This is a genomic window from Thalassospira lucentensis (genome assembly GCF_011806425.1).
GTDB classification, from domain to species: domain Bacteria; phylum Pseudomonadota; class Alphaproteobacteria; order Rhodospirillales; family Thalassospiraceae; genus Thalassospira; species Thalassospira lucentensis_B.
This window is the reverse complement of sequence record NZ_JAATOV010000003.1, coordinates 288,357-519,042: the sequence shown is the minus strand read 5'-3', so window position 1 is coordinate 519,042 and position 230,686 is coordinate 288,357. Positions and strand designations below refer to the sequence as shown.

The following is a 230,686-nucleotide window of genomic DNA, read 5'->3' as shown; positions in this document are numbered from 1 at the left end:
TTATTGGTGGCATGGACATTCCGTTGATCCGTAAATTTGCTTGTGGTTACAAACAGGGCGTTAAATACGCCGACAGCGACGCCGAAGTGTTCGAAAACATGACCGGTTCAACCGGTGCGGCGTGGAATGACCCGGTTAAGGGTGGTGAACTTGCAAAATCGCAGTTCGACCGTGGTGCAGACGTGATCTATCATGCAGCCGGTGGTACGGGCGTTGGTGTCCTGCAAGCAGCCGCAGATGCGGGCAAGCTCGGCATTGGTGTTGACTCAAACCAGAATGCCCTGCATCCGGGCTCGGTCCTGACCTCGATGGTTAAGGGGGTTGACGTTGCTGTTTATGATTCGTTCAAAGCCGCCGCAGACGGCAGCTGGAAACCAGGCGTCACCGTTCTTGGTCTGGCCGAAGGTGGTGTTGACTGGGCGCTTGATGAAAACAACGAAAAGCTCATCACCGATGAAATGAAAGCAGCCGTTGCGAAGGCCAAAGAAGAAATCGCTTCGGGTTCGCTTAAAGTACACGATTACATGAGCGACAGTTCCTGCCCGATGTAAGGCAGCAACGACTAAAACCGGGGATTTGTAGTGTCGGATACGATGCATCAAATGCACGGCGCCGGGGAAACCGGTGCCGTGCAGCCCGCAATTGAACTGCGCGGTATAGACAAGCGGTTCGGTGCGGTACATGCCAATAAGGAAATCGACCTTAAGGTCGAAAAGGGAACAATCCACGGTATCGTGGGGGAGAATGGCGCAGGCAAGTCAACACTGATGAGTATCCTGTACGGCTTTTATCAAGCCGATGCAGGCACCATTCATGTGGATGGCAAGCTGTGCGATATCAAAGGGTCCGAAGATGCCATTGCCGTTGGGATTGGCATGGTTCATCAGCACTTCATGCTGGTCGAGACCTTTTCTGTTCTGGAAAACGTCATTCTGGGTGTCGAAGGCGGCGCTGTGCTGCGCGATGGCGTGGATAAGGCGCGCGTCGAACTCAAACGGCTTGAACGTGAATACGCGCTCGACATTGATCCCGATGCGATTGTCGGTGATCTGTCTGTTGGGCTGCAACAACGTGTTGAAATTTTAAAGGCACTGTATCGTGGTGCTGAAATTCTGATCTTGGATGAACCAACCGGGGTTTTAACGCCCCAAGAAGCGGACCATTTGTTCCGCATTCTAAATACCCTAAAAGAACAGGGCAAAACGGTTGTTTTGATCACCCATAAATTGCGCGAAATCATGGCTGCAACGGACAATGTGTCTGTCATGCGCCAGGGCGCAATGGTCGCTGATCGCAAAACGGCTCAGACCAGCCCCGAAGAATTATCCGAACTGATGGTGGGCCGCAAAGTATTGCTGCGCCTTGAAAAGGGCGCGGCCAATCCGGGGGCGACTGTGCTTGCGGTCAACAACCTGTGTGTTGATAACGCCCAAGGCATCCATAAGGTTAAAAACGCGACCTTTACCGTGCGTGCCGGTGAAATCGTCGGTGTCGCGGGTGTTTCGGGCAATGGTCAAAGCGAACTTCTTGAGGCACTGGGCGGTATCCGCGCCGTCTGCGAAGGAAGTGTGACCCTTAACGATCAGGATGTCACACCGGGTAAGGGCGTCGATGCCGCCGAATTGCGTCGCCGCGGTGTCGCCCACGTCCCCGAAGATCGCCATCGCATGGCAATGGTCACGGGGTTCTCCGCCAAGGAAGCCGCCATCTTGGGTTATGAAAATGATCCGGCCTATCAAAAGGGACCACTGTTGGATTGGCACGCCATTTCCGATGCGACCGCGCATATGATGTCCGAATTTGATGTGCGCCCGGATAATCCCGATCTTAAGGCCGCGAATTTTTCCGGCGGTAATCAGCAAAAGCTGGTTCTCGCACGTGAAATCATGCGTGATCCGGAACTTCTTTTGGTGGGGCAACCCACCCGCGGTGTCGATATCGGTGCCATTGAATTTATTCACAAACGCATTGTCGCCATGCGGGACGCTGGCAAGGCTGTCCTTTTGGTGTCTGTGGAGCTTGACGAAATCATGTCGCTTGCCGACCGAATTTTGGTGATGTGCGATGGTGCCATCATCGGCGAAGTTTCTGCTGCTGAGGCAAATGAACGTGTTCTTGGTCTTATGATGGCCGGGGTTGATCCCAACGAAGCCAAAGCAAAAGCAGCGGAGGGGCAGGCATGAGCAATACCGTCGAACTTCCCCGCTGGATCGATGTTGGTGCTTTGCCGCTTTTGAACCTGTTGCTTGCGCTTTTGGTTTCGGCCCTTGTGGTGCTGGCGATTGGGGAAAACCCGATCAAGGTCGTCGAAATTTTGCTTTATGGCGCGTTTGGCTATGACGAGGCATGGGGCTATACCCTTTATTACACCACCAACTTCATCTTTACCGGGCTGTCCTTTGCCGTCGCATTCCATTGCGGTCTGTTTAACATTGGCGCAGAGGGACAAGCATACATTGGTGGCCTTGGCGTGACGCTGGCCGCACTTTATCTCGATTTCTTGCCGTTTCCGCTGATGCTGGTGGTTGGCATAATGGCGGCGGCGATCTTTGGCGCGGCATGGGCCTATATCCCGGCCTATTTGCAGGCGCGCCGTGGATCACACATCGTGATCACGACCATCATGTTCAATTTCATTGCGTCGTCTTTGATGGTCTATTTGCTGGTAAACGTCCTGCGCCCACAGGGTTCCATGACGCCGGAAAGCGAACGCATTTCCGAAAATCTGACCTTGCCGTTTATCCATGATATGGCTGCGTCCTTTGGCATTGATATGGCGTCAAGCCCGCTGAACCTGTCATTTGTATATGCCATCGCCGCCAGTGTGCTTGTCTGGCTGTTTATCTGGCATACGCGCTGGGGCTATGCGATCCGAACGGTTGGGGCCAATGCGGTGGCGGCAACCTATGCCGGGATTGATCCGGGCCGGTACATCATCATTGCGATGATGATTTCCGGGGCCTTGGCATCGTTTATGGCACTTAATGAGGTCATGGGTGTTCAGCACCGTTTGCTGATCGATTTTACCGCCGGATATGGCTTTGTCGGGATTGCGGTGGCGCTGATGGGGCGCAACCATCCGTTTGGCATTTTCTTGGCGGCTCTTTTGTTTGGCATGCTCTATCAGGGCGGGGCAGAGCTTTCATTTGAAATTCCGACGATTTCCAATGACATGGTCGTGGTTATTCAGGGTCTTGTGATCCTGTTTACCGGGGCGATGGAACACATGTTCCGTCCGCGCGTGACCAAAATGTACACCGCCTGGCGCCTGCGCCGTGACCGGATGGAGGCCGCGTGATGGAAACCTTTGAACTGATTATTCTGCTTCTGGATGCGACCCTTCGGACATCGACCCCGCTTATTTTGGCGGCCCTTGCGGGCATGTTTTCCGAACGATCAGGCACCATCAACCTTGCCCTTGAAGGTATGATGTTGGGTGGCGCCTTTGCCGCGGCGACGGTGGCATTTTATGCCGGTAATCCGTGGGTCGGACTTTTGGCGGCCATTGCGGCGACCATCGCGCTTTCTTTGCTGCATGGCTTTGCCTGCATCACGCATAAAGGCAACCAGGTCGTATCAGGCATGGCGATCAACATTCTGATGTCGGGTTTCACCGCCCTTGTCGGGATTGCGCTGTTTGCTCAGGGTGGCAAAACACCGGCCCTTGATAAAGCATCGCGCTTTCAGCCGATTACCCTTCCGGGGGCTGAGGCCGTTAAAGACGTTCCGATCTTAGGTCCGCTTTATTTCGAATTGATCAGCGGCCATAACATCCTTGTCTATATCGCCTTTCTGGCCGTACCCGCCGCATGGTGGGTGATGTACCGGACGCGGTTTGGTCTGCGTCTGCGCGCGGTGGGGGAAAACCCCGGTGCGGTTGATACGGCGGGTATTAGCGTTGTCTTGATGCGCTATCGTGCGGTGGTGTGCTCTGGCGTGCTGGTTGGCATGTCTGGTGCGTACCTTTCAACCGCCCAAGGCGCATCGTTCTTGCATGATATGACCGCCGGTAAGGGGTATATCGCCCTTGCTGCCATGGTGTTTGGCAAATGGCGCCCATTCCCGGCCTTGTTTGCATGTTTGCTGTTTGGGTTCTTGGATGCGGCGGCGACCCGTTTGCAGGGCGTTGTTTTGCCCGGCATTGGCGAAGTCCCCGTTCAGTTGGTCCAAGCATTGCCCTATGTGCTGACGGTGATTTTGTTGGCCGGCTTTATTGGCCGCGCAACACCGCCCAAGGCCCTTGGCCGTGCCTATGTAAAGGAACGTTAAACCCGGTTTAGCGTTCCAAATACATTGCCAATGATCACTAAGATGATCACATGCATCGGGAAACTTTTTCGCGGTTAGGCGGCCTGCCGTCATCGGCAGGCCATTTTCCGCACCGATAGATAAAGATAACGCGCCCCAATTGGGCTTGCGCGGATTTCAAAAACAGGACGAAATTGATGGAAGCGACGAAACAGGCACCGCGCGATTTGACTGAGGCGGCCATATCCGCCCGCGATAAGGCCTATGCGCCATATTCAAAGTTCCATGTCGGCGCAGCGTTACGCACCGAAAACGGGCAGATTATCGCCGGGTGCAACGTCGAAAACGCCGCATATCCCGAAGGTGTTTGTGCCGAAGCCGGCGCAATTTCCGCCATGGTCTTGTCGGGCGAAACCAAGTTTGACGAAATTGTCGTGGTGGGTCTTGGCGATGTTGCCTGCACACCATGTGGCGGGTGCCGTCAGAAAATCCGTGAATTTACCGGATCGGACGCCACCATCTTTATCATCAATGATCAGGGCGAAACGCTTTTGACCCTGACCCGCGAAGAATTAATTCCGCATTCCTTTGGTCCGGAGAACCTTAAATGAGCAACGTCACCACGGCACTTGATGTCATTGCCTCAAAGGCACCCGGTTTTAAGGCCGACGTCGCGATTGTCCTTGGCAGTGGCTTGGGCGGCGTTGTCGATGCCATCCGGGATGCGATCAAGATTGACTACAAAGATTTGCCGGGCTTCCCGGTGCCGACAGTTCATGGACATGGCGGGCAATTGGTTCTGGGCCAAATCGGCAGCGTATCCGTTGCCGTGCTGCAGGGACGGGCGCATTATTATGAACATGCCCGTTCGGATCTGATGGCGGAACCGCTTGAAACCCTGCGTGGCCTCGGCGCGGATCAATTGATCCTGACCAATGCGGCCGGGTCACTGCTTCCCGATGCAACGCCAGGCAACCTGATGCTGATTACCGATCACATCAGCATGTTTGGCCCCAATCCGTTGATCGGGTATCGCGGTGATGATCGCTTTGTCGGGATGGATGTGCCTTATGATCCGCAAATCGGTTCGGGCTTGCATGCGGCGGCGTCTGAACTTGGCATTAAGCTGTTTGAAGGCACCTATTGCTGGTGCACAGGGCCAAGCTTTGAAACTCCGGCTGAAATCAAAATGCTTAAGGTTTTGGGGGCGGATGCGGTTGGCATGTCAACTGTGCCTGAATGCATCTTGGCGCGTCGCCTTGGCTTCAAAGTTGCAGGCGTTTCCAACATCACAAATATGGCCGCCGGCATGAGCGCGACACCCCTTAGTCACGAACAAACGCTTGAAATGTCCAAAGACGGTTCTGCCAACCTTATCCGTATCTTAGTGCATTACTTTTCACGTTCTGCATAAACAAAAATTCGCTTTTGGGTCTTGGTAAATTAAAGTCACAAAAAGCGCGCAGGAGACAGCAAATGCTGCCGCAAGAAATCATTCGCCGCAAACGCGAAGGCGACGTTCTGACCGAAGCCGAAATTGCCTTTTTCGTCAAAGGCATTGCCGACGAAACCATCAGCGAAGGGCAGGTTGCTGCCTTGGCAATGGCGGTATTTTTTAACGGCATGACCATGGATGAACGGGTCGCCTTGACGCGCAATATGCGCGACAGCGGCACGGTCCTTGATTGGAAGTCATTTGGTCTTGATGGGCCGGTTGTCGATAAACATTCGACTGGCGGTGTCGGTGACAAAGTCAGCCTGATGTTGGGGCCAATTGTTGGCGCATGCGGTGCATTTGTGCCGATGATTTCCGGGCGTGGTCTGGGCCATACCGGTGGGACGCTTGATAAATTTGATTCCATTCCCGGCTATCGCACCGCGCCGACATTGGACGAATTCGCCAAAGTCACCCGCGAAGTTGGCTGCGCCATCATTGGCCAGACGGCCGATTTGGCCCCGGCGGATAAGCGTTTCTATGGCATTCGTGATGTTACCGCGACGGTCGAAAGCATCCCACTGATTACCGCATCCATTTTGTCGAAAAAACTGGCAGCGGGCTTGGATGCCTTGGTCATGGATGTCAAATTCGGTTCGGGCGCGTTCATGAATGAATATGAACGGGCACGCGAACTGGCACAAAGCATTACCGAGGTTGCCACCCGCAACGGCGTTCCAACCGTCGCACTTTTGACCGATATGGAACAGGTGCTGGGCGATACGGTCGGCAACTCGCTTGAAATGCGCGAAGCAATTGATTTTCTGACCGGCAAACATCAAGAACAGCGTGTGTATGATGTCACGATGGCGCTTGCGGCGGAAATGCTGGCGGTCAGTGGTGTTGCCACCGATGTCGCCGATGGCCTGCAAATGGCGGGCGAGGCGCTTGAAAGCGGCAAGGCTGCCGAAGTGTTCGGTAAAATGGTCTCAAGCCTTGGCGGGCCTGCTGACTTCGTTGAAAAGCACGATACCTACCTTGAAGCAGCCCCGATGGTACAGGCCGTGACGGCTTCAAAAACCGGTCGGGTTCTATCGATGGATGCGCGTAAGGTCGGCTTGGCACTGGTCGCCCTTAAAGGTGGCCGCACCCGTGCGGATCAAAAGATCGATTTTGCCGTTGGCTTTAGTGACTTTATCAAGGTCGGACAGCCAGTTTCGGCGGAATCCCCGCTATGTATTGCCCATACCCGCGATCAGAACCAGTTTGACGACGCAACAGCACTTCTACGTGAAGCCATTGAAATTGGCGAAGGTGACGTTGACGAAACCGGCGATGCGCCGGCTGTTCGCGAACGGATCGTGGCCCGCAAAAAGGGCTAAGCGGTTCAAACACGCCAACCAAGTCAAAAGCCGGGGAATGTCCCCGGCTTTTTGCGTTTCACTGTTAGATACTCAATTGTCTTGCTGATCAGGCGTTGATACTGGCCTTGATCATGGCGGCGGCTTTTTCCGCGATCATGATGGTCGGCGAATTGGTGTTGCCCGATGTGATGGTCGGCATCACGGATGCATCGGCAATCCGTAATCCAGCAAGTCCGCGCAAACGAAGTTCGGGGTCAACCACAGATGCCGGGTCCGATCCCATGCGGCAGGTACCAACAGGATGGAAAATCGTCGTGCCGATATTGCCTGCGGCCCGGACAAGGTCTTCTTCGGTGTCATACGACGGACCGGGTTTGAATTCCTCTGGTCGATAGGGGGCCAATGCTGGTTGGCTGGCGATTTTCCGCGTCAGGCGAATGGACTCTGCCGCCACGGTTTTATCTGCATCCGCCGAAAGGTAATTGGGCGCAATGGCGGGTTGTTCGCGGTAATCGGGGCTTGTGATGTGAATGGTGCCTCGGCTTTGCGGACGCAGGTTGCACACACTGGCCGTAAAGGCCGGGAATGGATGCACCGGATCGCCGAACTTTTCCAACGACAAGGGTTGGACATGGTATTGCAAGTTTGGCGTCTCAAACGAGCTATCAGACCGCGTAAACACGCCAAGCTGGCTGGGTGCCATCGACATGGGGCCAGATTGCTTAAACAGGTATTCAAGCGCGATGCTGGCCTTACCAATCAGGCTACTGGCTTTTTCATTTAAGGTTCGGATACCGCTGACCTTATAGGCACAGCGCAGTTGTAGGTGGTCTTGCAGGTTTTCGCCGACTTGTGGCCGGTCCAGGGTTTGCTCGATCCCGTATTGCTGCAAAATATCGCCGCGTCCAATGCCCGACAGTTCCAAGATTTGGGGCGATCCAACCGACCCTGCGCTCAGGACCGTTTCACGTATGGCCGTCACGGTTTCAATCTGACCGTCGCGTTCATATTCAACACCCGTGATCCGACCCTCAGAAATGGTCAGACGGCGCACATGGGCGTTGGTGCGGACTTCAAGATTTTTACGATTAAGGGCAGGGCGCAAAAACGCCTTTGAAGTGTTCCAGCGAATGCCGCGTTTTTGGTTCACGTCGAAATAACCCGACCCTTCGTTGGTGCCACGGTTAAAGTCATTTGTTTTGGGAATACCGGCCTCAGCCGCGGCATTTTGAAACGCTTCAAGGATGTCCCATCGTACGCGCGCACGCTCGACCCGCCATTCCCCGCCTGAACCATGCAGATCGTCTGATCCCCGGTAATGGTCCTCGGACTTTTTGAAAAACGGCAAAACATCGTCCCAGCCCCAACCAGAACAACCCGATTGTTGCCATTGCTCGTAATCATTGGCCTGACCCCGCATATAGATCATGCCATTGATCGATGAACAGCCGCCCAGAACTTTCCCACGCGGATAGCCCAATGAACGGCCATTTAGGCCAGGTTCGCGTACGGTGTTAAAGCACCAGTCAACATTGGGATTGCCAATGCAATAAAGATACCCCACCGGGATATGGATCCATGGGTTGGTGTCTTTGCCACCGGCCTCGAGAAGGAGGACGGTGGCATTTTCGATTTCTGACAACCGATTAGCAAGCGTGCATCCGGCCGAACCGGCACCAACGATGACATAGTCAAATTGTTGCTTGGCCATTTTGTTCTTCTACCTTTCGCCGAACTGTCGCGATCATGTGTGGCCTAGCTTCTGGAACGAAGGCCCAGTTTTTTCGCAAGGCGTGACGCATTGAATTCCCCAACAACGCCGCGGCGGAACAACAATACGCAAACAATGAAAATCAGCCCGGTCAGGACCGTCACGGGGAAGCCCGTCGTCGACAGATAGTTCTGCACCGTGACGATAAAGGCGCCGCCGAAAATCGGTCCAAAAATGGTGCCAATCCCACCAAGCAACGTCATCAGAATGACCTCGCCCGACATTTGCCACGCCACGTCGGTCAGTGTTGCAAACTGGAACACCAGCGCCTTAAGCCCACCGGCAAGTCCGGCAAGACCCGCCGACATCACAAACGCCGCCAGCTTATAAAGATTGACCGAATAGCCCAGCGAAATGGCCCGGTCTTCGTTCTCACGAATTGATCGCAGGATCATGCCAAACGGCGAATTTACAATCCGCCACACGGCAAAGACCCCGGCGATAAACACCACCAAAACAAAGAAATACATGTTCAACGGATCGCTCAGGTCAATGAAGCCCAAAAGGTGACCGCGCGGCACACCTTGCAATCCATCTTCACCCCGGGTGAATTCCGCCTGCAGGCAGAAGAAAAAGAACATCTGCGAAAGCGCAAGCGTGATCATGGCAAAATAGATGCCCTGACGGCGGATCGCAAAGAACCCGATCACAAGCCCCATCAAGGACGCGCCGACAACGCCAAGCAATATTCCCGCCTCGGGTGGGAAGTTCCATTCCTTAACGGCATAGGCCGTGAAATAGGCCGCCCCGCCGAAAAAGGCCGCATGGCCGAATGATAAAAGCCCTGTGAACCCCAAAAGAAGGTTAAACGCACTGGCAAACAGCGCAAAGCACAGCACCTTCATCAAAAAGACGGGATAAAGGGTAAAGGGTGCGATCACCAAGCCAATCAGCAAGATGCCAACAAGGGCAAGCTGAACGCGGTTGGACGTACGATGCTGAGTTTCGGGTGTTGTTGCTATTTCAGTCATTTTACACATCCCGACCAAACAGACCCGCAGGTCGGACCAAAAGAACGATCGCCATGATCACGAAAATCACGATGTTGGATGCCTCGGGGTAAAACACCTTGGTCAATCCTTCTAGAATGCCAAGCATATATCCCGTCACAATCGCCCCCATGATAGAGCCCATGCCCCCAACAACGACGATGGCAAACACCACAATAATAAGGTTCGATCCCATAAGAGGGCTGACCTGATAAATCGGCGCTGCCATGATCCCGGCAAAGGCCGCCAAACCGGCACCAAGCCCGTATGTCAGGGTCAAAAGGAACGGCACGTTAATGCCAAATGATTGCACCAGTTTGGGATTTTCGGTTGCCGCACGCAAATACGCGCCAAGCTTGGTTTTTTCGATCAAAAGCCACGTGCCGATACAGACAATCAGTGACGCGACAACGACCCAGCCACGGTAAATCGGCAGATACATAAAGCCTAAATTCACCCCGCCCGAAAGCAGCTTTGGCGTCTCATAAGGCTGGCCCGATGTGCCATAGAAATAGCGAAACCCGCCTTCAATCACCAAGGCCAGACCGAATGTGAACAACAGCCCATAAAGATGGTCCAGATTGTAAAGGCGGCGCAGGGCAAACCGTTCAATCGCGATGCCGGTAATGCCAACAACCACCGGGGCCAGCAAAAGTGCCAACCAGTAATTCACGCCAAACCACGACAGCAGCAAAAAGCCGACAAACGCCCCCATCATATATTGCGCGCCATGCGCAAAATTGATCACGCGCAGCAGGCCAAAAATAATCGCCAGGCCAAGGCTGAGCACGGCATAGAACGACCCATTGATCAAACCGATCAGAAGCTGGCCGAGAAATGCCTGGATTGGAATTCCAAATATCATAATCACGGCGTCATACCCCCAAAGAGTCTTGCAGCGTGCCCATCTTCTCGGGCAGGTCCGAAACATCGAAACCTTCGGTCACCATGCCGTGATCCATGATGTAGAATCGGTCGGCAATTTTGCTGGCAAATCGGAAGTTCTGCTCGACCAGCAAAATGGTCATGCCGCGTTCCTTTAAGGTCTGTAAAACCTCGCCAATCCGCTGAACAATCACCGGTGCCAGTCCCTCTGTCGGCTCATCAAGCAGCAGCATTTTCACCCCGGTGCGCAACATGCGCGCCATGGCAAGCATCTGCTGTTCGCCGCCCGAAAGCTTGGTGCCTTGGCTATCGCGACGTTCTTTCAGGTTTGGGAAAAGCGTATAGATTTCCTCAACCGACATGCCGCTTTTGGAAACCACAGGCGGCAACATCAGGTTTTCTTCAACGCTTAGGGTCGCGAAAATGCCCCGTTCCTCGGGGACAAAGCCAATGCCTGCACGTGCGGTGTGATGGAGCGGCCGGTTCATTAAATCCTGACCGTCAAAATTGATCTCTCCGGTACGTTTGCGCAAAATGCCCATGATCGCGCGAAGCGTGGTGGTTTTTCCCATGCCATTGCGCCCCAAAAGGGTCACGGTTTCGCCTTTGCGCACATCAAGATCAACGCCGTGCAAAATATGGCTTTCATCGTACCAGGCATTCAGCCCGCGCACGGAAAGAAGCAATTGTTTATCCGTCATGATCCGTCCCCAGATAGGCGACCTTGACCCGTTCGTCATTGCTGACCGTGGCGTAGTCGCCCTGGGCCAGAATTTCGCCGCGTTGTAGAACGGTAATGTGATCACACAGGTCAGACACGACCTTAAGGTTATGCTCAACCATCAGAACCGCACGGGTTTTGGCAACCTTGCGAATAAGTTCGGCCACCATGCCAACATCTTCGCCGCCCATACCGGCCATCGGTTCATCCAAAAGCAAAACTTTCGGATCAAGGGCGAGGGTGGTCGCGATTTCGAGGACCCGCTTACGACCATATGAAAGGTCGGCTGCTTGGCTGTCATATTCGTTCTGAAGACCGACAGATTCCAAAAGCGCCATCGCCTTGTCATTCAGCACATTAAGCTTGCTTAACGGTTGCCAGAATTGAACCGCAAGGTGTTCCGGGCGTTGCAATGCAACCCGCACATTTTCGAGCAAGGTCAAATGCGGGAAAATTGCTGAAATCTGGAATGACCGCACCAAGCCCATCCGTGCCACGCGGGCAGGGGCCGTTTTGGTAATGTCATGCCCCAGCAGGGTGATTTTCCCGCTGGTTGGTTGCAGAAATTTGGTCAGAAGATTGAAAACTGTTGTTTTGCCTGCGCCATTCGGACCGATCAGCGCATGCACCTGGGCGTGATGAACATCAAGATTGACGTTCTTAACCGCAGTAAACCCACCAAAATCGCGTCGGAGGTCACGGGCAGAAAGAACCACCCGTGACTCCGTGTCGTTTTGAGGGTTACCGGGGAGCTTGTGGGCGTCGGTAACCGTCATGATCTTATTTCGACGCCAAAGAGCAGCCGCTTTCGGCCGGATCGATGAAGGCCTTGTCGCCCGGAACCGTATCAAGAACGTTGTAATAGTCCCAGTCACCCTGCATTTCGTCGGGTGTTTTGACTTCCATCAGGAACATGTCGTAAATCATGCGGCCATTCGCGCCGACCTTGCCATTCGGGGCAAAGACGTCATTGACCGGCATTTCATGCAATGCCTTGGCAACGGCTTCGGTTTCGTCGGTGCCGGTTTCTTTAATTGCTTTAAGATACTGCAACACAGCCGAATAGGTGCCTGCCTGAATGGTGTTTGGCATGCGACCGGTACGATCAAAGAAACGCTTGCCGAATGCACGGGTGTCGTCGTTACGATCCCAATAGAACCCCTCGGTCAGCGAAAGTCCCTGTGCTGCTTCGGCACCCAGGCCATGGACTTCGGCAATCGTAAACAGCAACGCCGCAAGACGCTGGCCGCTTTGAACAATGCCAAATTCCGATGCCTGTTTGATGGCATTGGCGGTATCAAGTCCGGCATTCGCCAAGCCAATAACCTTTGCGCCCGATGCCTGGGCTTGCAGCAAGAACGAAGAATAATCGTTGGTGCCCAGCGGATGGCGCACAGAACCAACAACTTTGCCGCCATTTTCCTTAACGAAGTTACCGGTCTGTTCTTCAAGCGAATAGCCAAAGGCATAATCGGCTGTCAGGAAAAACCAGCTATCACCACCGTTATTCACCAACGCACCGCCGGTGCCAACGGCAAGGGCATGGGTGTCATATGCCCAGTGGAAGCCATACGGTGAACATTGGTCACCGGTCAGGTCCGTGGTGGCGGCCCCTGTAACGATATCGATCTTTTTCTTTTCTTTGGAAATCCCCTGAACCGCGAGGGCTACGGAGGAGGTCGTCAATTCCATAATGGAATCAACCTGTTCTTCATCGTACCACTGACGCGCAATATTGGCGGCAACGTCGGGCTTGTTTTGGTGGTCGGCGGTAATCACTTCAATCGGTTTACCAAGAACCGTTCCACCAAAATCCTCAACCGCCATTTTCGCGGCTTCAAACGACCATTTGCCGCCAAAGTCGGCGTAAACGCCCGATTGGTCATTCAGGATACCGATTTTAACGATGTCGTCGGAAAGTTCGGCCTGTGCCGGCAACGCAGCCACAGCACTTGCCATAATCGCAACGGATGCGATTGCAAATTTCTTCATCTAAGTTCCTCCCTGATGGAACGATATGTTCCAGCATGCCGGATGGCACACCGGATGTTTTCCGCACCAAGCCCGGTTTTCTGCCGATTTTTCGGCCCGGATCGGTGATGCGTGCTTGATCTGCACATTTTTGTTGTTTTTGCCCGGATAGGATGTTTTTCCGGTAGTCCATTGAAAAGTAACGTTAAATTATTATTGTGTCGCTCCTTTTGGGACGTGCAAATACGTTATCATTGACCAAAATGCGGTAAAATATATATTTTTGGACAATACTTGTACAAAAATGAACAGGGTGACCTATGCGTCAGTTTCCGTGGGATGATTTACAGTACTTCCTGGCCGTCGCGCAGGAAGGTCGGCTTTCATCCGCGGCACGGCGCTTGCGCACCAGCCACGTGACGGTCGCGCGCCGCATTGAGCGGCTTGAACAGGGGATTGGTGCCAAGCTGTTTGAACGCAGCCCAAAGGGTTATACCCTGACCCAAATGGGCGAAAGGCTGATGGAGCCAGCCAAGGCCATGGCAGTCGAAGCCGACAAAATGCTTGGCGTGGTTGGGGAAGGGGCCGCCCCCCTAAGTGGTGTCATCCGGCTGAGCGTCCCTGAAGGATACGGCAATTCGTTTATGGCCGAAAAACTGCCGCTGTTTGCCCGCCAGCACCCCAACCTGACAATTGAAATGGTCAATATCCAACAGATCGTTTCATTGTCACGCCGCGAAGCCGATATTTCGGTTTCGCTCAGCACGCCCAAGGCCGGTTCGTACCATTATGAAAATATGTCGCGTTACAATCTGTACGTCTATGGATCGCGCGATTATCTGGCGCGAAACCCTGCCATCAAACAACGCGCTGATTTATCCAGCCACCCGTTTATTGGCTATATCGAAGATATGATTTTCACCCCTGAACTTAACTATCTGGGTGAAGTTGTTCCGGGATTGCGCGCATCCTATCAAACATCAAGCATCATGGCCCAGCTTCAAGCCTGCCGGGCGGGTTATGGGCTGTGTGTATTGCCCTTTTATATGGGGGATGCGTGTGATGATCTGATCGCGGTTTTACCCGAAGTCGTTCCAATTCATCGTAATTATTGGCTGGTCTGCCATAATGATTTGATCGATGCCGCGCGCATTCGACCCCTTGTCGAATTTATCCGGCGCGAAACCACAGCCGCCCAGCAATGGTTTAACGGCTTTCCCGAACGATATATCTGATCGGCTTATGGATGGCTTGTGACAGTGCTTGCATCTTGTTGTCTTTGCCGTCATTTTGATCGATAACGAAAATTCACCGCACAAGGTGAAAATCCGAAAACAGGAGAACGTCATGGGTAAATTGGATCGTCGCCGCCGTGAAATCCTCGAATTGGTGGCTTCCAATAGCTTCATGACCATCGACACACTTGCCGATCATTTCTCTGTCACCCCTCAAACCATCCGCCGCGATATAAATGAAATGGCCGAAGAAGGCCTGATCGCGCGCTATCACGGCGGGGCAGCCAGTGTTTCGACAACCGAAAACACCGCCTATACTGACCGCCAAGTCCTTAATCTGGGCAGCAAGCGTGAAATCGCCAAATTGGTGGCCGAACACATCCCCGAAGGTGCGTCGTTATTTATCAATATCGGCACCACCAACGAAGAAGTCGCACACGCCTTATCCAACCACACCAGCCTTAAAATCATCACCAATAACCTTCATGTCGCCGAGATTTGTGCTGCAAATCCGGGGTTCGAAGTGATCATTGCCGGGGGTGTTGTGCGTCAACGTGACTTTGGCGTGATTGGCGAAGCCACCATCGATTTTATCAACCAGTTCAAGGTCGATTTTGCCATTGTTGGCATTTCCGGTGTTGATGAAGATGGCAGCCTGATGGATTTCGATTACCGCGAAGTCCGTGTTGCGCGCGCTATTATTTCCAATGCGCGCCAGACCTTCCTATGCACCGACGCATCCAAATTTGGCCGTCGTGCCATGGTCCGTCTGGGGCATCTGTCGGAAATTGATGCGCTGTTCACCGATCGGCACCCGGGGCCAATTTGGTCGGATGTCATTCGCGATGCGGACGTATCTGTCTACACGGCGAACTAGGGTTCAAACCCACGGTTTAAGCGATGTTTGGAAATCAGGCGTAAACGCCATCGTTGCGTTTGCCCGCCCGCATGCTGATCGGTCCCTGGGCGGAACCATTTAGCATCTGTGTCAGATGTTCGTTATGCGCATCATCAATCGCACTGGTCGGGCCAGACCAATAGACTTTGCCGTCATGCATCATCATCAGGTTCTGATACCGGTGCCGGGCAATCTGCATGTCATTGGTGATTGAAATGACCGTGGTGCCGCGTTGCTTGGCAATTTTGGCAATCATCAATTCGATATGGTTCGACAAAACCGGGTCAAGACCAGCAGTCGGGTTATCAAGCAGCAACAGCGCAGGATCCGATGAAATGGCGCGTGCGATGCCAACGCGCTTTTGCATGCCGCCCGAAAGGTCATTGGGCTTAAGAACCGCACTTTCTTCGGCCAGGCCCACATGCCCCAAAAGGTCAATGGCATGCGCCTTGGCGTCGTCACGGCTCATGGTGCCGGCTTCGATTTGACGAAAACAGATATTTTCCCAAACTGTCAGGCTGTCAAAAAGCGCGTTTTGTTGAAACAGCATGCCTATTTGTGATGCCCATTCCGGCCGCGCTTCTGCGTTGGGTTTGGAAACGTCATCACCGTTAAGGATAATACTGCCGCTATCGGCACCATAAATGCCGACAATGCATTTCATCAAAACGCTTTTGCCCGCCGCCGATGGCCCAATAATCGCCAGCGTTTCACCCTTATCCAGCCGCAGATCGACGTCGTTTAATGCAACCGTGTCGCCAAACCGTTTGGTCAGGCCATCGACCGTAATAAAAGAAGCAGGCGCTTGCGTATCAGATTGGGCGTTTGTCATGAGACTTCCGGTTTTGGGCCAAAGATCGGCACAGTTCAAATGGCGTCAAAGTTCAAATTTCGTGGTCGGAGTTTCGGCAATTGTCGGGCAGGGGGCAAGCGTGAAATTCACAAAAAACAAAGCGGCCCCGATTGGAGCCGCTTTGCACTGGTGTTTTGAGGTGTGATAACCCGCTTAATGCGACAGAATTTGGCTAAGGAATAGCTTGGTTCGTTCGTTTTGGGGGTTATCAAAGAATGCTTGTGGCTCGGCCATTTCAATGATCTGGCCAGCATCCATAAAGATCACACGGTCGGCGACCTCTTTGGCAAAGCCCATTTCGTGGGTCACGCACAACATGGTCATGCCTTCTTTGGCAAGTTCGACCATCACATCAAGAACCTCTTTGACCATTTCCGGATCAAGTGCTGATGTCGGTTCATCAAACAGCATGATTTTCGGCTGCATGCACAGCGAACGGGCAATTGCCACACGCTGCTGCTGACCACCTGAAAGTTGGCCGGGGAATTTATGGGCCTGTTCGGCAATGCGAACACGTTCCAAATAATGCATGGCCAAATCATTGGCTTCTTTCTTGGGCATCTTGCGAACCCAGATCGGTGCCAATGTCAGGTTTTCCAACACAGTCATATGCGGGAAAAGGTTAAAGTGCTGGAACACCATGCAGACATCGCGGCGGACAGCTTCGATGTTTTTCACATCATCGCCCAGATGGATGCCATTCACGGTGATTTCGCCTTGTTGATAAACTTCAAGACGGTTCAGTGTGCGGATCAGCGTTGATTTACCTGAACCCGACGGGCCACAGATAACAATACGCTCCCCTTTACGAACGGTCAGGTCAATATCCTTAAGAACGTGGAAATTGCCGTACCATTTGTTCATCTTGGATACTGTGATGACATCCTCAGAAGACGGAGGACGCAAAGCATCGTTTTTGGTTTCGGTTGCAATAGTCATTGTTTTTTCCTCACGCCTTACCTGCGTTCGCCTTTGCGAAGTTCTTTTTCAAGATAGGCAGAATATTTCGCCATCGAGAAACAGATCAGGAAGAATATTGCCGCGGCGAAGGCATAGCCTTCGACGTAATACTTGGTCCATGCCGGGTCACTGCGAAGGGCCAGCTTCACCGTGCCAAGGAAATCAAACAGGCCGATAATCACGACCAGTGTGGTGTCCTTGAACATGGAAATAAAGCTGTTCACCGTTGGCGGAATCACCAACCGCAACGCTTGCGGCAAGATGATCAAACGCATGGATTTCCAGTATGGCAGCGCAAGACTTTCGCCTGCTTCAAACTGACCACGCGGTACAGCCTGCAACCCGCCACGAAACACCTCGGCAAGGTAGGCCGCCGTAAACATGATGATACCGATCTGCGCACGCAGCAACTTGTCGATGGTGACCCCATCAGGCAAGAACAGCGGGAACATCACGGACGCCATGAACAAAACCGTAATCAGCGGCACGCCACGAATGACTTCGATATAGACCACGGACAAGGTTTTCAGCGCAGGCATGTTTGATTGCCGCCCAAGGGCCAGCAAAAGTCCAAACGGAAAGGCAAACACAATCCCGATTGATGACAGGATCAGCGTCAGCGGAAGACCGCCCCAATAGCTGTTCTGAACATAGGTAAGGCCAAGGAAGCCGCCCCACATCAAAAAGGCAATGACCGGAACACCAATCACCCACATCGGGATGATCCATTTGCGAACGCTTGGATATTTAACCCCGCCCAGGCTGGCACAAATGATCCCGATCAGGATAATCATCGCCAACAATGGACGCCATTGTTCATCATACGGGTAGGTGCCAAACAGGATCAGCCGCAAGTTTGCATTCACAAACCCCCAGCACGCTCCTGTAACCTCGGAACAGGCTTCAATCGATGGCTCAAGTGTTGCGTTGATAATCGCCCACTCAATGATCGGCGGAATAAGCCATGCCAGAAAGGCAATCGAACCAATGGTCAAAAGGGTGTTGAACCACCCGTCAAACAGGTTCTTTTTGGCCCACGTCACCGCACGTCCGGTAACGGTTCCGGTCGGCAAAGGAGGTAATTTTGCATTTTCTGACATGTTACCTCTCCACCAGCGCCATCTTCTTGTTGAACCAGTTCATAAAGAGCGAGGTCAACAAGGACAAACCAAGATAGACCGACATAAAGATCGAAATGGCTTCGATCGCCTGGCCTGTTTGGTTCATGGTTGTGTTGGAAACCGACACCAGATCAGGATACCCAACAGCAACAGCCAAAGAACTGTTTTTGGTCAGGTTCAGATACTGGTTGGTCAGTGGCGGGATCGCGACACGCATCGATTGCGGCAAGATCACCTTGCGAAGCGCAACAGAGCGTTTGATGCCAAGGCTATCAGCAGCTTCCCACTGGCCGGACGAAACGGCCTGAATGCCTGAACGCACGACTTCTGCGACATAGGTTGACGTATAAACCGTCAAGCCAATCAGAACGGCCATAAATTCCGGCGAGATGTTATATCCCCCCTGAATGTTAAAGCCTTTCAGGGCAGGGATGCTCATTTCCGTCGGCGCACCGCCGATCAAATAAGCCAGCAAAACCAGACCAACGAAAATACCAATGCTTGTGATCAGTATCGGAAACGGTTGGCCCGTCGCATCTTGGCGTTTGGTTGCCCATTTCTTGATGAAATAAATCGCAACCAACGCAATGATCGCGGCAATCCCCATCAAGGTATAGGCATTGTCGGCCACCGGAACGGGTAAATACGTCCCGCGTGATGTCAGCAAAACACCGGGCAGGGGCTCAAAGGCGTTCCGCGGATGGGGAAACGCCGCTGGAATAAGGGCATACCAGAAGAAAAGTTGAAGCAATACCGGGATGTTACGGAATGTCTCGACATAAACCGTGGCCAGTTTGCGAACAAGCCAGTTCGACGACAGGCGTGCCACGCCAAAGATGGTTCCGATGATCGTGCAAAGGATGATGCCAAGTACGGCGACCTTCACGGTATTGAGAAGACCAACCAACAATGCCGTCGCATAATCGCTTTGGGCACTGTAGTCGATCATGGTCTCGCTGATTTCGAAGGATGCTTCGAGATCGAGGAACCCGTAACCGGTAGAGATGTTCTGTTTTTCAAGATTGTACAGGGTGTTGGATACCAGATACCAACCAGCCAGAATAACCAGGCCGATGGCGATGATCTGATACAGAACCGCCCGCACATTCTCGTCATTTAGATAATCGACGAGACTCTTGGAACGAACATCCCCCGGGACATTTTGAGGCTTACTCATATGACCCTCAGGTGTAGATTGTATCCAATGAATGGGCACCTAACGAAAAGCTCCGCCCATGCGTTAAGGCAGTGGGGCGGAGCTTTGTCTGTTAGTTAGCCAATGCTAAGCGATTAGCGGATCGGCCAAGCATACTGCAGGCCACCATCGGTCCACAGAGCGTTCAAACCACGCTCAAGGCCCAATTTCGCGGTAACGTTTTTCTCATAGCTTTCGCCATAGTTACCGACCTGTTTGATGATGTTGTATGCCCATGCTTCATCAAGACCAAGAGCTTCACCCATGCCCGGCGATGTGCCCAGCAGACGCTGGATACCCGGGTTTTTGCTTTCGGCTTTCATCTTGTCGACATTTTCGCTGGTGACGCCAAATTCTTCGGCTTCAACCATCGCAAGGAAGGACCAACGTGCAACGTCTGACCACTGTTCGTCACCCTGGGCGACAACCGGACCAAGCGGCTCTTTGGAAATGATTTCCGGAAGGATCGCATAGTCGTCTGGGTTTTCGGCCATGGTGGTACGGATCGAAGCAAGACCCGATGCATCCGTGGTGTAAACATCGCAACGGCCAGAGAAGAAAGCAGCAGTTGCTTCGTTGATGTTTTCGATCACGACCGGCTCAAAGCTCATGCCTTTTGCGCGGAAGTAATCAGCAAGGTTCAACTCGGTGGTCGTGCCCGGCTCAACACAGACAGTTGCGCCGTCAAGCTCGGTCGCGCTCGAAACGCCAAGTTTTTTCGGGACCAAGAAGCCCTGACCGTCATAGTAGTTGATACCAGCAAAGGTCAGACCAAGTTTCGCATCACGGGTCGTGGTTGCCGTGGTGTTACGCGACAGGATGTCGATCTCACCAGACTGAAGCGCCGTGAAACGCTGTGCTGCGGTCAGCGGGGTATACTGTACGCTGTTGGCGTCGCCAAGAACCGCTGCTGCGATTGCACGGCAGACATCAACGTCAATACCTTCCCACTTGCCTTCAGCGTTCGCAGCCGAGAAACCCGGAAGACCGGTGTTCACGCCGCACTGAACGAAACCTTTGGCCTTGATGCCGTCCAAAACTGCACCCGCATGGGCGTTCTGTGCGGCGACGGCTGCAACGGTCATTGCGCCAGCGGCCAGGATCGTTTGAATTTTCATTAGAAAAAGCTCCCTTATTAGCAAAGCATTGTTTTTTAGCTTTTGTGCCACCCTGGATACGTTATTTCACACATATCCATGTGTCTGAATGTCATCAGACCCCTCAAATTAAGAAATTTAGGCTGCCTTGTGTCAAGTGCGAAAAATTTCCGGTGGGCGCGCATACGGCGAAATGGGCTTTAAAATCAGTTCTTTTTAATTGATGCGCATCGGGAATGCGCTCAGGGATTTTAGGTAAAATTGATGGAAAGTTGTGTTTTTTCAATCGTTTGCCACGCCTCTTGGTTGAATGTGCGATAAAATACGGAAATGCACGAAGTTTTTTTCGTAACAATACGTACGTTGATCAAAAAAAGAACACATGACGGCAATGGTTAAAAACCATGCACTGTTGCAGTGCAGAATCGGCACGGCGGGTGCGGGCCTTGTCATGGATAGGGGGCCAAAACGACACGGCGCAGGTAAAACCAGACTTGGCCAAAAATAAACCCCCGCCGGTTAAGGCGGGGGTGCAGGGCTTAGCTTTTCAGGTCATCAAGGTTGGAAAACAGTTCCAGCGCCGTTGGGTTTGCAAGGGCCTCTTGGTTTTTAACCGGTCGACCATGGACCACATCGCGCACCGCCAATTCGGTGATCTTACCTGATTTGGTGCGGGGGATATCGGCAACCGCAATCACCTTCGCCGGAACGTGGCGTGGGGTGCAGTTGCTGCGGATTTGCTTTTTGATTTTATCGATCAGATCTGTATCCAACGTGTAATTATCGCGCAGCACAACAAACAGGATCACCCGAACGTCGTTATCCCATTCTTGGCCAATGACAATCGATTCCTGAATTTCAGGTAGCAATTCCACCTGACGATAAATCTCGGCCGTGCCGATACGCACACCACCGGGGTTCAAAGTGGCATCGGATCGGCCGTAAATCACCATGCCGCCTTCATCATCCAGCTCGACATAATCGCCGTGGCACCAGATGTTATCGAACTTATCGAAATAGGCACTGTGATAGCGCGCCCCATCCGGGTCATTCCAAAAGCCAATCGGCATGGACGGGAAGGGCTTGGTACAGACAAGTTCGCCCTTTTCATTACGCACCGGCTTACCGTCATCATCAAATACGTCAACCGCCACGCCAAGGGCACGGGTTTGAATAACCCCGCGTTTGACCGGCAAAACCGGGCAGGCCAGAACAAAACAGCCCAAGATATCGGTGCCGCCCGAAATCGATGCCAGATGAATGTCTTCTTTAATGTCGCGATAAACGTAATCAAAGCTTTCCGGCGCCAAGGGCGATCCGGTTGATGTCATTGCGCGCACACTCGACAGGTCATGTGTCTGGCGGGGTTTAAGATCCGCCTTGGCCAGTGCATCGATATATTTGGCAGACGTACCAAACAGGGTCATGCGCTCCGCATCGGCATAATCAAACAGGATATTGCCACTCGGATAGAACGGCGATCCGTCATATAGCAACAGGGTCGCACCTGCTGCCAAACCGGCCATCAGCCAGTTCCACATCATCCAACCGCATGTGGTGAAGTAAAACACCCGATCCCCTGGCGCGACGTCGCAATGCAATACATGCTCAGACACCTGTTTTAAAAGTGTCCCGCCCGTGCCGTGGATGATGCATTTTGGTTTGCCGGTCGTGCCCGACGAAAACATCACATAAAGCGGATGATTAAATTCGACCTGTTCGAACTGGATCTTTGTTCCGTGATACCCGGCGATAAAATCGTCATAGGTCACGCCGCCACGGATGTTGGTGGTGTTTTCCCCGTCAAACGCATAGGGCACGATCACGACCTTTTTCAGGCTGTCGATGCGATCGACAACATCGCGGACCTTTTCGCGAATGTCATGTTGCTTACCATTATAATGGTATCCATCAACCGTGATCATAATGGTCGGTTCGATCTGGCCAAACCGATCCACCACGCCTTGAACCCCAAAGTCGGGGGAGGCCGATGACCATGTCGCGCCAATTGTCGCGGATGCCAGCATCGCAACAACGGTTTCCATCATGTTGGGCATATAGCCACACACACGGTCACCTTTGACAACGCCTTCGGCCCGCAACGCTTGCGAGAATTTCGACACCGCAATATTCAGCTCCGCCCATGACATGCGGCTTTTAACTTTGTCTTCGCCCCAGAACACCAGCGCGTCACTGTTATCATCGCGCACCAAAAGGTTTTCGGCAAAGTTCAGGCGGGCATCGGGAAAGAACTGCGCGCCGGGCATTTTGTCGCCGTCAATCAGCACACGCTCGCCCCAGCTTTCTGCTTTCAGCTCGGCAAAATCAATAATCGCTGGCCAAAACGCATCAAGGTGATCGACCGACCAATCATACAGTGCGGTAAAACTCGCAAGGTCCAGGTCATGCTTGTCATTCACCCAACGGCGAAAACGGGTGACGTTCGCATTTTCGATACGGTCTTTCGCGGGCTGCCAAAGCAAGTCGCTCATGATGTGTCCTTTGTTTCCTGCCGGTGACGAATATGGATGCTGTGTCGGTGGTGTTTTTTTATCGTTGAATATGTCGTTCTGCGGGGGCGCGGCGCGGCGCGGCACCTTGGGGTGGTGCAGGGCATTCGTGCCATATGCGCGACCGAGCGGACGCTAAATAGGTATCTTCTTACCACTTTTTTAAGCCGAAAAATAACCCGCTGCAACCATAGTGACGCCAAAGTCGTAAATTGGTAATACCAATTCGATCAAATTTCCTAAAGTGAGGTGTCATAGGTATCAGTTCAATATATTGTTATTAATAGATTATTGTTTGTTTTAGGGATGGGAAAAATAGTTTGTGTGGTTCCGCGTTGTTATCTGTATCAGAATAATAATATAACCGAAAACGGCGGTATTTTGTTTCTTCCTGATTCGCGCTGCATTCGGTATCTGTTTGTAATCACGAAATCTCTTGCGCTTGCAGGCCGCCGTATTACGGTGGCTTTGTAGTTTGCGAAATAGGAGATAACGTCTTGGCTGGTATTGATGAAAGCCGCACTTTTGTGTCGATTAACATTGCCGTTCTGACGGTCAGTGACACCCGCACCGCGGCAAATGACACATCTGGTGATGTTCTGGCCAAGCGCATTACCGACAAAGGCCATTGCGTGATTGACCGGAAAATCCTGCCCGATGATCAGGACGTTCTGGTTAAGCAGATGTCCGCGTGGTGTGATGTGCCTGATGTCGATGTGATCATCACAACCGGCGGCACCGGCGTTACCGGCCGCGATGTCACGGTCGAAGCGCACCGGAAGCTCTATGAAAAAGAAATCCCCGGTTTTGGCGAGCTGTTCCGTTGGCTGTCTTATCAAACGATTGGCACCTCAACCGTTCAATCGCGCGCCACTGCAGGGGTTTGTCGTGGGACATATATGTTTGCGCTGCCCGGATCGACCGGGGCATGTAAGGATGCCTGGGATGGAATTTTGCATCACCAACTCGATATCCGTCATCGCCCGTGCAACTTCGTCGAACTGATGCCGCGCCTGACCGAAGTCTAAGCTCTGCGACAGGCGCGTCCTCGCAGCGCGCCGTCATTTTCGTCCTGCTGGCTTATCCAAGCCGCCTTTATCACACTGGAAGCCCCATGGAATTCATCACCGATCCGTTCTTTTATGCTGTTGGCATTCCGGCCGTTCTGATTGCCGGCGTGTCAAAAAGCGGCTTTGGTGGTGGATTGGGGGTGATGGCGGTGCCATTGATGGCGCTTGCGGTGTCGCCGCAGGCCGCCGCGGCCATTATGCTGCCGATCCTGTGTTTGATGGATCTGGCCAATGTCTGGGCCTATCGCAAACGCTGGGATCGGCGCAACATGATGATCTTGGTACCCGCCGCATTGCTGGGCATTTTGGTCGGGACGCTGACTTTTAGCTATCTTAGCGTCGCGGCGGTAAAGCTTATTATCGCGGCGATCGCGATCATCTTTACCCTCGATCACTGGCTGCGCGGTAAAAACGCAGGCGACACACCCAAATCTGCAACGTGGGGCAAGGGTAGTGTTCTGGGCGGTTTGGCTGGCTTCACAAGCTTTGTCGCCCATGCCGGTGGGCCGCCGGTTTCGATGTTCCTGCTGCCCCAGCGATTGGACAAATCTGTCTTTGTCGGCACAACGGTGATGTTCTTTATTGTCGTCAATTACGTCAAACTGATCCCGTACTGGTTCCTTGGGCAATTTGATGCGTCAAACCTGGGCACGGCGGTTGTGTTAATTCCCGTCGCGCTGTTTGGCACATGGCTTGGTCTTTGGGCGCATGACAAGGTCAATGTCGTGTGGTTTTACCGCGTATGTTACGGCCTGCTGTTTATCACCGGCTTAAAATTGCTGGCAGACGGCATTATCCATTTCGCCGCATAAGCGCCATTTGCCGCGGGCAGGGCGCATTGGTCATCCCACAGGTTCTGCAATTTTCATTCACGAAGCGCAGCAAGAAGCAGTCTGTTTTGCTGTTTCATCGCGAAATTGAACCTGCGAGTCGCATTTTATGCGAAATTTTAAAGATTGAACCTCTTCTAATGTAATACGCGTTTTGCTTGTAATAGCGCTCCGTATAGGTGAAAGCATAGGTTGATTTTTGCAAAATCGACTCTTGTATTAAGGGTTCGTGGTACGTTGATTTGTGACGCTTAGGAAAAGGTTATTTAACGAAATCGAATGTAAGCGCAACTGACTGATAAATATAAGTAATTTATGTACATAAGCAGCGTGTGGATTAAAAAATAGAGATGTCAGGCTGGCGGTTTGCACCCACGATTGTGGTGGGGAGAGCACAAGAACAAGGAATAACGCCATGCCAGAACGCATTCTCAACGCTGCTACCAAAATGTCTGACCTGACGACGGCCAAAGTCGGTGAAATTCAAAATGTCACCAAATTGGCCAAGATGCTGGCCATGAACGCCCTGATCGAAGCCGCCCGTGCCGGGGACGCGGGCCGCGGGTTTGCCGTGGTGGCCAACGAGGTCACCAATATTTCTCAGCAAATCACATCCATCGCGACCGAACTACAGGGGCTGTTTGCCGACGAAGCACATGATCTGCGCGCCACGGCCCAAACCGTGCGCGGATCGCGCTTGTCTGATCTTGCCTTGTATGTGATCGAATTGATCGACCGAAATCTTTATGAACGCAGCTGTGACGTGCGTTGGTGGGCCACCGACAGTGCCGTTGTCGATGGCTGCGTTAAGGTTGACGATCCCAAAGCCGTCACGTGGGCCTCAAAACGCCTTGGGGTCATTCTGGATTCCTACACCGTCTATCTGGATCTTTGGATTGCGGATCGTCACGGGCGGGTGATTGCCAATGGCCGACCGGATCGTTACGCCGTCGCAGGTCTAGATGTCAGCTCGGCTGGTTGGTTCCGACAGGCCATGGGCACCCATGACGGCGGCGAATATGCCGTTGCCGACATTGAAACCAATGAACAGCTTGGCGGTAAACAAGTCGCCACCTACGCAACCGCCGTTCGCGCAGGCGGTGAAGTTGACGGCGAAATCATCGGTGCAATGGGCATCTTCTTTGATTGGGAAGCTCAGGCAGATTCCGTCGTCCATTCGATTAATCTGCCGCCCGAAGAACTTGAACGCACAACCATCTTGATTGTGGATCGCGATAACAAAGTGATCGCGTCCTCGGATAAGAAAATCAAAAACGGCGAAGCCCTTTCGCTGCGTCTAAATGGGGCGGAGAAGGGATCCTACCTGCTTGATGATGACAGCATCGTTGCTTATGCGTTAACGCCCGGTTTTGAAACCTATAAGGGCCTTGGCTGGCGCGGTGTGATCATTCAGAAACCATCACAAAAAGACGCCGTGCAGGCCAATCGGCCGGGCGTCAATAAGGTCAATAAGAATGCCGGATTTGTAAAACGCCCACAGATGGCGCTTTAGGGCCGCTTGACATTCACAAAATGGGGGCGGGAAGCAATTCCCGCCCTTTTTTGCGTTTGGGCCACGCATATTGAGACCGACGGTTAAAGCCACCCCCCAGCACAGTCCCGCTCTCCAAAAACAGTGTGCGTCGCCGCTGCATTCGCGGTCGCACAACCGATCATTGTATCTATCGCGATTGGTTCGTGCTTGTCTAATCACCGCAAAGGAGATAGCGATATAGACAGATTATCGATAAATTGTTTTTGACAGCCCGGACACAGGGCGACGGAGGCTTGCGTGACGCTGATTTTGGCCAAGCTGGCAGTTTCGATTGGCGTGGTCCTTGGCCTGTCGGTTCTGGCCGAACGTGCCGGCCCACGCGTTGCCGGTGTTTTGGCCGGCTATCCTTTGGGAACGGCAATCTTGCTGTATTTCATAGGCATTGAGCAGGGCATCGAATTCGCCAGCAAAAGTGCGGTATATGCGCTGCCCGGGTTGATCGCGACCTTGTCGTTTCTTTATGCCTATTTTCTGGCATCACGGGTTTTGGGGACGCTTCCGGTCTTGCCGCAAATTCTGCTGTGCTCGCTGTCGGGCTTTGCTGCGTTTCTGGGCGTTTCTTGGCTGTTTCAGCTTGCCCAGATGTCGCTAACACAGGCGGCCTTGATCTTGCTGGTTGGCATTTTTGTCGCACTGGTGCTGTTTCGGAAAATCGAAAATCAAGTCATCTTAAACCGCGTTCGCCTGACCAAATCGGTTGTGCTGCTGCGTGCGGCGTTGGCTGCGGTCATCCTCCTTGTCATCAGTGGCCTTGCCGCCTGGATCGGGCCGCGCTGGGCGGGGCTGTTATCGGGCTTCCCGGTGACCTTGTATCCGATCATGCTGATCTTGCATTTTACCTATGGCACCGCACCCGTTCATACCTTGATCCGTAACTTCCCGCGCGGGATGGGCGCACTTTGGGTCTATGTCGTGACCGTGTCGCTGGCGTACCCGGTGATCGGGCTTACGCTTGGTACATTGGCGGCATTTGGCATCGCGACGGTGTATCTGATTGCTTATTCCACTTTCGTCTGGCTGCGGCGAAAGTCCGTGCAAGCACCGGGCTGATTTCATATGATCAGGGGATAAAACGATAATAATGGCCCAAAACGCGGCCATCTCAGGGGAGTTCAATCTGCATGCAGCAGGTACAGTCACTGGTCAGGGCGTTAAGCATCCTAAATGCGCTTGCCGAAAGCGACGATGGCATGACGCTGACCGAAATTGCGGGTCAGGTTAAATTACCTCCCTCAACCGTGCATCGCCTGCTGACCACCATGCAACATGAACGTTACGTCGCGTTTGATAGCGAACGCACCTTGTGGTTCGTCGGTGTTCAGGCCTTTAGTGTTGGAAACGCCTTCACCAAAAACCGCAATCTAAGCCAAATCGCCCGGCCTTATATGCGCGCCTTGATGGAAGACAGCGGCGAAACCGTCAATCTTGCGGTCGCCGACGGGGGGGAGGTCATTTTCCTGTCGCAAGTCGAATGCCGCAAAATGATGCGCGCCCTTGTTACGCCGGGGCGGCGTGCCTTGATGCATTGTTCCGGCGTGGGCAAGGCGTTACTTGCGTTTCTGCCCGACGAGGAACTTCTCGCCGTCATAGAAGCCCACGGCCTGCCAAAGGTCACAGAGCGTACCCTGACCACCAAAACAGCCCTTAAAAAGGATTTGGAACGTTCGCGTCAGCTTGGCTATGCCCTTGATGACGAAGAACACGCCGTTGGTCTGCGCTGTGTGGCGGGGGTGGTGCGTGATGAAACCGGAACGCCAATTGCCGCCTTGTCACTATCGGGGCCAGCAGCGCGCATTCCAAATGACCGGATTGAACAGTTTGGCCTGAAAATCAGGCGGGTCTGTGCCGATCTAAGCCGCGAATATGGCGGCATGCCAGTCTAGATGGTCAAAAACGTCCTTTTACCACGCGCGTGGCGGTGAAAGGACATGACTTTAAGGGCAGCATTACATGCCGGGGCACGAAACGCCGGTGCCACCAATTCCGCAATATCCATCCGGATTTTTATGCAGATATTGCTGATGGAAATCTTCGGCATAATAGAAGGTCGGGGCTGCGGTGATTTCAGTTGTGATATCTGAAAGCCCGGCTTTGCCAAGCGCGTCAAGATACTGTGCGCGCGACGTTTCGGCGGCTTCGGCCTGCGCATCATTCATCGTATAGATGGTTGAACGATACTGGGTGCCGATGTCATTGCCTTGGCGCATGCCCTGGGTCGGATCGTGGCTTTCCCAAAACACTTTCAACAGTGACGTATAGGAAACCACACTTGGATCAAACACCACCAAAACGACTTCGGCGTGGCCGGTCATACCGCCACATACCTCGCGATAGGTCGGGTTCTTGGTAAAACCACCGGCATAGCCAACAGCCGTGCTGTAAACGCCCGGAATTTTCCAGAACAACCGTTCAGCACCCCAGAAACATCCCATGCCAAATACCGCGGTCTCAAGACCATCGGGAAATGGGCCCTTGATCGGGTTTCCGGTCACAACATGACGGTCCGAAACCGGAATTTCTTCATCGCGGCCGGGCAGGGCCGTTTCGGCGGTCGGCATTTTCGATTTATCAGACATAAGCGCGGAAAGCATTTTCATCACCTGATCAAATTTTGTTTTCTGTTCTGCAATGTAGCTCACAGCGCGGCAATAGCAATTCCCCTGATGGTAAAATGTCTTTGAACGTTCTTTTGGAAACGGGACGTCCGCCAACCATAATTTGCCATGTTCCGCATCGCCCAACCGCGATACGATCTTTAAGGAAATCGATGGCCGAATGGATGGCGAAGCGGCTTAAACAGTTAAAATCGACGATTTTAATGATCGGCGGCATTCTGTGTCTTGTCATCGGGCTGGTGTTTTTGCCCTTGCCGCCGCCGTTTTTTGGCATGGTTTTTCTGGCTGCGGGAATTCCGATGTTGGCTGCTGGGTCAAAACGTACCCGACGCTTTATCCAATTCATGCGATGGCGCCATTATCGCCACAACGCCAAAGTCGAATACCTGATGGCCCGATTGCCGAAATTCCTTCGAAAACACGGACATCGCACCCGCCCGGACGTGTTGCTGCGTCTGCGCCGGAAAAATACATCCACACTGACAGTCCACACCGACGCAAAGTCCGCGATTGATCGTTAAGGGCCGTGGATTAAGGCGTTACCCGTCGGATCAGGCAATCAACACCTTGCGCTTTAAGTGTGCTGCATGCCTGACTGGCGTCGCTTTTGCCCGCATATTGTCCGGTCATCAAACGGAAAAACAGGCCCTTGCCATCAATCACAATGGTTGTGACCTCATGCGCGGCAGAACTCAGAACGCCGTTTGATCGTGACTGAAACTTGGGCCATGCGGCCTCCGCACGTTCCCGCGACCGATAGGCTGCAAGCTGCACGGTGTAGTAGGGCGCATTTGGCGCGACTGCTGCTGCTGCTTGGGGTGCGGGCTGCTGCGCGGGTGCGGCTGTTGCCACTGGCTCCGCTGTCGCTGCTTCTGGCGCGGCCTTCGATGCCATCGGCACTTCGATCATGGTCGTTGCTGGTGCGTCCTCATCAATTTCCAGCGTGCCTTGCTCGATGGGGCGGGAATTGGTTTGAACAACCACTCCGCTATGGTTCGTGCCTTCCTGCGATCCGGCAATGCTCGGTGCCGTCATCTCGTCGGCGGGTCCAGAATATCCTGACGGTGATGCGGGCTCAGGCTCGGCTGCCTTTGTTGCTTCTGGCGCGGCCTCAGTCGGGGTGGGGGCAGCGACAACCGCCTCGCTTGGCTTTGGCTCTGGAATGACCGGCTCTGCGACATTGGCGGCTTCTGATGGCGATGTTCCGCGCTTATCAACCGATGTCAGACGGGCTGTGTTTTCGCTAACCGGCATATCCATGCGTGGGCTGAACGACGTGCGGTCTTCTGGCTCCGCATCCACCACGCCACCTTGCTTGTAAAAATCAAGATTGCGTTTGACCTGCGGCGGGTTCGGAAGGTCGGGACCAGGGGCAACGGTCGCGGTCGCCACTGCGGTTTCGATTTCCTCAGAACGGGCAAATTGTGGTTTGCTGGTATCAAGGGCTGCCAGACGGCGCTGCGCCAAGCTGGTGATGCTGCCCGAAAGGTGAATGCCATGGCCGCAATCCAGATCAATTTTCACATCCGGCGATGACGCAGTCAGCCAGACATAAAGTCGGCGGGCATCTTCATAATCGCCGTCCAGATCATATGAAATCGCCTTAAGCAGATTATCTTGCGGCGTGGCATCAAGGGATATGGGCCGTGCATCGGGCGCGGCGGCTGCATTGTTTACTGCGGCGGGGACTGGGTCCTGATTGAAAAACAATCCGCAGGCCGCGCGATCAAGGGCGACGCGTTCGCCATCGGTCGTATCAGCTGGCATTTCCGAGGACGATGACCGTGTTTGATCGTCGCTGCCAAACCAGAAACCAGACATGTCAGATGAACTGCACCCCGCCAAAAGCGGGATAAGCGCTGCGATCGTCAACCAACCCTTTGTTCGCGATGATTTACCGACGGTTTCCGCAGACCTGATTTTCACACTTCACCTGATGATCACTGTAATTGCATATACGATTGTTTATTGCCCTTTGCGGGGAAAGGCAACTGTCGCAATCACTCGGTATACTGTCAAGCACCGCGCACGCAGTGTCGCGGATCGGTGAAAGGTGATGATACGGCAATAGTTGGGGGCAAAAGATCTAAGCAAAGCCAGGCTTACGGCGCGGGGGCGATTGGTTGCTTAGGTCCTGATGCTAATCAACAAGTGTGACGATAATGGCAATCAGAACGACCATCACAGTGGCCGCCATGACAAGGTAAGCAATGCTTTTGCTGGCTTTGTTTGCGACTTCGCGGCTCATCGGGCGGGGGGTGTTTGAATGGTCGGGTTTCCGGCGTGCGCCAGAACCGTGCGAACCACCTGATCGCGAAGTTTCCGCGACAAAGATTTTAACGACCTGCTTTTTATCTTTGCGAGTGGCGGAATCGTAATTGTTTTCAACAACGCGGACTTCGCTGTTTTTCTTATTGGTCAGCGCTTCTTTGGCGGTGTTAACCGCCGCATTGAAGTCTGGAACGGTTTCCAGCTCCCGCTCTTCTCCGGTCGTGCGGACACACACCACCGTAAAGCTTTTGCGCATGATTGCATCCGACATCGCTTAACCGTACTCCCTTTCCCGTAAGTCACCCATAAATGGCACTTATGGAAGAAGATGATAAGCTATCCTAACGAATAAATCTCATTACCGTTACGGTCCTAAGATGCTTGCAGCGGCTTGGATGTCGGATGCCTCATCGCGGCTTACTTGTCGATTTTCGACGCAAGCTCGGTATATTCTTCGCAAGACGTGCCGCAGACTTCCTTAAGCCGCGCCAGATTTTCACGCGCCATATCGGGCTTGCCGGTCTGAAGGAACAATTCCCCCTGATATTCAAGCGCGCCGACATGCTCCGGATCAATCATCAGGGCACGTTCGTAATTCTGTGCTGCACTGTCAAAATCACCGGTTTTACGCTGGCTATAGGCAAGATAGTTGAAAAGGTCGGCATTCTCGGGATTGTCTTTCAACATGCCCTTAATTTTGGTGATTGCTTCGTCGTATTTGCCACCATCGACCAGTTCGGAAACTTCTGAAAGGTCGGTATCATCCGAACTCCACGAGCTGCTATTGCCCATGGCCATTGCGCTTGTCGCCGTCATCGGCGCAGCAAACATCATAACCATCGCCGCCGTCATCATAATCTTCGGGGTTTTACCGCTAAAGGGCATCTTCGTACCTTTCCAGTTCGTCGTCATTTTTTAATGTCGTCGGTGGGACGCGACGTATTTCTGATGTATCATAGCTGTAGGTTTTACGAGATCACATGTTGGTGAAAATTGTGACATTTAAAGGGCGTGTGCGTTGGGTTTGATCGAAACACTTGCACTGGCAATCGGCGGTGCGTGGGCCAGCGGTATCAATCTTTATGGTACGGTTGTCGTGCTGGGGGTGATGGATAATTTCGGCCTGATCACGCTACCACCTGATTTGCAAATCCTGACATCGTGGTGGGTTTTGACCTTTGCGGTTCTGTTCTATCTGATCGAATTTATCGCCGATAAAATCCCGCTGGTCGACAGCGTGTGGGACGCCATCCATACCTTTATCCGCATTCCGGCCGGTGCGCTGTTGGCCGCTGGTGCCATAAGCGGCCTTGATACCGGCATGGGGGATGAATTCCAAACCATCCTCGCCCTTTTGGTCGGTGGCACGATCGCCGCCAGCAGCCATTTCGCCAAGGCCGGAAGCCGGGCCGCGATTAACACTTCTCCTGAACCGGTATCAAACAGTGCTGCCTCCGTGACCGAGGATGTCGCTGTCTTTGGCGCGCTTTATACGGTCGTGTTTCACCCGGTGGTGTTTTTCGTGCTGTTTGCGGTGTTTGTGTTGCTGTTGATTTGGTTGGTGCCGAAAATCTGGCGCTTTATCCGCGACGTGTTCGGCAATGCCCGCCATCCGGCTACGGCCTATCATCAGGCGCGTGCAGGCCAAAATGCAGCAACGCCAGATGGTTCGCGCCAAATTGATCTTTCCGGGGCAGGGGAACCCCAAAATCTGCCGCCCAGTGATCCGAAATAACAGTCTGTAAAGCGGCTGATAGATTCATAAATAACATAAAGAAAAAGCCCGCAAGAAATTGTTCCTGCGGGCTTTTTGTGATTGGTATCTTGGGGCAGATCAGAATTCTGCTTCGATCACGCGATCCCGAATTTCAGCAGCCATTTTTTCGGCAATTTCATCAATGCCAAACGTTTTCTGATGCTTGAACCCGATGCGGCGAACCGATGCGGTCTTTTCCTCGGCTTCGCGTTTGCCAAGGGCCAGGATCATCGGGATCTTTGCGTGGCTATGCTCACGGACCTTGTAGTTGATCTTTTCATTGCGGGTGTCGACTTCGACATTCAGCCCCTTGGCCGCAAGGGCGGCTTTGACTTCCTGTGCGTAGTCATCTGCTTCATTGGTAATGGTGCAGATCACCGCATGAACCGGCGACAGCCACAGCGGCAGACGACCGGCATAGTTTTCGATCAAGATACCGATGAAACGCTCAAGCGATCCCAAAATCGCGCGGTGCAACATGACCGGGCGATGTTTCTCGCCGTCTTCACCCATATAGGATGCGTCAAGACGTTCGGGCAGAACAAAGTCGGTCTGAAGCGTGCCACACTGCCAGTCACGGCCAATCGCATCGCGGAGAACAAATTCAAGTTTCGGCCCGTAAAACGCGCCTTCACCCGGATTAACTTCAAGCGCAAGACCCGCTTCTTCTGCCGCTTCACGAAGCGAAGATTCCGCCTTGTCCCAGATTTCGTCTGAACCCGCGCGGACTTCAGGACGGTCCGAGAATTTCACAAGAATGTCGGTAAAGCCGAAATCCTTATAAACCGATTTCAAAAGGTCACAGAAAATCTTGGTTTCTGAAACGATCTGGTCTTCGGTGCAGAAGATATGGGCGTCATCCTGAATGAACTGGCGCACGCGCATGATGCCATGCAGGCCGCCAGATGGTTCATTCCGGTGGCAGCAGCCAAATTCTGCCATACGCAGCGGCAAATCACGGTATGATTTGCTGCCCAGACGGAAAATCTGAACGTGGCATGGGCAGTTCATCGGCTTAAGCGCCAGAACCTTTTCGGGATCATCTTCATCCGGGGTGGTGGTGAACATGTTCTCGCGGAACTTTTCCCAGTGACCGGATTTTTCCCAAAGCACACGGTCCACAAGCTGTGGTGTGCGGACTTCCTGATACCCGCCCGCATCAAGGCGTTCACGGATATAGGTTTCGACCTTACGATACAGTTTCAGGCCTTTGTCATGCCAGAAAACAGACCCTTGGGCTTCTTCTTGCATATGGAACAGGTCCATCTCGCGGCCAAGGCGACGGTGATCGCGTTTCTCGGCTTCTTCGAGCATATGCAGATATGCATCAAGGTCTTCTTTGCTTTCCCACGCCGTGCCGTAAATACGCTGCAGCATTTCATTATCGGAATTGCCACGCCAATAGGCACCGGCAACCTTCATCAGTTTGAAGGCCTTTCCGATTTTACCCGTCGACGGCGCATGCGGGCCACGGCAAAGGTCAATGAAATCGCCTTGGCGATAACAGGTAATGGTTTCCGTTTCCGGCAGATCGCGGATGATCTCGGCTTTATATTTCTCGCCTTTTTCAAGGAAGAATTTGATCGCTTCATCGCGGTCCCAGACTTCGCGCACAATCGGTTCATTGCGCTCGATAATCTTGTGCATCTGCTTTTCGATCTTCACCAGATCGTCGGGCGTGAACGGGGTTTCGCGGGCGAAATCGTAATAAAAGCCGTTTTCGATGGACGGGCCAATCGTGACCTGCGTATCGGGATAAAGTTCCTGAACGGCTTCGGCCATCACATGCGCGCAATCGTGACGGATCAGGGGCAGAACCTCTTGATGCCCCTTGGTCACGATTTCGATAGTCGCATCGGTGTCGATCTCACGCGCAAGGTCGCGCACTTCGCCGTTGACGATGATGGCGAATGATTTTTTCGCCAGTGAAGAACTGATGCTTTTTGCGACATCGAAACCCGATACGGGACCGTCGAATTCGCGTACGGCGCCATCGGGAAGGGTCAGGGCAATCATGGTTGGCTCAACTCTGTTTTAACTGCGGGCACATAAGTGAATTGCACATTCTCGAACCCGCATGTTTATGCGGGCACAATGCACAAGAAAAGGAATTTCAGGATGAGGTCAAGTTCGCTCTTTGAAAAAAGCGATATTCGGGGCAGCAAAAAGCGCTGTAACACCATCATGGCGCACAGGGGTTGCTTTAAAGATCAACTTTTTGTCGGCTTGGCCGTGCATTGATGCTTTCCCGTTTCGTGATCCGCCAATATAACAGGTGAAACGCACATCGCAATATCCAAGACAAGATTTAATGCAACTTGCGATCCATGCGCTAACCCGTTGCGGGCGATGTCCTTATTGGCAAAGCAGATGCGGGGTTTAAACCGATAAAATAACGGCGCGTCACCACCGCCAAAAGGGAGCCCCACATGTCCAGCCCGGAAGTTCGCCGGAACATCATTGTCCTAAGCTTATGCGTGGCCCTGTCGGCCAGCGCCATGTCGCTGATTTTCACCGTCGCTGCCGTCATTGGCTTTTCACTTGCCAGCGACAAGTCGCTTTCGACCTTGCCTGTGGCCTGCATGATGATTGCCATGATGGCAATGACCGCCCCCTCGGCGGTTGTGATGGCCAAGTTTGGCCGTCGGTTCGGGTTCTGGATGGGATCGGCCATTGCGATGATGGGCGCTGTTTCGGGCATGGGGTCGGTCTATTACGGTAATTTTTGGCTTCTCTGTGCCGCCTGTGCCTGCATCGGGGCGGGTAACGCCATTGCCATGCAGTACCGCTTTGCCGCGGCCGAGGCAGCCCCGCCTGAATTTCGCGCCCGTGCGATTTCTTACACCATGCTGGGCGGCTTGTTATCGGCCTTTATCGGGCCGAATTTGGCAAGCTTTGCGCGCAACTGGTTTGAAACCGTGCCGTTCTTGGGCACCTTTGTTGCCTTGATCGGGCTTCAGGTTTTGTTGGTGATCGCCATTGGTCAGCTGCGTCTGCCTGATGCGCGCGGGGTCGAGCATGTCGAACCGGCGCGTGCCCTTAAAACAGTGTTGGGGCAGCCGGCCATCATCATTGCCATCTTTGCCGGCGCCCTTGGCTATGCGGTGATGAGTTTTGTTATGACTGCAACCCCGCTTGCGATCCTTGATTGTAATTACGCCTTTGGCGATGCCGCCTTTATCATTCAGTGGCATGTGGTCGGCATGTATGCGCCGGGCTTCTTTACCGGCAATCTGATCAAACGGTTTGGCGCGCTTAGGATTATCCAAGTCGGTGCGGTCCTGAATTTCATCTGCTTGGCGGTTGGCTTGGCCGGGCAGGATCTGTTGGGCAATTTCTGGGTGGCGTTGATGATCCTCGGTGTGGCGTGGAACTTCATGTTTGTCGGCGCGACCACCTTCCTGACCGAAAATTACCGCCCGTCGGAACAGGCGCGCGTGCAGGCCGTCAATGAGTTCGTGGTCTTTGGCACCGTTGCGGTCGGGTCGCTTAGTGCCGGCAGCATCTATGCCGCGTCCGGCTGGATCACGCTGCTCTATAGTGCGGCGGTGCCGGTTGGTTTGGTCTTGCTGGTGGTATCCGTCTATTCCCTGCGCCGCCGACGTCAGGTCGCCTAAGATCATCCCAAAACAACCCAAAACAACAAAGGGCCGCATGTGCGGCCCTTTTTTCGTTGTGGTCTGAATGCTGCCCTCAGTGATGCCCGGTCAGGATATCTAGCGCATGGGATCGAAATTCGCGATTATACAGCACCAGCGTCACCCAAGTCGCACAGACGATAAAGGCCACCGGATGGTAAAACCATGCCAAGGCCGACAGCGCAAAGAAATAGGCGCGAATACCGCGGTTAAAGTGATGGGCCGACATCATGCTCATGCGCGATGCCCGGGCTGCCGCACGCGCCGCATCCGGGTCACTTTCATCCGGGGCGGCACCAATCAGGATCGACAAATAGTTCGACAGGCGAAACGCCCAGGTGAACTTAAAGAACGCATAGATGAAAATCACAATCAGCAACACGACCTTGCATTCCCACACCGCCGGGCTTGTAACCTCGGCATAGGGCAGGGCGGACATGGTTTCGATGGCCTTGTCGGTATAGCCCAGCAACGCCATCAAACCGATCAACACCAGAATGGTCGTCGACGAGAAAAAGCTGATACCGTTAATCAGGTTGCCCGCAATCGATGTATCGACCATGCGCATATTGCGTTTAAGCATCTGCTCCATCCAGCGATGGCGATTGCGCGCCATATGGGCCGAAATCGAATTGCGCTTGCGCGGGCCTGCATCAGCAAAAAGCGTATATCCAATCCACCAGGCAAACGCCCAACAAAGTGCAACAACATCAAGAATGATAAATTCGGGCATAGTTTGGTCCGTCTGTGGTCCGTGCAATGATGTATCGTGACGTTACGTTACGTGTCTTTAAGGGGCGCGTTGGGCTGCATCCTACTGACTTCTTATTGATCTTAGCAATCTTCTTTGCCGCGCATTGTGTGGCATCTTAATGTGGGCATTGTAATCGGCACAGCCAAACAAACCGCCCCAAACAGAACCAAACAGAACCAAACAGAACCAAACCGACCCAAATCGGGGCCAACGGAATGTGCAATCTGCATAGCTGATGGCTATATCGCCAGTTCGGGTTGAGTTTTCCCGCAATCCAGAGTATCAGCAGCGCAAATTTTCATTGGAGAGTGACATGAGCGAACTCGAGAACGATCTTGGCGAAGACATTGATTTCGATGATTTCGAATCTCATACCGAAAAACTGCTGACAGAGGGCCGCACCAAGGACGATCTGTTCGAGTTTGTCGGCTTTATGAACATCAACGAAGTCGGCACCCACATGATCGCTGCTGAGATGGTGCTGGACGAAGACGCCATCGACCAAATGAGCCGCGATCTGCGCAAGCTTGAGCTTGACCTGTCGCCGCTTGGCGAGCTTACCGGCGGCCTTAAGGGCGGCGAAGATGTCAAACGCGCACTGGGTGCCCTGTTCCTGGAGCTGGTTGAGCTGTGCGAACTTGATGCCGATGACGAAGACGCCGGCGAGCTTTCCGAAGAAGCTCTGTTGTTGCTGAACTTCATCAAACGCTTCAATCCGCAGATGCGCCGTCTGACGGTCGCCCTGACCGACACCGACGATGATGACGTGTCGTGCGAATACGAAGTCACCAACTGGTAACAGCGCCAAGCCAACGCTTGCCGTTTGGCCGAAATATATGTACGCAAAAAGGCAGGGGATCAAACCTCTGCCTTTTTCTGTTTCGGAGCCAAGATTTTGCCCGCGCAAATGACACCAAACCACATGCCATCTGACCAAAACCTTCTTGATGCGACCAACCGCTTTCAATCCTATCTGGATCGTCACGCACGCGGCCAAGAACCGATGGCAGACGCTGTGAACTTGCGGAAATGGTTGGTCGATCATGCCGATGATTTTGGCGCGGTGATGGAATGTGATTTGAAAACCTGCGCAAAAATCGTCTATGATTTTTCAAAGGATGGCGATGTCGTCATCGGCGATAAAAGCGACCCAGCCCACCAAACCGACATCATGTGGCAGCAGCTTGCAAACGCCAACGCGCCGGTCGGCATCGGGCGCTACCGCGAAGATCGGGTCTGCTATCAATCCGAACAGTTTAAAAATGACGGCGAAGCCCGCAGCCAGCATCTGGGCATTGATCTGTTTGCGCCGGCGGGCACCCCGGTTTTTGCCCCACTTGATGGCATCGTGCACAGCTTTGCGGACAACAACCTGCATCTGGATTACGGCCCGACCATCATATTGCAACATTCGCCCGAACCGGGCATCACGTTCTTCACGCTATATGGCCACCTTAGCAAAGAATCGCTTGATGGCCTGCATCCGGGCAAGGCCTTTAACAAAGGCGATCTTGTCTGCCGGTTTGGCGATTTTCCGATCAATGGCGACTGGATCCCGCATCTGCATTTTCAGATCATTTTTGACATGCTGGGCCGCGAAGGCGATTTCTTTGGCGCGGCCAAACCATCCCAGTGGGACATCTGGAGCAGCATTTGCCCCAACCCCAACCTGATCTTGCAGATGCCCGAAAATGTCGAAGCCAGCCGGGAAGGGGCCTAAGCCATGCAACCGCGTTTAAAGGCCGGGCTTTGGGTGCGCGGGCAAATTGCGATTTGCCAGTCGGCCTCGATCATCGCCATGATCGCCCATATGGGCAACGAAGACGCAGGCGCGGTGCTGGTTAAGCTCAACCGTTTTGCCGATGGGTGTTTTGTCTATTCGAGGGTCACGACCCTTGATGGCGATACCGGCTGGATGCAGGTCGCTGGCGGCCCGGATGGTGGCCGCGAAACCGAATTTAACTGCGATGAATATTGGCGAAAACAGGTCGCCTTTGACCGCGATATCTGGGTGCTCGAAATCGAAGATCACAAAAGCCAATATGAACTCGATGCGCCAATCGTCGATTTCTAAAACCGGTTTTTAAAGCCGCTGAGATGCATTGCGACCCAATAAAAAAAGGCTGGCACCATTGCGCCAGCCTTTTATCGTCTTTTGCGTCTGAACGCGTCGCCTTAGGCGGTGCGCTGCAGAATGTGATAACCGAAATCGGTTTCCACAACGTCAGACGTCTCGCCAACTTCCATGCTGAAAGCAGCGGCATCAAATTCCGGAACCATCATACCACGGCCAAAGAAGCCAAGATCGCCACCCTGTTGACCAGACGGGCAATCGGAATTGGCTTTGGCCAGCTCAGCGAAATCAGCACCTTTGGCAACCTGGTCTTTAAGGCTGTTGATTTCGGTCTGTGCTTCTTCTTTGGTACGGGTGGCGGTCGACCGTGCCGAACCGGCATACATCAGAAGAATATGCGACGCGCGAACTTGTTCACTCATAATGGGTCCTTTCTCCGCCAATGGCTTGCTTTTGGCGGTTTTTCTGCAAGATTAGAAACTATGGATAAAGCCAAGGGTCCAAAACCATGTACATGTGTATAGGCCTGTACATGGGCTTGAACCCTAGACATTGCCCATGCCTTGTGGCTTGTTACGACAAATTGAACCGAGATGAAAGAGAAGAGGCAGATATATGCTTGCTGTTGTGTCCCCGGCAAAGAAACTGGATTTCGAAACAGACGCACCAGAAATGGCGGTTTCCCAACCTGTGTTTCTTGATGACACGCAGGAGCTGATTGAAGTTGCGCGCAAAAAAAGCCGCAGCGACCTCATGAAGCTGATGGGAATCAGTGAAAATCTGGCAGATCTGAATTATCAGCGTTTCCAGCATTTTTCTGTGCCGTTCGATCGCACAAACGCCAAACCGGCAATGTTTGCGTTTCGCGGTGATACCTATGTTGGGCTTGATGCCGACACCATGAAACCCAAAGACATCGAATGGGCCGAAGATCATTTTCGCATGCTGTCGGGCCTGTATGGCCTGCTGGGCCCGCGCGATTTGATGCAGCCGTATCGTCTTGAAATGGGCACGCGCCTGTCAAATGATCGCGGCAAGGATCTGTATGCGTTCTGGGGCGATAAAATCGCCCAACAGATCAATACCCTGACCAAGGGCCACAAAGACCGCAGCCTGATCAATCTGGCGTCGAACGAATATTTCAAATCGGTCAAAAAAGACGTCCTTGATGGTCCGATCATCACCCCGGTCTTTAAAGAAGTCAAAGCAGGGGTGGCCAAGGTGATTGGTTTCTCGGCCAAGCGTGCGCGCGGCATGATGGCGCGCTACATGATTGATAACCGTCTTGAAAACCCACAAGACCTTAAAAAGTTCGATACCGATGGCTATCGCTATCAGGATGATCTTTCCACCGATACCGAGTGGGTCTTTACCCGCGTTCATGATTGATAAAAATCTGATCGCGCTTTAACAGACACATTATCTAAAACGACTGGCAACAAATTCGGTGACAGACATGACCGACGAGCATCTTGAACAGCTCGAGGAAGAAAACGATTTACCCGAAGCCCATCCTTTTTCGGGGTATCTGCGGACTTTCTTTCGGGGGCCGGGCCGTTCACGCAGCCTGACCCGCGATGAGGCCTTTGACGCCTTTTCAATGATCCTGCGCGATGAGGTTGAACCCATCCAGCTTGGCGCGTTCTTGCTGATGCTGCGCTATCGTGCCGAAACGCCCGAAGAACTGGCAGGCATGATTGATGCGGTACGCAAAGCCGCCCGCCTCGATGGCGAGGAAGAAACCGACACCGAAGGCCAGCCAATGCTTGATTGGCCGTCTTATGCGGCGGGCCGATCGCGTGGTTTGCCGTGGTTTGTGCTCTCGGCCCATCTTTTGTCGCAAAATGGCGTGCCGGTTTTGATGCACGGCTATAATTCGCATCTGGCAAATGGTGTCGGCACCGAGGCCGCGGTCAAGGCCATGAAACTGCCCGTGGCCATGTCCGCCGAAGAAGCCCGTTCTGACATCGCGTCAAACGGCTTTGCCTATCTTCCGCTGCGTCATATGCATCCCAAATTGCGCGAACTGATCGGGTTGCGCTCACTTTTGGGCTTGCGCAGTCCGGTAAATACCTTGCTGCGACTTCTTAACCCGCTTCAGGCCCGCTCGGCCTTTTTGGGGGTGTTTCATCCGGCCTTTTTGGACGTGCATCGCGAAACCGGCAAATTGCTTGATCTGCCGCGCATTGGCGTGATCAAGGGCGGCGGCGGCGAAGCCGAACGCACCCCGTTCAAACATGTCGATCTGCGCATGCTGGTCGATGGCGAATTGTCAGACGTGCGCTGGCCGGCACTGTTGCCCCGCACCGAAAAAGAACAAGAAGAACAAAGCCCCGTTACCTTGGCGCATTTTCTTGCTGTTTGGCGCGGCGAGGTCGAAGACGCCGCTGCCATCGCCCGGATCAAGGGCAGTGCGGCCATGGGCGCGTTTCTGGCGGGCAAAGCCGACTATATGGACGAGGCGGAAACACTCATCGAAGGCTGGTGGGACAACCGCAACAAGGAAGTCGGCTAAGCCGATCCAAGCGTAACCAGCCATCACCATCCTATGGCCTTGCCAAATCAAAGAAAAAGGGACGCTTTGCGTCCCTTTTTGCATGCCTAAAATGACGAATTCGGTTCTTTTAAAAACGCAATTTCTTCGGGCGTTGATGTTCGGCCCAGTATGTCATTTCGGTGTGGGTAGCGGCCAAATCGGTCGATGATCCGCTTATGCTTGATTTCAAATTCAAGGTTATTTTCAAGTCCGGGCTGATCAAAAAGCTCCATCGCGATCTCGTGGATCAGCTCTGATTCCGAATGCATATAGGGCATATATAAAAACGCCCGTTCTTCACTTTTCAAAAGCTTTTTATCCGCTCCGGCCGCCACGGCTTCTTGCGCAAGGGCAAGCGACATCGGATCGTTTTCAAATGCCGCGGGGCTGTCGCGGAACATGTTTCGCGAAAACTGATCAAGCACAATGATCTCGGCTAGGCGTCCCTTGGCGGTCGTGCGCCAGCCATAAAATTCCCCGGCACGGGCGGCGGTATGGAAATCTGAAAACCGTTCTGTGATGTGCCGATCAAGCGACTCATCTTTTTCAAACCATTGCTTTTGACCGAGTTCCTTAAACCAGAACTTTAAAACGTCTTCCGGGTTCATATCCCACGCATTCCTTGTTTTGCACCCGTGTGAACGGGGGGTGTTCTCCGACCGTGTCGGCGTCAATGGTGGCAATCTTAATCTTGGCATCCCCGAACGTCGAGGGGGCTGTCACTGTTCCCATGCTGGTATGACGAAATATCGAAACGTATGAATGGTAATGGTTGACACCCCAACACCGCCGATGGATTATGGCGCTGTCTTTGGTGTCGGTCCTTATCAGATCGACTTAAAAGGGAACGTGGTGCGTTTCGGGTCAAACCCCTGACAATGCCACGGCTGCCCCCGCAACTGTAAGCGGTCTTGAATATTACACATGCCACTGGTTTTGGCCGGGAAGGCGTAATGTTCTTAAAACCGTAAGCCAGGAGACCTGCCTTAGACCGCCAGCCGCATATCGGCCGGTGCCAAACTGTTGGACGCCGGGGTGAGCGTCAGGTTGCAGGGGAATGCGGTTTCTTGATCGATCCCGGTATCTGCTTCCAGCCATCCTATCGTTCTCTGACCCTGTGTGTTTGGGCAATGCCCGCGCACGTCGTTTAAGGAAGAGACGATACCATGTTTAAAATACCAAAAAGGCTTGCTGTTGCAGCCGTCTGTAGTTTGTTGGCTTCTGGATCTGCGCAGGCGCATTTTCAGTTGGCCTATACGCCCGATGTCAATGTCAGCAAGGCGGGCGATCAGACGGTTAAACTGATCTTTTGGCATCCGTTTGAAAACGGACATGTCATGGATATGGCTCCGCCACGTGAATTTTATGCCATTCATCGCGGCGAAAAAATGGATTTGAAATCAACGCTTTCGCCGATTGTGTTCAACGGCGCTGAGAATAGTGGTAAGGCCTTTGAAGGCACCCTGACGCTTAAACGCAGTGGCGATTACGTCATGGTGGTCGTGCCTGAACCTTACTATGAACAAAGCGAAGATATCTATATCCAGCAGATCACCAAATCGTACGTTAACCGCAATGAAATCCCGACCGATTGGATGGAACCGCAGGGGCTGAAAACTGAAATTCTGCCGCTCAACCGTCCGACCAATATTGTAACTGGTTCGACCTTTACCGGTCGGGTTTTGACCGATGGCAAACCGGCCGCCGGGATTGAAATTGAAATCGAATATATGGCCGCCGAACCGGATATGGCCAAAAACGCACCGCAACAGCCGACCGCATCGCCGATGCCCGGTGGCGCGCTTGTCGCGGTGTCTGATGACAACGGCTACTTTACGTTTGGCATTCCTAAGGCCGGTTTTTGGGGCTTTGCTGCGCTTGGCAGCGGTCCTGATACTGAATATGAAGGCAAAGAACTGTCACAGGACGCCGTCCTTTGGGTGCGCGCCTATGATCTGGGTGTAGGAACAGAATAATGCATATCGTCGACGGGGCACTGGCCCCAGAAGTTTTGATTGGTGGTGGGGTTATTGCGGTCGCGGGGCTTGGCCTTGGTCTGCGCAAACTGCCAATCGATAAAATTCCGGCAACCGGTGTCCTGTCGGCAACATTCTTTGTTGCATCCCTTATCCATGTGCCCGTCGGGCCGACAAGTGTGCATCTGATCATGAGTGGCCTTGCCGGTCTTGTGCTGGGCTGGGCGGCGTTTCCGGCCTTGTTTGTCGGCCTGCTGCTTCAGGCGGTCTTCTTTGGCTTTGGCGGCTTGACGGTGTTGGGGGTCAACACCGTCAATATCGCCATGCCGGCGGTGCTGATTGGTTTGACCTTCCGCGGTTTGGTCGCGCGAAGCACGCCCAAAGTCGCCGCCATCTGGGGCGGCATTGCCGGGGCGGCATCAATTGCGGTCACAACCATTTTTGTCGCGATTTCATTGGGCCTCAGCGGCGAGGGGTTCATACCCGCCGCCAAGCTGGTATTCTTTGCCCATATCCCGATCATGATCATCGAAGGCCTGATTTCAGCCGCTGCCGTTTTCCTGATTTGCAAAGCCAAACCAGAATTGCTGCGCACGGATACGGCCGATATTGCCCATGAACCGGCATTTGACGCGCCTGCTTCCCCTCAAACCGCAACAACCGCGCACGAGGCCAGCAATGGCTAAGCTTGGGGCCTTCTTTGCACTGGCAGTTCTTTTGCTCGGTGCGGTGTGCGGACCGGCCCAGGCGCACAAGGTCATCGCATCGGTGTTCGCCAGCGGCACAAATATCGAAGGCGAAATTGGCTTTTCGAACGGCGATATGGCCGCCAACACCCTTGTCCAAGTCTTTGACGAGGACGGCACCAAACTTGGCGAGGCAAAAACAGACGAAGATGGTTTCTTCGTCTATCCCCCAACCAAGATGGTCAATCATGTGTTTCGCGCCGATCTTGGGGCGGGCCATATTGCCAAGGTCGTTTTCGACATTTCCGAAATGTCCTCAGTCTTGACCAATCCTCAAACCACACAGCCAGCCACACCGAAAACTGACAACGGTGCTGTTGCAGGCGATGTAAATGCAACCCCCTCGATGACTGAGACTGAGCAGGGGGCAGAAACAAGCTCAGCACCAAGCACAGGACACGTGGCCCTGACCGCGCAAGAAGAAGCCACGATTGCCGCCATCGTGCGCGACGAAGTGCGCCCGCTGCGTCGCGAAATTGCCGCCTATAAGGAAAAGAACGATCTTCAATCGATTCTTGGGGCGATTGGCTATATATTTGGCTTCTTCGGGATTGCGTTTTACATCGCAGCACGTCGTCTAAGAGCCAAAGATAAACACGCATGAGCCACCTTTTCGGGCATGACCAACCACTGGGCGCACAGGCAAGCAGCGGCACCGCGCCGTCTTTTGTCGGATCATTTGATCCGCGTGTGCGCGTGGTTGCGGCAGGCCTGTTTGCCATCATGGTGGTGGCTTTGCATCAGGTGGAATTTGCTTTTGGCGCGTTTCTTGTCGCCTTTGGCACTGTCTTTCTGACCGACCTCCCGCTGCGTTTGACCTTAAAACGCATGGCGGCGATGGATGGGTTTATCATCGTGATGCTGGTGATGTTGCCCTTTACAACACCCGGCACCCCGATGTTTTCCCTGTTTGGTGCCGATGCCAGCAAAGAAGGCCTGATGCATGCGGTTTTGATCGGGGTGCGGGCCAATGCGGTCGTCTTGATGATGCTGTGTTTGCTCTCTGGCCTGTCGCCGGTGGCCTTGGGCCATACGCTATATCGTTTAAAATGCCCGGCGGCGTTGGTGCATTTGATGATGTTTACCGTGCGCTATATTTCGGTGCTGCATGATGAATATCACCGTCTGCGCATGGCGATGAAGCTGCGCGGGTTTCGCGCCCGCAATACGTTTCATACCTATCGCTCGTTTGGCTATCTTTTCGGGATGCTGCTTGTACGCTCGCTTGAACGGGCCGAACGCGTGCTTGATGCGATGAAATGCCGTGGTTTTAGTGGCCATTTCCCGATGATTGATCATTTGGAATTTAAATCGCGCGACGTCCTGTTTGGCGTCGGCTTTGTTGCACTTATTTTCGCCTTTGTCCTTTTGGATCGCATGTATGTCTTCGCTTATTGACCTCAACGACATTTCGTATGGCTACCGATCCGGGCAAAAGGTCCTTGATCGCGTGAACCTGTCCCTAAATGCCGACGAACGCCTGTTTATCACCGGGCCAAACGGGGCCGGGAAAAGTACGCTTTTGCGCATTTTGGTTGGCCTGATCAAACCGCATTCCGGACGTGTATCTGCTTTTGGCAAGGTCTGCGTCTCCGAGGCGGATTTTCACGAATTGCGCTGCCGGGTCGGCTTCATTGTTCAGGACCCTGATGATCAGCTATTTTGTCCAACCGTGGTCGAAGACATCGCCTTTGGCCCGCTTAATCTTGGTGCCAGCCGGGACGAAGCCTTGGCCATCGTGGACGAGGTGCTTGATCAACTCCATCTGCGCCATTTGCGTGATCGCATCACCCATGAACTCTCGGGCGGTGAAAAACGCTTGGTCTCGGTCGCTGCTGTTTTGGCAATGCGCCCGGATGTTTTGCTGCTCGATGAACCAACCAACGCGCTTGACGAAGAAAACCTCGAACGCCTCGAAGACATCTTGCTCGGCCTGCCACAGGCCATGATCCTGATTTCCCACGATCCGCATTTCCGGCGCAAACTCGCCACCCGCACACTTGAATTGCGCGGCGGCATCTTATCGACGCGCCCGGCCAAAAAATGCAGTGCCGCGGAACGCGCCAAGGCCGAGGTGATGGAAGCCAACCCTGATGCAAACGCTCCGGACAACGCCGATGCCAGCGCCAGCGCCAGCGTAAAGTCCTCTGCCAATCCGGGGGCGGTTCCAAAACCCAATACCAGACCCGACATCAGCCCGGTCGCCGGACAAGCATGACCAGCATCCTCATTTAACGGTTTAAGCCATGTCACCGTTTTCCGTTTCAGCCTTTCGCCATCTCTTCGGCGCACAGATCACATCCTTGGTCGGGACGGGGCTGACAACGGTTGCGCTGTCGCTTTTGGCTTATGATCTGGCCGGGCAGAATGCCGGTCTGGTGCTGGGTTCTGTGCTGACCTTTAAAATGGTCGCTTATCTTCTGATCGCCCCCGTTGCCGGTGGTCTGGCCCATCGCGTACCACGCCGGATTTATCTGGTGGCATTGGATGTTGTGCGCGCGGCGATCGTCTTGTGTTTGCCATTTGTTGACCAAATCTGGCAGATTTTCGTGTTGGTGTTTGTCATCAATGCTGCGTCGGCGGCTTTTACCCCGGTGTTTCAGGCGATCATTCCCGAACTGCTCGACGATGAAGAAACTTACACCAAGGGCCTTTCATATGCCCGGTTTGCCTATGATCTTGAAAACCTTGCCAGCCCGGCCTTGGCCGCGGTTTTGCTGTTTGTCTGGCAATTTGACAGCTTGTTCTTGGTTAACGGCGTAACGTTTCTGCTCTCAGCCATCCTGATCGTGACCGCCACCATTCCAAAACCTGCCCAAACTGATCGGGTGGGCGGGATTTATGAAAACACGCTGTTTGGGGTCGTGGCCTATCTTAAAACGCCGCGCCTGCGTGGGCTGTTGGCGGTTTATTTCGCGGTGTCATGTGTTGGCGCCATGATCATCGTCAACACGGTTGTCCTCACCCAGTCGGTCTTGGGCGGCAGTGACATGATGACAACCGCCTTTCTGGCCTGTGCCGGGGCAGGGTCCATGATCGCCGCCTTCCTAATCCCCCGGATCATTGACCGCCTCGGCGAACGCCGCTTGATGCTCTCAGGTGTCTTCCTCGCCGCTTTGGCGATGCTGATCGGCGGCACGGCATCCATGACCGAGCTTGGCCCACATGTGGACTTAAACGGCGTCACCAGCCAAAACCAAAGTTTCGACCTAAAACACGCTTCTAATCGCAATGTACGTTCCGACCACAATCTCGTTTCTGACCTCAACGAACACCCAAACACCAACCAAGACCACGCTGCCACCTTGGGATCAGCACGGGAGATTGCCCAAGGTCAGCCCGCCGCCTCGCACCTACAACTGGCATTAGATCACGCGGCCGAAGCATATCTAAAACCCTCATCCGATCACCCCGAAACCGCATCCCAAAACGCAGAATCGGTTTCCCCCACTGCCGCATCCCAAAAATCGCCATCTGATCATCCAGCGCCCGCATACCTAAAACCGGTATCGGATCGCACTGCATTCACGGACGCAAAATCCGCGCTCTATCGGCCCGCTGCCGCATCGCAAAACGCCGCACCGGACCACACCGCTGCGCCATTCCTAAAACCCGGACCGGATCGCACTGGGACCGAGGACCAAACATCCACATTGGATCAAACCGACGCTGCACACCAAAACGCCGCATCGGATTATCACGCTGCCACATACCTAACGCCCGGATCGGACCGCGCTGAGGCCGCAGACCAAACATCCACATTGGACCAAGCCAAAGCTGCCTCCAGCAACGCCGCATCGGATTATCCCGCTACCACATACCCAACACCCGGGTCGGATCGCGCTGAGGAAGCAGACCAAACATCTGCATTGGATCAACTCAAAGAAGCACGCCCAAAAACCGCATCGGGTCGCAGCCAGAACGTCTTAAGCGTGCTGTTTTATGCTGCCCTTTGGGCCATTGCCGGCGCGGGGACGACATTTGCCCAAACCCCGGGCGGTCGGCTCGTGCAACGCTCTGCTGCCCCGGGCGACAGATCGGCGTTCTTTGCCGCCAATTTCGCGCTATCGCACGGCGGCTGGCTTGTAGCCTATGCTGTGGTGGGTTGGGTCGGTGGCTTGCTTGATCTATCCGTGGCCTTTTGGGTATCGGGCGGCTTGGCCCTGTTCGGCGGTGCTTTGGCCCTGCGCGCGTGGCCTGCGAACGATCCAACGGTCATTCATCACAGCCACCCGGGATTTTGGCACGACCACCCGCACGATCACACCGACCCGCACCACAGCCACGGTCATGTCGATCCTGATGCTGATGCTGATGCTGATGCTGATGGCCGTGCCCCCGACAGCACACATGCGACCGCACATACTCTTAATGCCCCGCATCAAGAATCATCGGCAATATCCACCGCCAAAGCCGCAGATCACGCCCACGACCATGCAACCGACGATCCACGCCATCGCCACAAGCATTTCCATCCCCCCGTGACCCATCAGCACCGTTTCGTTATCGACAGCCACCACAGCCGATGGCCCGTCGAAAGCGGCGATCAGGTCTAGCTCTAACAAGCCCGCAATCGGTAAAAACGATAGCGGATCAGCTCCCAAACACAGGCAGCTCGCAAAAGTCTGCGTCAGACCCAAAAGATGCTCCCACCACCAAAGCTGTGCCGCACCCAAATTCATCTGACAGATTCCTCTGAACCACCCCATCTGAAAACCGATGATCACAACTACGATGCCTGCTGCGTCGATCACGGTTCACAATCGGATTTTAACCGACGATTTCATCGGCACATTTTGCATTTTTCGGTTTTGCGCTATCGTGCGAGCAAAATCAGAGGCTTTTGCGCGGAAAAGGATATTGTATGAGGATTGTATATGTGTCGCCAAACGCGCAGGAATGCTGGATTGATGCAGCCCTGCGTCCGACAAAAAGCCTTCAGCAGGCCGTCTGCGAAAGCATGCCCGGTGACCTGATCCGTCTTATTGCCGGTGATTACACCCTTTGCGCGCCATTGGTATTCCCGCGCATTGGCTGCGAAGACGCGCCGATCATTCTGCGGGGTGAAACCGGGGTGCGGGTCACATCGAATAATAACCCCGATTATTCAGTTTCAGCGAATAATCCCGGCCGCGATCGTTTCGCATCTTTTCAGTTGATCAATGTCGCTCATATCCGGATTGAAAACCTGTCGATCAGCCGGTCGTGGCCAAGTGCGATTTATATCGAAAACAGCCATGCTCTTTCCTTTGCCGGGCTAGATATCACCGACGGCACCTATGCATTCTATGCAACAGGTATGGCGACCCAAGCCATTGAAATCACGCAATGTCGTTGGGTGCAGGATGAAACCATGTGGCGGGGCATTCGGTGGGATGACATCCATGACGGCGACCGTCACCCGGATGGAAAGGCACCGTTTCGATATCTGAATGGCGCGTTTTTCGGCGCCGATGACATCAGCGGAAATGTCCTGATTGCGCGCAATGATATTCGCGATTGCTATAACGGTATTCGCATGGATGTCTCATCGGAGAATCTAAGCGCCCCCATCGGCACATTTAACCGAGACGTCCGAATTTTTGATAATAGTTTCAGCTATATACGCGATAATCCGGTCGAGCCAGAAGCAACCGCTGTTGGCTGGTGGATCGGGCGAAACCGGTTTTATAACTGCCACAAGCTGTTCTCGCAGGATGGGGTGCGTGGCGGTTTTTGGTACTATTTTGGTAATATCTGCTGGTTCGATAGCCGCCCAGGACCAGAAGGCGATGAGTATAATGGTGGGGCTGTGTTTAAGCTGGGCAAGGGCGGCTCAGTGCCGCAGCCAGACTTTGTTTCCGCCTGTTTTCACAACAGCTTTTTCCTGCGTCAGAAATACATCAAAAAGGGTACCACACGCGGCCTGATCAATGCGCGTAACGCAATCGAACACGCCGATCCATCGACATTGCCAACTGACTTTATGCCAGCAGATCAGCCGTTTTTCGGGGATGCAGATGGCTTGCGCCTGTCGGCAGTACCGCCTTTACCCGTTACATTTTCCGGCGATCTGGCAAATCATCCGACCTATCCCGCCGTTTTTGATCGCTATCCAGACGTGCTTCACGATCCACGGCCGGCGCAAACACCGTTGTTCGAGAGCGGCTTAGCCGGGCGGTTTAACCTGCGCAGCGCCTATCAGGTGCCTTATGAGGCGGATTTTGCGATCCCGATGCCAGATGGGACGGTTTGGACAAGCCCGGCAGACCGTTGGCCCGGTGCAATCACCAGCGGACGGCAATTTATGGGGCCAGATTTTGTGCCGACGGATTTGGACTACATTCGAAGTCTGATTTAAAAACACCAATGTTTTGATGCGGGTAGGGCATGGGTAGGTGGTTTTACGACGTTGTCGTCAGCTTGCGATAGGGATGGTTTATGGTGACGTTAGCGTAAATATATTGACTGACCTGTCTGAATGTTGCGATGGTGCGATATCGCATTTAACAAACAAGAAAAATCATGAACGATAAACTTTACAGTATTACCGAGCTGGCCGAAGAGTTCGACATCACCCCGCGCGCAATCCGTTTTTACGAAACCAAGGGTCTTTTGGCACCCCAGCGTGCCGGTGCGACGCGTGTGTATAATTACCGTGATCGTGCGCGCTTGATGCTTGTGTTGCGCGGAAAACGCCTTGGGTTTTCACTAGAAGACATCAAGGAATATATCGACCTTTATGACGCGGATCGTACCCGAACCGAACAGCTTGCGCACTTAATGCTGGTTGGTCGCCGTCGCATTTCCGAGTTGGAACAACAGCTTGAAGACGTGCAAACGACCCTTGGTGAATTGCGCCAGATCGAAAGCGAAGCAGTTCAGACGCTGAACGAAAAGGGCATCGATCCGGAAAAGGCACTGGCCGATATCCGCAGCAAGTTGGTGTCTTAGAAAGCCAAGCCTGCAAAACGGCATCCTCGCGCCCGTGATAAAACATAATACGCAAAAAGCCCGGCAGGATTGCCGGGCTTTTGTGTTTGGTCGAGGTTCATTTAGTCCGGGTCGCGCTGCAAGGGCAGGGTGACTTCGAAGACTTCTTCGTCGGCGAGGTATTTGCGGCTAAAGCCGAGTTTTTCGCACAAGGTCAGCATGCGCCGATTATTGGGCAGGACCTGACCGATGAAGGTTTCTGTGCCTTTGCGGCGGCAGAATTCGATCATTTGTTCCATCAGAACCCGGCCAAGGCCGCGTCCCTTAATGTCGGACCGAACCATGACAGCGTATTCGGCATGTTCATTGTTCGGGTCAATCACCACCTGCACCATGCCGTGGATTTGGCCTTGTTCAGGACCGCTTGGTACGATGGCAAGAAAGGCCATGTCACGGTCATAATCAAGCTGGGTCTGTCGGGCCATTTCCGAATGCGGCAATTCGCGCACAGATCCGAAGAACCTGAAATGAATGTCTTCAGGGGTCAGTTTGGACATGAACTGGTAGTGGGCCGGTTCATCTTCGGGTTTGATCGGGCGCAGCAAATAGGTGGTGCCATCATCCAGCACCAGTTCCTTTTTCAGGTGGCGCGGATAAGGATGAATGGCCAGGCGTTTATCGTCGCTGATGACTTTTGGGGTGACCTTGATGCGGGCATCAAGGGCGATCACGCCATCCTTGTCAGCAAGAAGCGGGTTCATATCAAGTTCAAGCACTTCGCCAAGATGCACCACAAGCTGTGAAAGCTTGACCAGCGTCATATAGAGGTCTTCAAGATTGACCGGCGGCACATCACGGTAGCCTTTGAGAAGGTTGTAAATCCGTGTGCTTTCAACAAGTTCGCGGGCGAGCTTCATGTTTAAGGGTGGCAAGGCCATCGCACGGTCACGCACGACTTCGACCTCAACCCCGCCATGGCCGAACAAGATCACCGGACCGAAAATCGGGTCCGTGGTCATGCCGACAATCAGTTCGCGTGCGCCGGACCGTTTGACCATTTCCTGAACGGTAAAGCCGCGCACCCGGGCATCGGGATAGACCTTTTCGACATTGCGCAGCATCTTGGTGGCGGCATTTTTGACTTCATCGGCGCTATCAAGGTTAAGGGCAACGCCACCGATATCTGACTTATGGCTGATGTCATCAGACAGGATTTTAAGCGCCACCGGATAGCCAATCTCATCGGCAATGCGCACCGCTTCGTCGACAGAGCTTGCGGCCAATGTTTTCACCGTTGGGATGCCATAGCATTCCAGAACCGCCTTGGCTTCGGGTTCGGTGAGCATGTCACGGCCAGCATGAATGGCGGTGTGAATGATTTCGCGCGCTTTGTCGATCTGCGGGGTGAAATCGCGTGGCATCGATGGCGGCGTTTCCATCAGCAGGTCTTGTAATTTGCGGTAATTGACCATGTGCTGGAACGCAGCCACGGCGTTTTCCGGCGTGCGATAGGTCGGAATACCTGCGGCATAGAACATGTTGCGTGCTTCGGCCACCGTGGCTTCACCGACCCAGTTGGTCAGGATGTTTTTCTTGCTGGTTTTAATGACGTCAATCACGCCCTGGGCAACTTCGACCGGATCGGTGATCGCGGTTGGGGCGTGCATGACCAGCAGGCTGTCGATATTGTTGTCTTTTAAAACGCAATCAATCGTCTTGGCGTAGCGGTCACCGGGTGCATCCCCGATAATATCGACCGGGTTGGAATGCGACCATGTGGTTGGCAGGACCTTGTTCAGGGCGCCAATGGTATCGTCGCTTAATTCTGCCAGATGGCCGTTACGTTCGATCAGGGCATCAACCGCCAAAACCCCGATACCGCCACCATTGGTCACAATACCAAGCTTGTCACCACGGAACGGACGCATACGCGACAGTGTTTCGGCAGCAGAGAACATTTCGCTGACAGTGTAAACGCGCAGCACGCCGGCACGTTTGATAGCAGCATCAAATACATCATCGGCCCCGGCCAGCGCGCCGGTATGGGACGCGGCGGCGGCGGCACCCTCGGCAAAGCGACCGGATTTAATGCAGAGGATTGGTTTGTTGCGCGATGCGGCGCGCGCAGCAGAGATAAAGCTGCGGCGTTCGTGAATGGATTCGATATAGAGCATGATCGCGCGGGTCTGCGGATCAGAACCAAGATAGTCAATCACATCGCCAAAATCGACGTCGTCACATTCGCCCAGGGAGATGAAGTGCGAGAAGCCGATCCCGCGGGCCGCTGCCCAGTCAAGTACAGCCGTGCAGAGCGCACCCGATTGCGAGACAAAGGCGATTTTACCGTTTTCGATGCTTTGGTGGCTAAAGCTGGCGTTGAGGCCGATGCCCGGCACCATAAGGCCAAGACAGTTTGGTCCCAATAAGCGCATTTTATGAGCTGCTGCGATGTCGAGCATTGCTTGCTTGACCGAGCGCGTGTCGTCATAGGCTTCTGCGCCAAGGCCTGCTGTTAAAACGATGGCGGCAAGGCATCCTTTTTCCGCAAGGCATTCCATGGTCGGTACAACCGCCTTTGGCGGCACGCAAATGACCGCAAGCTCTGGCGTGACCGGCAGGCTGTCAACGGTGGGGTAGGCCAATACGCCGCCAATTGACTCGCTGTGCGGATTGACGGGCATGATCGGCCCTTTGAAGCCGCCCGCCAGAAGGTTGCGCATCATCACCTGTCCGACGGATTGTGGACGGTTCGAAGCACCAATGACGGCGACGGATTTTGGTTTGAAAAGATGGTCGAGGTTGATCGTGCTCATGGCCGTGTTCCCGCGTTATGTCTGGGCCGGTTCGATGCGTCAGTAGATATCACGTGCAAGGTTGACGTGATAGCGTCCAACACCATTCTTACAGCTGCGGGATGGTATGTCAGGCCAAATTATATTGATTTGCTTTGCATCAATAAAGCACTGAGGCGGCGAAGTTTTTATGCAAGTGTCACATAACTTATGTGCAAAGCACCGCTTCGCCGCGTCTCAAAAGCATAGACGTGGTCGTGCAGGTTAGTGCAGGTGGCCCTGATGGCTGTCATCGTCATAGCGTTCGGATTGTTCGAGCCATTCTTCGACTTCGGCCGCACTTTTCATCGCCAGGGCGATTTCAAGATCGTTCTGAATGTGGGCGAGGCTGTCAAACATCGGGCACCAGCCAAATGCCTGAATGCGCGGATCGGTCGTCGATGAAATGGTAAACAGGTCGCCATCAATCGGGTGGGCCATTCCGTGAATGACGTCATCTTCACCGATAATCAACCAGCCCTGACTGGCACCAGACAACGTGCCGAGTTTGACTTCACGCAATTCGATTTTCGCTGTTTTCATGATGGTGGGCCTTCAACAGTCAGGAGGGCTAAAAGCAAAAGGGACCGAACAAAATGTTCGGCCCCTTTTAAATTGGCTCCGGCAGCAGGACTCGAACCTGCGACCCAATGATTAACAGTCATTTGCTCTACCAACTGAGCTATGCCGGATCAGGTAGTGCGCCCCGTTCGAAGCGCGTGGCAGGTGTATAATCAAACCACTGAAACCCCGCAAGACCTTTTTTGCGAAAAAATGACCAATTTTTTGAGTTTTCGAGAATTTTCAAGTGTCTGGCGCGTTGGGGTTAATCCGTTGACGTTTATATGTGGAAGTGTGGTTGAGGGGGATTACGCTTTACTAGGTTTGGGCTTTAAATGCGGTCGGTCGAAAATGGGGTTGGGTTGCGAAACGATTGTGATGCGATCGTTGGCAAAATCAGGCGGTGAGGGGCATCGCCAACGTCATGACGAATGCAAAGCCCACTTTAAAGGTATGTGCGTGCCGAACTATTCCTGCAAACCGATATTATGGTGGCGGATAAAGTCGAGGCGACCGGATTTGGTCCTGTGGGATTTGATTTTGTCGGCTGTTGTTTGTTTGGGCCAAAAAGCAAAAAACCCCGGAACAAAGTTCCAGGGTTTTTTGGCTCCGGCAGCAGGACTCGAACCTGCGACCCAATGATTAACAGTCATTTGCTCTACCAACTGAGCTATGCCGGATCAGTGGAGGCGCGAGCCGGAATCGAACCGGCGTGCAAGGATTTGCAGTCCTCTGCGTAACCACTCCGCCATCGCGCCTTCGCGTTGGCTGGCGGGTGTATAGCCCTATAGAACCTGACCCGTCAAGCACCCAATTCGACATTTTTTGACCAGCGTGTTGATTTTATACCCAAAACACGAAAAACCGCCCGGAAAGCAATCCCGGACGGTTTGAAAGGCTGCGTCATATTGCGTGACGGTTGTGGTTTACGCCGTGGCTTTGTCGCCAAAACGCTGTTTTAGCCAAGGTCCAAGTTTTTCTTCGCGTTCGGTGTTCGGACCAAAATCAAGATTGGCGATGGTGCTCAGCACGTTTTCGGCTTCGAACGGAAGGGTAACGTTCGGGCCTTCGATTTTAATTTGGCCTTTCGCGCCTTTCGGGATTTCGTCGGTAAGGTTTACTTTCGTGCCACCTTTTGAAAGGTCAATCGTCTCGCCTTTAATCGACGTGCTGCCAATGGTCAGCGTCACAGGAAGCTGAACGTCAAAGCGTGGGTCGCCGCGGCGGTTGACTTCCGGTGTTGCCGTGCGGACGATTCGAACAAGCGTTTCACGAAGTTCTGCAATGCTGACATCAACTTCTTCTGCGATTTTGTTCATTTCTGCCGAACGTGCCAGATTGTCCTCGGCTTCGCTGGCCACATTGCCGATTTTTTCGGTTACTTCGTTGGATGCTTCGGCTGTTTGGACGACGTTGCGGGCAATTTCCTGCGTTGCGTCATCTTGTTGACGGACATTAACCGCGACGTTGGATGCGACTTCGTCAACGCGGCGAATGCTTTCGGTCATCTGCTGTACCGTAGAAACCACAGAGCCGGTGACATTTTGAATTTCACCGAGTTGACGGGTGATTTCATCGGTTGATTTGGCCGTTTGGTTGGCCAGGTTTTTGACCTCTTGTGCGACGACAGCAAAACCCTTGCCCGCGTCACCGGCGCGTGCAGCTTCGATTGTGGCGTTTAACGCAAGAAGGTTGGTTTGGGCGGCAATGTCGCCAATCAGCTCGGCAACCTCGCCGATGCGGTCAACACTGTCTTTAAGCGAGCTTACGGTTGTTTCGGCGGTTTCACCTGCCTGATTTGCCTCAGCGGTAAGAGTGGTGGCTTCTTCAATTTGGCGGGTGATCTCGCGGATGGAGGCAGCGAGTTCTTCGGACGCGCCAGAAACGGTTTCAGCATTTGCCAAAGCTTCGTGGGCGGCGGCGGCCACACTTTCGGAGTTGTGCGAGACACGTTCAGACGATCCCGCCATGTCGCTGGCTGAATCATTTAGGCGGCGTGTCTGATCAATAATGGATTGCACCACGCGTTGCAGTTCTTTTTCGACGGTTTCGGCAAGACCGCGCAGCGCACCCACACGTTGAGAGTTCGCTCTTAGCTCGTTCTCTTCGCGCTCAAGCTTGGCGTAACAAATTTTTGCATGCAAAGCACGGAGCTGCTGGGTCGCGGGTTTAAAGTCCGGGATTTTCGGAAGGTCAATGACGTGGGTGGTGTCTGAGCGGGCAATGGCATCAAAGTGCACTTCCATCGCCGCAAGAGGACGACGGAGCTTTCGGACCATCAAGGCGGTAAATAATATGCCAAAGGCGATTGCGAGCGTGATGAGGACGGCTTGAAAAATAGCGGTGAAGACAAAGCTTGCTTTTGCTACCTCAATATTTTTTTCGGCCAATTCGTTCTGAAGAACCGACAGGTTGCCAATAAGTCCCGTCATGGGATCAATTGTTTGATAAAGCTCGTCGCGAATCACAGCTTCTAGGGCAGCGGTGTCTTCGTTTTCAAAGATTGTTTTAAGGCGGGCAACCAGCGCATCTGCAGCAGGTAGAATCTGCTGGATTTCCGCAACGATTGGTTTTTCTTTTGGGCCCATGTCATGGGAAAGGTACTTGGTCAGGTTTTCGGCAATGCGGTTTTGGGCGGTGCCAAGGTTTTCAATGCCTTGCTGCCACGTGAAGTTGCCGTTTCGGACTTTGTGGGTCGCGTCGACGATCGTGATCGCATAATCGTCCGAAATTTGTTTCAGCATATTAAGCGGGCGAACACGCTGTTCATACAGGTTAATCAGTGACTTTTCGGTTTTGTATTCCCCCCAAAGACCGTAAAGGCCGATGATCAGGATGAGCAGAACCAAAGCGCCGAATGCAAGGGCGAGGCTGCCTTTAATACTAGAAAAGAAATTAGAGAACTTTGCGGCGGGGCCGGTTGCGATAATCTCGCCTTGTTCGAGGCCGATATTTTGTGCCTTGCCGTTGCGAAGGTCCGCATAGACGTGTTCTGCACGTTGTTTTTCCGCCTCAGACGGTTTTGTGCGAATGGAAACATATCCTTCAACGGTGCCGTCATTGATAACGGGGGTGACGTTGGCCCGCACCCAATAATGATCGCCATTTTTGGCGCGGTTTTTGACAAAACCTTGCCATGGAAGGCCAGCCTTGATGGTTTCCCAAAGGTTGGCGAATGCTTCCTTTGGCATATCGGGGTGACGCACAAGGTTATGCGGAGAGTCGATTAATTCATCTTCGGTGAAGCCACTGATATCGACGAAGGATTTATTCGTAAATCTGATGCGACCCCCGGTATCTGTCCCGGAAACAAGGATATCCTTGTCCTTCATTACGACTTCGCGGTTTGTCACCGGACCATTGTCACGCATGGTTTGGATGCCCCTTACTAATCATCTTCCGTCTAGGCGGTTCAATAGATCAACTGAACGGTTTTCTAAGCTTATGCTCTCTATTGGCTGAAAATCCCGAGTTCCCTTTGGTTAATAGGGTCGGCGCAATAAACCCCAAGGTTGCGCTCAGTTGGTCATGTTGTTGCCTTCCAAACGCTTTACAAGACTGACAATGCTATATTTTGCATCACACTTTATGGATGCAGCAGGGGAGATGTGCTGATTTTTGCGCCACGCGTTACAAGCCGGTTTTTTGAAATTGAGGTCCTCGAATGAACGTCAGGCGCGTTGGGGTGGGGGTATATTGTCGTTTTTATTGCGCATTTAACGCTTTGCCATTGATCGGATGTTGTCAGGTGCTTATGTGCTGACTATAAACAGGGCAATGATCGCAGGCGCCTTTGGGGACAATGAAGATGGCTGCGGTGTTTTTCTCGCGAGAACTTTCAGGTCAGATAAACATGGATTACCAAATCGCGCGCCATAACATGGTGGAAAATCAGGTTCGGACCAACAAGGTTACCGACCCCTTGGTCATCGCTGCGATGGAGGAAGTTCCACGCGAACTGTTCCTGCCCGAAGCAAAACGCGGCGTTGCCTATGTAGACGAAGATATTCCTGTTGGCGGCGGCCGATATGCAATGGAGCCGATGGTTATCGCGCGCCTGATGCAGAGCGCCGAAATTGCCGAAACGGATGTCGCCCTTATTATTGGTGCCGGTTACGGTTATGGCGCGGCACTTTTGTCGCGCGTTGCTGAGACGGTTGTTGCTGTTGAAAGCGACAAGGACATGACGGCTGCGGCCGAAGCCACCTTCCAGAGTGTCAATTACGATAACGTGATTGTCGTCGAAGGTGATTTGGCCCAGGGCTATGCCAAGCAAGCCCCATATAATGTGATTGTGTTTGATGGCGCAGTGACGGAAGTACCGGCGGCTGTGCTTGAGCAGGTTTCAGAAGGTGGTCGTCTTTTGGCGGTTATCCGTGAGGAAGGAAAAGTCGGGATCGCACGTTTGTACGAACGTGAGAACGGCGTTATTGGTCATCGCGATTTGTTCGATGCCAACATTCCGTATCTTCCGGGATTTGAACCAAGCGAAAGCTTTGTGTTCTGATTTTCGGTTCGAAATGCCCGGCTTTTGGTCGGGCATCTTCTTCTTTGCGTATGGTGTAACAGGTTTAAAGAATGGTCCGAGACATCAGTTGTCGAGAACTTGCTGCCAGTCTTTCGGGAACGCAGCCTTTGGCCTTGTTGGACGTACGTGAAGATTGGGAAGTCGAAATCTGCATGATTGATCGTGCCCGGCATATTCCATTATCGGAATTGCATGGCAGGGTCGGGGAGTTAAGCCCAGAATTGCCGCTTGCGGTGATTTGTCATCATGGCGTTCGCAGTCGCCATGCGGGGATGCTTCTTGAACAATGCGGATTTAAAGATGTTTTTAATGTTACGGGCGGTATAGATATCTGGGCGCTTGAAGTGGAACCAGATATGACGCGCTATGATTGATGGTCGCGACGATGGTGAAAATAGGCTGATGACTTTTTTTTAAGTGCAAATGCCTCTTTTGTTGGAAAATTTTCGTTCCGTCGTTACCATACGTGAAACTGCGCCGGGGTCGGGACTTGGTGTAGGATTTTACAAGGGTAGATAAATGATAAAACGGTTCTTGCTGACCTGCAGTATACTGGCAACCGGCGGATTGGTTGCCCAAGGTGCTTCTGCAGAAAGCCTTGAGGACGCTCTTATTAAGGCATACCAGAGCAACCCGACACTTGAAGCCGGTCGTGCCGCATTGCGTTCGACCGATGAAGAAATTTCGCAGGCTCTGTCAAACTGGCGTCCGAGTGTTACCTTGAATGGTGACGCGGGATTCCGTGAAAACAGCACCGAGGTAAATGGTGTTGATACCGATAACAGCCTTACACCTTATACCGTTGGTCTTAATGTGACGCAGCCGATCTATCGCGGTGGCAGAACTGTTGCCCAGACAGATCGTGCAGAAGCGCGGGTTTTGGCGCAACGTGCGGCCCTTCGCGAGACCGAGCAGGATGTATTGTTGAACGTCGCAACGGCGTATTTCAATGTGCTGCGCGATATGGCTGTTGTTGAGCTTAATCAGAACAACACGCGTGTTCTTGACCGTCAGCTTCAGGCGACCAGTGATCGTTTCGAAGTGGGTGAAGTCACCCGTACGGACGTTTCGCAGGCCGAAGCACGCCTTGCCGGGTCGAAAGCCGACCTGATTTCAGCACAGGGTGCGTTGGCCAATACGCGGGCGCAATACGAACGACTGGTGGGTAATCCGCCCGCCAATCTTGAAATTCCGAACCCGCTTATCGGTTTGCCGACCAGCATTGCCGACGTTTTGGCAATTGCCCAGGATCAACATCCGGAAGTTTTGCAGGCGATGTATACCGAACAAGCCGCAAGATCCGATATTCGTGTGAACGAAGGATCCTTGTATCCGGAAGTTAAGCTTTCGGCCGGTGTTGACCGTACGCATGAAGCATCGAACGAAGATATGACCACCGACAGTGCGGATATCATCGCATCGGTTTCGGTCCCGCTTTATCAGCAGGGTGCGGTGTATTCTTCGGTTCGGGCGGCAAAGGAAACGGCAGGACAGGCGCGCATTCAGGTTGATGAAGCACGCCGTGCCGTGATCGAAAATGCCACCAGCGCTTGGGAAACCCTTGTAACGGCACGTGCAAGTATCGAATCACAACAGGCACAGGTTTCGTCCGCGGAAGTCGCACTTGACGGTGTGCAGCGTGAAGCTTCTGTTGGGTCGCGTACCGTTCTTGATGTTCTTGATCAGGAACAGGAACTGTTGCAGGCACGTGTGAACCTTGTCGGATCGCGTCGTGATGCGGCGGTGGCAGAGTTTCAGGTAAAGGCCGCGATGGGCGCATTGAATGCGCAGGTTCTTGGCCTTCCAGTGGAAGTATACGACACTGAGTCCAACTATAATAAAGTCAAGGACCAGTGGTGGGGAACCGACTGACCTGTTAGACATTGGGATGGAATATGAACCGTATTCCATCCCAAAACAGGGGACGGGTTGGTCTGGGTAATGACACTAGTGCGGAAGTTTAATTATGAGTGACGGGCAACAAGAACCTTCAATGGAGGATATCCTCCAGTCCATCCGCAAAATTCTTGCTGATGAAGGCGATGAAGAGAAAAAGCAGGAACCCGCGCCTGAACCAGCGCCAGAGCCGGAACCAGAACCCGAGCCCGAACCGGCCCCCGCGCCGGAGCCGGAACCTGAGGAAGAAATCGACGAACTCGTTCTTGATGAAGAGCCAGAAGAGCTTGAGTTCGACGAAGAACCCGAAGAGCTGGAACTTGACGAGCCTGAAGAAGAGCTTGAGCTCGACGATATGCTCGATTTCGATGAGACTCCGCTTGAGGAAGAACCGGCACCAGAGCCGATTGAAGACGAATTTGAAGAGCCAGCACCAGAGCCAGAACCGGCTATCCCGGCTGTCTATGACGACGAAGAAGATGAAGAGCCGCTTATTTCCAATATGACGGAATCATCTGCGACCGGGACGATTTCGGAACTGGCGCAAGCTGTTGCAAAGAAACGCGCAGTTGCCCTTGGCCTGAATGCTGGCCACATTACCCTTGAAGATTTGGTGCGCGATATGTTGCGCCCGCTTCTTAAGGAATGGCTTGACGAAAACCTGCCCTATATGATCGAACGCCTTGTGAAAAAGGAAATCGAGCGGATTGTGAGCCGCGCCGAAGACCTGTAGGCGAGCCGACATTCGAATTTAAGCGGCGCGCCCCACGGTGCGCCGCTTTTTTCTTTTAAGATTGATGAAAACCCGCAGCGGACAAAAGACCATGTTGGAGAAGACCTACAGCCCGGCCGAAGTTGAAGACAGGCTTTATAAAAAATGGGAACAGTCAGGGGCATTTGCCTGTGACACGCCGTCAAAGGCCGATCCCTATGTCATCATGATGCCGCCGCCCAACGTGACCGGCAGCCTCCATATGGGGCATGCGCTGACCTTTACGCTTCAGGACATTCTTGTGCGGTATAACCGTATGAACGGCAAGGATACCCTGTGGCAGCCCGGTACCGACCACGCCGGCATCGCAACCCAGATGGTTGTCGAACGCCAGCTTGGCGAACAGAACGTTACGCGCCATGATTTGGGCCGCGAAAAGTTTGTCGAAAAAGTCTGGGAATGGAAAGAGCAGTCGGGCGGTACGATCACCAACCAACTGCGGCGCCTTGGCGCATCCCCGGATTGGGACCGCGAACGGTTCACCATGGACGAGGGGCTTTCAGCCGCTGTTCGCAAAGTTTTCGTGACGTTGCACAAACAGGACCTGATTTACCGCGATAAGCGCTTGGTCAACTGGGATCCGAAACTTTTGACCGCGATTTCCGATCTTGAAGTCGTTCAGAAAGAAGTTAAAGGTCATTACTGGCACTTTAAGTATCCGATCGAAGGCCGTGAGGGTGAGTTCATCACCGTTGCGACGACGCGCCCGGAAACCATGCTGGGTGATACCGGTGTTGCTGTTCATCCCGAAGATGAGCGGTACAAAGACCTTGTTGGAAAATATTGCATCCTGCCGATTGTTGGCCGTCGGATTAAAATCGTTGCCGATGAATATGCCGATCCGGAAAAAGGATCGGGTGCGGTTAAAATTACCCCGGCCCATGATTTCAATGACTTTGAAGTCGGCAAACGTGCAGGTCTGGAAAAGATCAACATTCTTGATGACCATGCGCGCATCAACGACGAAGCACCCGAAGAATATCGCGGCCTTGACCGGTTTGAGGCACGTAAGCTTCTTGTTGCCAAGATGGACGAGCTTGGCCTGCTTGAGAAAATCGAAGACACCGTTCATATGGTGCCGTATGGCGACCGTTCGAACGTCGTCATCGAGCCGTATCTGACCGACCAGTGGTTTGTGAACGCCGAAGTTCTGGCAAAACCAGCCACCGAAGCCGTTGAAGATGGTCGTATTCGCTTTGTGCCCAAAAACTGGGAAAACACCTATTTCGAGTGGATGCGCAACATTCAGCCGTGGTGTATTTCACGCCAGCTGTGGTGGGGACATCGCATCCCGGCATGGTTCGGCCCGGATGGTGAGTTCTTTGTTGAAGAAACCGAAGAAGAAGCCATTGCAGCCGCCAAAGCCCATTACGGCAAAGACGTTGAACTGACCCAGGAAACCGACGTTCTTGATACGTGGTTCTCGTCGGCATTGTGGCCGTATTCAACACTTGGCTGGCCTGAACAGACCCCGGAACTGGATAAATATTATCCGGGTGACGTGTTGGTGACCGGTTTTGACATCATCTTCTTCTGGGTTGCCCGGATGATCATGATGGGTATGCACTTCATGGACGGTAAAATCCCGTTCAAGGATATCTATATCCATGCGCTGGTGCGCGATGAACACGGCCAGAAAATGTCCAAATCCAAGGGCAACGTCATCGATCCATTGGAGATCATCGACGAATATGGCTGTGATGCATTGCGCTTTACCCTGACGGCACTTGCCGCACAGGGTCGTGACATCAAACTTGCCGCATCCCGTGTCGAAGGCTATCGCAACTTCGCGACCAAGCTTTGGAATGCAGCCCGCTTTGCCGAGATGAATGAATGCAAACCGGTTGATGGTTTTGATCCGGCCAATGTGAAATCGACCTTGGGTCGTTGGATTGTTGGGAAAACGGTTGAAGCGTCCAAATCGGTTGCGACGGGCATTGAAACCTATCGCTTTAACGATGCTGCAAGCAGCGCCTATCAGTTTGTTTGGGGCGCGTTCTGTGACTGGTATCTGGAACTGGCCAAGCCGGTTCTGATGGGTGAGGACGAAGAAGCCAAGGCGGAAATTCGCGCTGTAACGGCGTGGGTTTTGGACCAGATTTTGTTGATCCTGCATCCGATCATGCCGTTCATCACTGAAGAACTTTGGGAAAAGATTTCCGACAATCGCGCCAACATGCTGATGTCAGAAAGCTATCCGAAATTTGCCGACGCGTTGATTGATCGCGCTGCCGAGGCAGAAGTTGATCTGTCGATCCGTCTGATTGGGGATATCCGTGGTGTGCGTTCAGAAATGAATGTGCCGCCGTCGGCAGAAGTTCCGATCTATCTGGTGGATGCGACCGATGCGATGAAGGCGGCCGTTACCGCCCAAGAAGCACAAGTTAAGCGTCTGGCACGTGTGGCTGATATCGCGTTCAAAGGGCAGGGCGACGTCGAAGCCATTGCCAAGGGTGCTATTCAGACCGTCGTTGACGGTGTGACGGTGTTTGTCTCGGTTGCTGATTTCATTGATGTGGCGGCGGAAAAGTCCCGTCTGGAAAAAGAAATCCAGGGCAAAGCCAAATACATCAAGGGTCAGGAAGGCAAGCTGTCGAATGAAAACTTCGTCAGCCGCGCCCCGGATCACATTGTCGCAACGGAAAAAGCCAAACTTGAGGAAGCAAAAGATACGCTTGCCAAACTCAATGAAGCTTATGAACGTATTGCCGCAATGTAACCCGTTGCCGAAAATGCACTAAAATTAAGGGTCAATCCAAGTGGTTGGCCCTTTTTTATTGGGCGAAATTAATGCCATGTCGGGGCAGATAAAAATCTTCCCCGTGATGATCCCGAATCGCTTAGATTGTCGCCAACCTTATGCAAATGGTTGACGCTGTTCGCCCGAAAGCGGGCGCTGCGTCGATCTTTGGCCCATCACCGCGCAAGACGGCTTTGCCCATGTTGATTGAAGAATGCCCCTTTATTGAACCGGTCGATGCTTACAGTGCGTTTGCGCCGTATGCCGACAGCCAGTTCCTCGATTCCGGGGACAGGGATCGGTATTCCTATATCGCGGTATCACCGTTCCATAAGCTGACGGCAAAGAACGGGCAGGTGAAGCTGGATGGTTTCCCCGTACCCGGCAATCCGTTTGACGTTTTAGCCGACCTTATGGCGCGCTATCAGCAAGAACCCCGTGATGACCTGCCACCGTTTCAGGGCGGCGCTGTTGGCTATTTCGGATATGAATTAGCCCGCCAGACCGAAAAACTGCCCGTTGCCAGCCAAGATTGGCTGGACATGCCCGATATGGCGGTTGGCATTTACGATCTGGTGATTGCATTTGATTTAAAGCAGCGCCGGATGTGGCTGGTGTCCACCGGCATGCCTGAACAGACCCCGGAAGAAAGAGATCACAGGGCGGCAGTCCGGTTGGCCATGATGCGCAAATATCTTCGATTGGCGCGGCCGCTTTCTGATATTCCCGATGTTCCGCATCAGCCCGATGTGATGGGGTGGGCATCCAACTTTGATCGGGATGCTTATCAGCAGTCTGTTCAGACGGTGATTGATTACATTTATGCGGGCGATATTTTTCAGGCGAACTTGTCGCAAAGTTTCCGGGCGGAATACGCGGCCGATAATATCCCGCAACGTTTTGCGATGTATCGGCGTCTATCGTCGGTAAGTTCGGCACCGTTCGGGGCGTTTTTGAATTTCGGAGATGTTGCGGTTCTGTCGAATTCACCAGAACGATTTTTAAAGGTCACAGACGGGCATGTTGAAACCCGACCGATCAAGGGAACCCGTCCGCGCGGCGAGATGCCGGTTCAAGATGCGGAACTTGCACAAGAATTAATGTGGTCTGCAAAAGATCGTGCAGAAAACGTTATGATTGTTGATCTTTTGCGGAATGATCTTTCCAAAGTGTGTCAGCCGCATTCGGTGAAGACGCCTGCAATTTGTGCGCTGGAAAGCTATGCCAATGTGCATCATTTGGTGTCGACAGTGACTGGTGAACTTGCCGATGGCGCAAATGCGATTGATCTTTTGGCGGCGTGTTTTCCGGGCGGGTCAATCACCGGGGCACCGAAAATACGTGCCATGGAAATCATCACTGAACTTGAGCAAACCACCCGCGGTGCGTATTGCGGCGCCATTGGTTATATCGGGTTTGATGGTGCTATGGACACCAACATCGCCATTCGAACCATTTGCATGAATAAGGGCAAACTGGCCTTTAACGTGGGCGGCGGTATCGTTGCCAATAGCGAGCCGGGGCATGAATACGACGAAACCATGGTCAAGGCGGCCAAAGTGTTTGAAGCACTGGGGATTGCGCCATGATCCTGCTGATCGATAATTATGATTCGTTCGTGTTCAATCTTGCGCGCTACCTGCGTGAGCTTGATCAAGATGTTCAGGTCGTTCGAAATGACGAGATTACCGCCGACATGGTGCGGGCGTTAGGCCCGGATGCCCTGGTGTTTTCCCCCGGACCGTGCGGACCGGATGAGGCAGGTAATAGTCTTGCGCTGATCCGTGATCTGGCGGGGGATTTTCCGATGCTGGGTGTCTGTTTGGGGCACCAATCGATTGCGCAGGCTTTTGGGGGCAAAGTGCGCCGGGCATCACGTCCGGTGCATGGTATGACATCTGATATTAAGCATGATGGTGATGGCTTGTTTGCCGGGTTAAAGCAGCCATTGTCGGTGACGCGGTATCATTCGTTAATCGTCGATCTTCCTGGTGACGGAACCCTGGAACAGACCGCCACCGGGCCAGAGGGGGAAGTGATGGCATTTGCCCATGCATCACTGCCAATTTATGGCGTGCAATTTCATCCAGAAGCCGTTTTGACAGAGCAGGGGCATGACTTGTTGGCCAATTTCCTTAAACTGGCAGCAGCGTTTAAGGAAGCAAAGGGTGAGCAGTCATGCACGTCTGGCTAAACGGTGAATACCAAAATGCTGATGATGCGGTTGTTGCGGTAACCGATCGCGGTTTTTTGCTGGGCGATGGCTTTTTTGAAACCATGCGTGCCCATCGCGGTGTGGTCGCGTGGCTGCCAGCGCACATGGAACGGTTGGCCAAACATGCCGATATGGTTGGCCTGCCTGCAAACCTGTTGCCAGCCCAAGCAGATGTTACGGCGATTGTCGCAAAGCTTTGTACGCAGGCAGATTTAAGCAGTGCGGTTGTTCGAATATCGGTGTCACGGGGCAGTGGCCCACGCGGTTTGTTACCGCCAGAAACACCGACACCAACGGTATTGATTACGGTTGCGCCCTTTGCCCCGGCTGCAACGTCGGACGGATTGCGGCTGATTACAGCGCAAAAAATTCGCCGCAATCCCTGGTCTGTGGCAGGGACAATCAAAAGTCTGAACTATCTTGATAATATCGTCGCCAAACAGGAAGCCGATCAGGCGGGTGGTGATGATGCCTTGATCCTGTCGGTGGATGGATCCGTGGCCGAAACCACAATTGCCAACCTGTTTGGTATTAAGGACGGCGTTCTTTGGACGCCGGATGCCGCAACCGGAATTTTGTGCGGCTTGGCGCGTACATTTGTGATTAATTTGGCGCGCGCCAACAGAGTTGATGTTGGTTTTGAAGCGAAGTCACCCGATGAACTTGGCGACATGGATTTTCTGTTTACGGTCAACGCGTTGCAGGGATTAAGGCGGGTGGCTACGCTGGACGGTAAGCCAATCGGCGCCCCATCGGAAATACATACCTTATTCGCAAGAATATCCCAAATGGTAGATGCAAAACTATGCGATGGTATGTGGCTTTAGATTTAGTTAATAAATGACTGTCAGGATCGCGATCTTGCCTTAAGATCAGGATCGCCGAATGACTATTCCTGCCGCCAAACCAGCCGTCCCGCTTAGCCGTTTTATAGATCGTCTTCACAAGCATTCCGCCAATGGTAAAAAGCCACACCTTGGCATTCTGGATATCCCGATGGATTTGCGTCTGACGAGCGAAGATTATCAGGCCATCAGCCGGGATGCATTTCACCATCTGCCCGAATACACGCAGCTGTACCGTCTTGAAAATGGGATGGTGGCGTTTGTTCGAGGTGCCAAATGGGCCGAAAATGACGATAGCTTTGTCGCGCATGTACGTGAAACGCTAGACGAGGTTATTGAACGTCAGGGCCTTGGGCATATTCCGGTAAATCTTTGGCAGCGGTTCGAATGGCCAAAAGACGAACAACAGGTTTTAGAAACCCTTGGGCTGCCGCATGTCGGGCAATCATCGAACCAGCCGTCTGAGCGGTTTGATCTGGCCGAAATGTTGCGAAATGCCATTTCGTTGGATGCGGTTTTTGATTCGTGTCGCCGTCAGGCCATCGTCAGTATGCAAAACAGCCGCCGCGAAGTGCTTGGTCATGAGCTTTATTGCTCGCTCGATTATCTGCGGCAGTACCATCTGGCGAGTTTTCTGCTTGAAGGGCCGGGCGAGATTGAAATCCTGTCGCGGGTTCTTGATGAAAAAGTGATGGATGTCACGCGCAGCAAAGCGTCATCCATTTTACCCGACCGGTTACATTTGAACATGCAGGTGCAAACCGTTCTGAGTGAGGCCTTTTCCGATTTTATCGGATCGGATGATGGTGCGCTGATTGAGAATATGGCGATTGAATTTTCGATGGAGAACGCGATTGCCAATTGGTGGGAATTTGAAGATGCCTGTGAATTCCTGCAATCGGTTGGCATCCGTGCAGGGTTGGATCGCATCACGCTGCCAGCGTTGGAGTTTTTGTCGGCAAACAAAATGAATGTCGATTTTATCAAGGTCATCTGGGACCAAAATATTATCGGATCGCGGCGCAGCGAAGTCACCGAACGGTTGCGCGAGTTTGCCAACCTGTTTTCGGATCAAAACTTGATCCTGACACGGTGTGACAGCCGCACGGCGCTTCGTATGGGGCGTAGTCTTGGTGTGGATGCCTTTCAGGGCACCTATATCGACGCGCTGCTTGGCCCATATTTAAACCGCGAATGCCAAGCGCAAAAGCGTTCGTCTGATAAACGGTGTGCCGTATGCCAATGGGCACCACGTGAAGCGCGCAAAAACGGATGCGATTTTCATTTCCGGGCCGGAAAAGTGCTATCAGAGGTGTAAACCGTTGGTTTCGCAGGCGGCTGTCATGGTTTTATCTGGTTTGACAAGCGGTCTATGCTTTTCTAAAGTGCCTTTGCTTGATCGATTTTGATCAAGCTTGTCGTTTAAACACGGCGCTTATTCTCAGGGCAGGGTGCAAATCCCTACCGGCGGTAAATCCAGTTATCTGGAAAGCCCGCGAGCGCCTGTTGATCCGTTTGGGTCGGCAGGGTCAGCAGATCCGGTGTAACTCCGGAGCCGACGGTAATAGTCCGGATGGGAGAGGATAACGCGTGACAGGTAACGTTGCCCCGATGGGGTGCGATGCTTTTTGTCTACGACCGGTGATTGGCGCGGTGCGCCATGACGTCGGGCCTTTCTTTTGTGCCCTGATTCGTAAGCCGCCATCCGAGGAGGACGGTTATGAATCAGAGTGTTCATCAGGAATCAGATCTTTCGATCTTTGGCGATGCGACTGCACGTATGGAACGTGCACTTGCTGATATCCGCCAAGGTAAAGGTGTACTGGTTGTCGATGACGAAGATCGCGAAAACGAAGGCGATCTTATTTTTTCCGCAGAAAATCTGACAAATGAACAGATGGCGATGATGATCCGCGATTGCAGCGGCATTGTTTGTCTGTGTCTGACAGATGAAGCCGCAACATCGCTCGATTTGCCGCCGATGGTTGCGGACAACACATCAAGCATGGGCACGGGCTTTACTGTCACCATCGAAGCCAAGGTGGGTGTTACCACGGGTGTATCGGCAGCCGATCGTGTGACCACGGTGAAAACAGCGATTGCTGATGGTGCCAAGGCGTCTGATTTGGCGCGTCCGGGGCATGTGTTTCCGCTGCGTGCGCGGGCCGGCGGTGTTTTGGAGCGCCGCGGCCATACCGAAGGGACGGTTGATTTGATGCGTTTGGCGGGCCTGAAACCGTCAGGTGTGTTGTGCGAAATCACAAACCCGGACGGCACCATGGCGCGTTTGCCAGAGTTGATCGCCTATGCCAAGCAACATGACATGGTCGTTATCAGCATCGAAGACATCGTTGCCTATCGCATGGCGATGCAGCAGGCCGCAGAATAAAGTGCGTTAAATTGCGGCGTGACTAAAAACCGAGATCAAACACAAAGGGCAGCCCGAAATGGTGCTGCCCTTTGGCGTATTCGATAAATCTGTAATCCGCCGCTTAGAGCGCTTAGTCGTCGATCATGCACCAGACTGGTGTGTGATCCGATGCCTTTTCCTTGCCGCGTGGATCACGGTCAATGTCAGAGGCGCTCAGACGATCGGCGGCGGCCGGGGTCAAAAGAAGATGGTCGATGCGCAGACCATTATCCTTGTTCCATGCACCAGCACGGTAGTCCCACCAGCTATATTGATGGCCTTTGGGAAAGAAGGTAGGGAACGCGTCGGTGTAGAAAAGAGGAATGAGGGAGAGAAGAAGTTTGCGTTCGGTGGTCGAGCACAAAACCATTTCACGGAGTTTGGCCGGGTCATAGACATCCGAATCGTCTGGCGCGATATTGTAATCGCCGCCCATGACGGCTGCTTCGCCGCTTTGATGGATTTTTTCAAACCGGGTGATCAAGCGATCAAGGAAATTTAGTTTGTAATGGAATTTTTCATCACCAACAGCGGTTCCCATTGGCACATAGATTGACGCGACGCGCACTGGGTTCGGCGAACTGATGGTTGCTTCGATGTAGCGCGCCTGGGCGTCATCATCATTGCCTGGAAGGCCGCGTTCAACATCCTCGATCGGGTATTTCGAGAGAATGGCAACGCCGTTATAGGTTTTTTGGCCGTGGATCGCGATGTTATAGCCGAGATCCTCGATTTCCATCGCCGGGAAGGCGTCATCAACCGTTTTGGTTTCCTGTAACAGGACAACATCGGGTTTGGCTTCTTGCAGCCACTCAATGATATTGGGCAGGCGCGCCTTGATCGAGTTGACGTTCCAGGTGGCGATTTTCATTCAGGCCTCGATTCTAGGGTGTGTCAGATAAGTCGGGTCAAACAAAACGGGGTCCGCAGTAAACGGACCCCGCTTTATAAATCGTTTTTTCGCGATGGATCAAATTGAGAAACTTGATCCACAGCCGCAAGACGATGTCGCATTGGGATTGTTGACGCGAAAGGCAGCCCCCACCAATTCGCGCACGAAATCAATCTCTGCACCGCCCAAAAGATCGAGCGATACTTCGTCGATCACCATTTTCGCACCGTGGTTTTCGAAAATGCAGTCTTCTTCGCCGGTTTTGTCATCCAGCGAGAATTCATACTGAAAACCACTGCAACCGCCACCAGAAACCTGCAAGCGCAGCATTGTGTTCGAAGCACCTTCGCTTGCGATCAGTTCCTGAACACGTTTTGCAGCACTTTCGGTCATTTGGACTTGCCGTGAAGCTTCAGTCATTCAACACTCCTTGGTCTTCAATCCGCCAGAGAACCAGCGGGGACAGTCACGATCCATGGCGCACATCATAGCACGTTCGGATCGTAGTCTTTAAGCCACTATTTAGCGTGCATGGCTGAAATGTCAAAACCTGTAAGCATTCAAAATACCCGTTGCTTGCCTTTTGATGCGAAATGTCTCAAAACAGCCGCAGTCACATGGTCCGATTGACCACAAACAAAAATATGCAAAGACCAAAGTTATGAATGTTTTCAGCCTGTTGAAAAGCGACATCGAGAAACAGCTTGTTGCCCTTGAGAATGAAGGGGTTCTTCCGCAGGGAAGTGATACCTCACGCGTGACGGTGGAGCCGCCGCGCGATGCGTCTCATGGGGATGCCGCAACCAATGCCGCAATGCTTCTGTCAAAGGCCGCCGGGATGAAGCCGCGCGACCTTGCCGAGAAACTGGCTGAGAAACTTCGATTGCTTGACCATATCGACAATGTCGAAATTGCTGGCCCCGGATTTATCAATCTGCGGATGGCCGATCAGTTTTGGCTGTCGCAGGTGACCAAGGTACTTGAAGTTGGTACCGCATACGGCAACAGCGACATGGGCAAGGACGCCAAAATCAACATCGAATATGTGTCGGCAAACCCGACCGGCCCGATGCATGTTGGCCATTGCCGTGGGGCAGTTGTCGGTGACGTTCTTGCCAACTTGCTAAGCAAGGCTGGATACGACGTTACCAAGGAATATTACATCAATGATGCCGGTGCGCAGGTTGATGTTCTGGCCCGTTCGCTTCATATCCGTTACCGCGAAGCGCTTGGCGAAGAGGTTGGTGAAATTCCACAAGGGCTTTATCCGGGCGATTATTTGGTCGCACCGGGCAAAAAACTTGCCGATCGCGATGGTGATAAATGGGTTGGCGCGCCAGAAGAAGAATGGCTTGAAGAGTTTCGCACCTTTGCCATCGTCGAGATGATGTTGCTGATCAAAGAAGACCTGCGCATACTTGGTGTTGCGCATGATATCTTTACGTCAGAAGACGGGTTGGTGAAGGCAGGTAAGGTGCAGTCCGCCTTTGAGCATCTTGAGAAAAAAGGCGATATTTACGTCGGCGTGCTTGAGCCGCCAAAAGGCAAAACTCCCGATGATTGGGAGCCACGCCCACAGACCTTGTTCCGCGCGACCGACTTTGGTGACGATGTTGACCGTGCGCTTAAGAAATCCGATGGTAGCTGGACCTATTTTGCGACGGATATTGCCTATCACTTTGATAAGTACGAGCGCGGCTTTAACCTGATGATCGACGTCTTGGGTGCCGATCACGGTGGTTACGTCAAACGCATGAAGGCTGCCACCAAGGCGATTACCGCCGGAGAAGGCGATCTGGACGTTAAACTTTGTCAGTTGGTCAGTCTGTTCGATAATGGCGAACCGGTTAAAATGTCTAAGCGTGCCGGTACCTTTGTGACGTTGCGCGACGTTGTCGAGCGTGTTGGCAAGGACGTTGTGCGTTTCATCATGCTGACCCGCAAAAATGACGCTGCACTTGAGTTTGATTTCGCCAAGGTGACCGAACAGTCGCGCGACAACCCGGTATTTTATGTTCAGTACGCGCATGCGCGGATCAATTCGGTGTTCCGTCAGGCGGCGGAAGCATTCCCAGAGCAGGATTTGTCCGTCGCAGCCCTTAAAGATGCCGATTTGTCCTTGTTGACGTCAGAAGATGAAAAGCTTCTGGTGCGCCGTATGGCGGAATGGCCGCGTATTATCGAACAGGCGGCAACTGCGCATGAACCCCATCGTATCGCCTTTTTCCTGACAGAAATTGCGGCTGAATTCCATGGATTGTGGAACAAAGGACGCGATAACACCGAGCTTCGCTTTATCATTGCTGATGATCTGCCTGCGACCTTGGCGCGTCTTGCAATGATCCGTTCCGTTGCGACGGTAATTGCATCGGGGCTTGAGGTGCTTGGTGTGACGCCTGTCGAGGAGATGTAAGATATGAATGAAGAACACGGTAATGACCTTCATGCAGAGCGTTCCGGCCATTATGGTGGCGAGCCAGACGCCGGAAAAAGCAAAACGAAGGGCGTTCTGACTGTGTTCTTGGGGGCGGCTGTCGTGATTGGCGGCCTTGGTGCGGCTGGTTACTGGTTTTATAATCAGGGCCAGCCTATTCAGGACGATGGGAAATTACCGATCCTTCTGCCTGATCCATCCCCGATCAAACTTCGACCCGAAGATCCGGGTGGGATGGAAGTCCCGCATCGCAACACCACAGTTTACGATCAGCTAAGCGATGTTGATCCGGATGCGGATGTCGTGTTGCAGGAATTGCCCGACATGCCGCGCGCACCCGATGTTGTGCCAACTTCACCAAAAGAATCTGATGCTGCAACGGCGGATAAGGATGCAGGTGGTGCAGCGGATGATGTTGATGCGGGCGAGGCGGCAACTGCTGCCGACGTGCCCGCCGGGTCATCGGAAATAAAAGCACCCGAAATTTCGGAACCAGAAACCTTAAGCGATGCGCAGAAGGCAATTGCTGCTGCGAACGCACGGGCCAACCAAACACCCGAAGCAACTGCACCGTCAAAGCCCGCACAAAACACGACCGCAAGTGCGACGGAAAGCGCCGCCACTGGGGATTTCCGTATTCAGATGGCGTCCTTGCGTGAAAAAGACCGTGCCGCGGCCGAGTGGAAAAGATTGTCATCGAAAAACAAAGACTTGCTTGGTAATCTTAAGATGTTCGTGCAGCGCACGGAAATTGAAGGCAAGGGCGTTTATTACCGCCTTCAGGCAGGTCCGCTTGCCGATGCGGCGAGTGCTGAAAAGCTGTGTGCTGATTTGAAACAACGCAATGTGGGGTGCCTCATTGTCCGGCCTTGAAGTTAGAAAATCGCGCGCCTGTATTCTGGGCGTTGATGGAACGGAACTGAGCAATTGGGAAAAGGGCTTCTTTCGCGAAGCGGATCCTTATGGCTTTATCCTGTTTGCCCGCAATGTTGAAAATCCTGATCAGGTTCGCGCCCTTACCGATCAGTTGCGCGACATTGTTGGCAAAACCAATGTTCCGATCCTTGTCGACCAAGAAGGCGGGCGCGTCATGCGCCTTAAACCGCCGCATTGGCGAAAAATCCCAGCTGCCGGTGTGTTTGGTGAGCTTTTTGATAGCGCGCCGGAAGATGCCCGCGAAGCGGCCTATATCAATGCCCGTCTCATGGCAGCCGATTTGCGGGATGCCGGGTTTAACACTACGTGCGCGCCGGTTCTTGACCTTCGTTTTCCGGGCATGAGCGACGTTGTCGGTGATCGGTCCTACGGTGCGGATGTATCGCGTGTGGTCATTCTGGCCAGTGCGGTTGCCGCCGGTTTGCTTGATGGCGGGATTGCACCGATTATCAAACATATTCCCGGTCACGGACGTGCGTCGGTTGATAGTCACAAAGACCTTCCGATTGTCAGCGCGTCACGGGCGGAGCTTTCCGAGCTTGATTTTGTGCCATTTCGTCAAATGAAAGACGTTCTGGCCGCCATGTCTGCGCATTTGCTGTTTACCGATATCGATGATCAGCGGCCCGGTACGGTTTCAAAGACGGTTATCGATGACGTCATTCGCGATGACATTGGGTTTAACAACCTGTTGATCAGCGATGACTTGTCGATGGAGGCCCTTGGCGGTTCTATCGCAAGCCGCACGCATGCCTGCCTGACGGCAGGGTGTGACGTTGCCCTTCATTGCAATGGCAAGCGGACCGAGATGGAAGAAGTGGTGTCAATGACGCCGCTGCTGTCTGGGCCCGCCCTTGAACGGGCGCAGACCTTTACCAATCAGATTTCCGGTTTCAAAACCGATAAACCATCACCAACCCAGTTGACCGATTGGCAGATGCGTCTGGCCGACCTTTTGGCACCGGTTTGGCGGGCAGAGGAAACCGGCGCGTGAACCATATGATCGACGTGATTATTTCGGCCACCACATGGGTGGTGCCGGTCTTGCTTGCCGTGACCCTGCATGAAGCAGCGCACGGGTTTGCCGCCAAAATGTTTGGCGATGATACCGCGCAGCGCCTTGGTCGGTTAAGCTTAAACCCCATTCGTCACATCGACCCGATCGGCACGATTTTGATCCCGGCCTTGCTGCTGATTACCGGCGCACCGTTTTTGTTTGGCTATGCCAAGCCGGTGCCAGTGGCCTTTCAGCGCCTTAATCCGCAACGTCTTGGCGTTGTGTGCGTTGCCGTGGCGGGGCCGCTTACCAATGTTGGGTTGGCGATCTTATCGATTTTGTTGATGGTCTGGTTGCCGAGCTTCTCACCAGCCGTCAATGACTGGCTTGCCACCATGCTTAACCAGTCGATTTGGCTGAACTGTATTTTGGCGGTGTTTAACATGCTGCCGATCCCGCCGCTGGATGGGGGCAGGGTCTTAACAGCGATTTCGCCGCTTCCGATTGCGCGGGTCTTGGCGCGTATGGAAAAAACCGGCATGATCATTTTGATCGGTGTGGTGTTTTTGCTGCCCTATGTGACCGAAAAGCTTGGCATCTACCTTCCGATCTTTCAGTGGTTGGTGATTACACCGGCCAGAGAACTGGTTCATTTTTTGACGGCAATCATTATCTGATAGCCAGATTGATGTGCGGGTGGCCGGCAAGGGGATTTGATGGCAGACCAGTTTGAGTTGGAAATTCCAGATGAGGTGTTCGACAAAAAGCCGGTCGATGATGACGCGCCGAGCCTTGCCGAACGTTTGATCCTGGATTTGGACGGGTTTGAAGGCCCGCTTGATGTTCTGCTTGAACTGGCACGCGACCAAAAGGTCGATATCATCAAGATTTCGATCCTTGATCTTGCCGAACAATATCTGGAATTCATCAATACCGCGCAGGGGCTTCGGCTTGAACTGGCGGCGGATTATTTGGTGATGGCTGCATGGTTGGCCTACCTGAAATCTCGGCTTTTGCTGCCCAAACAAGATAGCGAAGAGGATGAGCTGAGTGCCGAAGAACTGGCCGAGCTTCTTGCCTTCCAGCTAAAACGGCTTGAGGCGATGAAGGCGGCGGGTGAAAAGCTTCTGGCACAGCCAAATCTTGGGCGTGATTTCTTTGCACGCGGCGCACCTGAAGAAGTTCGGGTCACAACTGCGTCGGTCTATGATGCATCCCTGTATGATTTGTTGAAATCCTATGCGCAGATCATGTTGACGTCAGAAGCCAAGACGCTGGAAATCGAAGCATTCGATTTATACGCCATGGATGACGCGATCCGGCGACTGCGCGATCTGTTTGGTCGTCGGGTTGTCCCGACATGGACCAAGTTACTTGAATTTATGCCCCACGGGCTCGGTTCGCCCCTTAAGGCGCGTTCGGCCTTGGCGGCCCATTTCGTCGCCAGCCTTGAAATGTGCCGCGATGGGGAATTGGAAATTTCGCAGGAAGAAACATTTGGTCCGATCATGTTGCGGTCACCGCAAAAACCGCGCGAAGGCGATTTGCCACGCAATGATCGACCTTATGATGATTTGACCGGTTGATAACGGGCAGGGATACGTGAATGGCAAATGATAAAGACACTGACGCGCAGCTTGAAATCGAAGGCGTGCAAGCCGGCCCGCAGGTTGATTTTCAGCATGTGCGAATTGTTGAGGCCGTTTTGTTTGCCTCGGCCGAGCCGGTTAGCGAACGCGTCATTGCCGCCCGTTTGCCCGAAAATACTGATATCGCGGCAGTTTTAAATGCATTGCAGGAAACCTATGCATCGCGCGGGGTGAATTTGAACCGGGTTGGCGATAAATGGGCGTTTCGTACGGCATTTGATCTTGCCGGTGATCTGCATATCGAGGTTGAAAAAGCCAAGAAAATGACGCGGGCGACGTTGGAAACCCTTGCGATTATTGCTTATCACGAGCCAGTTACACGTTCCGAAGTCGAAGAAATCCGCGGTGTGGCGCTGTCAAAAGGCACACTTGATATTCTGCTAGAAGCCAAGTGGATCCGTCCGCGTGGGCGTAAACGCGTTCCGGGGCGTCCGGTTCTTTGGGCGACGACGGATGAATTCCTGGATCACTTTGGCCTTGAACATCGTGATGATTTGCCCGGTCTTGCCGACCTTAAGGCCGCTGGGTTGCTTGATAGTCGCCCGGGAATGGGCCGATATGGTGCCAATTCCGATGACGAAGCGCTGCCTGACCTTGTTGATGACGGGGACGTCACCGATAATGTCGTCGAAGAAGCATTAACGTCGCGCAATCTAGAAGAGCTTGACGAGACGATTTATTCCGACAATCCTAATCTTTTGGATGATAGCGAAAACGCGCAGTCCTGAGCGCGCACGCGGCCGTTCACGTTGATCTGTGTGCAAAGTCAATCTGCGCCTTGCAAGAATGGGCGCGGGGACTTAAGTTCTGTGAAAGATTTCGCTAATCATTTGCACCTGTGTCTTGGTCAGGTCGCGTTCACATAAAGAGTTTGTTGATGCCCGACGGTTTGAGGATGTCGAATGTCAGTCACGAATTCGGTTCCAACCGGGTTCTGCACGACGTTAGTTTCGATGTCGCCCCAGGAGAAATTGTTTGTTTGCTGGGGCCATCTGGCTGCGGCAAAACGACGGCTCTTCGTTTGGCGGCCGGCTTGGAAAAGCTGCAATCCGGGCATATTTCGATTAACGGTCAGGTGGTTGCCCACGCAGGTGATTATGTGGAGCCGGAAAAACGTGGCGTTGGCATGGTCTTTCAGGATTATGCCCTGTTCCCGCACCTAACCGTTGCGAAAAATATCGGCTTTGGCCTTAAGCATTTTAGCGAGGCGGAACGCCAAGAGGCGGTTACAAATGCGTTGGCACAGGTCGGGATGTCTGGCTATTCGGATGCCTATCCGCATGAACTTTCAGGTGGGCAGCAACAGCGCATTGCCTTGGCGCGTGCTCTGGCTCCGCGTCCGCAGATCATGTTGCTTGATGAGCCATTTTCTGGGTTGGATGTCGCACGGCGGGCGGATTTGCGTGATACCACGCTTCATGTTCTTAAAAATGCTGGCATTGCCACGATCATGGTGACCCACGATCCGCAAGAAGCCATGTATATGGGCGACCGGATCATTGTGATGAATGCCGGCGAGGTGATGCAGGACGGCACACCGGAATCACTTTATTTCCGTCCGGAAAATCGTTTCGTGGCGTCCTTCTTTGGCGAGGTGAACCAGTTTTCGTCAACCGTGCATAACGGCGTAATTGATACCCCGGTTGGCCAGATCAAAGCCGAAGATTACAGCGATGGCACCGAGGTGGATGTTTTGGTGCGTCCTGAAGGCCTTCACATCGCCGATGCGGTTAATGGCCACGACATTATGGCCAATGTGGATGCCGTTCGGGCACTGGGGGAAGTCAACCTGATGCATTTGACATTGCAGAAGGGCGGGCACATTCATGCGCGTGTGCCGCGGCGGTTTTCGACATTAAATCAGAATTCCGTTGCTATTACGCTTGATCCTGAGATGACCTTCGTGTTTCCTATGTCTTGATATGGCCAACTGTTCCTTCACATCCAACCGGAACAGACCGCCTAATCACTGTTATATTAAAGTTGGATTGTGATGCCGGGTTTTAACGTATCCGTCGCATTGCACAGTGGGGGGCTTTCTGCCATTATCCGTGCATAACGCCGGAAGGCAGATTGGATCTTTGGAGAAAGAAGTTATGGGTATTGGCGTTTGGCAAATTGTTCTTATTCTTGCGATCGTTCTGATCATCTTTGGCGCAGGTAAACTGCCAAAAGTGATGGGCGACATGGGTAAGGGCATCAAGAGCTTTAAAGCGGGCATTAACGAAAAAGACGAAGAAAACGATGCTGGCGCTTCGGCCAAAACCATCGAAAATACGACCTCTGCATCGGTTTCATCCGAAAGCAAAGACAAGGATTCTGTGAAATCCTGATCGTCTGTCGGGTTTCCTTCAGATAGGCGTGTCATATGTTTGATATCGGCTGGACCGAAATGGCTCTTGTGGCCTTGGTGGCATTATTTGTCGTCGGCCCCAAGGAGCTTCCGCATCTTCTTTACAAGTTAGCGGGTTACTGGAAAAAAGTGCGCGGAATGGCGCGCGAATTCCAAAGTGGTATTGATGACATCATCCGCGAAGCGGAATTGGATGATCTGCGTAAGCAAGTCAGCAGCGCCCATACCAACCCAACCGACTTTATGGAAAAAACCATCGGCAGTCCTAAGACCGATGAAAAGGCAAAAGACGCAAAAGCGTCTTCTGGTAACGCGGCCAAGACCGATGGTCAGGCCGAAAAACCGGCTGCCTCCGAAAGTAAGTCGTCAGAAAGCAAAGCGACCGCTGCTGATGACAGTAAAAAGAAAGACCAGCCGGAGAGCCAGGCGTGAACATGCAATCGCATGACCAACAGATGCCGATCATGGAGCATCTGATAGAGCTAAGAAATCGCCTTACATGGGCTGTCTTGGCGCTCTTTTTGACCTTTGGTCTCTGCTATTACTTCGTCGAGGATATCTATGGGTTCCTCGTCAAGCCGTTGGCAGACATCATGGGGCCGGATCGCCGCATGATTTATACCGCTTTGACCGAGGTGTTCTTCACCTATGTCAAAGTGTCGTTCTTTGCTGCCTGTTTCATTTCCGCCCCGGTGTTTTTGTCGCAGTTCTGGGCATTCGTCGCGCCGGGATTGTACAAAAATGAACGGTCGGCATTCATGCCGTTTCTGTTTGCAACACCCATCTTGTTTTTGGCGGGTGGGGCGCTGGTGTACTACTTCATCATGCCGCTGGCATGGAAGTTCTTCCTGAGTTTCGAACAAGCGGGTGGGGCGTCTAGCCTTGCAATTCAGCTTGAAGCCAAGGTGGATGAATATCTGTCCTTGGTGATGAAGCTGATTTTTGCATTCGGCTTGTGTTTCCAGTTGCCGGTGTTGCTGACACTGATGGCACGTGCTGGGATTGTGACCGCAGATGGCTTGGCAAAGAAACGCCGCTATGCGGTTGTGATTGCATTCGTTTTTGCCGCAGTTTTGACGCCACCTGATCTGATTTCACAGGTTGGGTTGGGTATTCCGATCATTATTCTGTATGAAATTTCCATCTTTATGGCCCGTATTTCGGAACGCAAACGCGCAAAACGCGAAGCAGCCGAAGAAGCGGAAGCCGAGGCGGAAAATGATGATGATCCGGAAGATGATCCTTCTGGTGGCAGTTCCGTTGCCAAGTCCGATGATAGCGTTGACGAACAAGGTGCCGCGGCAGCAAGTGCATCCTATGATGATGGGCAGACGTCACTGACGCGTTCATCATCGGATGATGATGCACCGCGCTTGTCCGGACCGTCACGCGCCGATGACGGAGAAGACGATTTCAATGACGCACGTTAATTGAAATTATCACCTCCAACCGTCTGATTTGATGGGGTGGACCTTGTGTGCACCCCATCGTATAAAGCCACACATATTTGACTGACAGGGTGCTGTTCGATGCACGACATAAAATGGATTCGGGACAACCCCGAGGCTTTTGACGCGGCGATGACCGCACGAAAGCAGGAAATTACGGCACAACGTCTGATCGACATTGACGTTGAACGTCGCAAACTGATGACCGAACATCAGGAAATGCTGGCACGCCGCAAAACGATTTCCGGTGAAATTGGCAAGCTTCGCAAAAATGGCGAGAATGCTGATGAACTGATGGCCGAAATGGGCGCGCTCAAGGACAAGATCAAGTCCGCCGAAGATGGTCAGGCTGACCTGAACGAACATCTTGATCTGCTTTTGTCGTCGTTCCCCAATATTCTTGATCCGCAAGTGCCGGTTGGTGAAGACGAAGACGACAATGTCGAGGTCAATCGTTGGGGCGAACCCACCACCTTTGATTTCCAACCGATCGAACATTTCGAGATCGGAGAAAAACTGGGTATGATGGACTTTGAAACCGCAGCCAAACTTTCAGGTGCGCGGTTTGTTGTATTGCGAGCTGGTTTGGCCAAGCTTGAACGTGCTTTGGCGCAGTTCATGATTGATCTGCACACCACCGAGCATGGCTACGAAGAAACCATTACTCCGATGCTGGTGCGTGATAGCGCCATGTTCGGAACCGGCCAGTTGCCGAAATTTGCCGAAGATTCGTTTAAAACCACGAATGATTACTGGTTGATCCCGACATCTGAGGTCACGCTGACCAATCAGGTGGCTGGCGATATTATCGATCAGGCAAAACTTCCGCTGCGCTACACCGCATTGACGCAGTGTTTCCGCTCAGAAGCCGGTTCGGCAGGGCGTGACACGCGCGGCATGATCCGTCAGCACCAGTTTTCGAAAGTCGAAATGGTGTCGGTTGTCGAGGCGGAAAAGTCCGACGAAGAACTTACGCGTAAAACCCGCTGTGCTGAGACGGTCCTTGAACGTCTTGGATTGCCATATCGCACGGTTATTTTGTGCACTGGTGATATCGGATTCTCGGCCTGCAAGACATATGACATTGAAGTATGGCTTCCGGGGCAGGGCAAATACCGCGAGATTTCATCGTGCTCGAACACGCGTGACTTCCAAGCACGTCGCATGAATGCACGGTATCGTGCAGCTGGCGACAAAAAGACCCAGTTTGTGCATACCCTGAATGGGTCTGGTCTTGCGGTTGGACGTTGCCTTATTGCGGTGATGGAAAACTATCAGCAGGCAGATGGCTCTATCCGGGTTCCGGATGCGCTTAAACCGTATATGGGCGGGGTCGAGGTTATCTCACCGCGCGACTAAGGCATCTTGGCATGATTGATCTATCCAACGCACGCATCCTGATTAGTAATGATGACGGCATCGATGCGCCGGGGATCAAGCTGCTTGAGCAGTTGGCACGGCAATTTTCCGACGATGTTTGGGTGATTGCACCGTCCATGGAACAAAGCGGCGCAGGGCATTCTTTAACCCTGCGTCGTCCGCTTCGCATTCATAAACGCGATGACCGCCATTATGCGGTTGATGGGACGCCAACGGACTGCATTCTTTTGGGCTTGCAGCAGATCATGCGTGATACGCCACCTGATATTGTTTTGTCGGGGATTAACCGGGGTGGAAACCTTGGTGAAGACGTGACCTATTCCGGAACGATCGCCGCGGCGATGGAAGCCACACTTCTAAACGTGCCTGCGATTGCATTTTCGCAGTATTTTTCCGGTGAAATGATCAATTGGACCACGGCGGAAAAACATCTTAATGACGTGACCAAGTCCTTGGTTGAGGCAACTTGGCCAAAGGGTGTTTTGATCAATGTGAACTTTCCGGAACAAGAAGCACAGGGTGGGGCGCGTGTCCGCGTCTCAACGCAAGGTCAGCGTCAAATTGGCGATCACATCGCCGAACGCCATGATCCGCGCGGTGAGCCGTATTATTGGATTGGAGCAATTCTGTCTGATTTGCCCGAAGACCCAAATGCAGACTTGCGGGTAATCGAACAAGGCGATATTTCGGTAACGCCGATCAGTCTTGATTTTACCCATTACGAAACGCACGAAAAACTGACGAAAGCATTTACGTGAACGAGCCGGTCATTACGCGTGAAACAAAAATAGCCAACCTGCTTGACGTTCTTCGTGATGATGGCATTCATGACGAGACCGTGTTGCGCGCGCTGGCCGATATTCCCCGCGAAATATTCGTCGCTGAACCGTTTATGTCCCGTGCGTGGGAAAACGTCGCCTTGCCGATCAGCAAGGGACAAACAATTTCACAGCCCTATATCGTTGCGTTAATGACGCAGGCGCTTGAGCTGAATGACCGCATGAAGGTCTTAGAGGTCGGTACTGGGTCTGGCTATCAGGCGGCCATTTTGGCAAAGCTTGCCCGCCGTGTTTATACGCTAGAACGGCATAAACCGCTGCTGCGTGAGGCCGAAGATAAATTCCGTCAGCTTGGCCTGCATACCATTTCAACCCTGCACGGGGATGGTGGGCTTGGCTGGAAAGCACAGGCACCGTTTGATCGGATCATTGTGACCGCCGCCGCCCAAGACGTTCCGCCGGTTCTTGTCGATCAGCTTGCCGTTGGGGGGATTATGGTCGTGCCAGTGGGCGAGGTGTCGCATACGCAGCTGTTGTTGCGCGTGCTGAGAACGCCAAGTGGCGTCGAAGTCACCGAATTGATGCCGGTGCGGTTTGTGCCAATGCTGCCGGGCACCGAAGAATTCTAGGCCAGGCATTCTTCGCGTTGTGCCAGGTCTGATCAGAAATCATCGAAAATTCGACTTAAAAGCAGCGGTCCTTACGGATTGTTAACCGCTAATCATGGACACTGATTTCCATGATGGAAAATTGTGTCACACAGGCTTTTCAACGTGGAAGAAACCTGCTGCTTGTCTGCATGACAACGGCGGCGCTAAGCGGCTGTTTGCTAAATTCTACCCCGGTACCGGTGGTGTATGGCGATGGCGCAAGTTATAGCCCGTACAGCATGCCGAAACTCAAGAATGGCGAACGCGTTATCACGGTTGAACCTGGCGACACTGTTTCGCAGTTGACCGCACGCTATAGTGCCGATTTTCAGCGGTTCACAAGCCGAAACGACCTGCGCGCGCCTTATATCATTTATCCTGGTCAACGGTTGGTCTTGCCGCCTTGGCAGGCCGATTATGACAGTGCACCACCATCCACTGCGGTGGCATCGTCTAAACCTACGTCCAAATCAACGACCCGTACTGCATCAAGCACCAGAACCAAAAGTGTGACGATTGGTGGCAAACGCCAGACGGTCAGTGTGCCGACCAAGCAACGTTCCGCGCCGAGCACGCCAGCGCGTCCAACGACGGTCGCAACCCGCGTTGAACCAACCGATGGCGGCAACATTCCAACACCCGGGATCAAGCCACAAGAATACGCAGCGGCGGCTGAAAAACAGATTGCCAGCACGCAAAGCTGGAAGACCGATCGCAAACATACACCCGCCGCCGGGCAGGGCAGCCACGTTCGTAAAGAAGTCGTTCTGGCCGAACCGACCGGACGCAAGGGCTTTGTTTGGCCCGTTCAGGGCAAAGTTGTCCTGAAATATGGTGCGGGTGCTGGTGGATTGTTTAATGACGGGATCAACATTCAGGCTGACCGCGGCACGCCGATCACGGCGGCGGAAAATGGTGTTGTAACCTATGTCGGCAATGAATTGCGCGGCTTTGGCAACCTTATCCTGATCAAGCATGCCGATAATTATGTGACGGCATACGCCCATACCGAAAACCCACTGGTTGCACGCGGTGATGTGGTCAAGCGCGGCCAGCGTATTTCAAGTGTCGGATCAACCGGGGCGGTGACGTTCCCGCAATTGCATTTCGAAATTCGGCGCGGACGTAAATCTTCGGACCCGATGAAGCTTTTGCCACGTGTGATGGTATCGCGATAAAAAAACACCCGGGGCTAAGCCGGGTGTTTTTTACGTGGTTTAACAATTACATCAAACAAGTCATTGAAATCAGTCGATTGATTTCCCGCGTTCACCCGCAATTTCCTGAATAAACTGCCATGCGACACGGCCAGAACGGCTGCCGCGTGTGACCGTCCATTCTTTGGCGCGGGCATGAAGTTCTTCGGTCGGGATATCAAGATCAAATTCCTTGGCATATCCTTCGATGATTTCGAAATAGATATCCTGCGAAATATTGTGGAAGCCAAGCCACAGGCCAAAACGGTCCGATAGTGATACTTTTTCTTCGACTGCCTCGGATGGGTTGATCGCGGTCGAGCGTTCATTTTCGATCATGTCGCGTGCCATCAAATGGCGACGGTTTGATGTCGCATAGAAAATGACGTTCTTTGGACGTCCTTCGACACCGCCTTCAAGCACGGCCTTTAGCGACTTATAGCTTTCATCATGCATATCAAAGGACAGGTCGTCACAGAACAGGACGGTTTTGCGACCGCTTTCTTGCAGGATATGCAAAAGATCGGGCAGGCTCGGGATGTCTTCGCGATGAATTTCCACTAAGGCCAGCGCACCAGGGCTTTCGGCATTTATCTTGGCGTGCATTGCTTTGACGATGGAGCTTTTACCCGTGCCGCGTGCGCCCCACAAAAGGGCATTATTCGCAGGCAAACCATCGGTGAACCTCTTGGTGTTATTATATAGAATCTCTTTTTGTTGGCCGATGCCCTGCAGCAAATCGATATCAATGCGGTTCACATTGCGAACCGGCTGCAGATAGCTATTTTCGGCCTGCCACACGAAGGCATCCGCCGCGCTTAGATCGTTTGGGGTGCGCGCAGGTGGGGCCATGCGTTCAAGTGCGGACGCGATACGTTCTAAGGTTGGTAATAATTTATCTAAATCTGTGGTCATGGATGCCTCTTGGATGTTTCTTATTGTTGGTGACGTTGGTTTATAGGGCGAACGCTAGCATATCGGGAATGGAAAATAACAGGATGTTCGGGGCAATAACGTCAGAAATCTGGTGAACAAGACCACATAAATGGCAATTTCAGTCGGAAAAAACCGGTTCTTCCTTGCTTTGGCGTTCGACACCGTTATATTCCGGCAGTTGATATATTTTGTCCTGAGGGATTAGGAGTTACTAATGTTCATTTCGACGGCTTACGCACAGGCCGCTGGCGGTTCCGACGGTGCAGGCGCACTGATGCAGTTTGCCCCGCTGATCCTGATTTTTGTTGTTTTCTATTTCCTGCTTATTCGTCCGCAGCAGAAAAAGCAGAAAGAACATAAAGCAATGCTCGGCGCGATCCGCCGTGGCGACAAAATCGTAACGGCCGGTGGTTTGATCGGCTCCGTTGCAAAAGTTATTGGTGATGACGAGCTGTCGGTTGAGATTGCCGACGGCGTTAAAGTCAAAGTCGCGCGCGGCATGGTTTCGACAGTTCTGTCGAAAACCGAACCGGCGAAAAGCGACGCCAAAGAAGATAAAGACGAAAAAGACGCTGAAGAGACCAAAAAAGACTAATCTCTTCGAGCAACACAAGGCGGAGCATTTAGCTCCGCCTTCTTGCATTTTACCGGTGGCCTGAGCGGTACAAAATACCCGTTGTTCCAAGGACCTTGGAACCAGACCAAGGTTGATCCAGACAAATCCGGTCAAAGAACACATGCTTTATTTTACAAAATGGAAAGCAGCACTGGTTCTTATCGTGTGTGCTTTGGGTGTGGTTTACGCCGCACCAAACTTCTTGCCTAAGGACGTTCTTCCGACAGAATCGAGCTTCCTCCCAAGCAAACAGATCAATCTTGGTCTGGATTTGCGGGGCGGCTCGCACATGTTGTTGGAAGTTGATACCGATAGCGTGGTTCGCGAACGTTACGAAGCGTTGGCGGATTCTATTCGCACCGAACTGCGCAAAGAAAAGATCCGTAACCGCCCGCGCGAAGCAACGATGAAGGGTGCAGAAGTTACAGTTCTTAATCCTGAAGATGCGGAAAAAGCGCGTGAGTTGGTTCGCAACATCGAGCCCAACACCGTCATGAGCGGCGAGGGGAACAATATCATTGTTTCCTATAACGAAACCGCCATGAAGGAATTGGTCGATCGCGCCCTTAGCCAGTCGGTTGAGGTTGTCCGTCGCCGTGTTGATGAACTTGGCACGACGGAGCCATCAATCCAGCGTCAGGGCACAAACCGTATCGTGGTTCAGGTTCCTGGCCTTGACGATCCGTCGCGCTTGCGTGCGATTCTTGGACGTACCGCCAAGATGAACTTCCATTTGGTCAATGCCCAGAAAACTGTTTCAGATGCCCGTGCAACCGGTTTGCCGCCAGGAACCATGATCCTGCCTGCAGCCGACCAAGGTGATCGGGCCGCCGGTATTCATGAATATCTGGTGGACCGTCGTATTGTGGTTTCGGGTGACAACCTTGTTGATTCCCAGCCAACCTTTAGCGACGGCCGCCCGGTTGTTTCCTTCCGCTTTGATGCGGCGGGTGGTGCACGTTTTGGTGACGTGACAAGCAAAAGTGCAGGTCGCAGTCTTGCGATCGTTCTTGATGGCGAAGTTATTTCAGCCCCGCGGATCAACGAACCGATCCTGGGCGGCAGTGGCATCATCACCGGACAGTTCAGCGTACAGGAAGCAAATGACCTGTCGCTTCTGTTGCGTGCCGGTGCGCTTCCAGCCCCGATGCAAATCCTTGAAGAACGTTCGGTTGGTCCGGGCCTTGGTCAGGATTCTGTTGAGGCCGGCGAAATTGCCGCTGTTCTTGGTCTTGTCTTCGTTATCGCCTTTATGGTGATCAGCTATGGCCGGTTTGGCATTTATGCCGATATCGCGCTGATGCTAAACCTGATCCTTGTTTTGGCGGTGATGTCTGTTTTGCAGGCGACACTGACCTTGCCGGGGATCGCAGGTATCGTTCTTACGGTTGGTATGGCGGTTGACGCCAACGTGCTGATCTTTGAACGTATTCGCGAAGAACGGCGCAACGGGCGTACGGTGATCAACGCGATTGATGCGGGTTATCGTAGTGCGATGTCGACCATTTTGGATGCCAATATCACCACGCTGATCGCGGCATTGGTGCTGTTTAGCTTCGGCTCTGGCCCGATCAAGGGTTTTGCCGTTACGCTGGCAATTGGTATCGTCACATCCATGTTCTCGGCGATTTGGCTGACCCGTCTGCTGATTGCAGGCTGGATTAAACGCCGTCGTCCGACCGAGCTGGTACTTTGAGGAAGGGAACAGGGAAGATATGAAACCTTTGCATCTTATCCCGGATGACGTGAACGTCCCGTTCCTCAAATTCCGGAAGATCTTTTATATTGTGTCTTTGGTGATGGTGCTGGCATCTGTTGGCATGTTCTTCACCAAGGGCCTTAACTTCGGCATTGATTTCCGCGGCGGTATTCTTGTGGAAATCAAAACGGATGGTCCGGCTGATGTTGGCGCATTGCGCGACAACCTTGGCAGTCTTGGTCTTGGCGATGTTTCTATTCAGGAATTCGGTGAACCCGATGACGTCCTGATCCAGTTGCAGCGTCAGGATGGTGACGAAAAAGCCCAGATGGCTGCTTTGGCCGCGGTGACCAAGGCGCTTGGCGACGATGTCACCATTCGTCGAAGCGAACTTGTTGGGCCGAAAGTCGGTGATGAGCTTAAGGAAGCAGGGATTTATTCCGTTGCGATCTCGCTTTTGCTGATCATGGTCTATATCTGGTTCCGGTTCGAATGGCAGTTTGCCGTGGCATCCGTCGTTGCACTTTTGCATGACGTTTTGATCACGATTGGCTTCTTTGTCATTACCGGTGTTCAGTTCGATCTGGCGACTTTGGCGGCTATTTTGACGGTTGCGGGTTATTCTATCAACGATACGGTCGTTGTCTTTGACCGCATTCGCGAATATCTGCGTAAGTTCCGCAAGATGGAAATCACCGATCTGTTGGATCTTTCGATCAATTCGACCCTGTCACGTACGACAATGACATCATTTACCACGCTGTTGGCTTTGATTGCGTTGTTCGCGTTTGGCGGGGAAGCGATCCGTGGCTTCACCATGGCGCTGATCTTTGGCATCGTGGTCGGGACGTATTCATCGATTTGCGTTGCCTCGCCGTTGCTGGTTGTTTTGCGCCTTAAGCGTAAAATTCCAGAGGGCGAAGAAGAAACCCAGGAAGCTGGCGCCTGATCCATTAGGCCCAATTGATAGACATTTACAGGAAGGCCGGGTTTGTGCGAAAACAAATCCGGCCTTTTCTTTTGGGTTCGTTGATCGTTTGCGGCCCCTTGGACGCCGGTTAAAAGTCCTTTTTAAACTGGCGACAGCTCATGACAGTTCCTATTGCTTCCGCACCAAACCATCGCGCAAATCTGATCGGCAGTCTTTGGATGATGGCCGCAATGGTGGCGTTTTCATTTGAAGATGCCTTTGTTAAGGCCGTTTCTGAAACCCATGCCGTGGGGCAGGTGCTTCTTGTATTTGGGATTGGCGGTGCCCTGTTATTTGCGGTGATTGCGCGTTTTCAAAAACAACGTCTGCTTAATCCCGATGTCCTGTCACGTGCCATGGGCATCCGGGTTGTTTTTGAAGTGATTGGGCGGCTGTTTTACGTTCTTGCACTGGCTTTAACCCCGCTATCATCGACCACAGCGATCCTGCAGGCGACACCGATTATCGTCGTTCTTGGGGCGGCCGTTATTTTTGGTGAAAAGGTGGGATGGCGCCGGTGGGCTGCGATCATTGTTGGTTTGATCGGGGTTCTGATCATTTTGCGTCCGACCACTGATAGCTTTTCCGCCTTATCCTTGCTGGCCGTCATAGGAACGATTGGTTTTGCAGGCCGGGATCTTGCCAGCCGGGCAGCACCGCTGTCGCTGAGTACAGCCATTTTGGGATTTTACGGCTTTATCGCGATTATTGTGGCTGGCATTCTGTTTTCGATTTGGGACGGCAAAGCATTCATCTGGCCAGATGGGCACAGCATATTATATTACCTTGGCGCGATCCTGATGGGGGCGTTTGCCTATGCATCCCTGATGAAGGCAATGCGCAGCGGTGACGTATCGGCCGTGACACCATTTCGCTATACGCGCCTGTTGTTTGGGATTGCGTTGGGCATGATCCTGTTTGGCGAACGTCCTGATCTTCCGATGATGATTGGCTGTGGGATCGTTGTTTTGTCCGGGTTGTTCATTCTGTGGCGCGGAAAAATGAACACAGAACACCTCGACACTTGATCAAAAGCGGACTAAGTCCAAGGGACATTATTCGAACGACGGCAAAATGGGGCCAACATGTCTATTGAAGTAAGTACGATGGTTGCCGAAGGCAGTAAAATGGTGACCAGCTATGGCGACGGCTTGTTCCGGCTGGGCGAGGAAACCATCACCGGATCAATCTTGATGTTTCCCGAAGCCGTTTATTCGTGGAATGTGTCATCAGCCGATGACATCCTGGTTGAGTCATTCGCACCGATTATAGAAGCCGCAGAAACGGTTGAAATCCTGTTGCTTGGTATGGGTAACCGATTGACCCGTGTACCGATGGAATGGCGTCAGGCGTTAAAAGAACATGGCATCGTGATTGAGCCGATGGATACCGGTGCTGCGTGCCGAACTTATAATGTTCTTCTGTCAGAAGGGCGTCGGGTCGCCGCGGCGATTATCGCCGTTTAAGTATCGCGGCTTTATGCAGGCGGCCTCAGTAGTTTTAAGCTGGCTTTGCGAAAAATGTATGAAGCTCATCATGGAGCTGATTAACGCTTTCAAACAGGGCGGCTGGGCCCGGTGCGTAATCGGCTGGGAAAGAATCACCGCATAAGAACAGGTTCTTCCAAGGTGGCTTGAAACGGTGGCGTAAGGCCGCCACGCCTGGGGTGAGTTCGGGAAATGGTGCTTCGGCGTCCACGAAGCTGAAGTTTGGGCATCCAATCCCATCGGCATTTTCCGCCCGCGCGGTTAAATCAATGTTCAGATACTGATCACACAGCCAAACGCACCGTTGCCAAATTCGCTGCGCGCGCTGTTCTGGCGTGGCATCGGGCGATAAATGCGCGTTGCTGTTTAAGTTCACCTGGATGTGGCGTCGGTTGCAATAAATCGCCCGCACAAGATCATCGGATGTGAACAGACCGCGCGGTTCTGCAAATTGGCGACGTACTTCAAAGACCATTGTTTGGCGCCGGGCAGGGGCCGGCGCAAACCCGATATCAGGCACTGCATCACACAACTGTTTTGGATGAAGGGCCAACACGACCGCGTCCTGTGGATTTACGACAATTTGGGTGTCTTCGCCAAAGAGCAAATCGGTCGCATATTCCGATGTGCTGTCGATATCGCCCAGCGGCGCATGGGCCATTACGCGTCCACCAGATGCCAGAAAGCGTTCGCGCAACGCCGGAAGCGCGATGTCATTTAGGATGATCGGATCAATCGCCGAAAAGACAGGTGCGGGGTTTCGTGAAAACAACGCCTTTATGGACGGTGCCAAAATCCGACCAAACAGCGCGTTCGAACATTTCTGAGCGGGCATTGAAAATAGGATTTCGGCCAAAACGGCCAAACCATCACGATGGTATGTGCCTTTTTTCCAATTTTCGTCATCATTGTCGGCTTCGTTTGCGCGTCCCATTCCTTTTGGAATGTCAACGCGACTGTCTTCACCCGCAAAGCGTTTCTGCCAAAGGCCAAAGGCCGTAACGGCCTGCAGTACGAGGCCGGGGCGTCTTTTGATCAATGCATGGGCCAGACCGCTATTCAGCTCGACAATTGCCGGTTTGCGCCGCCCGCGTTTGAGTGCAAGAACACCATGCGCAGGGCGAACAAGCTTGTCTGGGATTTCCGGGAATTGTGAAAAGAAGTCCGAGACCAGTTCTTCGGGATCGTAAAATATTTCAGGCTCGGCAACCTTGTGGCTATTCGGGGCGGTTTGCATGCCCCGTGTCCAGCGGCTTTCAAAGGGTTCACCAGCATCATAAAGGGTGACGTCAATGCCGTCTTCGGCCATCAGTGTCGCAAGAGAGGACCCAGCCAAGCCGCCTCCAATCACATGTAGTCGTCCCGATGTTAATGATGCCATATGCCTATGCCATTTTAATTGTTATACAAGGGTCATATTGGGTCTTACGGCTGGATTTGCGAACAAGGTCCGAAAGTCATTAAACACTAACAGCAGAACGCTTTATAAGTCATGGATGAAATTTCGACAGAAATCGATAGCCTAAATACCGAGGTTATCTCCCACATGAACGGTTGGCTCGATATGATTGGCGGCGGTAGTGCCAGTCGTTGGATCGGTGCACTTGTTGTTCTGGTGGTGTTTTTTATTCTTAAACGGGTATTGGCCGCGGGTGTTCTTGTCGGTTTGCGTCGCCTGGCACATCAGAATAAGCAAAGCATGGTGGCAAACGTTTTGGATGCGTTTGCCTTGCCGTTGCAAGTGCTTGTGATGCTTGTTGGTGTTTATTTCGCGATTGAGCTTTTGAAGCTGCCAGAGGCTATCACATCAACCTTGTTTGAGGTTCTCAGCATTCTTGCCGGGTTTAGCGTCTTTTGGGCGATGTTTCGGGCGGTCGAGCCGATTGGCGTGTCGTTTAACCGCCTGATTGGCCGGTTTGGTGCCGGATTGGGTGATGACCTGCGGCAGTTCTTTATCCGTGGTGTTAAAACGCTGATTGTTGTGATCGGCATCGTCATTCTGCTTGAAGGATGGGGCATTGATGTTTCGGCCTTTCTTGGTGGTCTTGGTCTTGCCGGTATGGCTGTTGCGCTGGCAGCAAAGGATTCTGTCGCCAACATTTTCGGTGGCCTGACGATTTTTGCGGATAACCTGTATAAACGCGGTGACTGGGTCGAAACCCCGCATTTTGAGGGAACCGTCGAGGTTGTTGGATTGCGCGCAACCAAGGTACGCACCTTTTCCAAGGCGCTGGTGACCATGCCCAATGCCCAGATTGTTGATTCACCTGTGATCAACTGGTCGCGTATGACCCATCGCCGTATCAAGATGGTGCTGGGGCTGGAATATCGAACCACAGCAAAACAGATGGAAGCCATTGTCGATCAACTGCGTGATTTCCTGAAAAATGACGAGGACGTTGCGCAGACCGATGTTGCGCAGATGGTGCATCTGTCTGATTTTGGGGCCAGTTCGATCAATATCGATCTGTACTATTTCACGACCACGACCGACTGGGTTAAATGGCGCGACATTCGTAACCGCCATATCATCGCATTCAAGCGCATTGTCGAAGAAGAAGAAGCCGGTTTTGCCTTCCCGTCGCAGTCGCTTTATGTCGAATCCATGCCGGAAAACTTTGCCAAAGAGCAGCCGTCACAAGAAAAATCTTCGAAAGACAATGACGATCAGCGCGAACAGCGTAAGATCGGATGAGTAAAATGACTGATACCCCCAAACTGCCATATTGCGCAGACTATGTGCGTCGTCATGACCGTGATCGTTTCTTGTGTGCGCTTTTTGCCCGTCCAGAGCGGCGCGATGACCTTTTCACGCTTTATGCGTTTAATCAGGAAGTGTCGAAAACCCGCGAAATGGTCAGCGAAGTGATGCTGGGCCATATTCGCGTGCAGTGGTGGCATGATGCCTTGACCGATCTGGGTGAGGGGACAGTACGCAAACACGAAGTGATCGAACCATTGGCTGAACTGGTGAAGTCCGGTGACTTGATGGTTGAAGAGTTGGATAAACTGGTGTCTGCACGCGAGTTCGACCTTGAAGATCGCCAGCCGGATAATCAGGCCGAACTGGATACCTATATCGATCAAACGTCTGGACATCTGGCAGTTCTTGCTGCCCGCTTGCTCGGTGCAGAGGGCGAAGACGCAGAACATGCTGCGCGGCTTGCTGGTAATGCCTATGGGCTTGTCGGGATTTTGCGCGCGATTGTGTTTCATGGACGTGCAAAGCGTCTGTATCTGCCCAAGGATCAGATGGAACACTGCAATGTTAGCCAAAGCGACATTTTTGAATTTCGTAAAAAGGATGAGGTCAAAACCCTTATCCATGGTTTGGCCGATTTGGCGCGCCAACGGATCAAGGATGCGCGGTCAGTTCGCAAAGCATTGCCCCAAAAGGCGCATGCTGTCGGATTGCAGGTCGTTTTGGCTGATGGTTATCTTCGAAAGCTTAAAAAAGCAGGATATGATCCATTTTCGGCGGAGTTTGGTTTGGCGCGCCCGGCTAGTTTACGTCTGACTTTGAATGGAATGTTAAAGCGTTATTGAATTAATTTTCCGGCGTTAGTGGATATTATGAAAATGACGTCTAAATTAAGCAAAAGTACACGACAGTCTTGATCTGTGCGTGCTGGTGGTACAGCGTTTTGATATAAAAGGCGTCGCAGCAGCTTGATCCCATTAGGCGAGGAACCGAATGGCACATACGAATATCGTCAAAAGATATCAGTGGTTTGTTGGCTTGTTTATGATGAGCTGGCTTATCTTGCCGGTTGCGGGACATGCAGCAAGCATTGATCCATTTTTGGGCGACTATCATGGTGCTTCGATTGAGCACGCCGAAGGTGAGTTAGGCGCACGTGATCTGGATGTCCAAATCAAAAAGTCCGAACGTGGATTTGTTGTCGATTGGGCGACCGTCATTCACAAATCTGATGGTCGGGACAAGACTGTTTCACTGAGCATCGAGTTTTACGGCACGGATCGCCCAGACATTTATGGCAGTGCTATGCAGACCGGTTTGTTCGGTAAACGTGTCCCAAATGATCCGTTAAAGGGTGAGCCGTTCTTTTGGGCCCGTATTGTCGGTAAGACACTGACAATCCATGCGCTTTATATCACCGATGACGGTGGCTATGAGATGCAGGTTTATGAACGCACCCTTGATGATGATGGCAATATGGAGCTGGTCTTTAAGCGCTTCCGCAATGGGAAACCGGTACGTGATGTGACCGGAAAGCTGCTGCGTCAGAAGAAAAAAGGTTACTGATTTTAAACGTCGTAACCAGCAAAAAAGCCGCTTCGGATGAAGCGGCTTTTGTTGTTTTATCAGGCAGCGGAAAGGCTTGATAGCCATTCATCAAATAGTGGGATCGCCCGATCTGTATAGAGTTTCTTGCGATCGCGTCCCTTGACTCGTTTGGTCAGTTCAAGATCCGGGAACAGGCCGAAGTTAACGTTCATTGGCTGGAACGTGCTTTCATCGGCACCACCCGTGATGTGATTGAGCAACGCCCCCATAGCAGTTGCGAGCGGCGGGGTCGGGACCGTTTTCCCGTTCTTTTCAGCAGCGGTAAAGCGCCCGACCATCAGGCCGACAGCCGCACTTTCCACATACCCTTCGCAGCCGGTAATTTGGCCCGCAAACCGCAAATCCGGGCGGGACTTCAGACGCAACGTGCCATCAAGAAGGCGCGGCGAATTTAAGAACGTATTGCGGTGAATGCCGCCAAGGCGGGCAAACTCGGCGTTTTCAAGGCCCGGAATGGTGCGGAAAACCTCTGCTTGATTGCCGTATTTCAATTTGGTCTGGAAGCCAACCATGTTGTAAAGCGTACCAAGGGCGTTGTCCTGGCGCAGCTGAACAATGGCGCGGGGCTTATTGGTGGGATCATGCGGGTTGGTCAGGCCAACTGGTTTCATCGGCCCATGACGAAGGGTTTCACGGCCACGCTCGGCCATGACTTCAATCGGAAGGCATCCATCAAAGTAGGGGGTGTCTTTTTCCCATTCTTTGAATTCGGTTTTTTCGCCTTCAATCAGGGCGTCGATGAAAGTGTTGTACTGCGCCTCGTTCATCGGGCAGTTGATGTAATCCTTACCGTCACCCTTGTCATAGCGCGATTGGAACCATGCCTTGTCGAAATCAATGCTTTCTTTGTAGACAATCGGTGCAATCGCATCAAAGAAGGCAAGGCTTTCTTCGCCAGTTGCTGATCGGATGGCCTCGGCCAGCGGGCCAGAGGTCAGCGGTCCGGTTGCAATGATGGTCTGTTCCCATTCCTGGGGCGGTAGGCCATCGATTTCACCGCGTTCCAGGCTGATCAATGGGTGGTTTTCAAGGGCTTCGGTGACGGCGGCAGAAAAGCCTTCGCGGTCAACCGCAAGCGCGCCACCGGCTGGAACCTTATGCGCATCCGCACAGCGCATGATGATCGATCCAGCGCGGCGCATTTCATCATGAATCAGGCCAACCGCGTTGTATTCCTTGTCATCGGAACGGAACGAGTTCGAGCAGACCAGCTCTGCGCATTTATCCGTATGGTGGGCGTCGGTTGGGCGGACCGGGCGCATTTCATGCATGACCACCGGAACGCCTGCCTCGGCCAGTTGCCAGGCGGCTTCACTGCCGGCCAGACCGGCACCAATAATATGAACGGGCTTGACCGTACTCACGTGTGCGAACTCCTCGCCAAGAATGTATGTTTAATCTGGCACAGACATAGCGGTGCAAGGGGGCAGATTTCAAGTCAATTGCGTAGATCTGATGACGGTTTCATCGCTGCCATATGAATTTTGTCACAATTGCACAGCGCAGACGTCTTAAGGGGCAGAGTAGGTCTATCCCTTAACATGCGAGAATGGCACAGATATGAGCTACCCGCATCATCCCTATGGATATGAACCAACGCATTGTCCGGTAATCGGTCTGGTGCCGCGTCGTCGTTTGCGCTGTGAGCCGGAATATTCCGACGACTGCGATGTGTCTAACGAAGATACCAAGCCCGACAAAAGACCTGCGCCGTTGGTCACCACGCGCCATATTGGCTTTCCATTTGCCAACTCCGATGATGGTACCTTTAGCGCGGCAGATGTTGAGGCGATGATTGAGTATGTCATCACAACCCGTCAGGGATGGCGGGCATCGCTTGTCATGCGCGCATTTTTACGGTGGTGGCGGGCAGCCGAACCTTACCCGGATATCCCCGAAGAACGCAAACTGTCAGACGCGATGATCATGCTGCTTGCCCTTAATCAGGGGCGAGAAGGGTTCGTCCAAGGGTATTTGCATGATTTGTACGATGAGACCCAACGTGCTGCGCCAAAGCCGCAATCCAATAGGACGGAAGCATCTTTTAACAGGAGCCTTCGGATTGCAGCACTTGCACTGGCTTTGTCGCCGATTTTTTTGGTTTTTGCGGTGCTGATTTTTGTTCAGATTGACACCCTGATCAGTGGCCATTCAGGCAAGATATTTGGCTTTAGTTATGACCTTTTATTCTTTGTCGGTGCCTTTGGGGCTATTGGTGCATTGACCAGCATGATGATGCGGCTTGGCAAGGACGTTAAATGGGATGAAATGGACCCAACATCAGTCTTCTTTAATTTCCTGTTTCGGCCGTGCATGGGGTTCTGTTTTGCCCTGTTGGTTTTGCTGGCGTTGCGGGCTGGGATGTTGCCGATCCCGCTTGAACAATTGCAAAACATTGATGACCTTGACGAAATCGGTAAATCAGCAGCCGCCAGTCAACAAATATCGATTGTTCTCGTCTTGGCATTCTTGTCCGGCTTTAGCGAGCGACTTAGCAGTGCGATGGTCAAGCGGGTCGAAGACCGGGTCGCCCGGACAGACTGATCGAACCAAAACGGGGCAGCGATTTGCTGCCCCGAAGGATTGGTCTTATTTCACGCCAAGATGGCGTTTAAGGTAATGCCCGGTATAGCTGTCTTTGTTCGCCATGATGTCTTCTGGTGTACCACATCCGACAAGCTTGCCGCCGCCATCGCCACCTTCTGGGCCGATATCAATGATCCAGTCCGCTGTCTTGATCACATCAAGGTTATGCTCAATCACCACAACCGTATTTCCCTGATCGACAATGGTATGCAGCACTTCAAGCAGCTTGCGAATATCATGAAAATGAAGCCCGGTTGTCGGTTCATCAAGAATGTAAATCGTCCGCCCTGTGGCGCGTTTTGAAAGCTCCTTGGCCAGCTTCACGCGCTGGGCTTCACCGCCCGATAGGGTGGTGGCCTGCTGCCCCAGATGGACATAGGAAAGGCCAACCTGTTTTAAGGTTTCCATCTTGTCGCGGATCGATGGAACCGCCTTAAAGAAGTCAGCGCCTTCTTCAACAGTCATATCAAGAACGTCAGATATCGACTTGCCTTTAAACGATATATCAAGCGTTTCGCGGTTGTATCGTTTGCCTTTGCACTGATCACATTCGACATAAACGTCGGGCAGGAAGTGCATTTCAATCTTGATAACGCCGTCACCTTGGCAAGCTTCACAGCGACCGCCTTTGACGTTGAATGAAAAACGTCCGGGCTTATAGCCGCGTGCTTTGGCTTCGGGCAGTTGGGCGAACCATTCACGGATCGGCGTGAAGGCACCGGTATAAGTGACTGGGTTTGAACGCGGTGTGCGGCCAATCGGGCTTTGGTCGATATCAATGATTTTATCGATATGTTCAATGCCGGTGATGCTGTCATGCGCGCCGGGATGGTTGCGTGCGTTATGCATGCGTTTCGCCAGCGCCTTATAAAGCGTCTCGATGACAAGGCTTGATTTACCGCCACCAGATACGCCGGTCACACAGATAAATTTGCCCAGCGGAAACTCCGCATCGATACCTTGCAGATTGTTGGCCGTCGCACCCTTGATCTTGATCGACTTGCCATTGCCTTTGCGGCGTTCCTTTGGCACGGCAATCTGTTCGGTTCCGACCAAGTATTTTCCGGTCAGGCTATCGGGGTTTTGTTGAATTTGGGCTGGGGTACCCTCGGCCACGATACGGCCGCCATGGATCCCTGCACCAGGGCCCATATCCACAACATAGTCCGCGGCAAGGATCGCGTCCTCATCATGCTCGACAACAAGAACGGTGTTGCCAAGGTCACGCAGACGTTTAAGGGTTTCAAGCAAGCGGTCGTTATCGCGCTGATGCAAGCCGATGGACGGTTCATCAAGAACGTAAAGAACACCTGTCAAGCCTGATCCAATTTGCGAAGCAAGACGAATACGCTGGCTTTCACCGCCCGAAAGGGTGCCAGATGTACGCGACATTGACAGATAATCCAACCCGACATCGCGCAGGAAGCGCAGGCGATCGTTGATTTCACGCAAAATACGCCGGGCAATCTCGGTTTCCTTGGCGTTTAGCTTGCCTTCAAGTTCGATGAACCAATCGGCCGCCTTGGCAATGGACAGGTCGGTAATGCGCGAAATTTCGGCGCCATCGACTTTAACTGCCAATGCTTCTGGTTTTAGGCGCTGCCCATTACAGGTCGGGCAATTTGAGATCATCTGGTATTTGGCAAGCTCATCACGGGCCCACTGGCTGTCGGTTTCGCGCCAGCGGCGTGACATATTGGGAATGACGCCTTCGAACGGGCGGGAAACCTTATAGCTGCGTGACCCATCATCATATGAAACGGTTACTTCTTCTTCGCCAGATCCAAACAGAATGATGTCCTTGGCCGATTTGGGAAGTTTTTCCCAGGCAACGTTGGTTTTAAACCCAAAATGCTTGGCGACGGATTTCAGCGTTTGCAGATAATATTTTGATGTCGAGCTCGCCCACGGGGCAACCGCACCGTCATCAAGCGTTTTGCTTTCATCAGGCACCACAAGCATCGGATCAAATTCCATCTGGGTGCCAAGGCCATCACAGGCCGGGCAGGCGCCAAACGGATTGTTGAACGAAAACAGGCGGGGTTCGATTTCTTCGATCGTAAAGCCAGAAACCGGGCAGGCGAACTTGGCAGAAAACACCGTATTTTCGCCGGTTTTGGCATCCTCGGCAAGTACGATGCCGTCGGTCAATTCAAGCGCAGTTTCAAAACTGTCTGCAAGACGGGTTTCGATACCTTCTTTGACGATCAGGCGATCCACAACGACGGAAATATCGTGTTTGAGCTTTTTGTTGAGTTCCGGCGCTTCGTCGATGTCATACATTTCGCCATCGATTTTAACGCGCTGAAAACCGCGTGAACGCAAATCACGCAGTTCCTTTTTGTATTCGCCTTTGCGGCCACGCACGATGGGGGCCAGCAGATAAAGACGCGTACCTTCCGCCATCTCCATCACCCGATCAACCATTTGTGACACGGTCTGACTGACAATGGGAAGGCCGGTCGCAGGCGAATAGGGGATGCCAACACGCGCCCAAAGAAGGCGCATATAGTCATAAATCTCGGTCACGGTGCCGACGGTTGACCGCGGATTGCGTGACGTTGTTTTTTGCTCAATCGAAATTGCTGGCGACAGGCCATCGATATATTCGACGTCCGGCTTTTGCATCAATTCAAGGAACTGCCGCGCGTATGCTGACAGGCTTTCGACATAGCGCCGCTGACCTTCGGCATAGATCGTATCGAAAGCGAGCGAACTTTTGCCCGATCCGGAAAGGCCGGTAATCACCACCAATGCGTCGCGGGGCAATTCAACGTCAATGTTCTGCAGATTGTGTTCTTTCGCACCGCGAACCGAAATTTTCGTCAGCATATCGGGCCTTTTGTTCCTGAATTGTTCGGGCAATGTATAGAGGAGCCAACATGTATACGCAAGCGCACCCCTGACAGTTCCTGTCAGTATTTGTCAGGAGATAACTATTTCGCAATCTCTGCCGCCACGAGTGCACGAAAAAGCCCGCCGAAAAGACCGGCGGGCTTAGGAAATCTTTTGACCGTTTTAGGACGCTTAGCCTTTGGTGACAGAGCGACCGGTCGCACCAAGATCCTTGAATGCTTCTTCGAGGCGGGCGGCCATCGAAAGTTCAGCTTCGCGGACCCAAACGCGCGGATCATATTGTTTTTTATATGGTTTGTCGGTTTCGGGATCGACCTGGAACTTAAAGGCGCGATCGTTGGCTTCGACATATTCGCCAACCGGACGGGCATAGGCGAATTGGGTATCGGTATCGATATTCATCTTGAAAACGCCATAACTGACGGCTTCTTCGATTTTTTCTTTTTCCGAACCCGAACCACCGTGGAACACGAAGTCCAGCGGATGGTCGCCAAGGCCATGCTTCTCAGAAACGAATTTCTGGCTTTCGAGAAGGATTTCCGGCCGTAATTTAACGTTGCCCGGCTTATAGACGCCGTGCACGTTGCCAAATGCAGCCGCGACCGAGAAATGACCCAGCGGGGCAAGGCGGCGATAGGCTTCTTCGACTTCTTCTGGGCGGGTATAAAGGCGCGGATCAATTTCATCGCTTGAGGTATCAAGCTCTGTGCCGATCCCGTCTTCTTCGCCACCGGTGACACCCAGTTCGATTTCCAGGCTCATTTCGATGGCGGACATACGCTTGAGGAAGGTCTCACAGGTCGACAGGTTGTCTTCGAGTGGCTCTTCGGAAAGATCAAGCATGTGGGAGCTGTAAAGCGCTTTGCCTTCTTCGGCATAGGCTTTTTCGCTCCATTTGAGCATCTCATCGACCCATGGCACGAACTTGCGGTTCGCGTGGTCGGTATGCATCACAACGGCAACACCATAATACTCAGCCAAAAGCTGGGCATGGCGGGCCGCGGAAACGGCGCCCACAACACGGGCAGCCGCGGCGTCCTTGATGCCCTTGCCGGCGAAGAACTGCGCACCACCATTCGATAGCTGAATGATAATGTCAGAACCGGCATTTGCAGCGGCTTCAAGGGCGGCGTTCATCGTACTGGAAGATGTAATATTAACAGCCGGTAGGGCGTAACCGTCCTGCTTACAAGCAGCAACAAGGTCACGGTAGGCAGCGCCGGTAACAACACCGGGTTTAACGGAAGGCATGTGGGTACTCCTCCTGGGGGTCAGAGTAAAACAGGTGCCTTTGTGCGAACCGACTGATCCGCGGCAAGGGCAATCCGCAAAGAGCCCAATGCATCTTCCATATGCTGCGTAAGGTCAAGATTTTCCGTTATAGACTTTAGGAAAAATTGCTGTTCACGCAGACACAGGCCGTCATGATCGGGCTCATCATCAGTTTTGATGATTTCATCCAATTGTGCAAATTCTCCGGCACTATTTGTGGCAGCATGGTGAAGTTTTAGGGCATTTGTTTTGGTGTGGGTGTCAATATCAGCTGATCCTGCACCTTTTTCTTCGACATCGGTAATCGACACACTTCCTTTGGGGCCAATCACGTCTTTAACAAAAAAGGCAGTTTCACTGATCATTGGGCCCCAACCAGCCTCGTACCAGCCAATGGACCCGTCTTCAAAGCGCACTTGTAACTGGCCGTAATTATACATGTCCGGCGCAACGTCTTCGGATAGGCGAACGCCAATGGCGTTGACCGAAACCGGTTTGGCACCTGTCATCAGGCACATAATATCAAGATAATGCACCCCGCAATCCACAATGGGGGAGACGCTGTTGAGCAGCCGTTTGTGGGTTTCCCAAAACGCACCGCTGCTTTGCTGGTTTAAGTTCATGCGCATGACCAGGGGCTTACCCAGCGTCTTGGCAATTTCAACAAACTTTGCCCAAGACGGATGGTGTCGCAGAATATAGCCAACCACTAACTTGCGATCATGTTTCTTGGCGGCTTCGACAACCCGTTCGGCATCTTTGACCGTCGCGGCAAGGGGCTTTTCGATAAAGACGTGCGCACCGGCTTCAAGGGCGGCAATGGCAAAATCCGCATGGGTTTCGGTATAGGTATTGATCGATACCGCATCGGGCTTGGTTGCCGCGAGCGCCGCGTAAAAATCAGTAAATTGCGGGTAGGCGGCAAAACCATCTGGCAGCTTTTCCGCCGGAATGCTGGATCGGGCACAAATACCGACTATTTCGTATCCATCAAGCGCGTGATAGGCCTTTGCGTGGGACATTCCCATATTGCCAAGACCAATAACAAGAATACGAATCGGCTTCATTTTGTGCCTCCTGAAAACCTTTTAACGGTTTGATTTATAACTTTATTCTGCGCCGTTTATCCAGCTTCGGGTAACGTTGAATGCATCGTCAAACAGGATCATGTCGGCCTGATATCCCGGTGCAATCCGCCCCATTTTGTCGTCAAGCTTAAGAAACTCGGCTGGATACAGGGACGCCATGCGCAAAGCATCGCCTAGATCAAGCCCAACCATTTCAACGCAGTTTTTCACAGCACTGATCATATCCAAGTCTGATCCGGCCAACGTTCCATCAGCCAACGCACAGCGACCATTGGTGGCAGTAATTTCTTCGCCGCCCAACGTGAAGCGTTTGTCATCCGCACCAACCGTTGGCATCGCATCGGTCACAAGCATGATCTTGCCGGTCGCCTTGGCGTGAATGGCGATTTTAAGAACGGCGGGGTGAACGTGATATCCATCGGCAATCAAGCCGCACCACGTTGCATCATCGGCCATCGCAGCGCCGGCGACACCTGGTTCACGGTGGGACAAGGGGCTCATGGCGTTAAACAGGTGGGTGAACCCGCGCAGACCTTCGTCAATTGCGTTTTCAATATCGCCGTAGGTTCCAGCGGTATGACCGGCACACACCAAAACACCCTTATCGGCCAGTTTTTTAATGGTGCCCTTGGTTGCTTTTTCCGGGGCCATGGTCACTAGAATACGGCCGTTTGGCAGGCTGGTTAAAAGCTCAATCGCGTCACTTTCCATCGGGCGGATGATATCAGCACTGTGCACGCCTTTACGCTGAGGGTTCAGATACGGTCCTTCCAAATGGATTCCGACAATGCCCGGAACACCCACATCAATCGCGTCCGATACCGCAGAAATGGCCGCTTCCATCTTGTCGCGATAATCCGTAATCAAGGTCGGCAGCATGGCGGTTGTACCGTATTTACGATGGGCTTGCATGATGGCGCGCACACCGTCGACCGTGGGCTGATCATTTAGTAAAACACCGCCACCGCCATTGACCTGAACGTCAATCAGGCCAGGCGCAAGTGTTTGATCCTGACCATTGATCACATCCAAGCCTTTGGGCAGGGCTGCATCCTCAACGATCGCATCAACAGCACCGTTGCGCACAATGACCGATTTGCTGTCGTGAAAGGTTGTTCCGTCGAAAATACGGGCATTGGTAATGGCAAATGCAGACATTAGTGAGTCTCCGTTACTTTCGAAAGATGCGGCGGCGCATCCGGATTGCAGCCACGTGCAAGGGCGACGCTTTCAGCCAGCGTATAGAAGGTCTGGATCATAGCAATCGGTGCCAGCAGCGGATGGATATCCTCAACCACGGGAAGATGCCCTTTGACATCGGCATAGCCCGTTTCAGCCGCAAACAGGTTATCGGTTTTTGCCCGCATCTCGCTTAGGAAGTCTTCGACACTGTCGCGTGATGCATCCTGTTGCGAAAACACCAGCATAGGGAATTTCTGGGTCACCAAGGCCATGGGCCCGTGCTTAACTTCTGCCGCGCTGAAAGCTTCGGCATGTAAGCTGCTGGTTTCTTTGAATTTAAGGGCGGCTTCCTGAGCAATCGCAAATGCCGGGCCGCGGCCAATAACATATAGGCCATCAGATTTCGCGATGGTGTCACACGCCCCCAGCCAATCCTGCTCAAGGGCGGATGTCAGCGATTGGGGCAATTTGGCAAGACCGTCGTTAAAACGGGTATCTTCGGTCCAGGCGCCAACAATCTGGGCAATGGCCGAAAGGGTGGCGATATAGGATTTGGTCGCGGCAACGCTGGTTTCTGGCCCGGCAAGCAATGGAATAACGTGGTCAACTGTCTCAGCCAGCGGTGAGTCAGCGACATTCACCAGCGCCACCGTGCGCGCACCAGCGTCACGCGCGGCTTGTGCATTTTTTACAAGGTCCGGGCTTTTGCCAGATTGCGATACCGCGATGAAAAGCGCGTCTTTGCTGGCGATGGTGCGATTGTAAATTGAGACGATCGAAGGCGCTGCCGAAACAACTGGAATGCCAAGCTGGCTTTCGATCAGGTATTTTGCATAGAGCGTCGCATGGTCCGAACTGCCGCGACCACACGTGACGACAATTTTGGGTGGATTGGCGCGAAGTTCAGCCGCAAGGGTATCAATCGCAGCCTTGTTATGCGCCAGCTGTTCGCGCACGACGTCGGGTGATTGTGCTAATTCGCGGCCCATCTGCGTTTTCGGCTGCCAAGTTGTCGTCATGTCGCGTATTCCCTTCTTTCTGCAAGGTGCCTGATCGTGTGATCAGCGTGCATCTACCTGCATTTCAGCGATAAAGTCGTAACTGTCACCACGGTAATATGACCGCGTAAATTCGACCGGTGTTCCATTGGCCAGAAATGATCGGCGCTCGATATACAGTGCGGCGCTGCCATCCGGTACACCTAGGATTTTGGCGGTTTCACCGTCAAAGAGTTCTGCACGAAGGCGCTGCAGGGCGCGTTCGGGTTTTTTGTTGTATTTCGCCAGCGCATCATAAAGCGACGTGTCGACTTCGTCGGGACTTGGCAAAAAGGTACGTGGGATAACCGCGTATTCCAGCGCCATCGGCTTGTCGTTGGCTGTGCGAAGACGGCGCAAACGCGTTACTTCGGTGCCGGGCGACAGGTTAAGTGCCATGGCTTCTTCGGGCGATGCGTGGCCAACTGTTTTTTCAAGCCATATCGCGCCCGGATCCATGCCGCGCGTGATCATATCCTCGGTAAAGGATGTAAGGCGCGATAAGGCTTGTTCTACACGTGGCGCAACAAATGTACCCGCACCATGGCGTTGAACCAGAACGCCTTCCTCGACGAGTGCGCGCATGGCATTACGCACAGTAACGCGCGAAATCCCCAGTTCATTGGCAAGATCGCGTTCACTTGGCAAGGCATCTTCGACTTGTAAAACGCCGTCATCAATAACCGCCTTAAGGGCCGATTGAAGGCGGCGATAAAGCGGGCCGTTCCCGGTGTTTTCGATGTTGCGCGCGCGCAGGTTTTCAATAATGTCCGAAGTCGTCATGCTGGCGTTCTTTCGCGCTGTTTCGCCAATAGAATGGCCCCGTGCATCGCATCGTATTTGGCCGGAACCAACTGATCGACAATATCACGTGGCATGCGTTTACCCATGTGTTCGGCAAGACCGCCCATAAGCGTAATACGCTTGGCACCAAAGCCACTTAGTTTGCGCAAGATCCTTAAATTTGCCTGAACTGCCCGATCAATGATTTGGCGGGCAGTTGCGTCGCCATTCGCATCCGCATCAAATACCAATGGGCAGAACGTCCCGTAATGGGCGGGCTTTGCCGTTTCGGCAAAGGCAACGATTTCTTCAGGGTTATAATTGAACTTTCCCATTATCTGGTGGGTGAGGTCGGTTTGATCGGCAAGACCTTCATGGGCGAGGAGGGCGGTTTCAAGCGCAGCGCGACCAATGCGCGCACCGCTTCCAACATCGGAAATTTCAAAACCCCAACCGGCCACCGAAAGTTCATTATCGCCGACAATCGCCTGACCACATGTTCCCGTGCCGACAATCAAAATGCCGCCATTGGCACCGTCATGGGCGCCAAGGCAGGCCGTATAAGCGTCGGTAGCAAAGCATATGCTGGCAAATGGGTGCGGGTAGGCGCTGACAAGGTTGCGTTCACGTTCAAGCGAAAGGCCGGCCAAACCCAGCCCCGCATGTAGATCGCCCAATTTGGAATCATCCATGCCAGCGTTTTTCAATGCCAAGGACGCGGCAGCGACAATTTCCCCAAAAATATGATCCATGCCAAGACGGGTGTTTGCGCCGCCCGCGACAGCTTCGCCCAATATGTCATTGGATTCATTTGAAATGCGCGCGCGGCAGCGGGTTCCGCCGCCATCGATACCAAGATAAAGCCGTTCGTTGCGCATTGTCGGTTAACCGTCCGCTTGTTGATTGCGTAACCCTAGCAGAGTGGTATCTTAAAAATCAATACCAATATAGAGCCACCTTTAAGCATGTCGCGTTGATTGTCCGATTTAAGGGTATAAGGCGATGCCTTACCGTAAAGCTCAGAAATTCGCGCAATTGACTGAATAATATGAGTTATAAACCTTCTCGACATACATCCATTTAAAATGTTTACGAAGTGACTTGCGTCGCTGGTATCACAATGGTATTTAATTTGATCAGGGAGAAGGGAAAATGGCATCACGCACCGAAGAATTTGATTTGCGATTTGCCGGGTTGGATCAATGGTCCGACGCCGACTTCCTTATGGCCTTGTGGGAAGGTCAGATGCGTGCTGTGGCTTCTGTTGGTCCGATCCTGCAAGATTTGGCCGCAGCCGCAAATGGGATAGCGCGCCGCCTGGGGGGCGGCGGGCGTCTCGTGTATGTCGGGGCGGGCACATCCGGTACTGTTGCATGGCAAGACGCCAAGGAACTTGGCGGCACCTTTGGCTGGCCCGAACAGCATACCATTGTGATGCTTGCGGGCGGCTTACAAAGCGCGCCAAATGAATTTAACGGCGCAGAAGACGACACAGATCTTGCCGCGCGCGATATCCAACAAAATGATATTGGCGAACATGACGCGGTAATTGCCATCGCCGCCAGTGGATCGACGCCATATACCGTCCGTGCAGTCGAATTGGCACGCGAACGCGGTGCGCTTACGGTGGGGATTTGTAATAATCCGGATGGAAGCTTGATCAAAATCGCCGATCACGGAATTTTTCTTGATAGTGCGCCAGAAGTCGTTGCTGGTTCGACCCGTATGGGCGCAGGAACGGCACAAAAAGCCGCGCTTAATATCTTATCGACACTGGTCATGAACAAACTTGGTCGTTTGTTCGATAACCTGATGGTCGGGATGCGCGCTGAAAACATAAAGCTGCGTGATCGCGCCCTTCGGATCGTGTGTCACATTGCATCATGTGACGAAGGGCGCGCCAAAGACGCCTTGTCACAATCAGATTTTGATATTCGCATCGCGGTGCTGGTGGCCAATGGCCATCAGGTGTCGCGGGCAAAAGAAGTTCTTGGGCTGTCTAATGGAAATCTCCGGGCGGCCCTTGAATATCGGGACTGACATCTTCGGGTGCCGGTCCGCCGACATTGATCAGAGGAGGCATAAATGTCGAATAAAGTCTTAGCAAAAAGCCTGGCCGGGGCCTTGGCGGCAAGTGTCGCCCTGGTTCCGATGATGGCATCTGCTGGCGAGCTTGTTATCGAAAGCTGGCGGAACGATGATATTGATATTTGGAATGAAACCATCATTCCGGCATTCAACGAAGCGCACCCGGACATCAAGGTATCTTTCACACCAACCCCGCCGACCGAATATAACGCATCAATCAATGCGAAGTTGGCGGGCGGAACGGCCGGTGACTTGATTACCTGCCGTCCGTTTGATGCATCACTTGAACTTTACAAGCAGGGAAACCTTGCTGCCCTTGATGATCTTAAGGGCATGGACAACTTTTCTGACGTTGCCAAATCTGCGTGGCAGACCGATGATGGCTCGGCTACGTTCTGCTTGCCAATGGCATCGGTTATTCATGGCTTTATCTATAATAAAGAAGCCTTTGAAGAAGTTGGCATTGAGGTTCCGAAAACACGCGAAGAATTCTATGCCGCCCTTGATAAGATCAAGGAGGATGGCAGCTATATCCCAATGGCAATGGGAACAGCCGATCAGTGGGAAGCAGCCACGATGGGCTTCCAGAACGTTGGTCCAAACCATTGGAAAGGTGAGGCCGGCCGTAAAGCTTTGATTGATGGCAGTGCCAAATTCACCGACAAGCCGTATGTCGATACCTTTGCTGAAATCGCAAGCTGGAAGAACTATCTGCCTGATGGCTACGAGGCGATTTCTTATCCGGATGCACAGAACCTGTTTACGCTGGGTCGGGCGGCGGTTTATCCGGCCGGTTCTTGGGACATTTCACTGTTTAACAGTCAGGCTGATTTCGCATTTGGCGCATTTCCGCCACCACCGGCTGCAGATGCCGATACCTGCTACATCAGCGATCACACCGATATTGCGCTTGGTCTAAATGCCAATTCGGACAACGCAGAAGAAGCAAAAATCTTCCTTGAGTGGATGACCGGTTCTGAGTTTGCCGAAATGTATTCAAATGCATTGCCCGGGTTCTTCTCGTTGTCGAACCACAAGGTCGACATCGAAGATCCGGTTGCGAACGAGTTCGTAAGCTGGCGTCAGAAATGCGAGTCAACCATTCGTAACTCGTATCAAATCCTGTCGCGTGGTGCGCCAAACCTTGAGAACGAGCTGTGGAATCTGTCTGCGCAGGTAATCAACGGCACGATCACACCAGACGAAGCCGGTGCCGCTGCTGAATCTGGCTTGGCGAAGTGGTACGCGCCGCATCAATAAGCTGCTGTGGGATGGTGGAAACACTTGGTTTCTGCCATCCCTCATTCATTTTCGGCTCAAACGCACAGATTATGTGACCTGACGCGTCTTGAACAATGAGCAGCAATAAGCGGTCCTCCAAATTCTGAAGGCACATTATCGCCTTCAACCTTTTACTCTTGGAAATACAGGACAGGGTATGGCGCATTCCGGCCCCATGACCGATTGGCGCAAGGCGAGACTGCCTGTGATCGCCTTTCTGGCTCCGGCGACGATCATCTACACCGTGTTTATGATCTATCCGCTGATTGATTCGATCCGTCTAAGCTTTTACGCCACACCAAGCGGGGGCGAGGCGGCTTTTGTCGGCATGGACAACTATCGCACCATTCTGGCTGACCCGGATTGGGCGGCGACGTTTTGGAACAGCTTTTGGAACAACATGAAGTTCTTTGCTGTTCACATGCTGATCCAAAATCCGATCGGGATTGCCTTGGCTGGCGTTTTAAGTTTGCCACGCCTGCGTTTTCGCAACAGCTATCGCACTCTGATGATCATGCCGACCATGCTCTCAGTGGTGATTGTTGGCTTTATCTGGCAGTTGATCCTAAGCCCTGTCTGGGGTGTTGGTGCTGACCTTCTTGATATCATCGGGTTGAAATCGTTGTTTGGGCCCTGGCTTGGCAAAGAAGGAAGTGCGTTGATCACCTTGTCATTCATTTCTGTTTGGCAGTGGGTCGGCATTCCCTTGATGCTGATTTATGCGGCCTTACTTGCCATTCCCGATGATTTGGTTGATGCGGCGATTGTCGATGGTGCGACCCATTTTGAAGTATTCTGGTACATCAAATTGCCGCTGGTCTTGCCGACAGTTGCCATGGTGTCAATTCTGACATTTGTTGGTAATTTCAATGCGTTCGATCTGATTTATGCTGTAAAGGGTGCGCTGGCGGGGCCGAATTTCTCAACCGATATCATGGGAACTTTGTTCTATCGCACGTTCTTTGGCTATCAGTTGCAATTAGGTAATCCGCATCTTGGTGCGACGGTCGCATCCCTGATGTTCCTGATCATTCTGGCGGGCGTTCTGTTTTACCTGTTCGCCGTGCAGCGCCGCCTTGCGCGCTATCAGTTGTAAGCGGGGGCGATCATGAGTTTCAAAAACATCCGCAGAGAAGACGCAAGTCGCGCTGTTATCGTCCATGGGATTCTTCTGACCTATACCTTGGTGGCGCTGTATCCGATTTTTCTGGTGGTGATTAACGCCTTTAAAACCCGCAAGGGCATTTTCCGTGATCCGATGGGATTGCCCAATGCGGAAACCTTCAGCCTTGATGGCTTTACCAAGGTTTTGGCGAAATCGAACTTTGAAGTGTTCTTCTATAACAGCTTTATGGTCACCATCATTACCATCGCAATTGTCTTGCTGTTGGCTGCCATGGCGGCGTGGGCGTTGTCAGAATATAAATTCCCTGGCAATACCGTTCTTGCGCTGTATCTGGCGATTGGGATCATGGTGCCGATCCGTCTCGGGTCTGTGTCGATCTTAAATCTGATTGTTGATTTGGGATTGGTCAATACGCTTACTGCACTTGTGTTGGTGTATGTGGCGCAAGGATTGCCCTTGGCGATCTTTATCCTGACCGAGTTTATGCATCAAATTCCCAAGGACCTGAAAGAAGCCGCGCGCTGCGATGGGGTCGGGGAGTTTAAGATCTTCTTTGCGGTGATTTTGCCGTTGATCCGCCCGGCTGTGGCGACGGTGGCCGTATTTACGATGATCCCGATCTGGAATGATCTTTGGTTCCCGCTGATCCTAGCGCCTGGCGATGGCAAGCAGACCATTACCTTGGGCGTGCAGCAATTCATTGGGCAGTATGTGACGGACTGGAACGCAGTTCTGGCATCTCTAAGCCTTGCGATTATTCCGATCCTGATCCTTTACCTGATTTTCTCCCGACAACTCATTCGCGGCCTGACGTCTGGCGCGGTGAAGTAAATGTTGGCTGATAGGAGCTTTGAATAAATGGCTGACTTGAAACTTGACCAGATCCACAAAAGCTACGGCGCTGTTGACGTGCTGCACGGTATTGATCTGGATGTGAAGGATGGCGAGTTCGTTGTGTTTGTCGGGCCGTCTGGCTGCGGGAAATCGACGCTTCTTCGTATTATTGCCGGGCTAGAAGACATCACCAGTGGTGACCTTTTGATTGATGGTGATCTGGTAAATTCCAAAAGTCCAAAAGACCGTGGGATCGCCATGGTGTTTCAGTCATATGCGCTGTATCCGCATATGACCGTTTATAAAAACATGGCGTTTGGCTTAAAGCTTGATAAGCAAGACAAAGCCGCCATTGATGCCCGTGTGCGCGAAGCGGCCCGCATTCTGCAACTTGATCAATTGCTTGATCGCCGCCCATCGGAACTTTCGGGTGGTCAACGTCAACGCGTTGCCATTGGCCGCGCCATTGTCCGTCAGCCCAAAGTGTTCTTGTTTGACGAACCGCTTTCGAACCTTGATGCCGCGCTGCGTGTCCAGACGCGCCTTGAAATCGCGAAACTGCATCAGGAACTGAAATCGACCATCGTTTATGTCACCCACGATCAGGTCGAAGCGATGACCTTGGCCGATAAGATCGTCGTGATGAATGGCGGTAATGTCGAGCAAGTCGGATCACCGATGCAGCTATACCACCATCCGCAAACCCGCTTTGTTGCGGGCTTTATCGGATCACCTGCAATGAACTTCACCAAGGTTACAATTGATCAGGTCGAACAAGATAAAGTTACCGTTTCCGTGCCGGGTGGCATCCAATCGGTTCTGCCGTTTGATGTTGGTACTGCCGATGTCGGCACGCAGGTCGAGCTTGGTATCCGGCCAGAGCATCTTTCGCTGGGCGAGGGTGGGGAGCTGATCGTTACGGGTGAGGTGGATGTTGTCGAAAAGCTTGGTGATTCGACATACCTTTATCTGAAACTTGCCAATGGTGATCGGGTTACGGTGCGCGCGCCGGGCCATAGCCGGGTTAAAATCGGCGAAACAGTCACCGCATCTGCACCAGCGGGGGCCGCACATCTGTTTAATGCCGACGGCAAGGCCTACACCAAGATCGATTGCCCAGCGGATTTTAGTGCTGAGGAATAAGCGTAAAGCCGCGATTTAAAGCACAAAGATAGTAAGGGGCGCCAAATGGGCGCCCCTTTTTCTTTAACGGCCCGAAGACGTTATCTGGCCCGTGATCAAATCCGAATCTGAGCCAGTAAATGCCCCCTCAATCAACGCATCATTCGCCAGAGTTTTTCATGCGAACGCACCTATTACATCGTTTATTTCAGAACAACGACATAGTCATAAATCAATCATAAAAATGCAAAAATCACGGAAAACAGTAAATATGCAGTGGATGTGATTAATTGCACCTTTCTCTGAGAATAAAGGAAAACGAACGGTTTTAATTATGTTCGTTTGAACATTTTTTGATGTGACTTTCGTGACAAATACTACGTCAAAAACGTCATTATTGCGCATTCCCGATCCTCAAAAGTAAATGTCCGAAAACTGTCACTTGAGGAAACACCCCACCCGAATGAAAACAAACGCGTTGTGTCGAGCCCGATATCTGGCGGCTTGAAACAGACTTTTTTTATTTGGGAGCTAACTCATCATGTTTCGTAAAACTCTAATGGCAGCCGCAGCCGTGTTTGCCCTTGGCAGCACCGCACAGGCCGCAACCGAGATCACCTGGTGGCACGCAATGGACGGCGCACTTGGCGATGTGGTCGATCAGATCACCGCTGATTTCAATGCCAGCCAGGACGAATACCACTTGGTCGCAGTCAACAAGGGTGGTTACGAAGACACCATGACGGCCGGTATCGCTGCGTTCCGCGCGAAAAACCAGCCAAACATCATTCAGATTTTTGATGCGGGTGCCGCAACCATCATCAACGCAAAGGGTGCTGTTAAGCCGGTTCAGGATCTGCTTGAAGCCAATGACGTCCAATTTGACATCAATGATTACATCCCGGGCGTTCGCTACTTCTATGCGGATTCCGATGGCAAGATGATCGGCATGCCGTTCAACAGCTCGACCCCGCTTCTGTATTACAACAAAGAAGCCTTGGAAAAAGCCGGCGTTGATGTTCCGAAAACCTGGCAGGAATTCGAAGCAGCTGCACCGAAACTGAAAGAAGCTGGTTACACGGCCTTGTCACAGTCGCACAGCCCATGGATTTTCTTTGAAAACTTCATGTCGCGCCATAACCTGCAGATGGCGACCGCGAATAACGGTTACGACAGCACCGATGCCAAAATCCTTTACAACAATGATGCGCTTAAAGACCACTGGCAGCACGTTAAAGATTGGAAGGATGCTGGTTACTACGGTTATTACGGCCGTGCATGGGGTGCCAATCAGGATGCCTTCGTCCAGCAGAAAGTGGCCATGTGGATTGGTTCTTCCGGCTCGTTCGGTGGTTTGCGTAAATCAGCCCAGTTTGACTTTGGTGCTTCGACCCTTCCGTATTGGAAAGGTGTCGGCGAAGCCCCGAAATCAACCTTCATCGGTGGTGCCGCTTTGTTCGCCTTTGCCGGTCATAGCGCAGAACAAGATGCCGGCGTTGCTGAATTCTTCAAGTTCCTGACCAAACCGGAAACCCAGTATTACTGGCACAAAGAAACCGGTTACGTTCCGATCACCAACGCTGCTTATGAACTGGCAAAAGAAGACGGCTACTACAAAGAAAGCCCGGACGCAGAAGTCGGCATTCAGCAGTTGTCTGAAGAGGGTGGCGAGTGGACCAAAGGCTATCGCCTTGGCTTCTACGTTCAGATCCGCGAAGTCATTTATCGTGAAGTCGACAAAATGATGAATGGTGAAGAAACCATCGATGCAGCCTTTGCAACGATCGAAGAAGAAGCAAACGGATTGCTGAAACGCTTCCACGACACCTATTCGAACTAATTTGCTTTTCGCGAATGCGGGGCGGCCCTTGTTGGTCGCCCTGTTTCGCATTTTCTGGACTTCCTTGAAGGTGACGTAGGCGATGAAGCGCGTACAATTTGAACATAGCGCGGTGCCCTATCTTTTTGTTGCACCCCAAATTCTGATTATTTCCATATTCTTCCTGTGGCCCGCTGCCCAGGCTGTTTATCAGTCATTTTTGCTTGAAGATGCGTTTGGCATGTCGTCGCAATTTGTCTGGTTTAGAAATTTTGAAGACGTCTTATCGAGCAGTTCCTGGATGCGATCGGCAATTTTCACGGTCGTGTTTTCCGTTTCGGTTTCGGTTTTGTCGATCGCAATTTCCCTGTTCCTGGCCGTTCGCGCAGACGAAGTCGTACGCGGTGCCAAGACCTATAAAACGCTGTTGATGTGGGGATATGCGATTGCACCGCCCGTCGCAGGCCTGCTTGGCAATATGCTGTTTAACCCCCTGATGGGGGATCTTTATATGGCGCTTAACAGCTTTGGATTTGAATTCAACCATATTGAAAATCCAAATGACGCTGCGTTTATCGTCATTCTGATCGCGGTTTGGAAACAGGTCAGCGTGAACTTCATCTTCTTCCTGTCCGGGCTTCAAGGCATTCCAAAATCTATCCAAGAAGCCGCCACACTTGATTGCAAAAGCGCCGAACGCCGGTTTTGGACAATTACCTTCCCGTTGCTGGCGCCAACGACTTTCTTCTTGCTCGTGATCAACCTGACTTATGCGTTCTTTGAAACGTTTGGCATCATCGATGTTTCGACCAAGGGGGCACCGGGCGGTTCAACCGCAACCCTGGTTTATAAAGTTTATGTCGATGGTTTCCTTGGTGCGGATTTGGGCGGCAGTTCAGCGCAGTCGGTCTTACTGATGATCATGGTCAGCGTTTTGACCGTGTTCCAGTTCCGTTTCATCGAACGCAAAGTTCATTACTAGGGGGCCGTCATGTATCAGTCGAAATGGCGTATTTTGACCAACCACGCAATCCTGATCCTCGGTGCTCTGTTTATGATCATGCCCGTTTGGATCGCGTTTGCATCTTCTACCCATACCCGTGAATTTCTGTTTCAAAATGGCTTGCAGCTTTGGCCGGGCGGGCACTTCTTTGAAAATTATGGTGCCATCTTATTCGACGCATCGGCGACCAAGGGGCGGGTGACGGCCCTTGAAATGCTATTTAATAGCATGGTGCTGGGCCTTGGCTTTGCCATTGGCAAGGTCATTATTTCGATGATGGCGGCATATGCGATTGTCTATTTCCGCTTCAAGCTTGCCGTGCCGTTGTTCTGGGTGGTTTTTTCAACACTTCTTTTGCCACTCGAAGTACGCATCGTACCGTCATACGAAGTGGTGGCAGGCCTTGGCTTGCTGAACAGCTATACCGGTTTGATTTTGCCATTGATCGCATCTGCGACTGGCACCTTCTTCTTCCGACAGTTTTACCGATCTGTACCCGATGAACTTTTAGAAGCTGCACGCTTGGACGGGGCAGGGCCGCTTCGGTTCTTTATCGATATTTTGGTGCCACTGTCAGTCACCATGATTTCGGCGATCTTTATCATCATGTTTGTCGTTGGTTGGAACCAGTACCTTTGGCCGCTTTTGATGACGACGGATGATCAGCTTTACACCATCGTGATCGGCATCAAGCAGGTCTACAACTCGCTTTATGAAGGCGGCCAGATCCCGCAATTCCCCAAAGCATTCGCCCTGACAATTATGGCAACCATTCCGCCGGTTTTGGTGGTGGTCGTCTTCCAGCGCATGTTCGTCAAAGGCCTGGTCGAGACGGAAAAATAACCCCCGTTTCCTTTGGCTGATTTCAAATTAAGCGCTGAATTAAAACAACTGATCCGTATACAGGATACTAAGATGGCAACTGTTACCCTTAATCAGGTCGAAAAGACCTACCTCAACGGCTACAAGGCGATCCATGGCATCGACCTTAAAATCCAGGACGGCGAATTCACGGTTCTGGTCGGTCCGTCGGGATGTGGCAAATCCACATTGCTGCGCATGATTGCGGGCCTTGAAAGCATATCAGACGGCGAAATCGCAATTGATGACAGGGTCGTCAATAAAGTGGCCCCAGCCGATCGTGATATCGCGATGGTTTTCCAGAACTATGCGCTTTATCCGCATATGAGTAACTACAACAACATGGCCTATGGCCTGCGAAATCGTGGGCATAGCAAGGCGGAAATTGACGCCAAGGTACGTGAAGCCGCACGTATTTTGCAGCTTGATGATCATCTTGAGCGAAAGCCACGTCAGCTTTCGGGGGGGCAACGCCAACGTGTTGCCATGGGCCGTGCAATTGTTCGCCAACCAAAGGTCTTTTTGTTCGACGAACCGCTGTCCAACCTTGATGCCAAGCTGCGTGTTGATATGCGGCTTGAGATTAAAAACCTTCAGCAACGCCTTGGTATTTCATCAGTTTATGTTACACATGATCAGGTCGAAGCAATGACCCTTGCTGACCGGTTGATCGTCATGAACGGTGGGGTGGCCGAGCAGATCGGAACCCCGATTGATATTTACGAGAAGCCTGAAACCCTGTTTGTTGCAGGCTTTATCGGATCACCTGCGATGAATTTCCTGCCGGGGAAAGTATCAGATGATCGCACCCATGTTGTTGTCGGCGATAAGGTCAAGCTTGATCTTGACCATGTGGTTGAGGCCGGGCGATCAGTCACGGTTGGCATCCGTCCAGAGCATTTCCGACTGTGTGAGGACGGACATGGGCCGGTTAGCGCATCTGTCCGCATGGTGGAATCGCTTGGCGCAGAAACGCTTGTTTATCTTGATTTTGGCATCGGAAATGAAAACGTGACCTTGCGTATTCAAGGAACCCATCAATTCGCTAAGGGAACCGTTCTGACCCTGTCGATCACGCCAGATAAAATTCATCTGTTTGATGATGAAACCGGCAAACGTATCTAGCGATCAAAAATAGCGTATGAACCACCCTCGGCGAGGATCCTTCGTCAGGGGTGGTTTTGTTTTGGCCGATTGGTGAATTTAACCTTGTCTCAAACCCGGCGAACAGGTAGTTCGTATGCGCTTAGAACGAGGAGAACATCATGCAGGCAGATCAAAAAAAGGCGCTTTATGACGAAGCGACAAAAGAACTGGTTAGCATCACCGAAGGTGAAACCAACATCACCGCGTTGATGGCAACGGTGTCTTGCATTCTGTCCGAAAAGTTTGATTATTACTTTTGGACAGGATTTTATGTTGTTGATCCTAAAAAAGAAAACGAACTTGTCGTTGGGCCGTATCAAGGCACACTTGGGTGTTTGCGCATCCCGATTGGGCGCGGCGTCTGTGGCACGGCCGCAGCAACGCGCGAAACCCAATTGGTTGAAGATGTACATGCATTTCCCGGCCATATCGCCTGCGACAGTCGGTCAAATTCGGAAATTGTCGTGCCTGTCACTGATGCGGATGACCAGTTGATTGCAGTGCTGGACGTCGATAGTGTCGCGCACGGATCGTTCGATGAAATAGACCGCGTTGAACTTGAAACTTTAATGCAGCGCATTTTTGCGCAATGATAACTCACAAGTCCTGTTCATACAGGGCCACGGACAAACACAAACTTTGGAAGATAACCCATGGCTGGCAGTGTCAATAAAGTCATTCTCGTCGGAAACCTCGGCCGCGATCCTGAAATCCGGTTCACCCAGGCTGGCAAGAAAATCGCCAATTTCAGCATTGCGACCTCCGAACAGTGGCGGGACCGTCAGTCGGGTGAGCGCCGCGAGCGCACTGAATGGCACCGTATCGTTGTTTTCAACGAAGGTCTTGCTGACGTCGTAGAGCGCTTTGTCAAAAAAGGCAGCAAGCTTTACATCGAAGGCGTGCTTCGTACCCGCAAATGGCAGGGCCAGGACGGCAAAGACAACTACACCACAGAGATCGTCCTTGAAGGCTTTAACTCTAACCTGACCATGCTTGATAACCGCGGCGGTGACGGCGGCGGCATGGGCGGCGGCGGTTCATCGTCTGGTGGTGGCTATGGCGGCGGCCAAGACAGTGGCGGCGGATTTGGCGGCGGTTCTGATGCCGGATGGGGCAATGGTGGCTCATCATCTGGTGGCGGATCTGCACCGGCTGGCGCACCGGACCTTGATGACGAAATTCCGTTCTAAGCTTTGCGCGAACGTTAATCTCAAGACGCCTCAAAACGCAAAACGTGTTTTGGGGCGTTTTCTTTATGCATAATGCATAACTGATGTCTTTTGGCGTTATGCGGCGCGATGACAGGCTCTGCTGAATCGGCCTATCACAACATAAACAAGTTATAAATCCTTGCCCGCTAGGATTGCGGTTACAGATTGTAGACAAGGTAGCCTATTTTGGTCGCACCGATATTTGGAACCCCACGGATGGGGCAAAGCTATAGTGTTCAAGATTGTGCATATGCGGTCATCAAAGGAGATGACGGCAGGTTTGCCGTGGCCAGAACCCCCAAGGGCGTTGTCCTGATCGGCGGCGGGGTTGAGCCGGGCGAAAGCGAACAAGATGCCCTGTATCGTGAAGCTTATGAAGAATCCGGCTATCGCGTTGCCATCGTTTCGCGGCTTGGCTTTGCGTCGCAATACATCAACAACCCGGGCAAGGGCCGCTATCGCCTGAAACGCGCGACGTTCTTTGAATGCAAGATGGTTGAGCGTCTTGGACCGCCACTTGAAGATGATCACGAACTGATTTGGCTGCCCTATGAAGATGCGCACGGTCAGCTTATCCGCCTATTTCATCAATGGGCGTTAGAGCAGGTTGGAAAAGCCTGATTTCGTTCGACTTGTCAGTTCATCGCATTAGCCGCAGCATTTTTTGAACTTCTTACCCGATCCGCACGGGCAGGGGTCGTTACGCCCAACCCGACTGGTGGGCGTTGGTGATGTAATGCTGTCAGCCTCGGGAAAGACGCCATCAACATACACCCATTTCCCAGCACGGCGTTCAAAGTTTGATCGCTCATGTAATTGGTGTTCATGCCCGTTTTCAGAAAAGCGCGCGATGAATTCTACCTGTCCCGTTTGATCCAAAATACCGCCCGCTTTGCGATCGATGATTTCAAGCCCGATCCAGTTGGTCTTGTCGTCTGCGATGGTGTCGACATCGAACCCTGCCTGCTTTTCTGCAGCCAAGGTATCTTTCAGATATGCACCGTTGCGCGTGACGAACGCACAATAACGTGATCGCATCAGTTGCTCGGCTGTTTTGGGATGATCCGCACCCGATAAAAACCGGCCACAACACGCATCAAAGTTGCTGGTACTCCCGCATGGGCAAAGCTTGTGTTCTGAATTGTCAGGCATCGGGTAGCGTCCGGTTTTTAAGCGTTTGATCGGTGTGGATATGGGCGAGGGCGCAAACGTAGCGCACGGAATGAACGATTGCCAGTTTGTAAGGAACATTTCGCGGGGCTGGATCGTTTAAACCTCAACACGTAATCGACGATCAACTCTGTTTCGCCAATCAGGTTAATTTGCCTTTGTTTCGCCTTATATCGTTTATACCGTGATTTATCGGCGCTTTTAATTTCCGACGGTTTCAGTCGGGTATAGGGCTCTAAGCGTTGATATGGAGTGATTAATATAACTGAACTGCCGGTCAGAAGTTCTTGACGAATTTAGTCAGGTTTAGATATATTAATTATGCGGGTGGGGGCCCAAAGGCACCGCCGGATAAAAGTCCGGCCAATTGGCGGACAATGTAATTGTCGATTTGCTTCAAGTAAGGATGAGACACCATGAAGACACACACCTCTTACCTCAGCTGTCCTCTCCCATAGGGATTTCCGTGGGATCAAGATGCGACCGGATGTTGAAGCTTGTTTTGCTCCTAACCGGTCGTCGAAGTGAATAAATTCACAAACGACAGTGTTCGCGCGTCATCTAAAGTCTGACTTTGTCCGTATGTAGTATCATACATTGACGCGTAAACCTCTCAGGAGGACAGAAAATGAGCGCCATTAAATTACCTGCTGTTTCCAGCGAAGACGGTTTCTCGGGCTATCTCCGTGAAGTCTGGAAATTCCCGATGCTGACAGCAGACGAAGAATACATGCTCGCGCACCGTTATCAGGATCATGATGATACTGCAGCTGCGCACAAATTGGTGACCAGTCACTTGCGCCTTGTGGCCAAAATTGCATTCGGTTATCGCGGTTATGGCCTTCCGATGGCCGATCTTGTTGCCGAAGGTAACACTGGCCTGATGCGTGCGGTGCAGAAGTTTGATCCGGAACGTGGTTTCCGCCTGTCGACTTACGCGATGTGGTGGATCCGTGCCGCCGTGACTGAATATGTCCTGCAAAGCTGGTCGATGGTTAAGCTTGGTACGATGGCAGCACAGAAGAAGCTGTTCTTTAGCCTGCGCAAAGCAAAGCGTCAGCTTAACATCTATGACAATGGTGAATTGTCGCCAGAACAGGCATCGCAGGTTGCGGAACGCCTTGGCGTAACGGATCGTGAAGCACTTGATATGAACCGCCGTCTTGCGGCGCGTGATTTCTCGCTGAACACACCGATGCCAAAAGACGAGGGCATGGAGTATCTTGATACCCTGTCTTCGGATGCTCCAAGCCCGGAAGCATTGGTTGGGAACGAAGAAGAACGTGTGCTGAACAATGGTATGCTGAAGAACGCGATGGGGGAACTCCCGGAACGTGAACAGGAAATCATCAAGGCCCGTTTCCTCAGCGATGATCCAATCACGCTTGAAAAGCTGGGTGAACGCTTTGGCGTCAGCCGTGAACGTGTCCGCCAGCTTGAGGCGCGCGCATTCAAGAAAATTCAGGAAAGTGTTCTGACACAGCACGCTTCGGCGTAATCAGATCATTGATCCTAAAACTAGGGCGGCATCCATCGTGGTGCCGCCTTTTTGTATGAGGACTGCATAAGCCCTTGGCTTAACTGGATTTTTTCCTGCGGGACGGCTGAGCTACCGTCAGTACTTTAATCGGCAGACTGATTGTCGCGGACACGCCGCGCCTTATCGATCATTTCAATCGTTTTGTGCCAAAGCTTATAGGGGGCAAACTGATTGGTATCGACCCATTTGACATCTGCGGCGTCATCGCCGGCCCGCATATCACCGCCAACGGCATCGGCGGTAAAGTCGACTAAGGTGTAGTGGTATTCGATGGCACCGTCTTTGGTTGGCGAAATAAGATCGACTGTATCGACCAGCACTGGTTGGGAAATCTCTATACCGGTTTCTTCGAGTACTTCACGGCGGACAGCTTGCTCCAGCGTTTCACCAAGTTCTTGCGCACCACCCGGAAGGCTCCATGTGCCGATATCGGGTTCTTTACCGCGCTGGACCAGCAAAACCTGGTCGCCGTACCATATCACTGCGCCAACCCCAATGATCGGGCGCGGTAAGAACGTGCGAATGTCTGTGTCGATATCTGCGTCAGGCATCGTTTTAGTCGTCTTCATCTTCAAGGTCATCATCGGGGTCGGGGACCTCGTTAACGACTTTACCGGTCATTTCACGGGCGCGAATGCCTGGCGTTCCCAAAAACTGGTCTTCGGATTCAGGATGCAATGACATGACAAAGTCGACAGCCGGGGCATCGCCAACGGCGAATTGACGTGCTGTTTCATAATCAGGTGCGCGGACTTTCGATGTTTTAATCCCGACCGAGCCACCATCGTCATATATGTATTCGACAATCCAGACCTTCAAAACAACTCCATTCGGCTGCTATTTGATGATTTGCAGTTTGTTTGGTTGCACCGCAATCTTGAATACTGGTATCACTTGAAAATAGGGAATTTCCCCAATCAAGTATCGCAGCATATCCCCATATTCTTAACGATAAATGGCGAATGCCAAAAGCGATTCTTATCGTTTAGCTTCCTAAAGCGGCTTTCAGCAAAGGTGACCAATGAACGCCAAGCGCGACAATCAAGATGATGCGGACAAGCATAGCTCCGGCGCGACATTACCAAGCCCCGGCTTTTTTGCACGCGTACGCGCCTATTTTCTAACCGGTGTTCTGGTCAGTACACCGCTTGCGATCACCTTTGGGCTGGCTTGGTGGTTTATCGAGTTTGTCGACAGCAAGGTGATGCCGCTGATACCGGAATATTATAACCCCGAGGCATATCTGCCAGATGGTTATCAGGATTACGGTATTCCAGGGTTTGGTGTTTTGGTGATGCTGGTCTTCATCACCATTGTGGGCTGGTTCACAACCAACGTTGCTGGCCGGGCGCTGATTAAGCTTTATGAACGTATTTTGGGACGTATTCCGGCCGTTCGAAGTGTTTATGGCGCGATTAAACAGATTCTTGAAACGGTTCTGGCAAATCAGTCCAACGCGTTTCGTCAGGCGGTCCTGATCGAATATCCGCGTCGCGGCATGTGGGCGATTGGGTTTATTACCGGCGAAACCAAGGGGGAAGTCCAGCACCTTACCGAAGATACCGTGATCAATATCTTCTTGCCGACAACGCCAAATCCGACATCGGGGTTCTTGTTGTTTATTCCGCGTCAGGACGTCGTCATTCTTGATATGACCGTCGAAGAAGCGATCAAGATGGTTATGTCGGGCGGGATCGTGACCCCACCAGATCGTCGGCCACCTGAACAGCAGCAGCAATCGCAAGTGTCTTCAAAAACCTATGAAGATGTCGATGTGCTGCGGGAAAAAGAAAATGTACCCGTTTTGGTATCCCGCCATGTGCAAGACGGCCAAAAGCCCGAAGATACCGAAACGACCGGGCAGGGCGAAGGTGACAAACATCGCGAAGACGCCTGACAAACCCGCGGATGTTAAGATCTGAAGAATGAAAAGGGCGCATGCCAATGGCTGCGCCCTTTGTTGTATCCGGCCTATAGAGGCCGTCCCGCGAAGCAATCGTTGATTATCCCGATCGGAAATACCGAACGGCTTCATCGCGTTCAAACAGATACAAAAGCAGCCGCAATGCTTCGCCGCGGGTTTTTTGTAGATCCGGATCGCGATCAACAATCAGGCGGGCGTCATCGCGGGCAATGGCCAACAAATCACCATGCAATTCAAGATTGGCCAGACGATATTCCTGAAGGCCACTTTGGCGCGTGCCAAGAACCTCACCGGCACCACGCAGTTTCAAGTCTTCTTCTGCGATGACAAAGCCATCCTCGGTTTCGCGCATGATTTTAAGGCGCGCCTTGGATACCTGTCCCAACGGGCTGCCATACAGCAGCAAACAGGTTGATGCCGCGTCACCACGCCCAATACGCCCACGAAGCTGATGAAGCTGGGCCAGGCCAAATCGTTCGGAGTGCTCAATCACCATGATGGTTGCATCGGGAACGTTAACGCCGACTTCAATCACCGTCGTCGCCACAAGGATGGACGTATCGCCATGAGCAAAGCGTTCCATGACGTCGTCTTTTTCCTTGGCCTTCATTTTGCCATGCACAAGCCCAACCCGGGCTTCGCCGAACAAATCGGCCAAAATACGATATCGTTCTTCGGCCGCCTGAAGATCAAGCACTTCGGAATCTTCGACCAGCGGACAAACCCAATATATTTTGGTGCCCGCACGCATGGCGCGTCCAATCCCCGAAATAACGTCATCGACCTTATCAATCGGCAAAACACGCGTATCGACGGGTTTTCGTCCCGGCGGCTTTTCATCAAGCCGGGATACTTCCATATCGCCAAACGCGGTCAAGGTAAGGGTGCGTGGGATTGGGGTTGCGGTCATGACCAAAACATCAACCGCCTGACCTTTGCCCGCCAGCATCAAACGTTGATGCACGCCAAACCGATGTTGCTCGTCGACAACGGCAAAGGCCAGGTCAGAGAAAATAACATCATCTTGAAACAGTGCGTGGGTACCGACCGCAATCTGCACGTCGCCATTGGCAAAACCTTCAAGGGTTGCTTTGCGTGCTTTGCCCTTGTCACGTCCTGTCAGGATGGCGCATTTGATCCCGATCTTTTCAAGCAGCGGGCTGATGGTTTCAAAATGCTGGCGGGCCAGGATTTCGGTCGGCGCCATCAGGGCGGCCTGACGGCCACATTCAACCGCGTTCAGCATCGCCATTAGGGCAACCACCGTTTTGCCCGATCCAACGTCGCCCTGCAAAAGGCGCAGCATGCGGCCTTCGCTTGCCATATCGTCATAGATATCGCCAAGTGCGCGTTGCTGGGCACCCGTCATGGCAAACGGTAATTCGTTCGCGAGCTTGCTGCGTAAATCACCAGAACCCTTTGTCACACGTCCGCCGAGCTTACGCATTTTTGCCCGGATCAGCGCAAGGGCCAACTGATTGGCCAATAACTCGTCATAGGCCAGGCGTTTGCGCGCCGGATGATCTGGTGATAGATCCGCCACATCTTCGGGATTGTGAATGGTGCGAAGCGCACTTGCCAAGTCGGGCCATTTATGACGCGCGACCAAGGCCGGATCATGCCATTCAGGAAGCTCTGGTACGAGCTCAAGCGCGGCCCGCATTGCCTTGGTCAGGGTTTTGCCCGTGACCCCAGCTGACATCGGATAAACCGGCTCGACCGTTTGGATTTCGGCACGCTCGGCCTCGGTGCCGATTTTGTCGGGATGGGTGATTTGGTATTCATTGCGATAATGATCAACCTTACCCGACACAATGCGCTTTTCCCCGACGGGAAGGACATCATTAAGGTACTTTGCCCGCGCATTGAAAAATGACAGGACCAGTGTGCCACTGAGTGTTTTGCAAATCACACGATAAGGACGGCGGCGGTTTGGGGATGGTTCGTGGCGTTCGACCCAAACATCCATTGTCACCACCGACCCATCGATTGTTTCATCCAGGGACGGGGAAAAACGGCGATCGATGATGCCCGATGGCAGGTGCCACAATAAATCAGCAATATGTTCGCCACCGATCAAGCGCGTCACAAGTGGCTTTAACCGCGGCCCGATACCGGGAAGGGTTTCAATTTCGGCAAAGAGCGGGAATAAAATTTCCGGGCGCATGTCGGTTTTCGTTGCAACTTTAAAAAAGAACGTTAATAGAACAAACGAGTTTACAGCACGGGTATACAACAAAATTATCGCGCAACAACCATCAAGTCACCCTTTGATGCAAAAAGCCTGATCGCGGCATGGACCAAAACCGTATTTTACCGTACAAAACATGCCACAGAATATCATATAGCGCCGAAGCCAAAGGCCGCTGTACAGAATGAAGTCAGGAGATCGAAAATGACAGAAACCATTTCGGAACTTGAAGTGCGGCGCAAGAAGCTGCAGTTCCGTGGTGCTCATCGCGGTACGAAGGAAAACGATATCCTGATTGGTCGTTTTATGGACAAGCACCTTGCGACATTGACCTCTGAACAGCTTGATACGTTCGAGGCACTGATTGTTGAGGTCCCGGATGCAGATTTCTTCAAGTGGGCCACCCGCAAGGAACCAACACCGGCACAGTATGATACCGATGTGCTGCGCATGATCCAGGACCTAAGCAACGCCTAGCAAGACATTGAAAAAAATCAAAGAAACCTTATCGTCCAAAGGTCGTAAACGTATCGGCGGGACGCCCGAGGGCGCCGAAGCCCTGATTTTGCGTGAGCTGCTTGATGCCAAAGCGTCAAACAGCACCATCTTGCATGTTGTGCGTGACGACAAACGCATGGCGCAGCTGGCCGAAGCATTGCGCTTCTTTGCTGGCGAGGTCGAAGTGCTGACACTGCCAGCTTGGGATTGTTTGCCCTATGATCGGGTGTCGCCGATTTCTGAGGTCACTGCACGCCGTGTTGAGACGCTGACCCTGTTGGCAGAAGGGACGTCCCCAAAAGCTGGCCATGGGCGCATTGTCCTGACCACAGCGGCTGCAATCTTGCAGCGCGTGCCGCGCGTTGATGTGATGCGCGCAGGGAAATTGTCGTTCACAGCCGGGGCAGAATATGACCGTGGGGAACTGACGGCCTATTTCGAACGGACGGGCTATAACCGGTCTGAACAGGTTATGGAACCGGGCGATTACGCCGTGCGCGGCGATATCGTTGATATCTTCGCACCGGGGATGAACGAACCCGTACGATTGGATTTCTTTGGTGATGAAATCGAAAGCATTCGGCGATTTGATGTCGAAAGCCAGCGGACTATTGGCAAGGTCAAAGAAATCGCCCTATTGCCAGTCGGCGAAGTGTTTCTCGACCCCGAAAGCATTTCACGGTTCCGCAGCAGTTACCGCGAATTGTTTGGCGCAGTTTCGCAAACAGATCCGCTTTATGAATCGATCAGTAACGGGCTGAAATATGGTGGTATGGAACATTGGTTGCCGCTGTTCCATGACGGGCTTGATACCATCTTTGCCTATTTGCCCGACACCGTCGTAACCCTTGATTATCAGTACGGCGAAGTTATCGAGAACCGGCTTGAGATGATCGATGATTATTACCAGGCACGCCTGAACATCAAGGGCGGCGGGCTTTCGGGTGATAACGTTTATAAACCGGTTCCACCCGAACGGCTTTATCTGGATCAGGCCGAATTTGACCGCATGCTAACAGATCGGGTTGTTCTGGAATTTTCACCCTATTACGAGGCCGAAGACCCAGAACGCGGTATTTATGACATTGGTGCGCGAGCAGGGCGTGATTTCGGTGACGCCCGTGCAAGAGCCGACACCAATCTTTATGAAGCCGTGCGCGATTTCATTACCGAACAACGCGGCAAAGAAAACCAGATTGCAATTGCCGCGTATTCCGACGGTTCGCGCGATCGCATGGTGTCGCTTTTGCGTGAACATGGCGTCAGCAAAGTCGTTACGGCGGAATGCTGGGAAGATATCACAGATGACCTGACCTATGAGCAGGTTGCGGTTGTAATCCTTGATATGGAACGCGGTTTTCGCCGCGAAGGATTTTGGTTCATCACCGAACAGGATATCCTTGGCGAACGCATGAGCCGCCCGGGCGGACGCCGTCGCCGGGCCGATAACTTCCTGCGCGAAGCATCCGAAATTGCCGACGGCGATCTTGTCGTTCACCTTGAACACGGAATTGGCCGTTATCTTGGTCTGAAGACCGTGACGGCTGGTGATGCACCGCATGATTGCCTTGAACTGGAATATGACGGCGGCGACAAGTTGTTTGTGCCGGTAGAAAATATCGAAGTCCTGTCTCGTTATGGCTCGGACGAGGGGCTTTCGATCCTTGATAAGCTTGGCGGTGTTGCTTGGCAGGCCCGTAAAGCCAAACTGCGCGAACGTATTCGCGATATGGCTGGCAAGCTGATCAAGGTCGCGGCGGAACGTCATCTGCGCAAAGGAACGCCGCTAACCGCGCCTGAAGGCAGCTATGACGAGTTCTGTGCCGGGTTCCCGTTTGCCGAAACCGAAGATCAGGCACGCGCCATTGTCGATACCCTTGATGATCTGGCCGCCGGAAAACCGATGGATCGTCTTGTGTGCGGTGATGTTGGGTTCGGTAAAACCGAAGTTGCCATGCGCGCGGCCTTTGCCGCCGTTATGTCGGGCAAACAGGTTGCCGTTGTCGCCCCGACAACGCTTTTATGTCGTCAGCATTACCTGAACTTCAAAGAACGGTTTGAAGGCCTGCCAGTTCGGGTAGAGCAGCTTTCGCGGTTGGTCACCGGCAAGAATGCCAAACTGGTCAAAGATAACCTTGAAAGCGGGCATGTTGATATTGTCTGCGGCACCCATGCATTGCTTGGCAATGGTATCCACTTCAAAGACCTCGGCCTGTTGATCATCGATGAAGAACAGCATTTTGGGGTGAAGCATAAAGAACGCCTAAAAGAGCTTAAATCAGATGTTCACGTCCTGACGCTGACAGCAACCCCGATCCCGCGAACGCTGCAATTAGCCCTGACCGGGGTTAAGGAACTGTCGATCATTGCGACACCGCCGGTCGACCGTCTTGCCGTGCGCACATATATCACGCCGTATGATCCGGTGGTTGTCCGCGAAGCCATCATTCGTGAACGCCATCGCGGCGGACAGGTGTTTTATGTTTGCCCACGCGTGAGCGAACTATCGCGCGTTGCCAAGGAACTTGAGGCCCTGGTGCCCGAAATCAAGTTTGACGTCGCCCATGGCCAAATGGGCGCACGCGATCTTGAACAGGTGATGACTGACTTTACCGATCGTAAGTTTGATCTGTTGCTGGCGACCAATATCATTGAGTCAGGCATTGATGTGCCCAACGCTAACACCATGATCATTCACCGTGCGGATATGTTCGGCCTTGCACAGCTTTATCAGCTGCGCGGGCGTATTGGTCGTTCAAAACAGCGGGCATATGCCTATCTGACGCTGCCAAACGGCAAGAAACTGACCGCAACCGCCCTTAAGCGCCTTGAGGTCATGCAAACCCTTGATAGCTTGGGTGCTGGGTTTAACCTTGCCAGCCACGATCTTGATATTCGTGGGGCAGGGAACCTGTTGGGCGAAGAGCAGTCCGGGCATATCAAGGAAGTTGGTATCGAGCTTTATCAACAAATGATCGAAGAAGCCGTGGCCGAGGCCAAGGGCGAGATCGATGCATCTGATGAAGCAAGCTTTGTCCCGCAAATCAATATCGGTATGCCGGTCCTGATCCCGGATCGTTATGTGCCCGATCTTGGTGTGCGTTTGGGGCTTTATCGTCGGATTTCAGAACTGCGATCCCGTGAAGAAGTGAATCAATTTGCCGCTGAAATGATTGACAGGTTTGGCAAACTGCCCAAAGAGGTCGAGAACCTTTTGGATGTTGTCACCATCAAACAGTGGTGCCGCGTTGCCAATGTCGAAAAGCTTGATGCTGGACCGAAGGGGGCTTTGATTACGCTGCGTAATCACGAATTCCCCAATCCGGGCGGGCTGGTTGGCTTTATTCAGCAACAGGTCGGTACCGCCCGATTGCGGCCGGATCATAAGATCGTCTATTCAGCGGGCTGGGATGGCCCCACCGACCGTCTGGAAGGCCTTAAACGGTTAATGAAGCGGCTGTCGGATATCGCAGAAAAAGCATAAAGAAAAGGCGGGTAACATTTTGTTATCCCGCCTTTTTCTTTTTGTGATGCCGCTGTATTAAGACGGCGCTTCTTCTTGGCGGGCAAGGCGGACCATGCGTTGAAGGATATCGGGTTCCTGTGCACCTGACAGGGCATGACGGCCATTAAAGACAAAACACGGAACACCAGTCACACCCATTTGATGGGCAACTCGGTTTTCCTGGCCGACAAAATCGCGATCCATATCGCCAGCAAGATAATCCAATATTTCACTGCGATCTTCGCCATGTGTTACAGCGATTTCAGCCAAAATATCATGATCGCCGATATTTTGTCCTTCAAGGAAATAGGCGACAAACAGATCTTCGACCAACGCATTGCCAACCGCGGGTCGTTCTGAGCAGACCTTAAAGATCAAGCGGTGTGAGTCTGTGGAATCTGGTGTGGTTTTGATGGCATCAAACTGAAAATCAATCCCAACTGCCGCGCCGGCCGCTTCGATGGCCTTATAAACGCGTGCAGCACTTTCTGCCCCGCCAAACTTTGCTGACAAGTAAAGTTTGCGGTCAATGCCCCCATTGGGCATGTCGGGATTAAGCAAAAAGGGCCGCCAGCTTATGATCAGATTATCAAGCTGTTCGCGCGACAGTGCCTTTTCAAGGCGCTTTTTGCCGATGTAGCACCAAGGACAAATCGTATCGATGATGGCCTCGACGCGGATCGGCATCAATGATGTTTCGTTTTGACCAGCGTGCCAATTCATTGCTTTATCCGTTCAAAAAAGATGTCCCGGTCGCAAGCGGCGCAATCCCAAGATGATCGGCAACAGTTTGACCGATATCGGCAAAGGTTTCGCGCATGCCAAACGGGCCGGGTGCGATGGCCGGGCCAAATGCCAAGACAGGCACAAATTCGCGCGTATGATCATTTCCGCGCCACGTCGGATCACATCCATGATCTGCGGTCACAATCACCAGGTCACCGGGTTTAAGCGCACCGCGCAATTCCGGAATGCGCGCATCGAATTCTTCAAGCGCATTGGCATAACCCGCAACATCGCGGCGATGACCAAATTCCATGTCAAAATCGACAAGATTGGTAAAAACGATGCTGTTATCAGGCGCCTCGGCGATTTCAGCCATCATGGCGTCAAACAGCGCCATATTGCCCGATGCCTTGACCTTTTTCGTGATGCCGCGATGGGCATAGATATCGGCAATTTTCCCAACCGAAATGACCGTGCCGCCCGCATCGGTAAACGCATCAAGCAAGGTTGGCTTATGTGGAGGAATGGCCAAATCACGCCGGTTGGAAGTCCGTTTGAAATCGGCCGGGCTTTCGCCCACAAACGGACGGGCAATCACACGACCGATATTATAAGGTTCGACCAGCTTAAACGCGATTTCGCAGATTTCATATAATCGGTCCAAACCAAAATGTTCTTCGTGGGCGGCGATTTGGAACACGCTATCGGCTGAGGTATAGCAAATCGGCATGCCGGTTTTGATGTGTTCTTCGCCAAGTTCGGCAATGATCGTTGTGCCAGACGCGTGGCAATTGCCCAAAATGCCCGGAAGTTTGGCCTGCTTGATAAACGCATCGGTCAATTCGGCCGGGAAGGTCGGTACGGTTTGCGGGAAATATCCCCAATCAAAATCGACAGGCACACCGGCAATTTCCCAATGGCCGCTTGGGGTATCTTTACCGCGCGACAGTTCTTTGGCATGGCCAAAGGCACCTACCATCGCACCACCATGATCCAGGCCCGGTGGCACGCGCCCAGTGGCATCTTTAGCAGCTTCACCAAGTCCAAGTGCAACCATGTTCGGAATACGAAGCGGCCCACGGCGTTTATCGCTATCGGCAAGACCCTTCGCGCAGTTTTCGGCGATATGGCCAAGCGTATCCGCGCCCTGATCGCCAAACTTGGCTGCGTCAGGCGCACTGCCGATGCCAAAACTATCTGCAACAATGATGATGGCACGTGCCATTAATGTAATCCTTTAACCATGAACTGCCGCGGTCGACTTTGTCTTGAACCAATTGGCAGATAGTCATTTTTGTCAGTAACTGCCAGTCGGAGCGGCGGTGCCATCTTTGCTCAAGCCGCACGTCGCCAAAAGAGCGGTCAAAACACCACTCGCACCAAAGCGGAAGGTTTGCGGTGTCGCCCAGCCATCGCCCATGATTTCATCGGCAATCGCCAGATAAAGGGCCGCGTCATCCGTGGTTTTAACACCACCAGATGCCTTAAACCCGGCAGCAACGCCATCTTCATCGCGTGCATCGCGAATGGCCGTAAGCATCGCGACAGCCGATTGCGGCGTCGCGCCGACCGGCACCTTGCCGGTTGAAGTTTTAACAAAGTTCGCCCCATGTTTGATCGCAAGGCGCGCTGCGTCATAAACCTTGGTTAGGTCGTCATATTCGCCCGTTTCAAGAATAACCTTCATGGTGATCTTAGGGCCGCAGGCTGTACGGGTCGCATCAAGGACGTCTTTGGCAACCGTCGTATCGCCCGCCAGAAAAGCCTTATAGGGCAGAACCAGATCAACTTCGTCGGCACCCTTGGCAATGCAGTCGGCTGTTTCATCGGCAACGCGCTGGGCATTGGTGCCGCCATCAGGGAAGTTTACCACCGTCGCGGTTTTGACCTCGGCTTCGCGCAATGCCCGACAAGACAGTTCAACAAATGGCGCGTAAACACATACCGCCGCTGTGTTGCCAGCTGGCGTTTGCGCACGTTTGCAAAGGGCTTCGATGATTTCTGGCGTGTCGTCATCGTTTAAGCTGGTCAAATCCAGAACAGAAATGGCGCGACGCGCTGTTTCGGCGTTTGCAACGGCCTTTTTTTCGGCACGTTCAATAACGTCGGCAACTGTTTTCGGGTTGAACATCGGGTCATCCTTGCAAAGCGTAGAACGCAATTTAATCTATTAGAAGTCCACGCATCTTTGCGGGACAAAATAGGGTGCTCATTTCGGTGCGAACATAAAGATCAGGACGGACCGAATGACTGCGATCAAGGTATCGAACCTTGGTCTGGCAATCAATCAATCCGTCCCAAAACACAGTTTCAATCAAGACAGGTTAAACCCATCTTTTCGTGTTTATTTAGACAGCAAAAGCTGGCCTTCGCGGCCCGGCAGTGCTTCTGGTCCTGCGACCGAGCACAAATAGCCACCCGGAACGATCAACCGAATGCCAATCCGGGAATACAAAACCCCGTCAGTACGGCTTGAGAACGGCGTTTTCTGTCCGGTTTCGCAATCAAGAACATAACCAAGTTCCTGACCTGCTTTGACGATTTCGCCCGCAGCAACACCAAACACCACCATGCCGCCCTGTGGCGCCATCACGCGATCAACGCCCGAAAGCGGGGTTGCATCGCATTTGGCTTCTGGAAGGGGCCCTGGATCGCCTTTAATCAAGCCGCGACGTTGAAGGAACTTAAACAGGTTGTCCGCATCGGTGATTGCGTATTCATCATACACATCACGATCCCCACGAAGTTCGATCGTTGTGGCAAGGGTTGCCATCGGGATTGGGAACTTGTCGCCGTAAACCCGGCGCAGTTCGACCCACGGGCGGCTAAATGCCTCGTCAAACGGATTGTCGCCACTGATTTCGGCAATCAGGCTGCATTCTGAGCCAATCTGTGCCGATAAATCTTGGGCATCTGGCCAGTTATGGTCACTGATATAAAGATGCATCGGCGCTTCCCAATCGCAATGCAGGTCCATGACATAGTCCGCATCAATTGCGAGTTCGGCCAGGGTAAAGCGCAAATCAGAAAGATCGGACAAAGGCGCGTTGTCTTTGCGATGTTCGCTGATCAGTCGGCGCAGTTCAGCGCGAATGATCTTGACGTTTTCGTCCGCATTCTGGGTCAGTCTCGACGCCACGGCCTCAACCACGGCGGGCCCCAAATCAGGATAGTGGCGGTTAAAATTCTGACCACTGCGCATTTCAAAGCGGCCAATTGGTTTCATATCGACATATTGCGTAAACCCGATCGGGTTCGCGAACGGCACCACAACGATTTCACCAGTGATGTCACCTTTCTCGTCGGCTTCTTTAAGCTGCTTTTCAAGGTGATGCAGGGTGATCACACCCGGAAGCTCATCCGCGTGCAGGGCCGCCTGAAAGTAGGCTTTTGGTCCGCTACCCGGTTTGCCATAGCGGCGAACGGTCAGCGCACGTGATGTACCCATTTGAGGGCGGAGAAGTTCAATGCGGTCTTCTTGCATTCTTTTGATCCTAGGTCGGTGGGGCTTAATCATAAAGAACCCGGCGAAATGCCCCGAACTGCGTCACAACGTCTGAAGTGACATGGTCATGCGGGGCATCCTGTGCCGGGTTCCCGTTTTCTTGGCCGCCGGCTAAAGCGGCAAACGGTTAGGGGCCTGCTGGGCTTGTCACAACGATTTTGTTCGCATCTTTGCGGCGTTCACTGCGGCGCAGATATCGTTCGATCCCCTTGAAACCAAAGGTTAGGAAATAAACAATGATCAGATAGATCACGCCGGCAGAAATAAATGCCTCATAGGGCAGGGCCGTTCGCGCGACAATTTTGCGCGCCGCACCTGTCAGTTCCATCATCGTAACGGTCGATGCCAGTGACGTTGCCTTCAGGGTGAAAATCACGTCATTGGTGTAAGCAGGCCAGATCATCTGCCACATGCGTGGGAAGATGATGCGGCGATAAGTGGTGAACGGTGTCATGCCACATGCACGTGCTGCTTCGACTTCGCCGCTTGGCACATTCTGAATGCCGCCGCGCATGATTTCAGCAATATAGGCCGCTGTGTTTAAGATGAAGGTCAGCAGACAGTACCAATAGGGATCACGCAAATAGGTCCATGTCCAGTGGTCCTGAATACCGTCGATATTGGCAACAAGCTGACCTACGCCGTAATACATCATGAACAGCTGGGCAATCAGTGGTGTCCCGCGGAAGAAATAGATAAAGGCAAACGGAAATGCCTGGACCCATACCTTTTTCGAAGACCGCGCAACGGCAAGCGGGATCGCCAACAAGGTTCCAAAGAACACGGCAATCACAAGCAGTTGGAGGGTTAAAAGAAACCCGTTCCAAAGCCAGCTGTCATATTTTCCAAGGACGTATAGAAGATCTTCAAACATCTATCAGCCCCTCGCTATACCGCGGGCAGCCCGCTTTTCAAGATGGTTAAAGACCAAAAGCGAAACCGTTGTAAATGCAAGGAACATCAACATCGCCACAAGATAGAATGTGAAAGGTGCCTTTTCCGTTCCAGCACCAATTGCGGCTTTACGCATGATTTCTTCAACACCGACCACTGAAATAAGCGCGGTATCTTTAATCAAAACCTGAAACAGGTTGTTCAAACCGGGTAGGGCGAAACGCCACAATTGCGGAAGCTTAATGCGGACGAATATTTGCCTTGGCGTCATGCCGCATGCGGTCGCAGCTTCAATCTGACCCAGCGGGATGGATTGCATCGCAGCACGGAAAACTTCGGATGCGAATGCGCCTTGAACCAACGCCAGTGCCGCAACACCAGACCAAAAGGCTGGAATATCAACGCGGGTTTCTTCGCCTGAAATCAATTCGGCAATGTTTTGAACAGCAATCGTGCCGCCAAAATAGATCAATAAAATAACAAGAAGCTCGGGGATGCCACGGATAAGGACCGTATAACTTTCCCCGATGATGCGAAGCGTGCGGTACTTCGACAATTTTGCCGAGGCGCCAAGCAGGCCGATCAAAATCATAAATGGCAATACGGTAAGGCAAAGCTGAACTGTGACCAGTCCCCCTTCAAGCATTTGCCATCCGCGGCCGTATAAATCGAACATTTTAGCTCCAGCTTTCCTTGATGCTGATCGTGAAAACGGTCCCTGCTTCGTCAACTGCAATCAGCAATAAGGGTAGGGCGGCGATAAACGCCGCCCTGACTTTTTAACCGATCAATTCGGGTGAAGATTGATGGTCGGGAAGTATTTTTTGTTCAGTTCTTCGTAAGAACCGTTTGCAATCATTTCCGCCAGAGCCTTGTTGAAGATTTCCTTCAGGTCCTGGTCTTCTTTACGGATGCCAATACCAGCGCCTTCGCCAAACCATTCGGTCGGTGCGAACTGGTTCGAGACCATGCCGTAACCTTTGCCGTCTTCGGACTCTACCCACGCCTGAAGCGTACCGGAATCCGCAAGCGTCGCATCAACACGACCCGAAGTCAGGTCGAGCAGGGCGTTGTCCTGCGTGTCATACATACGAATTTCGACATTCGGATAGTTGTCTTCGAGGAAGTTGGCGTGCGTGGTTGAACGCTGAACACCAATTACCATCCCATCAAGTGCGTCTTCGATGACTTCGCCGTCTTTGTAGGCGGTGATGGACATGCCGTCTTTACCAACGAAAACAGCAGGCGTGTTGCTGTAATAGTCAGAGAAGTCGATGGAACGTTTGCGTTCTTCGGTGATCGACATCTGAGCAATGATCGCATCGTATTTTTTCGCCAGCAGGCCCGGGATCATCCCATCCCAATCCTGAGCAACGATCTCGCATTCGATTTTTGCGGTTTTGCAAAGCTCTTCAGCGAACTCAATGTCAAATCCGGTCAACTTGCCGTTTTCGTCCATCATGTTGAACGGAGGGTAAGCGCCCTCACTCGCAATAACGACTTTTTCCCATGCAGCATTTGCCGCAGAAGCACTCAGTGCCACACCCAGTGCGGCAGCGGTTGCAACCTTGATCCAGTTTTTCATTCATACTCTCCCTTGTTGATTGGAATAGCGTGCCATTCGCATCGCTATTCTTGTGACAGAAACATATGTGATGTTGCCGTCGCCACGATCAGAAATCGCGCTGAAGGAATTGCTTCATGCGTTCTGATTTTGGATTCTCGAAAACGTCTTTGGGATTGCCAAATTCTTCGACAAGGCCTTGATGCAAATACATCACCTGGTTTGACACACCTTTGGCAAAGCCCATTTCGTGGGTCACAACCAGCATTGTCCGGCCTTCTTCGGCAAGGGCCGTCATAACGTGCAGCACTTCGCCCACCAGTTCCGGGTCCAACGCAGATGTTGGTTCATCAAACAGCAGAACTTCCGGTTCAATCGCAAGGGCGCGTGCAATGGCTGCGCGCTGTTGCTGTCCGCCCGACACATGGCCCGGATAGTAATCGCGGCGCTCATACATACCGACTTTATGCAGTAGCGCATCCGCCCGTTCGATGGCTTGCTTTTTTGGGACTCCCAAAACATGCACCGGTGCTTCGATGACGTTTTCCAGAATGGTCAAATGGCTCCAGAGGTTAAAGCTCTGAAATACCATGGCCAATTTGGTGCGAATGCGTTGGAGTTGTTTTTTGTCAGCGGCATCTTGGCTGCCATCTTTAAGCGTCCGCATGCGAATAAGTTCGCCCTGCACATGGACTTTCCCCGCGTTCGGGGTCTCAAGAAGGTTGATGCAGCGCAAAAATGTACTTTTGCCAGATCCTGAAGAACCGATAATGGAAATTACATCGCCGGTGTTGGCTGTCAAATCAATGCCCTTAAGGACTTCATGGTCCCCAAAGCTTTTGAACATCCCTTCAACCTGCAAGGCGGGTATGTTTTTGCTCATATCGAGTTAAAATTTCCCGTGTTTAAAGTTCTAAAACTTAATATCGCTTTTGCATCCGTCGCCAGATGCGCCCCCATTCAAGTCACGCAAAGGCGCTCCTTGAGGGTGAATATTTGCCTGTCGCCTGCACGTATTTCCACTGGTTTTTGCAGTTTTATGAATAAAACTGCCATTTTGCTCATTTTATAAGCAGCTCAAACAATGGTATGGCAAAAATCGTGCATCAGCACGTGTTTTTACGCAATAAAAAACCACACGCCCATGTTCGATATCGTAGTGTGCCGCAAAACGCAGCGGCAGATTTATCACGAGATCGCTTTAGAACGACAAAAGCGCACCGGACGTTGGTGCGCTTTTTATGTGGCATTCAAAATTTTTGAAAGGGCGAAGTTATTCGCTGACCTTTTTCACAAATTCCGATTTCAGGCCCATCGGCCCGATGCCTGGGATCTTGCAATCAATATCGTGATCGCCTTCAACAAGGCGGATGTTTTTAACCTTCGTGCCTACTTTAACAACGGACGAAGAGCCCTTAACCTTCAGATCTTTGATGACCGAAACGGTATCGCCATCCGCAAGCGGGGTGCCGTTGGAATCACGAATGACATTTTCCGACGCCGAAGCAGCCGTGGCAGACCATTCATGGGCGCATTCTGGGCAAATCAGCAGTTCACCATCTTCGTAGGTGTAAGCAGATTGGCATTTGGGGCAGGGTGGTAGTTCGCTCATGTCTTTGGCCTTTATGACAAGGTTTGCGTCGCTTGGAAAAACAGCCCTGTATCTTTCAGGCGTTTTAAAATGTCTGAAGTTTCGACAGATGAGCTGCGCCATATAGAATTGCGAAAAGAGTGAGACGCATGACAATTCGCAATTCTCTCTTTTGATCAACAGCTTAAGTTAAGCTACTCATCGAAAGGTGACACTTTCTGGCACGTGGGATTGCCATCGTCAAGATTCTTGGATCTGGCGCGGAGCCTACGCAGTCGTGCGTCTTGTCTTGGGCGGCCCGAGATAAAGGTTCGAACGCAGGTGATTGTCACTACATATCAGCGTTGCAGAATTCGAAGTATGACCTTGCCGGTCATCGGATCATAATGTTGGCTAATGATGTAATTGAAAGGCCTGAAATGGATTGGGTTCCTATCGTCTTTGGCACCTTTAAAGGTGTCGCGCTTTGTATCGCGATGTTCTTCGCCGTTAAATGGCACTATGACCAAGGTGAAAAGCTTGAACGGCGTGCAGCGCTCATCTCAGGTGCCAAGATCACAGCTGTTTTCTTACTGGCAGTTGCCACCGTCAGCCTGATCGCCTTTGGGCTAAGCTGGAAGCTTGGACTGGATTTAAGCTACTAAAAGTCCACTGCACCATAAATGCCCTTTGCGACGCAAAAGACACGTAAGGGCATAGGGCATTGCGATCCTTCCACAACGGATAGGCCCTAAAAACCGCTTGGTTGACGCGACTTAATCAGCGCCACCTTTGCAACATTGTAATGCGATGCTTGGCTCAGTGTAGGGGCCGATATTCAGAAACCGCCATGTAAATGCATGTGCGGTTTTTTATTGCTCAAAACACGCAATAGATGTCTGTTTTCGGCGAACGACAAGCGTTCCGAAACCAGTAAAACTGAAATTAATATCAATGGCTTGGGGAATGGCGGAGAGGGTGGGATTCGAACCCACGGTACCCGTAAAGGCACGACGGTTTTCAAGACCGTTGCATTCAACCGCTCTGCCACCTCTCCGCAAAATCGGTTGGAGCTTTTTGCTCTGGGCGCTTTCAATAAATTGGCCGTGCGTTACTGTCAATAGCCCAATCACGAAATCTATCAAAAGCTGTTTAAAAAAATGCTGATCGGGTATTGTGCGCACAACTCTGGATCTACTTTTGCTCGAGCGCATTTGTCGTGTTTTACTTTTTATCAAAAACCATTGGCCATCTTACAAACATGGGGTTGGTGTTTGGCGCCGCACTTTTGCTGTCTTTGGTTTTGATATGTTTCAAGGGGACCCGCCGGTTCGCGTTAAAAATGTTGGTCGGCGTTTCGGCCATATCATTATTGATTACGGTCATTCCGGTGGGGGCGTTTTTGCTGAATCGCTTGGAAACACGGTTTGAGCAGCCCGATTTAACCGAAACGGACTTTGCCGGTGTGATCGTCTTGTCCGGAACGATCGCGGGGGCGAGTTACCTTAAACGCGGCGAAGTACAGTTCCTAACCGCGCCGGATCGAATCTTCACGATGCTTCGTCTTGCCAATCAACATCCCGAAAAACCGATTATTTTCACCGGCAAAGATGGCGTTCTGATTGACCGCGGATTTAGCGAGGCAGAGGTTCTTCGAAAATGGTTAAGCGATTCGCGTCTTCTGACCCAAAACATGCATTTTGAGACCAAAGCACGCAATACGCATGAAAATGCGTTAAACACCAAGAGTATGGTTTCGAGCCTTTGGCCAGAAAATTCGCAAAGGCCTTGGGTTTTGGTGACTTCAGCCGATCATATGCCACGTGCTGTTGGCGTTTTTCGCAAGGCCGGTTGGAAAATTATTGCGTATCCGGTCGGAAGAATCACATCTGATGACCTCCATTTAGCAAGTCTTAACATCTCAGGCGGTATCAAATCCCTAAGCCGTGGTCTGCGTGAATGGGTTGGATTAACCGCCTATTACTGGACCGGGCGAACTGATGAATGGTTTCCCGGACCGAAATCCGTGGAAACCGATAACTGACATCCTGGATGAGGCTTTTGATGAAATTCTGGAAACTCCTGACTGCCGCTTCCGCGCTTACCGTCATTACCGCAAGCGCGCCTGCCTTTGCTCAGACGGATGAAAAACTTCCAGAGTTCACCACCGAAGGGTTCGAAGATTGGCTGGTGGCCTTTAAAAAAGAAGCCGCGGCCAAAGGTATTTCCGAGCCGACGCTCGAAATCGCATTTGCCGATACCAAACCGATCCCCAAGGTCATTGAGTATGATCGCAGCCAACCGGAATTCAAACTGACGTTCGAACAGTACCTTCAGCGTGTCGTGCCTCAGTCACGCATCAATGAAGGCCGGAAGAAATACGCTGAAAACCGCGACATTATTGATGCGGCGGCAAAGAAATACGGCGTTCCAGGCCAGTACCTGACGGCGTTCTGGGGGATTGAGACCGGGTTTGGCCGTCATACCGGCGGATATTCGGTTGTCGATTCACTTGCGACCTTGGCCTTTGAAGGGCGTCGCGCGGAATATTTCCGCAAAGAATTGATGAACGCATTGACCATCATTGATGCCGGGCATATCGCCGCTGATGACATGACAGGTTCATGGGCCGGTGCGATGGGGCAGGCGCAATTTATGCCGTCTACCTTCTTGAGCTACGCCCGCGATGGGAATGGCGACGGGAAGATTGACCTTTGGGGCGCAAAAGAAGATGTCTTTGCCTCTGCGGCCAATTATCTTTCGTCTGTCGGCTGGAAAACCGATGAACGTTGGGGCCGTAAAGTTAGCGTTCCTAAAGGGTTCGATAAGGAACTTGAAGGCCGCGATATTCGTAAACCGATTAGCGAGTGGCAGAAAATTGGCGTTCGCATGCCAAATGGTGCCGATCTGCCAACAGCAGATATGGACGCATCAATTGTCATGGTAAATGACGGTGAAGGTCCTGCTTACATGGTTTATAACAATTTCCACACCATCATGCATTGGAACCGGTCGACCTACTTTGCCATCGCTGTTGGCACCTTGGCCGATGCCATTGCTGGCTACTAATAACTGAACATGTAATACGAGGTATTCATCGATGAATGCCTCGAAGAACAGAGCATCTTTAAGCGGGGATACCTTGATGCCAGATACAAGCAACAGTGCGTTTGCACGGATGTTTACCAAAGGACGCATTGGTATCACTGCGGTTGCCCTGGGCGTACTTCTTTCTGGCTGTGCTGAAACCCAATTGGCGGTTCACGGTGTGAAGCGTCTTGGTGGCGGTAATAGTCACCAGCAGCCAGCACAGGTCGGAAACTATAAGATCGGCAATCCATATGAGATTGCCGGTCAATGGTACTATCCGGCAGTTGATTACGAATATAGCGAGACCGGGATTGCATCTTGGTACGGGCCAAAGTTCCATGGCAAAAGAACAGCCAATGGCGAGATTTTTGATCAAAACGAAATTTCCGCAGCCCACCGAACGCTTCCGCTGCCAAGCATCGTGCGTGTGACCAACCTTGAAAACGGTCGGTCGCTTAAGGTACGCGTGAATGATCGTGGTCCGTTTGCTCATAGCCGGATCATCGACATGTCGCGCCGTGCGGCCCAATTGCTTGGGTTTGAGAAAAAAGGCACGGCCAAGGTTTTGGTTGAAGTTGTCGAAATTGACAGCCGAAACATTGCAGCCGTCGCCAAGGGCGAAGCACAGCCCGCCGTCACCGCGGCAGAGCAGAAAACCGTCAGTGCGGCGCCACGCGATGTGGTCGAAACTGTGCAGCTCGATAACGGTCCGATCACCGATAGTGGTGAAAAAACCACGTCGAAAGTCATCCTGACACCGCCGCCGGCAAGCAATCAAACCGGGATTGAGCAAACGTCACTCGGTGTAACGCCGAAAGACACGGCTGTGATGTCGGTCGAGCCGGTCACGAAGTCTGAGATTTATGTTCAGGCTGGTGCGTTTTCGATCTATGACAATGCCTTGAACTTGCGCAATCGCCTGTTTGATATGGCACCAAGTAAGATTGAGCCGATTGACGTAAAGGGAACGACCTTTTATCGCGTTCGCTTAGGCCCGCTAAATACCGTGCCAGAGGCAGATGTTCTTCTTGAACAAGTGATTGCCACCGGGCAAAACGGGGCAAAAGTCGTTGTCGAATGCGCAGAAAATGTTGGCGGGACACCAAAATCAAGTTCAGTTTGTTAGACATCGGGAACGTTGTTGACCGCTTCGCACGAGCTGTGGCGTAAAACATAGGCTTGCGATCAAGCTTTTTGTTTTATGAGGAAACACTCAAGCGGTTGCACAATTTTGCCGGATTTGAGACATAAGCAACTACTTCAAGACGCCGGCGCGCCGGCAATAATGATTTTCAGTATACAAGGTCAGGACGTTATGAGTTTGATGCCACCAATTCCGTTCAAAAAAAGTCTGAACCGAGTAGTGGCGGGCGCCGCGATACTTGGGTCTCTTATGGCCGTATCTGCGACCAGTGCGCAGGCTATCGAGACCATTGCGCGTGAAGCCTTCATCATGGATTTCGATACCGGCACTGTTCTTTTGAACAAAGAAGGCGATACGCTGACCGAACCGGCTTCCATGACCAAAATGATGACCGTGCATATGCTGTTCAAGCATATCAAGGACGGCAGCGTTTCCATGGATGACACCTTCCATGTCAGCGAGAAAGCCTGGCGCAAAGGCGGGTCGAAGATGTTCGTTGAGGTCAACTCCGACGTCTCGGTTTCTGACCTGTTGCACGGCATTATTGTTCAGTCAGGTAACGACGCTGCCATTGTCGTCGCCGAAGGATTAGCAGGGACCGAGGACGCCTTTGCCGAGGAAATGACCGAAGAAGCACGTAATATCGGCATGACCAAGTCGGTATTTAAAAACGCAACCGGTTGGCCCGCAGAAGGCCACCTTGTCACCGTGCATGATCTGGCAACACTCGCGCGCGATACAATTCGCAACTTCCCAGAACTTTATAAACTCTATTCGGTTCGTGAATTCACCTATAACGGCATCCGCCAGCCCAACCGTAATCCGTTGTTGGGCACAAGTGCTGGCGTTGATGGCCTGAAAACCGGTCATACGGAAACGGCTGGTTATGGTTTGACTGCTTCGGCCGAGCGCGATGGTCGTCGCCTGATTGTTGTGGTTAATGGTCTTGGCTCTGTCCGAGAACGCCGCACCGAATCACAGAAACTTCTTGATTGGGGTTTCCGCGAATTTGACAATTATGACCTGTTCGCCAAGGACGAAACTGTTGCGACCGCCGATGTATGGCTTGGTGCGGAAAAGAAGGTTGATCTTGTTGCAGACAAGGACATCCTCCTGACGCTTCCGCGTAGCGCACATAACGACATGAAGGTCTCAGTTGAATACGAAGGCCCCATTCCGGCACCAATCACCAAAGGCCAACAGATCGCGCACTTGAAGGTCGAAGTTCCGGATCAGGAACCACGTGAATTCCCGCTTTATGCCGCGCAAGATGTCGAAAGACTTGGCCTTATTGGCCGTATTGGCGCTGCAATCAAATACCTGCTTTGGGGAGCAAACGGGTGAGTGAAAAGCCTGGCTTTTTCATAAGCTTTGAAGGTGGCGAGGGCAGCGGAAAGACCACTCAAATTCGGCGTCTGGAAGAATGGTTTCGCCATCAGGGGCGCGATGTGGTTGTCACCCGCGAACCTGGCGGATCCCCCGGCGCGGAAGAAATCCGCAACTTGTTGCTAACCGGCGATCCTGGGCGCTGGGATGCCGTCACAGAAGCATTTTTGATGTTCGCTTCGCGCCGCGACCATGTTGAACGCACCATTCGCCCGGCCCTGGCCGAGGGGCATGTTGTGTTATGTGATCGCTTTGCGGATTCATCGGTGGCTTATCAGGGATATGGCCATGGTTTGGGGCCTGATTACATCCGAGATCTTTGGATGTTGGCCATTGGCGATTTCAAACCGGACTTGACCCTTATCTTTGATCTACCAATTGAAGTGGGGCTTGATCGGGCAGGGGCACGGTTTGCCAATGTCAGCGCTGCCGAAGACCGGTTTGAGCGGATGGGGCTTGAATTTCATCAGCGCTTGCGCGAAGGATTTATGGAAATCGCCCGAACGCAATCGGACCGCTGTCGCATCATTGACGCGGACAGTGATGTCGATACCGTTGGCGAACGTATGATTTCTGCCGTGTCTGATGCACTTGGCGGGCAGGGGAGTTAACCATATGGCCCGCGCAGACGTCACGGAAGACGAAGAAGATATTTTCTCTCCGCGTAAGAATGAAGCTTTGCTTGGCCATGAAGAGGCCGAGAAAACCATTCTTGACGCTTGGAACAGTAAACGCATGCATCATGCGTGGCTGATTTGTGGCCCGCGGGGTGTCGGCAAAGCAACATTGGCCTATCGCATGGCACGCTTTGTTCTTTCGGGCGGCGGGGCCGATGGCGGTGTTGGTCTTTTTGGCGACAGTCCAGACGGCCTTTATATTGATCCGGAAAATCCTGTTTTTCGCCGGATCGCCGGTGGCGGGCACGGTGACCTTAAGGTTATTGAACGCAAGTTTGACGAAAAGAAAAAGCGCCTTCAGGGTGAAATCACCGTCGACAGTGTCCGTACTGTTGGCAACTTCATGTCCAAAACCTCTGCTGAGGGCGGCTGGCGCGTTGTTATTGTCGATGCCGCAGACGAACTTAATCGTAATGCGGCCAACGCGATCTTGAAGGTTCTTGAAGAACCGCCTGCGAATGCGTTGATGATTTTGGTCGCGCACCATCCGGGACGGTTGCTTCCGACAATTCGATCGCGCTGTCGTCGTCTTAATCTTGGTGCACTAGAAGAACATCAGGTTGTCGATCTTTTGGGACGTTATTGCCCGGAAATGGATCTTGGCGATCGTGATGCGTTGTCTGGCCTGGCAGAGGGCAGCGTTGGACGCGCCTTACAACTTCATGAGGTCGGCGGGCTTGAGCTTTATACCGATCTTGTAAATTTGATTGCCGCGCTTCCCAACGCCGATGTTGCTGCCCTTCACAAGTTTGCAGAACGTTTTTCCGCTGCTGACAAAGATGCATCATTTGCCACCGTTACCGAACTTTTGCATTGGTGGCTGGCCCGAATGATCCGCTTTGCCGCGACCGGCCAAGCCCCGCGCGAGATTGTCGAAGGCGAATTACCGGCCATGCAACGCATGGCGGCTTCGCAACCGCTTGATCAATGGCTAGAGGTATGGGAAAAGATCAACGAATTGATGGGCGCGACCCGTGGTTTGCATCTTGACCGCAAGCAAGCCTTGCTCAACGCATTCTTCATCCTTGAAGAAAACATGCGCAACTGACATCGCAGCCCAACACCTGAAATATTGACCATCACGGCCCACTCGGGCCGTTTTGTTTCACGAATTACGCGAAGGATTTTCGGCCATGACCGGGCACAAACAGCCCTATTACATCACGACACCGATTTATTACGTCAATGACAAGCCACATATTGGCCATGCCTATACCACCCTGGCATGTGACGTATTGGCCCGCTTTAAGCGCCTTGACGGTTTCGATGTGATGTTTCTGACCGGCACTGACGAACATGGTCAGAAAGTCGACAAATCTGCTGCGGCCAAAGGCATCGATCCGCAAACCTTCACCGATCAGGTTTCGCAAAATTTCCGCGATCTTGCTGGTCACATGAACTTTTCCAATGACGATTTCATCCGCACGACGGAAGAACGTCATAAGAAAGCCTGTCAGGCGCTTTGGAATACATTGCTGGAAAAGGGCGAGATTTATCTTGGCTCTTACGACGGCTGGTATTCGGTCCGGGATGAAGCTTTCTACGGCGAAAAAGAACTGATCGAGAAAGACGGCGAAAAACTTGCCCCAACCGGCGCACCTGTTGAATGGGTGTCTGAGCCGAGCTATTTCTTCAAGCTGTCTGCTTGGGGTGATCGTCTTTTGAAATTCTATGATGAAAATCCTGATTTCATCGCCCCGCAATCACGTCGCAACGAAGTTATCAGCTTTGTCAAAGGCGGCATGCATGACCTTTCCGTTTCACGCACCAGCTTTAAATGGGGTGTGCCGGTTCCCGGCGACGATGACCATGTCATGTATGTTTGGCTTGATGCTCTGACCAACTATTTGACGGCCATTGGCTATCCCGATGCCGATCCGGCGAAACTTGAAAAATTCTGGCCAGCCGATCTTCACATGGTTGGTAAAGATATCCTGCGTTTCCATGCGGTTTATTGGCCGGCATTCCTGCTCGCGGCAGACATTACACCGCCTAAACGCGTTTTTGCACACGGCTGGTGGACCAACGAAGGCCAAAAGATTTCAAAATCGATTGGCAATGTCATTGATCCGTATGATCTGACAGAACGCTACGGCCTTGATCAAACCCGTTATTTCCTGCTGCGCGAAGTGCCGTTTGGCAATGATGGTGATTTTGGTCATCGAGCCATGGTCAGCCGCATGAACAGTGAATTGGCCAACGACCTTGGCAATATGTGCCAGCGCGTTTTGTCAATGATCCACAAAAACTGTAATGCAGCCGTCCCAACACCGGGCGAATTTACGGACGCAGATACCGAGATCCTCGGCAAAGCATACGGGATGCTTGATACCGTCCGCCCATTGTTTGACGAGCAGGCTTTCCATAAAGCGCTTGAAGCAATCTGGAGCCTGGTTGGCGATGCAAACCGCTATGTCGATGAAATGGCGCCTTGGGGCTTAAAGAAAACCGATCCGGCACGGATGGAAACGGTTCTTTATGTCTTGGCTGAAGTCATTCGCCATGTCGGCATTCTTGTGCAGCCGATCATGCCGGAATCAGCTGCGAAAATTCTCGATCTGCTTGTCCTTGCGGATGATCAGCGCGGATTTGATCAGCTTGGCCCAGATAACGCCCTTACGGTTGGGACAAGCTTGCCCAAGCCCGAAGGTGTTTTCCCGCGCTTTGTCGAACCAGAAGCCGAAGGAGAGAAGGCATGAATGTCGCCCTTGTCGACAGCCACTGCCATCTAGACTATCCGCAATTTTCTGATGATTTTGCCGGAACCGTTGCGCGCGCCAAGAATGCTGGCGTTGGCATGATGGTCAGCATCGGCGTGAAACTGACAACATTTGATCAGGTACGCGCCGTTGCAGATCAGGCCGACCACATTTATTGCACGATCGGCGTTCACCCACACGAAGCGGGCGAGGAGGGGATATCATCCCCGGACGTCCTGATCGCAAAGGCGTCTGACCCGAAAATCATCGGCATTGGCGAAAGCGGCCTTGATTATTTCTATGACAATGCACCGCGTGATGCGCAGCAAGAAAGCTTCCGTGCGCATATTGCGGCCTGTCGTGAAACCGGGTTGCCGTTGATTGTCCATACGCGCGACGCAGACGATGACACGATGGATATTCTTGAAGAAGAATATGAAAAGGGGCCATTTCCCGGCCTTATCCATTGTTTTTCCAGTTCGGCCGCCTTGGCGCAACGTGCATTGAAAATCGGGTTTTATATTTCATGCTCGGGCATCATCACGTTCAATTCTGCCAAGGAAATCCGTGCGGCACTCGAAGATGTCCCATTGGATCGGCTGTTAGTTGAAACAGATGCCCCATATCTGGCACCTGTGCCCAAGCGTGGCAAACCGAATGAGCCAAGCTACGTTGCGCATACCGCGGCGAAACTTGCGGAAATCAAGGGTGTCAGCGTTGATGAAATTGCCCGCATAACCACGGATAATTTCTTTAAGCTGTTCACCAAAGCCGACCGCAACAATCTTCTTGTGCTGGGGGACAGCGCACAGTGACCAAGGTAACCATTCTAGGCTGCGGATCATCAAATGGCGTGCCTTCTGTTGGCCTAGGATGGGGCCATTGTGACCCGAACAACCCGAAAAACCGGCGTTTAAGAAGCTCTATCTTAATCGAAGAAGCTGGTAAGAAAATCTTGGTCGATGTCACGCCAGATTTTCGCGAACAAGCGCTTCGCCACGATATCACCCACATTGACTCAATCTTGTTTACTCACGCACATGCCGATCACGTGCACGGCATCGATGATGTACGTTGGATCAATGTCGCTATGGGGCAGCCGATTGATGTGTATGCATCATCGCAGACTATCTCAGAGATCGGTGATCGCTTCGCGTATGTCTTTACACCGCTTCCTGACGGCGTTGAGTTCTTTTTCAAGCCCGTATTGGTGCCGCACGTCATCACGGGGCCGTTCGAAGCAGCAGGGGTGCCGATAACGGTTTTCTCGCAAGATCACGGCTATTGCGAAACCCTTGGCTTTAAGATCGGCAAGTTTGCCTATTCGACCGACGTCGTGAATTTCCCCGAGGCGTCAAAAGAACATCTTTACGATCTTGATGTCTGGGTCGTCGATTGCCTACGCCACAAACCACACAACACGCATGCCCACGTCGAAAAATTGCTGGAATGGGTCGAAGAGTTCAAACCCAAACAGGTTTACATGACCCACATGAGCATCCAGTTCGATTACGCAGCCGCGATGGCCGACACGCCAGCCAATGTTGAACCGGCTTATGATGGCCTTGTGATTGACGTAAACTAAGAAATTGAAACGCGATAGATCGGTAAAGTTCACATTGAGATAGGGCCTTAAATCTCCACGTCATTAAGTTCTATAATATATATTATGACAAATAATTGATTATAGAGTTCAGGAGACACCAATCAGGCACGTCATTCACACACTGCGCTAACGCCTTCAAATGCCGATAAATACCACCTGACGACTACGTGTTTAGATCGATGCCTGCGCGTTCGCATCAGCAATGTTAAACCGCACAGAGAATATACACCCACTGTGTCCGTCCGCCGTTGTTAGTGCGACAGATGTATGGTGTCGCAATGAGATTTCGCGGACGATGGACAACCCAAGGCCGCAGCCATCCTGATTGTTCTCGGCAATGCGATAAAACCGCTTAAACACATCCTTGCGGTATTTTTCAGGAATACCCGGGCCATTATCCTCGACCATGAGCGTCACACTGTTATCGGCCGCGTCTTTGATAAGTCTGACGGTCACCGCACTTCCCTGTGGGCAGTATGTTAGCGCGTTGTGCACCAGGTTTTTTAAAAGCTCCTCAATCAGGGTCGCGTTCCCCAGGATCAGCACAGGTTCTGTGACGCCCTCATAACCAAGGTCGATACCGCTTTCGATGGCACTCATGACTTTGGACGCGGTTACGTTCCGGGTGATTTCACACAGATCTATTTTCTCAAACGGACGTCCTGCAAGACCTTCGGGTGCTGCGCGTGCGGATGCCAGTAATTGATTGGCCAAATGCGATGTTTGCTGGGTTGATGTCGCAATGGTGGCCATAATCTGATGGAGTTTTTCAGGATCATCTTCACGAAGGCCAAGCTCAGATTGCGTTCGAAGCGCTGCCAACGGTGTCCGCAACTGATGGGCCGCATCCGCTGTAAAGCGTTGCATGGTTGCCAAACTATTGCCAAGCCGCTGAAATAGATGATTAATCGCGCCAACGAGATGCCGCACTTCATTGGGCACATCATGTTCAATAGGCCGCAAGTCAGTTGGCGATCGCCGATTAAGGGCTTCTTCCAGCCGGGTGAGCGGTTTTAGCCCCTGCCCGATGCCAAACCACACAATAACAGCCGCAATGGTAATCAAAACGATTTGTCGGGCGGCTGCACTGGCAAGGATATCTTCGCTTAGGCTTGTGCGTGTGCCCATGGTTTCGGCGACAAACACCTGAAAACGCGTGGCTTTTCGCACGCTTGCGACATAGCGTGACAAGGCGCCAATACGGACATTCTCACCGTTATAGACAGCATCATAGAACACTGGCTCTTCACGCAGCGGCAATAACGCGTCGGGTATTGGCGGCAGGTCTTCATATCCGGTGATAAAGTCGCCTTGAATGGTACTGACCTGATAAAATACACGGTCTTCGGCAGAGCTTGTCAGCATCTCAAGCGCGACATAAGGCACATCGACCTCGATCTTGCCCCCGATCAACACAACCCGGTCGGCAATTGCTAATGCGGAACTTAAAAGTGCACGGTCAAATGCTTGATTTGTCGAATGCACTGCATTACTGCGCACTTCAAGCAGCATCAGCGAACTGATCACCAAAAGCGGGATCAGAAGCCAGATAACAAGCCTTCGCCGAAGCGATCCGTTACGCCATTTCATGTCTTTTTCAACAAATATCCAAGGCCGCGGACTGTCTGAATTCTAACTTCCGCCGCTTCAACACGTTTACGCAAACGGCTGATATAAAGCTCAACCGCATTGGCACTGATATCGTCTTCAAATCCAGCCAGTTGATCGGCAATCTGTTCCTTGCTGAGCACATGCCCCAACCGCAAAAGCAGGATTTCAAGGATTTTTAATTCACGGCGCGGTATGTCAACATCGTCGCCATTGACTGTAACCCGCCTTGCAACGCTATCAAACACCAACTGACCGCATTTGATTTGGGTGTTGTGCGTGCCCGCATTGCGCCGCATCAGGGCGCGAACACGTGCTTCAAGTTCAACCAGCTCAAAGGGTTTGGCCAAATAATCATCCGCACCAAGATCAAGGCCCTTGACCCGGTCTTCGATATCGCCGCGCGCGGTCAAAATAAGCACAGCACTTTCCGCACCGCGATGGCGCAAACGGCGCAGGATTTCCAAACCGTCAAGTTTGGGCAGGTTTAAATCAAGCACCACCAACCCATATTCTTGGGTACGCAAAATATCGTCGGCTTCTTCCCCGTCGGCAATCACATCAACAGCATAGCCAGACTGCCGAAGCGATCGAGCGATACCATCTGCCAATGCGGCGTGATCTTCGACGACGAGGACTCTCATTGTTTGTCTAACTCTTCCCTGATAAACCGATAGTCGTGTTTTCGATACTTGGCGCAACCGCGCCAAAGCTATCATTCTGGCGGATGATAGGTAATTGATGATCGGTATCAATTGTCGATCACAGACACCTTGCGACATAGGATAATACACGATGACCTTGGGCCGTTCTTGTATTCGTTTATGTGTCATTGCTATCGCGATGCAAGCATCTTCTGCCCTGGCAGAAGTGTTTACCTTCCCTGCCCCACAGGCAAAGCAGCAACAAAACGGACCGGAACAAACTCTTCTGAGTGAAGCCAATCAGGTCGCGGTTGTTTATGGTTCTGCCGATATTGGCGCGTTTAGACCGGCGATCGAAGCATTCCAAGAAATCAACCCAACCGTTGCCATCGAATATCATCAGCTTCAAACGCTTGAGATGTATGACATGACGGTCAAGGCGCGGGCCAACGGCGGGCCGCATGCCGACCTTATCATCAGTTCATCAATGGATTTGCAGATGAAGCTTGCCAATGACGGCTATGCCATAGCCCATAAAAGCCCGCAAACAGAGGCATTGCCAAGCTGGGCACGCTGGCGCAACGAAGCATTTGCCGTCACACAGGAGCCCGCTGTCATTGCTTATAACCGGGAATTCTTTCGCGAAAACGGGCTTGAGCCGCCGCGAACCCGCGAAGCTTTTCTCGAGCTTTTGCGCACAAATGACGAGTTACTCAGCGAAAAAGTTACCACCTATGACATAGAGCGCAGCGGCGTTGGCTTTCTGTTTCTCGCACGTGATGAACGGTTTTTCCCGGGTGTCTGGGATTTCGTGCGTCAATTGGGCCAATCAAAGGTAAAGCTCTATTCTAACACCTCGCCAATGCTTGAAAAAATCGCCGAAGGTCAGGTTGTGCTGGGCTACAACTTGCTCGGCTCATACGCGGAAACCTTTAGTCAGCGATCCCCAAATCTTGGCGTCATCCTGCCAGATGACTTTATTGTCGTATATTCACGGATTGCCGTTATTCCGCGTGGCGCGCGCAGCCCGAACATTGGCGCGCGCTTCCTTGATTATCTATTGTCGGTCGAAGGACAAAGTGTGCTGCAAGATGCTGGGAATTTTAACCCAGTGCGGGCAGATGTGGCCCCTAGCCCGTTTTCATCGCTGATCTTTGATCGCTACGGCGAACGGGTGCGGTCTTTCCCGCTCGGCCCCGGCTTGCTGGTCTATCTTGATCAGGCCAAGCGGCAGCGTTTTATCCGCCACTGGCAGGATGCCCTTTTAAATAGGCGCTAAAAGTTACCCTGCCAGGCCGTTGATATAGAATATTTTATTCATCAATCTTGTCGTCTGGTACTGAACGATGTTCGCGACCTGAATAGGTCCAGATCATGCGACGCGGGATTGGTCCCTTGTTTCGCCCACCTTGCTGGGTTTGCTCCCATGCATGGGCCAAAATGCCGACTGACCGCGATAGGCAAAATAATCCACGGGCCAATGGCGCATCAAATCCAAGTTCAGCATAGATCACGGCCGTTGCGCCATCGATATTCATCGGGATTTTTTTGCCCTTTCGGGCCTCAAGTGCCTTTTCGACTTCTTGGGCGATCTGACCAAAAACGCCCGAAACAACCCCGTCTTTGGCAGCATCCGCGACAAGCCCCAATAACCGGGGCGCACGCGGATCGGTGGGATGAAAACGATGGCCAAACCCGGGAATATGTTTGCCATGTTCGGCGATTTGATGATCAAGGGCGTCTGAAACGGCTTGTTCAATCGGCGTCCCTGCCTCTATGCGGTGCGCGATATCATGGTACAGGGCGACGGCCTGCTCACCCGCGCCGCCATGCACATCACCGAGCACGTTGACCGCACTGGCCATCGCATTGTTAAGGCCGACACCACATGTTGCCGCCATCCGGGCAATTGCAATGCTTGGCGCTTGCGGACCGTGGTCAACAGCGGACACCAAGGCGGCTTCTAGCAACTTTGCCTGACTAGGGCTTGGTAAATCGCCGCGCGTCATTAACCAGATCATCGCCGGGAAACTGATATTGCCGATCAAATCTTCGATCGCATACCCCGAATAGTGAATTTCACCGGGCTTCATCTCGATGATCGAACTTTGCCACCAATCGGAAACTTCTTGTTCGACATCATTTGCGGTTTTGTCGCTCATAGTACGCCCTCCGATTTCAACATATCGATCTCGCCCTCACTAAATCCCAAGCCGCTTAGGATATCGATGTTGTCCTGTCCTAAAACTGGCGGCGGCGCATCAACACTGGGTGCTTCACCGTTCAGCTTCATACCGGTGCGTAAAACACGAATATCGCGCTCAACCCCTGGAACTTCGGCAAAATCGGCAATCATGCCGCGATCGGCAATTTGCGGTAATGAAAGAGCCTGCGGCACGGTTAAAACCGCCCCTGCCGGAACACCTGCCGCATTAAATGCGGATACCCAATGATCTGTGGGCCGGGTTTGAAGTGCGTCTTCAAGCAACCCTGCCAAAACCGCCCGATTGGCAAGCCTGTCAGACCGGGTTAGGAATTTGGCATCAGCTTTAAGGTCAGGAACATCCAGCACGTCACAAACGGCTTCAAACTGTTCTTGTTTATTGGCGGCAATATTGATCTGCCCATCTTGGGTGCGAAATGTGCCAGATGGGGAGGACGTGAAATTATCATTGCCATTTGCAGTGGGCTTTTGACCGGCAATCAGAAAATTTGAAACCACCCAGCCCATGGTCGCAATAACGGATTCCAGCATCGAAATATCGATAAAGCTGCCCTTGCCGTCATTGTTACCGAGCGCCCTGCCCGCGATGGCAGAACTAATCGCGCAGGCCGCGGTCAAACCACCAATGGTATCGGCAACCGGATAGCCGACCCGATAGGTTTGCTGATCTTCTTCGCCGGTGATGGTCATAATCCCCGACAGGCCCTGAACGATCTGATCATAGGCCGGCAGTTTTTTCATCGGGCCGCTTTGGCCAAACCCGGATATGGCGCAATAAATCAGTGCCGGGTTCACCTTGGCCAAGACGTCATAGCCCAGTTCAAGGCGATCCATCACACCCGGTCGGAAATTCTCAACCAAAACATCGGCCTGCTTTACCAACTTTTTTAAAATATCTTTGCCGCGCGGGTCTTTTAAGTTCAGCGTAACTGATTTCTTGCCCGCGTTTTGCGCCAGAAACGAAACGCCCATCAGTTTTTCATTTAACGCACCATCTGCGCCCAATTGACGGGCCAGATCGCCACGTCCGGGGGCTTCGACCTTAATCACCGTCGCCCCCAAATGCGCCAATTGGTGACAACAGAACGGTCCAGCAAGCACATTGGTCAGGTCCAAAACCGTGATGCCATGAAGCGGTTTGGTGTTTTGCATGATATTTCCTAAAATTCCGTCTGGTAGAATTAGGTTCTATTATATAGAATTTCGGTCCATTGCAAAATGGCGTGTTTATATCCCGCCCATTTAGATGCCGCGACAAAACAGGAAAACAGATGTCAGAACAGAATGTTAGTGCCGTTGAGCGCGCCCTTATGATCCTCGATGCCTTTACTGATCAGGATGCGGACCTTTCGCTCAAAGACCTTTCTGAACGCACCGGCATGTACAAAAGCACCCTGTCGCGGCTGGCCGGCACATTAGAGTCGCACGGTTTTCTAATGATTTCGGGACGTGGCCGGTATCGATTGGGCCCTGCCTTGTGGCGCCTTGGCTCCATCTACCGGCGCTCTTTTCGGATGGATGACATTGTGCGCCCGCATCTGGCCGCACTTGTCGAGGAAAGCGGCGAAACCGCGTCCTTCTACATCCCGGAAGGATCAAATCGTTTGTGTCTGTTTCGCGAAAACTCATCGCGCAGCCTGCGCCATCATCTGGAAGAAGGTGCGATATTACCGACCGATCGCGGGGCTGCCGGACACGTCATTCGGGCATGGGGAAACGGGATTGATGACCGCGCCCTTGAAGTCCTGCAGGCCGGTTTTGCACAAAGCAACGGAGAACGTGACCCCGATATTTCGGCCATCGCGGTTCCGGTTTTAGATCGTCATAAACAGATGCTTGGTGTTTTAACTTTGTCGGGCCCCGCAAGCCGTTTTACATCTGAAGTTCGGATTAAGACATTGGCTCTGTTGCAATCTCATGCAGTTGATTGCGGTCGCTCTCTGTCGGCTTAAGGCTCCATTTTCCGCCATTTAAAACCAATTTGTGCCACAACATCACAAAACATATGCCTTTTTTTCACCTGATTTCGACCGATGACAGGTTGGTGACAGGTTTGGCTGTTAACGTCCTACCACTGCCGATCAGGGGTAAACCCCAAGGATCAAAAATAAGAATATCGGCAAGGGAGGACTTAGTTTCAATTTCGATAGGCAGGTTGCGTTTACGCGCCTGATGGGTCGTTAGCGTTCTCCGTTGCCGAAGTTCTGTCCTTTATGGTCGGCATGCCACCAGTTTGGTGGCATGGGAAAATGCTTTTGTGTCTGGAGGAGACCCTGATGAATAAGCTGACGATGTTCTCGCGTCGCGGATTTATGGTTGCAGCAACTGCTGTTGCTGTTTCGGCTGCTGCTTTTGGTACCCAACATGCCAAGGCCGCAGAAATGGATGAAATTCACTTCATCATTCCGGGCGGCGCAGGCGGCGGCTGGGACGGTACTGCACGTGGCACGGGCGAAGCCCTGACCAAGTCTGGTCTGGTTGGCACTGCATCCTATGAAAACATGTCTGGTGGCGGCGGCGGTAAAGCCATTGCCTACATGATCGAAGCAGCCGACCGTCTCGACAACACCTTGATGGTCAACTCCACCCCGATCATCGTGCGCTCGCTGACTGGTGTATTTCCGCAGTCCTTCCGTGACCTGACGCCGATTGCTGCTGTTGTTGCTGAATACGCGGCATTTGCCGTCCCAGCAGACAGCGAACTTAAATCTTTCACCGATGTTGTCGAGGCCGTTAAAGCCGACCCATCGGCTGTCAAATTTGGCGGCGGCTCGGTTCGTGGCGGTATGGACCACATTGTTGCGGCCTATGCCGTTCAACAAGGTGGCGGTGATGCCAAACAGGTTAAATACATCCCGTATGACGCCGGTGGCAAAGCCATTGCGGGTCTTCTGTCGGGCGAAACCGATGTTCTGTCGACCGGTCTTGGTGAACTTCTTGAACTCGCCAAAGCAGGTCAGGTTCGCATTCTTGCTGTTACGTCAAAAGAACGCATCGAAGCGGCGCCGGACGTACCCGCACTTGGCGAACTCGGCATTGATGCGGAATTCGTTAACTGGCGCGGTTACTTCGGCTCCCCGGCTCTTTCGGATGAAAAAGCAGATGCCTATGCAAAACTCCTTAAAGATTTGCAGGCAACCCCGGAATGGGAAACCGTGCGTAAGCGTAACGGCTGGGAAAAAATCTATAAAGGTCGTGCGGAGTTCTCAAGCTTTATGGAAAACCAGGAAAAAGTCGTTGGCGATCTGATGCGCGACCTTGGCTTCCTGAAGTAAGCCATTAGAAAACCGATAAAAAGACCTTCTGAGGGAAACCACTCCATGTCGATCAATCGTGACAAATTCGGCGCAATGCTGTTTCTGTGCCTTGCGCTGATATACGGGTTTTATGTCGATGATATCCCGTTGCTGTTTGGCGACGAAGATGCGCCGTTTAACGCCCAAACTCTTCCTAATGCGCTTGCTTGGCTTTTAGGTGTGGTTTCCTTCGTTCAACTGGTTATGCCGGCCAATCAAGAAGCTGGCAAACTTTCTTCTGCCTTCAAAGGCCTGAAATGGGGGCGCGTTTTTCAGCTCGGCATCCTGATGGTCTTTTACGGATTTTCCATTCGCTATCTCGGCTTCCTGATCTCGACCACAATCTTCTTGGTTGGTGGTTTTGCCGTTCTTGGCGAACGCCGGATCAAGGTTCTGCTGGGGGCATCCATCCCCGTTGTTTTCATTTTCTGGTACCTGTTGACCCAACTGATGGGCATTTATCTGGCGCCGGGTGACATCTTCGAAATGCTGGGTTAAGGCGAAAGAAATGCTTGAAGGAATTTTCTCCGGTCTTTCGACCGCTGTCATGCCGATCAACCTGATGATGGTTGCTTTGGGCTGCTTTGCCGGGACGTTTATCGGCATGTTGCCGGGGCTTGGTCCGATCACCGCAATTGCGTTGATGATCCCGATCACCTATGGCTTTGATCCATCAACGGGTCTGATCTTGATGGCTGGTGTGTATTACGGCGCCATTTTTGGCGGCTCGACATCGTCGATCCTGATTAACGCACCGGGCGTTGCGGGCACCGTTGCAACCGCCTTCGACGGTTATCCAATGGCACAAAAAGGCCAGGCGGGTAAGGCACTTGCAATTGCTGCTTATTCCTCATTCTCGGGTGGAACGATTGCCGCGATTTTCTTGCTGGTCGCGGCCCCTGCCCTTGCGTCTGTTTCTTTGTCGTTCCAATCAGGTGATTATTTCGCGCTAATGGTCTTGGGGCTTACCGCCGTATCGGCCTTTGCCGGAAAGGGACAGGTTCTTAAGGCCATCACCATGACGCTGTTTGGCATCATGTTGTCGACCATTGGCACCGATCCGGCGGCGGGCGTTGCGCGCTTTACCTTTGGCAATATGGACCTTGTTGACGGCATCAGCTTCCTTTTGCTTGCCATGTCGACCTTCGCACTGTCCGAGGCCCTGCTCTCGATCCTGCGCCCAACCAAGGACACCCGTTCTGACGAGGAACGCGCGCTTAAAAACCTTGGTTCGATGAAGCTTTCGAAAGAAGAAGTTAAAACCATGGTGCCGGTCATTGGCCGGTCTTCGGTGCTTGGCTTCTTTACCGGCGTTTTGCCTGGTGCGGGTGCAACGATCGCATCTTTCCTTGCTTACGGCATGGAACGCAACATCGCATCTGCCAAAGAAAAGCTTCAGTTTGGCAAGGGCTCCATCCGTGGTCTTGCCGCCCCTGAAACCGCGAATAACGCAGCATGCTCTGGCTCTTTCGTGCCGCTTTTGACCCTTGGCATTCCGGGCTCCGGGACCACGGCGGTCATGATGGGGGCGCTGATTTCGTATGGTGTTCAGCCGGGCCCGCGCCTGTTTGTTGAACAGCCAGAAGTATTCTGGTCCGTGATCATTTCGATGTATATCGGCAACATTGTTCTTCTGGTGCTGAACCTACCGCTCATCCCATACATCTCGCGCCTGTTGGCACTGCCGCAGCAGTTGCTGGTCCCGTTCGTTCTGTTCTTCTCGTTGATCGGTGTTTATCTGGTGACCTTTAACGCCTTTGATATTCACATGATGGTCATCGCCGCGGCCATTGCCATCGGCCTGCGCCTTTTGAACTACCCGATGGCGCCGATGCTACTGGGCTTCATTCTGGGCAGCATGATGGAAGAAAATCTGCGGCGCGCCCTAATGATCAGCGACGGGTCGCTGGCCTTCCTTTGGGAACGTCCGATTACCCTTGTGATCCTTTTGATCAGCGCCTTGTTCTTGGCGGCACCATTGATCGGCAATCTGCGTCTTTGGATGAAGAACCGTAAATCTGTACCAAACGATGGTGAGATCTAAGATCTCAACAGCTTATGACGCGAAGGGACTGAATGAATGCGCTTTCTCGATAACCTTGCGATTGGCCCAAAAACACTTCTGGTCCCGGTTTTTTTGATGGTTGTGATCGTTGCAATGGGAATTGCAACGGTTGCCACCCTCGAAAGTGAGAAACGCACGCTTGCCAGCCTTCGCGTCGAAGCTTACGAAAGACGATCTGACGCCCTTACGCTCAGCAATGCCTTAAACGAGGTGCACGGGTCCCTATTTCGTATCCTGACGTGGGATTCCAATGGCATCAATGCTGCTGCTGTCCCAGAATTGCGCGAACAGGCCAGCCACATTTCAGACGACCTTGCCCCGCTGGCGGAACGCCTTGCCGTTGTCGGCGGCGATGAATTCACCGATAATTACAAAACATATATCGACCAGGTCGATCAGTTCCTGGTTGAAAGCGAAATGAACATCTATGGCGCGCTCGAAGTCATCGCCAAGGCCGATGAGACATTCCGCGCCCTTCAAGTTCCCCTTAACCAAATTTTGACCCAGACCCACGCATTGGCACAAACATCCTTTGCCGATGCAGTGTCACGTGCCGATGCGGTTCAACGGATTTTCGTGATTGTCGCGGTAATTGTTGTGCTGCTGGCTGGGGTCGTTGCGGTCTTTGTCTCTCGGCGTATTTCGCGGCCAATGACCGATCTTGCCCAGTTGATCGAACAGATTGCCAACGGCGATTTGAATATTGATGTTCGGGGTGTTCAGCGCCGCGATGAAATCGGCACGGTTGCACGGTCTGTCACCGTTCTGCGCGACCAATCCAAAGAGGCCGAAACACTGCGCAAAGAACGCGAACGTGTCCGCGCGATTGACAGCGAACGCCAAAAAGACCTGATCCACGCCACCGACCATTTTCAACGGACCGTTCAGGACGCCCTTTCCGGGTTTGACCGTGAATTTGGGTCACTCAACGGATCGGCCAGCGATATGGAGCAAATTGCAACATCGGCCAGCGCTCGCTCAGCCGATGCCAATCAACACTCTGAACAGGTACTGCATCATATTGAAGCGGTTTCACAAACAACGGCTAGCCTGTCAGCAGCCATTGCCGAGATTGGCCAACAGGCACAAACATCAGCCGAAGTTGCTGGCAAAGCCCGCACCGAAAGCGAACAGTCCCGGGCTTTGTTTGAGCAGCTTACCAACGCCACCCAACGCATCGGCGATATCGTGAGCCTAATCGAAGACATCGCCAACCAGACCAACCTTCTGGCCCTGAACGCGACGATTGAAGCCGCACGCGCGGGCGACGCTGGCAAGGGGTTCGCCGTTGTCGCGGGCGAGGTTAAAAATCTTGCATCGCAAACCGCCCGCGCGACCGAGGATATTTCAAACCAAGTTGATGAAATTCGCGGCCTAACGGATAATGTTGTCAACGCCTTGCAAAGCGTTGCGGATGTGATTGGTGAAGTTGATCAATCCGCTGCAGCCATTGCGTCGGCTGTTGAAGAACAACAAGCCTCCACCTCGGGCATTTCGGATCGCATTCATGATGCGAATGGCGGCATGCGTACCGTGGCCGAGGCTGTTGACGCCCTTGATTCCGAAACGGCACGGGTACATCACGGTTCGGAAAATGTCACACGCGCCACCAGCACCCTTAACACCGAAGCATCCCGTCTGCGGGACGCAATTGATGGCTTCCTAGACCAAATCAATAAAAACAAGGCCGATACCGCATGACCACAGCCCCCGAAGATCCATCTAAAAACAGCTGGATCAATCGTTTATCGGGTGTCCTGACACCAACCTTCCTTAAACGACTTTCAATTGCACTTGGTATCGGACTAGTCGGTGGCTTGATCGCCCATAGTATCAATATGCCTTTGGCCTGGATGATGGGCCCAATGTTGGCCACCTTTATCGCAAGCTTGATGCGCGTTCAGATGCGCATTCCCATGGAATTTCGTTCCGTCATCTTGGGGGTGATTGGCATTTTTCTGGGCGGGTCTTTCACACCCGAAACGCTTGATCAAGCAGCCCTTTGGCCCATCAGCATGATCGCAGTTTTGATCTACGTTCCGATCATTACCGTTATTGTCACGTGGTTTTACGTCAAAATCGCCCGACTTGATCCGGCAACCGCCCTGTTTTCCGCAACACCGGGCGGGTTAACCCCGATGGTTGTTCTGGGTGCTGCGGCTGGTGGCAACGAACAGGAAATCGCACTCACGCAAGGCTTGCGCGTCTTGCTTTTGGTGATGTCGGCCCCGCTTATCGTTCTTATGATCACCGGCGTGGTCGCAAGCGGCCATGGTGATGGTGACGCGGTCTATATGACATTGTCCGAAGGCATTTTGACGGGCTTTGCGGCCCTGATCACGGTTTTAGTGTTTCGTAAGCTGCGTGTGCCTGCCGCTTATATGACGGGAGCGATGCTCGCCAGCATGGTTTTGCACGTGACAGGTGTCGTAGAAGGCAATCTACCAGAATGGTTACTCGCCGGTAGCCTTCTGATCCTTGGTGCTGCCATCGGCAGCCGCTTTGCCGGGGTTAAACTATCATTTTTGGCCCGTTTGGCTGGTTATTCGATCTTTGCGACTGTGGTTATTCTGGCCTTTACGGGCGGCGTTGCCTGGATGGTTTCGCAGTGGCTCGACCTTGATTTCATTGCCGTTTTACTGGCATTTGCGCCCGGTGGCGTGGCTGAGATGTCGCTAATCGCCCTTGCGCTAAATATTGAGCCAAGCTTTGTTGCGTTTCATCACATTGTGCGCATTTTTGAAATCGTCCTGCTTGCCCCCATCATGGCCAAATGGTTCCAACATCATATGAGCCGCAAGGCCTTGAAAAACGCGATCCCACCGGAATAACAGCCTGAACGACAGGCGACCACGTCACCATCAGTCAGATGTTGGCTAATGCCCAATTAAAAATGGCGGGCGGCATAGTGTTGTTCATCACCTTGCCCTGCCCGCCATCAAATTTGAAACAGTCCGACTTTCCGGCCGCGCTTAATGCTTTTCGACAATCACATCATGATCAAGAAGCGGCGCGACATCGATATCGCTGGCATCCATCATGCCTGAAACGCGCTGAAGTGCGGCAATCAAGAATGTTTGCTCCCATTCTTCAAGGCTGTTGAATTTATCAGAAAACCTGTCATGCAGTGCGATCGGCGCGCGATCAAGGATTGAGCGCCCCTCCTCGGTCAAACGGACATAGACTTTGCGCTTGTCGGTGTCGCCGCGTGCGCGCAACACAAGCTCCATCTTCTGAAGCTTATCGACCAGTGCGGTTGTTGATGCCTGCGCCAGATTAACCTTGGCCGCAATCTGGCCAACCGTCATCTCGCCAAACTCTTCTAGCGACTGCAACACCAGAAGCTGCGACGTTTTTAATCCAGTCACTTTACCAAGTTTTTTTGCGTGAATATCGCTCGCGCGAAGAATGCGGCGGATAGAAATCAGCGCCTCATGCAATTTGTCCATTTGAATTTCCGGGCATCAATTGTTGTCTTGTTACAAAAGCTGTTTTACCCCCCGAGCGCCCAAACCGCAACGGTTTTAGGCCATCTTCCATCGATTTTCGATATTTTATTTCATCGATGTTCGTTATTTTATGATCGAAATATGTCAGCAATATCGATCCATCAACATCGAACTTCGATCAATTTATATATCCAGCAAAAACAATAACTTATGTTATTTCACATTATTTTCACCGAGAAAGGGTTGATCAAAATGCATCGACGTTCTATACATCTTGCGCGACATAAATGATCGCTTATCGAAATAACAGAACGGGCAGACCGATGAAAATTGCCAACAACAACGGCAACACCGGCCGCAAAGCCAACTTAGTTATCCGGAAACCGAAGGCCACTGACGGCGCGACGGTCAATGCACTGATCGCCGACTGCAAGCCATTGGATGAAAACTCTATGTACTGCAACTTGCTGCAGTGTTCGCATTTTGGCGACACATGCGCGATCGCAGAACTCGACGGCGAAGCCGTTGGCTTTGTATCTGGTTATATCGTCCCAAATAAGCGTGAGCAGCTGTTCATCTGGCAGGTTGCTGTTTCGCCCAAGGCCCGCGGCCTTCGTCTGGCGAAACGCTTGATCCTTGATATCTTGGATCGTTCGGTTTGCCATGACGTGAGCCAGCTCAACACGACGATCACGTCAACCAATGCCCCTTCACAGGGTGTGTTCCGTTCTGTGGCACGCGAACTTGACGCGGATATCAAGCGCAAAGTTCAGTTCGAACGTGAAACCCATTTTGACGGTGCGGCTGCCAGTGAAATTCTTTGGCAGATCGGTCCGTTCGAACGTGAAGACGTCGAACGCGTCGCCGCCTAATCCTTCCAAACTCATTTTTTACCGCTTTAATCCCCCAATCTGGACAGTTCCATTTTGGGGGAACATCCCGGGTTTCGGGACGTTTGTATGTTAAGCGGATTTTATTTTCCCAATCTGAAAGAGGGAACTATGACTGTATTTGATCGCCTTGAATCGGAAGTTCAGAGCTACGCACGCTCCTTCCCCGTCACCTTTGAAACATCAGAGGGCGCTTGGCTGACCGACGAAAACGGCAACCGCTATCTTGATTTCCTTGCCGGTGCTGGCAGCCTGAACTATGGCCATAACCATCCTGTTCTGCAGGAAAAGCTGATTGACTACATCAAGTCGAACGGCATTACCCATGGCCTGGACATGCACACCAAAGCAAAGTCCGATTTCCTTGAAGCACTTGAAACCAAAATCTTCAAGCCGCGCGACATGGAATACAAAGTGCAGTTTACCGGTCCGACCGGCACCAATGCCGTTGAAGCGGCCTTGAAACTTGCACGTCGCGTTAAAGGCCGCGAAACCATCATTTCGTTCACCAATGGGTTCCATGGTTGCACCTTGGGCTCCCTTGCAGTGACCGGTAACGAACATCATCGCGGCGCTGCTGGCGTATCGCTTGATGGTGCGGTTGCGGTCCCATTTGATGGTTACATGGGCGACGGCGTTGACACCGTTGAATATCTTGATCGCGTTCTGTCTGACAACTCAAGCGGCACCACACTTCCTGCTGCTGTTATCGTCGAGGCCGTTCAGGGTGAAGGTGGCTTGAACGCTGCTGACTTCGGTTGGTTGAAAAAACTCGAAGAAACCTGCCGCAAGCACGACATCCTTCTGATTGTTGATGACATTCAGGCTGGTTGTGGTCGTACCGGCACGTTCTTTAGCTTTGAGCCTGCTGGCATCAAGCCGGACATGATTACTCTGTCCAAGTCGCTGTCGGCCTATGGCCTTCCGCTTGCAGTTGTTCTGATGAAGCCGGAATTTGATGTCTGGCATCCGGGCGAACATAACGGCACCTTCCGCGGTAACAACCACGCGTTTGTGACTGCCGCTGCTGCGATTGACCATTTCTGGTCGGATGACAAATTCGCAAGCGAAGTTCGTGAAAAGTCAGATTTCCTTGCCAAGCGCCTTGGTGAAATTGCCGAGCGTTATGGCGATGGCAAAATCTATCGCAAGGGCCGCGGCCTGATGCAGGGTATCTGTTTTGAAAGCGGTGAAATGGCATCGAAAGTCACCAAGGAATGCTTCAAGCATAACCTGATCATCGAAACCAGTGGTCCGGAAGATGAAGTTGTCAAATGCCTCGTGCCTTTGATTATCTCCAAACAGGATCTCGCACATGGCCTTGATATCCTTGAGCTGGCAACAGCCAAAGCCATGGGCAAAGACGTTGTAACGTCGAAAGTCGCTGCTGAATAAGCGCGCCAAAACATTGAATTTGGGCGATGCCATTGTGCATCGCCCTGCCCCACCTTCTAATTATTTCAAAGAGTTAAAAATGATTGTTCGTACACTGAAAGAATGTGAAGAATCTGGTCGCCGTGTTGTTTCTGACAATTGGGAAAGCACGCGCCTTTCACTGGCTGATGATGGTATGGGCTTCTCGTTCCATATCACAACCATCTATGCCGGTACTGAAACCGAGATTTGTTACGCCAACCATTTCGAGACCGTCTATTGCATTTCTGGCAACGGCGAAGTCGAAACCATCGAAGATGGTAAAAAATACAAAATTGAACCGGGTACGGTTTACATCCTCAATAAGCATGACCGCCACTATCTGCGCGGCGGCACCGAAGACATGGTCGTTGCCTGCGCATTTAACCCGCCATTGAATGGCCGCGAAGTTCATGACGAGAACGGTGTTTATCCGCTCGGTGGCGACGCACTCGCCAGTTAAGCTTTGGCTTGGGGCGGTCCTAACGACTGCCCCAAGTTCTTAGAGCACAATACTTTTCAAGGAAACGCCCCCAAAGGAGGCAACATGCTTTCAGCCCAGAAAAAAACGGACGCTGGGCATAGCGTTCACAAGATCGGTGGTACGTCGATGACCCAAGTAGATGCGGTCATGGACAACATTCTGGTCGGCAATCGCAGCGAAGAAGAACTGTATAATCGGGTCTTTGTCGTTTCAGCATATGGCGGTTTTACCGACCTTTTGCTGGAAAATAAGAAAACCGGTGAAGCAGGCGTCTATCAGCTTTATGCCGGATCGGAAACCGATTGGGCGTGGGGTGATGCTCTGTCCAAGGTCGCCGATAAGATGTGTGCCCTCAACGAAGAAATCTTTGGTGAAGCACCAGAACTGAAACTGGCTAATGCCTTTGTTCAGGAACGCATCGAAGGAACGCGCAGCTGCTTGATGGACCTCCATCGCCTGTGCAGCTTTGGGCATTTCAAACTTGAAAAGCACCTTTTGACCGTTCGCGAAATGCTTTCGGCCATAGGTGAATCCCACAGTGCGCACAACACGATGTTGCTGCTGCGTGCCAAGGGTGTGAATGCTGTCTTCGCCGATCTTTCCGGCTGGCGCGAGCCAGAGGCCTCTAGCCTTGATGGCCGCATCCAGAAGGTCTTTAATGACATTGATCTTAGCTCCCAACTTGCCATCGCCACGGGCTATGCCCAGTGCAGCGAAGGTCTGATGAGCATTTATGGCCGTGGTTATAGTGAAGTGACCTTCTCGCGGATTGCCTGCCTGACACAGGCGCGCGAAGCGATCATTCACAAAGAATTCCACCTTTCAAGTGCGGATCCGCGCATTGTTGGCGAAGATTCCGTTCGTCCGATTGGCCGCACCAGCTATGACGTTGCCGATCAGCTGTCGAACATGGGCATGGAAGCCATTCATCCGCGCGCGGCCAAAGGCTTGCGCCAGAATGATATTCCACTTCGTATCGCCAATACCTTTGAACCGGAACATCCCGGTACGGTTATTGACGATCATTGGGAGCCGGAAACCAGCCGCGTTGAAATTGTCACCGGTGTTCCGACCGCGTTCGAGATTGAAGTCTTCAATCAGGACATGGTGGGCATGCCAGGCGGCGAGGAATCAATCCTTAGCGTCCTGAAACGTTACAAGGTTCCTACCGTTACCAAGAACCTTAATGCCAATACGATCACGCATTATGTAAGCGCCCCGCTTAAACAGATCCGTCGTTGCGTTGACGAAATCGAAGAAAAGCACCCAGAAGCCACCGTTCAGACCCGCAAGGTCGCGATCGTGTCGGTCATTGGTGCCAATATCGACGAGCCGGGTCTGTTTGCACGTGCTGTAACAGTTCTTGATAAAGCCGGCGTGGAACTTGTCGCTTCGCATTATCCAAGCCGTCGCGTCGATCTGCAGTTCGTTGTTGCAGAAGGCGATTTCAATAAGGCGGTTGTTGCCCTGCACCGCGGCCTTGTTGAAGGTAAAACGGAAGAAAGCGCACCATCAAAAAAAAATGATGCAAGCGTAACCAAACAGGAAAAGCTTAAAGCGGCATAACGCACAAGGCATCCGAACATCACATCAAAACCCGCAATGCTGTCAAAGCTTGCGGGTTTTGTTTTGCGCAATTCCCATTCTTGCCATTGTCATAAATGGTGCGCCGCGATAGGACTTAGATGTTCGTCATCCCGCCAGATTTTCAGGAAACACCCCATGAGCACCCGTGACAGCAAAGCAATTAATGATCTTCTTGATATCATGGCAAAACTCCGCGATCCGGATGGCGGCTGCCCGTGGGATTTGGAACAAGATTTTTCGACAATCGCCCCCTACACAATCGAAGAAGCTTACGAGGTTGCGGATGCCATCGCTGACGGCGACATGAACGAGCTTCGCGACGAACTGGGTGATTTGCTGCTTCAGGTGGTTTTCCATTCACAGATGGCGAAAGAAGAAGGTCATTTCGCGTTTGAAGATGTTGCCAACAGCATCAATGCCAAAATGATCAGCCGCCACCCCCACGTGTTTGGCGATGGAAGTGCGACAACCACCGACGGCGTTAACCAGACATGGGAAAAGATCAAGGCCGCCGAACGCGCGCAAAAGGCCGAAACCAAGGGCCATGAGCGCCACAGTGCGCTTGACGATGTCGCCAGCGCCCTGCCCGCATTGATGCGCGCGGAAAAACTCACCAAACGTGCCGCCCGCGTTGGTTTTGACTGGCCCAGCACAGATGAAGTGTTTGATAAACTTCACGAAGAAATTGACGAGCTTAAAGCCGAAATGACCGACACCCCCGATCCAGCCCGATTACAAGACGAACTTGGCGATATGCTGTTTGTCATGGCCAATCTGGCACGCAAGATCGGTGTCGACCCCGAAGTCGCGCTGCGTGGTGCCAACCACAAATTCACCAAACGCTTTCATTTCATCGAAGACGAGCTGGCGCGCGACGGCCGAACAGCAGCGGAGTCAGATTTGGCAGAAATGGATAACCTTTGGAATCTGGCGAAAAAGACAGAGCGCGGACAGGTGTGACAACACACCTGCCCCGTTCGGGTTTTCGGCCTAATCTTCCAGCGGCATATAGATTTCGGTTAGCAGTTCAGTTGGGGCCACTTCGCGCGGATTATTGAGATATTCTTCAAACACCGGGCCTTCGCGTGCTTCCTCACCAGACTGCGGCAACCATTTGCCAAACAGCCACAAATAAGCTGCCTTCATATCGGCATATGGGCCCTTATAATGCAGGCAGGCATATCGCCCTGCCGCGACCGTCGTGCGCTCTATCGGTTCTTCCAGCTTGATCGCCGTTTCGTTTGAAAGCAGTGCCCCAGCTTTGGAAAATAGATCTTCTTCGCGATAACTGTCCGGGTCAGTGTGATAGACCCCGATCAACCTGACGTCTGGTGTGATCAGGTCCCGCACGGCCAGCCATCCGAACAACCGGTCAAACGCCTCGCCGATCTGCATGAATGACCCATGGTGGTCAATCGTCAAAAGCGACATTTCCGGGACAGTGCGGATTTCGACGTCCCAAGGGCCGCTGATGACAGAACCTTGCTCTTCAAGGGCGCTCTGGAACTTCGCATGACTACCTTCCTTGCGGTATCTCGCTGGTGGCATGCCATAACAATCCGAAAAGATACGCGTAAAGGATTGCAGGTTCGGATACCCACAACGTTTGCCGATATCTTCGATGGAAATTGCGCTATTTGCCAACATTCCAGCCGCGGTATGAAGGCGAACACGCTTTACTGTCGCCGCGATGGTCTCGCCAAAAACACCGTGATAAATGCGATGCCAATGAGTTGGTGACATGCAGGCGATATCGGCCAAACGGTTTAAATCAAGGTCGTCGGCCAGATGGTCATGAATATAAGCCTGCACACGTGCAAGCCGTTCTTGGTAGGAGCGCTGAGCATGTAATTTATTCATCGTTCTCTCATGCAATCTGTTGTGCAATGTGAAAACGCTAACACGCGTCACTTTGACAAATCTTGCGATCCTGAGTCAAAGCACACGGATTGCTCTAAGAAAATAGCGGCAACAAGATTTCGTTCATTTCCAACCAAAGCTCTTCCGAGCTCGCACACAGCAGTCCTGCTGCCGTGGCGTTGGCGTTATATTCGTTATCCCAATCTTTCGTGATATAGCGCGCATAACCGCCCGCTTCGCGCACCAATAACGTCCCGGGTGCATGGTCCCACGGCTTTAACGTGCGATAGGCGCAAAAATCGAAATCACCACGCGCCAGTTCTTCGTACTCCGCCCCGCAGCACGAATAATGCGCAACAGTGTCAAAGAAATCCATATGCCCGTACTGTTTAACCAGTCGATCCCGCGCATAGGAAATCAGAAACCCTTTGGCATCACTTGGTTTGGTAATCTGTGACCGGACCGAAACCGACTTGTCTTGGTATCGGGTACCAGACCCTTTTTCGGCCACAGTCGCCGTCCCATCAATCGGATCAATGATCCAGGCGGCAATGGTCTCGCCGCCCGCATACAGACCTACCATGCATCGAAATGGCTGACGGTTATGGGCAAAATTCTTTGTGCCATCGACCGGATCGATGATCCAAAACGGATCATCGCCGGCAAAGATGCGTTCCTGTAAATCCGGATCGGCGTGCGCGGCTTCTTCGCCCAGCGCAAGGCTACCGGGCAAAAGATCGGTTAGCCGCTTGGTGAGAACCCGCTCGGCCTCTGTATCTGCAATGGTGACCAAATCAAGGGCATGGGTCTTGGCTTCGATGTCTTCGTCGGCCAATTGGCCAAAACGCGGGGCGATTTCTTCTGCCGATACGTCCCGGATAATACCGGTTACCTTTTCAATATCGACTTTCACCACCACGCGATCTCTCCCTTTGGCCTTTAAAGGCACTTACACAACTTGTATGTCAAAACCCGATTTCGCACACCAGTCTTCAAAACGACCAACACGGGTTGTGTCAATCCGCACCTGAATTGCGATGCCATCATCGCCCTCGCTACGCTTAAGAACTTCACCTTGCTCATACAAACGCGCAAGCGACTTGCCATCTGAATACGGCACGCAAAGCTCAAACACCGGCATATCTTCGGTCAGCCGGTCTTCAATCAGCGACAGCAACGCGTCACAATTCGTGCCCTTGATGGCCGAAATTGCAATCGTGTTATCGTGGCGCGATGACGCCTCAGACACCGCCTGAAGGTCTTCACCGGTCAGCTGATCAATTTTATTGAGAGCCTCAACCAGTTCTTCACCGTCGATGGCCTTTTGCAGTCCAAGTTCTTTTAGAACTTCAAGCACATCAAGGCGCTGTTCTTCGGTTTCTGGTGACGCGATATCGCGCACATGAACAATCAGATCCGCTTCAAGCACTTCTTCAAGTGTCGCACGGAACGCTGCGACCAAATCATGCGGCAAATCCGACACGAACCCAACGGTGTCTGAGAGAATAACCTTGCGTCCACCGGGCAGGATCAAACCACGCATGGTCGGATCAAGGGTGGCAAACAGCATATCCTCGGCAAACACCTCGGACGTGGTTAACTGATTGAACAACGTCGATTTGCCAGAGTTGGTATACCCAACCAAGGCAACAATCGGATAAGGCACACGACGACGCGCTTCGCGGTGAAGTTCACGCGTACGTTTAACTTCCTCAAGCTCGCGACGTAGTTTGGCCAGTTTGTCACCGATCAAACGACGGTCAATCTCGATCTGCCGTTCACCAGGACCAGCAAGGAAGCCGCGGCCACCACGTTGACGTTCAAGGTGCGTCCACGTCCGCACAAGGCGTGATCGCTGGTAGCTCAACAATGCCAATTGCACCTGCAAGCGCCCCTCGCGGGTGCGCGCACGATCGGCAAAAATTTCAAGGATCAGGCCTGTACGATCAATAACCTTGCACTTCCACTCCTTTTCCAGATTACGCTGCTGGATCGGGGTAAGTTGGCCATTGATCATGACAATGTCGACATCGTCGGCCTGAATTTGCTGGCCAAGACGTTCGGTAACGCCCTTCCCGAACAATGTGGAAGGACGCAGTTTTGCGACGGGCACGATTTCCGCACCCACCACATCAAAATCCAGTGCGCCGGTCAGGCTGACAGATTCAGCCAGACGTGACGACGCATCACGCCAAGACCGCGCAGGGTCCGGGCGTTTTAGTTCCGGGTGGAATACCAGGACCCGGGGGGCTTCCGGCTCAGTGCCTCCCCCCGATGTCAGAGATTCTTCAGCTATTTTCTTCTTCCGTCGCTGGCTGGCTCGGGTCAAACAGTTTGATCGGTGTCGTCGGCATTACCGTCGAGATCGCATGTTTGTAAACGAGTTGGGTGTGAGCATCGCGCCGCAGCAAAACAGAGAAATTGTCAAACCAGGTGATGATACCCTGCAATTTGACTCCGTTGACCAGAAACACGGTAACCGGCGTTTTGTTTTTACGGCAATAATTCAGGAAAACGTCCTGAACATTTTGTGATTTTTCCGCCATTGGTTAGACCTAGCCTTCTTTTATGAGCGTTTTTTTTCGTTTCGGGTGATCACGGAAAATGCGGAAACAAAAACGTATGAATACGTTGTGATTCCAGTCCCATTAACATGACCAACCTGAACTATAAGACTTTCGCAAAGGTTTTTACAACCCTTACAAGCTCTTCGCAATCAGCGAAATGCCAATCTGGGGTCAGATTCGCAGAATTCTGCGCATCATCGTGCCCGGTAATTTCGTCCCCGATCAGGATTGCGGTTGCCCCAACGTTGCGCGCGCACTGAATATCGACAACGCTATCGCCAACAAACCACAGATTCTCATATTGCGACGCAGCAGAGTCGCCCATCGCCATATGCACAGGATCAGCGGCGGGTTTGTCGTTTTGGGCATCGGTTGCCCCGATGATCTGACCGAAAAATGGTGTCCAACCAAGATGATTGGCTTCTTCGCGTAAAACGTCGCCATTCTTGTTGCTGACAACACCGGTATAAATTTCGTTATCACGCAGTGCACATAAAAGATCATGCGCGCCAGTAAGCGGTGTCAGCGTTTCAAGATGAATACTGCGAAAATGGCCATAGAAACTGTCTTTGGCCTCTTCCCAACGATCTTCGCCAAACAAGACAGGGAAACTATCGCGAAGCGATCTGGCGACACGCTGCTTGGTTTCATCAAGCGACCATTTGGGTTTCCCAAAATCCTCGAACGTCATGTTCAACGCTGCTTGAATGGTCCCCCAACTGTCAACAAGGGTGTTGTCCCAGTCAAAAATGACGGCATTTGGTCGGTGGGGCAATTTATCAGACATAAAACGATCCGGGGTATTCGGTGAATTTAATTCGTATGAGGATTATTATGCGCCCTGCCCGATCAGAAATATTCCAAACGAACGGCAAACATCTTCTCGACCTTTTTGATCTGCTCAGAGCCGGCAAACACGACAATACGGTCATTGGCCTCGATCACGGTGTTCGCACGCGGCATCACAACTTCGCCGTCGCGCAAGATCGCACCAAACACCACACTGGCAGGCATCGCAATATCCTTGATTGCCTTGCCAACAATCGGTGCGGTCTCAAGTGCCTCGGCCTCAAGAACCTCGCCAAATCCTTCTGACAGGCTGTGAACCGCACGAATACGCCCGCGGCGCACATGATGCAGGATCGTCGAAACCGTCGTCATGCGCGGGCTGATGACAACATCAACGCCCAGCTCCGAAACAAGCGAGTTATAGGTGCTTTTATTAATCAGCGTAAGCGCGCGTGGGCAGCCATACCGCTTGGCCAGAAGGGACGACAAAATGTTGGTTTCGTCATCGTTGGTAAGAGCAACGACGGCCTCGGCATTGCCAACGTTGGCCTCTTCAAGCAATTCGGGATCTAGCACGTCACCCAGCAAAACAACACTTTTCTTCGGAAGCTTCTGGGCGACATAGCGCGCGCGCTCTGGATCAGACTCAACCAGACGGGTCGTCACACCCGGGAAGTTCTTGTTGATTTCTTCGGCCAGGAACAATGCGATGTTACCGCCGCCAAAGATCACGATACGGCGTGCTTCAGGGTCTTCGTGGCCGAAGGCCGACATCGCCCGATCGACCTGATCACTTGATACAGCCAAATACACCAAATCGCCGGCAACCATTTGATCATCGCCCTTTGGGTAGACGGGTTTGTCGTTGCGGATCATGCCAAGGATCGAAATGTTCAAATCCGGGAACAACTGATGAAGCTGGCGCAACGGCGTATTAATCACCGGGCAATCTTCGTTACAGCGAAGGCCAAGGATTTTAACCTTGTCGTCGGCAAACGGGATCATATCAAACGCGCCAGGCGCCTGAAGACGGCGGGCAACCGCACGGGCAACTTCCATTTCCGGCGAAATCACCACATCAATCGGCAGTTTTTCACGACCAAACAGGCTGGCCCATTCCGGCTGCAAATAGGTCTGGCTTCGGATACGGGCAATTTTGGTTGGCACGTTAAACAGCGAATGCGCAACCTGACAGGCTGTCATGTTGACTTCGTCGGCAAAGGTCACCGCAATCAGCATGTCGGCTTCTTCGGCGCCAGCTTGCTGCAAAATGTCGGGGTGTGAGCCGAACCCGATGATGCCTTTGACTTCAAGCGTATCGGAAATTTTCCGCACCAGTTCTTCGGACTGGTCGATCACGGTTACATCATTGTTTTCTGCAGACAGATATTTGGCAATGTGGAAACCCACCTGCCCGGCCCCGCAAATGATGACCTTCATCGTGTATTCTCCCGTTCACAACAGTCGGCAATGATGCGACTGACGGTCCGCATGGCAATCAACCACCGACACCTAGACTTTTAAGCTTACGATGCAATGCGGAACGTTCCATGCCGACAAACGCCGCCGTTTTGGAAATGTTTCCAGCAAAACGGTCGATCTGTGTCTGCAGATATTCTTTTTCGAACATCTCGCGTGCTTCGCGCAGCGGCAATGCCATGATTTCACTGGTCTTGTCAAAGCTTAGCGACGTCGGCATATCCGAAAACAGCTCAGAGGGCAGCATTTTACCGGTAATGATGTCGGTCGTATTGTCATCTGGCGCCATGATCATCAGCCGTTCAATGACGTTCCGAAGCTGACGCACATTGCCCGGCCAATCATAAGCATGAAGGGTCGCCATCGCCTCTGGCGATAATTTACGCTGCGGAAGACCGGTGGCGTCGGCATAGCGGATCAAAAATCGCTCGGCCAATTCCGGGATATCTTCGCGACGTTGCGTCAAGGACGGCACTTCAAGCGGTACGACGTTTAAGCGATAATACAAATCCTGACGGAAAGTTTGTTCGGCAATGCGCGTTTCAAGGTCGCGTGCGGTTGTCGCAATCACGCGCACATCAACACTGACCGGCACCGCACCTCCCACACGTTCAAACGTCTGGTCCTGCAAAACGCGGACAATCTTTCCCTGCGTTTCCAAGGGCATATCTGCCACTTCATCAAGCAAAAGCGTGCCGCCATGGGCCAGTTCAAGAACCCCTGTGCGTGCTTCACGGTCCGCTGATGCTTCTGCCCCAAACAGCGACTCTTCCATGGTTTCAGGCGAAATGTTAGCGCAATTTAAAACCACAAACGGGGCTTCTGCGCGTGCTGATTTTTTATGGATAAGACGCGCGATAACTTCCTTACCGGCCCCTGCCGGTCCGCTGATTAAAACACGGCTGCCAGTACGGGCAACGCGTTCGGCGGCCTGACGCAGGTTGTTAATAACCGATGATTTACCGATCAGTTCGGTGTCACCGCCGGCCTTAAGGGTCAGTTCGCGGTTTTCACGACGCAGGCGCGCATCATCAATTGCACGCTCCACCACCAGCAAAAGACGATCCGTATTAAACGGCTTTTCAATGAAGTCATAGGCACCACTGCGTGATGCTTCGAGCGCGGTTTCAATATTGCCGTGCCCCGAAATCATCACCACAGGCACTTCGCTATGCTCGCGCTTAATCAGTTTAAGCGTCTCGATACCGTCATGGTCACTTTGATCCATCCAGATATCAAGCACCACAAGGCTGGGACGCCGCGCAGAAACCTGCTGCAGCGCTTCCTGACTTGAAGAGGCTTGGCGTGTGGTATAGCCCTCGTCTTCCAAAATACCGGAAATAAGCGCCCGGATATCTTCTTCATCATCGACAATCAGAATGTCGTGCGCCATATCGTGACCAAATCAATTTTCTGTTTTCGTTGTAGTCTAAGACAGTCAGATCAACTGCCTTAAGAAGGCGTATCATCCGCCGGATCGTCGGTTGGAATATCAACCACCAACGGGAAAGAAAGCGTTACCGTTGCACCGGCTTCAACACCGTCAGACAATATCAGTTCTCCACCATGATCTTCCATGATTTTCTTGACGATTGCCAGCCCAAGACCAGTTCCCTTGGCACGGGTGGTAACATAGGGTTCGGTTAAGCGTTCACGATGTTCAACCGGAAGCCCGCGACCGTTATCAGAAACCGCGACAAATACGCGTTTTGTCTCGTTTGATTGCGTGATCGATACTTCGATCTTACCCGGTGGCAGGTCCTTTGGATCCCCGTCACGCCCATCAATCGCCTCGGCCGCGTTTTTAAGGGTATTTGTCAGGCACTGGTTGACTTGGCGTGCGTCGCAGGAAATCTGCAAATCCTTAAACACAACGGAATCAAAATCATAAGTGATCTTGGTATGCGCCTGTTTTTGCAGGAAAATGGCGTTTTTAACCAACTCGGTAATTTTCTCGTACCGCATTTTGGGCGACGGCATCCGCGCAAAGCTTGAAAACTCATCAACCATACGGCCAATGTCGGATACCTGACGAATAATCGTGTCGGTACAGGTCTGGAAAACTTCCTTATCTTCGCCAATTTGCTTCAAATAACGTCGCTTAAGCCGTTCTGCCGAAAGCTGAATTGGGGTCAGCGGGTTTTTGATCTCGTGGGCAATACGCCGTGCAACATCAGCCCAGGCCGCCATGCGCTGTGCGGTTTGAAGCTCGGTCACGTCATCGAAGGTCACGACATAGCCAAATACCGTGCCATCATCGGCCCATTCCGCCGTCACGCGCGCCAGAAGAGTCAAATTGACACCATTGCGTCGGATTTCGATTTGACGCGGCTTGCTCCGATCCCCATCACGGCTCAGATCGCCAAAGAGCGGTGCAAATTCCGGGATCACCTCGCTCAGCTTCTGGCCTTGGTAATCTTCAAGATCAATGCCGAGCAAATCGGATGCACTGCGGTTTGGCAGTTCGATGTTGGTTACCGGATCCAGGCCAATCACGCCCGCCGTAACCCCACCAAGGATCGCCTCGGTAAACCGGCGTCGTTCATCATTCAAACGGTTGGCCGCAACCAATTCATTGCGCTGGGTATCAAGCTGCGCTGTCATGCGGTTAAAGGCACGCGACAGTGCTTCAAGCTCATCCCCTTGCCCGTCAAGCGGCACGCGATACATCAAATCGCCATCGCGCACACGCTCGGCTGCGATGATCAGTTGCGACACGGGCTGTACCAATCGGGTTGCCACCATCAGGCCAAGTGTCACAGCCGCCAGCAACAGCACGACCGAGATCAGCACAAAGATCATCACAAACGTAATGACGATGCCCGATCGTTCGCCTTCCAGGCTTTCATAGGCATCAACAGCGCGTCGCGCCTTATCAATGCGGTCAATCACATTCGGATCAACAAACCGCCCCACCAGCAAATAGGCATCGACAAAACTTGGGATTTTGGCCAGCGCACGGATGCGGTTATCCGACGATCCGATCATAAGGACCACGTCCTTAACACGTGCATCGTCATAGACTTCTGGCGGAATGTTTTTCAGTTCCGCATCGTTGGAAAAGCTATAATCAGACTGCGCAATTACCTGACCCGAACCATCAATCATCGCGACTTCTGGCAAGCCACGCGCAAGCGCCTGATCGGTCAGGATGTCTGAAATTCTGTCGGCATCGGTTGAAAAAGTTACACCAAACCGTTGCAAATCATTGGTTGTCGCCAAGACGTCTGCACGAATAAGTTCCTGATGCTCTTTCAGATAAGCATCGGCAATGACCATGCTTTCTTCGACGGCGGTTCGGATCCGGTCACTAAACCAGCCCTGAATACCAAAATGCAGGAACAATGCGGAAAACACGGCAACGACGATTGCCGGCGTCACAGCCACCAGCGAAAACATCAAAACCATGCGGGTATGAAGCTTTGCACCGGCAACACCGCGCCGACGTTCGACCCAAATTTGCACCAGTTTCCGGGCAACCAGCGTCGCCAAGAGCAACACCAGAACCAAGTCGGCATTCAACAGCAACAAGATCAAACGCGGATCCGGCTGGAAAGGTGCCGTCCCGGTCATGGCCAGATAGGTTGCCGTTACCGAAATAAGCGCTGCTGAGACCAGCCCAAACGCAAATCTGCGCGACTGGCCCAAGCGCCCCAGAAACCGTACAAAACCCGACCGCACAAAACGGTTGGCGATCGAACGGTCTGTATTATTCATTTCGCGCCTCTGACGACTTCAAGTCCAAGATCGCGAATTTTCTTTCGCAACGTATTACGGTTCAAACCCAGAACTTCGGCGGCTTTCACCTGATTTCCACGGGTTGCTTCAAGTGTGACGCTCAAAAGCGGGCGTTCCATTTCACGCAAAATGCGATCATAAAGCCCGGCCGACGGCAGATCGTCATCGTGGGCATCAAAATATTCACGCACATGCCGTTCAATTGATTCCGAAAGTGACTGCGGTTCGGCATTTGGCGCGGCATCGCTGACACTGTTTTCGGAAAACTCGGTCTCGATGACATCAACACCAATCACGTCATGGGAATAAAGTGCGGTCAAACGGCGCACCATATTTTCCAGTTCGCGAATGTTGCCCGGCCAACGATGTGCCTTAAGACGCGCCATCGCATCAGACGAAAGTGTTTTGCGCGGAAGCCCCTCTTCGCTGGCTTGCAACAAGAAGTGATTGACCAGTTCTGGAATGTCTTCCAACCGTTCGCGCAAGGATGGCAAGCGGATCGGCACCACGTTTAAGCGATAGAACAAATCTTCACGGAACGTGCCTTCGCGGATCAGTTTGCGCAAATCCCGGTGGGTTGCGGCAACGATACGCACATTCACCCGGATCGGGGTGCGACCGCCAACACGGGTATATTCTCCTTCTTGCAACACGCGCAAAAGCCGGGTCTGGGCTTCAAGCGGCATATCGCCGATTTCATCCAAAAACAGCGTACCGCCTTCGGCCTGCTCAAACCGGCCGACTTTGCGTTCATTCGCCCCCGTAAACGCGCCCTTTTCGTGCCCGAACAGCTCGCTTTCGATCAATTCACGCGGAATGGCCGCCATATTGATTGCGACAAACGGACCATGACGACGACCGCCATATTCATGCAGCGCACGCGCAACAAGCTCTTTGCCGGTACCGCTTTCACCGGTCACCATCACGGTCAGATCGGTATTCATCAACCGCGCAAGCGCACGGTAAATTTCCTGCATCGCCGACGAACGGCCAATCAATGGCAGGCGATCATCGCCTTCTTCGTCCTCAGATGCGCGTTTGGAATCTTGTTGCGGCGCCTCAAGTGCCCGGTCAACAATCCCCATCAACTCATTCAAATCGAACGGTTTTGGTAGATATTCAAACGCGCCGCGCTGGGCTGCTTTCACGGCTGTCATCAGGGTGTTTTGCGCACTCATCACAATCACGCGCAAATCCGGGCGCAGTTTTCGAATACGCGGCACCATGTCCAGCCCGTTTTCATCGGGCATCATCACATCGGTGATCACCAGATCGCCGTCACCATCGGCAATCCAATCCCAAAGTGTCCGGCCATGACCGGTGCTGCGAACTTCATGTCCTTGTCGCGACAGTGCCTGTGTCAGCACAGTACGGATCGCGCGATCATCATCGGCGACAAGAATTCTTGCCGGGCGCGTGCTCATACCGTTTCACCCCTATTGTTCATTGTTTCCCCCTCGTCGGCACCTTCGGCCAGCGCGCGGTTATATATCGGCAACATGATTTGGAATTCTGCGCCGCCCCCCGGCACGTCCTTCACCTCGATCACGCCACCATGGTCATTGATAATCTTTGCCACCAGCGCAAGGCCAAGCCCCGTGCCAGTTGGTTTGGTTGTAACAAACGGATCAAACAGGCTTTCGCGCATATCAGCGGAAATACCCGGACCATTATCACTTACCGACACCACGAGCGGCAAATGCACCCGCGCATCCCCGCCCGCAACGGCAAGGCGAACACCATGCTGATAACGGGTTGAAATAACGATCTTGCCATCCTTTGGATCAACCGCCTCGCCCGCATTCTTTAGCAGGTTCAAGAATACCTGAATAAGCTGGTCGCGATTGCCAAACACAGGTGGCAAGGATGGATCGTAAATCTCTTCAAACACGACATTTTTGCCAAAACCATTTTCGGCCAAACGTCTTACATGCTCAAGCACCGTATGAATATTCACAGCCCCGCGTTCCAGCGGCTTGTCTGAGAAAATCTCCATCCGATCAACAAGATCGACAATCCGGTCTGCTTCATCACAAATCAGACGTGTCAGAACCCGGTCATCGTCATTGCTGGTTTGCTCAAGCAACTGGGCCGCACCGCGAATACCCGAAAGCGGGTTTTTGATTTCATGGGCAAGAATGGCCGCCATGGCACTGACAGAACGGGCCGAATTACGGCTGAGCAACTGATTGTCGATTTTCTGTGCGATGGAACGCGATTCAAAGGTCAGAACGGCGCAATCGCTGTCATCAGGCATAGAGCCAACAGTCAGATTGACCGTATGCTTGCCGATCTTTGGGCTTTCGATCATCAGGTTATGATCGGCAACCAATGTCGCGCCATCAATCGCCTGCTTAATCAGGGAAAATACAGGACTGTCGCCCGGGATATAGTCGGTTAAATTGGTACGGCACAGAACGCTTGCACTGGTGTTAAACAGCTGTTCTGTCGCTTGATTGACAAAGCGGATATTGCCATCTCGATTGGCAACCACGACTGCACTCGCAATGGCGTTCAGCACGCCAACCGGGTCCGCCCCGGTGCTTTTTCCAAATCCCAGTCTCATTCAATTCTTCCCCGACGATGTTCATCGTCATTTTATTGTTATAATGCGATCACGCTGCTTGCTGATCGCTTTTGATTTCGTTTTCGACCAATGGCTCGTAAAAGGTACGAATTTGATCTTTTACCTGATCTGGATCATCTAACACATTGACAGTGCGACGAAATTCCGTGGCATTGCGCAAGCCATTGCAATACCACGCCAGATGTTTCCGTGCGATCCGCACCCCTTGTCGTCCGTGATGATCAATCATCGCATCATAGTGACGCAGGATGGTTTCAAGCTGGATATCAAGCGACGGTGCCGCCAATTTTTCACCGGTTTTCAGATAATGGGAAACCTGACCCAGGAACCATGGGCGCCCCTGTGCACCGCGTCCGATCATCACGCCATCCGCCCCGGAGCGTTTTAACAGTTCTTCTGCATCTTCTTCGCTATTCACATCGCCATTGCCAATCACCGGAATGGAAACAGCGTCCTTGACCAGCGCAATCGCATCCCAGTCCGCTTCGCCTTTGTAAAACTGGCAGCGGGTGCGACCATGGATGGTCAGCATTTTGATCCCAAGATCTTCGGCAATTTTGGCAAGAACCGGTGCATTGCGACTATCATCATCCCAGCCCAACCGCATTTTCAGCGTCACGGGCACAGATACCGCTTCGACAGTGGCTTTGATGATATCCGCAGCCAGACATTCATCACGCATCAAGGCCGAGCCCGCATATCCCTTGGTCACTTTTTTGGCCGGGCAGCCCATATTGATATCAATGATCATGGCGCCGCGGGCTTCGTTCATCTTGGCCGCTTGCGCCATTTCTTCTGGCTCTGTCCCGGCAAGCTGAACGGAAAGTGGGCTCTCGGCTGCACAATCGCCATGCATCTTGCGTACTTCTTTTTCATGGCGCTGGATGCGGATCATCGCGTCAGACGCAATCATTTCAGACACAACAAGATGCCCGCCAAATTGGCGGACTTGCTGTCGAAATGGAAGGTCAGTCACACCTGACATCGGTGCCAGAATGACATTCTCTGGCACGTTTACAGAACCAATCTGCAATGACATGAAGGAATTCCGATTGCCTAAAACTTGGGCAGGTTAATAAAACTGGCCACCAGTTGCAACAACTCTAAGCGCATGAAATGAAATATCGTGGACTTTCAACGGTCAACCTGCCGAAATCCAGCGCAAAATTTTGCGCATTTCTGCGAGATCGCGGGAAACATGGGGCACGGCCTAAGAACAGTGAGCCCTATTACGTCGCGAAGCACACTGACCAACAAGTGCACAGGCCTTAGCCAACAATATAACCAGATACGAACCGAACGCCGGGAAAAGCCAGTGTCAGCAGCAACCACGCACCAAGGACAAAGCGCACCGCCATACGGCCACGTAAAGTCGATCTTTCATGAATAAAGATCAGAGTGCAAATCGTGGCAAAGCCAAGCAGGGTCAACAACATCTTATGGTCAATCGACCACAGGCTTTCACCTTCGACATAGCGCACTGCAAAGCCGGAAATGATCCCGACCACAAGAACCCATGCCGACCATTTCAAAAACCCGACCAACATGTATTCACTGTCACGAAGCGGCGGCAATCGTTTGCTCCAACGTGTCGGCTTTCGATGTTTCAGGGCATGTTCCTGCACAACATAGGCCATCGCGGCAATTGCGGCCAACGTGACCAGCGCATAAGTCACAAGCGAACTACCGATATGCGCCCAAAGCCAGCCGGAATACAACGCCGGTGTGCTAACATCCCCCGGTGCGTCATGGGAAAACAGCACACCAAACACAACAGCAAGGATTGCGAACAGCAGTAAGTAACCGCCGATATAGCCCGCCAACCGCCAAACCTGCTGCGGCCCCTTGCAAATCACCAAACCACCGAAAATCATGATGACGGTTAACTCAGACCAATGAAGGGCCGCGGAAAATCCGCGCGATTGCACTTCCTCGCCCGTGACCCCCAGCAAAACCATTGTTCCGATCGCAGCCAGGAAAATCGATCCATACAGCCATATGTCACGCCGGGGCTCCGCACGGAAAATCTGCGCAGTCAGCGGTAACAGGGCAAGAATATGAATGTATGCAGTCAGCATGAGATGGTCCGTTGATCCGTTTATCTTGATCGAAAGATCCAGATTGTCAAAATGCCGACTTGGCAAATTCTCCGCATAAAGATAGCCTGCGGCGCAATTCAGACAAGCGACGGCATCACATTTATGACCCAAAAAATCGGGGTTGTCATCGTTGCTGCAGGCAGCGGTAGCAGATTTGGCGACCCATTACCAAAACAATATCACAAGCTTGGCGGCAAAAGCCTGCTGGGCCATTGCATTGATTGCTTTGCCGGTCATACATCAGCAGACCTCATTCAGATCGTTTATAATCCCGACCATCAGGATTGGTATGATCAAACAATCAGTGGGGCGTCTTGCGGTTCTGATATCCCCCAACCTGTTGCCGGCGGCACGACGCGCCAGCAATCGGTGTTAAATGGTTTGCGCGCACTCAATGCAAAGTCGCCAGATATCGTTTTGATACATGATGCCGCGCGGCCGGGGATCTCAGATACCGTGATTACCCGTGTGATTGACGCCCTGAAAAACCATGCAGGCGTAATTCCCACCCTGCCCGTCGCCGACACCATCAAACAGGCCGACGGCAACAATATCATCTTACGCAGCATCCCACGTGAGAGCCTGCATCGCGCACAAACCCCACAGGGGTTCGTCTTTAAAACCATATTTGATGCGCACACCCAGTTCGAAGGTCAGGAACTGACAGACGATGCGTCGCTTCTTGAACAGCTCGGCGTCGATGTGGTCTGTGTCGAAGGTGCTGCCAGCAATGATAAGATCACCCAGCGCGATGATTTTGGCCGTGCGCAGGATTGGATTGAAACCACAGAAACGAAAGATACTTCAATGTCGCAGGAAGAATATCGCGCAGGAACCGGCTTTGACGTGCACCGGTTTGCACCCGGCGATCATTGCATCCTTTGCGGGATCAAAGTTCCGCACACCGCCCGCCTTGATGGGCATTCTGATGCCGATGTTGGTTTGCATACCCTGACCGATGCAATCCTTGGCGCCATTGGTGCTGGTGACATTGGCCAGCATTTCCCACCGAGCGATATACAATGGAAAGGTGCGGCCTCTGACATTTTCCTAAAGCATGCGGCGGATCTTGTGCGTCAACGCGGCGGTCGGATTGTAAATGTCGATCTGACACTAATTTGCGAGCGCCCCAAAATCGGCCCGCATACACCCGCCATGCGTCAAAAGGTTGCGGAAATTCTTTCGATTGATGCGGACCGGGTCAACGTCAAAGCCACCACCACCGAAAAACTTGGCTTTACCGGCCGTGAAGAAGGCATCGCCGCACAGGCAGCCGTCAGCGTTGCTGTGCCGGTCAAATAACTTACTTGCGACAGACAACCCGTTATTCCAGGCATTAGGCAAAAACAAGGGCAGGATGAAAATCCTGCCCTTTTCTATTTCTTGGTACGTTTATGTGTTGCCGGTCACGACGGTGCGGAACCGCCCTCTTCTTCTTCAAGCTGATGCTTCATCAAGACGGGCACCTGTGCCATTCCAAACAACATGGTCAGCGGCATGATGCCCCAGACCTTGAATGCGACCCACGTGTCGGTCGAAAAGTTGCGCCAGACCACTTCGTTAATCACGGCCAGAACCACGAAAAAGATCGCCCAACGCCATGTCAGAATGCGCCAACCTTCGTCGGTTGCCTTAAACGCGCTTTCCAAAACCAGCTTTAAGAAAAGCTTGCCGGCCATCAAACCGCCAAACAGGATTGCGGCAAACAGAAGGTTCACAATGGTTGGTTTGATTTTGATAAACAAATCATCATCAAGGTAAAGTGTCAGCCCACCAAAAACGATGACAAACGCCCCACCAATCAGCGGCATGATCGGGATGGTACGCGCGATCGCATAAGACACGCTAAGTGCGATCACCGTAGCAGCAACAAAAACAGCGGTCGCCGTCATCAAATTGGTTGTCGCATTCGCGGCAAAGAATAAAATCAATGGCCCCATTTCAAGGGCCATTTTGGTCAGATGGTTCATTAAAATACGTCACCTAATGGATTAAATTTGTGCCATCCTAGGGGGCAAATCGCTGCGATGCAATCACATCGGCCGTGATCGTGATCCCATCTGCTTTTGCAGCCATTCGACATAGCCCGAATTCCCGCGCCCCAATGGCACCTCAAGAATACAGGGCACCTCATAGGGGTGATTGTCTTCGATCCACTTTGCCAGCGCCGGGGCAATTGATTTGGCGGTTTTTAAGATCACGATAAGCTCGCTTTCTTCTTCAATCTCGCCATCCCATTCGTAAATGGCTGTCATCTGCGGCAACACATTGGCGCATGCCGCAAGCTTTTCACCAATCGCACCACCAGCAAGTAAGCGGGCCGTCGCCATATCCGGGACAGTCACATACAAAAATGACATTTCACTGGCTTGAAATTGATCTGGTGTCATTCCGATTGCTCCAAAATTGATTATCCGCCAAACTGATCCGCATCCAATGTCTACGATACAACCCATACATAACGTTCAGGGCGTGCCGATGACGGATAAAAAGCATATAAAACCCACAGATGTCCAATTGAACTGGCTGCGACGCGGCCTTACGCAGCCGGGCGGAAAGTTGCCGCTGTTTGACAAAAATGGCAAACAAATCGGCGACAAAACGGTCCAAAGCTGCATTGATCACGGCTGGGCAGCACCTTGGTTCGATAATCCAGTGAAACCAGACTGGCTGATCTGTAAGCTAACAGACGAAGGACGCCGGGTTGTAACCGCTGAGGATGCCAAACCCCAAACACACCCCTAAGCCGTAACCTGCTATTTATGGCAGAACTGATCCATACCACCCGCTTTTCGGTATCAAGGGTATCCCCTTGTCGCTAACGGAAGTGCGTGTCATGCGATCAATCATCATCATGTTGTTTGTTTTCCTTGGGCTGCTGGCCGGCCGGACGGCGCACGCGTCTGATCAAGATCCATGGAAAATATGGTCAAAGCCGGGCGTTCATGCCTTGATGCGCCATGCGATTGCACCGGGAACCGGTGACCCCGCCGCCTTCAAATTGGATGATTGCAACACCCAACGCAATATCAATGACGTCGGCAAAACACAGGCACGCACGACGGGCGCCCTTATCCGCGACCAAGGGATCAAAATCGATAAGGTCCTCAGCAGCCAGTGGTGCCGATGCCTTGAAACCGCAGAATTGCTTAATCTTGGGCCGGTAATCGAAGAACCGTCACTGAACTCATTTTTCCGCAATCCCAATACGGAAAGTCGCCAAAGCCAACAGGTATTGGAACGGCTTCAAAACCTTCCAAAAGACAGCAAGGCCATCCTGATTACCCATCAGGTCAATATCACCGCATTGACGGGCATTTTCCCGCGTTCTGGTGAAATAATCCTGATCAAGGTCACTGATGACGCAGACATAGCAATACTGTCGCGTTTAATGCCAGACACCTAAGGCATAACAACGCAATTCACCAGATATCGATTTTAAGGAGATGTTTGGGGAAAATATTGGTCGGAGCGAGAGGATTCGAACCTCCGACCCCCTGCACCCCATGCAGGTGCGCTACCAGGCTGCGCCACGCTCCGACCGTATATTTGCGCTCTTTGGCGCGGCTCGATAAATAGCCGCGCGGCGCCAAAGACGCAAATGATTTTTATGGATTTTTTTTGATGTCGTTCAGACCATCGTGAAGGATGACTTGCAGCTCCTGCAATTCACCCAAAACGGACCCAAGTGCCGCTTTATCAACGCCAGAACTCTGCGCGACACCAGGTTGCAAACCAACGCGGTCAACCGGCTCGACCTCGGCGGCATTCACCGTGATTTCACCAGGCAACTTGCCCTTGTTCTGATCAAGCAGCTTTTGAACACCTTTGATGGTGAAGCCCTGATCATGCAAAAGCGTACGAATACTGGCGAGGAACTCGATATCCTCCGGGCGATAATAGCGGCGCCCGCCTGCCCGTTTCATCGGCTGGATTTGAGGAAACTTGGATTCCCAAAATCGCAACACATGCTGTTGAAGACCAAGTTCTTTTGCTGCCTCGCTAATTGTGCGAAAGGCAGAGTCAGACTTTGCTGTCCGGCGGGATGTTCCCGCCGCAGCCCCCAAGTTCGTTTTCATGACTTCTTTTCTTAAGCGTTAATGCGGGCCTTCAGCACCTGCGACGGGCGGAACACAAGAACCTTCCGTGGCAAAATTGGCACTTCGTCACCCGTTTTCGGGTTACGTCCGATACGCTGTCCTTTCTGACGGACAGAGAAGCTTCCAAACGAGGAAATCTTTACGACTTCTTCTTTGATCAGCGCGGACGAAATTTCGTCAAGTACAGTTTCAAGCAGCTGGGCGGACTCATTCCGCGACAGACCTACTTCCTGATAAACGGCTTCAGCGAGATCCGCACGGGTAATCGTTGTTTCCGACATAACAGGCCGCCTCCTTATTTCGGGATTTATACACAGGGTTATATCTGGTGGCGAAATCAGTCAATATCAACAGGATACACTGCTTTAAGGCGGAATGTTGTGATTTTTAAGGAAATGGCGTGCTTTTCCGCCCAATCGCAAACATTACAGCAGTAATTTTACCACCGAACCAGCGACGCACCCCAAGTAAATCCACCACCCATGGCCTCAAGCACAACGATATCACCACGGTTGATTCGCCCATCATGCACGGCTTCTGCCAGTGCTAATGGAATAGACGCGGCTGAAGTGTTTGCGTGACGATCCACCGTAACCACGACCTTTTCTGGCGAAATACCAAACTTTTTGGCCGTGCTATCAAGGATACGACGGTTGGCCTGATGGGGCACCAGCCAATCGATATCCGCAGACTCGAGCCCAGTATCAGCTAGAACCTCGCGGATCACACCAGCAAGGTTGGTAACCGCATGACGGAAGACTTCTTTGCCTTCCATACGCAAATGCCCGACCGTCTGGGTTGCCGATGGGCCACCGTCAACATACAGAAGTTCATATTTGCTGCCGTCTGAATGCAGGCGGCTGGCAAGAATGCCTTGATCTTCGATCGTGCCATTGCCTTCGACACCCTGGACAACCACGGCCCCTGCCCCGTCACCAAACAAAACGCAGGTTCGGCGATCTTCCCAATCGAGGATACGCGAGAAGGTCTCAGCGCCAATCACAAGGGCGGTCTTGGCCTGTCCGTTGCGGATATACATATCCGCCGTCGTCAAACCATAGATAAAGCCCGAACACACGGCCTGAACGTCAAAGGCAAAGCCATTAACGCCAAGACGGTTCTGAACCTTGGTCGCGGTTGCCGGGAATGTGTTATCCGGGGTCGCCGTTGCGACAATGATCAGATCAATGTCATCGGCGGTTACACCCGCATGTTCCATCGCGCGCTGGGCCGCTTCAAAGGCGAGATCGCTGGTGGTTTGATCGTCAGCGGCGATATGGCGTTGGCGAATACCTGTACGCGCAACAATCCATTCATCTGATGTATCGACGCGCTTTGCCAGCTCATCATTGGTTAAAACGTTGGCAGGAAGGTATGAGCCGCAACCAATAATGCGAGAACGAACTGTCATGATGTGGGGACCACCAGCTTTCTAATATTTTGTTGAATTTATTCGTCGGCTTGAACAGCAGAACCGGCAATTTCTTCTACTGTTTTGCCAGACATCGCCTGTTCAAAAGCAGCAAGCTCATCTTTGATGCTGTCATTGAGTTTATTGACAATCAAATCATGGCAAACGCCAATTGCATTTGAAAAACCAAGTGCATCTGTTCCGCCGTGGCTTTTAACAGCAATACCATTCAGGCCAAGCAACATCGCACCGTTATAGCGGCGCGGATCCATCCGGTCGCGGAAACGCTGAAGCGAACGACGGGCAAGCAGATAGCCTAGCTTGGCAAAGAATGAGCTTTTGAACGTTTCACGCAGGAAATGAACCAAAAGACGCGCAGTACCCTCGGCGGTTTTAAGCGCGACATTGCCGGTAAAGCCATCGGTCACGATGACGTCGACGGTCCCTTTTGCAAGATCATCGCCCTCGACAAAGCCTTCAAAGCGGATCGGAAGATCAATTTCACGCAAAATAACAGCGGCCTTTTTAACCGCTTCGTTGCCTTTAAGCTCTTCAATCCCGACGTTCAGCAAGCCGACCGACGGTTTTTCAAGACCAAACAGAATGCGGGTAAACACTTCGCCCATAAGGGCAAACTGCACCAGATTGTTTTCATCGCACTCGATGTTTGCACCAAGATCAAGCATGACGGTCTCGCCACGCTGGGTCGGCATATAGGTTGCAATCGCCGGACGGTCGATGCCGCGCACGGTTTTAAGAACAAATTTTGCCATCGCCATCAAGGCACCGGTGTTCCCGGCCGAAATAACACCTTGGGCGCTGCCGTCTTTAACTGCATTGATCGCAAGACGCATGCTGGAGTCACGGCGTTGACGCAGCGCGACGGACGGCTTGTCATCCATTGTAACTTCTTGCGATGCATGGCGGATTTCGCTAACCGCTTCTAATGTTGGGTATTTGGCAAGAAGTGGCTTCAGCCGTGCTTCATCGCCAAACATCAGAAATTTGAGATGAGGGAGCCGCTTAAGTGCGATTTCTGCACCAGCAACGACCATCTCTGGCGCGTGGTCTCCGCCCATCGCGTCAAGTGATATGCAAACCTGTTCAGGCAAAGTATTCTCTTATGGTTGTTCTAAAACATCTGAACCGGATAGTCCGGCAGGTGGGCCACAACGCGAGGTGCACCTGTCATCTGTTGGCCGGAACGCCCGTAATTACCGGAAATCGCGACCAGATACAAGGTAAAGCACGCAAGCCGAGCTAACCTTACCAGCATAACCCGCCCGCACTGTATTTCATAAAAGTGAAATGCCGGTAAAGACCGGCATCCCAAGTGACACGTCGTGTCAGATCTTAGAGACCAAGAAGATTAGTCCTTCTTTTCAAGCTTTTCTTTAAGACCAGCAAGCTTGGCAAACGGATTTGGGCGCTCTTCTTCGGCTTCTTCCTCAACCAAAACGGCTTCGGGCAGTTCTGCACCTTCTTTGCGCGGATACGGGTCCATGGCAACTGCAAGAAACTGTGCGACAACTTCGCCAACATCGATTTTGCCATCAACCAACGGCTCTGGCTGATCCAAAAGTGCCATCAATTCATCTTCTGACAGGTCTTCAAGGTCGTCCGGGTTCGACGGAAGATCATCTTCGGACACATGCGGTGAAAACAGGACTTCAACGTCGTCTTCAACCTTTTCAGGCACAGGATCAAGGGTCGTGACGCAACGCTGAACGATATCAGCTTGCATCGGGCCACGCACGGTGACTTCGCCGTTAGACGCCACAAGGATCGTCAAATCAGCCTGAAGGCTATCAATTGAGATCAGCTCAAAACGCTTGGCCAGTGCAGCGCACTCTTTCTCGCTGGCTTTGATGGTCAGTTTTTCTTTTTTTCCAACCTGCTCATCGGTGTTCACGATGCGCGAAAATTCCGGGGTTACGTTCTTAGACATTTAGAAAACTCTTTTTCAATTACGGTGTGGTTACGGCAGGCACCGGCACATCCGGGAAACGCACTTTGCCGTTTTGTATCTCTGATAGGGTTTGTTGTTCAAGCAGGGTCAGGGCGTCATGCACATAACCGACCACTGCCATCAATTGTTCGTCACGCACGTCGGTATCGGCATAAAGATTGCGGTCCAAAGCCGCGGCAAGTTCTGCGGCACCACTTTGCATGCCTTCTTCGTATGCAACGATCCGACCGTGGTAGGAGTCCGACATTTTTCGAATACGCTTTAAAATGCCAACATCGCCAATGCCCATTTCGCGCATGTTCTGATCAAGATCGGCAAACATCACGTCAAACACTTCTTGGGCCAAATCCTTGTCGCCATCTTCCGCCTTCAGGCGGCGAAACAGGATAAAGGCATGGACCAAAATAAGGTCAAAGCGGCCTTCTTTCGTATCGGCGACGCCCAGCTTTGAATAAAATTCAGGTTGGCGCGCCTGGGTGACCATTGCGGTGTAAAGATCAACCGCAGACGCATGCTTGCGGTCTTTTTTCTTAAGCCATCCAAACAACAGTAACACTCCTTCGTTGACATTCCTGTCGTGGCACGCAGAATGCCGTAAATCTTTAGGGGCGCATTTGCCCCAAACATTGCCCGGCAATATCATGCGCATCGCGCAGAAACTCAAGGCAATTCCGGTTTGGTTTCAATAAGAGGGTCGCTCTGGTGAGCTTCATGCACAATAAAACTCTACGCATTCCCCTGATGATGCTGGCAGGACTGGCAGTCCTGTACGTATCGGCTTGCAGTCCCCGAGTTGCGACGCGCGGTAACGCGCCGGAACCAGAAATGCTTGAACAGATCAAGGTCGGAGAATCGACCAAGGGCGATGTCACCGACATTTTGGGGTCTCCCTCCACCGTCGCCGCATTCGACGAAAATGTGTGGCTGTACATTTCCAGCAGGAAGGAAACCGTTGCCTTCTTCGCACCGGAAACCGTCGAACGTCAAATTGTTCTCGTCAGCTTTGACAAGTCAAACCGCGTCGACATCCTAAGCCAATATGACCTCGAAGACGGCAAACCCGTTATTCCGTCAGATCGTGTGACGCCGACAGAAGGTCGTGAAATGACCATTCTGCAGCAGCTGTTTGGCAACCTTGGCCGCTTTAGCGAGAACAAGTAACCCAGCCTAAACAGTCAAGAAATCAGATTTTATCGAAAATGGTCGAACCCGCCTGGCGCGAGTTCGGCCATTTTGCCATCCGAGCCAATCAAATCCACCTGCCCGGCCTTATCGGTAATCTGGCCAATCACCGTAACCTGATCCCCCAATGCGGCGATATCGTCGGGCGCGCCCGCGATCAAAAGTTCATAATCATCACCGCCGGCAAGAATGGTCTGCCAATATGCTTCATCTTGCGCGATAAGCTGTGCGGCGGCGGGTGAAAGCGGAATGGCGCTTTGGTCAATCTGCATACCGACACCAGATGCCGTGCATATTTTGCGGCAATCACCCGCCAACCCATCTGAGATATCCATCGCGGCAAACCGCATGTTGGTCGCAACCAATGCTTGCCCGATATCCAATCGTGGTCGTGGTACCCAATAATGGTCTTTCAGGTAATCGCTGGCGTGCGGATCAAGATCGGTAATTTTGCCCTGCAACACCGCCAATCCAAGTGCCCCGTCGCCCAATGTCCCGGTTACTGCCAAAACGTCACCGGGCTTTGCCGCGTCACGGCGGAGCGCACGGCCCGCAAACACATAGCCAAACGCCGTCAGGCTAAAAAATGTCGGCCCGGGGGTGCCGACCGTATCCCCGCCCATCAGCGACACCAAATAGGTTTGGCAATCTTCGCCAAATCCTGCGGCGAAACGTTTGATCCAGTCTTCGGAAATATCGGGACCATAGCCCGCGGTCAAAACCACGCCACCGGGCTTTGCGCCCATGGCTGCCAAATCTGACAGGTTCACACCAAGAACCTTTTTAGCGATCAGTTCGGGGGCGTCTTCGCTGCGAAAATGAACGTCAGCAACCAACGCATCGGTGGTCACGACAACTTCGCAGCCTTCTGGCGGGGAAAAGATCGCGGCATCATCTTGAAGCGACAATGCCGCAGGATCACGTTGCGCGATGGGCGCAAAATGGCGCGCGATCAGATCAAATTCCCCCGACCGCGCTGCCATATCAGACGTTTCCGGCTTCACCGGGACGCAGCGTTTTGCCAATGCGATCAAGAACCGCATTCACAAGCTTTGGCTCGTTCTCGTCAAAGAACGAATGGGCTGCATCGACATATTCGGTAATGACAACACGCATGGGAACGTCTTCGCGCGCCATCAATTCATAGGTACCCGCGCGCATGATGCTGCGCAGAACGGTTTCAAGACGGTTGGTTTTCCAACCCTTTTCAAGCGCACCATCAATCAACGCATCGATATCAACCATGCGTGATGCGACGCCTTGCACCAGATCAGCAAAGAAACCGCGATCCGGATCAATGAGATCTTCGTTGGTGATATCAAGATCACGTCCGCCTTCGCCATCAAGACGGAAATCGGAATATTCCCGTACGATGTCGCCAGCCGAAAGCTGCGACAATTCGGCTTGATAAAGCGCCTGAATAGCGGAAAAGCGCGCTGCGCTGCGCCGCTGTGCGGCAGATGCCTTTGGTTTATCGGTCATTACTTGTGATGGATTCCAAAATGGTTTTGAACTTCGATCATACGAAGAACGGCATTGGCAGCTTCGCCACCCTTGTTCTTCTGATCGGCCTTACTGCGCGCGATAGCTTGTGCCTCGTTCTCAACGGTCAGAATACCGTTTCCAATCGCCAAACGAAAATCGAGGCAAAGCTGCATCAAAGCACGGTTGGCTTCTTCGCAGATATGATCGTAATGGGTCGTCTCGCCGCGGATCACACAGCCAAGGGCCAAATACCCGTCGTAACGCGGACCGGTTGCCAGCTCTTGCATGGATTGTACCGCATAACGGATCGCAATTGGCACTTCAAATGCACCAGACACCGAAATGCGGTCCCATGTTGCGCCACCAGCTTCTAACGTCGAAGCAGCCCCCTTAACGAGGTCTTCGACGATATGCGTATAATAAGGGGCATCCACAATCAAAATGTGGGGGGCGGTTTTCATGGTTCTATTCCTCCGAGACGACAAGCGGACGCTGATCAACCAGATTTAGGCCGAAGCCGTCAAGTCCTACAATGTGGCGTTTGGTATTTGAAAGCAGAATCATGTCGCGAATGCCCAAATCATGCAAGATTTGCGCGCCCACGCCGTAATCACGTAAATCTGTATCATCGTCGGCCTGCGCAAGTTCCTGACGCAGTGCTGCGCTGTCGCCACCATTAAGCTCGATCAGCTTGGCCACCGACGACGATAAACTATTTGCACGCGGTTCGCGGATCAAAACAACGACACCGCGTCCCTCCGCGCCGATCTGACGCATGGCAGCGGCCAATTGCCCATTATGACCCGATTGGGTATCGCCCAAAACATCATCCAGAACATTAAGTGCATGGACGCGGGTTAATACCGGCGCGTCGTCGCTGATATCGCCTTTTACAAGGGCGATATGTTCGGCATAGGTGACATTATTAACATACAGATGAAGATCAAACTCGCCACCGTTTGTGCTGGTGATCTTCGTCGTCGCTTTGCGTTGCACGACTTTTTCATGCTTGCGGCGATAGCGGATCAAATCGGCAATCTGTGCGATTTTAAGGTCATGTTTCTTGGCAAACTCGACAAGTTCTGGCAGGCGGGCCATTTCGCCAGAATCGCTCATGATTTCGCAAATCACGCCAGATGGGTTCAAGCCGGCAAGACGCGCAATATCAACAGATGCCTCAGTATGGCCTGCACGTACCAACACCCCGCCTGCCCGCGCACGTAGCGGGAAAACATGGCCTGGCGTCACGATATCATGCCGACCCGCGGTTGGATCAATCGCAACCGCGACAGTGCGCGCACGATCCGGTGCGGAAATCCCTGTGGTCACACCGGTTTTGGCTTCGATTGAAACGGTAAAGGCAGTTTCGTGACGTGTACCGTTATGGGCACTCATCATCGTCAGGCCCAATTCGTCGCACCGTTCGTTTTCAAGGGTCAGACAAATCAGCCCGCGCCCATGCGTAGCCATAAAGTTGATCGCATCCGGGGTTGCCATCTGTGCGGGAATGACAAGATCGCCTTCGTTTTCGCGATCTTCGTCATCCACCAGAATAAACATCCGGCCATTGCGCGCTTCTTCGATGACGTCTTCAATCGGCGACAGATAACTGTTTGGCATTTCTGATCAATCCTTGCCCAGCATGCGCGCGACGTAACGTGCAAGCATGTCGATTTCGAAATTAATCCGGTCGCCCGGATGTTTCGATCCCAACGTGGTGTGTGTCTGTGTATGTGGTATCAGATTGATACCAAAAGTGTTTCCGTCAACCTCATTGACCGTCAAAGACACTCCTTCAAGCGTAACCGACCCTTTGGACGCGATATATTTCGCAAAGGCTTCGGGCACTTCGAATGTCAGGCGCAAAGAATCCCCCTCGGGGATACGTTTGGTCAAAACCGCGACACCATCTACATGGCCAGAAACGATGTGCCCGCCCAGCTCGTCGCCGACACGGGTTGCTTGTTCAAGGTTCACGTTCGATCCGACCGAAAGATCGCCAAGCGTCGTTTTATCCAGACTTTCTGCCGATGCTTCAATCGCAAACCAGTCATCACCGGTTTCGATTACGGTCATGCAGGCACCGTTACAGGCAATTGACGCACCCAAATCAATCTTGGTGGTGTCAAAAGACGTTGTAAATTCAAAACGCGTATCGCCGGTTTTTTCAATCGAGCGAACTTTTGCAATATCGGTGATGATGCCCGTAAACATGAACTTAATCCGTTTTATTATCGTATGTTACCACAATGTCTTCGCCCACTTCGCGAACCGAAACACGCTCAAACCGTGGCATATCTGAAAGCTGCGTCACACCAAGTTGCGCAATCATTGCTTTGCCGTCATCCCCGATCATTGACGGGGCGACAAAATGGACAACCCGGTCGACAACACCGACCTTAAGCAACGCTGCCGCAAGGCTTCCGCCGCTTTCGACCAAAACGCGTGTTAACCCCAAACCGGCCAACGTGCGCAACACGTCATGTAAGTCAAAATGACCATCGGCGCATCCCGCTGAAACGACTTTTACCGAGGTTTTTTCAAATTTTTCCGATAGTTCGCTGAAATGTGTGTCCGACACGACAAGCCATGTGGGAACAACTTCCGCCGTCTCAATCAGCTTTGCGGAAACAGGGACATCACCTTTGCGATCCAAAATAACCCGCACCGGCGACTGATCTTCGCGACCTGCAATCCGACATGTCAGCGTTGGATCATCGGCAATGACTGTGTTGGCCCCAACAAGGATAGCGTCGTGATTGGCGCGCAACAAATGCCCCTGTTCACGGGCTGCTGCACCGGTAATCCATTGGCTTTCGCCGCTATGGGTCGCTGACCGCGCATCCAAGGTGGACGCAAGTTTTAAGGTAACAAACGGTCTGTCGCGCTCGATACGGGATAGGAAACCTTCGTTCACGCGCCGTGCTTCATCCGCAAAAAGTCCGATATCTACACGAATGCCCGCATCAAGTAGCATTTGATGACCGCGCCCAGAAACCCGATCATCAGGATCCTCAAGCGCACAAACAACCCGTGCAACGCCCGCTTCGATCAGGCCTGCAGCACAGGGGGGTGATTTTCCAAAATGACTACATGGTTCAAGGGTGACATAGGCGGTTGCCCCCTTGGCAAGGTTTCCGGCGACATCAAGAGCAACGCGTTCCGCGTGCGGACGTCCGCCCGGCTGCGTATGACCATGCCCGACAATCGTGCCTTCTGGCGATACCAGGACACACCCAACCGACGGATTTGGCCAGACATTTCCCAAACCGCGTTTAGACAGGCTTAATGCGACCCGCATGAAATGCCGGTCATCTTCTGTAAACGCGGGGGCTGTCATTACTCTGCGTCCGCCTCTTCTTCCCCATCATTCATATTTTCCACGAATTGCTCGAAATCACGGGCTTCGCGGAAGTTTTTATAAACCGAAGCGTAGCGCACATACGCCACCTGATCGAGGGCGTTTAACGCCTCCATCACCATTTCACCAATGGTATCGGTGGTAATGTCGCTTTCACCACTGCTTTCAAGACGTCGTTGAATGCCATTAAGGGCCTTTTCAACGCGCTCGTCTTCAATGGGGCGCTTACGGCAGGCAAGAAAGATCGACCGCGCCAATTTGTCGCGGTCGAACAATTCGCGTTGCCCGTCCGTTTTAACGACCATCAGTTCACGCAATTGAACACGTTCAAAGGTCGTAAACCGTGATCCACACGCAGGACAGAACCGCCGCCGCCGAATAGCATGATGCTCTTCGGTCGGGCGGGAGTCCTTTACCTGTGTGTCAGTATGTCCGCAGAACGGGCAACGCATATTTATTTACTCGCTCTTTGCGCGATCAGGAATAGATCGGGAAGCGTTTGCAAAGGTCTTCGACCTTCGCACGAACAGCGGCTTCAACGTCGGAATCACCTTCCGGGCGATCAACCATCGCATCGAGAACGTCACCGATCAGCTCACCGATCTGTTGGAACTCAGCAACACCGAACCCACGGGTAGTTCCTGCAGGGGTGCCTAGACGGATACCAGATGTAATGGTCGGCTTTTCGGTATCAAACGGGATACCGTTTTTGTTGCAGGTGATCCCTGCCCGCTCAAGCGCTTCTTCTGCTGCGTTGCCTTTAAGGCCCTTCGGACGCAGGTCAACAAGCATCAGGTGCGTGTCGGTCCCTTTGGTCACGATGTCAAAGCCACGTTTGACCAGAACTTCGGCCAGTGCTTTGGCATTATCAATGATCTGCTGGGTGTATTCTTTAAATTCCGGACGCAGTGCTTCGCCAAAGGCCACGGCCTTGGCTGCAATCACATGCATCAACGGACCACCTTGCAGACCCGGGAAGACAGCCGAATTGATCTTTTTGCCGATATCAAGATTGTTCGACAAAATCATGCCGCCGCGCGGACCGCGAAGGGTTTTGTGCGTGGTGGTGGTAACAACATCGGCATAAGGAAGCGGGCTTGGGTGAACGCCGCCAGCAACCAGACCGGCAAAGTGGGCCATATCAACCATCAAAAGCGCGCCAACTTTATCCGCGATTTCACGGAAACGCTTGAAGTCAATCTGACGCGGAATGGCCGAACCACCCGCAATGATCAAGGCCGGTTTGTGCTCAATAGCAAGTGCTTCAACCTGATCGTAATCAAGGGTCAGGTCGTCTTCACGCACACCATACTGAACCGCATTGAACCATTTGCCCGACAGCGCCGGACGTGCGCCATGCGTCAAGTGACCACCAGCATCAAGCGACATACCCAAAATGGTATCGCCCGGCTTGCAAAGGGCCAACATAACCGCACCATTTGCCTGCGCGCCGGAATGCGGCTGGACGTTGACGAACTCGCAACCAAACAGTTCTTTGGCACGATCAATCGCAAGCTGCTCGGCCACGTCAACAAATTCGCACCCGCCGTAATAACGGCGCGAAGGATAACCTTCGGCATATTTGTTGGTCAGAACAGTACCCTGTGCTTCTATAACGGCTTTGGAAACAATGTTTTCCGAAGCAATCATCTCGATTTGGTTCTGCTGACGGTCCAGTTCATCGGTAACGGATTTGAACAATGCCGGGTCGGCGTCGGACAAGCTGGTGGTGAAAAAGCCTTTGAACGACATGTTGGGGCCTCTCTCGATGCAATATAACGGGTGGCTATACAGTTAAGCGCACCGCCCGTTTTGGTGAATGCCAGATGGCGATGTAATTAGTTGGATTAAGACATTTTCGCAACACGGAGCGCGTGGCGGCCGCCTTCAAATTCGGTCGATAGAAACGCATCGATACAATCAAGCGCTAACAAATCCCCGACGAGGCGTGCGCCAAGGCACAAAACATTTGCGTTATTGTGCTGGCGGCTCAATGTCGCCGAAAGGCGATCATGCGCCAAGGCTGCACGGATTTCAGGGTATCGGTTGGCCGCGATGCTCATACCAATGCCCGAACCACATACAAGAATACCCGCGTCTGACTTGCCCTCGATAATCGATTGGGCAACAACTTTGGCATAGTCGGGATAATCCACGGACTCTGAACTGTTTGTGCCTAAATCAAAAACCTCGATGCCGCGATCTTTCAAGGCACTGATAATTGTGGATTTAAGCTCAACACCGCCATGGTCGGCAGCAATAGCAACGGTCTTAACGTTCATGGGTGCGCCCTTGATCGAAGTCAGTAAAGGAAATTGAGCGCCTTGTAGCATACAGGATGCAAACTGCCAACGCGCAGGACGCCATGATCCACAAGTTTTACAAAGAACAGCTATGCGTCGCTGCGCACTCAGCGCCGATGCGTGCCCGTTTCGCGTATAAGTCTTCTTTTTGCCAATTTCTTCTCGCAAAAGATTTGAATTGCACCGACGTCTGTGCCCAAACCGATACACCGAATGGTATTATTCTCACCCCGAAATATTAACCTCTTGGATATTCGGTCGTTTTCGTAGTGACCCAAAGGGCCAGATTAGTTATCATCGACGGATATACTTTTGTGTACTCTTTTTAACGTGAAATCGACTTGCCGTTTTCTCTTGTTTGACTATATCCGTTAAATAGTGCATTACGCTTCACGTAGTTTTTAAATTAAAGGAAAATATCGCTCATGTCAGACGCCTCAAAAAGCGTGATTGATCGCGACGAACTCTTGCAAATGACCGTGGATATTGTTTCTGCGTATGTAAGCAACAATTCGCTTGCCGCTGCTCAGATTCCTGAATTGATTTCGACCGTATTCGGTTCCCTTGATGAAATTCATATGGACGAAAGCGAACCCGAACAAGAGCCGCTGAAACCGGCTGTTCCGATCCGCAAGTCTGTTGGCGACGAATACATCATTTGCCTTGAAGACGGCAAAAAGCTGAAAATGCTCAAACGCCACCTGCGTACGACCTACAACCTGACGCCGGAAGAATACCGTGCGAAATGGGGCCTGCCGTCTGATTATCCGATGGTTGCACCGAACTACGCAAAACAGCGTTCACAGTTCGCCAAGAAAATCGGTCTGGGCCGCAAAGCGAAGTAAACCGCTTGCCCCTTCCGATCATTCGATCAAATAAAACGCCGCACGGTCATAAACTGTGCGGCGTTTTCTTTTTGTCTGCGATACCGCAATAAAAAAGCCCGGCTCTGTGCCGGGCTTTTCCATCATCATATGATTTGATTATTTTGCGTAATCGTAAGAGCCGTCTGCCCACTCGTAGAATACGTAACCCGGTGCAGCAACGTCACCTTTGGCATCAAACGAGATCGAACCAAGAACGGTGTCGAATTCATCGCCGCTATGCAGCGCTTCGATCACAGCTTCAGAGTCGGTGGTACCCGCTTTTTCAGCTGCCTGCGCCCAAGCCTGGATCGCACCATAGGTGTAAAGGGTGTAACCTTCTGGCTTGTAGTTCTGAGCTTCGAAGTATTTCACGAGCTCAGCGTTGCGCGGATCTTTTTCAAGCGCCGGACCAGCAGTAAAGAGCGTACCTTTACCAGCGTCACCCGTGATGGACCAATACTCAAGCGAGTTCAGCGCATCACCGGAAATGGCAAGCGTATCAAGACCCTGGCTGCGCATCTGACGGACAATGAGGCCCAATTCGGTGTGGTAACCACCGTAATACAGGACGTCAACGCCTTCAGATTTCAGCTTGGTTACCAGTGCCGAGTAATCTTTCTCACCCGGGGTGATGGCTTCATACATCACTTCTTCAACGCCAGCAGCGTTCAGGTTTTTCTTGGTTTCGTCAGCGAGGCCTTTGGAATAAGCCTGTTTGTCGTGAACGATGGCGATTTTCTTGTCGCCATATTTTTCAGCCAAGTATTTACCGGCAACTTCGCCCTGCTGGTCATCACGGCCGCAAACACGGAAAACGTTGTCCATATCGCGTTCGGTTAGCTGCGGGTTGGTCGAAGCCGGGGAAATCTGAACGATGCCTTCTTCGAAGTACACTTCAGAAGCCGGGATCGATGAACCCGAGCAGAAGTGACCAGCCACAAGGGCGACGTCTTTGCTCACGAGTTGGTTGGCAACAGCAACAGCCTGTTTCGGATCGCAAGCATCATCGCCGATTTCAAGAACAACTTGTTCACCGTTCACGCCACCAGCAGCATTGAGATCAGCAACAACTTTTTCTGCGCCCTTGGTCATCTGCTCGCCAAAGGCGGCATATGGGCCGGTCATCGGACCAACGGTCGCGATAACGATGTCTGCTTTTGCAGCACCCATCGACAGAACGAGTGCAGACGCAGTTGCCAGAAGGCCGAGCTTTGTTTTCGACATTAGTGAAGTCTCCCTGTTCCAAAGGTAGGTTCCATCACCGCGACGGAACCATCTTTAACTGGACAAGAAACCGGCTCTTTTTATCATCAGATTACCGGTTTCATCTCCCCACACTTTAACACCCCAGAATTGACATGCAATAGTGCAAAGCGGTGCGTTACCAACTATTTAGCAACGCGATGGCGGCAGCCGACTGCCGCCATCAAAAGATCAGACATCCGCGCCTTCGCGTGCGCGATACCCAAACGGTCCGACACGCTCATAAAGCCACGGATATTGCGACAGCATTTTATTGACCCGGGTCACGCGGAATGCTGCTGACATGATCGCAAACAGGATCACGGTGTCAAAAATATACCCCGACAGCGAAAGTAACTCGCCCTCGAACAAGGCATAGGTCAGAAACCGGTCAACAAGACCAAGCAGCAATGAATATGCATACAGCTGATGCACCGAACGCCAGGTATTGGCGATCGCCTGCCCGGTCATAAACGCGCAGAACCCCATCAGGATGACGGTCATGCCGATTGTGACACCCGTACTGGTACCTGTAATCGTTTCCATATCCGTCTCCTAGTGGCCACCCTCGAGATAGGCGGCACGGACTTCCGGATTGGCCAGAAGTTCGGCACCTGTTCCCGACAGGGTAATGTTGCCGTTCACCATCACATACCCACGATGGGCAAGCTTCAGCGCATGAAACGCATTCTGCTCGACCAAGAAGACCGTTACCTTCTTCTCGCGGTTAATCTTTTTGATGGTCTCAAAGATTTGCTTAACGACCAGCGGCGCAATGCCAAGGGAAGGTTCGTCAAGCAGCAACAAACGCGGACGGCCCATCAATGCACGACCAATCGCCAACATTTGTTGTTCACCGCCCGACATCGTCCCGGCACGCTGGCTGATACGTTCCTTAAGACGCGGGAACAAATCGAACACCATTTCAAGATCGTCATCGAAATATTTCGGATCCTGGGTGCTCGCCCCCATCTGCAGGTTTTCATGCACGGACATGCGCGGAAAAATCCGACGACCTTCGGGCGATTGCTGAATACCAAGATGGCAAATCTCATGCGTTGGCATGCGACTGATATCTTGGCCCTCAAACAAAATGCGCCCCTTGGTGGCCTGCGGCGAACCGCAACACGTCATCAGCAACGTCGTTTTGCCGGCACCGTTGGCGCCGATCAATGTGACGATTTCACCTTCATTGACTTCCATATCAATGCCCCGGAGGGCTTCGATATTGCCATAGAAGGTATGTACACCTTCAATTTTTAGCATGGACATATCGATTTACTCCCTCACGTCGCTTTCGGATCAAGATGAAGGTCTGCTGCGACTTCCGGCGGCAGCTCATCGTCATCATCTTCACCCAGATATGCACGAATAACTGCCGGATCGTTCTTCACTGCTTCCGGATCGCCATCAGCGATCTTTTTGCCGTAATCAAGCACGATCACATGGTCGGAAATCTTCATGACAACGCTCATGTCATGTTCAATCAACAGAAGGCCAATCCCTTGATCATCGCGAATGCTTTGAAGCAGAACATTAAGTTCCGCCGATTCACGTGGGTTAAGGCCAGCTGCTGGTTCATCCAGACACAAAAGGGATGGATTGACGCACATCGCACGCGCAATCTCGAGACGACGCTGGGACCCATATGGCAAGTTGCCAGCATTCCAGTCGGCCTGCTCATACAGGCCAACCTTGTTTAGCCAGAACTTGGCGGTTTCAAGCGCCTGCTTTTCCGCCTTAGCATAACGACCAAGGTTAAACAGCCCCGCTAGCGAAAAGGCTGATGCCTCCATCAACGCATTATGCTGGGCAACGATCAGGTTTTCCAAAACAGTCATCCCAGTAAACAGGCGGATGTTTTGGAATGTCCGTGCCACACCATTGTTGCGCGGAATGCGGAAACCCTCGCTCCGCTCCAAAAGTCGCGGTCCGTCATTGGCATAAAGCGTTAGACGACCCTCAGTCGGAACGTAGAACCCGGTAAGACAGTTAAAGACCGTGGTCTTCCCTGCCCCGTTCGGGCCAATGATGGCGGTGATCTCACCCTTTCGTGCGGTGAAAGAAAGATCATCGATGGCGACCAACCCGCCAAAGCGCATGGTCAAGTGTTCGACTTCAAGTTGGACGTTGTCGGTCATTTGGCTTCTCCGGCAACTTTTTCTTTCTTGCTCATATTCAAAAGGATGGTCGGATCACGGAAGGACAGAAGTCCGCGCGGACGCCACAACATGATGGCAACCATACCAGCCCCGAAAATCAGCATGCGATACTCGGCCAGTTCACGGAACATTTCCGGGAAACCGATCATCACCACCGCCGCAAGAACCACACCGATCTGACTGCCCATACCGCCCATCACAACGATGGCCAAGATCACAGCAGATTCCAGGAAGGTGAAGCTTTCCGGGCTGATAAAGCCCTGACGGGTGGCAAAGAATGCACCGGCAAAGCCCCCAAACATCGCACCGATTGCAAAAGCAGACAGCTTGGTGTTTGTCGGATTAATACCAAGAGAACGACAAGCGATTTCGTCTTCGCGTAGCGCTTCCCAAGCACGCCCGATCGGCAATTTGCGCAACCGCATCGTGACAAAGTTGGTGACAAGCGCCAGCGCAAGGATCAGGTAATACAGGAAGATCAGGCGATGCATTGATGAGTATTCAATCCCCATCAAGTCGCCAAACCCAATGGACCCTTCTGGAACACGGCGGGAAAATTCCGCCAGTCCAAAGAAGCTTGGGCGTTCGATGGACGAAATACCATCCGGGCCACCGGTCAAATCATACCAGTTGATCAAAACAACACGGATGATTTCACCAAAGCCCAAGGTCACAATCGCAAGATAGTCACCGCGCAACCGCAGAACCGGGAAGCCAAGAACAATCCCGAAACTTGCGGCAAAGATACCGGCAAGTGGCAAACACAGCCAGAAGCTGAGATCGAAGTTCTGTGACAGCAGCGCATAAGAATAAGCCCCCACCGCATAAAACGCCACATACCCCAGATCAAGCAAACCAGCCAGACCGACCACGATGTTAAGCCCCCAGCCCAACATGATGTAAATCATCACAAGGGTCGCAAGGTCGATCGCGGAACGGTTTTCGCCAAACAGGAACGGGAAAATGATAAAGAAGATAATCCCGATCAAACCGATTTTCTTGGTGTTGGAACGATAAGCGACCTGAATTTTCGACGAAAGCTTCGTGCTTTCATCAACTTCCGCGGCGCTTTTTTCTTTCATCGAAAAATACGCAATCGCAAACACAATTGCGAGGAAGCAAAGTGTGACGATCATGCTTGAGACGCTACCAAACGCCATATCAAGCACCACAGGCGGCGCCCAGCGGTCGTCCATTTCACGGAAGCGGACAAACATCTCAAAAACGCAAACCGCAGCCAGCGTAATCAAAATCGCCTGAGCCAGTCGCGAAATACCTTCGCGGCGGACAATCAGGGCAAGACGACCAATAACCGTTGATCCAATGGCAATCAGGACAAGGTCCCAACGCACCGCAAGTTCAAGTCCGGTCGGTCGGTCAACGGTTTCGACCCCAAGGATCATGACCGACATCAAGAGCGCGATCACGGCAAAGAACGCAAGTTCCTTGACGATTTCAGAGCCGCTCGTTCGAGATGAAGCAAATGCAGAAGACATCAGACTTTCTCCACCTCCGGCTTACCAAGCAGCCCCCACGGGCGGAAGATCAGAACCAGAACAAGAATACCGAACGTCGCAACGTCCTTATATTCAATCGTCAGATACCCCGACCAGAATGCTTCGATCAGACCAATCAAAAGGCCACCAAGCATCGCACCTGGAAGCGACCCAATGCCGCCCAGAACAGCTGCGGTAAAGGCCTTCACACCGGCAAGGAAGCCGATATAGAAGTCAATCACGCCGTAATAAAGCGTCACCATCATCCCCGCGACAGATGCCAAAGCAGCCCCCATCACAAAGGTGGTCGAAATGGTACGGTCAACATTGACCCCCAAAAGACCTGCCATGGTCCGATCCTGCTCACACGCGCGCTGCGCACGCCCCAAGGACGTTTTTGCAATCAGGGTCGAAAACACTACCATCAAGACAAAGGTCAGAAGGATAATGATGATCTGCATATAGCTAAGCTGAACGTCAAAGTTCGGGCTTCGCATCAAGGTAATACCGCCTTCAATAAGCGGCTGCATCGGCTTTACGCGTGCACCTTGCGAAATCTGAACGAAGTTCTGCAAAAAGATCGACATGCCAATCGCCGAAATCAGCGCTGCAAGACGGAATGATCCACGCAGCGGCCGATAGGCAACCCGTTCAACGCCCCACCCATAGATCGAGGTCAGAATCATTGAAACGAACAGCATCAAAAGAAGTGTAAGCGGCAAAATGCCACTAATCCCTGCCGCCTGACAAATCAGGAAGGTAATCAGAGAGTGAAACGCACCGATCATATAGATCTCGCCGTGCGCGAAGTTGATCATACCGATAATGCCATACACCATGGTGTAACCGATCGCGATTAAACCATAGATAGCGCCCAGCGTGAGACCGTTGATTAATTGTTGTAAGAAATAAGCCCAATCCATTGCACAACCTTAGATTTGGCACAGACAAACAAGGTCGTCGCCTGATCCACCGAAGGCATCAAGTCATAGATATGTCTATTGATTGGATGAGACATAGTCTCCCCATTGCCCCCTAGCAAACCCGCGAAGCCTCCGTCTTCTTGTTATCGGGTAGCCCCCGTTTAGCTCCTGGAGACGGCCATTCTTTTTGTGGCTCTTCCGTCCAGAAACGCGATTAGAGCGAGAACCTTAGACACATGTGGTCAAAGGCTGCAAGTGGCTTTCAAAATTTAGCAGAAACCACCAAATCCGGTTTTATAATTGGAATAAAACACTGACCACCAACTCAACCACCGCTCGATATTGTATATTTTATCCCTTGTTTAGAACGTATTCAAGTTTTTGCGCTGCCACGCGTTTGAGTTGTTCCGGATTCCGGCTAACCGGACCGGCCACCGTCACCTCAGTTCCAGTTTTTCCGTCAATCGCTGTACACCGCAAATAGCTTCCGACCTGTCGTAGCTCGAAATAAACCTCACGCGGGGTGTTTGAACGGGTACTCATGACGAACGCAAAACCTTGATTGGGGAAAAATACGTCTCTATTTTGCGCCCATTTTCCGGCAACGCAATATCAAAGGATAGAATATCCGTATCCAGTCATACAAAAACGGGCCCGGCGAACCGGACCCGTTTGATAAATGCTGTTCAAATTTTACTTTTCGCCGTCAAGCATCTTCACAATGGCCGAGAAGTCCATACCGCCATTACCACCATTGGAATAAAGCGCATAAAGACTTTCCGCCAAGGCCCCCATCGGGGTCGTCGCCCCGGATGTTGCTGATGCCTGCTGGGCCAATTTCAAGTCCTTGAGCATCATATCAACCGCAAACCCCGCCTGATAATCGCGGTTTGCCGGCGATGTTGGCACGGGCCCCGGAACCGGGCAATAACTGGTCAAGGCCCAACACTGCCCTGATGCCTTTGATGAAATATCAAACAGCTTTTGCGCATCCAGTCCAAGACGCTTGGCCAGCATAAAGGCCTCTGACACGGCAATCATATTCACACCAAGAACCATATTGTTACAGATCTTAGCCGCCTGCCCGGCCCCGTTGTCACCTGCATGAATGATATTGCTTCCCATTGCATCAAGGATCGGCTCGACACTGGCGAAATCAGATTCATTACCGCCAACCATGAATGTCAGCGTACCAGCCGCCGCACCCGCCGTGCCGCCAGAAATGGGGGCATCGACAACACCAAGCCCCTTGGCTTTCGCAAGGTCCGCCGCCTTACGCGCGGCGTCGACCTCGATGGTCGAACTGTCTATCAGGATCGTTCCAGCGGCGGCGTTGGCCACAACACCATCGGGCCCATCATATACCGACAACACATGTTTACCCGCCGGAAGAACGGTGACAACAAAACTGACATCGCGTGCGGCATCGGCGACGTTTTCCGCCTTGGTCGCACCGGCCTTAACCGCGGCGGCAACCGCATCGGCCGAAAGATCAAAAACCTTTACGGCATGCCCGGCCTTAAGCAGGTTTTCTGCCATCGGGCCGCCCATATTACCCAGACCGATAAAACCGATATTCGCCATTTCAATCCTCCTCTGATATCCCGTTTTCGGGACTTTGTTTTGATAAAGTTCGTTATAAATCGCTGTGTGTTAAAGGTTGAGTTCCCGCTCTGTCGGCAGCAGCTCGAAATACTCAGCCACTTCGCGCGGGTCGACCTGCCCGACATCGCCAAACTGCCATTTGGGGGCATGGTCCTTATCAATGATCACGGCACGCACGCCTTCGAACAAATCAGGCTTGCACACCATGCGCTGCGACAACCGAAATTCCATCTTAAGCACATCCGCCAACGTCATATCCTGTCCCAGACGAATTTGCTCAAAACTAACACACAGGGCCGTGGGGGATTTCGTACCCAGCATTTTAAGGCAGTTTTGCGCAAACGCACTGTCATCCTGCCCAAGGCCTTCAAGGATCGCTGCAACGCTGCCCCCCGAAAACAGACGATCAATGTGATCGCGGTCTGATGCCAGTGCCGCCTCCCCCATGTCTTTATTAAATCCTGACAGGATGTCAGATACCGTATCAAACGTGTCATTGGTGTAGTCGGCCTTGGTCAACGCCGACTTAATCGCCGCCACCTGATCTGATGTCGTCGCATGCGTCGCAAGCCCGGCATACATGCAATCGGCGGCCTTAAGCCGCGCACCAGTCAGGCCAAGATACATTCCGATTTGACCGGGACACCGCGGCAGGAAATAACCGCCGCCAACATCGGGGAAAAATCCGATCCCGGTTTCGGGCATCGCAAACATTGTGCACTCGGTCGCAACCCGGAACCGCCCATGGATGGAAACGCCAACACCGCCCCCCATCGTAATGCCATCCATCAATGCGACGTACGGTTTTGGATATTGGGCAATATAATGGTTCAGCTGATACTCGCGGCGGTAAAACGCATCGAGCATTTCCTCGTCATCAACGGCGCGCGCATCATATAGACCGCGAATATCACCCCCGGCACAAAATGCTTTCTCGCCCGCACCTTCAACGATAACCACCTTGATCGAAGAATCGCTTTCCCATGATTTAAGCTTTGCGGCCATCAAATCGACCATCTCAAGATCAAGCGCATTAAGTGCGCGCGGACGGTTCAAGAGGATATGACCAACGGGTCCATCCTGCTTAAACAGAACGGGTGCTTCCGTGGTTTGGTTTCGGTCGTTGGTGTTGGTGGCGTCACTCGTCATCACTTAATCCTTCAGGGCGGCACGTGAAATAATCAGGCGCATGATTTCGTTCGTGCCTTCCAAAATCTGGTGGACCCGCAAATCACGCAGCAAGCGTTCAATCGGGTATTCTCGGATGTAACCATATCCCCCATGAAGCTGCAGGGCCTCGTTACAAACTTGGAAGCCAATATCGGTCCCAAACCGTTTGGCCATCGCACAAAACTGTGTGGCGTCATCGGCTTTTAGGTCAAGCTTCCACGCTGCTTTATGTAACATCAATCGGGCGGCTTCGAGTTCGGTAACCATATCGGCAAATTTGAACTGCAGGGCCTGAAACTGATCAAGGCTGCGGCCAAATTGCTTTCTGATCTTCATATGTTCGCGCGCATGCTCCATCGCGGCGCGCGCGCCGCCGATCGAACAGGCCGCAATATTAAGCCGCCCCCCGTCAAGCCCCTTCATGGCAAACTTAAACCCGTCGCCTTCTGCGCCCAGGCGATTTTCAGCCGGGACCTTGCAATTGCTAAAGATCACAGCTGTCGTCGGCTGGCTGTTCCAACCCATCTTTTCTTCTAGCTTGCCAAACGATAGACCGTCCGTGTCCTTGGGAACGATAAAGGTCGATATACCGCCCGGCCCATCATCACCCGTGCGCGCCATCACAACATAAACATCGCTGCGCGATCCGCCGGAAATAAACGCCTTTTCGCCATTTAAAACGTAATGATCACCTTCACGCTCCGCACGGGTGCGAAGCGCCCCTGCGTCCGATCCGGCACCGGGCTCGGTCAGGCAGTAACTGGCAAAATGCTCCATCGTGACAAGCTTAGGCAGGAACTGCGCGCGTTGCGCATCTGAGCCAAAGCTATCAATCATCCAGCAGGCCATATTATGAATGGAAATATACGCCGCGGTTGAAGGACATGCAGCGGCCAATTCTTCGAAAATCACCGCCGCATCAAGCCGCCCCAAACCTGATCCGCCATATTCATCACGTGTATAAATCGCTGCAAAGCCAAGCTCGGCTGCCTTGCGTAATGTTTCTTCCGGGAAGATATGCCGGGCATCCCACTCGCCCGCATTTGGCGCCATTTCGTTTTGGGCAAAATCACGTGCAGCTTGGGCAAATGCCTGCTGATCTTCAGACAGGTTGAATTCCATTGGATCGCCGCCTCCGAATATTCTTCTATTTTCCCTTTACGTAAACGTGAAAACGCCTCCTTGTCAATTCATTCGGTATAACAGTACCGAATTATGTTAATCCATCCCGACCCCATATGGATGTGCAAAACATTTACCAAATTCAGCAAATGTTGCTTGATGGCGGCCCGCTGGTGCGCGTACCTTTTGCCCTGAGTAAAAACCATAAATCAGGGGAAATACGATAATGACCTCCACGAAGCCGGAAACCATTGTTCTACACGCCGGGTATCGCGCCGAACCAACAACCGGTTCCGTAGCCGTTCCGCTTTATCAAACCACCAGCTATCAGTTCCGTGACACCCAGCACGCCGCCGACCTTTTTGCGCTGAAGGAACTGGGCAATATCTATACCCGCCTGATGAACCCGACCAATGATGTGCTGGAACAACGCGTTGCCGCCCTTGATGGTGGTGTTGCGGCTGTCGCACTGGCGTCTGGTCAGGCTGCGTCGACCTTCTCCATTTTGAACATTGCCCAAGCAGGCGACAATATTGTCAGCTCCACCGACCTTTATGGCGGGACCTGGAACCTGTTTGCCAACACCTTCAAACAAATGGGGATCGAGGTCCGCTTTGCCGATCCGTCCGACCCGGAAAACTTCCGTCGTCTGACCGATGACAAAACCCGCGCCTATTATGCCGAAACCCTGCCTAATCCGAAATTGCATGTCTTCCCGATCCGCGAAGTTGCCAATATCGGTGATGAACTTGGTATTCCGCTGATTGTCGATAACACCGCCGCCCCGGTCATTTGCAAACCGATTGATCACGGTGCCAGCATTGTTATGTATTCGACGACCAAGTTCATCGCGGGTCACGGCACGTCTGTCGGCGGGATTGTTGTCGATTCTGGCAAATTTGATTGGGAAAAGCACAGCGCACGCTTCCCGCTTTTGAACGAACCGGATCCAAGCTACCACGGTGCTGTGTGGACCGAAGCCGTCAAGCCAATTGGCCCGGTTGCCTATGCGATCAAACTGCGTTGCACGGTGCTCCGCGATCTTGGCGCACCGGCATCGCCGTTTAATTCGTTCCAAACCATTCAGGGCATGGAAACCTTGCCACTGCGCATGGAACGTCATTGCGAAAACGCCAATAAAGTCGCCGAATTCCTCGCCAATCACTCAAAGGTGACCAAGGTCAACCACCCAAGTCAGCAAGAGGGCGAAACCCGCAAACGTGCCGACACCTATCTTAAAGGTGGTTACGGCTCGCTGATGGGCTTTGAACTTTCAGGCGGCAAACAAGCCGGCGAGAAATTCATCAACGCGTTGGAACTGTTCTATCACGTTGCCAATATCGGTGACACGCGATCACTTGCCATTCACCCGGCAACCACCACGCACAGCCAACTTTCCGAAGAAGATCGTCTGTCGTCAGGCGTGTCTGATGGCTATGTTCGTCTTTCCATCGGGATCGAACACATCGACGATATCCTTGCCGACCTGACGCAGGCGCTTGATAAAGCCTGATAATCTTGTCGTTATAACAAATTGCAACCGGCCATGAAATTTCATGGCCGGTTTTTTTATTGACCATTTTTCCCAAAACGCCTTAAATCCGCATTACAGGCAAAACGTGCAAAACGTGCATTTTATTAAAAAGGCAAACGATCATGTCCGTCACCACACGGCAACAGGAAATACAAACCCTGCTCCGCACCCACGGAACCGTCCACATCCATGATCTAGCAGCTTTGTTTCATGCATCCCTTGATACAATTCGCCGTGATTTGCGCCAGCTTGAGGACGAAGGACATCTACGCCGGATTCACGGCGGCGCGATCCTGACGAATACCGCCACAGCAACCTATGAAGAACGCGCCAAGGAACTTCAGCCCGAACGCGCAGCCATTGCCAAGAAAACGGCAACCCACCTGATCCCTGATCACGGCGTTATCTTTTTTGACAGTGGCACCACCATCTGCGAGGTCGCGCGACATTTAAAACCCTCATTCCGCGGCACGGTGATTACAGTCAATCCGATGGTCGCTGTTGAGTTATGCAAACATCCCCATGCCAACGTCATCATGATTGGTGGTGCATTACTCAAAGACGATATGGTTGTCAGCGGTCCGACAACGATTGATGAAATTCGCAAATATAATGCGGATATTGCCCTTCTGGGGACGTGCGCGCTTCACCCTGAAACCGGTCTTTCGAGCAACACCTCAGAAGAACGTGCAACCAAGGCTGCGATGGTTTCCCAATCGGCTGAAATTATTGCCGTCGCGACGGCCGACAAACTTGAAACAAGCCTGCCTTACCGCGTATGCGACATTGACGCGATCTCATATCTCGTAATCGGACGAAAACTCTCGACAGGGTATCTTGCCAATTACTCTGATCGCGGCATCAATGTAGTGCAGGCGTAAACGACATGCATGATTACACCAAAGCCCATAACCGCGTCCGCGCGATATTCTTTCTTCATGGTGCGGCGTTTTCAAGTTGGGTGCCGCACATCCCGCTCGTCCAGGAACGCCTTAATCTGGGTCATGACGATCTTGGCGGTATTTTATTGGCTGCGGCCATCGGCGTATTATCGGTTATGCCCATTGCGGGCCGGTTGTCTGACCGCTTTGGCAGTGAACGTGTTGTTCGCTATTCGGGCTTGTTTTATTTCATCGCAGTGGGCCTGCCCGCCTATATGCCGTCTTATCTCAGCATCACAATTGCGATGTTTGCCTTGGGTTTTTCCGGCGCGTTTCTGGATGTGGCGATGAATACCAATGGCCTGAATGTTGAACGCCTGCGCAAACGCAGCATCATGTCCGGCCTTCATGGCTTTTGGAGCCTCGGCGGCTTTGCCGGTGCTGGCGTTGCCGCCGCGTGGTTTGCCCTGCCCATTCCGGTTACCGCACACTTACCGGTCGTGCTGACCCTTTTTGTGATCGCGCATATCGTCGCACAGGCAGGACTTATTCCTGATGCGGTATTTCATGCTCAAACATCTGCGCCTTGTGCGCCCGATACCCGACGATCCGACGTTGTCCTTAAAACCACCAAGCCTGGAAAACAGCGTTCGCTCATTGTGTTTTTGCTGCCCTTTGGCGTATGTGCCTTCATCGGACAATTTGGCGAAGGCGTCATTACCGACTGGGCAACCGTGTTTATGACCCGCGAACTGTCATCGGGGGCGACCATGGCCGCCGTCGGCTTTGCAATTTACTCATGTGCAATGGCGGCAACCAGACTGTCGGGCGATATGCTGGTGATGAAATTTGGCCGTGCTCGCATCCTGCTCACCAGTTCTATTCTGGCATCCACAGGAACCTTTATCATTGCCTTTGCACCGCATTTTGTTGTCGCCTGGATTGGATGTGCGATTGCCGGCATGGGGCTTGCGGTGATCTTGCCTTTGCTGTTGTCCGCCGCATCCCAAACAACCGGCAAAGGTGGCGGGACGGTCGTATCAATCATCGCTGCCACCGGTTATTCGGCCATCATGGTCGGGCCACCGGTGATTGGCGCCATTGGGGCGGCTTTTGGCCTTGTCATTGCCTTCACCGTAACGGCAAGTTTCCTGGCCCTGATCATTCCTGCATACCTGCTAAGCCTGCGTAAGGTGCTGTAATTTGCCTAGATATGGTTGATCTGGGCTGGTTTCTGCCGCATAAATTGCCACGGCATACGCGCCACATATCCCTCAGTCTGCCCAACAGTCTGATGCGACCACCCCACAAAGCAGAGAACAGATCATGGCCAAATCACATACCTACGGTGCATTCCCCCGCAACCGCCAGCGCCGTAATCGCATGACCGACTGGTCGCGCAAAATGGTCGCGGAAACCCGCTTGACCTCCCATGATCTGATTTTGCCTGTTTTTGTCATTGATGGCAGCAACGAACGCATGCCCATCCCATCCATGCCCGGCGTCGAACGGCAATCAATTGATGTTTTGGTCGAAACCGCAAAGCATGCACAAAGCCTTGGCATTCCCGCACTCGCCCTGTTTCCCTATATTGACGCCAGCTTGAAAACCAAAGATGCCCGCGAAGCATACAACCCCGATAACGTTGTGTGCCGCGCCACCAAGGCAATCAAGGATGCCTGCCCGAACCTTGGCGTAATCACCGATGTTGCGCTTGATCCGTTCAACGCCGATGGTCAGGACGGGATCGTCATTGACGGCCAGATCCTAAATGACGAAACAACCGAGGCCCTGGTGCGTCAGGCCCTGGTGCAGGCGCAGGCCGGTTGTGATGTGGTGGCACCTTCGGACATGATGGATGGCCGCATTGGCGCCATTCGTGACGTGCTCGAGGGTGAAAATCTTAAAAACGTGCAGATCATGGCCTATGCCGCGAAATACGCGTCGTCATTTTATGGGCCGTTCCGCGATGCCATCGGCTCGGCAAGCGCGCTGGGCAAGGCAGACAAGAAAACCTATCAGCTTGACCCCGCCAACACCGACGAAGCCATGCGCGAAGTCGCCTATGACCTAAACGAAGGTGCGGATTCCGTCATCGTTAAACCGGGCCTGCCGTATCTTGATGTGCTCTATCGTGTCCGTCAGGAATTTGGCGTGCCGGTATTTGCCTATCAGGTGTCAGGCGAATACGCGATGCTGCGTGCGGCAGGTGCCAATGGCTGGCTGGATTATCTCGGCTGCGCGATTGAAACCCTGTCTTGCTTCAAACGCGCTGGCGCCTCGGGCATCCTGACCTACAGCGCCATCGAAGTCGCCGAAGCACTTTAATCCGACAAGCGAACCATCCGACTAAAAACGTCAAATCCGCGATATAAAAAGGGCCTCATACGAGGCCCTTTTGTTTTATCCAGCTTTGCCAACGAACTTCAGGCTGTCATCAAGCAACTTCGGTGTTAACGCTGTCGCCGATGCCAAATCCGATTGCCCGGGCGCAGTAATGTGGGCGCAAGCCGGAACGGGTAAAGACATCTTCTATGTCTTGTCCATCAATAAATCCCCCTTGATGGACCAAAAGCGTTTTGATGCCGACCGAAAGGCCGCCCAGCACATCTGTATGGACCGTATCACCGACCATCAAAACACGGTCGCGTTTGACATCGGGATATCGACGAAGGACTTCTTCAAATACGTGATGGTATGGCTTGCCAACGCATTCTGGCATTACGCCGCAGGCATCCGCAGCCAAATGCGCGAAGTAACCCGACTCAACCGAAAGAAACGCCCCCATCGGCGCACAGATATCCGGGTTCCCAACCAAGATCGGGCGCGGATTATCGCGCAGGCTTTGCTCAAGCAGGCTTTGCTGCTGATCAGACCAATTTTCAGAATCAATCAACAGGAACCCATCGACGGCATCATAAAGCCCGCGGTCTTCGGCCAGTGGCGTGACCGTGTCTGGTAGAATATGAAATGGCCAGTCAGTTGGCGCCATCGCGCCCCAATGCGTGATGTCCGTGTGTTCATTCATCATTGGCGCGACGAATTGCTGGCTGCTGATTAGGTTTTCAGCGCTGAAATCAAAGCCGCGCTTGCGATGACGGGCCAAAATTGCCTCGGACGAGCTAGAAGCGTCATTGGTCACAACCGCAATATTCTTGCCCATCCCCTGCAATTGGCGAACCGTATCGACCGATCCGGGGATGGCAGTCTGCCCACTATTGAGCACCCCAAAAGCATCAAACACGATCAAGTCAAACTGATCTGCAATCGACAGAAGGTTTTCAACATATTCTGTCTTTTCGGGCACAGCATCGCGAGCAATCTGTGGCAGACGCGGCGCATAGTGCAGATAGGCCTCAATTGCCTGCTCAAAATTGAGCCGTGGGCGATTGATGCTCATGTTCGATTCTCCTGATCTTATGGGATACGGCACTTAATAACGGCCCATTCAAGCCGATTACGCGGTGCTTTGACATCCTAATTTTTCAATCCAACGTGCTTCACACCTAAACAACCAAGGCGCGTTAAGCAACTTCGTTAGTTATGCGTCATGCGCATAGCAATAAAGAACCGAAAAACGCTTACCTATGTCCCATTTAAAGCCTTTTTGGACATTTTAACCACTTTCTGCGCTTTATAAGCCGCTGCCATGCAAAAAACGCATTAGAAAAACACAGCGGCCGCGCGTAGATTGCGCTCACGAAATAAACAGACCGACACGTCAAACCAGTTAACTATTCCAGCATTGGAATACCTTCGGTGAGAACATGCCGGTTATCTGAACAGACGCCGAAAAATCGGCCGGTTTGAAATAGGTGATGAAATGATCGTAACTAAAATTTTTGCTTTCCTCCGCGCTCTTCGCGTTCAGTACCAAACCCAGGTTGCGCTGCGTAAACTTGATCCGCGCGAACTTGCTGATATCGGTCTGAACCGCGACATGATCGACGATGTAGCACACCGCGTTGCTTTCGGCCGTTAATCAACAGCCCAAGCCGCACGAATTAATAACCCCGGCAGTTTTGCCGGGGTTTTTCTTTGTCTTTTTCATGGGCGCATATACGGCCTGCCCCATTAAAACGTTCGGGTTAATTGGCAAACAGCGCCTTATGCTGTTCGCGCAGGATATTCTTTTGAACCTTGCCCATCGCATTGCGCGGCAGTTCGTCGACAAAGAATACGCGCTTAGGCACTTTGAAATTTGCCAGCTGCGATTTGATCGACGCAATTATATCGTCCTCGGATAACTGATCCGCGCTGCGCACGATCACGGCGACGACCGCCTCGCCAAAATCAGGATGGTTCACACCAATCACGGCACTTTCCACAACCCCATCCATCTTATCAATCAGCGTTTCGATTTCCTTGGGATATACGTTAAACCCACCGGAAATCACCAGGTCCTTGGCCCGGCCCACAATATGGACGTATCCCTTGGCATCGATCTTGGCGATATCGCCGGTGATAAAGAAACCATCCCCCCGAAATTCCTCGGCGGTTTTTTCCGGCATTTGCCAATAGCCGATAAAAACATTCGGTCCGCGCGCCTCAAGAACACCGACCTCGTCGGTTGCCAAAACATTCCCGTCATTATCGCAAACGCGCACATCGACATCGGGCAATGCCGGCCCGACGGTATGAACAATCCGCTCACCCACCAGGGGATTGGACGTCGCCATACCCATCTCGGTCATGCCATAGCGCTCAAGAAGCACCTTTCCGGTGCGTTTTTCAAAGGCAGTAAAGGTTTCTGGCAATAACGGCGCAGATCCAGAAATAAACAATCGCATGTTGGCCGTAACATCGGCAGTGAAGTCATCCTCCGCCAGCAAGCGTACATAGAATGTCGGGACCCCCATCATCACTGTGCTGCGCGGCAAAAGATCGAGCACCTGATCGCGATCAAATTTCGGCAGGAAGAACATCTTTGACCCCGACAGCATCACGCAGTGACACGCAATGAACAGGCCATGGGTATGAAAAATCGGCAGCGCATGCAGCAAAACATCATCGCCACGAAACCCCCAAAGTTTTTCCAGTGTTGACGCATTTGACCAAAGGTTCATCTGCGTCATCATCGCCCCTTTGGGCTTTCCTGTCGTGCCGGAGGTATACAAGATTGCTGCCAAATCCTCGTCCGCGCACGCAACCGGGTTGAAATCGTCACTTTGGCCTTCTGCGCCCGACATCAACGTCCCGTCAGCCTGCGTACCAAGGGTTAAGACCTTTTGAACCCCCTGTTCCTTGGCAATAGACCGCACTTCTTCTTCGCGGTGCGGCTGGCAAACAACAATCACCGGTGATGCGTTGCCCATAAAATAGGACAATTCACCCGCCTGATAGGCCGTATTTAGCGGCAAATAAACAAGACCAGCCCGAATGCAGCCAAGATACAAAAACAATGCTTCGGGGGATTTATCGACTTGAACAGCAACACGGTCGCCCTTTTGCGCCCCCTTTGCCGTCAAAAGCCCGGCAATACGCGCAGAATATGCATCCGCATCGCCATAGCTATATGTCTTCCCCGAAGGTGTTTCGATCAAAACCGATGACAGATCGGCGGGAAACCGATCCCGAATACGCATGAAAAGGCTATTTGTCACGTCACTGCTTCCCCGATCAACTATCATTGAACCAGCACGTTTTGAGGCTGGCCCTGTTTGCGGACAGCATAGTGCAACCAACCATTATCGGCAAACAAGTACTATTTTACCGCAATGGTTGGTTTTATCTGAAATCTAGTTGCTTAGGATTTTAGGCAACGTATGGGAATTCGCCATCTACAAACGGGAATGCCTCGCCAACGGTGACTTGCACATCGGGATGGAATCCGTTGAAATTGGTTGCAAGCGCGTTGCTATAGGCCCCGATATGACCAAACTCGATCCAATCGCCTTCACGAATATCGGCTGGCAAATTCAAGGTTGCTGGCAACACGTCCATATTGTCGCATGTCGGCCCATAGATGGTGAAATCAAGCGTTTCTTCCGGTGCAAATTCGCCGTTAAGGCGCATCGGCCGCACCGGATAGCGCAACTGGCCCGTCACGGTTTCAGACAAGCTGCCATACACGCCATCATTAATGAAAAGCTGATCTTCCTTGCGCAGCTGAACCTGCGTAATCAGGGATACACCACTCGATACAAGCGCCCTGCCCGGTTCACACATAAAGGTGGTTTCAGGCATATCAAGCCACCGGATGCAGTCCTTGATTTCATCCATGATTTCCTCAAGTGCTGGTCCACGCTGGTTCATATATTGGCCGGGGAAACCGCCACCGACATCAATATGCTTGACCTTCACACCAGAAAAATCAACGACTTGGCGGATCAACTCAATCGCAATGCGATAGCCGTTCGCCGTCGTGCATTGCGACCCCACGTGGAAACATAGCCCCGCTTCATACCCCAACGCATCAACCTGCTTTAAAAGCTCTGCTGCGGCCATCGGACGGGCCCCAAACTTGGCCGACAGGTTATAAATCGCACCGGCTGGCGGCGTTGCCAAGCGAACATGGATTGTCAGGTTGGTGTCGCCATCGGTTTCTTCGCGGATCTTTTTGAGCTCATCCTCAGTATCGATCACATAATGATCAATGCCAAATACGCGGTGGGCACTTCGGATGCCATCGCGGCTTTTTACGGGATGCATAAAATACGACTTCATACCGGGGAACTGACGACGCACCAGTGCAATTTCATCTGGTGACGCGGTATCGAAATGACGCACGCCACCTTCATGCAGGTACCGCATAACTTCGGGGTGCGGATTACACTTCACCGCATAAAGGACGTCGCCCGGGAACAGTTCGATAAAGCGCTGCGCTGTTTCACGAAGGATATTTGGTCTAAGGCAGTAGACCGGGTAAGACGGTTTAAGTTCCTTAACAACATCGAACGTCGTATCGAAATGACGCGGCATGTAAACTCCATCATTCATGGATATAAGGCGCCCAGACACGCATCATCGCCGGGCTGGCCATTTGTCAACCTTAGGGTAACAGCCCTTCTGCATGCTGTCATGCCCCAACCGTTGAATTGAACTTGATATTCCAAACTCGCGCCGATAAATTGGTAAACCAATACCAAATAACCAATATTGTGTGCGTTCGCGTCCGCGGCAAAGCACACCAACCATACAGGGAGCCTAAAATGCCGATCGACCCGATCCTTGATCCCCACAGCCTGGCAAAAGAACTTTCCGGCCATCACCTGATCAATGGAGATCTTGTTGCATCTAAAAACGGTAAGAATTTTGACGTTTTGAACCCTGCCACCGGAAAGGTCATTGGCCAAGCCGCTGACGGTGACGCGCAAGACGTTGACATTGCCGTTGCGGTCGCAAAAAAGGCCCAGAAAGACTGGGCAGAGCGCCCTGCCCGCGAACGCGGCAAACTGGTTGCCGAGTGTGGTCGTGTTCTGATGTCGCATACCGAAGAACTCGGTCGATTGATTGCCCTTGAATCGGGCAAGGCATTGCGCACCGAAAGCCGGGTTGAGGCTTCTGTTCTTGCCGATATGTTTGTCTTTTTCGGCGGCCTCGGGTCGGAGCTTAAAGGCGAAACAGTTCCGTTTAATCCTAATATGATGACGCTTACCACCCGCGAACCAGTTGGTGTTGTTGGCGCGATTATTCCTTGGAACGTGCCGCTTCTTCTGATGGCCATCAAAGTCGCACCGGCATTGGTCGCGGGCAATTCAGTGGTTGTTAAATCGGCCGAAGACACCCCACTTGCAGCACTCCGCGTCTGTCAGATCATGCAGGAAATCTTGCCAAAGGGTGTTTTGAATATCCTGTCGGGCTTTGGCCCATCTTGCGGCGGGCCGTTGGTTGAACATAAAGACGTTAAAAAGGTTTCCTTTACCGGCTCCGTCGAAACCGGTCGCACTGTCTACAAAGCAGCTGCTGAAAAGCTGATCCCAGTAACTTTGGAATTGGGTGGCAAATCACCAATGATCGTCATGGATGATGCGGACCTGGATAAGGCCATCGCCGGTGCGGTTGGCGGCATGCGCTTTACCCGTCAGGGCCAAAGCTGCACAGCGTCATCGCGCATTCTTGTTCATGAAAAACTTCATGATGCCTTTGTTAACAAACTGATTGATAAGGTTAATGCCCTTAAGATGGGCAACCCGCTTGATGAAGAAACCGATATCGGCACCATCATCAATCGCAAACAGTTTAATAAGGTCTGCGGTTACATCGATATCGGTGAAAAAGAAGGTGCGACCAAACATGAACTAAGCGCCCTTCCCACCGATCCCGACCTTTCTGAAGGGACTTTTGTGCGCCCGGTGATCTTTACCGATGTGGATCCGAACGCCCGTGTTGCACGTGAAGAAATCTTTGGCCCTGTCGCATGTGTGTTTAAGTTCAGCACCTTCGAACAGGCGCTTGAACTTGCCAATGACAGTGATTTCGGCTTGGCGGCAACTGTTTGGACCACCGACCTTAAAACTGCACTAACCGCAACCAAACGTCTTGAGGCCGGCTTTGTTCAGGTCAACCAGAACCTTGTTGTGCAGCCCAACCTTTCATATGGCGGCATCAAGCTTTCTGGGCTTGGCAAAGAAGCATCGCTTGAAAGCATGCTTGAGCATTTCACCTATAAGAAAACCATCATTCTCAATATGGAATAAGTCCAGAAAATCACGATACTGCGCGTCGAACCTTGCCGGGTTGCATGTTTTGCAACCCGGTTTTTCTTTTCCGGCCCTTGACCTTGGGCCGCTAATCCGCAAAGCTTGCGCGCAATCAAACGTCCATAAACCTGAAAGAACATGGCTATGTCTGCATCTAATGACATCCGCGCATCGCATTCCCGTCCGACATTTCGTGCCGGTGCGATGGCCATGATTATTGGGATTTCCGACCTGCGAATGTGATCCCTGTCATTTGCGAATGACAGGCCCGGTTTAAACCCGCTTATCACCCCCATACATAACAATATTGCCACCACACCAAACCCGTCGGTGGCCGCAGGAGCATGGAAATTATGGCCGTTTCCTATCACGACATCGTCCGCGCAGCAGGACTGCTTGAAGGCATTGTCGCACAAACGCCTTTGGTGAAATCTTTAACGCTTTCAAATATTTGCCAAGCCGAAGTTTATCTTAAACTTGAAAATCAGCAATATACCGCATCCTTTAAGGAACGTGGCGCCTATATCAAATTGGCAAGCCTAACACCCGAGGAACGCGAAAAAGGCGTCATCGCCGTATCAGCAGGCAACCACGCCCAAGGTGTGGCCTATAACGCCAAACGTCTTGGCATCCCGGCAACCATCGTGATGCCCAAAAACACCCCGTATACCAAGGTCCACCACACCCGGTCCCATGGTGCCGAAGTTGTGCTGATGGGCAATGTCTTTGCTGAAAGCGTCGAAGCCGCAGGCAAGATTCAACAAGAACGTGGCCTTACCTTTGTCCACCCCTTTGATGATCCGCACATCATTGCCGGCCAAGGAACCGTTGGGCTGGAAATTCTGAACGAAAACACGGACATCGATACCATCGTTGTTCCGGTTGGCGGTGGCGGTCTCGCGTCAGGCATTTCAACCGCGATCAAAGCACGTCGGCCTGACATCGAAATTGTTGGTGTCGAAACAAAGCTTTATCCATCCATGTATGAAGGCATGCATGATCAAGAGTTCACCGGCGGTGGTGTCACCATTGCCGAAGGCATCGCGGTTAAACAGCCCGGCGGCCTCACTCTTGAAATCTGCAAGGAAAAGCTTGATGACGTCATTCTGGTTGAGGAAAGCTCAATCGAACGCGCCATTCAGATGCTGATTGAAATCGAAAAAAGCGTGGTCGAAGGCGCTGGCGCCGCACCGCTTGCTGCCCTTTTGGATCATCCCTATCGGTTTAAGGGCAAGAAGGTTTGCCTGATCATTAGTGGCGGCAACATCGATACCCGTCTTCTCGCACAGGTGTTAATGCGCGGCATGGCCCGTCAGGGACGGCTGGTGCGCGTGCGCATCGAAATCCCCGATGTCCCCGGTGCGTTGGCCACCATCAGTACCCTGATCGGCGAAGAAGACGCCAACATCATCGAAGTCTATCATCAGCGTCATTTTTATGATGTTCCGGCCAAACAGACCGACGTCGATATGGTGCTTGAAGTTCGTGATACTGTTCACGCTGAACAAGTTATCGCGCGGCTGATTGAGGCTGGATTTGGTGGACGACTGCTGGGCAATACGTCACTCGATTGATTGTTCAGCTAGCCAAAGCCATCAACTTAAAAAAATGGGCCGTAGCAACATGCTATCGGCCCGTTTTCTTGTAATGTGAGTCTTGCCTATTCGCGATCTAGCGCGCGGTAACGACCGCCATAATACAAAAGCGGATTTCCGGTCTCGCCCAGCGAGATTTCCTGTACACGCCCGACAATGATGCTGTGATCGCCGCCGTCATGGATCGCGTGGCGCTTACATGAAAATGTTGCAAGGCAATCATCAAACCGCGGCACGCTATGGCAATCGTCCTGATGGGCGACCTTGTCCCAGCCATGCTGGCCAGGGGCTGAAAACGCATCAGACAGCGCTTGTTGTTCTTGGCGCAGGATATTGATGCAAAATCGGGTGCACTCGCCGGTAAACAAATCATGTGTCGCAGCCCGGAAATCGACCGAAAACAGAACCAAAGCCGGATCAAGCGATACCGAGGCAAAGCTGTTGATGGTGATACCAGCCTTGGTGCCATCATTCGCGCGTGTGGTGACAACTGCAACACCGGTTGCGAATTGCCCAAGACAGTCCCGAAAATCGCGCGGAGAAAATGACATATTGAAGAATGCTCTTGCTAACTAAATCTATTATCTAAGGGCCCCGGTTCGGAGCAAAGGGAAAATGGCGATTAATCTTCGTGCTGTCAAACCTATCTCGCAGCCGATTTAAACGTGATTTTAATAACATTAAAAGTTAATAGGGTAATACGAATGTAAGATCGGGCTTGGACCGCAAGGGAAAAATGGTTTAAGACCAGATAGATATTCGTATAGAGATAGCGTGAATTGATCCGATAGCACTATCGGCGAAGCGGGGAAAAAGAATGTTTCTGATCATTGGGTATGTCGTTGTTCTCGGCGCCGTCCTTGGCGGTTATCTGCCCCATGGCGACATCGGCATTCTGATCCAACCGTTTGAAGTTCTTATCATCTTTGGTGCGGCTTTTGGTACATTCCTGATCGCCAACCCGATGAGCATCCTTAAAAAGTCCATCGCCTACACAATGCGTGCGATGAAAGGACCGAAAAAAAAGGATGTCTATCTCGAACTTCTGATTTGTCTTTACGCTGTTTTCCGTCTGGCAAAATCAAAAGGCGACCTTGCCCTTGAAAGCCACGTTGAAAACCCTGAAAGCTCCAGCCTGTTTTCGAACTTCCCGAACCTTCTAAAAGATCATCACGCCACTGAATTTTTATGTGACTACCTGCGTCTTCTGACCCTTGGCACGACAAACTCGTACGAGCTCGAAGCCGTGATGGATATGGAACTCGACATTCATCACGAAGAAGATCACTTGGTTCCGGCGTCCATCCAGACCGTGGGCGACGCCCTGCCCGGCCTTGGTATCGTTGCCGCCGTTCTGGGTATTATCGTGACCATGGGTTCCGTGACCGAGCCGCCAGAAGTTCTGGGGAACCTGATTGCTGCCGCCCTTGTGGGGACCTTCCTTGGTATTCTCGCGTCCTATGGCTTTGTCGGTCCGACAGCGGAAATCATCAAAAAGACCCTGGATCAAGACAGCAAGTATTTTTCCTGCATCAAGGCAGCCTTGATCGGCCATATGCAAGGCTATGCTCCGCAGGTCTCTGTTGAATTCGCGCGTAAAACGCTGCCATCAACGGTTCGTCCAAGCTTCAAAGAACTTGACGAAGCCCTGCAGGATGCACCGACGGCCTAATCGCAACCCCGTAAACCGTCCCTTTCGTAACGCTCCGGATTTTCGATACGCATGCCTGATATTGTCATCAAAAAAGTCAAAAAAGGTGGTCATGGCGGCCACCATGGTGGCTCGTGGAAGGTTGCTTATGCCGACTTCGTGACGGCAATGATGGCGTTTTTCTTGATGCTGTGGCTGCTTTCAAGCGCCAGTGAAGAACAGCTTCAAGGCATATCGACGTATTTCACCCCGGAAACCATTTCACAGAACCAATCAGGGTCCGGTGGGTTGCTGGGCGGCACCAGCCTGGCCGAGGAAGGCGCACTGCGTTCTGAATTTGGCGCCCCGGCGGTACAGATGGATATTCCCCCGCCCCAGACGCCCGAAGAACGCGAAGAAATCCGCGTTGCCCAGATGGAAGAAAAGCAGCTCAGCGACGCCCAGGAAGAACTTCGCAAGGCCATTGAAAGCAGTGAAGAGCTTCAAGGGTTGGAAAAAAACATCCGCATCGAAGAAACCCCAGAAGGTCTTCGCATCCAGTTGCTTGATGAAGACGGCACTGCAATGTTCCCAAGTGGCAGCACCACCATGGCAGAACACACCAAAGTTCTGTTGCAAAAGGTCGCCGAGATCATTGAAAAACTGCCGCAAGACATTTCGATCGAAGGACATACCGATTCTGTGCCGTTCAACCGTGCAGATGGCTATTCTAACTGGGAGCTTTCATCTGAACGCGCGCTTGCAACCCGCCGCACGCTGAGTGAATTCGGCGTCAAAGCAAACCGGTTCTCCAAGGTGGCAGGACTTGCCGATACCGATCCGTTGATGCCAGAAGCCCCGGCGAACGAACGCAACCGCCGCATCAGCATCACCTTGCTGCGCGGAACTGGTGATCAAGCCGCCTTTGACGGTGCAGCTGAGAACGGAAATTCGGGAACCAATTCAAACCGCCCGGATCAGGTCGCACCGACAACGCCAGAACAGCAACGACGCCCGACCTTCTCGGTCCCGTCCCAACCTTAAAAAGTGTCCGCTGATCGGCTTTGTGTCGTGTTCGCATGTTCCTTTTGTGATTTGCCCCTTTAAACTGTCATAAACTGTACTTACTCTCATACTAGTGGTTCGGTGGAATATGATCGGGATGCGTACAGCTAAATGACAGTCAATCAGCGACGACTTACCCAGCATTACTTCATGACAGCGCCCATGCCCTGCCCCTATTTGCCGGGCCGGTTTGAGCGAAAGCTGGTCACCGAATTGCGCGGTCCCGAAGCCAATGGCATTCATGATCTGTTATCCCGATCCGGGTTTCGTCGCAGTCATTCCATTGCCTATCTTCCAGCCTGCAGCGAATGTGATGCCTGCGTTCCCGTACGCGTCGCATGTAAGGATTTCAAACTCAGTAAATCATTCCGGCGCATTCAATCGAAAAACAGCGACCTTGTCCGCAGCATCGTGCCGCCATCAGCCACACAAGAACAGTTCGAGCTGTTTGGCACCTATCAGGACGCCCGGCATGGCAATGGCGATATGGCCAGAATGGATGCCCGTGATTACCGCGCCATGGTCGAAGACAGCACCATTGAAACATCGATCTTTGAATACCGTCGTACTGATGGCAGCCTAATCGCGGTCGCACTGGTGGATAATCTATCTGACGGTCTTTCAGCGGTTTATAGCTTCTTTGATCCGACAGAACATAAACGCGGCCTTGGCACCTATATTGTTCTGGATTTAATCGCCGAAGCACAGGTTCTTGATTTACCCCACGTCTATCTGGGGTACTGGATTTCTGACTGCCGTAAGATGTCCTACAAGATGCGGTTTCAGCCCCTTGAAGGCTTCAAAAACGGACAATGGGTGAGCATGTCCGAACCAGAAAACAGCAATCATCCCGACGAAGGCGTCTGACCATGAACTAAGAGCAGGCATATGCCTGCCCCTTTTTCGCGCTCAACCACGTAACGTATATCCCAACAAAAAAGGCACCCATTTGGGTGCCTTTTTCAAATGTCCGTTATCAGATGCGATCTGGCTAGAACAGAACGCTTGGCAACCATGTTGCCAGCCACGGGAAGCCCGCGACAAGGCAAAGACCCAGCATCTGAATGATCACGAACGGGATGATCCCGCGATAGATATCCATAGTCTGAATGGACGGCGGGGCAACCCCGCGCAGGTAAAACAGCGCAAAGCCAAATGGCGGTGTTAAGAAGCTGGTCTGCAGGTTGATGGCAATCATAATGCCAAGCCACACCGGATCGATATCAAGCTTAAGCAAGATCGGCCCCACAATCGGCACAACTACAAACACAATCTCGATAAAGTCGAGGAAGAAGCCCATGAAGAACATCAACAGCATCACCACCAGCATCGCGCCAAATGCGCCACCTGGTAGATTATGCAAAAGATCTTCGACCAACTTGTCGCCACCAAGGCCACGGAACACCAGCGAGAAGACCGATGCACCCAGCAAGATGACAAACACCATTGCAGTTACCTGCAAAGTTTGACGAATGACATGCCGCAAAACAGCCATATCCAACCGTCGATAGGCCGCCGCGAGCACGGTCGCGCCGACGGACCCAAAGGCCGCTGACTCGGTCGGCGTCGCAATCCCGGTCAGGATGGAGCCCAAAACAGCAACAATCAGAAGTGCCGGTGGCAATAAGGCCCGCAGAACCTCACCCCAAAGGCCTTCCGGGCGTTTGCCTTCGACAAGGGCGGGCGCAGAATTGGGATCAATGATCGACTTGATGATAATCCAGCCAATATACATCCCAACCAGCAACATCCCCGGAATGAACGCCCCGGCAAACAGGTCCATGACCGAAATCGGCTCTGGCGCCCAGTTGCCAAGTGCACGCTGTGCCTCAGCGTAGGACCCCTGCAAGATATCGCCAAGCAGAACAAGTACGATGGACGGCGGAATGATCTGACCAAGGGTCCCCGATGCGCAAATGACACCGGTCGACAGTTTGGGATCATAACCCGCTTTTTGCATCGCTGGCAGGCTAAGCAAGCCCATGGTGACCACGGTGGCCCCGACGATACCCGTCGATGCGGCAAGCAACATGCCAACAATCACAACCGAAATACCAAGACCGCCACGCATGGTGCCAAACAGCATCCCCATAGTGGTCAAAAGCTTTTCGGCAATGCGCGCACGTTCAAGCATCACGCCCATGAACACAAACAGCGGAATGGCCACATAAAGTTCGTTGGACATCACACCGAAATAGCGCGACGGCAACGACCCCAACAGCGGCATATCAAATACGCCAAGCGCATCGCCAAGCAACGCAAATGCAAGACCGGTCCCCGCAAGCGAGAAGGCAACCGGAAAACCAAGAATAAGCACGCCGCAAGCAACGGCGAACATTACCAGGCTAAGAATTTCACCCGTCATTAAATGCCCTCGTGCTCTTCTTCGTTGATTTCAAATTCTTTATGTCCGGCGAGCACAAGCACACTGCGCGCTGCAAGCGACAAGCCTTGCAGCAGCATCAAAACGCAAAACACCAAAATCACGGATTTATAAAGAAACAGCCCCGGAAGACCGCCCGTTTCATGGGACCCTTCAAGTCGTTTCCAGCTGGTCACCACATAAGGGTAGCTATACATGAAAACCATGATCACGACCGGAATCAGCAAGAACAGTGATCCGAAAAGGTCGACCCACGCCTTATAGCGGGGCGACGCCGGACGATAGATCACGTCAACGCGCACATGTCCGCCGTGCAAAAGCGTATAGCCAGCACCAACCATAAACATGATGCCATAAAGCCACATATAGCTTTCCTGCATCGTGACCCACCCGATGGAGAAGCCATAACGCAGCGTGGCCACCAAGAAAGTGATGACCACCATCGGAACCACCAGCCAAGCAACCCCGCGACCGATCCAGTCATTTAGACCGTCTATCGCGTGGACGAAATTTCCTAGAAATCTCACTTTTCACTCCCAAGCCCTTATATCGCACAGGAAAATTGCGGGCTTCCTGTTAAACTTGCGTGGAAGTTACATTTTTAACATGTAAAACGCTATATATTTTGCTTGAAAATATGGCTATTTCCTTGGTTTTTTCACTTTCCCAAGCCGTTTCAAGCACCCTAAGTCGAAAAAAGCCGGATGGAATAAATCCCACCCGGCTTTTAAAATATCAATCGACTGTAAAAGCGACGTTTATTCGAACTTGTTTGACCGCGGGAAGCCATTTGGCGGCAACCGCCCTGCCCCTGCACGTTTGCCAATCCACTCAGAAAGATCTGTCACGGTGCGGGTGCGACCTTCGCTGCCACCCATCGCCCAGCTCAGACCTTCTTCAAGATTGAAAATGATCAGATCGGACAGACCACCTTGGCGGTATTTTTGCAGAATCACGCCGCGTCCACGCGTCATTTCCGGCACTTCCGAGACCGGATAAATCAACAATTTGCGGTTTTCACCCAAGACGGCAACGTGGTCATGCTCGACCGGCAGGCAGATCTTGGCAACTTCGCCGTCGCCAAGGTTCAAAATCTGTTTCCCGTTCTTGGTTTGGGCCACGACATCTTTTTCCGCAACCTGGAAACCACGCCCGGCCGAACTTGCCACCAGCAAGTTACGATCGCTCTTGTGAACGATCATGGACACGATGTCATGTTCTTGCGGCAAATCGATCGAAAGACGGATCGGCTCACCATTGCCACGCCCACCGGGCAGCTTGTCACACGACATGGTGTAACAACGGCCCGCCGTCGACAGAATAAGAACCTTATCGGTCGTAAAGGCCTTAAGGGCAAAACGCCCTTCGTCACCGTCCTTGAATTTCAGATCGCCAAGGTCGGCGGTATGGCCCTTAAGCGCACGGACCCAACCCATTTTCGAACAAATGATCGTAATCGGTTCACGTTCGATCAGCGCCTCAAGCGGAACTTCGATTTCTTCTGGCGCGTCACCGATCTCAGTGCGGCGTTTGCCAAGCTCGGTCTGCTTGCCAAATTTCTCGCGCATCGTATCGATTTCATCGCGAATGCGTTCCCACCGAAGGCTTTCGCTTGCCAGAAGTGCTTCAAGGCCTTCTTTTTCTTCGGTCAGTTTGGCGTGCTCGTTCTTGATTTCCATCTCTTCGAGCTTGCGCAAAGACCGCAAACGCATATTCAAGATCGCATCGGCCTGAACTTCCGTCAGGTCAAACGCGCTCATCAAGGATGCTTTTGGCTCATCCTCGAAACGAATAATACGGATCACTTCGTCCAGGTTCAGATAGGCGACAAGATAGCCTTCCAACACTTCAAGACGATGATTGATCTTGGCAAGTCGATGATTGGACCGACGGATCAAAACATCCTGACGGTGGGCCAAGAACGCGCGCAGAACTTCGCGCAAATTCATGACACGCGGGGTGTTATCCCCGTCCAGAACGTTCATGTTCAAACCAAACCGGATTTCCAGTTCGGTATTCTTGAACAGCATCTCCATCAGATGTTCTGGTTCTACCGCACGGGTGCGTGGTTCCAGAACAAGACGAATGATATCGGTCGATTCATCGCGCACGTCATTAAGAAGCGGCAACTTCTTGGCGACCATCAAATCAGCAATGCGTTCAACCAGTTTGGCCTTTTGAACCTGATACGGAACTTCGGTAATGACCACCTGATACAGGCCGTGGCTAAGTTTTTCGACTTCCCACTTTGCGCGCAGGCGGAATGACCCACGCCCGGTCGCATAGGCCTCAAGAATGTTTTCACGCGGCTCAACCAGAACACCACCGGTCGGGAAATCTGGTCCCGGCACACACCTCACAAGTTCCGCGATGGAAGTTTCCGGATTATCGATCAGCTTGATCAGGCCTTCGCACAGCTCGTCCGCATTGTGCGGCGGGATGTTGGTGGCCATACCAACCGCGATGCCAGATGCCCCGTTTGCCAAAAGGTTTGGAAACGCAGCCGGCATGACGATCGGTTCTTGCTCTTCACCGTCATAGGTGGCGCGAAAATCAATCGCATCCTCGTCCAAACCATCCATCAAGGCAGCTGCAACGGCGGTCATCCGGGCTTCGGTATAACGCATCGCCGCGGCGTTATCGCCATCGATGTTGCCAAAGTTCCCTTGCCCATCGACAAGCGGATACCGCACAGCAAAGTCCTGCGCCAAACGCACAAGTGCGTCATACACGGACTGGTCACCGTGTGGGTGATATTTACCGATCACATCACCGACCACACGCGCGCATTTCTTAAACCCTTGTTCCGGGTTCAATTTCAACTGACGCATCGCGAAAAGAAGACGGCGGTGTACGGGTTTCAAACCATCACGTACATCGGGCAGAGAACGCGACATAATCGTCGACATCGCATAAGCAAGGTAACGTTCGCTCAGCGCGTCGGCAAGTCGGGTTTCCCGGATTTGGCCGGTACCGGCCGGCTCGGAAGTCTTGGTGCTCATGAACGGTTTTTCTTGTTTCTTTGCAGAATGAACTGGTGTGAAAACACACACGACGTTGATGTCGATGCATCACTGGTTTGGCAACATACTACGCACGGCCTAGGGATGGTCAACATGTGCTGCACAAAATGACGAATTTATTTTTCTTTCGCCGGCACAGACCGCCACACATGACTGACAAGTCGATCCCGTGCCGCGACTGGCTTTAAGGCTTTTGCTTCGAAAATATCGCGGTGAATAAAGAACCCGGTCAATTTTAGGCCATCACGGATTTGATCCGAAAGGTCTTCGGCTTTGCGTGTATCCGTCCCCTGCCCACCGGCCCCGCCAGACAAAAACGCCGGCAACGGCAAAAGACGATCACGATACGCCTGCCCCGCTTCTTGTGAAACTGCGCGCCCGCTTTTGGGCGAAACATACGCCAAATTGGTCGTCACATTCGTCGCGGCACAACAACCAAGCGACAAGCCATAGCCAAGCTCTTCAAGAAGACCAACTTCCCAGCGAATATAGGAAGGCAACCATTGCTCGGTCTTTAGCGCCGACATCAAGGCCACGGTTCCGTGAAACAAGTCCGGGTGGGCTTCGCGCTCTGGCAAAGTCGCATCAAGCATGGCACAGGCCGAACTCATCGCCATAAGCGGCCCCGGTGATAACAGCAGGTCTGCCGCATGCGCCCCCGTCAATTCACAGCGAAACTGTCCAAGATGCTCGGCCAGACGTGCCGACCACCCAACACGCACCTGATTGCCTGGTTCAAGGGTCCCGCGCATTGATTTGCTGGTCGCGCCGCGGACCATGCCAGCATGGCGGCCATAATCGCGGGTCAGAACCGAAAGACGGGCTGCGTTTTCACCAAGTTTGCGCGTCGAAAGAACAATACCATCATCACGCCAATCCATGATCGCCCCTTAGAAAAACCCGCCGGGCACAATCAATCGGGACACAAGGAAAAAGAAACCCATCAGGCTGGATGCAAGGCAAAACAATGCCGCGATAAAAATCGCCTTTTTCAGCCACGGGCGGCTTTCGACGTCGTCAATCGCCGCGTCAATCGGATCGTTTGAACGTTTGGTCATCAGTTGGGAACTCCGCCCGTCATGCGCCAAAATAACCCTAGCAAAAAGATGGCAAGTGCAGCCAAAAGCGCAAGAAGGTTAAGCGGGCGATGCAAAAAAGAAGTTTCCCGCCGTACCTTGCTGCTATCAGGGCGCTTAATGAATGGTCTTCTGGCAATGCGTGCAACAATCAGTGCGGCAACCGCACCGAGAACAATTAACACAACGCCCCAAAAAGATCCGAATTCCATCATCTACCCAGTGATTGCAAGCCGCACGGTACGGCGGTCATAATCAGGCGTTAGGATCAAGTCCCCACATGGCAAAGCGATTGGGATCATCGCCCCAATTTTCACGCACTTTCACAAACAAGAACAGGTGAACGCGGCGCTCAAAAATGGCTTCAAGCTCTTTGCGCGCATCACTGCCAAGTGCCTTGATCCGCTTGCCGCCCTTGCCAAGAATGATGGCCTTTTGGCCTTCACGTTCGACAAAAATGGTTTGCTCAAGCTTGACCGAACCGTCTTTGCGCTCTTCCCAAAGTTCGGTTTCAACCGTTGCCGAATACGGCAATTCCTGCTGCAGCTGATAATACAGCTTTTCGCGGGTAATTTCGGCCGCAAGCAACCGAAGCGGCATATCCGAAACGTCGTCTTCTGGGAACATCCATGGGCCGTCTGGCATTTTGGCGGCCAGGAAGTTGACCAGATCTTGCGTTCCGGCCCCTTTTTTTGCCGAAATCATAAAGACGTCGGTAAAGACCTCATAGGAAAACAGTTCTTGCGACAATCGCAGAAGCTTTTCCTTATCAGTGACTTTATCGACCTTGTTCAATGCCAAGATCGCCTTGCGGTGCTGATCTTTAAGCTGCTTGATGATGGCCTGATCTTCTTCGGTGACGCCAGTTCCGGCATCAATGACAAGAACAACCAAGTCCGCATCATCCGCACCATTCCATGCGGCTTTGACCATCGCGCGGTCAAGGCGGCGTTTTGGCGCAAAGATACCGGGGGTATCAATAAAAACAATCTGTGCGTCTTCGGTCATGACGATACCACGCACACGCGTACGGGTCGTCTGCACCTTCGGCGAGACAATCGATACTTTCGTACCGACAAGCTGGTTCAACAGGGTTGATTTGCCAGCATTTGGCGCACCAACAAGTGCCACAAAGCCGCAACGCTGCTGATAAGGTAATCTGTCTTCGCTCACCGGTGTGGG

At 52.4% G+C, this 230,686-nt stretch carries 219 protein-coding genes, 5 tRNA genes and 2 riboswitches (2 of these 226 only partly in view); of the genes, 115 read left to right on the top strand and 109 right to left on the bottom strand.

The features are described 5' to 3' along the window. The 7 genes from HCZ99_RS12420 to deoA all read left to right on the top strand — a co-directional run. On the top strand, positions 1-551 hold the 3' portion of the coding sequence (locus HCZ99_RS12420) for a BMP family lipoprotein (protein WP_167447282.1). The gene continues 445 nt to the left of window position 1, outside the view; the window shows 551 of its 996 coding nt (coding positions 446-996); its start codon lies off the left edge, out of view; it ends in the stop codon at positions 549-551. Between the two features lie 42 nt (positions 552-593). After that, on the top strand, positions 594-2,183 hold the full coding sequence (locus HCZ99_RS12415; RefSeq protein ID WP_417805278.1) for an ABC transporter ATP-binding protein: 1,590 nt from the start codon (positions 594-596) through the stop codon (positions 2,181-2,183). Next, complete coding sequence (locus tag HCZ99_RS12410) at positions 2,180-3,298, top strand: ABC transporter permease (RefSeq protein ID WP_167447281.1); 1,119 nt, start codon at positions 2,180-2,182, stop codon at positions 3,296-3,298. Before HCZ99_RS12415 ends, HCZ99_RS12410 begins: the two co-directional genes overlap by 4 nt. Continuing rightward, positions 3,298-4,269 (top strand): ABC transporter permease, encoded by a 972-nt coding sequence (locus HCZ99_RS12405; RefSeq protein WP_167447280.1) that lies wholly within the window; start codon positions 3,298-3,300, stop codon positions 4,267-4,269. The genes HCZ99_RS12410 and HCZ99_RS12405 overlap by 1 nt, the downstream gene beginning before the upstream one ends. Positions 4,270-4,388: 119 nt before the next feature. Beyond that, a complete protein-coding gene (gene cdd, locus HCZ99_RS12400; RefSeq protein ID WP_439654659.1) occupies positions 4,389-4,859 on the top strand; it encodes a cytidine deaminase in 471 nt (156 codons plus the stop codon). Next, positions 4,856-5,662: a purine-nucleoside phosphorylase gene (locus HCZ99_RS12395; protein WP_167447278.1), complete on the top strand. Its 807-nt coding sequence runs from the start codon at positions 4,856-4,858 to the stop codon at positions 5,660-5,662. Before cdd ends, HCZ99_RS12395 begins: the two co-directional genes overlap by 4 nt. A gap of 62 nt (positions 5,663-5,724) precedes the next feature. Then, positions 5,725-7,065, top strand: a complete 1,341-nt coding sequence (deoA, locus tag HCZ99_RS12390; RefSeq protein WP_167447277.1) for a thymidine phosphorylase — start codon at positions 5,725-5,727, stop codon at positions 7,063-7,065. A gap of 88 nt (positions 7,066-7,153) precedes the next feature. Here deoA and HCZ99_RS12385 read toward each other — a convergent pair whose 3' ends face one another. Genes HCZ99_RS12385 through HCZ99_RS12360 form a run of 6 tightly spaced genes read right to left on the bottom strand, consistent with a single transcriptional unit; the run spans position 7,154 to position 13,405 of the window. Continuing rightward, positions 7,154-8,758 (bottom strand): GMC family oxidoreductase, encoded by a 1,605-nt coding sequence (locus HCZ99_RS12385; protein ID WP_167447276.1) that lies wholly within the window; start codon positions 8,756-8,758, stop codon positions 7,154-7,156. 44 nt (positions 8,759-8,802) lie between these two features. Beyond that, positions 8,803-9,789 carry a branched-chain amino acid ABC transporter permease gene (locus HCZ99_RS12380; RefSeq protein WP_167447275.1) on the bottom strand — a complete coding sequence of 329 codons (987 nt, stop codon included), beginning with the start codon at positions 9,787-9,789 and terminating at the stop codon, positions 8,803-8,805. A gap of 1 nt (position 9,790) precedes the next feature. Continuing rightward, the gene (locus tag HCZ99_RS12375) at positions 9,791-10,672 is read right to left on the bottom strand and encodes a branched-chain amino acid ABC transporter permease (RefSeq protein ID WP_175581504.1); all 882 of its coding nucleotides are present in this window, start codon (positions 10,670-10,672) and stop codon (positions 9,791-9,793) included. Positions 10,673-10,682: 10 nt separating this feature from the next. Beyond that, positions 10,683-11,393, bottom strand: coding sequence for an ABC transporter ATP-binding protein (locus tag HCZ99_RS12370; protein ID WP_167447273.1), 711 nt, complete (start codon positions 11,391-11,393; stop codon positions 10,683-10,685). Next, complete coding sequence (locus HCZ99_RS12365; protein WP_167447272.1) at positions 11,383-12,189, bottom strand: ABC transporter ATP-binding protein; 807 nt, start codon at positions 12,187-12,189, stop codon at positions 11,383-11,385. Before HCZ99_RS12365 ends, HCZ99_RS12370 begins: the two co-directional genes overlap by 11 nt. A gap of 4 nt (positions 12,190-12,193) precedes the next feature. Further along, positions 12,194-13,405, bottom strand: coding sequence for an ABC transporter substrate-binding protein (locus tag HCZ99_RS12360; protein WP_167447271.1), 1,212 nt, complete (start codon positions 13,403-13,405; stop codon positions 12,194-12,196). A 299-nt stretch (positions 13,406-13,704) separates the two neighbouring features. Between HCZ99_RS12360 and HCZ99_RS12355 the strand changes: the two genes are divergently transcribed. Both HCZ99_RS12355 and HCZ99_RS12350 read left to right on the top strand, forming a co-directional pair. Beyond that, entirely contained in the window at positions 13,705-14,619 is a 915-nt protein-coding gene (locus HCZ99_RS12355) for a LysR family transcriptional regulator (protein ID WP_167447270.1), read from the top strand. A 112-nt stretch (positions 14,620-14,731) separates the two neighbouring features. Next, on the top strand, positions 14,732-15,496 hold the full coding sequence (locus tag HCZ99_RS12350; RefSeq protein ID WP_167447269.1) for a DeoR/GlpR family DNA-binding transcription regulator: 765 nt from the start codon (positions 14,732-14,734) through the stop codon (positions 15,494-15,496). A gap of 34 nt (positions 15,497-15,530) precedes the next feature. Here the strand turns inward: HCZ99_RS12350 and HCZ99_RS12345 are convergent, their stop codons facing one another. From HCZ99_RS12345 to HCZ99_RS12320, 6 genes are all read right to left on the bottom strand, one after another. Continuing rightward, positions 15,531-16,349, bottom strand: coding sequence for an ABC transporter ATP-binding protein (locus HCZ99_RS12345; protein ID WP_167447268.1), 819 nt, complete (start codon positions 16,347-16,349; stop codon positions 15,531-15,533). Positions 16,350-16,523: 174 nt separating this feature from the next. Beyond that, positions 16,524-17,309: an amino acid ABC transporter ATP-binding protein gene (locus HCZ99_RS12340; RefSeq protein ID WP_167447267.1), complete on the bottom strand. Its 786-nt coding sequence runs from the start codon at positions 17,307-17,309 to the stop codon at positions 16,524-16,526. A 17-nt stretch (positions 17,310-17,326) separates the two neighbouring features. Further along, positions 17,327-18,430, bottom strand: coding sequence for an amino acid ABC transporter permease (locus tag HCZ99_RS12335; protein ID WP_167447266.1), 1,104 nt, complete (start codon positions 18,428-18,430; stop codon positions 17,327-17,329). A 1-nt stretch (position 18,431) separates the two neighbouring features. After that, the gene (locus HCZ99_RS12330) at positions 18,432-19,628 is read right to left on the bottom strand and encodes an amino acid ABC transporter permease (protein WP_167447265.1); all 1,197 of its coding nucleotides are present in this window, start codon (positions 19,626-19,628) and stop codon (positions 18,432-18,434) included. A gap of 113 nt (positions 19,629-19,741) precedes the next feature. After that, positions 19,742-20,764 (bottom strand): amino acid ABC transporter substrate-binding protein, encoded by a 1,023-nt coding sequence (locus HCZ99_RS12325; RefSeq protein ID WP_167447264.1) that lies wholly within the window; start codon positions 20,762-20,764, stop codon positions 19,742-19,744. A 518-nt stretch (positions 20,765-21,282) separates the two neighbouring features. Beyond that, positions 21,283-23,235: an acetoacetate--CoA ligase gene (locus HCZ99_RS12320; protein WP_167447263.1), complete on the bottom strand. Its 1,953-nt coding sequence runs from the start codon at positions 23,233-23,235 to the stop codon at positions 21,283-21,285. 515 nt (positions 23,236-23,750) lie between these two features. Here HCZ99_RS12320 and moaB point away from each other — a divergent pair. The 5 genes from moaB to HCZ99_RS12295 all read left to right on the top strand — a co-directional run bounded on the left by moaB (position 23,751) and on the right by HCZ99_RS12295 (position 28,591). Beyond that, on the top strand, positions 23,751-24,281 hold the full coding sequence (gene moaB, locus HCZ99_RS12315) for a molybdenum cofactor biosynthesis protein B (RefSeq protein WP_167447262.1): 531 nt from the start codon (positions 23,751-23,753) through the stop codon (positions 24,279-24,281). A gap of 86 nt (positions 24,282-24,367) precedes the next feature. Beyond that, the gene (locus tag HCZ99_RS12310) at positions 24,368-25,135 is read left to right on the top strand and encodes a sulfite exporter TauE/SafE family protein (RefSeq protein ID WP_167447261.1); all 768 of its coding nucleotides are present in this window, start codon (positions 24,368-24,370) and stop codon (positions 25,133-25,135) included. Positions 25,136-25,568: 433 nt separating this feature from the next. After that, positions 25,569-26,666: a methyl-accepting chemotaxis protein gene (locus HCZ99_RS12305; RefSeq protein WP_167447260.1), complete on the top strand. Its 1,098-nt coding sequence runs from the start codon at positions 25,569-25,571 to the stop codon at positions 26,664-26,666. Positions 26,667-26,945: 279 nt separating this feature from the next. Continuing rightward, positions 26,946-27,758: a hypothetical protein gene (locus tag HCZ99_RS12300; RefSeq protein WP_167447259.1), complete on the top strand. Its 813-nt coding sequence runs from the start codon at positions 26,946-26,948 to the stop codon at positions 27,756-27,758. Between the two features lie 71 nt (positions 27,759-27,829). Next, positions 27,830-28,591: an IclR family transcriptional regulator gene (locus tag HCZ99_RS12295; protein ID WP_167447258.1), complete on the top strand. Its 762-nt coding sequence runs from the start codon at positions 27,830-27,832 to the stop codon at positions 28,589-28,591. Positions 28,592-28,654: 63 nt separating this feature from the next. Here the strand turns inward: HCZ99_RS12295 and msrA are convergent, their stop codons facing one another. The 5 genes from msrA to HCZ99_RS12270 form a co-directional block, all read right to left on the bottom strand. Further along, positions 28,655-29,299 (bottom strand): peptide-methionine (S)-S-oxide reductase MsrA, encoded by a 645-nt coding sequence (gene msrA, locus HCZ99_RS12290; protein WP_167447257.1) that lies wholly within the window; start codon positions 29,297-29,299, stop codon positions 28,655-28,657. A gap of 13 nt (positions 29,300-29,312) precedes the next feature. Beyond that, the gene (locus HCZ99_RS12285) at positions 29,313-29,669 is read right to left on the bottom strand and encodes a hypothetical protein (RefSeq protein ID WP_167447256.1); all 357 of its coding nucleotides are present in this window, start codon (positions 29,667-29,669) and stop codon (positions 29,313-29,315) included. Between the two features lie 185 nt (positions 29,670-29,854). Beyond that, on the bottom strand, positions 29,855-31,144 hold the full coding sequence (locus HCZ99_RS12280; RefSeq protein ID WP_167447255.1) for an SPOR domain-containing protein: 1,290 nt from the start codon (positions 31,142-31,144) through the stop codon (positions 29,855-29,857). A 319-nt stretch (positions 31,145-31,463) separates the two neighbouring features. Continuing rightward, positions 31,464-31,865, bottom strand: coding sequence for a hypothetical protein (locus HCZ99_RS12275; protein ID WP_167447254.1), 402 nt, complete (start codon positions 31,863-31,865; stop codon positions 31,464-31,466). Between the two features lie 146 nt (positions 31,866-32,011). After that, entirely contained in the window at positions 32,012-32,506 is a 495-nt protein-coding gene (locus HCZ99_RS12270) for a tetratricopeptide repeat protein (RefSeq protein WP_254869587.1), read from the bottom strand. Between the two features lie 106 nt (positions 32,507-32,612). On the opposite strand from HCZ99_RS12270, the gene HCZ99_RS12265 reads away from it, so the two are divergent. Further along, positions 32,613-33,329 (top strand): DUF4126 domain-containing protein, encoded by a 717-nt coding sequence (locus HCZ99_RS12265; RefSeq protein WP_167447253.1) that lies wholly within the window; start codon positions 32,613-32,615, stop codon positions 33,327-33,329. A 99-nt stretch (positions 33,330-33,428) separates the two neighbouring features. Here HCZ99_RS12265 and thrS read toward each other — a convergent pair whose 3' ends face one another. Beyond that, the gene (gene thrS, locus HCZ99_RS12260) at positions 33,429-35,366 is read right to left on the bottom strand and encodes a threonine--tRNA ligase (RefSeq protein WP_167447252.1); all 1,938 of its coding nucleotides are present in this window, start codon (positions 35,364-35,366) and stop codon (positions 33,429-33,431) included. Positions 35,367-35,779: 413 nt separating this feature from the next. Between thrS and HCZ99_RS12255 the strand changes: the two genes are divergently transcribed. Continuing rightward, positions 35,780-36,967, top strand: a complete 1,188-nt coding sequence (locus HCZ99_RS12255) for an MFS transporter (protein ID WP_167447251.1) — start codon at positions 35,780-35,782, stop codon at positions 36,965-36,967. 76 nt (positions 36,968-37,043) lie between these two features. Here the strand turns inward: HCZ99_RS12255 and HCZ99_RS12250 are convergent, their stop codons facing one another. Beyond that, positions 37,044-37,721 carry a DUF599 domain-containing protein gene (locus tag HCZ99_RS12250; protein WP_167447250.1) on the bottom strand — a complete coding sequence of 226 codons (678 nt, stop codon included), beginning with the start codon at positions 37,719-37,721 and terminating at the stop codon, positions 37,044-37,046. Between the two features lie 334 nt (positions 37,722-38,055). On the opposite strand from HCZ99_RS12250, the gene HCZ99_RS12245 reads away from it, so the two are divergent. The 3 genes from HCZ99_RS12245 to HCZ99_RS12235 all read left to right on the top strand — a co-directional run bounded on the left by HCZ99_RS12245 (position 38,056) and on the right by HCZ99_RS12235 (position 39,816). Then, positions 38,056-38,541, top strand: coding sequence for a hypothetical protein (locus HCZ99_RS12245; RefSeq protein ID WP_167447249.1), 486 nt, complete (start codon positions 38,056-38,058; stop codon positions 38,539-38,541). 123 nt (positions 38,542-38,664) lie between these two features. After that, positions 38,665-39,462: a peptidoglycan DD-metalloendopeptidase family protein gene (locus tag HCZ99_RS12240; RefSeq protein ID WP_167447248.1), complete on the top strand. Its 798-nt coding sequence runs from the start codon at positions 38,665-38,667 to the stop codon at positions 39,460-39,462. Positions 39,463-39,465: 3 nt separating this feature from the next. Continuing rightward, positions 39,466-39,816 (top strand): DUF1491 family protein, encoded by a 351-nt coding sequence (locus tag HCZ99_RS12235; RefSeq protein WP_167447247.1) that lies wholly within the window; start codon positions 39,466-39,468, stop codon positions 39,814-39,816. A 101-nt stretch (positions 39,817-39,917) separates the two neighbouring features. On the opposite strand, the gene HCZ99_RS12230 is transcribed toward HCZ99_RS12235, so the two are convergent. Then, positions 39,918-40,238 (bottom strand): peptidylprolyl isomerase, encoded by a 321-nt coding sequence (locus HCZ99_RS12230; RefSeq protein ID WP_167447246.1) that lies wholly within the window; start codon positions 40,236-40,238, stop codon positions 39,918-39,920. 193 nt (positions 40,239-40,431) lie between these two features. On the opposite strand from HCZ99_RS12230, the gene yaaA reads away from it, so the two are divergent. Together yaaA and HCZ99_RS12220 are read left to right on the top strand one after the other, a co-directional pair. Further along, positions 40,432-41,205: a peroxide stress protein YaaA gene (yaaA, locus tag HCZ99_RS12225; RefSeq protein ID WP_167447245.1), complete on the top strand. Its 774-nt coding sequence runs from the start codon at positions 40,432-40,434 to the stop codon at positions 41,203-41,205. A 67-nt stretch (positions 41,206-41,272) separates the two neighbouring features. Continuing rightward, a complete protein-coding gene (locus HCZ99_RS12220; RefSeq protein WP_167447244.1) occupies positions 41,273-42,331 on the top strand; it encodes a glycosyl transferase family protein in 1,059 nt (352 codons plus the stop codon). 86 nt (positions 42,332-42,417) lie between these two features. On the opposite strand, the gene HCZ99_RS12215 is transcribed toward HCZ99_RS12220, so the two are convergent. Beyond that, positions 42,418-42,960 (bottom strand): DUF924 family protein, encoded by a 543-nt coding sequence (locus tag HCZ99_RS12215; RefSeq protein WP_167447243.1) that lies wholly within the window; start codon positions 42,958-42,960, stop codon positions 42,418-42,420. A 187-nt stretch (positions 42,961-43,147) separates the two neighbouring features. Next, positions 43,148-43,355: riboswitch (cobalamin riboswitch) on the top strand. 163 nt (positions 43,356-43,518) lie between these two features. Between HCZ99_RS12215 and HCZ99_RS12210 the strand changes: the two genes are divergently transcribed. The 8 genes from HCZ99_RS12210 (at position 43,519) to HCZ99_RS12175 (ending at position 52,007) form a co-directional block, all read left to right on the top strand. Further along, positions 43,519-44,328: a DUF4198 domain-containing protein gene (locus tag HCZ99_RS12210; RefSeq protein ID WP_167447242.1), complete on the top strand. Its 810-nt coding sequence runs from the start codon at positions 43,519-43,521 to the stop codon at positions 44,326-44,328. Next, a complete protein-coding gene (gene cbiM / locus HCZ99_RS12205; RefSeq protein ID WP_167447241.1) occupies positions 44,328-45,014 on the top strand; it encodes a cobalt transporter CbiM in 687 nt (228 codons plus the stop codon). Before HCZ99_RS12210 ends, cbiM begins: the two co-directional genes overlap by 1 nt. After that, entirely contained in the window at positions 45,007-45,678 is a 672-nt protein-coding gene (locus HCZ99_RS12200; protein ID WP_167447240.1) for a cobalt ABC transporter permease, read from the top strand. Before cbiM ends, HCZ99_RS12200 begins: the two co-directional genes overlap by 8 nt. Then, positions 45,675-46,472: a cobalt ECF transporter T component CbiQ gene (gene cbiQ, locus HCZ99_RS12195; protein WP_167447239.1), complete on the top strand. Its 798-nt coding sequence runs from the start codon at positions 45,675-45,677 to the stop codon at positions 46,470-46,472. The genes HCZ99_RS12200 and cbiQ overlap by 4 nt, the downstream gene beginning before the upstream one ends. Next, positions 46,456-47,292, top strand: a complete 837-nt coding sequence (locus tag HCZ99_RS12190; protein WP_167447238.1) for an energy-coupling factor ABC transporter ATP-binding protein — start codon at positions 46,456-46,458, stop codon at positions 47,290-47,292. Before cbiQ ends, HCZ99_RS12190 begins: the two co-directional genes overlap by 17 nt. A gap of 28 nt (positions 47,293-47,320) precedes the next feature. Continuing rightward, positions 47,321-49,630: an MFS transporter gene (locus tag HCZ99_RS20705; RefSeq protein ID WP_254869586.1), complete on the top strand. Its 2,310-nt coding sequence runs from the start codon at positions 47,321-47,323 to the stop codon at positions 49,628-49,630. Between the two features lie 308 nt (positions 49,631-49,938). Beyond that, positions 49,939-51,414: a right-handed parallel beta-helix repeat-containing protein gene (locus tag HCZ99_RS12180; protein WP_167447237.1), complete on the top strand. Its 1,476-nt coding sequence runs from the start codon at positions 49,939-49,941 to the stop codon at positions 51,412-51,414. Between the two features lie 164 nt (positions 51,415-51,578). Next, positions 51,579-52,007, top strand: a complete 429-nt coding sequence (locus tag HCZ99_RS12175; protein WP_167447236.1) for a MerR family transcriptional regulator — start codon at positions 51,579-51,581, stop codon at positions 52,005-52,007. Between the two features lie 101 nt (positions 52,008-52,108). Here the strand turns inward: HCZ99_RS12175 and HCZ99_RS12170 are convergent, their stop codons facing one another. The 6 genes from HCZ99_RS12170 to HCZ99_RS12145 all read right to left on the bottom strand — a co-directional run bounded on the left by HCZ99_RS12170 (position 52,109) and on the right by HCZ99_RS12145 (position 58,749). Next, positions 52,109-54,799, bottom strand: coding sequence for a bifunctional acetate--CoA ligase family protein/GNAT family N-acetyltransferase (locus HCZ99_RS12170; RefSeq protein ID WP_167447235.1), 2,691 nt, complete (start codon positions 54,797-54,799; stop codon positions 52,109-52,111). 243 nt (positions 54,800-55,042) lie between these two features. Further along, a complete protein-coding gene (locus HCZ99_RS12165; RefSeq protein ID WP_167447234.1) occupies positions 55,043-55,360 on the bottom strand; it encodes a hypothetical protein in 318 nt (105 codons plus the stop codon). 73 nt (positions 55,361-55,433) lie between these two features. Continuing rightward, positions 55,434-55,509: transfer RNA gene (locus tag HCZ99_RS12160), tRNA-Asn, on the bottom strand. Positions 55,510-55,982: 473 nt separating this feature from the next. Beyond that, positions 55,983-56,058 (bottom strand) — tRNA-Asn (locus HCZ99_RS12155). 4 nt (positions 56,059-56,062) lie between these two features. Next, a tRNA-Cys gene (locus tag HCZ99_RS12150) sits at positions 56,063-56,136 on the bottom strand. Between the two features lie 168 nt (positions 56,137-56,304). Beyond that, complete coding sequence (locus tag HCZ99_RS12145) at positions 56,305-58,749, bottom strand: methyl-accepting chemotaxis protein (protein ID WP_167447233.1); 2,445 nt, start codon at positions 58,747-58,749, stop codon at positions 56,305-56,307. A 482-nt stretch (positions 58,750-59,231) separates the two neighbouring features. Here HCZ99_RS12145 and HCZ99_RS12140 point away from each other — a divergent pair, with 482 nt between their 5' ends. From HCZ99_RS12140 to ribB (HCZ99_RS12095), 10 genes are all read left to right on the top strand, one after another. After that, a complete protein-coding gene (locus HCZ99_RS12140) occupies positions 59,232-59,885 on the top strand; it encodes a protein-L-isoaspartate O-methyltransferase family protein (RefSeq protein WP_167447232.1) in 654 nt (217 codons plus the stop codon). A gap of 71 nt (positions 59,886-59,956) precedes the next feature. Next, positions 59,957-60,280: a rhodanese-like domain-containing protein gene (locus tag HCZ99_RS12135; protein ID WP_167447231.1), complete on the top strand. Its 324-nt coding sequence runs from the start codon at positions 59,957-59,959 to the stop codon at positions 60,278-60,280. A 145-nt stretch (positions 60,281-60,425) separates the two neighbouring features. Further along, positions 60,426-61,778: a TolC family outer membrane protein gene (locus tag HCZ99_RS12130; protein WP_167447230.1), complete on the top strand. Its 1,353-nt coding sequence runs from the start codon at positions 60,426-60,428 to the stop codon at positions 61,776-61,778. Positions 61,779-61,872: 94 nt separating this feature from the next. Further along, the gene (locus HCZ99_RS12125) at positions 61,873-62,535 is read left to right on the top strand and encodes a DUF2497 domain-containing protein (RefSeq protein WP_368484256.1); all 663 of its coding nucleotides are present in this window, start codon (positions 61,873-61,875) and stop codon (positions 62,533-62,535) included. A 91-nt stretch (positions 62,536-62,626) separates the two neighbouring features. Next, a complete protein-coding gene (locus HCZ99_RS12120; protein ID WP_167447229.1) occupies positions 62,627-65,293 on the top strand; it encodes a valine--tRNA ligase in 2,667 nt (888 codons plus the stop codon). A gap of 221 nt (positions 65,294-65,514) precedes the next feature. Further along, entirely contained in the window at positions 65,515-66,903 is a 1,389-nt protein-coding gene (gene pabB / locus HCZ99_RS12115) for an aminodeoxychorismate synthase component I (protein ID WP_167447228.1), read from the top strand. Then, on the top strand, positions 66,900-67,508 hold the full coding sequence (locus HCZ99_RS12110; protein WP_167447227.1) for an anthranilate synthase component II: 609 nt from the start codon (positions 66,900-66,902) through the stop codon (positions 67,506-67,508). Before pabB ends, HCZ99_RS12110 begins: the two co-directional genes overlap by 4 nt. Next, positions 67,493-68,356, top strand: coding sequence for an aminotransferase class IV (locus HCZ99_RS12105; protein ID WP_167447226.1), 864 nt, complete (start codon positions 67,493-67,495; stop codon positions 68,354-68,356). The genes HCZ99_RS12110 and HCZ99_RS12105 overlap by 16 nt, the downstream gene beginning before the upstream one ends. Before the next feature lie 58 nt (positions 68,357-68,414). Then, the gene (locus tag HCZ99_RS12100) at positions 68,415-69,692 is read left to right on the top strand and encodes an EAL domain-containing protein (protein WP_167447225.1); all 1,278 of its coding nucleotides are present in this window, start codon (positions 68,415-68,417) and stop codon (positions 69,690-69,692) included. A gap of 115 nt (positions 69,693-69,807) precedes the next feature. Beyond that, positions 69,808-69,963: riboswitch (FMN riboswitch) on the top strand. 131 nt (positions 69,964-70,094) lie between these two features. Then, positions 70,095-70,763: a 3,4-dihydroxy-2-butanone-4-phosphate synthase gene (gene ribB, locus HCZ99_RS12095; protein ID WP_167447224.1), complete on the top strand. Its 669-nt coding sequence runs from the start codon at positions 70,095-70,097 to the stop codon at positions 70,761-70,763. A 112-nt stretch (positions 70,764-70,875) separates the two neighbouring features. Here ribB (HCZ99_RS12095) and xth read toward each other — a convergent pair whose 3' ends face one another. Together xth and erpA are read right to left on the bottom strand one after the other, a co-directional pair. After that, positions 70,876-71,655: an exodeoxyribonuclease III gene (gene xth / locus HCZ99_RS12090; RefSeq protein WP_167447223.1), complete on the bottom strand. Its 780-nt coding sequence runs from the start codon at positions 71,653-71,655 to the stop codon at positions 70,876-70,878. A 99-nt stretch (positions 71,656-71,754) separates the two neighbouring features. Continuing rightward, the gene (gene erpA / locus HCZ99_RS12085) at positions 71,755-72,096 is read right to left on the bottom strand and encodes an iron-sulfur cluster insertion protein ErpA (RefSeq protein WP_167447222.1); all 342 of its coding nucleotides are present in this window, start codon (positions 72,094-72,096) and stop codon (positions 71,755-71,757) included. Positions 72,097-72,337: 241 nt separating this feature from the next. On the opposite strand from erpA, the gene argS reads away from it, so the two are divergent. The 14 genes from argS (at position 72,338) to HCZ99_RS12015 (ending at position 85,480) form a co-directional block, all read left to right on the top strand. Then, positions 72,338-74,089 (top strand): arginine--tRNA ligase, encoded by a 1,752-nt coding sequence (gene argS / locus HCZ99_RS12080; protein ID WP_167447221.1) that lies wholly within the window; start codon positions 72,338-72,340, stop codon positions 74,087-74,089. Positions 74,090-74,092: 3 nt separating this feature from the next. Further along, entirely contained in the window at positions 74,093-74,983 is an 891-nt protein-coding gene (locus tag HCZ99_RS12075) for an SPOR domain-containing protein (RefSeq protein WP_167447220.1), read from the top strand. Further along, on the top strand, positions 74,970-76,040 hold the full coding sequence (gene nagZ / locus HCZ99_RS12070) for a beta-N-acetylhexosaminidase (RefSeq protein ID WP_254869585.1): 1,071 nt from the start codon (positions 74,970-74,972) through the stop codon (positions 76,038-76,040). The genes HCZ99_RS12075 and nagZ overlap by 14 nt, the downstream gene beginning before the upstream one ends. Before the next feature lie 5 nt (positions 76,041-76,045). Further along, a complete protein-coding gene (locus HCZ99_RS12065) occupies positions 76,046-76,720 on the top strand; it encodes a site-2 protease family protein (protein WP_175581502.1) in 675 nt (224 codons plus the stop codon). A 39-nt stretch (positions 76,721-76,759) separates the two neighbouring features. Further along, positions 76,760-77,629: a segregation and condensation protein A gene (locus HCZ99_RS12060; protein ID WP_167447217.1), complete on the top strand. Its 870-nt coding sequence runs from the start codon at positions 76,760-76,762 to the stop codon at positions 77,627-77,629. A 20-nt stretch (positions 77,630-77,649) separates the two neighbouring features. Next, positions 77,650-78,420 (top strand): SMC-Scp complex subunit ScpB, encoded by a 771-nt coding sequence (gene scpB, locus HCZ99_RS12055; RefSeq protein ID WP_167447216.1) that lies wholly within the window; start codon positions 77,650-77,652, stop codon positions 78,418-78,420. A gap of 149 nt (positions 78,421-78,569) precedes the next feature. Continuing rightward, positions 78,570-79,613, top strand: a complete 1,044-nt coding sequence (locus HCZ99_RS12050; RefSeq protein ID WP_167447215.1) for an ABC transporter ATP-binding protein — start codon at positions 78,570-78,572, stop codon at positions 79,611-79,613. A 175-nt stretch (positions 79,614-79,788) separates the two neighbouring features. Continuing rightward, positions 79,789-80,025: a twin-arginine translocase TatA/TatE family subunit gene (gene tatA / locus HCZ99_RS12045; RefSeq protein ID WP_167447214.1), complete on the top strand. Its 237-nt coding sequence runs from the start codon at positions 79,789-79,791 to the stop codon at positions 80,023-80,025. A gap of 35 nt (positions 80,026-80,060) precedes the next feature. After that, positions 80,061-80,477 carry a Sec-independent protein translocase protein TatB gene (gene tatB, locus HCZ99_RS12040; protein WP_167447213.1) on the top strand — a complete coding sequence of 139 codons (417 nt, stop codon included), beginning with the start codon at positions 80,061-80,063 and terminating at the stop codon, positions 80,475-80,477. A gap of 2 nt (positions 80,478-80,479) precedes the next feature. Continuing rightward, entirely contained in the window at positions 80,480-81,475 is a 996-nt protein-coding gene (gene tatC, locus HCZ99_RS12035; protein WP_175581501.1) for a twin-arginine translocase subunit TatC, read from the top strand. Positions 81,476-81,574: 99 nt separating this feature from the next. Then, positions 81,575-82,852 carry a serine--tRNA ligase gene (gene serS, locus HCZ99_RS12030; protein ID WP_167447211.1) on the top strand — a complete coding sequence of 426 codons (1,278 nt, stop codon included), beginning with the start codon at positions 81,575-81,577 and terminating at the stop codon, positions 82,850-82,852. 11 nt (positions 82,853-82,863) lie between these two features. Then, complete coding sequence (surE, locus tag HCZ99_RS12025) at positions 82,864-83,631, top strand: 5'/3'-nucleotidase SurE (RefSeq protein ID WP_167447210.1); 768 nt, start codon at positions 82,864-82,866, stop codon at positions 83,629-83,631. Positions 83,632-83,642: 11 nt separating this feature from the next. Then, the gene (locus HCZ99_RS12020; protein ID WP_439654658.1) at positions 83,643-84,281 is read left to right on the top strand and encodes a protein-L-isoaspartate(D-aspartate) O-methyltransferase; all 639 of its coding nucleotides are present in this window, start codon (positions 83,643-83,645) and stop codon (positions 84,279-84,281) included. A 110-nt stretch (positions 84,282-84,391) separates the two neighbouring features. Then, on the top strand, positions 84,392-85,480 hold the full coding sequence (locus HCZ99_RS12015) for a peptidoglycan DD-metalloendopeptidase family protein (RefSeq protein WP_254869584.1): 1,089 nt from the start codon (positions 84,392-84,394) through the stop codon (positions 85,478-85,480). Positions 85,481-85,549: 69 nt separating this feature from the next. Here the strand turns inward: HCZ99_RS12015 and HCZ99_RS12010 are convergent, their stop codons facing one another. Continuing rightward, positions 85,550-86,413, bottom strand: a complete 864-nt coding sequence (locus HCZ99_RS12010; protein ID WP_167447208.1) for an ATP-binding protein — start codon at positions 86,411-86,413, stop codon at positions 85,550-85,552. A gap of 235 nt (positions 86,414-86,648) precedes the next feature. Between HCZ99_RS12010 and yajC the strand changes: the two genes are divergently transcribed. The 5 genes from yajC to HCZ99_RS11985 all read left to right on the top strand — a co-directional run bounded on the left by yajC (position 86,649) and on the right by HCZ99_RS11985 (position 91,185). Continuing rightward, positions 86,649-87,029, top strand: coding sequence for a preprotein translocase subunit YajC (gene yajC, locus HCZ99_RS12005; protein ID WP_167447207.1), 381 nt, complete (start codon positions 86,649-86,651; stop codon positions 87,027-87,029). A 142-nt stretch (positions 87,030-87,171) separates the two neighbouring features. Then, positions 87,172-88,746, top strand: a complete 1,575-nt coding sequence (secD, locus tag HCZ99_RS12000) for a protein translocase subunit SecD (RefSeq protein ID WP_167447206.1) — start codon at positions 87,172-87,174, stop codon at positions 88,744-88,746. 19 nt (positions 88,747-88,765) lie between these two features. Continuing rightward, on the top strand, positions 88,766-89,698 hold the full coding sequence (gene secF / locus HCZ99_RS11995) for a protein translocase subunit SecF (RefSeq protein WP_167447205.1): 933 nt from the start codon (positions 88,766-88,768) through the stop codon (positions 89,696-89,698). A 140-nt stretch (positions 89,699-89,838) separates the two neighbouring features. Next, positions 89,839-90,747: a DMT family transporter gene (locus HCZ99_RS11990; RefSeq protein WP_167447204.1), complete on the top strand. Its 909-nt coding sequence runs from the start codon at positions 89,839-89,841 to the stop codon at positions 90,745-90,747. Positions 90,748-90,804: 57 nt separating this feature from the next. Beyond that, positions 90,805-91,185 carry an Mth938-like domain-containing protein gene (locus HCZ99_RS11985; protein WP_167447203.1) on the top strand — a complete coding sequence of 127 codons (381 nt, stop codon included), beginning with the start codon at positions 90,805-90,807 and terminating at the stop codon, positions 91,183-91,185. Between the two features lie 34 nt (positions 91,186-91,219). Here the strand turns inward: HCZ99_RS11985 and HCZ99_RS11980 are convergent, their stop codons facing one another. After that, a complete protein-coding gene (locus tag HCZ99_RS11980; protein ID WP_167447202.1) occupies positions 91,220-92,587 on the bottom strand; it encodes an FAD-dependent oxidoreductase in 1,368 nt (455 codons plus the stop codon). Positions 92,588-92,698: 111 nt separating this feature from the next. On the opposite strand from HCZ99_RS11980, the gene HCZ99_RS11975 reads away from it, so the two are divergent. The 3 genes from HCZ99_RS11975 (at position 92,699) to HCZ99_RS11965 (ending at position 95,473) form a co-directional block, all read left to right on the top strand. Further along, the gene (locus HCZ99_RS11975; protein WP_167447201.1) at positions 92,699-93,901 is read left to right on the top strand and encodes a mechanosensitive ion channel family protein; all 1,203 of its coding nucleotides are present in this window, start codon (positions 92,699-92,701) and stop codon (positions 93,899-93,901) included. Between the two features lie 5 nt (positions 93,902-93,906). Then, complete coding sequence (locus HCZ99_RS11970) at positions 93,907-94,752, top strand: phytoene/squalene synthase family protein (protein WP_167447200.1); 846 nt, start codon at positions 93,907-93,909, stop codon at positions 94,750-94,752. A 148-nt stretch (positions 94,753-94,900) separates the two neighbouring features. Further along, on the top strand, positions 94,901-95,473 hold the full coding sequence (locus HCZ99_RS11965) for a hypothetical protein (RefSeq protein ID WP_167447199.1): 573 nt from the start codon (positions 94,901-94,903) through the stop codon (positions 95,471-95,473). Positions 95,474-95,532: 59 nt separating this feature from the next. Here HCZ99_RS11965 and trmFO read toward each other — a convergent pair whose 3' ends face one another. After that, positions 95,533-96,879 (bottom strand): methylenetetrahydrofolate--tRNA-(uracil(54)-C(5))-methyltransferase (FADH(2)-oxidizing) TrmFO, encoded by a 1,347-nt coding sequence (trmFO, locus tag HCZ99_RS11960; RefSeq protein ID WP_167447198.1) that lies wholly within the window; start codon positions 96,877-96,879, stop codon positions 95,533-95,535. A gap of 196 nt (positions 96,880-97,075) precedes the next feature. Here trmFO and HCZ99_RS11955 point away from each other — a divergent pair, with 196 nt between their 5' ends. After that, positions 97,076-98,059, top strand: coding sequence for a hypothetical protein (locus HCZ99_RS11955; protein ID WP_167447197.1), 984 nt, complete (start codon positions 97,076-97,078; stop codon positions 98,057-98,059). A 45-nt stretch (positions 98,060-98,104) separates the two neighbouring features. On the opposite strand, the gene uvrA is transcribed toward HCZ99_RS11955, so the two are convergent. The 7 genes from uvrA to HCZ99_RS11920 form a co-directional block, all read right to left on the bottom strand. Then, positions 98,105-100,933: an excinuclease ABC subunit UvrA gene (gene uvrA / locus HCZ99_RS11950; protein WP_167447196.1), complete on the bottom strand. Its 2,829-nt coding sequence runs from the start codon at positions 100,931-100,933 to the stop codon at positions 98,105-98,107. A 195-nt stretch (positions 100,934-101,128) separates the two neighbouring features. After that, positions 101,129-102,208 carry a class II fructose-bisphosphate aldolase gene (gene fbaA, locus HCZ99_RS11945; RefSeq protein ID WP_167447195.1) on the bottom strand — a complete coding sequence of 360 codons (1,080 nt, stop codon included), beginning with the start codon at positions 102,206-102,208 and terminating at the stop codon, positions 101,129-101,131. Between the two features lie 20 nt (positions 102,209-102,228). Continuing rightward, positions 102,229-103,296, bottom strand: a complete 1,068-nt coding sequence (locus HCZ99_RS11940; RefSeq protein ID WP_167447194.1) for a Gfo/Idh/MocA family protein — start codon at positions 103,294-103,296, stop codon at positions 102,229-102,231. A 42-nt stretch (positions 103,297-103,338) separates the two neighbouring features. Further along, positions 103,339-104,475, bottom strand: coding sequence for an N-acetylglucosamine-6-phosphate deacetylase (gene nagA, locus HCZ99_RS11935; protein WP_167447193.1), 1,137 nt, complete (start codon positions 104,473-104,475; stop codon positions 103,339-103,341). Next, entirely contained in the window at positions 104,475-105,518 is a 1,044-nt protein-coding gene (locus HCZ99_RS11930; RefSeq protein WP_167447192.1) for an SIS domain-containing protein, read from the bottom strand. Before HCZ99_RS11930 ends, nagA begins: the two co-directional genes overlap by 1 nt. A 42-nt stretch (positions 105,519-105,560) precedes the next feature. Next, positions 105,561-106,319 (bottom strand): GntR family transcriptional regulator, encoded by a 759-nt coding sequence (locus HCZ99_RS11925; RefSeq protein ID WP_175581483.1) that lies wholly within the window; start codon positions 106,317-106,319, stop codon positions 105,561-105,563. Further along, positions 106,316-107,197 (bottom strand): BadF/BadG/BcrA/BcrD ATPase family protein, encoded by an 882-nt coding sequence (locus tag HCZ99_RS11920; RefSeq protein WP_167447191.1) that lies wholly within the window; start codon positions 107,195-107,197, stop codon positions 106,316-106,318. Before HCZ99_RS11920 ends, HCZ99_RS11925 begins: the two co-directional genes overlap by 4 nt. Positions 107,198-107,471: 274 nt before the next feature. Here HCZ99_RS11920 and HCZ99_RS11915 point away from each other — a divergent pair, with 274 nt between their 5' ends. From HCZ99_RS11915 to HCZ99_RS11860, 12 genes are all read left to right on the top strand, one after another. Continuing rightward, positions 107,472-108,359 (top strand): N-acetylmuramic acid 6-phosphate etherase, encoded by an 888-nt coding sequence (locus HCZ99_RS11915; RefSeq protein ID WP_167447190.1) that lies wholly within the window; start codon positions 107,472-107,474, stop codon positions 108,357-108,359. Positions 108,360-108,404: 45 nt separating this feature from the next. Further along, on the top strand, positions 108,405-109,667 hold the full coding sequence (locus HCZ99_RS11910; RefSeq protein ID WP_167447189.1) for an ABC transporter substrate-binding protein: 1,263 nt from the start codon (positions 108,405-108,407) through the stop codon (positions 109,665-109,667). 178 nt (positions 109,668-109,845) lie between these two features. Beyond that, complete coding sequence (locus HCZ99_RS11905) at positions 109,846-110,784, top strand: carbohydrate ABC transporter permease (RefSeq protein ID WP_167447188.1); 939 nt, start codon at positions 109,846-109,848, stop codon at positions 110,782-110,784. Between the two features lie 12 nt (positions 110,785-110,796). Next, entirely contained in the window at positions 110,797-111,645 is an 849-nt protein-coding gene (locus HCZ99_RS11900) for a carbohydrate ABC transporter permease (RefSeq protein ID WP_167447187.1), read from the top strand. Positions 111,646-111,672: 27 nt separating this feature from the next. Further along, on the top strand, positions 111,673-112,791 hold the full coding sequence (locus tag HCZ99_RS11895; protein ID WP_167447186.1) for an ABC transporter ATP-binding protein: 1,119 nt from the start codon (positions 111,673-111,675) through the stop codon (positions 112,789-112,791). Between the two features lie 520 nt (positions 112,792-113,311). Continuing rightward, positions 113,312-114,610 carry an extracellular solute-binding protein gene (locus tag HCZ99_RS11890; protein ID WP_167447185.1) on the top strand — a complete coding sequence of 433 codons (1,299 nt, stop codon included), beginning with the start codon at positions 113,312-113,314 and terminating at the stop codon, positions 114,608-114,610. Between the two features lie 82 nt (positions 114,611-114,692). Further along, the gene (locus tag HCZ99_RS11885) at positions 114,693-115,571 is read left to right on the top strand and encodes an ABC transporter permease subunit (protein WP_167447184.1); all 879 of its coding nucleotides are present in this window, start codon (positions 114,693-114,695) and stop codon (positions 115,569-115,571) included. A 9-nt stretch (positions 115,572-115,580) separates the two neighbouring features. Beyond that, positions 115,581-116,435, top strand: coding sequence for a sn-glycerol-3-phosphate ABC transporter permease UgpE (ugpE, locus tag HCZ99_RS11880; RefSeq protein ID WP_167447183.1), 855 nt, complete (start codon positions 115,581-115,583; stop codon positions 116,433-116,435). 72 nt (positions 116,436-116,507) lie between these two features. Further along, entirely contained in the window at positions 116,508-117,578 is a 1,071-nt protein-coding gene (locus tag HCZ99_RS11875; RefSeq protein ID WP_167447182.1) for a sn-glycerol-3-phosphate import ATP-binding protein UgpC, read from the top strand. A gap of 140 nt (positions 117,579-117,718) precedes the next feature. After that, positions 117,719-118,192: a GAF domain-containing protein gene (locus tag HCZ99_RS11870; protein WP_167447181.1), complete on the top strand. Its 474-nt coding sequence runs from the start codon at positions 117,719-117,721 to the stop codon at positions 118,190-118,192. Positions 118,193-118,252: 60 nt separating this feature from the next. After that, on the top strand, positions 118,253-118,789 hold the full coding sequence (gene ssb / locus HCZ99_RS11865; RefSeq protein WP_167447180.1) for a single-stranded DNA-binding protein: 537 nt from the start codon (positions 118,253-118,255) through the stop codon (positions 118,787-118,789). A gap of 237 nt (positions 118,790-119,026) precedes the next feature. Next, positions 119,027-119,431, top strand: a complete 405-nt coding sequence (locus HCZ99_RS11860; protein ID WP_254869582.1) for an NUDIX domain-containing protein — start codon at positions 119,027-119,029, stop codon at positions 119,429-119,431. A gap of 27 nt (positions 119,432-119,458) precedes the next feature. Here HCZ99_RS11860 and HCZ99_RS11855 read toward each other — a convergent pair whose 3' ends face one another. Next, positions 119,459-119,962: a YchJ family protein gene (locus tag HCZ99_RS11855; protein WP_167447178.1), complete on the bottom strand. Its 504-nt coding sequence runs from the start codon at positions 119,960-119,962 to the stop codon at positions 119,459-119,461. A gap of 646 nt (positions 119,963-120,608) precedes the next feature. Here HCZ99_RS11855 and rpoH point away from each other — a divergent pair. Continuing rightward, on the top strand, positions 120,609-121,478 hold the full coding sequence (gene rpoH, locus HCZ99_RS11850) for an RNA polymerase sigma factor RpoH (RefSeq protein ID WP_167447177.1): 870 nt from the start codon (positions 120,609-120,611) through the stop codon (positions 121,476-121,478). Positions 121,479-121,603: 125 nt separating this feature from the next. On the opposite strand, the gene HCZ99_RS11845 is transcribed toward rpoH, so the two are convergent. After that, positions 121,604-122,071: an NUDIX hydrolase gene (locus HCZ99_RS11845; RefSeq protein ID WP_167447176.1), complete on the bottom strand. Its 468-nt coding sequence runs from the start codon at positions 122,069-122,071 to the stop codon at positions 121,604-121,606. Between the two features lie 4 nt (positions 122,072-122,075). After that, entirely contained in the window at positions 122,076-122,339 is a 264-nt protein-coding gene (locus HCZ99_RS11840) for a hypothetical protein (RefSeq protein WP_167447175.1), read from the bottom strand. 202 nt (positions 122,340-122,541) lie between these two features. On the opposite strand from HCZ99_RS11840, the gene HCZ99_RS11835 reads away from it, so the two are divergent. Then, positions 122,542-123,417, top strand: a complete 876-nt coding sequence (locus HCZ99_RS11835; RefSeq protein ID WP_167447174.1) for a DUF502 domain-containing protein — start codon at positions 122,542-122,544, stop codon at positions 123,415-123,417. A gap of 106 nt (positions 123,418-123,523) precedes the next feature. On the opposite strand, the gene recG is transcribed toward HCZ99_RS11835, so the two are convergent. Continuing rightward, complete coding sequence (gene recG, locus HCZ99_RS11830; RefSeq protein ID WP_167447173.1) at positions 123,524-125,611, bottom strand: ATP-dependent DNA helicase RecG; 2,088 nt, start codon at positions 125,609-125,611, stop codon at positions 123,524-123,526. Between the two features lie 228 nt (positions 125,612-125,839). Here recG and HCZ99_RS11825 point away from each other — a divergent pair, with 228 nt between their 5' ends. After that, positions 125,840-126,112, top strand: a complete 273-nt coding sequence (locus tag HCZ99_RS11825; protein WP_167447172.1) for a succinate dehydrogenase assembly factor 2 — start codon at positions 125,840-125,842, stop codon at positions 126,110-126,112. Between the two features lie 7 nt (positions 126,113-126,119). Next, the gene (gene mfd / locus HCZ99_RS11820; protein ID WP_167447171.1) at positions 126,120-129,617 is read left to right on the top strand and encodes a transcription-repair coupling factor; all 3,498 of its coding nucleotides are present in this window, start codon (positions 126,120-126,122) and stop codon (positions 129,615-129,617) included. A gap of 57 nt (positions 129,618-129,674) precedes the next feature. Here the strand turns inward: mfd and HCZ99_RS11815 are convergent, their stop codons facing one another. The 9 genes from HCZ99_RS11815 to HCZ99_RS11775 all read right to left on the bottom strand — a co-directional run bounded on the left by HCZ99_RS11815 (position 129,675) and on the right by HCZ99_RS11775 (position 137,939). Beyond that, entirely contained in the window at positions 129,675-130,361 is a 687-nt protein-coding gene (locus tag HCZ99_RS11815; protein WP_167447170.1) for a DsbA family oxidoreductase, read from the bottom strand. A gap of 4 nt (positions 130,362-130,365) precedes the next feature. Next, positions 130,366-131,589 carry a phosphopentomutase gene (locus HCZ99_RS11810; protein WP_167447169.1) on the bottom strand — a complete coding sequence of 408 codons (1,224 nt, stop codon included), beginning with the start codon at positions 131,587-131,589 and terminating at the stop codon, positions 130,366-130,368. A gap of 72 nt (positions 131,590-131,661) precedes the next feature. Next, positions 131,662-132,495 (bottom strand): deoxyribose-phosphate aldolase, encoded by an 834-nt coding sequence (gene deoC / locus HCZ99_RS11805; RefSeq protein ID WP_167447168.1) that lies wholly within the window; start codon positions 132,493-132,495, stop codon positions 131,662-131,664. 213 nt (positions 132,496-132,708) lie between these two features. Further along, positions 132,709-133,848, bottom strand: a complete 1,140-nt coding sequence (locus HCZ99_RS11800) for a succinylglutamate desuccinylase/aspartoacylase family protein (RefSeq protein ID WP_167447167.1) — start codon at positions 133,846-133,848, stop codon at positions 132,709-132,711. Between the two features lie 148 nt (positions 133,849-133,996). Then, positions 133,997-134,743: an ABC transporter permease gene (locus tag HCZ99_RS11795; RefSeq protein WP_167447166.1), complete on the bottom strand. Its 747-nt coding sequence runs from the start codon at positions 134,741-134,743 to the stop codon at positions 133,997-133,999. Between the two features lie 3 nt (positions 134,744-134,746). Beyond that, on the bottom strand, positions 134,747-135,439 hold the full coding sequence (locus tag HCZ99_RS11790) for an ABC transporter permease (protein ID WP_167447165.1): 693 nt from the start codon (positions 135,437-135,439) through the stop codon (positions 134,747-134,749). 111 nt (positions 135,440-135,550) lie between these two features. After that, positions 135,551-136,348 (bottom strand): transporter substrate-binding domain-containing protein, encoded by a 798-nt coding sequence (locus tag HCZ99_RS11785; RefSeq protein WP_167447164.1) that lies wholly within the window; start codon positions 136,346-136,348, stop codon positions 135,551-135,553. 88 nt (positions 136,349-136,436) lie between these two features. Then, a complete protein-coding gene (locus HCZ99_RS11780) occupies positions 136,437-137,210 on the bottom strand; it encodes an ABC transporter ATP-binding protein (RefSeq protein WP_167447163.1) in 774 nt (257 codons plus the stop codon). 390 nt (positions 137,211-137,600) lie between these two features. Continuing rightward, complete coding sequence (locus tag HCZ99_RS11775) at positions 137,601-137,939, bottom strand: zinc ribbon domain-containing protein YjdM (protein ID WP_167447162.1); 339 nt, start codon at positions 137,937-137,939, stop codon at positions 137,601-137,603. Between the two features lie 398 nt (positions 137,940-138,337). On the opposite strand from HCZ99_RS11775, the gene HCZ99_RS11770 reads away from it, so the two are divergent. After that, positions 138,338-138,562 carry a hypothetical protein gene (locus tag HCZ99_RS11770; RefSeq protein ID WP_167447161.1) on the top strand — a complete coding sequence of 75 codons (225 nt, stop codon included), beginning with the start codon at positions 138,338-138,340 and terminating at the stop codon, positions 138,560-138,562. Positions 138,563-138,864: 302 nt separating this feature from the next. Here HCZ99_RS11770 and HCZ99_RS11765 read toward each other — a convergent pair. Further along, positions 138,865-138,954 (bottom strand) — tRNA-Ser (locus HCZ99_RS11765). Between the two features lie 345 nt (positions 138,955-139,299). On the opposite strand from HCZ99_RS11765, the gene HCZ99_RS11760 reads away from it, so the two are divergent. From HCZ99_RS11760 to HCZ99_RS11720, 9 genes are all read left to right on the top strand, one after another. After that, positions 139,300-139,941: a YdcF family protein gene (locus HCZ99_RS11760; protein ID WP_167447160.1), complete on the top strand. Its 642-nt coding sequence runs from the start codon at positions 139,300-139,302 to the stop codon at positions 139,939-139,941. Positions 139,942-139,961: 20 nt separating this feature from the next. Beyond that, positions 139,962-140,966 (top strand): lytic murein transglycosylase, encoded by a 1,005-nt coding sequence (locus tag HCZ99_RS11755; protein WP_167447159.1) that lies wholly within the window; start codon positions 139,962-139,964, stop codon positions 140,964-140,966. A gap of 76 nt (positions 140,967-141,042) precedes the next feature. Continuing rightward, positions 141,043-142,113, top strand: a complete 1,071-nt coding sequence (locus HCZ99_RS11750; protein WP_167447158.1) for a septal ring lytic transglycosylase RlpA family protein — start codon at positions 141,043-141,045, stop codon at positions 142,111-142,113. Between the two features lie 267 nt (positions 142,114-142,380). After that, positions 142,381-143,475 (top strand): D-alanyl-D-alanine carboxypeptidase family protein, encoded by a 1,095-nt coding sequence (locus HCZ99_RS11745; RefSeq protein WP_254869581.1) that lies wholly within the window; start codon positions 142,381-142,383, stop codon positions 143,473-143,475. Next, a complete protein-coding gene (gene tmk, locus HCZ99_RS11740) occupies positions 143,472-144,128 on the top strand; it encodes a dTMP kinase (protein ID WP_167447156.1) in 657 nt (218 codons plus the stop codon). The genes HCZ99_RS11745 and tmk overlap by 4 nt, the downstream gene beginning before the upstream one ends. Before the next feature lie 4 nt (positions 144,129-144,132). After that, positions 144,133-145,242, top strand: a complete 1,110-nt coding sequence (locus HCZ99_RS11735; RefSeq protein ID WP_167447155.1) for a DNA polymerase III subunit delta' — start codon at positions 144,133-144,135, stop codon at positions 145,240-145,242. A gap of 85 nt (positions 145,243-145,327) precedes the next feature. After that, on the top strand, positions 145,328-146,893 hold the full coding sequence (gene metG, locus HCZ99_RS11730; RefSeq protein WP_167447154.1) for a methionine--tRNA ligase: 1,566 nt from the start codon (positions 145,328-145,330) through the stop codon (positions 146,891-146,893). Continuing rightward, on the top strand, positions 146,890-147,708 hold the full coding sequence (locus HCZ99_RS11725) for a TatD family hydrolase (RefSeq protein ID WP_167447153.1): 819 nt from the start codon (positions 146,890-146,892) through the stop codon (positions 147,706-147,708). The genes metG and HCZ99_RS11725 overlap by 4 nt, the downstream gene beginning before the upstream one ends. Then, the gene (locus HCZ99_RS11720) at positions 147,705-148,478 is read left to right on the top strand and encodes an MBL fold metallo-hydrolase (protein ID WP_167447152.1); all 774 of its coding nucleotides are present in this window, start codon (positions 147,705-147,707) and stop codon (positions 148,476-148,478) included. Before HCZ99_RS11725 ends, HCZ99_RS11720 begins: the two co-directional genes overlap by 4 nt. A gap of 192 nt (positions 148,479-148,670) precedes the next feature. Here HCZ99_RS11720 and HCZ99_RS11715 read toward each other — a convergent pair whose 3' ends face one another. After that, positions 148,671-150,089 carry a sensor histidine kinase gene (locus HCZ99_RS11715; RefSeq protein WP_167447151.1) on the bottom strand — a complete coding sequence of 473 codons (1,419 nt, stop codon included), beginning with the start codon at positions 150,087-150,089 and terminating at the stop codon, positions 148,671-148,673. Beyond that, positions 150,086-150,751 carry a response regulator transcription factor gene (locus HCZ99_RS11710; protein ID WP_167447150.1) on the bottom strand — a complete coding sequence of 222 codons (666 nt, stop codon included), beginning with the start codon at positions 150,749-150,751 and terminating at the stop codon, positions 150,086-150,088. The genes HCZ99_RS11715 and HCZ99_RS11710 overlap by 4 nt, the downstream gene beginning before the upstream one ends. A gap of 151 nt (positions 150,752-150,902) precedes the next feature. On the opposite strand from HCZ99_RS11710, the gene HCZ99_RS11705 reads away from it, so the two are divergent. Continuing rightward, entirely contained in the window at positions 150,903-152,030 is a 1,128-nt protein-coding gene (locus HCZ99_RS11705) for an ABC transporter substrate-binding protein (RefSeq protein WP_167447149.1), read from the top strand. A gap of 34 nt (positions 152,031-152,064) precedes the next feature. On the opposite strand, the gene HCZ99_RS11700 is transcribed toward HCZ99_RS11705, so the two are convergent. After that, positions 152,065-152,913, bottom strand: a complete 849-nt coding sequence (locus HCZ99_RS11700; protein ID WP_167447148.1) for a citryl-CoA lyase — start codon at positions 152,911-152,913, stop codon at positions 152,065-152,067. Then, on the bottom strand, positions 152,910-154,127 hold the full coding sequence (locus HCZ99_RS11695) for a CaiB/BaiF CoA transferase family protein (RefSeq protein ID WP_167447147.1): 1,218 nt from the start codon (positions 154,125-154,127) through the stop codon (positions 152,910-152,912). The genes HCZ99_RS11700 and HCZ99_RS11695 overlap by 4 nt, the downstream gene beginning before the upstream one ends. A 119-nt stretch (positions 154,128-154,246) precedes the next feature. On the opposite strand from HCZ99_RS11695, the gene HCZ99_RS11690 reads away from it, so the two are divergent. The 6 genes from HCZ99_RS11690 to HCZ99_RS11665 all read left to right on the top strand — a co-directional run bounded on the left by HCZ99_RS11690 (position 154,247) and on the right by HCZ99_RS11665 (position 161,167). Beyond that, the gene (locus HCZ99_RS11690) at positions 154,247-154,927 is read left to right on the top strand and encodes an IclR family transcriptional regulator (RefSeq protein ID WP_167447146.1); all 681 of its coding nucleotides are present in this window, start codon (positions 154,247-154,249) and stop codon (positions 154,925-154,927) included. 324 nt (positions 154,928-155,251) lie between these two features. Further along, positions 155,252-156,250 (top strand): tripartite tricarboxylate transporter substrate binding protein, encoded by a 999-nt coding sequence (locus tag HCZ99_RS11685; RefSeq protein ID WP_175581481.1) that lies wholly within the window; start codon positions 155,252-155,254, stop codon positions 156,248-156,250. Positions 156,251-156,295: 45 nt separating this feature from the next. After that, on the top strand, positions 156,296-156,769 hold the full coding sequence (locus tag HCZ99_RS11680; protein ID WP_167447145.1) for a tripartite tricarboxylate transporter TctB family protein: 474 nt from the start codon (positions 156,296-156,298) through the stop codon (positions 156,767-156,769). Between the two features lie 10 nt (positions 156,770-156,779). After that, positions 156,780-158,315 (top strand): tripartite tricarboxylate transporter permease, encoded by a 1,536-nt coding sequence (locus HCZ99_RS11675; RefSeq protein ID WP_167447144.1) that lies wholly within the window; start codon positions 156,780-156,782, stop codon positions 158,313-158,315. Positions 158,316-158,351: 36 nt separating this feature from the next. Then, positions 158,352-160,037, top strand: coding sequence for a methyl-accepting chemotaxis protein (locus HCZ99_RS11670; protein ID WP_167447143.1), 1,686 nt, complete (start codon positions 158,352-158,354; stop codon positions 160,035-160,037). Continuing rightward, entirely contained in the window at positions 160,034-161,167 is a 1,134-nt protein-coding gene (locus HCZ99_RS11665) for an AbrB family transcriptional regulator (RefSeq protein WP_167447142.1), read from the top strand. Before HCZ99_RS11670 ends, HCZ99_RS11665 begins: the two co-directional genes overlap by 4 nt. Before the next feature lie 141 nt (positions 161,168-161,308). Here the strand turns inward: HCZ99_RS11665 and HCZ99_RS11660 are convergent, their stop codons facing one another. After that, on the bottom strand, positions 161,309-161,785 hold the full coding sequence (locus HCZ99_RS11660) for a MarR family winged helix-turn-helix transcriptional regulator (protein ID WP_167447141.1): 477 nt from the start codon (positions 161,783-161,785) through the stop codon (positions 161,309-161,311). Between the two features lie 323 nt (positions 161,786-162,108). Here HCZ99_RS11660 and ectA point away from each other — a divergent pair, with 323 nt between their 5' ends. The 5 genes from ectA (at position 162,109) to mazG (ending at position 167,119) form a co-directional block, all read left to right on the top strand. Next, on the top strand, positions 162,109-162,657 hold the full coding sequence (gene ectA, locus HCZ99_RS11655; protein ID WP_167447140.1) for a diaminobutyrate acetyltransferase: 549 nt from the start codon (positions 162,109-162,111) through the stop codon (positions 162,655-162,657). Positions 162,658-162,786: 129 nt separating this feature from the next. Next, complete coding sequence (ectB, locus tag HCZ99_RS11650; protein ID WP_167447139.1) at positions 162,787-164,070, top strand: diaminobutyrate--2-oxoglutarate transaminase; 1,284 nt, start codon at positions 162,787-162,789, stop codon at positions 164,068-164,070. 79 nt (positions 164,071-164,149) lie between these two features. Further along, positions 164,150-164,551, top strand: coding sequence for an ectoine synthase (locus tag HCZ99_RS11645; RefSeq protein WP_167447138.1), 402 nt, complete (start codon positions 164,150-164,152; stop codon positions 164,549-164,551). An 84-nt stretch (positions 164,552-164,635) separates the two neighbouring features. Then, positions 164,636-166,138: an aspartate kinase gene (locus HCZ99_RS11640; protein WP_167447137.1), complete on the top strand. Its 1,503-nt coding sequence runs from the start codon at positions 164,636-164,638 to the stop codon at positions 166,136-166,138. Positions 166,139-166,294: 156 nt separating this feature from the next. Then, positions 166,295-167,119: a nucleoside triphosphate pyrophosphohydrolase gene (gene mazG, locus HCZ99_RS11635; RefSeq protein WP_167447136.1), complete on the top strand. Its 825-nt coding sequence runs from the start codon at positions 166,295-166,297 to the stop codon at positions 167,117-167,119. A gap of 30 nt (positions 167,120-167,149) precedes the next feature. Here mazG and HCZ99_RS11630 read toward each other — a convergent pair whose 3' ends face one another. The 12 genes from HCZ99_RS11630 to HCZ99_RS11575 form a co-directional block, all read right to left on the bottom strand. Further along, complete coding sequence (locus tag HCZ99_RS11630) at positions 167,150-168,019, bottom strand: AraC family transcriptional regulator (protein WP_167447135.1); 870 nt, start codon at positions 168,017-168,019, stop codon at positions 167,150-167,152. A 94-nt stretch (positions 168,020-168,113) separates the two neighbouring features. Next, positions 168,114-168,938: an inositol monophosphatase family protein gene (locus HCZ99_RS11625; protein WP_167447134.1), complete on the bottom strand. Its 825-nt coding sequence runs from the start codon at positions 168,936-168,938 to the stop codon at positions 168,114-168,116. Between the two features lie 30 nt (positions 168,939-168,968). Then, positions 168,969-170,348, bottom strand: a complete 1,380-nt coding sequence (hflX, locus tag HCZ99_RS11620) for a GTPase HflX (protein WP_167447133.1) — start codon at positions 170,346-170,348, stop codon at positions 168,969-168,971. After that, positions 170,308-170,565, bottom strand: coding sequence for an RNA chaperone Hfq (gene hfq / locus HCZ99_RS11615; RefSeq protein WP_008891082.1), 258 nt, complete (start codon positions 170,563-170,565; stop codon positions 170,308-170,310). Before hfq ends, hflX begins: the two co-directional genes overlap by 41 nt. 121 nt (positions 170,566-170,686) lie before the next feature. Next, on the bottom strand, positions 170,687-171,373 hold the full coding sequence (locus HCZ99_RS11610) for an HAD family hydrolase (protein ID WP_167447132.1): 687 nt from the start codon (positions 171,371-171,373) through the stop codon (positions 170,687-170,689). A gap of 62 nt (positions 171,374-171,435) precedes the next feature. After that, a complete protein-coding gene (trkA, locus tag HCZ99_RS11605; protein WP_167447131.1) occupies positions 171,436-172,815 on the bottom strand; it encodes a Trk system potassium transporter TrkA in 1,380 nt (459 codons plus the stop codon). 58 nt (positions 172,816-172,873) lie between these two features. Continuing rightward, positions 172,874-174,247, bottom strand: coding sequence for a nitrogen assimilation response regulator NtrX (gene ntrX / locus HCZ99_RS11600; protein WP_167447130.1), 1,374 nt, complete (start codon positions 174,245-174,247; stop codon positions 172,874-172,876). A gap of 59 nt (positions 174,248-174,306) precedes the next feature. After that, a complete protein-coding gene (locus HCZ99_RS11595; RefSeq protein WP_167447129.1) occupies positions 174,307-176,571 on the bottom strand; it encodes a sensor histidine kinase NtrY-like in 2,265 nt (754 codons plus the stop codon). Continuing rightward, the gene (ntrC, locus tag HCZ99_RS11590; protein WP_167447128.1) at positions 176,568-178,016 is read right to left on the bottom strand and encodes a nitrogen regulation protein NR(I); all 1,449 of its coding nucleotides are present in this window, start codon (positions 178,014-178,016) and stop codon (positions 176,568-176,570) included. The genes HCZ99_RS11595 and ntrC overlap by 4 nt, the downstream gene beginning before the upstream one ends. After that, a complete protein-coding gene (locus HCZ99_RS11585) occupies positions 178,013-179,158 on the bottom strand; it encodes a two-component system sensor histidine kinase NtrB (protein WP_167447127.1) in 1,146 nt (381 codons plus the stop codon). The genes ntrC and HCZ99_RS11585 overlap by 4 nt, the downstream gene beginning before the upstream one ends. Positions 179,159-179,207: 49 nt before the next feature. After that, on the bottom strand, positions 179,208-180,218 hold the full coding sequence (gene dusB, locus HCZ99_RS11580; RefSeq protein ID WP_167447126.1) for a tRNA dihydrouridine synthase DusB: 1,011 nt from the start codon (positions 180,216-180,218) through the stop codon (positions 179,208-179,210). Between the two features lie 229 nt (positions 180,219-180,447). Next, on the bottom strand, positions 180,448-181,257 hold the full coding sequence (locus tag HCZ99_RS11575; RefSeq protein ID WP_167447125.1) for a cytochrome C assembly family protein: 810 nt from the start codon (positions 181,255-181,257) through the stop codon (positions 180,448-180,450). Between the two features lie 123 nt (positions 181,258-181,380). On the opposite strand from HCZ99_RS11575, the gene HCZ99_RS11570 reads away from it, so the two are divergent. After that, positions 181,381-182,580 (top strand): bifunctional 2-C-methyl-D-erythritol 4-phosphate cytidylyltransferase/2-C-methyl-D-erythritol 2,4-cyclodiphosphate synthase, encoded by a 1,200-nt coding sequence (locus tag HCZ99_RS11570; protein ID WP_167447124.1) that lies wholly within the window; start codon positions 181,381-181,383, stop codon positions 182,578-182,580. 104 nt (positions 182,581-182,684) lie between these two features. On the opposite strand, the gene HCZ99_RS11565 is transcribed toward HCZ99_RS11570, so the two are convergent. Both HCZ99_RS11565 and cutA read right to left on the bottom strand, forming a co-directional pair. Next, positions 182,685-183,248 carry a septation protein A gene (locus HCZ99_RS11565; protein ID WP_167447123.1) on the bottom strand — a complete coding sequence of 188 codons (564 nt, stop codon included), beginning with the start codon at positions 183,246-183,248 and terminating at the stop codon, positions 182,685-182,687. Between the two features lie 63 nt (positions 183,249-183,311). Continuing rightward, positions 183,312-183,668, bottom strand: coding sequence for a divalent-cation tolerance protein CutA (gene cutA, locus HCZ99_RS11560; protein ID WP_167447122.1), 357 nt, complete (start codon positions 183,666-183,668; stop codon positions 183,312-183,314). Between the two features lie 88 nt (positions 183,669-183,756). On the opposite strand from cutA, the gene HCZ99_RS11555 reads away from it, so the two are divergent. Continuing rightward, entirely contained in the window at positions 183,757-184,023 is a 267-nt protein-coding gene (locus tag HCZ99_RS11555; protein WP_167447121.1) for a hypothetical protein, read from the top strand. Positions 184,024-184,114: 91 nt separating this feature from the next. Then, complete coding sequence (locus tag HCZ99_RS11550) at positions 184,115-184,684, top strand: histidine phosphatase family protein (RefSeq protein WP_167447120.1); 570 nt, start codon at positions 184,115-184,117, stop codon at positions 184,682-184,684. Positions 184,685-184,741: 57 nt separating this feature from the next. Here the strand turns inward: HCZ99_RS11550 and HCZ99_RS11545 are convergent. From HCZ99_RS11545 to HCZ99_RS11515, 7 genes are all read right to left on the bottom strand, one after another. Further along, positions 184,742-184,818, bottom strand: a tRNA-Pro gene (locus tag HCZ99_RS11545). Between the two features lie 68 nt (positions 184,819-184,886). Further along, entirely contained in the window at positions 184,887-185,357 is a 471-nt protein-coding gene (locus HCZ99_RS11540; protein ID WP_167447119.1) for a MerR family transcriptional regulator, read from the bottom strand. Positions 185,358-185,368: 11 nt separating this feature from the next. Then, the gene (locus tag HCZ99_RS11535) at positions 185,369-185,659 is read right to left on the bottom strand and encodes an integration host factor subunit alpha (RefSeq protein WP_167447118.1); all 291 of its coding nucleotides are present in this window, start codon (positions 185,657-185,659) and stop codon (positions 185,369-185,371) included. Positions 185,660-185,817: 158 nt separating this feature from the next. Beyond that, the gene (locus tag HCZ99_RS11530; protein WP_167447117.1) at positions 185,818-186,789 is read right to left on the bottom strand and encodes a beta-ketoacyl-ACP synthase III; all 972 of its coding nucleotides are present in this window, start codon (positions 186,787-186,789) and stop codon (positions 185,818-185,820) included. Between the two features lie 38 nt (positions 186,790-186,827). Next, complete coding sequence (gene plsX, locus HCZ99_RS11525; protein WP_167447116.1) at positions 186,828-187,901, bottom strand: phosphate acyltransferase PlsX; 1,074 nt, start codon at positions 187,899-187,901, stop codon at positions 186,828-186,830. A gap of 257 nt (positions 187,902-188,158) precedes the next feature. Next, on the bottom strand, positions 188,159-188,737 hold the full coding sequence (locus HCZ99_RS11520) for a YceD family protein (RefSeq protein ID WP_167447115.1): 579 nt from the start codon (positions 188,735-188,737) through the stop codon (positions 188,159-188,161). Positions 188,738-188,756: 19 nt separating this feature from the next. Continuing rightward, entirely contained in the window at positions 188,757-189,305 is a 549-nt protein-coding gene (locus HCZ99_RS11515; protein ID WP_167447114.1) for a ubiquinol-cytochrome C chaperone family protein, read from the bottom strand. Positions 189,306-189,469: 164 nt separating this feature from the next. On the opposite strand from HCZ99_RS11515, the gene HCZ99_RS11510 reads away from it, so the two are divergent. Continuing rightward, positions 189,470-189,919: an outer membrane protein assembly factor BamE gene (locus tag HCZ99_RS11510; RefSeq protein WP_167447113.1), complete on the top strand. Its 450-nt coding sequence runs from the start codon at positions 189,470-189,472 to the stop codon at positions 189,917-189,919. 29 nt (positions 189,920-189,948) lie between these two features. Here HCZ99_RS11510 and thiL read toward each other — a convergent pair whose 3' ends face one another. The 9 genes from thiL to rpiB all read right to left on the bottom strand — a co-directional run bounded on the left by thiL (position 189,949) and on the right by rpiB (position 197,068). Next, the gene (gene thiL, locus HCZ99_RS11505) at positions 189,949-190,923 is read right to left on the bottom strand and encodes a thiamine-phosphate kinase (RefSeq protein WP_167447112.1); all 975 of its coding nucleotides are present in this window, start codon (positions 190,921-190,923) and stop codon (positions 189,949-189,951) included. Position 190,924: 1 nt separating this feature from the next. Then, positions 190,925-191,422: a transcription antitermination factor NusB gene (gene nusB, locus HCZ99_RS11500; protein ID WP_167447111.1), complete on the bottom strand. Its 498-nt coding sequence runs from the start codon at positions 191,420-191,422 to the stop codon at positions 190,925-190,927. Next, complete coding sequence (ribH, locus tag HCZ99_RS11495; RefSeq protein WP_167447110.1) at positions 191,422-191,886, bottom strand: 6,7-dimethyl-8-ribityllumazine synthase; 465 nt, start codon at positions 191,884-191,886, stop codon at positions 191,422-191,424. Before ribH ends, nusB begins: the two co-directional genes overlap by 1 nt. 4 nt (positions 191,887-191,890) lie before the next feature. Next, complete coding sequence (ribB, locus tag HCZ99_RS11490; protein WP_167447109.1) at positions 191,891-193,045, bottom strand: 3,4-dihydroxy-2-butanone-4-phosphate synthase; 1,155 nt, start codon at positions 193,043-193,045, stop codon at positions 191,891-191,893. Between the two features lie 6 nt (positions 193,046-193,051). Beyond that, complete coding sequence (locus tag HCZ99_RS11485) at positions 193,052-193,639, bottom strand: riboflavin synthase (protein ID WP_167447108.1); 588 nt, start codon at positions 193,637-193,639, stop codon at positions 193,052-193,054. A 4-nt stretch (positions 193,640-193,643) separates the two neighbouring features. Further along, the gene (gene ribD / locus HCZ99_RS11480; protein ID WP_167447107.1) at positions 193,644-194,765 is read right to left on the bottom strand and encodes a bifunctional diaminohydroxyphosphoribosylaminopyrimidine deaminase/5-amino-6-(5-phosphoribosylamino)uracil reductase RibD; all 1,122 of its coding nucleotides are present in this window, start codon (positions 194,763-194,765) and stop codon (positions 193,644-193,646) included. Next, entirely contained in the window at positions 194,765-195,238 is a 474-nt protein-coding gene (nrdR, locus tag HCZ99_RS11475; protein ID WP_167447106.1) for a transcriptional regulator NrdR, read from the bottom strand. Before nrdR ends, ribD begins: the two co-directional genes overlap by 1 nt. Positions 195,239-195,263: 25 nt before the next feature. Next, a complete protein-coding gene (gene glyA / locus HCZ99_RS11470; RefSeq protein WP_167447105.1) occupies positions 195,264-196,538 on the bottom strand; it encodes a serine hydroxymethyltransferase in 1,275 nt (424 codons plus the stop codon). A gap of 95 nt (positions 196,539-196,633) precedes the next feature. Beyond that, positions 196,634-197,068, bottom strand: a complete 435-nt coding sequence (gene rpiB, locus HCZ99_RS11465) for a ribose 5-phosphate isomerase B (protein WP_167447104.1) — start codon at positions 197,066-197,068, stop codon at positions 196,634-196,636. A 446-nt stretch (positions 197,069-197,514) separates the two neighbouring features. Between rpiB and HCZ99_RS11460 the strand changes: the two genes are divergently transcribed. Next, positions 197,515-197,934, top strand: coding sequence for a MucR family transcriptional regulator (locus tag HCZ99_RS11460; RefSeq protein ID WP_167447103.1), 420 nt, complete (start codon positions 197,515-197,517; stop codon positions 197,932-197,934). Between the two features lie 138 nt (positions 197,935-198,072). On the opposite strand, the gene HCZ99_RS11455 is transcribed toward HCZ99_RS11460, so the two are convergent. The 10 genes from HCZ99_RS11455 to HCZ99_RS11410 form a co-directional block, all read right to left on the bottom strand. Continuing rightward, positions 198,073-199,179, bottom strand: a complete 1,107-nt coding sequence (locus HCZ99_RS11455) for a branched-chain amino acid ABC transporter substrate-binding protein (RefSeq protein ID WP_167447102.1) — start codon at positions 199,177-199,179, stop codon at positions 198,073-198,075. Between the two features lie 210 nt (positions 199,180-199,389). Next, positions 199,390-199,743, bottom strand: coding sequence for a DUF6867 family protein (locus tag HCZ99_RS11450; RefSeq protein WP_167447101.1), 354 nt, complete (start codon positions 199,741-199,743; stop codon positions 199,390-199,392). Between the two features lie 9 nt (positions 199,744-199,752). Beyond that, positions 199,753-200,463, bottom strand: coding sequence for an ABC transporter ATP-binding protein (locus HCZ99_RS11445; RefSeq protein ID WP_167447530.1), 711 nt, complete (start codon positions 200,461-200,463; stop codon positions 199,753-199,755). Between the two features lie 20 nt (positions 200,464-200,483). Further along, positions 200,484-201,338, bottom strand: coding sequence for an ABC transporter ATP-binding protein (locus tag HCZ99_RS11440; RefSeq protein WP_167447100.1), 855 nt, complete (start codon positions 201,336-201,338; stop codon positions 200,484-200,486). Next, the gene (gene livM, locus HCZ99_RS11435) at positions 201,335-202,855 is read right to left on the bottom strand and encodes a high-affinity branched-chain amino acid ABC transporter permease LivM (RefSeq protein ID WP_167447099.1); all 1,521 of its coding nucleotides are present in this window, start codon (positions 202,853-202,855) and stop codon (positions 201,335-201,337) included. Before livM ends, HCZ99_RS11440 begins: the two co-directional genes overlap by 4 nt. After that, a complete protein-coding gene (locus tag HCZ99_RS11430; RefSeq protein WP_167447098.1) occupies positions 202,855-203,778 on the bottom strand; it encodes an ABC transporter permease subunit in 924 nt (307 codons plus the stop codon). Before HCZ99_RS11430 ends, livM begins: the two co-directional genes overlap by 1 nt. Before the next feature lie 351 nt (positions 203,779-204,129). After that, on the bottom strand, positions 204,130-204,321 hold the full coding sequence (locus tag HCZ99_RS11425) for a DUF6898 family protein (RefSeq protein WP_167447097.1): 192 nt from the start codon (positions 204,319-204,321) through the stop codon (positions 204,130-204,132). A gap of 150 nt (positions 204,322-204,471) precedes the next feature. Then, on the bottom strand, positions 204,472-205,362 hold the full coding sequence (gene mmsB / locus HCZ99_RS11420) for a 3-hydroxyisobutyrate dehydrogenase (RefSeq protein WP_167447096.1): 891 nt from the start codon (positions 205,360-205,362) through the stop codon (positions 204,472-204,474). A gap of 69 nt (positions 205,363-205,431) precedes the next feature. Further along, positions 205,432-206,532 (bottom strand): enoyl-CoA hydratase/isomerase family protein, encoded by a 1,101-nt coding sequence (locus tag HCZ99_RS11415; protein WP_167447095.1) that lies wholly within the window; start codon positions 206,530-206,532, stop codon positions 205,432-205,434. A 3-nt stretch (positions 206,533-206,535) separates the two neighbouring features. After that, the gene (locus HCZ99_RS11410) at positions 206,536-207,675 is read right to left on the bottom strand and encodes an acyl-CoA dehydrogenase family protein (protein ID WP_167447094.1); all 1,140 of its coding nucleotides are present in this window, start codon (positions 207,673-207,675) and stop codon (positions 206,536-206,538) included. Positions 207,676-207,901: 226 nt separating this feature from the next. Between HCZ99_RS11410 and HCZ99_RS11405 the strand changes: the two genes are divergently transcribed. From HCZ99_RS11405 to hemB, 4 genes are all read left to right on the top strand, one after another. Further along, positions 207,902-209,188 (top strand): O-acetylhomoserine aminocarboxypropyltransferase/cysteine synthase family protein, encoded by a 1,287-nt coding sequence (locus HCZ99_RS11405; protein WP_167447093.1) that lies wholly within the window; start codon positions 207,902-207,904, stop codon positions 209,186-209,188. 143 nt (positions 209,189-209,331) lie between these two features. Further along, entirely contained in the window at positions 209,332-210,090 is a 759-nt protein-coding gene (locus HCZ99_RS11400) for a DeoR/GlpR family DNA-binding transcription regulator (RefSeq protein WP_175581480.1), read from the top strand. Positions 210,091-210,095: 5 nt separating this feature from the next. Further along, the gene (locus HCZ99_RS11395) at positions 210,096-211,292 is read left to right on the top strand and encodes an MFS transporter (RefSeq protein ID WP_167447092.1); all 1,197 of its coding nucleotides are present in this window, start codon (positions 210,096-210,098) and stop codon (positions 211,290-211,292) included. 124 nt (positions 211,293-211,416) lie between these two features. Next, positions 211,417-212,418: a porphobilinogen synthase gene (gene hemB, locus HCZ99_RS11390; RefSeq protein ID WP_167447091.1), complete on the top strand. Its 1,002-nt coding sequence runs from the start codon at positions 211,417-211,419 to the stop codon at positions 212,416-212,418. A gap of 109 nt (positions 212,419-212,527) precedes the next feature. Here the strand turns inward: hemB and HCZ99_RS11385 are convergent, their stop codons facing one another. Beyond that, a complete protein-coding gene (locus HCZ99_RS11385) occupies positions 212,528-213,490 on the bottom strand; it encodes an HAD-IIA family hydrolase (RefSeq protein WP_167447090.1) in 963 nt (320 codons plus the stop codon). A gap of 423 nt (positions 213,491-213,913) precedes the next feature. Between HCZ99_RS11385 and HCZ99_RS11380 the strand changes: the two genes are divergently transcribed. After that, positions 213,914-214,072, top strand: a complete 159-nt coding sequence (locus HCZ99_RS11380; RefSeq protein ID WP_081649507.1) for a DUF1127 domain-containing protein — start codon at positions 213,914-213,916, stop codon at positions 214,070-214,072. A 106-nt stretch (positions 214,073-214,178) separates the two neighbouring features. Here HCZ99_RS11380 and HCZ99_RS11375 read toward each other — a convergent pair whose 3' ends face one another. Both HCZ99_RS11375 and HCZ99_RS11370 read right to left on the bottom strand, forming a co-directional pair. After that, positions 214,179-215,693 carry a malonate--CoA ligase gene (locus tag HCZ99_RS11375; protein ID WP_439654655.1) on the bottom strand — a complete coding sequence of 505 codons (1,515 nt, stop codon included), beginning with the start codon at positions 215,691-215,693 and terminating at the stop codon, positions 214,179-214,181. 151 nt (positions 215,694-215,844) lie between these two features. After that, the gene (locus HCZ99_RS11370) at positions 215,845-217,029 is read right to left on the bottom strand and encodes a type III PLP-dependent enzyme (RefSeq protein WP_254869580.1); all 1,185 of its coding nucleotides are present in this window, start codon (positions 217,027-217,029) and stop codon (positions 215,845-215,847) included. A gap of 212 nt (positions 217,030-217,241) precedes the next feature. Between HCZ99_RS11370 and HCZ99_RS11365 the strand changes: the two genes are divergently transcribed. After that, complete coding sequence (locus tag HCZ99_RS11365) at positions 217,242-218,729, top strand: aldehyde dehydrogenase family protein (RefSeq protein ID WP_167447088.1); 1,488 nt, start codon at positions 217,242-217,244, stop codon at positions 218,727-218,729. On the opposite strand, the gene HCZ99_RS11360 is transcribed toward HCZ99_RS11365, so the two are convergent. Then, complete coding sequence (locus tag HCZ99_RS11360) at positions 218,696-218,944, bottom strand: hypothetical protein (protein ID WP_167447087.1); 249 nt, start codon at positions 218,942-218,944, stop codon at positions 218,696-218,698. The genes HCZ99_RS11365 and HCZ99_RS11360 overlap by 34 nt on opposite strands. Before the next feature lie 141 nt (positions 218,945-219,085). Here HCZ99_RS11360 and HCZ99_RS11355 point away from each other — a divergent pair, with 141 nt between their 5' ends. Next, positions 219,086-220,306, top strand: coding sequence for a threonine ammonia-lyase (locus HCZ99_RS11355; RefSeq protein ID WP_175581498.1), 1,221 nt, complete (start codon positions 219,086-219,088; stop codon positions 220,304-220,306). An 86-nt stretch (positions 220,307-220,392) separates the two neighbouring features. Here the strand turns inward: HCZ99_RS11355 and HCZ99_RS11350 are convergent, their stop codons facing one another. Further along, the gene (locus HCZ99_RS11350; protein ID WP_167447085.1) at positions 220,393-220,878 is read right to left on the bottom strand and encodes a flavin reductase family protein; all 486 of its coding nucleotides are present in this window, start codon (positions 220,876-220,878) and stop codon (positions 220,393-220,395) included. A gap of 266 nt (positions 220,879-221,144) precedes the next feature. Here HCZ99_RS11350 and motA point away from each other — a divergent pair, with 266 nt between their 5' ends. The 3 genes from motA to HCZ99_RS11335 all read left to right on the top strand — a co-directional run bounded on the left by motA (position 221,145) and on the right by HCZ99_RS11335 (position 223,889). Further along, the gene (motA, locus tag HCZ99_RS11345; protein WP_167447084.1) at positions 221,145-221,999 is read left to right on the top strand and encodes a flagellar motor stator protein MotA; all 855 of its coding nucleotides are present in this window, start codon (positions 221,145-221,147) and stop codon (positions 221,997-221,999) included. Positions 222,000-222,050: 51 nt separating this feature from the next. Continuing rightward, a complete protein-coding gene (locus tag HCZ99_RS11340) occupies positions 222,051-223,001 on the top strand; it encodes a flagellar motor protein MotB (RefSeq protein WP_167447083.1) in 951 nt (316 codons plus the stop codon). A gap of 132 nt (positions 223,002-223,133) precedes the next feature. Further along, positions 223,134-223,889 (top strand): arginyltransferase, encoded by a 756-nt coding sequence (locus HCZ99_RS11335; protein WP_167447082.1) that lies wholly within the window; start codon positions 223,134-223,136, stop codon positions 223,887-223,889. 124 nt (positions 223,890-224,013) lie between these two features. On the opposite strand, the gene HCZ99_RS11330 is transcribed toward HCZ99_RS11335, so the two are convergent. The 6 genes from HCZ99_RS11330 to era all read right to left on the bottom strand — a co-directional run. Further along, positions 224,014-225,387 carry a TRAP transporter large permease gene (locus tag HCZ99_RS11330; protein WP_167447081.1) on the bottom strand — a complete coding sequence of 458 codons (1,374 nt, stop codon included), beginning with the start codon at positions 225,385-225,387 and terminating at the stop codon, positions 224,014-224,016. Next, the gene (locus HCZ99_RS11325; RefSeq protein WP_167447080.1) at positions 225,387-225,932 is read right to left on the bottom strand and encodes a TRAP transporter small permease subunit; all 546 of its coding nucleotides are present in this window, start codon (positions 225,930-225,932) and stop codon (positions 225,387-225,389) included. The genes HCZ99_RS11330 and HCZ99_RS11325 overlap by 1 nt, the downstream gene beginning before the upstream one ends. A gap of 231 nt (positions 225,933-226,163) precedes the next feature. Beyond that, positions 226,164-228,407 (bottom strand): DNA topoisomerase IV subunit A, encoded by a 2,244-nt coding sequence (gene parC / locus HCZ99_RS11320; protein WP_167447079.1) that lies wholly within the window; start codon positions 228,405-228,407, stop codon positions 226,164-226,166. Positions 228,408-228,544: 137 nt separating this feature from the next. Further along, positions 228,545-229,309, bottom strand: a complete 765-nt coding sequence (recO, locus tag HCZ99_RS11315; protein WP_167447078.1) for a DNA repair protein RecO — start codon at positions 229,307-229,309, stop codon at positions 228,545-228,547. A 9-nt stretch (positions 229,310-229,318) separates the two neighbouring features. Further along, positions 229,319-229,486 (bottom strand): hypothetical protein, encoded by a 168-nt coding sequence (locus HCZ99_RS11310; protein WP_167447077.1) that lies wholly within the window; start codon positions 229,484-229,486, stop codon positions 229,319-229,321. 273 nt (positions 229,487-229,759) lie between these two features. After that, positions 229,760-230,686, bottom strand: the 3' portion of a protein-coding gene (gene era, locus HCZ99_RS11305; RefSeq protein WP_167447076.1) for a GTPase Era. The gene runs 12 nt beyond the window's last position; only the last 927 of its 939 coding nucleotides appear in the window; its start codon lies beyond the right edge, outside the window; its stop codon occupies positions 229,760-229,762.

Coding starts and splice junctions, on each gene's coding strand:
- HCZ99_RS12415 (WP_417805278.1), top strand. CDS start 594: ATGCATCAAATGCACGGCGCCGGGGAAACCGGTGCCGTGCAGCCCGCA.
- HCZ99_RS12410 (WP_167447281.1), top strand. CDS start 2,180: ATGAGCAATACCGTCGAACTTCCCCGCTGGATCGATGTTGGTGCTTTG.
- HCZ99_RS12405 (WP_167447280.1), top strand. CDS start 3,298: ATGGAAACCTTTGAACTGATTATTCTGCTTCTGGATGCGACCCTTCGG.
- HCZ99_RS12395 (WP_167447278.1), top strand. CDS start 4,856: ATGAGCAACGTCACCACGGCACTTGATGTCATTGCCTCAAAGGCACCC.
- deoA (WP_167447277.1), top strand. CDS start 5,725: ATGCTGCCGCAAGAAATCATTCGCCGCAAACGCGAAGGCGACGTTCTG.
- HCZ99_RS12385 (WP_167447276.1), bottom strand. CDS start 8,758: ATGGCCAAGCAACAATTTGACTATGTCATCGTTGGTGCCGGTTCGGCC.
- HCZ99_RS12380 (WP_167447275.1), bottom strand. CDS start 9,789: ATGACTGAAATAGCAACAACACCCGAAACTCAGCATCGTACGTCCAAC.
- HCZ99_RS12375 (WP_175581504.1), bottom strand. CDS start 10,672: ATGATATTTGGAATTCCAATCCAGGCATTTCTCGGCCAGCTTCTGATC.
- HCZ99_RS12370 (WP_167447273.1), bottom strand. CDS start 11,393: ATGACGGATAAACAATTGCTTCTTTCCGTGCGCGGGCTGAATGCCTGG.
- HCZ99_RS12365 (WP_167447272.1), bottom strand. CDS start 12,189: ATGACGGTTACCGACGCCCACAAGCTCCCCGGTAACCCTCAAAACGAC.
- HCZ99_RS12360 (WP_167447271.1), bottom strand. CDS start 13,405: ATGAAGAAATTTGCAATCGCATCCGTTGCGATTATGGCAAGTGCTGTG.
- HCZ99_RS12355 (WP_167447270.1), top strand. CDS start 13,705: ATGCGTCAGTTTCCGTGGGATGATTTACAGTACTTCCTGGCCGTCGCG.
- HCZ99_RS12350 (WP_167447269.1), top strand. CDS start 14,732: ATGGGTAAATTGGATCGTCGCCGCCGTGAAATCCTCGAATTGGTGGCT.
- HCZ99_RS12345 (WP_167447268.1), bottom strand. CDS start 16,349: ATGACAAACGCCCAATCTGATACGCAAGCGCCTGCTTCTTTTATTACG.
- HCZ99_RS12340 (WP_167447267.1), bottom strand. CDS start 17,309: ATGACTATTGCAACCGAAACCAAAAACGATGCTTTGCGTCCTCCGTCT.
- HCZ99_RS12335 (WP_167447266.1), bottom strand. CDS start 18,430: ATGTCAGAAAATGCAAAATTACCTCCTTTGCCGACCGGAACCGTTACC.
- HCZ99_RS12330 (WP_167447265.1), bottom strand. CDS start 19,628: ATGAGTAAGCCTCAAAATGTCCCGGGGGATGTTCGTTCCAAGAGTCTC.
- HCZ99_RS12325 (WP_167447264.1), bottom strand. CDS start 20,764: ATGAAAATTCAAACGATCCTGGCCGCTGGCGCAATGACCGTTGCAGCC.
- HCZ99_RS12320 (WP_167447263.1), bottom strand. CDS start 23,235: ATGAGCGACTTGCTTTGGCAGCCCGCGAAAGACCGTATCGAAAATGCG.
- HCZ99_RS12310 (WP_167447261.1), top strand. CDS start 24,368: ATGGAATTCATCACCGATCCGTTCTTTTATGCTGTTGGCATTCCGGCC.
- HCZ99_RS12305 (WP_167447260.1), top strand. CDS start 25,569: ATGCCAGAACGCATTCTCAACGCTGCTACCAAAATGTCTGACCTGACG.
- HCZ99_RS12295 (WP_167447258.1), top strand. CDS start 27,830: ATGCAGCAGGTACAGTCACTGGTCAGGGCGTTAAGCATCCTAAATGCG.
- msrA (WP_167447257.1), bottom strand. CDS start 29,299: ATGCTTTCCGCGCTTATGTCTGATAAATCGAAAATGCCGACCGCCGAA.
- HCZ99_RS12285 (WP_167447256.1), bottom strand. CDS start 29,669: ATGAATTGGATAAAGCGTCGGGTACGTTTTGACCCAGCAGCCAACATC.
- HCZ99_RS12280 (WP_167447255.1), bottom strand. CDS start 31,144: ATGTCTGGTTTCTGGTTTGGCAGCGACGATCAAACACGGTCATCGTCC.
- HCZ99_RS12275 (WP_167447254.1), bottom strand. CDS start 31,865: ATGTCGGATGCAATCATGCGCAAAAGCTTTACGGTGGTGTGTGTCCGC.
- HCZ99_RS12270 (WP_254869587.1), bottom strand. CDS start 32,506: ATGACGACGAACTGGAAAGGTACGAAGATGCCCTTTAGCGGTAAAACC.
- thrS (WP_167447252.1), bottom strand. CDS start 35,366: ATGATTGCCCTGACCCTTCCCGATGGCGCCGTACGCGAATTCGACGGT.
- HCZ99_RS12255 (WP_167447251.1), top strand. CDS start 35,780: ATGTCCAGCCCGGAAGTTCGCCGGAACATCATTGTCCTAAGCTTATGC.
- HCZ99_RS12250 (WP_167447250.1), bottom strand. CDS start 37,721: ATGCCCGAATTTATCATTCTTGATGTTGTTGCACTTTGTTGGGCGTTT.
- HCZ99_RS12245 (WP_167447249.1), top strand. CDS start 38,056: ATGAGCGAACTCGAGAACGATCTTGGCGAAGACATTGATTTCGATGAT.
- HCZ99_RS12240 (WP_167447248.1), top strand. CDS start 38,665: ATGCCATCTGACCAAAACCTTCTTGATGCGACCAACCGCTTTCAATCC.
- HCZ99_RS12235 (WP_167447247.1), top strand. CDS start 39,466: ATGCAACCGCGTTTAAAGGCCGGGCTTTGGGTGCGCGGGCAAATTGCG.
- HCZ99_RS12230 (WP_167447246.1), bottom strand. CDS start 40,238: ATGAGTGAACAAGTTCGCGCGTCGCATATTCTTCTGATGTATGCCGGT.
- yaaA (WP_167447245.1), top strand. CDS start 40,432: ATGCTTGCTGTTGTGTCCCCGGCAAAGAAACTGGATTTCGAAACAGAC.
- HCZ99_RS12220 (WP_167447244.1), top strand. CDS start 41,273: ATGACCGACGAGCATCTTGAACAGCTCGAGGAAGAAAACGATTTACCC.
- HCZ99_RS12215 (WP_167447243.1), bottom strand. CDS start 42,960: ATGAACCCGGAAGACGTTTTAAAGTTCTGGTTTAAGGAACTCGGTCAA.
- HCZ99_RS12210 (WP_167447242.1), top strand. CDS start 43,519: ATGTTTAAAATACCAAAAAGGCTTGCTGTTGCAGCCGTCTGTAGTTTG.
- cbiM (WP_167447241.1), top strand. CDS start 44,328: ATGCATATCGTCGACGGGGCACTGGCCCCAGAAGTTTTGATTGGTGGT.
- HCZ99_RS12200 (WP_167447240.1), top strand. CDS start 45,007: ATGGCTAAGCTTGGGGCCTTCTTTGCACTGGCAGTTCTTTTGCTCGGT.
- cbiQ (WP_167447239.1), top strand. CDS start 45,675: ATGAGCCACCTTTTCGGGCATGACCAACCACTGGGCGCACAGGCAAGC.
- HCZ99_RS12190 (WP_167447238.1), top strand. CDS start 46,456: ATGTCTTCGCTTATTGACCTCAACGACATTTCGTATGGCTACCGATCC.
- HCZ99_RS20705 (WP_254869586.1), top strand. CDS start 47,321: ATGTCACCGTTTTCCGTTTCAGCCTTTCGCCATCTCTTCGGCGCACAG.
- HCZ99_RS12180 (WP_167447237.1), top strand. CDS start 49,939: ATGAGGATTGTATATGTGTCGCCAAACGCGCAGGAATGCTGGATTGAT.
- HCZ99_RS12175 (WP_167447236.1), top strand. CDS start 51,579: ATGAACGATAAACTTTACAGTATTACCGAGCTGGCCGAAGAGTTCGAC.
- HCZ99_RS12170 (WP_167447235.1), bottom strand. CDS start 54,799: ATGAGCACGATCAACCTCGACCATCTTTTCAAACCAAAATCCGTCGCC.
- HCZ99_RS12165 (WP_167447234.1), bottom strand. CDS start 55,360: ATGAAAACAGCGAAAATCGAATTGCGTGAAGTCAAACTCGGCACGTTG.
- HCZ99_RS12145 (WP_167447233.1), bottom strand. CDS start 58,749: ATGCGTGACAATGGTCCGGTGACAAACCGCGAAGTCGTAATGAAGGAC.
- HCZ99_RS12140 (WP_167447232.1), top strand. CDS start 59,232: ATGGATTACCAAATCGCGCGCCATAACATGGTGGAAAATCAGGTTCGG.
- HCZ99_RS12135 (WP_167447231.1), top strand. CDS start 59,957: ATGGTCCGAGACATCAGTTGTCGAGAACTTGCTGCCAGTCTTTCGGGA.
- HCZ99_RS12130 (WP_167447230.1), top strand. CDS start 60,426: ATGATAAAACGGTTCTTGCTGACCTGCAGTATACTGGCAACCGGCGGA.
- HCZ99_RS12125 (WP_368484256.1), top strand. CDS start 61,873: ATGAGTGACGGGCAACAAGAACCTTCAATGGAGGATATCCTCCAGTCC.
- HCZ99_RS12120 (WP_167447229.1), top strand. CDS start 62,627: ATGTTGGAGAAGACCTACAGCCCGGCCGAAGTTGAAGACAGGCTTTAT.
- pabB (WP_167447228.1), top strand. CDS start 65,515: ATGTTGATTGAAGAATGCCCCTTTATTGAACCGGTCGATGCTTACAGT.
- HCZ99_RS12110 (WP_167447227.1), top strand. CDS start 66,900: ATGATCCTGCTGATCGATAATTATGATTCGTTCGTGTTCAATCTTGCG.
- HCZ99_RS12105 (WP_167447226.1), top strand. CDS start 67,493: ATGCACGTCTGGCTAAACGGTGAATACCAAAATGCTGATGATGCGGTT.
- HCZ99_RS12100 (WP_167447225.1), top strand. CDS start 68,415: ATGACTATTCCTGCCGCCAAACCAGCCGTCCCGCTTAGCCGTTTTATA.
- ribB (WP_167447224.1), top strand. CDS start 70,095: ATGAATCAGAGTGTTCATCAGGAATCAGATCTTTCGATCTTTGGCGAT.
- xth (WP_167447223.1), bottom strand. CDS start 71,655: ATGAAAATCGCCACCTGGAACGTCAACTCGATCAAGGCGCGCCTGCCC.
- erpA (WP_167447222.1), bottom strand. CDS start 72,096: ATGACTGAAGCTTCACGGCAAGTCCAAATGACCGAAAGTGCTGCAAAA.
- argS (WP_167447221.1), top strand. CDS start 72,338: ATGAATGTTTTCAGCCTGTTGAAAAGCGACATCGAGAAACAGCTTGTT.
- HCZ99_RS12075 (WP_167447220.1), top strand. CDS start 74,093: ATGAATGAAGAACACGGTAATGACCTTCATGCAGAGCGTTCCGGCCAT.
- HCZ99_RS12065 (WP_175581502.1), top strand. CDS start 76,046: ATGATCGACGTGATTATTTCGGCCACCACATGGGTGGTGCCGGTCTTG.
- HCZ99_RS12060 (WP_167447217.1), top strand. CDS start 76,760: ATGGCAGACCAGTTTGAGTTGGAAATTCCAGATGAGGTGTTCGACAAA.
- scpB (WP_167447216.1), top strand. CDS start 77,650: ATGGCAAATGATAAAGACACTGACGCGCAGCTTGAAATCGAAGGCGTG.
- HCZ99_RS12050 (WP_167447215.1), top strand. CDS start 78,570: ATGCCCGACGGTTTGAGGATGTCGAATGTCAGTCACGAATTCGGTTCC.
- tatA (WP_167447214.1), top strand. CDS start 79,789: ATGGGTATTGGCGTTTGGCAAATTGTTCTTATTCTTGCGATCGTTCTG.
- tatB (WP_167447213.1), top strand. CDS start 80,061: ATGTTTGATATCGGCTGGACCGAAATGGCTCTTGTGGCCTTGGTGGCA.
- tatC (WP_175581501.1), top strand. CDS start 80,480: ATGCAATCGCATGACCAACAGATGCCGATCATGGAGCATCTGATAGAG.
- serS (WP_167447211.1), top strand. CDS start 81,575: ATGCACGACATAAAATGGATTCGGGACAACCCCGAGGCTTTTGACGCG.
- surE (WP_167447210.1), top strand. CDS start 82,864: ATGATTGATCTATCCAACGCACGCATCCTGATTAGTAATGATGACGGC.
- HCZ99_RS12015 (WP_254869584.1), top strand. CDS start 84,392: ATGATGGAAAATTGTGTCACACAGGCTTTTCAACGTGGAAGAAACCTG.
- HCZ99_RS12010 (WP_167447208.1), bottom strand. CDS start 86,413: ATGACCACAGATTTAGATAAATTATTACCAACCTTAGAACGTATCGCG.
- yajC (WP_167447207.1), top strand. CDS start 86,649: ATGTTCATTTCGACGGCTTACGCACAGGCCGCTGGCGGTTCCGACGGT.
- secD (WP_167447206.1), top strand. CDS start 87,172: ATGCTTTATTTTACAAAATGGAAAGCAGCACTGGTTCTTATCGTGTGT.
- secF (WP_167447205.1), top strand. CDS start 88,766: ATGAAACCTTTGCATCTTATCCCGGATGACGTGAACGTCCCGTTCCTC.
- HCZ99_RS11990 (WP_167447204.1), top strand. CDS start 89,839: ATGACAGTTCCTATTGCTTCCGCACCAAACCATCGCGCAAATCTGATC.
- HCZ99_RS11985 (WP_167447203.1), top strand. CDS start 90,805: ATGTCTATTGAAGTAAGTACGATGGTTGCCGAAGGCAGTAAAATGGTG.
- HCZ99_RS11980 (WP_167447202.1), bottom strand. CDS start 92,587: ATGGCATCATTAACATCGGGACGACTACATGTGATTGGAGGCGGCTTG.
- HCZ99_RS11975 (WP_167447201.1), top strand. CDS start 92,699: ATGGATGAAATTTCGACAGAAATCGATAGCCTAAATACCGAGGTTATC.
- HCZ99_RS11970 (WP_167447200.1), top strand. CDS start 93,907: ATGACTGATACCCCCAAACTGCCATATTGCGCAGACTATGTGCGTCGT.
- HCZ99_RS11965 (WP_167447199.1), top strand. CDS start 94,901: ATGGCACATACGAATATCGTCAAAAGATATCAGTGGTTTGTTGGCTTG.
- HCZ99_RS11955 (WP_167447197.1), top strand. CDS start 97,076: ATGAGCTACCCGCATCATCCCTATGGATATGAACCAACGCATTGTCCG.
- uvrA (WP_167447196.1), bottom strand. CDS start 100,933: ATGCTGACGAAAATTTCGGTTCGCGGTGCGAAAGAACACAATCTGCAG.
- fbaA (WP_167447195.1), bottom strand. CDS start 102,208: ATGCCTTCCGTTAAACCCGGTGTTGTTACCGGCGCTGCCTACCGTGAC.
- HCZ99_RS11940 (WP_167447194.1), bottom strand. CDS start 103,296: ATGAAGCCGATTCGTATTCTTGTTATTGGTCTTGGCAATATGGGAATG.
- nagA (WP_167447193.1), bottom strand. CDS start 104,475: ATGTCTGCATTTGCCATTACCAATGCCCGTATTTTCGACGGAACAACC.
- HCZ99_RS11930 (WP_167447192.1), bottom strand. CDS start 105,518: ATGACGACAACTTGGCAGCCGAAAACGCAGATGGGCCGCGAATTAGCA.
- HCZ99_RS11925 (WP_175581483.1), bottom strand. CDS start 106,319: ATGACGACTTCGGACATTATTGAAAACCTGCGCGCGCGCAACATCGAA.
- HCZ99_RS11920 (WP_167447191.1), bottom strand. CDS start 107,197: ATGCGCAACGAACGGCTTTATCTTGGTATCGATGGCGGCGGAACCCGC.
- HCZ99_RS11915 (WP_167447190.1), top strand. CDS start 107,472: ATGGCATCACGCACCGAAGAATTTGATTTGCGATTTGCCGGGTTGGAT.
- HCZ99_RS11910 (WP_167447189.1), top strand. CDS start 108,405: ATGTCGAATAAAGTCTTAGCAAAAAGCCTGGCCGGGGCCTTGGCGGCA.
- HCZ99_RS11905 (WP_167447188.1), top strand. CDS start 109,846: ATGGCGCATTCCGGCCCCATGACCGATTGGCGCAAGGCGAGACTGCCT.
- HCZ99_RS11900 (WP_167447187.1), top strand. CDS start 110,797: ATGAGTTTCAAAAACATCCGCAGAGAAGACGCAAGTCGCGCTGTTATC.
- HCZ99_RS11895 (WP_167447186.1), top strand. CDS start 111,673: ATGGCTGACTTGAAACTTGACCAGATCCACAAAAGCTACGGCGCTGTT.
- HCZ99_RS11890 (WP_167447185.1), top strand. CDS start 113,312: ATGTTTCGTAAAACTCTAATGGCAGCCGCAGCCGTGTTTGCCCTTGGC.
- HCZ99_RS11885 (WP_167447184.1), top strand. CDS start 114,693: ATGAAGCGCGTACAATTTGAACATAGCGCGGTGCCCTATCTTTTTGTT.
- ugpE (WP_167447183.1), top strand. CDS start 115,581: ATGTATCAGTCGAAATGGCGTATTTTGACCAACCACGCAATCCTGATC.
- HCZ99_RS11875 (WP_167447182.1), top strand. CDS start 116,508: ATGGCAACTGTTACCCTTAATCAGGTCGAAAAGACCTACCTCAACGGC.
- HCZ99_RS11870 (WP_167447181.1), top strand. CDS start 117,719: ATGCAGGCAGATCAAAAAAAGGCGCTTTATGACGAAGCGACAAAAGAA.
- ssb (WP_167447180.1), top strand. CDS start 118,253: ATGGCTGGCAGTGTCAATAAAGTCATTCTCGTCGGAAACCTCGGCCGC.
- HCZ99_RS11860 (WP_254869582.1), top strand. CDS start 119,027: ATGGGGCAAAGCTATAGTGTTCAAGATTGTGCATATGCGGTCATCAAA.
- HCZ99_RS11855 (WP_167447178.1), bottom strand. CDS start 119,962: ATGCCTGACAATTCAGAACACAAGCTTTGCCCATGCGGGAGTACCAGC.
- rpoH (WP_167447177.1), top strand. CDS start 120,609: ATGAGCGCCATTAAATTACCTGCTGTTTCCAGCGAAGACGGTTTCTCG.
- HCZ99_RS11845 (WP_167447176.1), bottom strand. CDS start 122,071: ATGCCTGACGCAGATATCGACACAGACATTCGCACGTTCTTACCGCGC.
- HCZ99_RS11835 (WP_167447174.1), top strand. CDS start 122,542: ATGAACGCCAAGCGCGACAATCAAGATGATGCGGACAAGCATAGCTCC.
- recG (WP_167447173.1), bottom strand. CDS start 125,611: ATGCGCCCGGAAATTTTATTCCCGCTCTTTGCCGAAATTGAAACCCTT.
- HCZ99_RS11825 (WP_167447172.1), top strand. CDS start 125,840: ATGACAGAAACCATTTCGGAACTTGAAGTGCGGCGCAAGAAGCTGCAG.
- HCZ99_RS11815 (WP_167447170.1), bottom strand. CDS start 130,361: ATGAATTGGCACGCTGGTCAAAACGAAACATCATTGATGCCGATCCGC.
- HCZ99_RS11810 (WP_167447169.1), bottom strand. CDS start 131,589: ATGGCACGTGCCATCATCATTGTTGCAGATAGTTTTGGCATCGGCAGT.
- deoC (WP_167447168.1), bottom strand. CDS start 132,495: ATGTTCAACCCGAAAACAGTTGCCGACGTTATTGAACGTGCCGAAAAA.
- HCZ99_RS11800 (WP_167447167.1), bottom strand. CDS start 133,848: ATGCAAGAAGACCGCATTGAACTTCTCCGCCCTCAAATGGGTACATCA.
- HCZ99_RS11795 (WP_167447166.1), bottom strand. CDS start 134,743: ATGTTTGAAGATCTTCTATACGTCCTTGGAAAATATGACAGCTGGCTT.
- HCZ99_RS11790 (WP_167447165.1), bottom strand. CDS start 135,439: ATGTTCGATTTATACGGCCGCGGATGGCAAATGCTTGAAGGGGGACTG.
- HCZ99_RS11785 (WP_167447164.1), bottom strand. CDS start 136,348: ATGAAAAACTGGATCAAGGTTGCAACCGCTGCCGCACTGGGTGTGGCA.
- HCZ99_RS11780 (WP_167447163.1), bottom strand. CDS start 137,210: ATGAGCAAAAACATACCCGCCTTGCAGGTTGAAGGGATGTTCAAAAGC.
- HCZ99_RS11775 (WP_167447162.1), bottom strand. CDS start 137,939: ATGAGCGAACTACCACCCTGCCCCAAATGCCAATCTGCTTACACCTAC.
- HCZ99_RS11770 (WP_167447161.1), top strand. CDS start 138,338: ATGGATTGGGTTCCTATCGTCTTTGGCACCTTTAAAGGTGTCGCGCTT.
- HCZ99_RS11755 (WP_167447159.1), top strand. CDS start 139,962: ATGAAATTCTGGAAACTCCTGACTGCCGCTTCCGCGCTTACCGTCATT.
- HCZ99_RS11750 (WP_167447158.1), top strand. CDS start 141,043: ATGCCAGATACAAGCAACAGTGCGTTTGCACGGATGTTTACCAAAGGA.
- HCZ99_RS11745 (WP_254869581.1), top strand. CDS start 142,381: ATGGCCGTATCTGCGACCAGTGCGCAGGCTATCGAGACCATTGCGCGT.
- HCZ99_RS11735 (WP_167447155.1), top strand. CDS start 144,133: ATGGCCCGCGCAGACGTCACGGAAGACGAAGAAGATATTTTCTCTCCG.
- metG (WP_167447154.1), top strand. CDS start 145,328: ATGACCGGGCACAAACAGCCCTATTACATCACGACACCGATTTATTAC.
- HCZ99_RS11725 (WP_167447153.1), top strand. CDS start 146,890: ATGAATGTCGCCCTTGTCGACAGCCACTGCCATCTAGACTATCCGCAA.
- HCZ99_RS11715 (WP_167447151.1), bottom strand. CDS start 150,089: ATGAAATGGCGTAACGGATCGCTTCGGCGAAGGCTTGTTATCTGGCTT.
- HCZ99_RS11710 (WP_167447150.1), bottom strand. CDS start 150,751: ATGAGAGTCCTCGTCGTCGAAGATCACGCCGCATTGGCAGATGGTATC.
- HCZ99_RS11705 (WP_167447149.1), top strand. CDS start 150,903: ATGACCTTGGGCCGTTCTTGTATTCGTTTATGTGTCATTGCTATCGCG.
- HCZ99_RS11700 (WP_167447148.1), bottom strand. CDS start 152,913: ATGAGCGACAAAACCGCAAATGATGTCGAACAAGAAGTTTCCGATTGG.
- HCZ99_RS11695 (WP_167447147.1), bottom strand. CDS start 154,127: ATGCAAAACACCAAACCGCTTCATGGCATCACGGTTTTGGACCTGACC.
- HCZ99_RS11690 (WP_167447146.1), top strand. CDS start 154,247: ATGTCAGAACAGAATGTTAGTGCCGTTGAGCGCGCCCTTATGATCCTC.
- HCZ99_RS11685 (WP_175581481.1), top strand. CDS start 155,252: ATGAATAAGCTGACGATGTTCTCGCGTCGCGGATTTATGGTTGCAGCA.
- HCZ99_RS11680 (WP_167447145.1), top strand. CDS start 156,296: ATGTCGATCAATCGTGACAAATTCGGCGCAATGCTGTTTCTGTGCCTT.
- HCZ99_RS11675 (WP_167447144.1), top strand. CDS start 156,780: ATGCTTGAAGGAATTTTCTCCGGTCTTTCGACCGCTGTCATGCCGATC.
- HCZ99_RS11670 (WP_167447143.1), top strand. CDS start 158,352: ATGCGCTTTCTCGATAACCTTGCGATTGGCCCAAAAACACTTCTGGTC.
- HCZ99_RS11665 (WP_167447142.1), top strand. CDS start 160,034: ATGACCACAGCCCCCGAAGATCCATCTAAAAACAGCTGGATCAATCGT.
- HCZ99_RS11660 (WP_167447141.1), bottom strand. CDS start 161,785: ATGGACAAATTGCATGAGGCGCTGATTTCTATCCGCCGCATTCTTCGC.
- ectA (WP_167447140.1), top strand. CDS start 162,109: ATGAAAATTGCCAACAACAACGGCAACACCGGCCGCAAAGCCAACTTA.
- ectB (WP_167447139.1), top strand. CDS start 162,787: ATGACTGTATTTGATCGCCTTGAATCGGAAGTTCAGAGCTACGCACGC.
- HCZ99_RS11645 (WP_167447138.1), top strand. CDS start 164,150: ATGATTGTTCGTACACTGAAAGAATGTGAAGAATCTGGTCGCCGTGTT.
- HCZ99_RS11640 (WP_167447137.1), top strand. CDS start 164,636: ATGCTTTCAGCCCAGAAAAAAACGGACGCTGGGCATAGCGTTCACAAG.
- mazG (WP_167447136.1), top strand. CDS start 166,295: ATGAGCACCCGTGACAGCAAAGCAATTAATGATCTTCTTGATATCATG.
- HCZ99_RS11630 (WP_167447135.1), bottom strand. CDS start 168,019: ATGAATAAATTACATGCTCAGCGCTCCTACCAAGAACGGCTTGCACGT.
- hfq (WP_008891082.1), bottom strand. CDS start 170,565: ATGGCGGAAAAATCACAAAATGTTCAGGACGTTTTCCTGAATTATTGC.
- HCZ99_RS11610 (WP_167447132.1), bottom strand. CDS start 171,373: ATGTCTGATAAATTGCCCCACCGACCAAATGCCGTCATTTTTGACTGG.
- trkA (WP_167447131.1), bottom strand. CDS start 172,815: ATGAAGGTCATCATTTGCGGGGCCGGGCAGGTGGGTTTCCACATTGCC.
- ntrX (WP_167447130.1), bottom strand. CDS start 174,247: ATGGCGCACGACATTCTGATTGTCGATGATGAAGAAGATATCCGGGCG.
- HCZ99_RS11595 (WP_167447129.1), bottom strand. CDS start 176,571: ATGAATAATACAGACCGTTCGATCGCCAACCGTTTTGTGCGGTCGGGT.
- ntrC (WP_167447128.1), bottom strand. CDS start 178,016: ATGAGCACGCGCCCGGCAAGAATTCTTGTCGCCGATGATGATCGCGCG.
- HCZ99_RS11585 (WP_167447127.1), bottom strand. CDS start 179,158: ATGAGACTGGGATTTGGAAAAAGCACCGGGGCGGACCCGGTTGGCGTG.
- dusB (WP_167447126.1), bottom strand. CDS start 180,218: ATGTCATTGCAGATTGGTTCTGTAAACGTGCCAGAGAATGTCATTCTG.
- HCZ99_RS11575 (WP_167447125.1), bottom strand. CDS start 181,257: ATGCTGACTGCATACATTCATATTCTTGCCCTGTTACCGCTGACTGCG.
- HCZ99_RS11570 (WP_167447124.1), top strand. CDS start 181,381: ATGACCCAAAAAATCGGGGTTGTCATCGTTGCTGCAGGCAGCGGTAGC.
- HCZ99_RS11565 (WP_167447123.1), bottom strand. CDS start 183,248: ATGAACCATCTGACCAAAATGGCCCTTGAAATGGGGCCATTGATTTTA.
- cutA (WP_167447122.1), bottom strand. CDS start 183,668: ATGACACCAGATCAATTTCAAGCCAGTGAAATGTCATTTTTGTATGTG.
- HCZ99_RS11555 (WP_167447121.1), top strand. CDS start 183,757: ATGACGGATAAAAAGCATATAAAACCCACAGATGTCCAATTGAACTGG.
- HCZ99_RS11550 (WP_167447120.1), top strand. CDS start 184,115: ATGCGATCAATCATCATCATGTTGTTTGTTTTCCTTGGGCTGCTGGCC.
- HCZ99_RS11540 (WP_167447119.1), bottom strand. CDS start 185,357: ATGAAAACGAACTTGGGGGCTGCGGCGGGAACATCCCGCCGGACAGCA.
- HCZ99_RS11535 (WP_167447118.1), bottom strand. CDS start 185,659: ATGTCGGAAACAACGATTACCCGTGCGGATCTCGCTGAAGCCGTTTAT.
- HCZ99_RS11530 (WP_167447117.1), bottom strand. CDS start 186,789: ATGACAGTTCGTTCTCGCATTATTGGTTGCGGCTCATACCTTCCTGCC.
- HCZ99_RS11520 (WP_167447115.1), bottom strand. CDS start 188,737: ATGTCTAAGAACGTAACCCCGGAATTTTCGCGCATCGTGAACACCGAT.
- HCZ99_RS11510 (WP_167447113.1), top strand. CDS start 189,470: ATGCACAATAAAACTCTACGCATTCCCCTGATGATGCTGGCAGGACTG.
- thiL (WP_167447112.1), bottom strand. CDS start 190,923: ATGGCAGCGCGGTCGGGGGAATTTGATCTGATCGCGCGCCATTTTGCG.
- nusB (WP_167447111.1), bottom strand. CDS start 191,422: ATGACCGATAAACCAAAGGCATCTGCCGCACAGCGGCGCAGCGCAGCG.
- ribH (WP_167447110.1), bottom strand. CDS start 191,886: ATGAAAACCGCCCCCCACATTTTGATTGTGGATGCCCCTTATTATACG.
- ribB (WP_167447109.1), bottom strand. CDS start 193,045: ATGCCAAACAGTTATCTGTCGCCGATTGAAGACGTCATCGAAGAAGCG.
- HCZ99_RS11485 (WP_167447108.1), bottom strand. CDS start 193,639: ATGTTTACGGGCATCATCACCGATATTGCAAAAGTTCGCTCGATTGAA.
- ribD (WP_167447107.1), bottom strand. CDS start 194,765: ATGACAGCCCCCGCGTTTACAGAAGATGACCGGCATTTCATGCGGGTC.
- nrdR (WP_167447106.1), bottom strand. CDS start 195,238: ATGCGTTGCCCGTTCTGCGGACATACTGACACACAGGTAAAGGACTCC.
- glyA (WP_167447105.1), bottom strand. CDS start 196,538: ATGTCGTTCAAAGGCTTTTTCACCACCAGCTTGTCCGACGCCGACCCG.
- rpiB (WP_167447104.1), bottom strand. CDS start 197,068: ATGAACGTTAAGACCGTTGCTATTGCTGCCGACCATGGCGGTGTTGAG.
- HCZ99_RS11460 (WP_167447103.1), top strand. CDS start 197,515: ATGTCAGACGCCTCAAAAAGCGTGATTGATCGCGACGAACTCTTGCAA.
- HCZ99_RS11455 (WP_167447102.1), bottom strand. CDS start 199,179: ATGTCGAAAACAAAGCTCGGCCTTCTGGCAACTGCGTCTGCACTCGTT.
- HCZ99_RS11450 (WP_167447101.1), bottom strand. CDS start 199,743: ATGGAAACGATTACAGGTACCAGTACGGGTGTCACAATCGGCATGACC.
- HCZ99_RS11445 (WP_167447530.1), bottom strand. CDS start 200,463: ATGCTAAAAATTGAAGGTGTACATACCTTCTATGGCAATATCGAAGCC.
- HCZ99_RS11440 (WP_167447100.1), bottom strand. CDS start 201,338: ATGACCGACAACGTCCAACTTGAAGTCGAACACTTGACCATGCGCTTT.
- livM (WP_167447099.1), bottom strand. CDS start 202,855: ATGTCTTCTGCATTTGCTTCATCTCGAACGAGCGGCTCTGAAATCGTC.
- HCZ99_RS11430 (WP_167447098.1), bottom strand. CDS start 203,778: ATGGATTGGGCTTATTTCTTACAACAATTAATCAACGGTCTCACGCTG.
- HCZ99_RS11425 (WP_167447097.1), bottom strand. CDS start 204,321: ATGAGTACCCGTTCAAACACCCCGCGTGAGGTTTATTTCGAGCTACGA.
- mmsB (WP_167447096.1), bottom strand. CDS start 205,362: ATGGCGAATATCGGTTTTATCGGTCTGGGTAATATGGGCGGCCCGATG.
- HCZ99_RS11415 (WP_167447095.1), bottom strand. CDS start 206,532: ATGACGAGTGACGCCACCAACACCAACGACCGAAACCAAACCACGGAA.
- HCZ99_RS11410 (WP_167447094.1), bottom strand. CDS start 207,675: ATGGAATTCAACCTGTCTGAAGATCAGCAGGCATTTGCCCAAGCTGCA.
- HCZ99_RS11405 (WP_167447093.1), top strand. CDS start 207,902: ATGACCTCCACGAAGCCGGAAACCATTGTTCTACACGCCGGGTATCGC.
- HCZ99_RS11400 (WP_175581480.1), top strand. CDS start 209,332: ATGTCCGTCACCACACGGCAACAGGAAATACAAACCCTGCTCCGCACC.
- HCZ99_RS11395 (WP_167447092.1), top strand. CDS start 210,096: ATGCATGATTACACCAAAGCCCATAACCGCGTCCGCGCGATATTCTTT.
- hemB (WP_167447091.1), top strand. CDS start 211,417: ATGGCCAAATCACATACCTACGGTGCATTCCCCCGCAACCGCCAGCGC.
- HCZ99_RS11385 (WP_167447090.1), bottom strand. CDS start 213,490: ATGAGCATCAATCGCCCACGGCTCAATTTTGAGCAGGCAATTGAGGCC.
- HCZ99_RS11380 (WP_081649507.1), top strand. CDS start 213,914: ATGATCGTAACTAAAATTTTTGCTTTCCTCCGCGCTCTTCGCGTTCAG.
- HCZ99_RS11370 (WP_254869580.1), bottom strand. CDS start 217,029: ATGAATGATGGAGTTTACATGCCGCGTCATTTCGATACGACGTTCGAT.
- HCZ99_RS11365 (WP_167447088.1), top strand. CDS start 217,242: ATGCCGATCGACCCGATCCTTGATCCCCACAGCCTGGCAAAAGAACTT.
- HCZ99_RS11360 (WP_167447087.1), bottom strand. CDS start 218,944: ATGGCCATCGCACCGGCACGAAATGTCGGACGGGAATGCGATGCGCGG.
- HCZ99_RS11355 (WP_175581498.1), top strand. CDS start 219,086: ATGGCCGTTTCCTATCACGACATCGTCCGCGCAGCAGGACTGCTTGAA.
- HCZ99_RS11350 (WP_167447085.1), bottom strand. CDS start 220,878: ATGTCATTTTCTCCGCGCGATTTTCGGGACTGTCTTGGGCAATTCGCA.
- motA (WP_167447084.1), top strand. CDS start 221,145: ATGTTTCTGATCATTGGGTATGTCGTTGTTCTCGGCGCCGTCCTTGGC.
- HCZ99_RS11340 (WP_167447083.1), top strand. CDS start 222,051: ATGCCTGATATTGTCATCAAAAAAGTCAAAAAAGGTGGTCATGGCGGC.
- HCZ99_RS11335 (WP_167447082.1), top strand. CDS start 223,134: ATGACAGTCAATCAGCGACGACTTACCCAGCATTACTTCATGACAGCG.
- HCZ99_RS11330 (WP_167447081.1), bottom strand. CDS start 225,387: ATGACGGGTGAAATTCTTAGCCTGGTAATGTTCGCCGTTGCTTGCGGC.
- parC (WP_167447079.1), bottom strand. CDS start 228,407: ATGAGCACCAAGACTTCCGAGCCGGCCGGTACCGGCCAAATCCGGGAA.
- recO (WP_167447078.1), bottom strand. CDS start 229,309: ATGGATTGGCGTGATGATGGTATTGTTCTTTCGACGCGCAAACTTGGT.
- HCZ99_RS11310 (WP_167447077.1), bottom strand. CDS start 229,486: ATGACCAAACGTTCAAACGATCCGATTGACGCGGCGATTGACGACGTC.